Annotated in this window: 188 protein-coding genes, 7 tRNA genes, 3 rRNA genes and 1 riboswitch (2 of these 199 cut by a window edge); of the genes, 99 read left to right on the forward strand and 99 right to left on the reverse strand. The window is 42.8% G+C overall.

Features of this window, described 5'->3' with window-relative positions; all coding sequences use genetic code 11:
- Together MTO98_RS31545 and MTO98_RS31550 are read right to left on the reverse strand one after the other, a co-directional pair.
- Positions 1 to 649: the 5' end (the start) of a M56 family metallopeptidase gene (locus tag MTO98_RS31545; protein WP_243483357.1), read on the reverse strand. It extends 1,346 nt beyond the left edge of the window; 649 of the gene's 1,995 nt are visible here — the first part of the coding sequence; its start codon is at positions 647 to 649; the stop codon falls past the left edge of the window.
- Between the two features lie 2 nt (positions 650 to 651).
- Positions 652 to 1,023, reverse strand: coding sequence for a BlaI/MecI/CopY family transcriptional regulator (locus MTO98_RS31550; protein WP_243483359.1), 372 nt, complete (start codon positions 1,021 to 1,023; stop codon positions 652 to 654).
- A 155-nt stretch (positions 1,024 to 1,178) separates the two neighbouring features.
- On the opposite strand from MTO98_RS31550, the gene MTO98_RS31555 reads away from it, so the two are divergent.
- A complete protein-coding gene (locus MTO98_RS31555; protein ID WP_243483362.1) occupies positions 1,179 to 2,582 on the forward strand; it encodes an MBL fold metallo-hydrolase RNA specificity domain-containing protein in 1,404 nt (467 codons plus the stop codon).
- Between the two features lie 118 nt (positions 2,583 to 2,700).
- On the opposite strand, the gene MTO98_RS31560 is transcribed toward MTO98_RS31555, so the two are convergent.
- The 13 genes from MTO98_RS31560 to MTO98_RS31620 form a co-directional block, all read right to left on the reverse strand.
- Positions 2,701 to 3,558 carry an NAD(P)-dependent oxidoreductase gene (locus MTO98_RS31560; RefSeq protein ID WP_243483364.1) on the reverse strand — a complete coding sequence of 286 codons (858 nt, stop codon included), beginning with the start codon at positions 3,556 to 3,558 and terminating at the stop codon, positions 2,701 to 2,703.
- Positions 3,559 to 3,616: 58 nt separating this feature from the next.
- Positions 3,617 to 4,390, reverse strand: a complete 774-nt coding sequence (locus MTO98_RS31565; RefSeq protein WP_243483366.1) for an SDR family NAD(P)-dependent oxidoreductase — start codon at positions 4,388 to 4,390, stop codon at positions 3,617 to 3,619.
- 92 nt (positions 4,391 to 4,482) lie between these two features.
- Positions 4,483 to 5,055, reverse strand: coding sequence for a Crp/Fnr family transcriptional regulator (locus tag MTO98_RS31570; protein WP_243483368.1), 573 nt, complete (start codon positions 5,053 to 5,055; stop codon positions 4,483 to 4,485).
- A 125-nt stretch (positions 5,056 to 5,180) separates the two neighbouring features.
- Positions 5,181 to 5,609, reverse strand: a complete 429-nt coding sequence (locus MTO98_RS31575; RefSeq protein ID WP_243483371.1) for a hypothetical protein — start codon at positions 5,607 to 5,609, stop codon at positions 5,181 to 5,183.
- Between the two features lie 110 nt (positions 5,610 to 5,719).
- Complete coding sequence (locus MTO98_RS31580; RefSeq protein WP_243483373.1) at positions 5,720 to 6,472, reverse strand: SDR family oxidoreductase; 753 nt, start codon at positions 6,470 to 6,472, stop codon at positions 5,720 to 5,722.
- A 127-nt stretch (positions 6,473 to 6,599) separates the two neighbouring features.
- Positions 6,600 to 7,340 carry an SDR family oxidoreductase gene (locus MTO98_RS31585; RefSeq protein ID WP_243483375.1) on the reverse strand — a complete coding sequence of 247 codons (741 nt, stop codon included), beginning with the start codon at positions 7,338 to 7,340 and terminating at the stop codon, positions 6,600 to 6,602.
- A gap of 888 nt (positions 7,341 to 8,228) precedes the next feature.
- Positions 8,229 to 9,164: an AraC family transcriptional regulator gene (locus MTO98_RS31590; RefSeq protein ID WP_243483378.1), complete on the reverse strand. Its 936-nt coding sequence runs from the start codon at positions 9,162 to 9,164 to the stop codon at positions 8,229 to 8,231.
- Positions 9,165 to 9,287: 123 nt separating this feature from the next.
- On the reverse strand, positions 9,288 to 10,754 hold the full coding sequence (locus tag MTO98_RS31595) for a hypothetical protein (RefSeq protein ID WP_243483380.1): 1,467 nt from the start codon (positions 10,752 to 10,754) through the stop codon (positions 9,288 to 9,290).
- Entirely contained in the window at positions 10,735 to 11,310 is a 576-nt protein-coding gene (locus MTO98_RS31600; protein WP_243483382.1) for a hypothetical protein, read from the reverse strand. Before MTO98_RS31600 ends, MTO98_RS31595 begins: the two co-directional genes overlap by 20 nt.
- Positions 11,307 to 11,867 (reverse strand): RNA polymerase sigma factor, encoded by a 561-nt coding sequence (locus MTO98_RS31605; protein WP_243483384.1) that lies wholly within the window; start codon positions 11,865 to 11,867, stop codon positions 11,307 to 11,309. Before MTO98_RS31605 ends, MTO98_RS31600 begins: the two co-directional genes overlap by 4 nt.
- 257 nt (positions 11,868 to 12,124) lie before the next feature.
- Positions 12,125 to 12,661 carry an AAA family ATPase gene (locus MTO98_RS31610; protein WP_243483386.1) on the reverse strand — a complete coding sequence of 179 codons (537 nt, stop codon included), beginning with the start codon at positions 12,659 to 12,661 and terminating at the stop codon, positions 12,125 to 12,127.
- 320 nt (positions 12,662 to 12,981) lie between these two features.
- Positions 12,982 to 14,289, reverse strand: coding sequence for a M28 family metallopeptidase (locus MTO98_RS31615; RefSeq protein ID WP_243483388.1), 1,308 nt, complete (start codon positions 14,287 to 14,289; stop codon positions 12,982 to 12,984).
- Positions 14,290 to 14,291: 2 nt separating this feature from the next.
- A complete protein-coding gene (locus MTO98_RS31620; protein WP_243483390.1) occupies positions 14,292 to 16,166 on the reverse strand; it encodes a M61 family metallopeptidase in 1,875 nt (624 codons plus the stop codon).
- A 151-nt stretch (positions 16,167 to 16,317) separates the two neighbouring features.
- Here MTO98_RS31620 and MTO98_RS31625 point away from each other — a divergent pair, with 151 nt between their 5' ends.
- Positions 16,318 to 16,599: a hypothetical protein gene (locus MTO98_RS31625; RefSeq protein ID WP_243483392.1), complete on the forward strand. Its 282-nt coding sequence runs from the start codon at positions 16,318 to 16,320 to the stop codon at positions 16,597 to 16,599.
- A 141-nt stretch (positions 16,600 to 16,740) separates the two neighbouring features.
- Here MTO98_RS31625 and radA read toward each other — a convergent pair whose 3' ends face one another.
- From radA to MTO98_RS31640, 3 genes are all read right to left on the reverse strand, one after another.
- Entirely contained in the window at positions 16,741 to 18,210 is a 1,470-nt protein-coding gene (radA, locus tag MTO98_RS31630; RefSeq protein ID WP_243483394.1) for a DNA repair protein RadA, read from the reverse strand.
- Positions 18,211 to 18,691: 481 nt separating this feature from the next.
- Positions 18,692 to 20,986, reverse strand: coding sequence for a hypothetical protein (locus MTO98_RS31635; RefSeq protein WP_243483396.1), 2,295 nt, complete (start codon positions 20,984 to 20,986; stop codon positions 18,692 to 18,694).
- Positions 20,916 to 21,941: a hypothetical protein gene (locus MTO98_RS31640; RefSeq protein ID WP_243483398.1), complete on the reverse strand. Its 1,026-nt coding sequence runs from the start codon at positions 21,939 to 21,941 to the stop codon at positions 20,916 to 20,918. Before MTO98_RS31640 ends, MTO98_RS31635 begins: the two co-directional genes overlap by 71 nt.
- 176 nt (positions 21,942 to 22,117) lie before the next feature.
- Between MTO98_RS31640 and MTO98_RS31645 the strand changes: the two genes are divergently transcribed.
- Positions 22,118 to 22,465 carry a hypothetical protein gene (locus tag MTO98_RS31645; RefSeq protein WP_243483399.1) on the forward strand — a complete coding sequence of 116 codons (348 nt, stop codon included), beginning with the start codon at positions 22,118 to 22,120 and terminating at the stop codon, positions 22,463 to 22,465.
- Between the two features lie 212 nt (positions 22,466 to 22,677).
- Here MTO98_RS31645 and MTO98_RS31650 read toward each other — a convergent pair whose 3' ends face one another.
- The 4 genes from MTO98_RS31650 to MTO98_RS31670 form a co-directional block, all read right to left on the reverse strand.
- Complete coding sequence (locus MTO98_RS31650) at positions 22,678 to 23,364, reverse strand: hypothetical protein (RefSeq protein ID WP_243483401.1); 687 nt, start codon at positions 23,362 to 23,364, stop codon at positions 22,678 to 22,680.
- A gap of 361 nt (positions 23,365 to 23,725) precedes the next feature.
- Positions 23,726 to 25,276, reverse strand: coding sequence for an Rne/Rng family ribonuclease (locus tag MTO98_RS31655; RefSeq protein WP_090534648.1), 1,551 nt, complete (start codon positions 25,274 to 25,276; stop codon positions 23,726 to 23,728).
- Positions 25,277 to 25,591: 315 nt separating this feature from the next.
- Positions 25,592 to 26,446: a tetratricopeptide repeat protein gene (locus MTO98_RS31665; RefSeq protein WP_243483403.1), complete on the reverse strand. Its 855-nt coding sequence runs from the start codon at positions 26,444 to 26,446 to the stop codon at positions 25,592 to 25,594.
- Between the two features lie 12 nt (positions 26,447 to 26,458).
- Positions 26,459 to 26,755, reverse strand: coding sequence for an HU family DNA-binding protein (locus MTO98_RS31670; protein WP_090534644.1), 297 nt, complete (start codon positions 26,753 to 26,755; stop codon positions 26,459 to 26,461).
- 551 nt (positions 26,756 to 27,306) lie between these two features.
- Between MTO98_RS31670 and mutY the strand changes: the two genes are divergently transcribed.
- Positions 27,307 to 28,353: an A/G-specific adenine glycosylase gene (gene mutY, locus MTO98_RS31675; protein ID WP_243483405.1), complete on the forward strand. Its 1,047-nt coding sequence runs from the start codon at positions 27,307 to 27,309 to the stop codon at positions 28,351 to 28,353.
- A 24-nt stretch (positions 28,354 to 28,377) separates the two neighbouring features.
- Entirely contained in the window at positions 28,378 to 28,788 is a 411-nt protein-coding gene (locus MTO98_RS31680) for a single-stranded DNA-binding protein (protein WP_243483407.1), read from the forward strand.
- 92 nt (positions 28,789 to 28,880) lie between these two features.
- On the opposite strand, the gene MTO98_RS31685 is transcribed toward MTO98_RS31680, so the two are convergent.
- Together MTO98_RS31685 and MTO98_RS31690 are read right to left on the reverse strand one after the other, a co-directional pair.
- Positions 28,881 to 29,372 carry a hypothetical protein gene (locus MTO98_RS31685; protein WP_243483408.1) on the reverse strand — a complete coding sequence of 164 codons (492 nt, stop codon included), beginning with the start codon at positions 29,370 to 29,372 and terminating at the stop codon, positions 28,881 to 28,883.
- A gap of 111 nt (positions 29,373 to 29,483) precedes the next feature.
- Entirely contained in the window at positions 29,484 to 31,673 is a 2,190-nt protein-coding gene (locus tag MTO98_RS31690; RefSeq protein ID WP_243483410.1) for a S9 family peptidase, read from the reverse strand.
- Positions 31,674 to 31,774: 101 nt separating this feature from the next.
- Between MTO98_RS31690 and MTO98_RS31695 the strand changes: the two genes are divergently transcribed.
- On the forward strand, positions 31,775 to 33,307 hold the full coding sequence (locus MTO98_RS31695) for a serine hydrolase (RefSeq protein WP_243483412.1): 1,533 nt from the start codon (positions 31,775 to 31,777) through the stop codon (positions 33,305 to 33,307).
- A 198-nt stretch (positions 33,308 to 33,505) separates the two neighbouring features.
- Here the strand turns inward: MTO98_RS31695 and MTO98_RS31700 are convergent, their stop codons facing one another.
- Together MTO98_RS31700 and MTO98_RS31705 are read right to left on the reverse strand one after the other, a co-directional pair.
- Entirely contained in the window at positions 33,506 to 33,889 is a 384-nt protein-coding gene (locus tag MTO98_RS31700; protein ID WP_243483415.1) for a VOC family protein, read from the reverse strand.
- A 175-nt stretch (positions 33,890 to 34,064) separates the two neighbouring features.
- Positions 34,065 to 35,438, reverse strand: a complete 1,374-nt coding sequence (locus tag MTO98_RS31705) for a hypothetical protein (protein WP_243483416.1) — start codon at positions 35,436 to 35,438, stop codon at positions 34,065 to 34,067.
- A 217-nt stretch (positions 35,439 to 35,655) separates the two neighbouring features.
- Between MTO98_RS31705 and MTO98_RS31710 the strand changes: the two genes are divergently transcribed.
- Positions 35,656 to 36,120, forward strand: coding sequence for a DUF4920 domain-containing protein (locus MTO98_RS31710; protein WP_243483418.1), 465 nt, complete (start codon positions 35,656 to 35,658; stop codon positions 36,118 to 36,120).
- 2 nt (positions 36,121 to 36,122) lie between these two features.
- On the opposite strand, the gene MTO98_RS31715 is transcribed toward MTO98_RS31710, so the two are convergent.
- From MTO98_RS31715 to carB, 3 genes are all read right to left on the reverse strand, one after another.
- Positions 36,123 to 36,584, reverse strand: a complete 462-nt coding sequence (locus MTO98_RS31715; protein ID WP_243483421.1) for a hypothetical protein — start codon at positions 36,582 to 36,584, stop codon at positions 36,123 to 36,125.
- Positions 36,585 to 36,643: 59 nt separating this feature from the next.
- Complete coding sequence (locus tag MTO98_RS31720; RefSeq protein ID WP_243483423.1) at positions 36,644 to 37,291, reverse strand: hypothetical protein; 648 nt, start codon at positions 37,289 to 37,291, stop codon at positions 36,644 to 36,646.
- Between the two features lie 99 nt (positions 37,292 to 37,390).
- The gene (gene carB, locus MTO98_RS31725; RefSeq protein WP_243483425.1) at positions 37,391 to 40,207 is read right to left on the reverse strand and encodes a carbamoyl-phosphate synthase large subunit; all 2,817 of its coding nucleotides are present in this window, start codon (positions 40,205 to 40,207) and stop codon (positions 37,391 to 37,393) included.
- A gap of 334 nt (positions 40,208 to 40,541) precedes the next feature.
- Here carB and MTO98_RS31730 point away from each other — a divergent pair, with 334 nt between their 5' ends.
- On the forward strand, positions 40,542 to 41,069 hold the full coding sequence (locus tag MTO98_RS31730) for a hypothetical protein (RefSeq protein ID WP_243483426.1): 528 nt from the start codon (positions 40,542 to 40,544) through the stop codon (positions 41,067 to 41,069).
- A 25-nt stretch (positions 41,070 to 41,094) separates the two neighbouring features.
- Here MTO98_RS31730 and panD read toward each other — a convergent pair whose 3' ends face one another.
- Both panD and panC read right to left on the reverse strand, forming a co-directional pair.
- Complete coding sequence (gene panD / locus MTO98_RS31735) at positions 41,095 to 41,445, reverse strand: aspartate 1-decarboxylase (RefSeq protein ID WP_091219893.1); 351 nt, start codon at positions 41,443 to 41,445, stop codon at positions 41,095 to 41,097.
- 161 nt (positions 41,446 to 41,606) lie between these two features.
- Positions 41,607 to 42,437, reverse strand: a complete 831-nt coding sequence (gene panC, locus MTO98_RS31740; RefSeq protein ID WP_243483429.1) for a pantoate--beta-alanine ligase — start codon at positions 42,435 to 42,437, stop codon at positions 41,607 to 41,609.
- A 153-nt stretch (positions 42,438 to 42,590) separates the two neighbouring features.
- Between panC and MTO98_RS31745 the strand changes: the two genes are divergently transcribed.
- From MTO98_RS31745 to MTO98_RS31760, 4 genes are all read left to right on the forward strand, one after another.
- Positions 42,591 to 43,415, forward strand: coding sequence for a glycogen/starch synthase (locus tag MTO98_RS31745; RefSeq protein WP_243483430.1), 825 nt, complete (start codon positions 42,591 to 42,593; stop codon positions 43,413 to 43,415).
- A 66-nt stretch (positions 43,416 to 43,481) separates the two neighbouring features.
- Complete coding sequence (locus MTO98_RS31750; RefSeq protein ID WP_243483432.1) at positions 43,482 to 44,834, forward strand: DUF4270 family protein; 1,353 nt, start codon at positions 43,482 to 43,484, stop codon at positions 44,832 to 44,834.
- Between the two features lie 190 nt (positions 44,835 to 45,024).
- Entirely contained in the window at positions 45,025 to 46,860 is a 1,836-nt protein-coding gene (gene glmS, locus MTO98_RS31755) for a glutamine--fructose-6-phosphate transaminase (isomerizing) (RefSeq protein WP_243483434.1), read from the forward strand.
- 90 nt (positions 46,861 to 46,950) lie between these two features.
- Positions 46,951 to 47,724 (forward strand): TerC family protein, encoded by a 774-nt coding sequence (locus MTO98_RS31760; RefSeq protein WP_243483436.1) that lies wholly within the window; start codon positions 46,951 to 46,953, stop codon positions 47,722 to 47,724.
- Positions 47,725 to 47,884: 160 nt separating this feature from the next.
- On the opposite strand, the gene MTO98_RS31765 is transcribed toward MTO98_RS31760, so the two are convergent.
- From MTO98_RS31765 to MTO98_RS31795, 7 genes are all read right to left on the reverse strand, one after another.
- Entirely contained in the window at positions 47,885 to 50,224 is a 2,340-nt protein-coding gene (locus tag MTO98_RS31765) for a TIM-barrel domain-containing protein (RefSeq protein ID WP_243483438.1), read from the reverse strand.
- A gap of 504 nt (positions 50,225 to 50,728) precedes the next feature.
- Positions 50,729 to 50,840 (reverse strand): 5S ribosomal RNA (rrf, locus tag MTO98_RS31770).
- 258 nt (positions 50,841 to 51,098) lie between these two features.
- Positions 51,099 to 53,978: ribosomal RNA gene (locus tag MTO98_RS31775) — 23S ribosomal RNA — on the reverse strand.
- Between the two features lie 272 nt (positions 53,979 to 54,250).
- Positions 54,251 to 54,324: transfer RNA gene (locus tag MTO98_RS31780), tRNA-Ala, on the reverse strand.
- A 92-nt stretch (positions 54,325 to 54,416) separates the two neighbouring features.
- Positions 54,417 to 54,491: transfer RNA gene (locus MTO98_RS31785), tRNA-Ile, on the reverse strand.
- Between the two features lie 278 nt (positions 54,492 to 54,769).
- A 16S ribosomal RNA gene (locus MTO98_RS31790) occupies positions 54,770 to 56,290 on the reverse strand.
- Together the 16S, 23S and 5S rRNA genes with 2 tRNA genes alongside form the textbook arrangement of a ribosomal RNA operon.
- A gap of 804 nt (positions 56,291 to 57,094) precedes the next feature.
- Positions 57,095 to 57,553: a hypothetical protein gene (locus tag MTO98_RS31795; protein ID WP_243483440.1), complete on the reverse strand. Its 459-nt coding sequence runs from the start codon at positions 57,551 to 57,553 to the stop codon at positions 57,095 to 57,097.
- Positions 57,554 to 57,735: 182 nt separating this feature from the next.
- On the opposite strand from MTO98_RS31795, the gene MTO98_RS31800 reads away from it, so the two are divergent.
- A complete protein-coding gene (locus MTO98_RS31800; protein WP_243483442.1) occupies positions 57,736 to 59,451 on the forward strand; it encodes an IlvD/Edd family dehydratase in 1,716 nt (571 codons plus the stop codon).
- Positions 59,452 to 59,716: 265 nt separating this feature from the next.
- Positions 59,717 to 60,484: an SDR family NAD(P)-dependent oxidoreductase gene (locus tag MTO98_RS31805; protein ID WP_243483444.1), complete on the forward strand. Its 768-nt coding sequence runs from the start codon at positions 59,717 to 59,719 to the stop codon at positions 60,482 to 60,484.
- A 52-nt stretch (positions 60,485 to 60,536) separates the two neighbouring features.
- Here MTO98_RS31805 and MTO98_RS31810 read toward each other — a convergent pair whose 3' ends face one another.
- From MTO98_RS31810 to MTO98_RS31820, 3 genes are read right to left on the reverse strand one after another with little or no spacing between them, the layout of a single operon-like run.
- Positions 60,537 to 61,391 (reverse strand): NAD(P)-dependent oxidoreductase, encoded by an 855-nt coding sequence (locus MTO98_RS31810; RefSeq protein ID WP_243483446.1) that lies wholly within the window; start codon positions 61,389 to 61,391, stop codon positions 60,537 to 60,539.
- Between the two features lie 4 nt (positions 61,392 to 61,395).
- Positions 61,396 to 61,695: a GNAT family N-acetyltransferase gene (locus MTO98_RS31815; RefSeq protein WP_243483448.1), complete on the reverse strand. Its 300-nt coding sequence runs from the start codon at positions 61,693 to 61,695 to the stop codon at positions 61,396 to 61,398.
- Positions 61,696 to 61,752: 57 nt separating this feature from the next.
- The gene (locus MTO98_RS31820; RefSeq protein ID WP_243483449.1) at positions 61,753 to 63,240 is read right to left on the reverse strand and encodes an alpha-amylase; all 1,488 of its coding nucleotides are present in this window, start codon (positions 63,238 to 63,240) and stop codon (positions 61,753 to 61,755) included.
- A 396-nt stretch (positions 63,241 to 63,636) separates the two neighbouring features.
- Here MTO98_RS31820 and MTO98_RS31825 point away from each other — a divergent pair, with 396 nt between their 5' ends.
- A complete protein-coding gene (locus MTO98_RS31825) occupies positions 63,637 to 63,924 on the forward strand; it encodes a DUF1016 N-terminal domain-containing protein (RefSeq protein WP_243483451.1) in 288 nt (95 codons plus the stop codon).
- 30 nt (positions 63,925 to 63,954) lie between these two features.
- Here the strand turns inward: MTO98_RS31825 and MTO98_RS31830 are convergent, their stop codons facing one another.
- The 3 genes from MTO98_RS31830 to MTO98_RS31840 form a co-directional block, all read right to left on the reverse strand.
- On the reverse strand, positions 63,955 to 64,713 hold the full coding sequence (locus tag MTO98_RS31830) for a nucleotidyl transferase AbiEii/AbiGii toxin family protein (RefSeq protein WP_243483453.1): 759 nt from the start codon (positions 64,711 to 64,713) through the stop codon (positions 63,955 to 63,957).
- Complete coding sequence (locus MTO98_RS31835) at positions 64,710 to 65,000, reverse strand: hypothetical protein (RefSeq protein WP_243483455.1); 291 nt, start codon at positions 64,998 to 65,000, stop codon at positions 64,710 to 64,712. Before MTO98_RS31835 ends, MTO98_RS31830 begins: the two co-directional genes overlap by 4 nt.
- A 353-nt stretch (positions 65,001 to 65,353) precedes the next feature.
- Positions 65,354 to 65,427: transfer RNA gene (locus MTO98_RS31840), tRNA-Met, on the reverse strand.
- 162 nt (positions 65,428 to 65,589) lie between these two features.
- Here MTO98_RS31840 and MTO98_RS31845 point away from each other — a divergent pair.
- From MTO98_RS31845 to MTO98_RS31855, 3 genes are all read left to right on the forward strand, one after another.
- Entirely contained in the window at positions 65,590 to 65,970 is a 381-nt protein-coding gene (locus MTO98_RS31845) for an START-like domain-containing protein (protein ID WP_243483457.1), read from the forward strand.
- Positions 65,971 to 66,077: 107 nt separating this feature from the next.
- Positions 66,078 to 67,532, forward strand: a complete 1,455-nt coding sequence (locus MTO98_RS31850; protein WP_243483459.1) for an LptF/LptG family permease — start codon at positions 66,078 to 66,080, stop codon at positions 67,530 to 67,532.
- A gap of 132 nt (positions 67,533 to 67,664) precedes the next feature.
- Positions 67,665 to 68,870 (forward strand): bifunctional 3,4-dihydroxy-2-butanone-4-phosphate synthase/GTP cyclohydrolase II, encoded by a 1,206-nt coding sequence (locus tag MTO98_RS31855; protein WP_243483461.1) that lies wholly within the window; start codon positions 67,665 to 67,667, stop codon positions 68,868 to 68,870.
- A 300-nt stretch (positions 68,871 to 69,170) separates the two neighbouring features.
- On the opposite strand, the gene MTO98_RS31860 is transcribed toward MTO98_RS31855, so the two are convergent.
- A complete protein-coding gene (locus MTO98_RS31860) occupies positions 69,171 to 73,604 on the reverse strand; it encodes a translocation/assembly module TamB domain-containing protein (RefSeq protein ID WP_243483463.1) in 4,434 nt (1,477 codons plus the stop codon).
- 201 nt (positions 73,605 to 73,805) lie between these two features.
- Between MTO98_RS31860 and tsaD the strand changes: the two genes are divergently transcribed.
- Together tsaD and MTO98_RS31870 are read left to right on the forward strand one after the other, a co-directional pair.
- A complete protein-coding gene (gene tsaD, locus MTO98_RS31865; RefSeq protein ID WP_243483464.1) occupies positions 73,806 to 74,807 on the forward strand; it encodes a tRNA (adenosine(37)-N6)-threonylcarbamoyltransferase complex transferase subunit TsaD in 1,002 nt (333 codons plus the stop codon).
- A 103-nt stretch (positions 74,808 to 74,910) separates the two neighbouring features.
- Positions 74,911 to 75,096: a hypothetical protein gene (locus MTO98_RS31870; protein WP_243483467.1), complete on the forward strand. Its 186-nt coding sequence runs from the start codon at positions 74,911 to 74,913 to the stop codon at positions 75,094 to 75,096.
- A gap of 19 nt (positions 75,097 to 75,115) precedes the next feature.
- On the opposite strand, the gene MTO98_RS31875 is transcribed toward MTO98_RS31870, so the two are convergent.
- Complete coding sequence (locus MTO98_RS31875; protein WP_243483469.1) at positions 75,116 to 75,442, reverse strand: MmcQ/YjbR family DNA-binding protein; 327 nt, start codon at positions 75,440 to 75,442, stop codon at positions 75,116 to 75,118.
- A gap of 104 nt (positions 75,443 to 75,546) precedes the next feature.
- On the opposite strand from MTO98_RS31875, the gene MTO98_RS31880 reads away from it, so the two are divergent.
- The 3 genes from MTO98_RS31880 to MTO98_RS31890 all read left to right on the forward strand — a co-directional run bounded on the left by MTO98_RS31880 (position 75,547) and on the right by MTO98_RS31890 (position 77,793).
- Positions 75,547 to 76,161 carry a bifunctional 2-polyprenyl-6-hydroxyphenol methylase/3-demethylubiquinol 3-O-methyltransferase UbiG gene (locus MTO98_RS31880; protein ID WP_243483471.1) on the forward strand — a complete coding sequence of 205 codons (615 nt, stop codon included), beginning with the start codon at positions 75,547 to 75,549 and terminating at the stop codon, positions 76,159 to 76,161.
- A gap of 181 nt (positions 76,162 to 76,342) precedes the next feature.
- Positions 76,343 to 76,906, forward strand: coding sequence for an adenylyl-sulfate kinase (locus MTO98_RS31885; protein ID WP_243483473.1), 564 nt, complete (start codon positions 76,343 to 76,345; stop codon positions 76,904 to 76,906).
- 8 nt (positions 76,907 to 76,914) lie between these two features.
- Complete coding sequence (locus MTO98_RS31890; RefSeq protein ID WP_243483475.1) at positions 76,915 to 77,793, forward strand: sulfotransferase; 879 nt, start codon at positions 76,915 to 76,917, stop codon at positions 77,791 to 77,793.
- A gap of 260 nt (positions 77,794 to 78,053) precedes the next feature.
- Here the strand turns inward: MTO98_RS31890 and MTO98_RS31895 are convergent, their stop codons facing one another.
- Positions 78,054 to 78,509, reverse strand: coding sequence for a UPF0158 family protein (locus MTO98_RS31895; protein ID WP_243483477.1), 456 nt, complete (start codon positions 78,507 to 78,509; stop codon positions 78,054 to 78,056).
- Between the two features lie 352 nt (positions 78,510 to 78,861).
- Here MTO98_RS31895 and MTO98_RS31900 point away from each other — a divergent pair, with 352 nt between their 5' ends.
- The 9 genes from MTO98_RS31900 to MTO98_RS31940 all read left to right on the forward strand — a co-directional run bounded on the left by MTO98_RS31900 (position 78,862) and on the right by MTO98_RS31940 (position 91,236).
- Entirely contained in the window at positions 78,862 to 81,300 is a 2,439-nt protein-coding gene (locus tag MTO98_RS31900) for a TonB-dependent receptor (protein WP_243483479.1), read from the forward strand.
- Between the two features lie 254 nt (positions 81,301 to 81,554).
- A complete protein-coding gene (locus MTO98_RS31905; protein ID WP_243483480.1) occupies positions 81,555 to 82,427 on the forward strand; it encodes a hypothetical protein in 873 nt (290 codons plus the stop codon).
- A gap of 79 nt (positions 82,428 to 82,506) precedes the next feature.
- A complete protein-coding gene (locus tag MTO98_RS31910; RefSeq protein ID WP_243483482.1) occupies positions 82,507 to 83,466 on the forward strand; it encodes a zinc-dependent alcohol dehydrogenase family protein in 960 nt (319 codons plus the stop codon).
- An 87-nt stretch (positions 83,467 to 83,553) separates the two neighbouring features.
- Positions 83,554 to 84,387 carry a universal stress protein gene (locus tag MTO98_RS31915; protein WP_243483484.1) on the forward strand — a complete coding sequence of 278 codons (834 nt, stop codon included), beginning with the start codon at positions 83,554 to 83,556 and terminating at the stop codon, positions 84,385 to 84,387.
- A gap of 339 nt (positions 84,388 to 84,726) precedes the next feature.
- Positions 84,727 to 85,083, forward strand: a complete 357-nt coding sequence (locus tag MTO98_RS31920) for a hypothetical protein (protein WP_243483486.1) — start codon at positions 84,727 to 84,729, stop codon at positions 85,081 to 85,083.
- 227 nt (positions 85,084 to 85,310) lie between these two features.
- Positions 85,311 to 87,080 carry a S41 family peptidase gene (locus MTO98_RS31925; RefSeq protein WP_243483488.1) on the forward strand — a complete coding sequence of 590 codons (1,770 nt, stop codon included), beginning with the start codon at positions 85,311 to 85,313 and terminating at the stop codon, positions 87,078 to 87,080.
- A gap of 451 nt (positions 87,081 to 87,531) precedes the next feature.
- Complete coding sequence (locus MTO98_RS31930; protein ID WP_243483490.1) at positions 87,532 to 87,771, forward strand: hypothetical protein; 240 nt, start codon at positions 87,532 to 87,534, stop codon at positions 87,769 to 87,771.
- 91 nt (positions 87,772 to 87,862) lie between these two features.
- Positions 87,863 to 89,827 (forward strand): hypothetical protein, encoded by a 1,965-nt coding sequence (locus MTO98_RS31935; RefSeq protein WP_243483492.1) that lies wholly within the window; start codon positions 87,863 to 87,865, stop codon positions 89,825 to 89,827.
- An 11-nt stretch (positions 89,828 to 89,838) separates the two neighbouring features.
- Positions 89,839 to 91,236, forward strand: a complete 1,398-nt coding sequence (locus tag MTO98_RS31940) for a hypothetical protein (RefSeq protein WP_243483494.1) — start codon at positions 89,839 to 89,841, stop codon at positions 91,234 to 91,236.
- A 364-nt stretch (positions 91,237 to 91,600) separates the two neighbouring features.
- Here MTO98_RS31940 and MTO98_RS31945 read toward each other — a convergent pair whose 3' ends face one another.
- From MTO98_RS31945 to MTO98_RS31960, 4 genes are all read right to left on the reverse strand, one after another.
- A complete protein-coding gene (locus MTO98_RS31945; RefSeq protein ID WP_243483495.1) occupies positions 91,601 to 95,335 on the reverse strand; it encodes an ATP-binding protein in 3,735 nt (1,244 codons plus the stop codon).
- A gap of 83 nt (positions 95,336 to 95,418) precedes the next feature.
- Positions 95,419 to 96,306 carry an ACP S-malonyltransferase gene (fabD, locus tag MTO98_RS31950; protein ID WP_243483497.1) on the reverse strand — a complete coding sequence of 296 codons (888 nt, stop codon included), beginning with the start codon at positions 96,304 to 96,306 and terminating at the stop codon, positions 95,419 to 95,421.
- Between the two features lie 162 nt (positions 96,307 to 96,468).
- Entirely contained in the window at positions 96,469 to 97,110 is a 642-nt protein-coding gene (gene folE / locus MTO98_RS31955; protein ID WP_243483499.1) for a GTP cyclohydrolase I FolE, read from the reverse strand.
- Positions 97,111 to 97,119: 9 nt separating this feature from the next.
- A complete protein-coding gene (locus tag MTO98_RS31960; RefSeq protein WP_090534603.1) occupies positions 97,120 to 97,536 on the reverse strand; it encodes a 6-carboxytetrahydropterin synthase in 417 nt (138 codons plus the stop codon).
- A gap of 76 nt (positions 97,537 to 97,612) precedes the next feature.
- Between MTO98_RS31960 and mqnB the strand changes: the two genes are divergently transcribed.
- The 4 genes from mqnB to MTO98_RS31980 all read left to right on the forward strand — a co-directional run bounded on the left by mqnB (position 97,613) and on the right by MTO98_RS31980 (position 99,868).
- The gene (gene mqnB, locus MTO98_RS31965) at positions 97,613 to 98,233 is read left to right on the forward strand and encodes a futalosine hydrolase (RefSeq protein WP_243483501.1); all 621 of its coding nucleotides are present in this window, start codon (positions 97,613 to 97,615) and stop codon (positions 98,231 to 98,233) included.
- 13 nt (positions 98,234 to 98,246) lie between these two features.
- Positions 98,247 to 99,116: a menaquinone biosynthesis family protein gene (locus MTO98_RS31970; protein WP_243483503.1), complete on the forward strand. Its 870-nt coding sequence runs from the start codon at positions 98,247 to 98,249 to the stop codon at positions 99,114 to 99,116.
- A gap of 72 nt (positions 99,117 to 99,188) precedes the next feature.
- Positions 99,189 to 99,422, forward strand: a complete 234-nt coding sequence (locus MTO98_RS31975) for a hypothetical protein (RefSeq protein WP_243483506.1) — start codon at positions 99,189 to 99,191, stop codon at positions 99,420 to 99,422.
- A complete protein-coding gene (locus MTO98_RS31980; protein ID WP_243483508.1) occupies positions 99,419 to 99,868 on the forward strand; it encodes a type II toxin-antitoxin system VapC family toxin in 450 nt (149 codons plus the stop codon). Before MTO98_RS31975 ends, MTO98_RS31980 begins: the two co-directional genes overlap by 4 nt.
- A gap of 60 nt (positions 99,869 to 99,928) precedes the next feature.
- On the opposite strand, the gene hflX is transcribed toward MTO98_RS31980, so the two are convergent.
- Positions 99,929 to 101,110, reverse strand: a complete 1,182-nt coding sequence (gene hflX, locus MTO98_RS31985) for a GTPase HflX (RefSeq protein ID WP_243483510.1) — start codon at positions 101,108 to 101,110, stop codon at positions 99,929 to 99,931.
- 470 nt (positions 101,111 to 101,580) lie between these two features.
- Between hflX and MTO98_RS31990 the strand changes: the two genes are divergently transcribed.
- Genes MTO98_RS31990 through ruvC form a run of 4 tightly spaced genes read left to right on the forward strand, consistent with a single transcriptional unit; the run spans position 101,581 to position 106,711 of the window.
- Positions 101,581 to 103,506, forward strand: coding sequence for a DUF3857 domain-containing protein (locus MTO98_RS31990; RefSeq protein WP_243483512.1), 1,926 nt, complete (start codon positions 101,581 to 101,583; stop codon positions 103,504 to 103,506).
- A gap of 8 nt (positions 103,507 to 103,514) precedes the next feature.
- Complete coding sequence (locus tag MTO98_RS31995) at positions 103,515 to 105,452, forward strand: DUF3857 domain-containing transglutaminase family protein (RefSeq protein ID WP_243483513.1); 1,938 nt, start codon at positions 103,515 to 103,517, stop codon at positions 105,450 to 105,452.
- Between the two features lie 11 nt (positions 105,453 to 105,463).
- Positions 105,464 to 106,102 (forward strand): leucyl/phenylalanyl-tRNA--protein transferase, encoded by a 639-nt coding sequence (gene aat, locus MTO98_RS32000; protein WP_243483515.1) that lies wholly within the window; start codon positions 105,464 to 105,466, stop codon positions 106,100 to 106,102.
- A gap of 18 nt (positions 106,103 to 106,120) precedes the next feature.
- On the forward strand, positions 106,121 to 106,711 hold the full coding sequence (gene ruvC / locus MTO98_RS32005) for a crossover junction endodeoxyribonuclease RuvC (RefSeq protein WP_243483517.1): 591 nt from the start codon (positions 106,121 to 106,123) through the stop codon (positions 106,709 to 106,711).
- A 168-nt stretch (positions 106,712 to 106,879) separates the two neighbouring features.
- On the opposite strand, the gene MTO98_RS32010 is transcribed toward ruvC, so the two are convergent.
- The 3 genes from MTO98_RS32010 to MTO98_RS32020 form a co-directional block, all read right to left on the reverse strand.
- Entirely contained in the window at positions 106,880 to 109,219 is a 2,340-nt protein-coding gene (locus MTO98_RS32010) for a glycoside hydrolase family 3 N-terminal domain-containing protein (protein ID WP_243483520.1), read from the reverse strand.
- Positions 109,220 to 110,186: 967 nt separating this feature from the next.
- Positions 110,187 to 110,912: a DNA repair protein RecO gene (recO, locus tag MTO98_RS32015; protein ID WP_243483522.1), complete on the reverse strand. Its 726-nt coding sequence runs from the start codon at positions 110,910 to 110,912 to the stop codon at positions 110,187 to 110,189.
- On the reverse strand, positions 110,902 to 111,270 hold the full coding sequence (locus tag MTO98_RS32020) for a diacylglycerol kinase (RefSeq protein ID WP_243483524.1): 369 nt from the start codon (positions 111,268 to 111,270) through the stop codon (positions 110,902 to 110,904). Before MTO98_RS32020 ends, recO begins: the two co-directional genes overlap by 11 nt.
- A gap of 621 nt (positions 111,271 to 111,891) precedes the next feature.
- Here MTO98_RS32020 and MTO98_RS32025 point away from each other — a divergent pair.
- Positions 111,892 to 114,231 carry an RND family transporter gene (locus MTO98_RS32025; protein ID WP_243483526.1) on the forward strand — a complete coding sequence of 780 codons (2,340 nt, stop codon included), beginning with the start codon at positions 111,892 to 111,894 and terminating at the stop codon, positions 114,229 to 114,231.
- Positions 114,232 to 114,284: 53 nt separating this feature from the next.
- On the opposite strand, the gene MTO98_RS32030 is transcribed toward MTO98_RS32025, so the two are convergent.
- Genes MTO98_RS32030 through MTO98_RS32040 form a run of 3 tightly spaced genes read right to left on the reverse strand, consistent with a single transcriptional unit; the run spans position 114,285 to position 123,033 of the window.
- Positions 114,285 to 117,164 (reverse strand): hypothetical protein, encoded by a 2,880-nt coding sequence (locus MTO98_RS32030; protein ID WP_243483528.1) that lies wholly within the window; start codon positions 117,162 to 117,164, stop codon positions 114,285 to 114,287.
- Entirely contained in the window at positions 117,161 to 120,061 is a 2,901-nt protein-coding gene (locus MTO98_RS32035; protein WP_243483530.1) for a hypothetical protein, read from the reverse strand. The genes MTO98_RS32030 and MTO98_RS32035 overlap by 4 nt, the downstream gene beginning before the upstream one ends.
- Entirely contained in the window at positions 120,061 to 123,033 is a 2,973-nt protein-coding gene (locus MTO98_RS32040; protein WP_243483532.1) for a hypothetical protein, read from the reverse strand. The genes MTO98_RS32035 and MTO98_RS32040 overlap by 1 nt, the downstream gene beginning before the upstream one ends.
- 77 nt (positions 123,034 to 123,110) lie before the next feature.
- Between MTO98_RS32040 and MTO98_RS32045 the strand changes: the two genes are divergently transcribed.
- Both MTO98_RS32045 and MTO98_RS32050 read left to right on the forward strand, forming a co-directional pair.
- Positions 123,111 to 123,593, forward strand: coding sequence for a hypothetical protein (locus MTO98_RS32045; RefSeq protein ID WP_243483534.1), 483 nt, complete (start codon positions 123,111 to 123,113; stop codon positions 123,591 to 123,593).
- Between the two features lie 75 nt (positions 123,594 to 123,668).
- The gene (locus MTO98_RS32050; RefSeq protein WP_243483536.1) at positions 123,669 to 127,235 is read left to right on the forward strand and encodes a two-component regulator propeller domain-containing protein; all 3,567 of its coding nucleotides are present in this window, start codon (positions 123,669 to 123,671) and stop codon (positions 127,233 to 127,235) included.
- 181 nt (positions 127,236 to 127,416) lie between these two features.
- Here the strand turns inward: MTO98_RS32050 and MTO98_RS32055 are convergent, their stop codons facing one another.
- The 6 genes from MTO98_RS32055 to MTO98_RS32080 all read right to left on the reverse strand — a co-directional run bounded on the left by MTO98_RS32055 (position 127,417) and on the right by MTO98_RS32080 (position 135,221).
- Complete coding sequence (locus MTO98_RS32055; protein ID WP_243483537.1) at positions 127,417 to 128,175, reverse strand: DUF1080 domain-containing protein; 759 nt, start codon at positions 128,173 to 128,175, stop codon at positions 127,417 to 127,419.
- Positions 128,176 to 128,201: 26 nt separating this feature from the next.
- A complete protein-coding gene (locus MTO98_RS32060) occupies positions 128,202 to 129,917 on the reverse strand; it encodes a GMC oxidoreductase (RefSeq protein ID WP_243483539.1) in 1,716 nt (571 codons plus the stop codon).
- Between the two features lie 47 nt (positions 129,918 to 129,964).
- A complete protein-coding gene (locus MTO98_RS32065; RefSeq protein ID WP_243483541.1) occupies positions 129,965 to 130,690 on the reverse strand; it encodes a glucosamine-6-phosphate deaminase in 726 nt (241 codons plus the stop codon).
- A gap of 3 nt (positions 130,691 to 130,693) precedes the next feature.
- Entirely contained in the window at positions 130,694 to 131,779 is a 1,086-nt protein-coding gene (locus tag MTO98_RS32070) for a Gfo/Idh/MocA family protein (protein ID WP_243483543.1), read from the reverse strand.
- 399 nt (positions 131,780 to 132,178) lie between these two features.
- Positions 132,179 to 132,424 (reverse strand): hypothetical protein, encoded by a 246-nt coding sequence (locus tag MTO98_RS32075; RefSeq protein ID WP_243483545.1) that lies wholly within the window; start codon positions 132,422 to 132,424, stop codon positions 132,179 to 132,181.
- Positions 132,425 to 132,698: 274 nt separating this feature from the next.
- Complete coding sequence (locus tag MTO98_RS32080; protein ID WP_243483548.1) at positions 132,699 to 135,221, reverse strand: OstA-like protein; 2,523 nt, start codon at positions 135,219 to 135,221, stop codon at positions 132,699 to 132,701.
- Between the two features lie 102 nt (positions 135,222 to 135,323).
- On the opposite strand from MTO98_RS32080, the gene tilS reads away from it, so the two are divergent.
- The 4 genes from tilS to MTO98_RS32100 all read left to right on the forward strand — a co-directional run bounded on the left by tilS (position 135,324) and on the right by MTO98_RS32100 (position 138,866).
- On the forward strand, positions 135,324 to 136,661 hold the full coding sequence (gene tilS, locus MTO98_RS32085) for a tRNA lysidine(34) synthetase TilS (RefSeq protein ID WP_243483550.1): 1,338 nt from the start codon (positions 135,324 to 135,326) through the stop codon (positions 136,659 to 136,661).
- Positions 136,658 to 137,140 carry a hypothetical protein gene (locus MTO98_RS32090; protein ID WP_243483552.1) on the forward strand — a complete coding sequence of 161 codons (483 nt, stop codon included), beginning with the start codon at positions 136,658 to 136,660 and terminating at the stop codon, positions 137,138 to 137,140. The genes tilS and MTO98_RS32090 overlap by 4 nt, the downstream gene beginning before the upstream one ends.
- 343 nt (positions 137,141 to 137,483) lie before the next feature.
- On the forward strand, positions 137,484 to 138,425 hold the full coding sequence (locus MTO98_RS32095) for a hypothetical protein (protein ID WP_243483554.1): 942 nt from the start codon (positions 137,484 to 137,486) through the stop codon (positions 138,423 to 138,425).
- A 3-nt stretch (positions 138,426 to 138,428) separates the two neighbouring features.
- Complete coding sequence (locus MTO98_RS32100) at positions 138,429 to 138,866, forward strand: hypothetical protein (RefSeq protein ID WP_243483556.1); 438 nt, start codon at positions 138,429 to 138,431, stop codon at positions 138,864 to 138,866.
- Positions 138,867 to 138,874: 8 nt separating this feature from the next.
- On the opposite strand, the gene MTO98_RS32105 is transcribed toward MTO98_RS32100, so the two are convergent.
- Positions 138,875 to 139,756 carry a LysR substrate-binding domain-containing protein gene (locus MTO98_RS32105; RefSeq protein ID WP_243483558.1) on the reverse strand — a complete coding sequence of 294 codons (882 nt, stop codon included), beginning with the start codon at positions 139,754 to 139,756 and terminating at the stop codon, positions 138,875 to 138,877.
- A 143-nt stretch (positions 139,757 to 139,899) separates the two neighbouring features.
- Between MTO98_RS32105 and MTO98_RS32110 the strand changes: the two genes are divergently transcribed.
- Positions 139,900 to 141,138 carry an MFS transporter gene (locus tag MTO98_RS32110; protein ID WP_243483560.1) on the forward strand — a complete coding sequence of 413 codons (1,239 nt, stop codon included), beginning with the start codon at positions 139,900 to 139,902 and terminating at the stop codon, positions 141,136 to 141,138.
- 191 nt (positions 141,139 to 141,329) lie between these two features.
- Here MTO98_RS32110 and MTO98_RS32115 read toward each other — a convergent pair whose 3' ends face one another.
- Positions 141,330 to 142,292 carry an isopenicillin N synthase family oxygenase gene (locus tag MTO98_RS32115; RefSeq protein ID WP_243483562.1) on the reverse strand — a complete coding sequence of 321 codons (963 nt, stop codon included), beginning with the start codon at positions 142,290 to 142,292 and terminating at the stop codon, positions 141,330 to 141,332.
- Between the two features lie 203 nt (positions 142,293 to 142,495).
- Between MTO98_RS32115 and MTO98_RS32120 the strand changes: the two genes are divergently transcribed.
- Positions 142,496 to 144,184: a DUF6600 domain-containing protein gene (locus MTO98_RS32120; RefSeq protein ID WP_243483564.1), complete on the forward strand. Its 1,689-nt coding sequence runs from the start codon at positions 142,496 to 142,498 to the stop codon at positions 144,182 to 144,184.
- 79 nt (positions 144,185 to 144,263) lie between these two features.
- Entirely contained in the window at positions 144,264 to 144,710 is a 447-nt protein-coding gene (locus MTO98_RS32125) for a thioredoxin domain-containing protein (RefSeq protein ID WP_243483565.1), read from the forward strand.
- A 70-nt stretch (positions 144,711 to 144,780) separates the two neighbouring features.
- Here MTO98_RS32125 and MTO98_RS32130 read toward each other — a convergent pair whose 3' ends face one another.
- Positions 144,781 to 145,626, reverse strand: a complete 846-nt coding sequence (locus tag MTO98_RS32130) for a ferritin-like domain-containing protein (protein WP_243483568.1) — start codon at positions 145,624 to 145,626, stop codon at positions 144,781 to 144,783.
- Positions 145,627 to 145,638: 12 nt separating this feature from the next.
- The gene (locus MTO98_RS32135) at positions 145,639 to 146,331 is read right to left on the reverse strand and encodes a ferritin-like domain-containing protein (protein WP_243483569.1); all 693 of its coding nucleotides are present in this window, start codon (positions 146,329 to 146,331) and stop codon (positions 145,639 to 145,641) included.
- A 1,382-nt stretch (positions 146,332 to 147,713) separates the two neighbouring features.
- Between MTO98_RS32135 and MTO98_RS32140 the strand changes: the two genes are divergently transcribed.
- The 3 genes from MTO98_RS32140 to MTO98_RS32150 all read left to right on the forward strand — a co-directional run bounded on the left by MTO98_RS32140 (position 147,714) and on the right by MTO98_RS32150 (position 148,426).
- Complete coding sequence (locus MTO98_RS32140) at positions 147,714 to 148,031, forward strand: hypothetical protein (RefSeq protein ID WP_243483572.1); 318 nt, start codon at positions 147,714 to 147,716, stop codon at positions 148,029 to 148,031.
- Between the two features lie 99 nt (positions 148,032 to 148,130).
- Positions 148,131 to 148,205, forward strand: a tRNA-Val gene (locus MTO98_RS32145).
- 143 nt (positions 148,206 to 148,348) lie between these two features.
- Positions 148,349 to 148,426, forward strand: a tRNA-Val gene (locus MTO98_RS32150).
- Positions 148,427 to 148,584: 158 nt separating this feature from the next.
- Here MTO98_RS32150 and MTO98_RS32155 read toward each other — a convergent pair.
- Positions 148,585 to 149,361, reverse strand: coding sequence for a M17 family peptidase N-terminal domain-containing protein (locus MTO98_RS32155; RefSeq protein WP_243483574.1), 777 nt, complete (start codon positions 149,359 to 149,361; stop codon positions 148,585 to 148,587).
- Between the two features lie 197 nt (positions 149,362 to 149,558).
- Here MTO98_RS32155 and MTO98_RS32160 point away from each other — a divergent pair, with 197 nt between their 5' ends.
- A complete protein-coding gene (locus tag MTO98_RS32160) occupies positions 149,559 to 150,857 on the forward strand; it encodes a leucine-rich repeat-containing protein kinase family protein (protein ID WP_243483576.1) in 1,299 nt (432 codons plus the stop codon).
- A 757-nt stretch (positions 150,858 to 151,614) separates the two neighbouring features.
- On the opposite strand, the gene MTO98_RS32165 is transcribed toward MTO98_RS32160, so the two are convergent.
- On the reverse strand, positions 151,615 to 151,809 hold the full coding sequence (locus MTO98_RS32165; protein ID WP_110584045.1) for a hypothetical protein: 195 nt from the start codon (positions 151,807 to 151,809) through the stop codon (positions 151,615 to 151,617).
- 72 nt (positions 151,810 to 151,881) lie between these two features.
- Between MTO98_RS32165 and ileS the strand changes: the two genes are divergently transcribed.
- The 11 genes from ileS (at position 151,882) to MTO98_RS32220 (ending at position 165,291) form a co-directional block, all read left to right on the forward strand.
- The gene (ileS, locus tag MTO98_RS32170) at positions 151,882 to 155,265 is read left to right on the forward strand and encodes an isoleucine--tRNA ligase (protein WP_243483578.1); all 3,384 of its coding nucleotides are present in this window, start codon (positions 151,882 to 151,884) and stop codon (positions 155,263 to 155,265) included.
- Positions 155,265 to 155,648: a TraR/DksA C4-type zinc finger protein gene (locus MTO98_RS32175; RefSeq protein ID WP_090533802.1), complete on the forward strand. Its 384-nt coding sequence runs from the start codon at positions 155,265 to 155,267 to the stop codon at positions 155,646 to 155,648. Before ileS ends, MTO98_RS32175 begins: the two co-directional genes overlap by 1 nt.
- Positions 155,649 to 156,254 (forward strand): lipoprotein signal peptidase, encoded by a 606-nt coding sequence (locus tag MTO98_RS32180; RefSeq protein WP_243483580.1) that lies wholly within the window; start codon positions 155,649 to 155,651, stop codon positions 156,252 to 156,254. It abuts the gene before it with no gap.
- 703 nt (positions 156,255 to 156,957) lie between these two features.
- Positions 156,958 to 157,917 (forward strand): AAA family ATPase, encoded by a 960-nt coding sequence (locus tag MTO98_RS32185; RefSeq protein WP_371825440.1) that lies wholly within the window; start codon positions 156,958 to 156,960, stop codon positions 157,915 to 157,917.
- Positions 157,918 to 158,032: 115 nt separating this feature from the next.
- Positions 158,033 to 158,914, forward strand: a complete 882-nt coding sequence (locus MTO98_RS32190; RefSeq protein WP_243483585.1) for a DUF58 domain-containing protein — start codon at positions 158,033 to 158,035, stop codon at positions 158,912 to 158,914.
- Positions 158,915 to 158,919: 5 nt separating this feature from the next.
- On the forward strand, positions 158,920 to 159,888 hold the full coding sequence (locus tag MTO98_RS32195; RefSeq protein ID WP_243483587.1) for a hypothetical protein: 969 nt from the start codon (positions 158,920 to 158,922) through the stop codon (positions 159,886 to 159,888).
- Positions 159,885 to 160,889: a VWA domain-containing protein gene (locus MTO98_RS32200; RefSeq protein WP_243483589.1), complete on the forward strand. Its 1,005-nt coding sequence runs from the start codon at positions 159,885 to 159,887 to the stop codon at positions 160,887 to 160,889. Before MTO98_RS32195 ends, MTO98_RS32200 begins: the two co-directional genes overlap by 4 nt.
- Before the next feature lie 4 nt (positions 160,890 to 160,893).
- Positions 160,894 to 161,934 carry a VWA domain-containing protein gene (locus MTO98_RS32205; protein ID WP_243483590.1) on the forward strand — a complete coding sequence of 347 codons (1,041 nt, stop codon included), beginning with the start codon at positions 160,894 to 160,896 and terminating at the stop codon, positions 161,932 to 161,934.
- Entirely contained in the window at positions 161,931 to 162,686 is a 756-nt protein-coding gene (locus MTO98_RS32210) for a tetratricopeptide repeat protein (RefSeq protein WP_243483592.1), read from the forward strand. The genes MTO98_RS32205 and MTO98_RS32210 overlap by 4 nt, the downstream gene beginning before the upstream one ends.
- A 24-nt stretch (positions 162,687 to 162,710) precedes the next feature.
- A complete protein-coding gene (locus MTO98_RS32215) occupies positions 162,711 to 164,528 on the forward strand; it encodes a BatD family protein (RefSeq protein WP_243483594.1) in 1,818 nt (605 codons plus the stop codon).
- Position 164,529: 1 nt separating this feature from the next.
- A complete protein-coding gene (locus MTO98_RS32220; protein WP_243483596.1) occupies positions 164,530 to 165,291 on the forward strand; it encodes a tetratricopeptide repeat protein in 762 nt (253 codons plus the stop codon).
- Between the two features lie 332 nt (positions 165,292 to 165,623).
- On the opposite strand, the gene MTO98_RS32225 is transcribed toward MTO98_RS32220, so the two are convergent.
- The 5 genes from MTO98_RS32225 to MTO98_RS32245 all read right to left on the reverse strand — a co-directional run bounded on the left by MTO98_RS32225 (position 165,624) and on the right by MTO98_RS32245 (position 170,768).
- Positions 165,624 to 166,499, reverse strand: coding sequence for a PfkB family carbohydrate kinase (locus MTO98_RS32225; RefSeq protein WP_243483598.1), 876 nt, complete (start codon positions 166,497 to 166,499; stop codon positions 165,624 to 165,626).
- Positions 166,500 to 166,654: 155 nt separating this feature from the next.
- Positions 166,655 to 167,824, reverse strand: coding sequence for a glycosyltransferase family 1 protein (locus tag MTO98_RS32230; protein ID WP_243483600.1), 1,170 nt, complete (start codon positions 167,822 to 167,824; stop codon positions 166,655 to 166,657).
- Between the two features lie 22 nt (positions 167,825 to 167,846).
- Positions 167,847 to 168,545 carry a phosphatidylinositol-specific phospholipase C/glycerophosphodiester phosphodiesterase family protein gene (locus tag MTO98_RS32235; RefSeq protein ID WP_243483602.1) on the reverse strand — a complete coding sequence of 233 codons (699 nt, stop codon included), beginning with the start codon at positions 168,543 to 168,545 and terminating at the stop codon, positions 167,847 to 167,849.
- A gap of 358 nt (positions 168,546 to 168,903) precedes the next feature.
- The gene (locus tag MTO98_RS32240) at positions 168,904 to 169,782 is read right to left on the reverse strand and encodes a glutamate--tRNA ligase family protein (protein ID WP_243483605.1); all 879 of its coding nucleotides are present in this window, start codon (positions 169,780 to 169,782) and stop codon (positions 168,904 to 168,906) included.
- 242 nt (positions 169,783 to 170,024) lie between these two features.
- Positions 170,025 to 170,768 carry an SDR family oxidoreductase gene (locus tag MTO98_RS32245; RefSeq protein ID WP_243483607.1) on the reverse strand — a complete coding sequence of 248 codons (744 nt, stop codon included), beginning with the start codon at positions 170,766 to 170,768 and terminating at the stop codon, positions 170,025 to 170,027.
- Positions 170,769 to 170,989: 221 nt separating this feature from the next.
- Between MTO98_RS32245 and MTO98_RS32250 the strand changes: the two genes are divergently transcribed.
- The 6 genes from MTO98_RS32250 (at position 170,990) to MTO98_RS32275 (ending at position 176,302) form a co-directional block, all read left to right on the forward strand.
- On the forward strand, positions 170,990 to 171,808 hold the full coding sequence (locus MTO98_RS32250) for an SDR family NAD(P)-dependent oxidoreductase (protein ID WP_243483609.1): 819 nt from the start codon (positions 170,990 to 170,992) through the stop codon (positions 171,806 to 171,808).
- Between the two features lie 74 nt (positions 171,809 to 171,882).
- Positions 171,883 to 172,773, forward strand: coding sequence for an AraC family transcriptional regulator (locus MTO98_RS32255; protein ID WP_243483611.1), 891 nt, complete (start codon positions 171,883 to 171,885; stop codon positions 172,771 to 172,773).
- 15 nt (positions 172,774 to 172,788) lie between these two features.
- Positions 172,789 to 173,487, forward strand: coding sequence for an SMUG2 DNA glycosylase family protein (locus MTO98_RS32260; RefSeq protein ID WP_243483614.1), 699 nt, complete (start codon positions 172,789 to 172,791; stop codon positions 173,485 to 173,487).
- A gap of 63 nt (positions 173,488 to 173,550) precedes the next feature.
- The gene (locus tag MTO98_RS32265; protein WP_243483616.1) at positions 173,551 to 174,570 is read left to right on the forward strand and encodes a nucleoside hydrolase; all 1,020 of its coding nucleotides are present in this window, start codon (positions 173,551 to 173,553) and stop codon (positions 174,568 to 174,570) included.
- A 100-nt stretch (positions 174,571 to 174,670) separates the two neighbouring features.
- Positions 174,671 to 175,405: a beta-galactosidase gene (locus MTO98_RS32270; RefSeq protein WP_243483617.1), complete on the forward strand. Its 735-nt coding sequence runs from the start codon at positions 174,671 to 174,673 to the stop codon at positions 175,403 to 175,405.
- Between the two features lie 99 nt (positions 175,406 to 175,504).
- Positions 175,505 to 176,302, forward strand: coding sequence for a DUF5597 domain-containing protein (locus MTO98_RS32275; protein ID WP_243483619.1), 798 nt, complete (start codon positions 175,505 to 175,507; stop codon positions 176,300 to 176,302).
- Between the two features lie 114 nt (positions 176,303 to 176,416).
- Here MTO98_RS32275 and MTO98_RS32280 read toward each other — a convergent pair whose 3' ends face one another.
- Positions 176,417 to 178,150 (reverse strand): alpha-glucosidase, encoded by a 1,734-nt coding sequence (locus tag MTO98_RS32280; RefSeq protein ID WP_243483621.1) that lies wholly within the window; start codon positions 178,148 to 178,150, stop codon positions 176,417 to 176,419.
- A 239-nt stretch (positions 178,151 to 178,389) separates the two neighbouring features.
- Between MTO98_RS32280 and MTO98_RS32285 the strand changes: the two genes are divergently transcribed.
- The 4 genes from MTO98_RS32285 to MTO98_RS32300 all read left to right on the forward strand — a co-directional run bounded on the left by MTO98_RS32285 (position 178,390) and on the right by MTO98_RS32300 (position 184,456).
- A complete protein-coding gene (locus MTO98_RS32285; RefSeq protein WP_243483624.1) occupies positions 178,390 to 179,736 on the forward strand; it encodes a BamA/TamA family outer membrane protein in 1,347 nt (448 codons plus the stop codon).
- Positions 179,737 to 180,000: 264 nt separating this feature from the next.
- Entirely contained in the window at positions 180,001 to 180,363 is a 363-nt protein-coding gene (locus MTO98_RS32290) for a BlaI/MecI/CopY family transcriptional regulator (protein WP_243483626.1), read from the forward strand.
- Positions 180,360 to 182,711 (forward strand): M56 family metallopeptidase, encoded by a 2,352-nt coding sequence (locus MTO98_RS32295; RefSeq protein WP_243483628.1) that lies wholly within the window; start codon positions 180,360 to 180,362, stop codon positions 182,709 to 182,711. The genes MTO98_RS32290 and MTO98_RS32295 overlap by 4 nt, the downstream gene beginning before the upstream one ends.
- Before the next feature lie 44 nt (positions 182,712 to 182,755).
- On the forward strand, positions 182,756 to 184,456 hold the full coding sequence (locus MTO98_RS32300) for a S41 family peptidase (protein ID WP_243483630.1): 1,701 nt from the start codon (positions 182,756 to 182,758) through the stop codon (positions 184,454 to 184,456).
- 76 nt (positions 184,457 to 184,532) lie between these two features.
- Here MTO98_RS32300 and MTO98_RS32305 read toward each other — a convergent pair whose 3' ends face one another.
- The 4 genes from MTO98_RS32305 to MTO98_RS32320 form a co-directional block, all read right to left on the reverse strand.
- Positions 184,533 to 184,913 (reverse strand): hypothetical protein, encoded by a 381-nt coding sequence (locus MTO98_RS32305; protein WP_243483631.1) that lies wholly within the window; start codon positions 184,911 to 184,913, stop codon positions 184,533 to 184,535.
- Between the two features lie 84 nt (positions 184,914 to 184,997).
- Positions 184,998 to 187,241: a CRTAC1 family protein gene (locus MTO98_RS32310; protein ID WP_243483633.1), complete on the reverse strand. Its 2,244-nt coding sequence runs from the start codon at positions 187,239 to 187,241 to the stop codon at positions 184,998 to 185,000.
- Between the two features lie 151 nt (positions 187,242 to 187,392).
- Positions 187,393 to 187,941 (reverse strand): hypothetical protein, encoded by a 549-nt coding sequence (locus MTO98_RS32315; RefSeq protein ID WP_243483636.1) that lies wholly within the window; start codon positions 187,939 to 187,941, stop codon positions 187,393 to 187,395.
- A 195-nt stretch (positions 187,942 to 188,136) separates the two neighbouring features.
- Positions 188,137 to 189,264: an acyltransferase gene (locus MTO98_RS32320; protein ID WP_243483638.1), complete on the reverse strand. Its 1,128-nt coding sequence runs from the start codon at positions 189,262 to 189,264 to the stop codon at positions 188,137 to 188,139.
- A gap of 230 nt (positions 189,265 to 189,494) precedes the next feature.
- On the opposite strand from MTO98_RS32320, the gene MTO98_RS32325 reads away from it, so the two are divergent.
- On the forward strand, positions 189,495 to 191,024 hold the full coding sequence (locus MTO98_RS32325) for a TlpA disulfide reductase family protein (protein WP_243483640.1): 1,530 nt from the start codon (positions 189,495 to 189,497) through the stop codon (positions 191,022 to 191,024).
- 40 nt (positions 191,025 to 191,064) lie between these two features.
- On the opposite strand, the gene MTO98_RS32330 is transcribed toward MTO98_RS32325, so the two are convergent.
- The 4 genes from MTO98_RS32330 to MTO98_RS32340 form a co-directional block, all read right to left on the reverse strand.
- Complete coding sequence (locus tag MTO98_RS32330; protein ID WP_243483642.1) at positions 191,065 to 191,523, reverse strand: putative quinol monooxygenase; 459 nt, start codon at positions 191,521 to 191,523, stop codon at positions 191,065 to 191,067.
- 11 nt (positions 191,524 to 191,534) lie between these two features.
- Positions 191,535 to 192,719 carry a DUF1624 domain-containing protein gene (locus tag MTO98_RS32335; RefSeq protein WP_243483644.1) on the reverse strand — a complete coding sequence of 395 codons (1,185 nt, stop codon included), beginning with the start codon at positions 192,717 to 192,719 and terminating at the stop codon, positions 191,535 to 191,537.
- A 202-nt stretch (positions 192,720 to 192,921) separates the two neighbouring features.
- Positions 192,922 to 193,200, reverse strand: a complete 279-nt coding sequence (locus tag MTO98_RS34530) for a 2Fe-2S iron-sulfur cluster-binding protein (protein ID WP_371825394.1) — start codon at positions 193,198 to 193,200, stop codon at positions 192,922 to 192,924.
- A complete protein-coding gene (locus tag MTO98_RS32340) occupies positions 193,200 to 193,985 on the reverse strand; it encodes an AraC family transcriptional regulator (RefSeq protein ID WP_243483646.1) in 786 nt (261 codons plus the stop codon). Before MTO98_RS32340 ends, MTO98_RS34530 begins: the two co-directional genes overlap by 1 nt.
- Before the next feature lie 166 nt (positions 193,986 to 194,151).
- Here MTO98_RS32340 and MTO98_RS32345 point away from each other — a divergent pair, with 166 nt between their 5' ends.
- Genes MTO98_RS32345 through MTO98_RS32355 form a run of 3 tightly spaced genes read left to right on the forward strand, consistent with a single transcriptional unit; the run spans position 194,152 to position 198,136 of the window.
- Positions 194,152 to 195,486, forward strand: coding sequence for a TolC family protein (locus tag MTO98_RS32345; protein ID WP_243483648.1), 1,335 nt, complete (start codon positions 194,152 to 194,154; stop codon positions 195,484 to 195,486).
- On the forward strand, positions 195,483 to 196,550 hold the full coding sequence (locus MTO98_RS32350; RefSeq protein ID WP_243483650.1) for an HlyD family secretion protein: 1,068 nt from the start codon (positions 195,483 to 195,485) through the stop codon (positions 196,548 to 196,550). Before MTO98_RS32345 ends, MTO98_RS32350 begins: the two co-directional genes overlap by 4 nt.
- Positions 196,547 to 198,136, forward strand: coding sequence for a transporter (locus tag MTO98_RS32355; RefSeq protein ID WP_243483652.1), 1,590 nt, complete (start codon positions 196,547 to 196,549; stop codon positions 198,134 to 198,136). The genes MTO98_RS32350 and MTO98_RS32355 overlap by 4 nt, the downstream gene beginning before the upstream one ends.
- Positions 198,137 to 198,159: 23 nt before the next feature.
- Here the strand turns inward: MTO98_RS32355 and MTO98_RS32360 are convergent, their stop codons facing one another.
- On the reverse strand, positions 198,160 to 198,840 hold the full coding sequence (locus MTO98_RS32360; protein ID WP_243483653.1) for a sigma-70 family RNA polymerase sigma factor: 681 nt from the start codon (positions 198,838 to 198,840) through the stop codon (positions 198,160 to 198,162).
- Positions 198,841 to 198,927: 87 nt separating this feature from the next.
- On the opposite strand from MTO98_RS32360, the gene MTO98_RS32365 reads away from it, so the two are divergent.
- On the forward strand, positions 198,928 to 199,323 hold the full coding sequence (locus MTO98_RS32365; RefSeq protein WP_243483655.1) for a hypothetical protein: 396 nt from the start codon (positions 198,928 to 198,930) through the stop codon (positions 199,321 to 199,323).
- Positions 199,324 to 199,409: 86 nt separating this feature from the next.
- Here the strand turns inward: MTO98_RS32365 and MTO98_RS32370 are convergent, their stop codons facing one another.
- The 3 genes from MTO98_RS32370 to MTO98_RS32380 all read right to left on the reverse strand — a co-directional run bounded on the left by MTO98_RS32370 (position 199,410) and on the right by MTO98_RS32380 (position 201,524).
- The gene (locus MTO98_RS32370) at positions 199,410 to 199,976 is read right to left on the reverse strand and encodes a dihydrofolate reductase family protein (protein WP_243483657.1); all 567 of its coding nucleotides are present in this window, start codon (positions 199,974 to 199,976) and stop codon (positions 199,410 to 199,412) included.
- A 70-nt stretch (positions 199,977 to 200,046) separates the two neighbouring features.
- Positions 200,047 to 200,460: a VOC family protein gene (locus MTO98_RS32375; RefSeq protein ID WP_243483660.1), complete on the reverse strand. Its 414-nt coding sequence runs from the start codon at positions 200,458 to 200,460 to the stop codon at positions 200,047 to 200,049.
- 233 nt (positions 200,461 to 200,693) lie between these two features.
- Positions 200,694 to 201,524, reverse strand: coding sequence for an alpha/beta fold hydrolase (locus tag MTO98_RS32380; protein WP_243483661.1), 831 nt, complete (start codon positions 201,522 to 201,524; stop codon positions 200,694 to 200,696).
- Positions 201,525 to 201,728: 204 nt separating this feature from the next.
- On the opposite strand from MTO98_RS32380, the gene MTO98_RS32385 reads away from it, so the two are divergent.
- The 7 genes from MTO98_RS32385 (at position 201,729) to MTO98_RS34350 (ending at position 207,161) form a co-directional block, all read left to right on the forward strand.
- Positions 201,729 to 202,325 carry a Crp/Fnr family transcriptional regulator gene (locus MTO98_RS32385; protein ID WP_243483663.1) on the forward strand — a complete coding sequence of 199 codons (597 nt, stop codon included), beginning with the start codon at positions 201,729 to 201,731 and terminating at the stop codon, positions 202,323 to 202,325.
- Positions 202,326 to 202,471: 146 nt separating this feature from the next.
- Positions 202,472 to 203,161, forward strand: coding sequence for an alpha/beta fold hydrolase (locus MTO98_RS32390; protein ID WP_243483665.1), 690 nt, complete (start codon positions 202,472 to 202,474; stop codon positions 203,159 to 203,161).
- A gap of 151 nt (positions 203,162 to 203,312) precedes the next feature.
- Positions 203,313 to 204,050 carry an SDR family oxidoreductase gene (locus tag MTO98_RS32395; protein WP_243483668.1) on the forward strand — a complete coding sequence of 246 codons (738 nt, stop codon included), beginning with the start codon at positions 203,313 to 203,315 and terminating at the stop codon, positions 204,048 to 204,050.
- 291 nt (positions 204,051 to 204,341) lie between these two features.
- Complete coding sequence (locus tag MTO98_RS32400; protein ID WP_243483670.1) at positions 204,342 to 205,136, forward strand: alpha/beta fold hydrolase; 795 nt, start codon at positions 204,342 to 204,344, stop codon at positions 205,134 to 205,136.
- Positions 205,137 to 205,187: 51 nt separating this feature from the next.
- Entirely contained in the window at positions 205,188 to 205,607 is a 420-nt protein-coding gene (locus MTO98_RS32405) for an OsmC family protein (protein WP_243483672.1), read from the forward strand.
- Positions 205,608 to 205,845: 238 nt separating this feature from the next.
- On the forward strand, positions 205,846 to 206,661 hold the full coding sequence (locus MTO98_RS34345; protein WP_256464341.1) for a serine hydrolase: 816 nt from the start codon (positions 205,846 to 205,848) through the stop codon (positions 206,659 to 206,661).
- The gene (locus MTO98_RS34350) at positions 206,577 to 207,161 is read left to right on the forward strand and encodes a serine hydrolase domain-containing protein (RefSeq protein WP_256464383.1); all 585 of its coding nucleotides are present in this window, start codon (positions 206,577 to 206,579) and stop codon (positions 207,159 to 207,161) included. The genes MTO98_RS34345 and MTO98_RS34350 overlap by 85 nt, the downstream gene beginning before the upstream one ends.
- Positions 207,162 to 207,435: 274 nt before the next feature.
- On the opposite strand, the gene MTO98_RS32415 is transcribed toward MTO98_RS34350, so the two are convergent.
- Positions 207,436 to 207,508: transfer RNA gene (locus MTO98_RS32415), tRNA-Met, on the reverse strand.
- 221 nt (positions 207,509 to 207,729) lie between these two features.
- On the opposite strand from MTO98_RS32415, the gene MTO98_RS32420 reads away from it, so the two are divergent.
- Positions 207,730 to 208,149, forward strand: coding sequence for a nuclear transport factor 2 family protein (locus MTO98_RS32420; RefSeq protein ID WP_243483674.1), 420 nt, complete (start codon positions 207,730 to 207,732; stop codon positions 208,147 to 208,149).
- Positions 208,150 to 208,192: 43 nt separating this feature from the next.
- On the opposite strand, the gene MTO98_RS32425 is transcribed toward MTO98_RS32420, so the two are convergent.
- On the reverse strand, positions 208,193 to 209,218 hold the full coding sequence (locus MTO98_RS32425) for a hypothetical protein (RefSeq protein ID WP_243483676.1): 1,026 nt from the start codon (positions 209,216 to 209,218) through the stop codon (positions 208,193 to 208,195).
- Between the two features lie 101 nt (positions 209,219 to 209,319).
- Positions 209,320 to 209,422, forward strand: a riboswitch (TPP riboswitch).
- Positions 209,423 to 209,520: 98 nt separating this feature from the next.
- On the opposite strand from MTO98_RS32425, the gene MTO98_RS32430 reads away from it, so the two are divergent.
- From MTO98_RS32430 to MTO98_RS32445, 4 genes are read left to right on the forward strand one after another with little or no spacing between them, the layout of a single operon-like run.
- Entirely contained in the window at positions 209,521 to 210,234 is a 714-nt protein-coding gene (locus MTO98_RS32430) for a class I SAM-dependent methyltransferase (protein ID WP_243483678.1), read from the forward strand.
- 6 nt (positions 210,235 to 210,240) lie between these two features.
- Positions 210,241 to 211,293 carry an AIR synthase family protein gene (locus MTO98_RS32435; RefSeq protein WP_243483680.1) on the forward strand — a complete coding sequence of 351 codons (1,053 nt, stop codon included), beginning with the start codon at positions 210,241 to 210,243 and terminating at the stop codon, positions 211,291 to 211,293.
- Positions 211,293 to 211,961: a thiamine phosphate synthase gene (locus tag MTO98_RS32440; RefSeq protein ID WP_243483681.1), complete on the forward strand. Its 669-nt coding sequence runs from the start codon at positions 211,293 to 211,295 to the stop codon at positions 211,959 to 211,961. The genes MTO98_RS32435 and MTO98_RS32440 overlap by 1 nt, the downstream gene beginning before the upstream one ends.
- A complete protein-coding gene (locus tag MTO98_RS32445; RefSeq protein ID WP_243483684.1) occupies positions 211,942 to 212,199 on the forward strand; it encodes a Trm112 family protein in 258 nt (85 codons plus the stop codon). The genes MTO98_RS32440 and MTO98_RS32445 overlap by 20 nt, the downstream gene beginning before the upstream one ends.
- Positions 212,200 to 212,446: 247 nt before the next feature.
- Here the strand turns inward: MTO98_RS32445 and MTO98_RS32450 are convergent, their stop codons facing one another.
- Positions 212,447 to 213,031, reverse strand: a complete 585-nt coding sequence (locus MTO98_RS32450; protein WP_243483686.1) for a C40 family peptidase — start codon at positions 213,029 to 213,031, stop codon at positions 212,447 to 212,449.
- Positions 213,032 to 213,245: 214 nt separating this feature from the next.
- Between MTO98_RS32450 and MTO98_RS32455 the strand changes: the two genes are divergently transcribed.
- Together MTO98_RS32455 and MTO98_RS32460 are read left to right on the forward strand one after the other, a co-directional pair.
- Positions 213,246 to 215,576 (forward strand): gliding motility-associated C-terminal domain-containing protein, encoded by a 2,331-nt coding sequence (locus tag MTO98_RS32455; protein ID WP_243483688.1) that lies wholly within the window; start codon positions 213,246 to 213,248, stop codon positions 215,574 to 215,576.
- 80 nt (positions 215,577 to 215,656) lie between these two features.
- Positions 215,657 to 217,603 carry a glycoside hydrolase family 127 protein gene (locus MTO98_RS32460; protein ID WP_243483689.1) on the forward strand — a complete coding sequence of 649 codons (1,947 nt, stop codon included), beginning with the start codon at positions 215,657 to 215,659 and terminating at the stop codon, positions 217,601 to 217,603.
- A gap of 19 nt (positions 217,604 to 217,622) precedes the next feature.
- Here the strand turns inward: MTO98_RS32460 and MTO98_RS32465 are convergent, their stop codons facing one another.
- The 3 genes from MTO98_RS32465 to MTO98_RS32475 form a co-directional block, all read right to left on the reverse strand.
- Entirely contained in the window at positions 217,623 to 218,546 is a 924-nt protein-coding gene (locus tag MTO98_RS32465) for an AraC family transcriptional regulator (RefSeq protein WP_243483691.1), read from the reverse strand.
- An 80-nt stretch (positions 218,547 to 218,626) separates the two neighbouring features.
- A complete protein-coding gene (locus MTO98_RS32470; RefSeq protein ID WP_243483694.1) occupies positions 218,627 to 219,478 on the reverse strand; it encodes an SDR family NAD(P)-dependent oxidoreductase in 852 nt (283 codons plus the stop codon).
- A 145-nt stretch (positions 219,479 to 219,623) separates the two neighbouring features.
- A complete protein-coding gene (locus tag MTO98_RS32475) occupies positions 219,624 to 220,487 on the reverse strand; it encodes a LysR family transcriptional regulator (RefSeq protein WP_243483695.1) in 864 nt (287 codons plus the stop codon).
- 72 nt (positions 220,488 to 220,559) lie between these two features.
- On the opposite strand from MTO98_RS32475, the gene MTO98_RS32480 reads away from it, so the two are divergent.
- The 3 genes from MTO98_RS32480 (at position 220,560) to MTO98_RS32490 (ending at position 223,505) form a co-directional block, all read left to right on the forward strand.
- Entirely contained in the window at positions 220,560 to 221,087 is a 528-nt protein-coding gene (locus MTO98_RS32480; RefSeq protein WP_243483697.1) for a GNAT family N-acetyltransferase, read from the forward strand.
- Between the two features lie 3 nt (positions 221,088 to 221,090).
- Complete coding sequence (locus MTO98_RS32485) at positions 221,091 to 221,981, forward strand: DMT family transporter (RefSeq protein WP_243483700.1); 891 nt, start codon at positions 221,091 to 221,093, stop codon at positions 221,979 to 221,981.
- Positions 221,982 to 222,068: 87 nt separating this feature from the next.
- Positions 222,069 to 223,505 carry a DUF3863 domain-containing protein gene (locus MTO98_RS32490; RefSeq protein ID WP_243483702.1) on the forward strand — a complete coding sequence of 479 codons (1,437 nt, stop codon included), beginning with the start codon at positions 222,069 to 222,071 and terminating at the stop codon, positions 223,503 to 223,505.
- 36 nt (positions 223,506 to 223,541) lie between these two features.
- Here the strand turns inward: MTO98_RS32490 and MTO98_RS32495 are convergent, their stop codons facing one another.
- From MTO98_RS32495 to MTO98_RS32510, 4 genes are all read right to left on the reverse strand, one after another.
- Positions 223,542 to 224,069 carry a VOC family protein gene (locus MTO98_RS32495; protein WP_243483704.1) on the reverse strand — a complete coding sequence of 176 codons (528 nt, stop codon included), beginning with the start codon at positions 224,067 to 224,069 and terminating at the stop codon, positions 223,542 to 223,544.
- Between the two features lie 169 nt (positions 224,070 to 224,238).
- The gene (locus MTO98_RS32500) at positions 224,239 to 225,522 is read right to left on the reverse strand and encodes an MFS transporter (RefSeq protein ID WP_243483705.1); all 1,284 of its coding nucleotides are present in this window, start codon (positions 225,520 to 225,522) and stop codon (positions 224,239 to 224,241) included.
- A 464-nt stretch (positions 225,523 to 225,986) separates the two neighbouring features.
- Positions 225,987 to 226,766: a hypothetical protein gene (locus tag MTO98_RS32505; protein WP_243483707.1), complete on the reverse strand. Its 780-nt coding sequence runs from the start codon at positions 226,764 to 226,766 to the stop codon at positions 225,987 to 225,989.
- Between the two features lie 490 nt (positions 226,767 to 227,256).
- Positions 227,257 to 227,329 (reverse strand) — tRNA-Met (locus tag MTO98_RS32510).
- 148 nt (positions 227,330 to 227,477) lie between these two features.
- Here MTO98_RS32510 and era point away from each other — a divergent pair.
- The gene (era, locus tag MTO98_RS32515; RefSeq protein ID WP_243483709.1) at positions 227,478 to 228,353 is read left to right on the forward strand and encodes a GTPase Era; all 876 of its coding nucleotides are present in this window, start codon (positions 227,478 to 227,480) and stop codon (positions 228,351 to 228,353) included.
- A gap of 160 nt (positions 228,354 to 228,513) precedes the next feature.
- Positions 228,514 to 229,815 carry a ribosome biogenesis GTPase Der gene (der, locus tag MTO98_RS32520; protein ID WP_243483711.1) on the forward strand — a complete coding sequence of 434 codons (1,302 nt, stop codon included), beginning with the start codon at positions 228,514 to 228,516 and terminating at the stop codon, positions 229,813 to 229,815.
- Positions 229,816 to 229,952: 137 nt separating this feature from the next.
- On the opposite strand, the gene MTO98_RS32525 is transcribed toward der, so the two are convergent.
- A protein-coding gene (locus MTO98_RS32525; RefSeq protein ID WP_243483713.1) for a S41 family peptidase crosses the window boundary here: on the reverse strand, positions 229,953 to 230,686 show its 3' end. It continues 853 nt past the right edge of the window; the window shows 734 of its 1,587 coding nt (coding positions 854-1,587); its start codon lies off the right edge, out of view; its stop codon occupies positions 229,953 to 229,955.

Raw genomic sequence — 230,686 nt, forward strand, 5'->3', positions numbered from 1 at the left:
GAAACGTTTGGCTCAGCAGCAGCATGGCATAATCGGCCTTATCTGTACCGGCATTAACAGCGTGCCTGTCGGCAATAAACTCATGGATATGCTTTATTGCCCGGCGATAGAAATACACTATCGGGTTAAACCAGTTAACGATCATAACCAGTTCAATCAATAGCACATCGGCCGAATGCCATTGTTTGGCATGCACATCCTCATGCGCAGCAATAGCTTCGTTAGCCTCGCCGTCGGCATTTAGTTTTACCTTTTTAAAGAACGAATATGATACAGCAGATTCGGGCTGACTGATCACTTTTTTCAGCTTGAATAACTGCCAGGCCAATCTTACCGACAAAAATGCGATGCCTGCAGCATATACGGCAAACAAGATCTGCCCTATACTAACCGGCGATTCTTCTATCGGCTTAAAGTGATAAACCAGTACGGGGCTGCTGTATAAAGTGTATTTTACCTGCTGGGTTATGAACAGGTTCTGCACCCAGTCGGCCTGGATAACAGGTATCATAAATGATAACAAAGCGGCACTTACCAGGTAAAGCCTGTTAAGCTGAAAAAAGGTTTCTTTACGAAGCAAAAGCACATAAAACCCGTAAAACAGCAACAGGTATATGTTTACCAGTAATAAATATTGCCACCAGCTCATAATTATTTTTCTTTTAGTTTTTCAATCAGTTTCATGATCTCATCGGCCTCTTTCAGGTCGATTTTCTCTTTCTTTACAAAAAACGAAAGCATCCTGTTAACAGAATTATCAAAATAGCCGCTTAACAGTTTATCGGCAGCAAAACTCTGATACTGTTCTTTGCTTATCACAGGGTGATATTCGTGGCTTTTACCAAATGCAGTATGGCCAACAAAACCTTTGGTTTCCAGGATCCGGATAATAGTCGACACGGTATTATAGGCGGGCTTGGGCTCGGGTAATTGGTCGATAACGTCTTTAACATACCCTTTTTTTAATTGCCACAGCACTTGCATGATCTGCTCTTCGGCGCGGGTTAACTCTTTAATTTCCATGTGCGTACTTTTAAATTAATACCTCGTGTATTAATATGTTTAATTGTGAAAACTAAGTTAAGGGACATATTTTAAATTTGCAACTAAATTTTTAGTTATTAATTTCTTAAACTTTAAATGACCATATTCGTTGTGTTGATCACATCCAATTATACATGAATATAACCTTCCATGGTGCTGCCCGTAATGTAACCGGCAGCAAACATTTACTCCGCTTAAATAACGGTACCAGCATATTATTAGACTGCGGCATGTTTCAGGGCCTGGGCGAACAAACCGAAGAAATGAACGAACATTTTGGCTTTAACCCCAAAGGGGTTACGCATATGATCCTGTCGCATGCGCATATAGATCATTGTGGTTTGATACCGCGCTTGGTTGCCGAAGGCTTCGACGGAAACATTTATTGTACTTCGGCCACCATGGACCTCACACGTATCCTGCTGCTCGATTCGGCCAGGATCCAGGCCCAGGATGTTGAATATGATAACAAGCACCGCGCCCGTAAAGGCCTTCCGCTGCTTAAACCTTTGTATACCGAAGAAGATGTAATGGACGCCCTGCGCCTGTTTAAGATCGTTGAATATGGTGAAGAATTTGCCATTACCCCCGAAGTAAAATTTAACTTTACCGATGCCGGGCATATTCTTGGCAGCGCGGCGGTACATATCACAGCTACCGAAAACGGAAAGGACACGCACATCACTTTTAGCGGCGACGTTGGCCGGTATGGCGATCTACTGTTGAAAAGTCCGCAAACCTTTGAGCAGGCCGACTACATCTTGCTCGAATCAACCTATGGCGACTCGCTGCATAAAGATCTGGGGCCAATTGAAGAGTCATTATTAGAAGTTATTAAACAAACCTGCAATGTAAAAAACGGTAAAGTGATCATCCCCGCATTTAGCGTTGGCCGCACGCAGGAATTACTATACGCCTTAAACAGTCTTGAGTTGAAAGGCACCTTACCCGATGTTCCTTATTATGTAGATAGCCCCCTATCCGAAAAAGCTACCCAGGTGCTGATGAACCACCCCGAAGTTTACAATAAAAATGTACAGGAGGTTTTAAAAACTGATGCCAATCCTTTCGGCTTCAAAGGCCTCCGATTTATTGAAAGCGTGGAAGAATCAAAGGCGCTGAACAATGACCCGCGACCATGTGTTATCATATCCTCATCGGGCATGGCCGAAGCCGGACGGGTAAAACATCATATCAAAAACAATATCAGCAACCAAAAAAACACCATTTTAATGGTTGGCTACGCAGAACCAAATTCATTAGGCGGCAGGCTTTTAAGGGGCGATCACGAGGTACATATTTTTGGTGAGCAATACGAAGTTAAAGCCGAAGTTCGCTCCATCAAATCAATGAGTGCCCACGGCGATTATGATGACCTGCTCCACTTTCTCACCTGCCAGGACCCAGCGTTAGTAAAAACCGTTTTCCTGGTTCATGGCGAGTATGACGTTCAGCAACATTTTGCCGGAAAACTAAAGGAGCATGGTTTTAATCACATTGAGATCCCGTATCAGCATCAAAAGATAAATTTGGAGTAAAAACAATAAAGCGTCATTGCGAGGTACGAAGCAATCCCAAACTATACAGAGCGGCTCTGCTAATCGGGGATTGCTTCGTACCTTATAATGACGTCTGTAGAAGCCTTTCGGTTACCCTTTACCCCTTCCTTACCTGTTTTATCACCGCTATGATATCCTCCTCACCAAAGGCAGCTTCAGCATCCTGGTAAGTTTGATACGCAGTTACCCCCAGCGGAGTGGCAAGGCCAAGGTTTTTGGCAAGGCGCAGATCTTTGGCAATGTGTTTTAATGCAAATGCTGCGTTATAATTATTGTTAACAATGGCATCACCTTTTATTTTGATGAAAGGACTGCCCAAGGCACTGTTACCGATCAAGGTTGTCAGTGCCTCTGCATTAATGCCGTTTTGTTGCGCCAGCGTTATTGTTTCGGCAAGGCCCTGCGCTACAATGCCCAGAAAGGTATTGATAGCCAGTTTGGCCACATTGCCTGCGCCGGTATCGCCCACCTGCATAACAAGTTTGCCCATTTTTTCAAGGATAGGTTTAGCCTGTTCAAATGCACCGGCCTCACCTCCAACCATGATCACAAGCATAGCATCTTCAGCTTGCTTTACACTGCCCGACACCGGGGCATCTAAATAACTGTTTCCGCGAGCCTTGCATGCGACGGCCATTTCCTTACTGATAGCAGGCGATACAGTACTCATGTTGATGATGATCTTGCCGCTCGCTTTTGAAGACAGTAAACCTTCACTACCGTTAAAAATATCATGGATAGCCTTGTCATCAGATACCATTATGAAAACCACATCGGCATCGTTTAATAATAAAGCTGGCGATACCGCAGTACCTATCCCCTGAGCTTTAAACCCATTCTCCTTTTCCTTACTGCGGTTATACACGCTGAGCGGATATCCGGCTTTGATCAGTTGCTGCGACATGGGGATTCCCATTTTGCCTAAACCAATCCATCCAATTTTAACTGTATTCATAGTAGCTATTTGGTTTTTTATTTATATAGATTTTATTGATACCTGTTTTCAACGCCATTTAAACCGGAAATTTAATTCCCGACAGCCTTTCGCACTCGGCAATGAAACGGTCCTGAACTGCAGGATCTGCACCAGCCGGATGAACAGAACGTAATTTTTTATGATAGAAGTATTTCCCGCTTACAAAAACTTCCGGCTCACTACCTGCAGCCAGCCATACCTGTGTTTTTGGCGCATCCTCCAGGCTATCCGGAGCGCCAGGGCCACCCATTTTGGTTGCCACCCAACCAGGCTCCATTGCGTTTGAAAATATACCGGGCCATTTGCGGGCGGCGTAAAAGGCAAGGATCACGTTATGCAATTTTGAATCGGCATAAGCCATATACCCGTTCCAGTTACGAACGTTCCATTCCAGGTCGCGCAGTGTGGCGTCACCATCTTTGTGCAGGCCCGAACTGGTATATACCAGGCGTTTAGGCTTATTGATAATACAGGTAAGGATATAAGGGGAAAGACTGTTGATGGCAAACACGTGCGGCAGGCCATCTGCCGTTGTCAATCGTCGTGCTTCCTGGTATCCCACAGCAGCATTATGGATAACAGCATCAAATGCACCGAGCTTATTAACCTGTTCTGCAACATGGATACTCCCGGCAATAGATGCAAGATCGCCGGTTACTACTGTTTCTGCTTTGGGTACAGCCGCCAGTGCCTCTTTGGCGCGGGCTTCGTTACGGGCATGCAAAACTACGCTATGACCCTCTTTTACTAATATCTGTGCGGCCATCTGCCCTAAACCATCAGCCGAACCTGTTATAAATATTCGCGACATATTATCTGTTTTAATGATCCAACAAAGTTCGGAACCAAAGCGGTGCAGGCATTTAACAAATGGTAAGAAACGGAGTTTGATTCAAATTAATGTTAGCGGATGTTTTTACGGATCCTGCTTAACGATTGCGGCGTTACGCCCAGGTAAGATGCAATATCGGTAAGCGGTACCCTCATTGCCACTTCGGGCTGGCGCTCCAGAAACAATTGGTACCGCTCGGACGAATCATAACCGAGATAGGCATTCCTGGTTTTTATTTTTTCCAGCAGCGTGTTCTGCGAGATCTGATCAATTATTTCCTTGAGATAGGGCAGCTTTTCATACAAAGCCAGTAAGTTATTCTTACTGATAGCCAGCAACTCCGTATCGCAGGCCGCCTGGATACCCTCTTCGGCAATCATATTATTGTTAAAGCTGTACAGGATAGTGCAAAACTGGTTGTCTTTTAAAAAGAAATAGGTCACTTCATTTCCCTTATCGCTTTGAGCCATAATGCGCAGTACGCCATTGGTGATGAAAAACAATTGCCTTGCCACATGCCCGAGCGATAAAAGCGTATCCCCTTCCTTAAACTTCATGGGTACAAAGGCATTTGCTATAAGCTCCTGATCGTTAACCGGGATAGGTTTTAACTGCTGTAGGCGGGCAATGAGTTGCTGTTGCATTATACAAATATCAGGTAAAATTGTAATAAAAAAAGCCATTGCAAGGCACGAGGCAATCCTCTATAAGCAGGTACGCCCTATTACTTTGTACCTTATAATGAGGTACTTAATGGAAAAGGTCAGTCTCAATAACTCGCCTGCCCTATTTCAAGTTTACTGATCTTATTATCGGCATTAACCGTAAACTTAAAGTAAGTTTTAAAATCGCCCCACTGATCGCTGTGAAATTTACCGTAAACATGCAAGCCGTTTTGTTCCACTTTGTCAATACTGGTAAAACGTTCATGACCTAAAGCTTTTTCGAAAAAGCTTTTAAAGTTCATTTTGTTACCGTCATCAAAAAGCCCGGCATCAGCGGTGAACAAAGCAAACCAAGCTTGTTTGTCGCCGTTTTGCAGGGCATCAATGGCCTGTTTTGCTATTGGGTTGCTTAGCTTTTCGGTATTCATAGCTTTAACGTTTTGTATAGTTGAGGCAGGTGTTTTTGCGGCCTGCGCATTTACAGTTGAAGTAATTAATGTACCGTATATGATATAATGATTAAGCGTTTTCATGGCTTTGTAGATGTACAAATCAAATAATTCTATTTTTTAAAACCTGTTAAATATCAGTATCAGGTTATAACTAAGACTACAACCTGATACTGATGTTACTAAGCTGATAATTAATTTGTTGCACCACCGTTAACCAACAAGTGCTGGCCGTTTACAAACGATGAAAGATCGCTGGCGAAGAACTCGGCCACATTGGCCACATCTTCTACTTCGGCCAGGCGGCCCATCGGATTGCTATCAAGCAATTGTTTTCTTAAAGCGGGGTAGCTATCAGCTTCGGCAAAGATACCTGAATGATCAACAGCAAAGGGTATGATGGAGTTAACTGTTACACCACGGTGACCAATCTCTTTTGAAAGGATATCAACCAGGTACCTTGGCGTAGTTTTGCTGCCGCCATACACGGCCATTCCAGGCACAGGGAATGAGGTGGTACTTGAGGCGATGTATATGATCCGGCCATTATCTTCCACATTTTTGGCGGCCTGCTGCATGGTAAAGTAAGTACCCTTGGTGTTGATGCCAAACACACGGTCAAACTGTTCTTCGGTAAAATCAACCACCGGGGTTTCCACCAGTTCGATACCTGCGTTAGCCACTACAATATCTATTTTACCAAATGCATCTTTTGCTTCTTTAAACAGCCTTTCAATATCAGCCACTTTACTTACATCGGCCTGTACTGCTATAACGTTTGCACCCATCGCTTTGATGTTACTTACCACTTCGTCGGCCGATGCCTTGTCGCGTGAATAGTTGATTACGATATCGGCACCTAATGCTGCATAACGTTCTGCAATTGCTTTACCTAAACCACGGGCTGAGCCGGTTATTACTGCTACTTTATTATTTAATGAGTTCATGATTATTTTCTTTGATTTCACCGATGAGGTTTGATTTCACCGATGCTTGGTTAATGTTTCTGTGATTATTGTCTTATTTGTGACTCTTGCCGTCTTGCTTCTTAATTCTTGCTGTCTTGCCTCTCAATTAAGCCATTGCGCCATTCAAACCGATAATTTGTCCGCTGATCCATTTGGCGTCATCGCTGGCCAGGAAAGCAACCACTTTGGCAATGTCTTCGGGCTCGCCCAGGCGGTTAAAGGCATTGAGAGCATTGAGGCGGTCAATCAGCTCCTGCGATTTGCCTTTGGTAAACAATTCCGTATTAACCGGGCCGGGCTGCACTGCATTTACATTGATACCACGTGCCCCAACTTCCTTAGCAAATACGCGGGTTAGCTGCTCTACCGCACCTTTGGTTGCCACATAACTGCCATAGGTAGGTGTTAATACACGGGTTTGGGTCGATGAGAAATTAATTACAGAACCTTTGTCGGCAAGTTTGACGGCGGCCTCCCTTAGGGTATTAAAAGTCCCTTTTACATTGATATCAAACTGGCGGGTGAAATCCTCGTCGGTAGTGTCTTTTATTAATTTGGTGATCATGATGCCAGCATTGTTTACCAGTACATCTATTTTGCCATAATGAGCTATAGCGGCATCAAACATGGCTGCCACTTCATCGGCTTTACTTACATCGGCCTGCAAGGCAATGGCATCGCCGCCTTGTTGCTTGATAACGTTTACAGTTTGATCTGCAGCTTCCTTACTGCCTGCATAGTTGATAATTACTTTAGCGCCTTCGGCTGCTAATTTATGAGCTACTGCTGCACCGATACCTCTTGAGGCTCCGGTTACTAATACTACTTTTGATGCTAATGTGTTCATGGTTTCCTTTGTTATTTTGTTTATGTTTTATTGTCGTTGATTGACAATACAAAGGTGGCAAGAGCAAGGCCCCTGAATGATACACATATCAAAGCATTACTTACGAATATTTAAGATTGGGTATTTTGTAATTGGGCAAAGACGTGTTTAGGTTAACCCACAAAAATTGCTTTGTCGCATAATTAGCAACGCGCCTTGTTTTGCCCCACCGGGCAATGTCATTAAGTTAAGGGAAATCCCCCAGAGGGCTACCGTGTACCCATAAGTTTTAAATAAAAATGTCATTTCGAAAGAGCAGATGGGGCTGGGCGTCGGGGCGAAAGAGAAATCTTATACGCCCTGTAAAGTCGCTTTGCATAGTTTAGGGCTGGATGTATAAGATTTCTCCTCACCACATCCGCACGTTCCTCCAACAGGTTCGTCGAAATGACATTTTCTTTTAATTCATAATCATATAATAATTAAAAGATGTGGCGACACGGGAGCCCAGAGGAGGAACAGGTTTATAGTAATATCATATACCGAAAATAACCGTGCCAGAGGTACGGAACACTCGGAGTTTTGCACCTCTGGTGCAACCTGTCAATCCCTTAACTTAATGACATTGCCCCGCCGGGGGGACAAGAAAAATAGTTCCCTGTAAACTGATTTTGGCTAAAGCCGACTGAGTTGAACATAATCCTGCCGGTTAAAACCGATGGCAATGAATTAAATTTACAGGATCTTGAAGCAGCAGGATATATGAATCAACGTGAGCATTAAGGCAATTGAGGAACTTAGTTTAACGCCTGGCTCAATGTCGGTTTCCTCATTTCCGTCGGTTAAAACCGACGGACCATTAAAGAACACATGCGGCTTCAGCCAAACCCGCTTTGACAAAAATGCTGGCTACGCTATCCTCGCATGTTCTTTCCTGAACAATACCGGCGAAGTATCCGTATGCTTTTTAAAGTAATTGCTAAAATGCGTGGCTTCAGTAAAACCCAAACGGAAAGCAATCTCTTTAATAGATAGTTTTGAGTTTTGTAAAAGTGCCTTGGCTTCGGATATGGTTTTTTCAGCAATCCAGGTACTGATGGTTTTGCCGGTTTTTATTTTAATAACATTACTCAGGTAATTGGGGTGAAGACCTTGTGCATCGGCATAATCCTGCACACGGAAGGCCTGTTCTGCTACGCCATTACTCAGGTCGCGATAATGTTTTTCGAGCAGGCGCTTAAAGCTTTTTACAATTTCCGAACTACGGTTGCCTTCATAAATCGGGTTATAATCCTTCCAAAAATATTCTTTAAATTTCAACAGTACCACTACAAACAGGTTTCCGATGATCCGATAGCGGTACGGGCTATCTGAATTATATTCTTTCAGGATCTGATGGTACAAAATAGCAAACTCCTCAAAAACCTCCGGACTAAGTACACGGGCCGGGAATGTTTCAGCCAGCAAAAATGAAAATTCGTCAAAAATATTGACATGTACGTTTTCCTTCAAAAACGATTCGCTGAGTGTAAACAGGTATACATCACCTATGTGCTCCCAGTTAAACGAACGAAAATGCCCCGGATTGGTGAAGTAAATAGCACGGGGTTGTAATTTATAATTTTGCTCGTCAATGGTATAATCACCATCCCCGCTCTTTATAAAAGCAAACACAAAAAAGTTAAGCCTGCTCAACGGCGATTTAAATGGCGTTGGCTGATTTATATCCTTCAGGTTAAAAACCGTAAAATCGGTATGCTTTATAAGCTCCAGCGGCAAACCCAGGTGCTTGTACTGATCATAAAGGGTATTAAAGATCTGCTTTTCATTATCCTGGTGATGCATGGGAAAGGCGTTTACGCCAAAGCTATGAGGGCTAAAGGAAATTTGCAAGCAATACAGGTAATAAACAAAAACGGCGTATTGTTACAACCTAACAATACGCCGTTTAATGATATAGCTTGCTGTTTAATCAAAGCTCACGCTGCCATAGCTGGTACTAATGGTAATTGTTTTGTCACCGCCGCCTTTACCTAAATGGCCTTTGTACGTTTTTGTAGGGTTAAAGCCACGCTCGCCATCTGCAGGGGTTTTACTGGTGATGTTAACATCATGGCTGCCATAGTTAAAGCTGCCATAATGCACCGTAATATCAAAATCAGCATTCTGCCCATCACTTACCCCCAGTTTCACACTTGAGTATGACGAGTTAACAGAAAGGTTTTTCACATTTTTATCAACCTCGCTAATATTCAGCGCACCGCTAAATTTCACATTGATGTTCCCCGAGGTAGTTATACGGCCAATTTTTGCCGAACCATAGCTCACATCGGCGTTAAGTTTATCGCAATCGCCAAGGTTAAGGCTGCCATAGGCAACATCCAGATCACTGCCTGTTAACGTTTCGATGGTAGCACTGCCATATCTCACTCTTATCTGGCTACCCGGATTGGTCAGCGCCTTAGCGCGCAGGCTACCGTATGAATTACTGATATTGAGTTTGCCGCTAAGATCAGGCAATTCGGTATTGCCATATTTATTATTGATAATAAGCGGGTTCCTGGCAGGCATGTAAACAGTATAATTGATCTCCATTTTGCGGAACGCGTTTTTCTTGCCAAACAATGATCCCCAAATACCGCCATCGTTATCGCCATCGCCCTGGTTAATAGATGTTTTGAATGAAACACCTGTGCCATCCTTACTATCCCTGATGCTTACGGCATCCAGCATCTTTTGAACCTTATCTTCATCGTTGGCACCAACCACAATCTGCACATCAACCTTTACCTCACTTTTTGCCCAGGTAAGTACGGTTACTTTGCCATATTTATTGTCAATATTAATTACATCATTGCCATCAACATTGTAGCTTTTACTGTAGCTTTTGGTTTTTTCAACTATATCGCCATTTTGTACCTGCTTTTCATAACTATCATCGCCATCGTTACTGTAACTAAAGTTCTGGTCGAAGTTTTTAAAACCAAAGTTTATGTTAGGACTCAGCTTTTCAAACCTATCGGCAAACTTCATGCTGTCAAAATCCTTAAACTTCATTTTAAATTTTAAGGAGTCGAAGCCTTTGAACCTCGTGCTGTCTTTGAATTTGAAAGCAAGTTGTTTGTTCAGCTTCAGCATGTTTTGCAATTTAAGGTGTATTTGCTTTTGCTGCTGTACGCGCAATTTGCTCATTTCCTTTTGCAGTTCGCGCATTTTCACATTCAGCTCCTTCATTTTTTGCTGATACTCCTTGCTGTTGGTAGCGGGAGTCCAATCATCGCCGTTCAATTCAGCAGCGGGGGGCGGTGTAGGAGGCAGTTTTGGCATTGCCGGCGCTGGTGGAACTGCAGGGCCCACCTGTGCAAAGTTTACTGTACTTATGGTCAACAGGCCGATAAGGATAAGCAAGGCCGGACTAAATATTTTTGGTTTCATTGTTTTGTTCCTTTTTCATCTGGTTAAACTGTTCAATTACATTTAATTGCTGGTTTAGCACCTCGGTTTGTATTTGCAGGTTCCGGATCATTGCACGTAAAACACGTTCCTGGTTAGGGCTGGTGGCCAAATCACTGTTTAGTTTTTTATAGGTGGAATCCATTTTGGCTATCTCGGCGCTGAACTCCTTGTATAGCTGCGGATCGTTTTTAGATGCTGATTTAAGTTCGGTAAGCTTGGTTTCAACAAGCGAAGCATAGTGTACCCGCTGTTGCGCATACTCGGGGTTAATGGCAGCAAAGTCAACGCCTTTTGCACCTTTTTGGCTTTGTAAATATATACCGAAGCCTATCCCCATTACGATGATCACCGACGCCGCCACTTTTAGCACAAAGCCCAGCGAAAAGGTTTTTGCTTCGCGTTTTTTGGGTTGCTGATCGTCCTCGTCCAAAAAATTGAGTTGCGCCTCAATCTTCCCCCACAAATCCGCCGATGGTTCTATCTCGTTAAATTCTTCGTTATTATCGTGCATGAAATCTTCAAATCGCTTGCTCATGATACTTTTCCTTTCCTGTTTAAAATTTCAATTAACTTCCTTTTAGCTCTCAAAAACTGGGTTCTTGATGTGTTTTCTGATATATTTAATATTTGTCCTATCTCTTCGTGGTCATACCCTTCAAGCAGATATAGCGATATCACAACACGGTAACCATCGGGCAGTTGTTTCATCCCTTCTTTAACCCTTGTTACCTGGTATTGTATGTCCTCATCATCCCAGTTGTCATCATCTGCAATATTTTCCAGGTGACCGTCTTCCAGTTCAACAAGTTCCAGCTTGCGTTTGCGCAGCAGGTTAATTGACCGGTTCACAACAATCTGTTTAAGCCAGAGGCCAAATGTGGTATCCTGCCTAAAATCCTTCAGCTTGGCAAAGGCATCCACAAAGGCTTCCTGCAGCACATCCTCGGCTTCGGCAATATCGCCCACTATCCGATAGGCCACGTTCAGCATAGCTTTCGAATACAGACGGTAAAGCTCATAGCAGGCTTTTTTACTCCCCTGCTTGCACTCAACTACCAGATTGTAATGTTTATCAATATATATTGCTTCCAAATTCGTGACCGGCTTCAGATTAATAGACGCAAGGCATTTTGCAACGTTGCACGTATATGAAAAATATTTTTTTAATTACTGATAATTTTTTTGATGATATGGAGTTATGGGAATTTTAGATGTGCAAATTTCAAATGCGCGGATGTTGTTGTCAGAACCTGAATTTATCGAATTAAGGGATTTTCAGAATAATGGAATCAATCTGCACATCTGAAATTTGCACATTCACACATCAAAACTATCATCCCGGCTATCCTTTAACCCTGAAAATCACGGTTCAGATACTTATCAATTACTTTAACAGCATTATCATATCTATCCTGACCTAAGCCGGATATTACCACATAGTTAGCATTGAGCGCCTGAAGCTCACGGTGCCAAACATTCATAAAATACTCCCGTTTGGTAGGGAAGTTGCGCAAGGGATCGTCCTGCCAGGGCAAATCGATATTCAGGAGTAAATAAAAATCATATGGGTGACGCGGCAGCTCGTCAAGCACCTCCTGAGGTGCGCTGCCAAACATTTCCTCACTCCAGATCTTTACCGTTAAAAAAGTAGTATCACAGATCAGGATCCTATTGGCTTGCGGCAGCAGCCCTTTTTCAAGCGCTATCTGTCCATGAAACATATTTACCTCATCCTGCCAGGTGCAATCACCAACAAGGTTTGCGCAATACTCCCGCGAATACTCAGGTACAGCTATGGTATTATAATGCCCTGCCAAATATTCAGACATGGTTGACTTACCTGTCGATTCGGGGCCTACAACTGCTATTTTGAGTATTTCGTTCATGTTGTAAAATTAAAACAAATAGAAATCCCCTCTTGAGAGGGGACTTATGTAAAAGCGTTGTTTTCTGCGGTTAGTACTAACAATACAGGCGTCGGGAAGGAAAAAAATGTCATTGCGAGGAATGGCGTGGACAAAAGCGCCAGGAACAACGTGGCAATCTCGTAGCAATGCATAGCCGCTTTACATAGTCGATAGGCATTAGCTACGAGATTGCCGCGCTATCACTCGCAATGACATAGTTTTTAATATTTCAAACAACTTTCAATCTCTGCACAGATGTGCCTGTGAAACTAATTTCCAACCACTAACCTCTAATCTCTCTACTCCGTTTTCTTCGGAACCCTTGTTGGTGTATCCTGGCCCGAAACTATAGTGCGTGAACTTAGCGCTATTGCACGGATTGTTGAGGTGATATTATTTACATCCAATGTGCTGAATTCGTCGCCAACGGTATGGTATAATTTGTCTATATCTATTTGATCTGTCGAAATGGTGTGCGCAGGTACGCCAACTTCGGCCAGAGACGCATTGTCACTTCTGTAAAACAGGTCCTGATCCGGATATGGGTCCGGGTAAAATTTAAACGCAGTACCCTTCAGGTTTTTCTGCAGGATCTTGCCAAAATCAGACCTTTCAAAACCTGTAATGAATGCAGAGTTAGTGCCAAATTTAGAAGCCTTGCCAATCATTTCAATATTGAACATGGCAACTACCTTATCGGCATCAACTTGTTTCGCAAAATATTGTGAACCATATTCGCCAATCTCTTCGGCGGTAAAGGCTACAAAGATGAGCGTACGGGCGTTATTGTTCAGTTTTTTATTGTATTTAGCCAGGCTTAACACCGCCGTTGTTCCCGAAGCATCGTCATCGGCACCGTTGGCGATGCTATCAGTTACGCCCGGTTTATCGGGTTTGATAATACCTAAATGATCATAGTGGCCCGAAAATACTACGTATTCATCAGGTTTGGTTTTGCCGGGGATAATACCGGCTACATTAAACAGCGGCAACTCTTCGTTTTTCACCTCGAAATTAACATCAAAAGAGGTAGCGTTATCAAATTTGCCTGACACAAATACAACAGGCGCTTTTGCTTTGCCTTTAAAGCTTGTAGAACCGGCACCCAAATAACTTTTTATCCGCCCAAACAAACTATTGAATTTGGGGTCGACCAGCAACAGGGTTTTGGTATCGCTTTTCAATGCCTTACGGTATTCGGTGCGAAAATCTTTGTCCGGACCAACAACAATCACTTGTACGTCTTTATCGCTCGCCCATTTAAATGAGTCAGAGCTGCTTGCAAAGGCACTATCGGCGGCTATTGCTTTACCATTGATGTTTACCGTTAAGTTAACGGGAGTTGAACGCACCATCGTAAAGTTTTGACGGTAGCCCGAATTTCCGGACATCGGCTTAAGACCGGCTTTTTTATACTCCAGTTCAATAAACGAGGCAGCTTTTTCAATACCGGGCGTAAAGGTGGCCCTTCCCTGCATATCATCTGCCGACAGCGTTTTGATAATACGCGCCACATCTTTCTCCCCGATCAGTTTATTAACATTCTGCGCAAAACCGCAAGTCGAAACACTTAAAAATGCCGCCGTTATTATTGAGATCTTTTTCATAATTATTTGACTTTTGATTGTAGCCAGTTGTTACGGAATGTTTCCTGCTCCTTGCTCAATTGTTTGCCTGCCTTTTCAAAGGTTACTACTTCAAAATTAGGGTTTTCCTCAAGCGTGATGGTGGTTTCGTGAGCGCCGGTACGGTTTTTATAATTTACAACAACTTTATCGCCTGGCTTTTTATCGGCAATAATAGCATTAAAACCACTTTGGTCTTTAACATCTTTTCCATCAACTTTCAATATCACGTCACCGGCATCAAGGCCTGCCTTATAAACCGGGGTGCCAATAGTTGTGCTTGAAAGTATTGGCAATCCTTCGGCATCAGCAGTGCGTACCTGGCCAGCCCGGCCACGACCCGGCGTAACTGCCAATGGCCCAGCCCAGCCTTTTCCAGGTTGTACTTTACGCAATACCAAACCGGCTTTGGCCAGCAAATCTTCGTAATTATTTTTATCAGTTCCGGTGATATAACGTTTAAAGAAATCAGCAGCAAACTTGGGGTTGTTAGTCACCTTACCTAAATCATTTTGCAGATCAGGAATAGTATACGGTTTCATTACCTTACCGCGGCTAAGCCAAACAGCGCGCATATAATCATCAAGGGTCATGTTAAAATCACTGCGCAAACGAAGATCAAGCGCAAGTGCTATAGCACCGCCGTAGGTATAGTAACTGGTAAAATCATTAACATTATTGTTTGGGTCGATTGAAACACCTGCATCAGCAAATACCGAATAGCGGCTCATTTGCGCAGCCGAATATTTAGCGGCACCCGGAGTATTTAAAATTTGGTTAACCAAACCGGCAATGGTTTTGGTGTAATCATCAATCGTATTAAAGCCCGCACGGGTAAGCAGCATTTCGCCATAATATTGGGTAAAGCCCTCGGCAAACCAAAGTTCGCTGCTCATGTTGGCATGTTCAAAATTAAACGGTTCCAATGATTTTGGGCGGATACGTTTCACATTCCAGCTGTGGAAATACTCATGGGCAAACACTCCCATCAGGTTGTTTTCAAAGCCTTCTACTCTTGGTGCCGGCACTGTTATACAAGTTGAGTTACGGTGTTCCATTCCATCGCCGGATACAGCCGGGTTTACATCGCTCACAAAAGTATATTCGCCAAAATCATAGGTTGGCAATTCGCCAAACACCGCTTTTTCTTCCAATACCAGCTTCTGGATCATCTTACCAAAATTATCAATAACAGCCTGGCTATCGTCAGAATGCATGGTAAGGTTTATTTTTTCTTTTTTGCCATCGGTATTTACCACCTCCCAGCTGCTAACATTATGATTAGATAGTTCGGTAGGACTATCCATCATATACTGCATATTGGGCGCACTATATACATTTGCGCCTTCATGTTTAAGCTGCGAAGCTACCTTCCAGCCATATTTATCAAGGTCGTTAAACTCAAATTTAAGCTGCCGGTTATCCTGCCCAACCACCCACATAAAAGTGGCAGGCATATTTAAATGCGCATGGCTCAAGTCAATTGAAGCGTAGGTACCGTCGGTCCAGTTACCAAAAAGGGTATAACTCAACTTCACTGCAGCCGGGTGATCACCCACTTCGTAAATATCGCCCTCAATTTGAGTTAAAGAGAGTTCCTTGCCATCAACATCGGTGGCTTTAACATTATAGATATTTTTGCCAAACTCATGTGTGGCATAACGGCCCGCGGATGAGCGGCTCATGCGTACCCTGAAATTACCGGACGGTGCCTGCGGAACGGTCATAACTATTTCGGCCTCATGGTGGGCTGCATTTGGAAATGATATAGAATAGTAAATGGCTTTTTGCGCCTCCTGTTGTGCCATAACATTGCAAGCAAATACCGAGGCGGCGGTAAAGAGTAGTAATTTTTTCATCAACTTAAATTATCTGCGCTGAAATTACTATTAAATCACCAAAAAATTAATATCAATGTTATTACCCGTAAAAGGTTGGCTAAATCCGGTTAAATCCACATTCCTGCCCTGTTCATTTAATTATCCGTACATTTAAAGAAATTCCCGGCTTATGATCCTTTTTTCAAGAAGAAACCTGCATTACACCGATTATAAATGGACTGCTTACATTCAGAATGATCCGCGTGTAAATGGCAGGCCCGATCATACTACGTTTAATAAAACAGAGGGCAACGAAATGGTGTACCTTATTAATAAGCTGATGATGATGTGGGATTACCGTTTTGCCAATACCGGCAATAAAATGGAAAAACTGATCCATGATAAACTTCCGGCCGAGATCACCAGCCAGGAAGATGTACAGGGATGGCTAAAAACAAACCTGAAGTTTTAAGAAGAAGTTAAAAGCAGAATGCTCAAAGCTTAAAGCCAATAGTTTTATGATCATTGCTATCTAACAACACTATAATAAAAAAGATAACATGAAATCAATTAAACGCCTTGAGCTTTCTGCTTTAAGCCTTAGGCTCCCCCCTTATCCAAACAATTGTCCAAACACCTCTTCAATACTGCTTACAATTTTTATGTCGATATCGTAGCGTGAAAGGTCCATTCGTTTTTTATCCTGACCGCTGGCCGGGAGGTTATATTTAGAGATAAAGATCTGGTTAAAGCCAAGCTTTTGCGCTTCGGCAATGCGCTGTTCAACGCGGTTCACAGCCCTGATCTCGCCCGAAAGCCCGAGCTCCCCTGCAAAACAGGTCTTGAACGGAATAGGCATATCCTCGTGCGACGATATTATGGCAGCCGCCAAACCAAGATCAATAGCGGGGTCTTCAACCCTGATACCGCCTGTAATATTCAGAAACACATCTTTTGCGCCAAGCCTGAAACCGCAGCGTTTTTCCAATACAGCCAGCAGCATGCTCATGCGTTTGGTGTCAAAACCGGTAGCAGTACGCTGCGGGGTTCCATATGCCGATGCACTAACCAAAGCCTGCGTTTCAATCAGCATTGGGCGCATACCCTCTAAAGTGGCCGAAATGGTGATACCGCTCAGCGGTGTTTCGCGGTGCGAGAGCAGTATTTCCGAAGGGTTGGATACCTCTCTCAACCCTTCGCCCATCATTTCATAAATACCCAGTTCAGACGCTGAACCGAAACGGTTTTTGATGGTACGCAGTATCCGGTAAACATGGTGCCTGTCGCCCTCAAACTGCAATACAGTATCAACCATGTGCTCCAATATTTTGGGGCCGGCAATCATGCCATCTTTGGTGATATGGCCTATCAAAAATACCGGTGTCGAGGTTTCCTTGGCAAAGCGAAGCAATTCGGCGGTACATTCCCTAACCTGCGATACGCTGCCGGGTGTTGATTCTATGTGAGCCGAATGTAAGGTTTGGATAGAATCGATCACCACCAAATCAGGTTCCAGCGATTCTATCTGTTTAAATATGTTTTGGGTTGAAGTTTCGGTTAATACATAACATGCGCCGCCCCCTGAAGGGGGAGCTGCTATTCCGGTTAGCCCTGTATGGTTGCCGCTATCAGCACCCCCTTCAGGGGGCGGAGGGGCCGCTAACCTTTCGGCCCGCATCTTGATCTGCCGTTCGCTTTCCTCGCCCGATACGTACAGCACCTTTTGATTAGGCATATTGAGTGCAAGCTGTAACATCAGCGTTGATTTGCCTATGCCCGGCTCTCCGCCAATAAGTACCAGCGAACCGGGTACAATACCACCACCCAAAACGCGGTTAAACTCCTTATCGGGAGTTGGTACGCGATGCTCCTCAGTATAAGTGATCTCCGTTACAGCAACAGGCTTGTTGGCCCGCTGCTGACTCGTTGACGCAGGTTTCCAGGCCGGTACCGATGCATTGCCTTTTTCAATCACCTCTTCAACAAAAGTGTTCCATTGCTGACATGACGGGCATTTACCCAGCCATTTGGGCGATTCAAAGCCACAGCTTTGACAAAAGTACGCGATCTTGGATTTAGCCATTATTATTCAGATGTGCAGATTACAGATGTGCAAATATGCAGATTATTTTGATTTTTGCTAATTAAATTAGTAAAAATCAATTTGATATTTTTATATTGCTCAATCAGCTTTACGTAACTTGAAAAATAACAACGCCGCAATTGCACTTAATAAATAGGGGAGCATTAGCTTAACTAACATTTCGCCATTACTGTAAAAAAATATAAGATTTAGAATAAACGAATCGTATTTTTTAAAAACTGCGGCAAAGAAAAGCGTAACCAAAATGTAAGTTAATAAATACGTTATAAGCAATTGGCTTAAATCATTAATATTAGTTAGCCTTTTAACGTAATAGCTTGTAACAAATAGAAATCCACCTGTAATTAAGAGGCATAAAACTAAAAAAAAGCGTGTCATCCAATGGTTTATTTCAGCGATGTTAAATAAGGTGATCATTACAATATTCAACACTATAAACAATAAGCGACTTTTATTTACTTCACTTACCATGATCCTTATTTGCATAATCACTAAAATACCCACATTCTTTAAGCGCCTCTTTGTAGTAAGCAGTGTTGCGGTACCTTTCCTTTAACTCGGCAAAATATTTATAATATGCATCAATTACCGGTTGACTTGCCTTTATATCTGCAAACTTGTCGGCCCCTTTAAAATTCGGATCATTGTAAATTTCGTTTAGGGCGCATTTGCTCAGCATAAATGTACAGCGGGCACGTTGCTCATCGGTAGCGGCATTTTCACGGGCCAGCTGATAGTATTTTACAGCAATTTGCATCGATGTCAGCTTATCGTCCATTTTAGGTTCGCCTTCATAATAATAACGGCTGGAGGGCCCGGTAGCCACCACATCCGATTCATAGAATAACCGTGCATTGCCATAGTAAGTGATATTATAATAGGCATTGGCAGCTGCATAAGCATTTCGGTAAACGTTTTTGCCCTGCTTAATTTCGGTGGCCATGGTGTAAAGCGCTTGCAGAAAGCTTAGCGGTGTAAATTTTTGCTTTTGCGGAGCGGCATGATCACAGTCATGGCAATCAACTAATCTGCTGGTAAAAGGGTTACCTGCAAGCACAAAATCTTCGGGCTTCATTTTTTTAAGCTGAGCAATAGCTTCCGGTAATTTTTGCTGATAGGCTAAGGCAACTGCCTGATGGTAATACAAATTATTGAGTGTTGTTGGATAGTAACGCAGCATAGCTTGCTCAAAAGCGGTTTTATCCGGTTTATTCAGCAGATCAATCATGTGCTGTACACGGGCGCTATCGGTATAAAAATCCTGAGCGCTGTTATTAAAACATACCTCTCTGATAGCATTTCCCTGCTTTTTATAAAGACGGGCGATAGCCAGGTTACAAACCGATATGGCGTTATCAAACCGCAGATCTTTTATTTTAAGTTTATTATCGCGCAGGTTGGCAACCCAGTTAAGTGGTTCAATTAATTTGCTTTCGGCACTGACATCCATCTTTTTCAGGCCTTTAACGTATAGCATCAGGTCCAGCAGTTTAGCCTGCGCTACTATCATTTTATCACCGGCCGGAAACTGATTTTTCGCCGCAGCATAAAATTTGGCGGTGGCCGTATAGTTGCTATCCAAAAAGTTAAGGTAACCGGCGGCAAGGTTCCAATAGTAAGGCTTGGCGGTATTGTTTTTTAGGGCGATACTTTCAACAAGGCGTTTACCATTATCATCAACTTTTTTTACCGAATCAGCAGGCTTGCCACCTCCTGTTTCAGCTTCCCTGATATTAATGAGGCGGCTTAACAGCAGATCGAGCTTTTCGGATTTTGGATTGATAGCCGAGATGGTTCTGATAGCCCTTGCGGCATCGTATTGTACCCCAAGCATATGCCATAACGTGATTTTCTCTTCCGGGCTTTTAGCAAGCTTCAGGGTTGCATTCCAATCGTTTTCATTTTGCGGATGGAAACTCCAGAAACTCGGGATCTTCAGTTTATAAGTATAGTCATAACAAGCGCTGTACAGGTAATTGGATAAGGCATAGTTTTTTTGACGGTAATAATATCCGGCTACATAGCCCAGCGTACGGTAGTAAATGAGGTTTTTAGGAAAATGATCTTTGAACTGATCGAACATCTTTACAGTCCTGGCTGATGAATTTTCGTCCAGGAAATAATAATAACGTACCATTTGAAACCAAAGACGCTCTTTAACAAAAGGGTCCGTTTCATTATTGTAGGCGCTCACCAGTGTAGGCCCGAGGTTTACAGGCGAATGATTTGGTTTTACCTTATCCCACGAGTAGTATTGGTCGTTAACCGAATAATCCTCACTATTCTTAGCCAATTTAAGGTAGCTGTAAAAACCATTGAGCATTTTTGCCGACACATTACCTGTAACAATAGCCGGATATTTAGCAGGCAACACTTTGAGCGCGCCGGTAGCTTTACGATGAACAGAGTCAATAGCACCGGCGCTGGCTTTTAGGAGCAAGTACTGAAGCGATGCTTTATTGAACTGGTGATTAAAATGTTCGTACCATTCATCAACAATGATATCATTATACCAGGTATTGCTTCCGTCAGTATAACCCAAGCCATAGTAAACCTCATTACCGGTATAAAAGAAAGGCGAGTATTGTTTGTTAACAAAATATTCGGGAGTAAAAACAGAATACTCTTCCTCATATGAATCGGCACAAGCCCAAATCACGCCCGCTATAGCCAGTGTGCATAAACTAAAAACGAGCAGAAATTTGCGTAATGGTTTCCTGGTTAAATTTTGCAAGGTTGATGTTGGCCAGTTCATAATAGATAATGGTTGTTTGTTGTTGTTTAGGTAAATGCTGCATTACTTGTTTTGCGGCAGTTTTTAAAGTATTAGCGCCCGTTTCTTCAAGCTTAAAAATATCATTTTGTTTTACATAAATTCCGTCCATAAAAAAGCTGGTTACGGCGCGATAGTTTGCGGGCCCTTCTATCGGCTCAAAATGAGAATGATCTGCAAGCTGCGGCCTTCCTATTTTTCCGTAAACCTGTATAACACGGTCATTACGGATATGAATAGACCATGAAAATAAGGGCAAGGCGATATCCAGCTTTAAAGGATATGTACTTAGGTAATCGATATATTTCCCGGCATCTTCTTCATTATAGATAGAATTAGGCTGATGCAGACCGGCATTGAGCTTGCCCATGTTATAAAACATTAATACCCCGCGATCTGCCGGAGGCACCCCGGTACGTTCTTTAAATTTTACCTGGTGCAGGCGGATGGTGACTTCCAATTGCTTTTGGTTAAGCTTTTTAAAAGCTGCCAAAAAATTAAAGTATTTAAACCGTGTACTTAACGACCAATCGCAGTCAATCTGTACTTTGGTGTAGTTGATCTTCTTTTCTTCGGCCAGAGCATTGATCAGCTTATTGCAATGCCCGGCAAGGGTGGCCAGAGTAGTATCGGCAGTGTTTTCAAAAGTCTTATTGGTGATATAGATAACCGGGGTAATATTTATGCCAACCGGGATTTCGTTAAGCTGCACGACTGCGTTGGGGTATGAGCGTTGTTCTTTCTCGTTCCAGCTTACATCAAAAAAGCGGATGTAAGCGTTATTGCCGGTTTGTTTTAGTAAAGCTGCCTGTTGCTGGTTGAGGCTGAAACCCGTTTTCCAATAGTAAAAAGCGGTTGAAGCATTGCCGGGTTTGCGGCAGGAAGCCGCTGAAAGCAATACAGTAACTATAATATACCACCGGAAATATTTTAGCATAAGTGACGCAGCAGGTTATTTAACGATGGTAAAGTAAGGGATTTTTTGATATATTGTTTTAGAGAGATTGACGTACCTTGACCAGGAAAGGAATGTATTGAATAATAAAACATTTCTTAGCTGGTTACTGATTATAAGGTTTTCAACAAGAATCGCATATCCTTTAAACATCAAAAATGACCGACATAGAGTTACTGAATCGCGTATTAGAATTGTTTAAACACTGCGACAGCAATTCAGACTTATTAAACAATCTGTTAAAAAATCAATTTTTACACCCATCGTTTGAGCAAAGACCTATTTTAAACCAAGTTGACTTTGAATTTATTTTAACAGATAAGGCTAAAAAGAATGAAGGCTTGGTTGAGTATTATTTAGATTCATCTGATGGATGTCCGTACAGAGCCGAACTAATCTTTGATGGTAAATGGTATCTAAAATCCTTTCTTTTTCTATGTCAGGGTTGTTTTGGGAATTACGAAGAATGTAATGTATGTGGAGGTAGCGGCTGGGGCGTTTTATGATGATGGAGTTCAAGCAAAGCGCCCCTTACCTGGTCTAAGTTTAGCGGCAGCGTAACTTCGATCTAAAATGGGTAAGCTTTCAGCTTAACTGTATAAGAAGGGCAAATTCGCATTTTATTAATCCAGGCACGCACGCAAAATGCTTGCATTACTTTAGTACCAAGTTAAGCTGTTGCTAAATTTCGATCAATTAGGTGAAATGGATAACTCATTTATGAACTTTTATAAACCTCTTTCATGATTATTTTTTCAAACTCGCTAACTAAAGCCTTGAATTCGTGGCTCTCTGTTAAGCTAAGAGCCAAAAGTGCCTTTTTTATATCGGTCAACCTACTTTCATAGAATAACGCAGGGTTTAGAACCCTTCCTTTATAAGTCTTAATTAGGATTTTTAATAAATTTTGCGCCTGTTGTAATCTGTTTAAATTTAAATAAGACTGAACTGCACCAATTCCCCACAGAATTGCTCCCTCAAAATTGTTATTTGTAGTAAACAAGTGATATACAGATCTTTTTAAGTCATTATTCATAACTTTAAAATTCTTTTCTATTCTTGAGCGTGATGTATCAAAATCCGTTAATAATTTATTGAACTTCATTTCATGATCGGAGATCTTTTGAATAAATAATTCCTGAAGCTCCTTTTTACCTTCTTCAAATTTTTTAGTAAAGCTTCGCCATGAAATTAATGTACCCAACGTAATAATTATTGTTAAAAATCCAACAAAGGTAGCGACTTGAGCATTGATAATATCGTGAAAATATGTGGTATGAATTGTATTAGCAGCACTAACCTTGTTCAGGCTATCAACTTGGTGAGTCAAATAATTAATTTTTGCTTGAAGGGTATCAATTTTGGTGAAATAGTGAATGGTTAAAAACGGTGCAGTTTGGGTCATTGCCATAAAGTTTAGAATACAAATCTATTTCTTTTTGAAGTCTTTTAGGGGTAAAGGGGCAATTTAATGCAAGATATGTAATGAAAGATTTGTCTGAGTATAATAAATATTCCCAAGTATGTCAGCAAAATGCCTCCGTTACCGCAAGGCTGTACCTTGTAATAAATATGCCAAAGACACTCAGTTTCATAAGAACCTTAATTGATGCAGATGCATGGTTTACACCCTGCATCCGGGCCACTATGCACAGCATCGCGGTAGCAATAGCAAAACCAAAAAGAGCAGATGCCCATCCAAACATCTGCCCTTTTTAAAGATCTTTAATTTGTGCCATTTTCAAACAGTTGCACTTCTGAATTTTTTACAGTTTAATTTCTTCGTCTTTTGATGAGAAGAAATGGAATTCCGTGATCTGGTACGATGGGTTACTTTTAACCTTGATCCACTGGCCATATTTGATAAACCACTTCATTTGGCGGTTATAGATGCCCTTTTTAATAAAGGCCTCAATATATGGATGTACACACAGGGTTATACCTTTTTCGTTTTGCTCGGTAAGGATGTAATTGAAATTGTTTTCAATATCGTCCATCAGCAAAATGGTTGGCCTGATAGTGCCGGTGCCGTTACAGGTAGGGCAAACCTCGCTGGTAACAATATTCATTTCGGGCCTTACACGCTGACGGGTGATTTGCACCAACCCAAATTTGCTTGGAGGCAAAATGGTGTGCTTGGCACGGTCGTACTGCATTTCGGCACGCAGAAAATCAAAAAGCTCCTTACGGTTTTGCGGCTTATGCATATCGATAAAATCGATCACCACAATGCCGCCCATATCGCGCAGGCGTAATTGCCTCGCAATTTCTTTGGCTGCTTCTTTGTTTACCTGGTACGCGTTCTCTTCCTGGTTTTCTTTGCTGGCTGTACGGTTACCACTGTTTACGTCGATAACGTGCAGGGCTTCGGTATGTTCAATTACCAGGTAAGCACCACCGGCAAGGTTTACGGTTTTTCCAAATGCGCCCTTGATCTGCTTCTCGATACCAAAATGGTCAAATATAGGCTCCTTATGCTTGTGCATGCGGACTATACTTTCCATATCAGGCGAGATCTCATGAATGTATGACCGAATTTCTTCGAACATACTGTTATCATTGGTATAAATGTGCTGAAAATCGGGGTTCAGGATATCCCTGAGGATAGTTGATGTACGCCCAATTTCGCCCAATACCTTTTTTGAAGGCTCAACAGAAGGCAGCTTGGTAATAAACTGCTCCCATTTGGAGATCAGGTCAAGCAGGTCTTTCTGTAGTTCATCAACCCCTTTACCTTCGGAAACTGTACGGATGATAACGCCAAAATGCTTTGGCTTAATACTTTCAACTACTTTACGAAGCCTGGTACGTTCGGTGTTGCTTTTTATCTTTTTCGAAATAGAAATAGCTTCCGAAAAAGGCACTAAAACAACATACCGGCCTGCTATTGACAGGTCGGAACTTAAACGTGGCCCCTTAGTTGATATGGGTTCTTTGGCTATCTGTACCGGAATAAGCTGGTTTTTAGTCAATATCTCGGAGATCTTGCCTCCTTTATTGATATCGGCCTCAAGCTTAAACCCGTCCAATAGCTTTGATTGATATCCCCCGCTACGTACTTGCTTGGTTAGTTTAAGCAGGCTTTGTACCTGCGGACCAAGGTCAAGATAATGCAAAAAGGCATCCTTCTCATAGCCAACGTCAACAAAGGCAGCATTTAGGCTGGGCATGATCTTTTTGATGCGGCCCAGGTAAATATCGCCAACTGTATAGTTGTTGCTTACCTGTTCTTTGTGAAGCTCTACGAGTTGTTTATCCTGTAATAATGCAATGGTAGCCCCGTTGGGGGATGAATCGATAATTAATTCTTTTATCAATTGCTACTCCATTTCTTATAACGGTAAAAACCGTGTGTTAATAAGTGGGTAAAAAAACACTAATAATAAAAAGTTACCCACCCCGGTTTGGGGCAGGTAAAACCATTAATGTTCAGTCTTAAATTGTTAGTCGAAAGTTTAAAGTCAAAATAAAAAAAGACTTTGTACTTAAGACTAAGTACTACCGACTTAACATAAATGCTTATTTCTTTTTATGTCTGTTTTTTCTTAAACGTTTTTTACGTTTGTGGGTAGCCATTTTGTGTCTTTTACGTTTTTTACCGCTCGGCATAATTAATAATTTTTAAATGTGTGTTAGTTATTTAATTCCTTGATATATCCATCAATGCGCTGGCTGAATACAGGGTCAGGCATCATTTCTTTGCATTTCTGGTAAGCGTCGATAGCTTCCTTTTTCATACCTAACTGCTTGTAGCTTTCGGCTAAATAGAAAGTAGGTTCCAGTTCCTGCTTTTGAGCAAGCAATGTTTTAAACCTGCCTACTGCTTTTTCATACTGACCCGATTTCATGGCAAACATACCTAAGTTAAGGTTCGCGTTCCAGTTGTTCGGATCTTTTTTAACAACCTCAAGCAGTAGCGCAATGCCCTGCATAGGGCCCGCTGCTCCGTTTACATAAGCTATGCCCAACCCTGTTTTACCTTCAAGGCTTTCGGGTTGTATTTTCAAAGCATTTTGAAATGCTTCGGCTGCGTTGCTTACAAAAGCGGGCTGCAATAAAGTATCTTGTGTAAGTTTATAAGCATCATTAAAACGGTTACCTGCGCTTATCCAATCTTGCACCTTGTTTTCCTTACGGGCCAATGCCTGGTAGTAAAACGCTGCGGGTGCAGGCTGGTTAACATCGTCCCAGTGTTTAGCCAGTTGCGTTTGCAAAGCCGGCGCATCTGCGCCTGATGCTTTTTTAAGCTGGGCCTCCAGGTCGTTTATCTTAGCCGCCAATGCATCCCCAATAGCTGCTTTGGCAGGGGCCGATACCATATCAACAGTAACATTAGCTGCCGGTTTAGCGGTGCCTGCAGAGGCTGCCATGGCCGGTTTGCTGTTTTTATCGTCTTTTGGTTTTACTAAACCTTTTACAGGCAACCAATACAAATAGCCCATAATAACAACTACGGCTGCACTAACGACTATTTGCTTCTTATTCATGATGGCGTATAATTATTTTTTGCTGGTTTTGTTACCTGACTTTACTTTCTCAACAAAAGTTTTAGCTGGCTTAAAGCTTGGCACAAAGTGCTCAGGGATAATGATGGCAGTATTTTTTGAAATGTTACGTGCTGTTTTTTTAGCTCTTTTTTTAACAACAAAGCTACCGAACCCTCTTACATAAACATTTTCGCCGCCAACCATTGAGCTTTTAACAACTTTAAAAAACGCCTCAACAGTTTCCTGCACGTCTACTTTCTCTATACCTGTCTTTGATGAGATTTCAGTTATAATTTCTGCCTTAGTCATATCTTATTTACTTAATTTTATTTTATAAATACTTAACTGTTTTGGGGTTGCAAAAGTATTGCTTTATCCGTTAACAGCGAAATATTTATACCCTTTTTTTTTACCATTACCGTAAAACCTACATTTTCGTTACAATTTTGAGTATGAGAGGCTTATAAATCACCCGGTAAACATCAATTTAAAGGTGTAAAGAAGTGTGAAAAAAAGTGTAAAAATCCCTCATTCCAGCCCGTAGCGGGGGCTTGTGATTTCACAGGTATATTGCTCAAATCTTCGCGCATTTTTTTAAAATTTCGCCTCTCACGGTTTCTTATTTTCCGGCTCCTCCCCCTCCAATCTCCGGGTTCTTAATTCTTAATTTCTTGCCTGGCTCTTGATTTCTTGGCTTCCTGATTCTTGGCCCCCTGATTTCTTGTCTCCTGATTCTTGACCTCCTGATTCTTGGCTTTCTGATTCCTGACCTCTTGATTTCTTGTCTCTTGATTCTCGACCTCTTGATTTCTTGACCTCCTGATTCTCATCCTCCTGATTTCTTAACTACTTTTACAGCAATGAATTTTACCGACGAACTGGTACAATGGTACTTGAACAATAAACGCGACCTCCCCTGGCGCAATACTACCGATCCGTATGTGATCTGGCTATCCGAGATCATACTGCAGCAAACGCGTGTAGAGCAAGGCATGCCATACTTTTATCGCTTCCTCGAAAAATATCCGGATGTAACCAGTTTTGCTGCCGCCCATGAAGATGAGATCCTGAAGCTATGGCAGGGGCTCGGTTACTATTCAAGAGGCCGCAATATGCTTAAAACAGCCCAACTGGTGCAGGAGCTTTACAATGGCCATTTTCCGGATAGTTATAATGAACTAATCAAACTAAAAGGCATTGGTGAATACACAGCTGCTGCTATAGCCTCATTTGCAGCTAACGAAGCCAAAGCCGTAGTTGATGGTAATGTTTATCGTGTACTGGCGAGGTACCTGGGTATTTATGAACCTATCAACTCAACTGCCGGCAAAAAAATATTCCAGCAGGTTGCCGACGATTTTCTTAATAAGAAAACTCCGGGATTGCATAACCAGGCCATGATGGAATTTGGTGCCATGCTATGTAAACCCAAAAATCCCGGCTGTATTATTTGCCCGGTGCGTACCGGATGCGTTGCCTTTAACACAAATGCAATAGCTGCCCTCCCTGTTAAACTAAAAACAATAAAGGTGCGTGAGCGATTTTTTAATTATTTCCTGATCACCAGCGGCGATACCGTTTTAATGAACAAAAGGGGCGATAAAGACATATGGGCCAATATGTTTGATTTACCGATGATTGAAACGAATACGCTTTTAACAGCCGAAGATTTACTGAAACAACCTGAGGTTTTAGCTGTTTTTGGATATAATATAAAAGCTATTGAAGTTTCGCCTGTTCATAAACATATCCTAACCCATCAGCGGCTTTTTGTAAGGTTGATAAAAATTGAAAATCAGCCCCTTAAAACACACGAAAACTGGGTTAAAATCAATGTTCACAACTTACATGAATTAGCGTTGCCGAAAATCATTTTTATATTATTAAAAAATATTTTTAATTTGTAAAATAATTTTGCGTTAATTTAGGGCATGTCTGGAATAAACAAAGTAATACTCGTTGGCCATTTAGGGAAAGACCCTGAAGTACGAAATTTAGAAGGCGGGGTGTCTGTAACGAGTTTCCCTTTAGCAACTTCAGAAACCTTTAACAAGGACGGTAAAAAGGTTGAACAAACTGAGTGGCACAATATTGTAATGTGGCGCGGACTGGCTGAAGTAGCTGCCAGGTTCCTTTCAAAAGGTAAGTTAGTTTATATTGAAGGTAAGTTGCGCACCCGATCGTTTGAGGACAAGGAAGGTATTAAAAAGTATACCACCGAAATTGTAGCCGAAAACTTTACTATGCTTGGCCGCAAGAGTGATTTTGAAACCGATCCGTTAAAATCACCTTCAAAAAACGGGGACTCGTTTATTGATCATTTAAATGCCGACGACTATTAATTTGCCGATGCCTTACCAAAAACACCCCCAATAAAAATGCCAGTGGCAAACGCTACTGGCATTTTTACTTTACTACCTGAATTATAAACCAATCACTGTTTAAAATAATTTACGCCCTGTGGCGCTGTACAATCCTCGGTAGGCCCGCATACGTACGTAAGCATAAGTACATTTCCGCTTGTATTTAAAACCATATTATAGTTTGCCGTTACCGCCGCACTATTTTTAACAGCCACCAACTCAGAAACCGGGCCAAATGCATTGTTTTTATTTTGATAATCGGTTATATCATATAAACTCAATACCGAATTCTGGATCTTATATTTCCCCACCCTTTTTGTTAATGTTCCGATAAGTTTTTTAGACACCGAATCGATACTGGTCACCGTACCCTCAAATGTATGATCGGTTTTAAAATCGTACTCATATTGGATCCACTGTTTTGAATAAGCAGCCGGAACAATCCATTTCCCCGATATGTTTAGCTCACTTGTTGTCGCCTCCTTGTGGCAGCCCCAAAATGCCGTTACCAAAACAATAGCTAACAAGCCTAACACTTTGGCAGGATTCGTAATCTGTTTCATATCAATGATTACGCCTGTAAAAAGCAAAATGATACAGCAACACATTCTTTTTCCGGGCCAACAAAAAAGCCCTCGTATATTAACTATGCGAGGGCTTTTGCTGTCATTATTCTATCTTCCTCCCGGAGGACATTTTGCTTTCAGGTATTGTGTAAACAGTGTACGCAAATGCGCTGTTGTGCCTTCCCCTTCTGATATGGAATGTGTACGGTTAGGGTATGACATCAGCTGAAACTGCCTGTTGTATTTTACAAGCTCATTGATCAGCAATTCGGCGTTTTTGTAATGTACGTTATCATCACCGGTACCGTGAATATACAGCAGGTTACCTTTTAAGTTTTTGGCATAGGTAATTGGCGAGCCTTTGATAAAGGCTGCGCGCCCTGCATCATCTGTTGGCACACCCATGTAACGCTCCTGGTAAATATTATCGTAAGTAAGCTGTGAGCCCACTGCCGCTACGGCTATGCCTGTTTTATAGATATCACCATACTGAAACATCAGGTTAAGGGTTGATGAACCACCGCCGCTCCAGCCATGTACTGCTATACGGGTTGAATCAACAAAAGGCCATTTAATGATCTCTTTCGCCGCCATTGCCTGATCGCGGATGTTGATGATACCAATATTTTTGTAGATAGCCTTACGCCATGCAGCGCCTTTAGGGGCCGGTGCGCCACGACCTTCAACCGACATGTAAATATATCCATCATCGGCCATACTGCCTTCATACAGCCTGTTACGGCCTGTACCCCAGGTATCTGTTACTGTTTGTGAGGCAGGTTCGCCGTAAACGGTGAACAATACCGGATATTTTTTACCCGGATCAAAATTGGTTGGCTTTACCATCCAGCCATCCATTTCAATGCCATCAACTGTTTTTATCTTGAAAAACTCAGGTTTATTTTGGGCAGTTTTATCAACCGTTATCACAGTGCCGCCAATATGCTTATGTTCAGGCAGGTTGATCACCTCGCTTTGCGGACGGGTATAGCTGTTGCTGAAATTATGCAGTGCAACCTTACCGTTGGGCGAGATATCATAACTGTGCGTGCCCGGTTCATCTGCCGGCGAAACGCGCTCGGCTTTACCGCCGCTTAGTTTTATTTTGTAAAGATATTTCTGTGTAGCATTATCGGGCGATGCTATGAAGTATACATAACCCAAAGCTTCGTCAATCATATCTACCCCTATCACATCATAATTGCCTTTGGTGATGAGGGTTTCCTTACCCTCGCGGGTTATTTTGTAAAGATGACGCCAGCCGTCTTTTTCGCTCAGCCACAAAAAGCTCTTTCCTTTTTCAATCCAGCCCCAACCTACAGCGTCGCCGCCTGCTACACGATCTTTTACATCAATCCATGAATCATTGTGTTCTTCGCGGATAACACGGGTTGTGCCGTTTGATACATTGCCAATAAACACGCGGCTTTCATTTTGTGCACGGTTCAGCTGTTCAAGGATAACCTCATTTGAATTATCGGCCCATTCCATATTTGGGATATAATGCTGTATGGCATCTCCCGGCACATTGATCCAGGTAGTTTTTCCGGTAGCTGTGTTAACAACACCTACTTTGCATGAGCTTGGATCTTCACCCGCAACCGGATATTCAACCGGAACAACGTATGGATAAATCGAATCAGTAGTGTTCAGCATTAAATAGGTTTTGATCTTGGCGGCATCCAATTGCCAATAGGCTATCGACTTGCTATCAGGTGCCCAGCGAAAACCATCACGGCAGCCAAACTCCTCTTCATAAACCCAGTCAAAAGTACCATTGATAAGCGTTTGGGTACCATCAGTAGTTAATTGTTTTACCGAACCATCGGCCAGGTCTTCCATATAAATGTTATGCCCGCTCACATAAGCAGCTTTGGTGCCATCGGGCGAAAACTTAGCAAACATCAATGATGATACAGGCAGGTTTTTACCCAGTTGCCAAAGCTTTTTGGTGTTAGCGTCAAAAACCCAATAATCGCCGCGGGTATCGTACCGCCATACCTTTTTGGTATTGGTGTTGATGAGTACTTTTTTGTTATCATCGCTTACCGTAAATCTTTTAACGCTGATGGGCGCTTTGCCGGCAGGTGTCAATTCTTCTTTGGTAATAAAAACAGTTTTTTTTGAAGTATCGCGGGCATCGATCATAATGATTTGCCCTCCGGTAATGCGGTAGTATTGATAGCCGTCTTTTGTCCAGTTAACGGCAGCCCTTTGTGCCCGGGCAGTATTTTGCTGGATAATTAACAGTAGTGCGGTAAGGAATATCAATCCCGAACGATAAAATTTCATATACATTAGTTTGAATTAATAGAGCAGCGTTATTTTTATTTATTAGATAACGTCACTGTGAATTTTGCGTTAAATTAGCACAATAAAGAAATCTAAGACACTCTGTAATGAAAAAAATACTTCTATTGCTCACTCTCTGCACGTTATTTTTCACATCGGTAAACGCCCAGCGGGCAGATAGGAGCAAGTTCATTAAAGATAGTTTAGACCTGTATATCAGCAAGGCCTTAACCAACTGGCGGGTGCCGGGCATAGCTGTTTGTATTGTGAAAGACAACAAGGTTGTGCTCATGAAAGGCTATGGCATTAAAGAGCTTGGCCTTATGAACAAGGTTGATGAAAATACGCTGTTCATGATAGGCAGCAACACCAAGGCTTTTACGGCAACAGCACTTGCTATGCTTGAGGCTAACAAAAAACTGTCGTTAGATGACAAGGTAACCAAATACATTCCGGAATTTAAACTGGAAGACAAGAATGCAAGCGACCAGGTAATAGTGCGCGACCTCCTTTGCCACCGCCTCGGTTTCCGAACCTTTCAGGGCGATTTCACTTTTTATAATACCAACCTTACCCGCCAGGAGGTGATTCAGCGTTTAGGCAAGCTTAAAGCTACTTATCCGTTCCGTACCCGCTGGGGATATACCAATGCAGCATTTTTAACAGCCGGCGAGATCATTCCACGCGTTACCAATGGGCATTCATGGGAAGCCTACATAAAAGAAGCCATTTTTGCGCCGCTGGGTATGGGTAATACCCTGGCCCTAAGCAAGGATCTGCCCACATCCATCAATCGTACTGTACCGCATACAATTGTTGATGGCAGGCTTACTCCGATCCCCTACTGCCAGATAGATGGTATTGCCCCTGCCGGCTCCATCAGCTCATCAGTAAATGACATGAGCAAATGGGTACTTGCCTTATTAAACGATGGCAAGGTAGGCCAGCGCCAGGTGATCCCGGCAGCGGCTATCCAGGCTACGCGCCAACCGCAGGATATTGTAGGCAACACCCATCATTTAAACGGCGAAAACAGCTTTGAGCTTTATGGTTTAGGCTGGTTTATACAGGATTACTCCGGGCACAGGCTAATTATGCACGATGGCGGGGTTAACGGCTACCTCTCATCAGTAACGCTTTCTCCGCAGGATAACCTGGGCATTGTGATATTAACCAATACCGATCAGAACGAGTTATTTGAGGCCCTGCGCTGGGATATTTTAGATGCTTATTTTAAACAGCCTTTCCGCAATTACAGCGATGGGTATTTTAAATTATACAGTGCCGCTACAGCAACCGAACGGGCCGAAGATAAAAAACTGAAAGACTCCGTTTTGCTAAACCTTAAACCAATGTTGCTGCCAAACAAATACACCGGCAAATACAGCAACGATTTTTACGGAAGCATGGAGGTTACCCAGGGCGAGGGCAACAATCTCGAAATGCGCTTTGAGCACCACCCCAAAATGTATGCTTTGTTAAAGCCTCTTGGCGGCAACCGCTTTTATGTAACCTTTTCTGACCCAACCCTTGGTAAAGCGGTGTTCCCGTTTACTGTACAAAACGGCGAGGTAACAGGGGTACGCGTAAAAGTGGCTGATTTTGTAGAACGGGGTGCGTATGATTTTAAAAAGAATTAGGAATGAGAATTTCCTGATTCTTTTTAAATATCAGAATCCGCCAGGCCTTAATACACAGAAACATTGAACCGGTGTAACAAGGCAGGTGCGGATTTACCTTCAAAAGTAGCTTACCAATTTGTAACTCATATTGGAAGGTTCACTTATGGTCATTTTGGTCTCAGTATCTGCTATATTTTATTCATTATAAAGCAGATGTTATTTCCTTTGCTTTAGTTGAAAAACGTTCCCCTCGGGATCTTCTCCGTCGCACAGCCAAAATTCATAATTGTCAAACGTTTTAATTTCTCTCATAGGTACGTTTTGCGCAATTAGCCCTGTCCTTACCTGGTTAATATCTTCATCTATTTCGAAAACTATCTTGGTGTTATTATCAAATTTAAAGTTACCCTTGATTTTGTTTAAAAATTGCTCGCCAATTTTGTGAAGCCCGATTTTTGCGCCTCCGGCATCAAGTAACGCCCATACAGATCCATATTCCTCTATAACAGGGAAGTTAAATAACCGTACGTAAAATGTTTTTAAAGTTTCAACACTTTGCACATAAAGTATGATTGTATCTAAACTTGCTTTTATTTTCATGATATTGTTGATCGGGCTTTAAGATATTGAAATAATCTCTTTGTATAACAACTTCAATCAAGGCGATTGCAAGAAACCTGTTCCAACTAAAATCCCTGTAAAAATCAGCGCCATAGCATCTCCCCAAAATAGAGAGCTGCTATGGCGCTGAAAATAATATATAAACTATTAATGTTTACTGCAATACAATCTTACGGATACGGTTGTTATAATAATCTGCAACGTAAACATTGTTGCTGGCATCAACCGCAATACCCTGCGGCGAATTAAAGATACCTGCGGCACCAACACCTTCCGCAAAACCGGCAGTGCCGTTACCGGCAATTACTTTAAGTACTTTAGCTGCGGTGATTTCAAGGATCCTGCCATTTTGATCGGCTACAAACAGGTTTCCGCTTTTATCAAATACTATAGCCGATGGGCCACCAAGAAGAGCAATTTGTTTATTGCCGCCGGCAAATGTGGTTACAACACCTGCAGGAGTAATTTTACGGATAGCATGGTTAAGCGCTTCAGCTACATATATATTGTTATTTGCATCGATGGCTATGCCGTTAGGTTTGTTGAAAGTAGCGCTTGTTGGTACTGCATTATCCAGGTAACTTGCACCCCTGCTGCCTGCAAACGTGGTAACAACGCCTGCCGGGGTAATTTTACGGATGAGGTTATTACCCAAATCGGCAACAAAAATATTCCCGGAACCATCTATTGCCAAACCACGTGGGCTGTTAAAGGTTGCCTTGGTACCTGTACCATCGGCATAACCAGCATCGCCACTACCCGCAAAAGTACTAACAACACCATCCGGAGTAATTTTACGGATGTTATTATTGCCATAATCAGCAACGTAGGTATTGCCTGAAGCATCTGTAACGAGGCTTTGCGGCGCATAAAACTGGGCTGTAGCTATTGGGCCATCAACGTAACCAATTTCGCCGTTGCCTGAATAGGTAACAACATCGCCGGCCGTTGTAACTTTACGTATAGCGCTGTTAAATGAGTCTGCTACATAAATATTACCATCGGCAGCACCAACGGTTATCCCCTGCGGACTATCAAAAAAAGCAGCACTACCTAAACCATCGATAAAATCGGAACCTCCATTGCCTGCCAGCGTGCTAACCGTACCACCGGTTGATGCTGTGCCATCGCCGGTTGTAAACTGCACCACCTTACCATAGCCGGTACCTGCACTATTTACTGCATATGCGCGGGCATAATAGGTTGTTTTAGGGCTTAAACCGGTAAGCTTTGTAGTGTAGGCAAACTGAAGTAAGGTATCTGTAGTTTTTTTGTCTGATACTGTAGGAGTTTGACTTGTTGAACTGTAACAAACACCATAGCTGCTCAAACTCACATCAGTTGATCCGTTAAATAAGCCGCCTGTATACGCAATTGTTCCGCTTTCGGCAGTCACCACATCCATTGTGGTTAAATCAGGGACAGTTACGGGCGTAGCATCCCCACTTTTACCACAGCTTGCGCCTGCTAAAGCAATGGCAAATAAAAACGCGGCAAATAAAATTGTTTTAGTAAAGCTCTTTTTCACGAGTTAGTTTAAAAGTTATATGTAGTAAAGTAAGCAAAATTAACTCATCAATACGTAGCAAAGTACTTTAAAGTAACATTTTAACAAATATTAACATACTTATTACAGGCAGCAGGCCTGCCGGAGCCCGCAAACTATACAAATAAAGAAGTTGGCTTTCCTTAAACTAATCAAAAAGCCATCAACATTTTTGCCGCATACCTGTTACTAATTTGCTATGAAAGTAATAACGCTGTTTATATCGCTTTTAATTGTTAATACGGCTATCGGACAAAATCATGTGCCGTTGCCGCATGGTATGGTGTTTGGCGAAAAGCCCGATACAGTAGCTTTAATGCAGGCTTCAAAGCTGGAAACCTTTATGGGAAAAAAAACACGGATCACCACTTCGGTTACCGGTAAAGTAATCAAGGTTACCCAGGAAAAAGGTGGCTGGTTTGAAATGGACGCAGGCAACAGACGGGTTATTACTGCCCACTTTACCAATGCGGGAATAAACCTGCCAAAACAGCTGGCGGGCCGTACGGTAATAATTTCGGGAATTGCCGCCAAACAATTCATTGCCGACGACCTGCAGCATATGGCCGGAGATACTGTTAATGGCAAAAAGCAGCACAAGATAAATACAAGCCCAGGCCGGCGGATTAGTTTTGAAGTAAAAGGATTATTGATAGATAAATAAGACTATTCAAGCCGGGTAAATGAAAAGCTATAAATAAGCCTGAACCCGGCTACAGGTGTTGATCTTTCGCCCTTCTTCATATAATCGCCATGAAAATTCAGGTCAAGTGCCTGATGGCCGGCCGATAAAAGCATAAAGCCCAAACCGGCGGCACCGCCTATGCCATGATAATCCCCATCAATATGACCAAATGCCCCGGCTGATGCATAAATTATCTTATTAAAATAGTATCTGCCCGAAAGCCCGGCCATTGCACCATAAGTAACTTCGCCGCCAACATAAGGCGTAATACTTACTTTTGGGGCTAATTTAATTTCGCCCTGTAAAAGGGCGCCAAAGCCGTTACTGTTTTCGCGGGAGGTGTTGAGGCCCAAGCCAAGGCCGATAGCATTTTTTGCCTGGGCATGAACTTTTACTGCCCCGCACAGTAGCAGGGCAAAAAGCAGGATAAAGGTAGTTCTCAAAGCAGGATAGAATTAATTGTTCAAAGTTAACGTGTGTACATTAACCTTAACTATCATACCTATGCGTTTGTTACAATAAGCTGCCTTAATTTTTCAGATACTTCGTTTTTGTTTACTGCAGATGCTTCGCGTTTACATTTCATGTAATGCTCACGGGCAATTTTTTCGGCCAGATCGCCGATTGTTTTCACATGCATCTCTTTACCAAAGCGTCCGGCCAGTTTTAAGCCAATACCAGCTATCACCATTCCGGCAATACCTATAGCCAGGTAATAAAAAGCCAAAACAAAGCTAACTACCAATATCATCGAAAACAGGTTAACTATCCATTGCTTGGGTTGAAGCAGGCTGATATTAAAGCCCATTTCCTCTTCAATAGCAGCCACAGCCTCAATACGGCTGTCGCGCGGAAAAAGATCAGCAAGTTTGGTTTGGGGCTTTATGATATCCTTATCATGCCCTGCCGATGCATTGATGGCATTACGGAGTTTGTAAAATGCCTGCTGTGTGGTACAGCCATCGTTTGTTTTCTTTACTTTTTCAACTACAACGTCGCAAAGTTTACCAAAATTCTGAACATCATTAACTGATGTATCGTTTAAACTGATGTTAAATGATTTTTCAATTTTCATTAAAACACCACCCATATCTCCAGGATCAACACTCTTCAGGTTGATTTCCTGACCATTAGCCGAATTAACTTTCAATCTATAGTAACTATATACAACAATAGTGAACCTGCAATTAGGGTTGCAGGTTCACGTTATTAACAATTAAACTACAAAGGCTGCAATTTAATGTTTTAATTATCTGCTTAAATACATCGATTTCTCTTTGTACAAATTCCTGAAGTACGGATCCTGCAAGTTAGGGATGAAGCGGATAGCCTCACCGGTCGATTTCATTTCCGGACCGAGCTCTTTAGTAACTTCCGGGAATTTATCGTGCGAGAATATCGGTTCTTTGATGGCATAACCCCATAGTTTGCGCTCGATAGTAAAGTCGCTCAGTTTATTTACGCCAAGCATTACTTTAGCAGCAATGTTGATATAAGGTACGTCATAAGCTTTGGCAATGAAAGGCACAGTACGTGAAGCACGCGGGTTAGCCTCTATCACATAAACTTTATCATCCTTAACCGCAAACTGGATATTAAGTAAGCCGCGCACGTTAAGGGCTTTGGCAATTTTTTTAGTATATTCTTCAATCTGGCTGATCACATTGTCCGACAGATCAAACGGAGGCAGTACAGCATATGAGTCGCCTGAGTGGATCCCGGCTGGCTCAATGTGCTCCATCATACCTACAATGTGCACATCCTCGCCATCGCTGATCGAGTCTGACTCGGCCTCGGCAGCACGATCAAGGAAGTGGTCGATCAGTACGCGGTTACCAGGCAGATTACGCAACAGGCTCACTACTGCTTTCTCCAGGTCTTCATCATTGATCACAATGCTCATGCCCTGGCCACCTAATACGTAACTTGGCCTTACCAGTACAGGGTAGCCAACTTTGTGGGCAACTTCAAGTGCCTCTTCAGCACTTTCGGCAACACCGTATTTAGGATATGGAATATCAAGCTCTTTCAACAGATCCGAGAAACGGCCGCGGTCTTCGGCAATGTCCATATCATTGAATGAAGTACCAATGATGCGGATACCGTGCTCGTGCATTTTCTCAGCCATTTTAAGCGCAGTTTGACCACCCAGCTGAACAATTACACCGTAAGGTTTTTCAAGCTCGATGATCTCGCGTACGTGCTCCCAGTAAACCGGCTCAAAGTACAGCTTGTCGGCCATGTTAAAGTCGGTTGATACCGTTTCAGGGTTACAGTTAACCATGATGGCTTCAAAACCGGCCTCTTTAGCAGCAAGCAAACCATGCACGCAGCTGTAATCAAACTCAATACCCTGGCCAATGCGGTTAGGGCCCGATCCTAATACAATGATCTTCTTCCTGTCGGATGATACCGATTCGTTCTCACCTTCGTAGGTTGAGTAATAGTACGGTGTTTTTGCAGGAAACTCGGCAGCACAGGTATCAACCATTTTGTAAACGCGGGTCATGCCCAGGGCTTTGCGGCGCTGGTAAACATCTTCCTCGGTTACATTGCCCAAAATGTGAGCTATCTGTACGTCTGAAAATCCTTTTTGTTTAAGGGTGAAGAAAAACTCTTCGGGAATATTGTTAAGGCTGTAGCGGCGCAGCTCAGTTTCAAGGTTGATCAGGTCCTGGATCTGGTTCAGGAACCAGCGGTCGATCTTGGTTGCCTTGCGGATAGACTCGATTGGCACACCCAGGCTCATAGCGTCGTAGATGTGGAACAACCTGTCCCAGCTTGGATGCTCCAGGCTGTGCATGATCTCTTCAAGGTTGCGGCTCTGGCGACCGTCGGCACCTAAGCCGGCGCGACCGATCTCCAAACTCTGACAAGCTTTTTGCAATGCTTCAATAAAGCTGCGGCCAATGCCCATCACTTCACCTACTGATTTCATTTGCAGGCCAAGTTCTTTATTAGCGCCTTTGAACTTATCAAAGTTCCAGCGAGGTATTTTAACGATCACGTAATCCAAAGTAGGCTCAAAGTAAGCCGAAGTGGTTTTGGTGATCTGGTTTTCAATTTCGTCAAGGTTGTAACCTATAGCAAGCTTGGCAGCAATTTTAGCGATTGGGTAACCTGTTGCTTTTGACGCCAGTGCTGATGAGCGCGAAACGCGTGGGTTAATTTCAATGGCGATGATTGATTCATCGGCAGGATTAACCGAAAACTGCACGTTACAACCGCCGGCAAAGTTACCGATGGCACGCATCATTTTAATAGCCTGGTTACGCATTTCCTGGTAGCAGCGGTCGCTCAGGGTCATAGCCGGGGCTACGGTGATCGAGTCGCCGGTGTGGATACCCATCGGATCGAAGTTTTCGATAGAGCAGATGATGATTACGTTATCATTACTGTCGCGCAATAACTCCAGCTCGTATTCTTTCCAGCCCAGCACGGCCTGTTCAACCAAAACCTCATGGGTTGGTGATGCCTGCAAGCCACGGCTTAAAGCGGCATCAAATTCTTCTTTTTTGTGTACAAAGCCTGCGCCTTTACCACCTAAAGTATAACTTGGGCGGATAACCAGCGGGAAACCGATTTCCTGTGCTGCTTCTTTACCTTCCAGAAAAGAGTTGGCAATTTTTGATTTTGCCACACCTACGCCAATGTCAACCATCAGCTGGCGGAAAGCTTCGCGGTTCTCTGTTTTTTCGATAGCAGCGATATCAACCCCTACAATCTTAACACCAAACTTTTCCCAAATTCCGCGTTCGGCTGCCTCAATACAAAGGTTAAGCGCGGTTTGGCCACCCATGGTAGGTAGTACGGCGTCAATTTTTTGCTCGGTTAAAATTTTCTCGATGCTTTCGCAGGTTAGCGGCAGCAGGTACACATGGTCGCCAATAACTTTATCCGTCATGATTGTAGCCGGATTGCTGTTAATAATGGAAACGGTAATACCTTCGTCTTTAAGGGAAAGAGCGGCTTGAGAGCCGGCGTAATCAAATTCGCAAGCCTGGCCGATGATGATTGGGCCTGAGCCGATAATCAGAACGGATTTGATGGAGGTGTCTTTGGGCATAGGGCTTTTTTTTAATTCAAAAGTTCTAAGTCAAAAGTTAAAGACAGTTAAGCCTTTAAACGGTTTTTCCTATGCGCTGAAAGCCAAGAAATCCCGACTTCAGCGTCGGGGTGCAAAGATAGACTTTTAACAAACACTGTCCATGTTTTTTTTCAGATTTAACATAGCAGCAATCGTATCCCGCTTTAATTAAGTTTTAAGGCACTTTTTCATAAAACAATAGACCTGTAACTTTCGTAAAATCTCACTATATTTACGTACAGCCGTAGCTGTAAAAATCCCAATTAAACCTGTAATTGCGTCAGTTCGCAAATACTTTATATATTTAAGAACTATGATAAAGAAGCCTGTTTTTCCAATGCTTGCGGCTATTTTATTTTTGGGCAGCTGCGCCATGCTGCAATCAGTTGTTAAATCAACTTTTCCGTATACAGCCACTATGGTAATCCCTGCATCGGCCAAGGTTGATGAAGCGCAAAACGCTATCAGTACGGGCAACAGTTTTGATCAGGATTTTACTAAAGATGGCAATAACGCCAGCAGGATAAGCGAGGTGCGTATCATATCAGCCAAACTACAGTCGAGCGATCCATCTGATTATAATATCGGCAATATCGCATCATTGAGGGTATACATGGCTAAAAACGATGGCAGCGAAGAAGTAATGGTAGCTATCCGCAAAGATATCCAATCCGGCGCCGGTAACAGCATTGTATTGGATATTGACAACTCGCACTTTTTAGATGAGCTTGTACGGCAGCCAAGTGTGCGCATAAGGGTAGCCTACCGACTAAGAAAAGCAGCAGCTACCGATGTAAGCCTGAAAGTATCGTTGGGAATAGGGTCACATCCAACAAACTAAGCTTGCCGGATAATGCCATAAAAAATTATTTTATTAGTTTGTTATCCGAATCGGGGAATACCAAAATAGGCTGGTAATTACGGGCTTCTTCTCTCTCCATATATGCGTATGACATAATGATCACAATATCGCCTACCTGTGCCAGGCGGGCAGCCGATCCGTTAAGGCATATCGTACCTGTTCCGCGCTCGCCTTTGATAACATAGGTTTCAAAACGAGCACCATTGTTATTGTTCACTATCTGAACCTTCTCGTTGGGGATGATATCTGCCGCCTCAATCAGGTCTTCATCAATAGTGATACTGCCCACATAATTCAGCTCCGCCTGCGTTACCTTAACCCGGTGAATTTTGGACTTTAATATTTCAATTATCATGGCGCAAAGTTAGGAATAAATAGGTCATGCGAACAAGTTCATAGTTGATGGTTCATGGTTCATGGCATTAAGTTTACAGTTAAATGGAAATTAAGCAGTTACAGCTCAAAGCCGAACAAAAACCAGGCCCAAACCACAAACTATGATCTATGAACCATTGGCTAACCAATTAACACATTATCAATTAACCTTGTTTTACCTACACGTGCGGCAACAAGGGCAACAATACTTTCAGACTCGGGAGTAGCCGGGTGCAGCGTTTTGCCGTCGGCTATTTCAAAGTACTCCAGCTCAACGCCTGGCTCATTACTTATCATTTGAGCTGCCTGCTGCTGCAGCGTGTCAATTTTATTAATATCAAAGTGTTCCTTAACCCAGTTAAGGGCCCTGGAAAGAATTAGCGAATGTTCTCTATCGTACGGCGTAAGGTGGATGTTTCTTGAGCTCATGGCCAGGCCGTCGGGCTCACGCTCAATGGGGCACATCACGATCTTAACAGGCATCTTCAATGCGTCGACCATTTTGCTGATCACCATAACCTGTTGATAATCCTTCTGACCAAAAAAGGCAATATCCGGCTTTACTATATTGAACAGCTTATTTACCACCTGTGTAACCCCCTGGTAATGCCCCGGCCTGAATTTACCTTCAAGCAAGTGTTCCAGATCTCCCATATCAAAATGCCATTTCTCATTATCAGCATACATCTCCGTAACCTGCGGATTAAACAAAATATCGCAGTTAACCTCTTCAAGCCGGCGGATATCATCTGTTATAGGGCGGGGGTATTTCTCAAGGTCTTTAGGATCATTAAACTGGGTAGGATTTACGAAGATACTGCAAACAACCTGGGTGCTTTGCTGCTTTGCCAGTTCAATTAAACCCAGGTGCCCTTTATGCAGTGCCCCCATGGTAGGTACAAAGCCAATTACTTTTACCGGCTTACGGTTAAAATAATCTGTTATCTCATTTTTAGTACTGAATATTTTCAACGTAATAGGTGTTACAAAATTTGGCAAAGGTGTACAATTGCTTAAAAATAACCAAAAGTTACTTGCATAATTCGTTGGCAGTTTATATAATATTAGTTATATTTGCAAACTCAAATTTTTTGACTTCTTTACATTTTAAATACTGATTTAGTGATGGGTAAATCTAAGCTTTTGTTTATAACTCATGAAATGTCCCCTTTCCTTGAACTCACAAAAATTGCTGAAATAACACGCCAACTTCCGCAGGCTATGCAGGAGAAAGGTTACGAAATCCGTATCCTTATGCCGCGTTTCGGCAACATCAATGAGCGCAGGAACAGACTTCATGAAGTGATCCGGTTATCAGGTATGAATATTATTATCGACGATAATGATAACCCGCTGATCATCAAAGTAGCATCTATCCCGGCGGCGCGTATGCAGGTGTATTTTTTGGATAATGAAGAATATTTTCAGCGTAAACATGTATTTGCAGACAAAGACGGTAAATTTTACGCCGACAATGACGAGCGCATGATTTTCTTTTGCAAAGGCGCGTTGGAAACTGTTAAAAAATTAGGCTGGGCACCGGATGTTATCCATTGCCATGGCTGGATGAGCGCCCTTGTACCGGCTTATCTGAAAACAACTTACAAAGACGATCCTACATTTAAGCACTCTAAAATCATTTACTCTATTTACGAAAATGATTTTAAAGAGAAATTACATAATGACTTCACTACAAAAGCCATTATGAGCAACATGAATGAGAAACATGTGGAACCTTACAAAGGCGGCACTAATTCAGCGTTATACGCAGGTGCAATTCACTACTCAGACGGCATTGTTTTAGGCAGCCCTGATATTGATGCAGATGTGTTAAATAATGTTAAAAACAGCAATAAATCGGTTTTAGAATTTGATTCTACCGCAGATTTCGAAAATTATTACAATTTTTACGACGAAATTACCAACGACGAATTGGTGGATGTTGCATAAGACTTAATATTATATATGAAATTTTTCCGATTAGACTTATTGACCCTGTTAATAAGTCTTTTTATTTTGAATAGTTGTAAACGCCAGGATGGTATTGGTTTGGGCGTCAATGATCAAAACGAGATCAATGGCAGCCTGATAGTTGATACCAACATTGTTATCAATACCGTTCTTGATGATACAGCGGCCACATCCGGTATGACCAGGACACCGCTTGCCAATTTTTCCGACCCTGTATTCGGCACAACAAAAAGTATAGTTGCTTTAGGTGTTAACCTTCCAAACAGCGCTGCATATACAGTTCCTGCAGGTACGCTGACAATTGACTCCGCGGTACTTGTGCTTAAGTATTCTGATGGCTTTTATGGCGATTCGCTGGCTTCACGTTATAAAATAAACGTTTATCAGCTTCAAAAAAAGATAGAAAACAAAACCTATTACAGCAACAACCACTGGGATGCCGACCTGAGCGCTTTGCTCGGTTCAAAAACTTTCACTGCCCGTACGCATGACAGTATAACTATAACCCGTATCCGTACAGATACGTTAGATACTGTTCAGCGTGTTGCACCACAACTGCGTGTACCACTTAGTAAAGCCTTTATCTATAACAACCTGTTTAATGCAAGCGGTACAATACTTGCATCGCCAACAACGTTTCAAAGCACTGTGAAAGGCCTCTATCTTTCATTGGAAAAGGCACAAGCCAGCGATCCAGGCGGTATTTTACAACTTGACCTTGGCGCATCACAAATTGATGTATTTTACAAGGTTGTTACCGCTGCTACCAGTACAACAACGAGTACTATAGATACGGCATCTGTAACGCTGCCATTCTTTAACCGAGCGGCCGAAGTCACGCATACTTACAGTACAACCGTTCAGGCTGCGCTTAATAATACAACAACATCGCAAAATACGGTTTACCTCCAGGGCCTTGCGGGCTTAAGGGCCAAACTTAGTTTCCCTGGCCTGGATAAACTTGTTGACTCATCAGTAGTTTTAAACCGTGCCGAAATTGTGATAACCCCGCGCGCAGGATCGGGCGTACCTTATGCTCCTTTGCCTAAACTAACCATGTACAAACTGGATGTGGCCAAACAAAGGGCGTTGATACAGGATGCTAACGGAAGCGACCCACGTTCGCAAACAAGCTTATTTGGCGGCCGTTATGACCGTACCAAAAAAGAATATCATTTCCTGGTTACCGCTTTCGTGCAGGACCTGATCCGTAAAAAAACAATTGATTACGGTACTTATATTGCCCCGGTTGATACCACCCTTATTAATACCACAACAGGTATTGATGTGGCACCAACAACACAAACTGCCGCACGTGCCGTAATAGTCGGTAGCGATAAAGCAACTCCGGGTTATAGCATCCGTATGAATATCATTTACACCAAAATCCGTAAGTAAGATATCCCTTAATAACCATAAAGAATCCCCGCTTAGGGGATTTTTTATTTAAGGAAAACTCACTTCTTAAAATACTTTTTTAAGTATTTAGAAACTTCCTCTTTTTCAAAAAAAATCAAAATAATTATTGCCGATATGTGTTATATAGCTGTTTATTTTGCAGCGTTTAACATTTATACTTGATTATTTTATGTGTGGAATTGTTGGTTATATAGGATTTAGGGACGCTTATCCCATCGTTATAAAAGGGCTGCACAGGCTCGAATACCGGGGCTATGACAGCGCCGGTGTTGCCCTGCTTGATCACGACCTTAAGGTTTATAAAAAGGCTGGGAAGGTTGAAGACCTCGAAAACTTTGTAAAGGGCGTCGACCTTAAAGGATCAGTTGGCATGGGGCACACCCGCTGGGCAACCCACGGCGAACCGAGTGACCGTAACTCGCACCCGCACTCGTCAGGCAACCGGAAACTCACCATCATCCATAACGGCATTATCGAAAACTATGGGGTGATCAAAGAAACCCTTATAGCAAAAGGCCATGTTTTTAAAAGCGATACTGATACCGAGGTTTTAATACACCTTATTGAAGATATTCAAAATGCAACCGGCCTTGATTTGAAAGATGCCGTACGTGTAGCTTTAAATAAGGTAATAGGTGCCTATGCTATTGTGATCATGAGTGCCGATGAGCCCGATATGCTGATTGCAGCCCGTAAAGGCAGCCCAATGGTGATTGGTGTAGGTAAAGGTGAATACTTCATAGCATCAGATGCTACACCTATTGTGGAGTACACCAAAAACGTGATCTATCTTAACGATAACGAAATTGCCTACGTACATCGCGACAGCCTGTTGGTAAAAAATATCGACAACTCGGTACAAACACCCTATATCCAGGAGCTCGATTTAAAGCTCGAAATGCTGGAAAAAGGCGGCTACGATCATTTCATGATGAAGGAGATCTATGAGCAGCCCCGTTCTATCCGCGATTGCCTGCGCGGCCGTATTTACCCGCAGCAGGGCAAAGTTCAGTTGGGTGGTATAAAGGAATATACCGAGAAGCTTAAAAACGTGGACAGGATCATTATTGTGGCCTGTGGTACCTCCTGGCATGCAGGCCTTGTAGGCGAATATTTAATTGAGGAATACGCACGCGTACCGGTAGAAGTAGAATATGCCTCCGAGTTCAGGTACCGCAACCCTATCATTACAGAAAAAGACCTGGTAATAGCTATATCCCAATCGGGTGAAACTGCCGATACTATGGCAGCCATTGAATTAGCTAAGGAAAAAGGCGCTACCATCTTCGGTATTTGTAATGTGGTTGGTGCGTCAATCCCTCGTTTAACCCATGCCGGTGTTTATACCCATGCCGGCCCTGAGATTGGTGTTGCATCAACCAAGGCCTTTACTGCCCAGGTAAGCGTATTGACGCTGATTGCATTTTACATAGCCCAGCAGCGCGGTAAAATTACCCAAAGCAAAATGGTTGAATATTTAACCGGCTTAAATGAAATTCCGAACCTGGTACAGGAAGCCTTGAAAACTAATGATCATATCAAGGAAATTGCAGCACGCTTTAAAGATTCGACCAATTGTTTGTTCCTGGGTAGAGGTAGTTCCTTCCCGGTGGCACTGGAAGGCGCTTTAAAGCTCAAGGAGATCTCATACATACACGCGGAAGGCTATCCGGCTGCTGAAATGAAACACGGCCCTATCGCTTTAATTGACGATGAAATGCCGGTAGTGTTCATCGCAACCAAACATTCATCGTACGAAAAAGTGATCAGCAATATCCAGGAAGTGAAGGCGCGAAAGGGGCACGTAATTGCCATTGTTACCGAAGGCGATACCGAAGTGAAAGGCATGGCCGATTATGTGATTGAGATTCCGCAAACTAACGAAGCATTTGTACCGCTGGTTGCAACTATCCCGCTGCAATTGCTGGCTTATCATATAGCGGTTATGCGCGGTTGTAATGTTGATCAGCCACGTAACCTGGCAAAGTCGGTTACGGTTGAATAAGCATTTTCGACGCGAAAATCTATTTTTACGAACCCCTGCCCGCAACGGCAGGGGTTTTGCTATTTTTGGGGAAAACAAATACCTGCACCTATGAGTTTTGAAATTTTTGAACAAGCCGAATCCTGGGTCTCGCTTATAACACTTACCCTGTTAGAGATCGTTTTAGGTATCGATAATATTGTGTTTATCTCCATTCTATCTGATAAACTCCCGGCCAATCAACAAAGCCGCGGCCGGCGGATAGGATTGGGCATGGCCATGATCACCCGTATACTGCTGCTGCTATCTATCAGCTGGGTAATGACGCTTACTGCCCCTTTGTTTAACCTGTCCTCCATTTTTAGCATTACCGATGCCGGTTGGGTTGAAAAACTGGCTATCTCGGGCAGGGATCTTATCCTCATTATTGGCGGACTGTTCTTGATTTATAAAAGCACCGCCGAAATCCATCATAAAATAGAAGGCGACGAAGAAAATGAAGGCTCCGTTAAAAAGCACTCGTTTTGGGGTACCATATTGCAGATCATGCTGCTGGATATCGTTTTCTCGCTCGATTCGGTGATCACTGCCGTAGGGATGGCGAGCCATGTAGAGATCATGATCCTGGCAGTTGTTATCGCCGTTGGCATTATGATGTGGGCCTCAAACGGCGTAGCATCATTTGTAAACAAGCATCCAACGGTAAAAATGCTGGCGCTATCGTTCTTATTACTGATAGGTGTTTCGCTATTGGCCGAAGCCTTTGAACAGCATATCCCTAAAGGGTATATCTATTTCGCTATGGCTTTCTCTGTTTTGGTAGAGATGCTAAATTTAAAAATGAAAGCGAATAAGGGTAAGAAAGTGGTGAGCAAAAGGAATTAAAAAATATAAGCTATAAAAAAACCGTCATTGCGAGGTACGAAGCAATCGCGAACTATACAGATCGGATCTGCTTATTGGGGATTGCTTCGTTCCTCGCAATGACGGTCTATAAATTGTTGGCCAATAAATTAAGCTAATGACCCAATTATTCAAATGGCCATTAAAGGGCTACCGCCACCGCTTTCCCGCTATACTTAACCACCTTATCAGCCTTAGCCGTTAAAGCCACATCCGAACCATGTGCGCCTTTAACCAATACCACATTAAACGTGCGGTTCTTTAACTGACCCGGGAAATGGCCTTTGGTATCCGAAATGCTTAGTTTATGTGTTTTATCATTCCAGTTTAGTGTAAACGTAGCTGACTGCCCTTTTTCATAGTTATAGTTATCGTTCTCATCCTCGTAAAACTTGAATGAGGCGTCGGCACCTGGGTAAATACGCAGTTCGATATTGCTGTTTGGCTTTTCGGTTGCGTATTCAACATCCGGCCCCATTGGTATAATTGAGCCTGCTTTTACATAAAGTGGCAAGATCTCGATAGGTGCAGCAGCACTGATGGTTTGGCCACCGTCAAGTAATTCACCTGTCCAAAAGTTATACCATTTGCTGGCGGCAGGCAGGTAAACCTGGCGCGCTTTGGCTTTCCTGTCGGCATCTGATGATGTATACAGTTGTTCGGTAACCGGATTTACCATAAAAGCAGGGCCAAACATGTATTGATCAGGGATGCCGTAAACTTTAGCGTCATTGCGATAATCAAAAGCCAGTGAACGCATAATAGTGTAATTATCGTTGGTAACACTACCAGCTAATGAATAAATGTATGGCATCAGGCGGTACCGAAGCTTATCAAAATTCAACAGGATCGACCTCGTATCCTCATCCCAGTTTTTGCTAAAGATGGCACGTTCACCTTTTCCGTGGATCCTGAAGATAGGGCAAAACGTACCGAACTGGAACCAGCGGGTAAATAGCTCGCGTTTGTCAGGCTGCGACCAATCAGCAGGTTTCCAGTGATAATGATAACCGCCAATATCTGATGTCCAGTAAGGAATTCCCGATGTACACGCATTAATGCCTTGCGGTACCTGATCTTTAAAATCATGAAAAGTACATTCAATATCGCTCGACCATAATGTAGATGCATTACGCTGTTCGCCCGCAAACGACTGCCTTACCAAAAAGAAAGCCCGCTTGCCTGGGATATCCCTTCGCCAGCCTTCGTATACACCTTTGGTATGCTGCAATGAGTATGTATTGAAGTAGTCAATGCCTTTACCAATGGCAAAATTACTTTGACGACGGGCGTCAAGTAAAGCACCGTTGTCGGGCTCGCACTGGTCAATCCACCAGGCATCCCAGCCATAACGCTTAATGAGGCTGTCGCGTGCCTGGTCCCAGTAAAGTTCCCGAGCTTTAGGGTTGTGGGCATCGTAATAAGTATCAAATGTATGGGTAACCACGTTGTCCCAGGTGATATCGGTTAAGCCGCCCATTTTGTCCAGTGCATCATAGTTAGGTGTACCTTTTCCAAACACCGGCCAAATGGAGATCATCGCATGAATGTTTGCCTGGTGCAAAGCATCAACTAATTGTTGCGGATGCGGGTAACGCTCCGGTTTCATCACATGCGAGCCTATTGGCAAAGGGTCCCAATAGTACCAGTCCTGCACAATCACATCCACCGGAATATGGTTATTGCGGTAATTATCTTTTACTGTCAGGATTTCATCCTCACTCATGTACCTGTCCTGCGATTGAAACAAGCCATAAGCCCATTTACCAAACATCGGTGCTTTACCTGTAGCGGTACGGTACAGATCGATAATATGATCAAAACTTGGCCCGTAGAAAAAGAAGTAGTCAACCTGTTTACCGCTTTCAGATACGTATTTGAATTTGGTATTGTCGGCCTCTGCGCCATAAAAATTACTGGCCGAATAATTGTCCCACATTAAGCCATAGCCTTTGGTTGACAACAGCACAGGAATAGCGCCGGTAAGATATTTTATAGCGAGGTCCTGGTTACGGCCTTTGTAATTGATAGACATAGAATCCAACGGGTGACAGCCCAAACCAAATAAAGCCTCATCCTTTGGCGACGTAAATTGCGTAGTAACGTTATAGGTATTGATTCCTGCAATAGTAGCCGGAACCATAGATTTATTTTCACTGTCTTCTGCAGTGATCACATTACCTTTCAAATCAGTGTAGGTGATTGCATTTGTAGCTTTATTCAGTTTAATTTTCAGCTTTGCGGTTGTAATAACCACCGTGGTTTTACTATCCGAAACCTGGTAAACCGGATGTTGCAGCCATTTATTGTTGACCACGAGCGATGTCTTGTTTTCAAAAGCATCAAATATGGTGTATTTAACTTCGATAATATCATCCTTGCGAATGAGCACTTTCATCAGCCCCTTATCGAGCGTAAAAGTAACGCCGTCGGCGGCCTTCTTAAATGATTTGATAACTGCCATAGCCGGCATAGTTGCCATACCGGATATAAGCAAAATGGCTAACGCAATCGATTGCTTTACTATTGAGCTTTTGTGAGATAATTGTTTAAACGTCATGACTATCACGGATTTGGTTTATATTGAGTGTGAGATTAACACCCAATTAGACACAGTGAATATACTGTACTTTTTTTAATTGGAATAATCTTTTTTCAGCAATTCATGATAGAAATCAGGTGTGAATACTGAAGGCCATTGCTGATCATCAGTGCATTACCTGCGGCCGGGCCATACGCCTGCAGGTTTTACAGGTATCTGCTGCTATCCGTAACGCGGGTGGAAGTGAGTAGAAAGCAATGAATGGTGAGCGGTTAACAATTTGTTTAAATCTATAACCGGAATCGTCATTCACTTTGCGCCTTTGAGAGCCTGATCTGTACGAATATATAAGCAGGCCTATTGGTTATGGAAAAGCTTATCAACGCAAAAAGCCTTAGGTATTAACTAAGGCTTTTGCATTGTTGCACCATTAAAGGTGATAAAGGGTGGCACCGACCTACTCTCCCACGTTTTACCGCAGTACCATCGGCTCTGGCGGGCTTGACTTCTCTGTTCGGAATGGGAAGAGGTAGACACCGCCGATATAGGCACCTGAATTTCTTTAAGTTAGTGGTTGATTGGGTGAGTGGTGAGTGGTTCTTGCATGGTGTACAGCTTTTCAACTACTCACCTAATAAACCTAATCAACTATTCACCCCCATTAACATGACATATTATTGAAAGAAGTACTTGAATTTAAGAGAAAACAACAGCATTTGTTGTTTATCTGTTTGTTTTGTTTCGGATGAGTGATTGGTTTCGTTTACAGTTTTGCAACTACTCACTTAATCAACCACTCACCTTAATCCTTCACACGAAGAAAGCTTCGGGCAATTAGTATCACTCGGCTATGATGTCACCACCTTTATACCTGTAACCTATCAACGTAGTAGTCTCCTACGACCCTCAATGGAAGTCTCATCTTGTGGCTAGTTTCGCACTTAGATGCTTTCAGCGCTTATCTATTCCCAACGTAGCTACTCTGCAGTACACCTGGCGGCATAACAGATTCACCAGAGGTTAGTCCAACCCGGTCCTCTCGTACTAAGGTCAGCCCCACTCAAACTTCCTACGCCCACAACAGATAGGGACCGAACTGTCTCGCGACGTTCTGAACCCAGCTCGCGTGCCACTTTAATGAGCGAACAGCTCAACCCTTGGGACCTTCTCCAGCCCCAGGATGTGACGAGCCGACATCGAGGTGCCAAACCTCCCCGTCGATATGAGCTCTTGGGGGAGATCAGCCTGTTATCCCCAGCGTACCTTTTATCCTTTGAGCGATGGCCCTTCCATGCAGAACCACCGGATCACTATATCCGTCTTTCGACCCAGCTCGACTTGTCTGTCTCACTGTCAAGCAAGCTTTTGCTATTGCACTCCGCGTACGGTTACCAAGCGTACTGAGCTTACCTTTGAAAGCCTCCGTTACCTTTTTGGAGGCGACCACCCCAGTCAAACTACCCGCCAAACAATGTTCTCCTCTTTGAAGAGTTAGACACCAGATACAGAAAGGGTGGTATTTCAACGTTGACTAAATGACTCCTGGCGAAGCCACATCACAGTCTCCCACCTATCCTACACATCCTGTATCCGATATCAATGTTAAGCTATAGTGAAGGTGCATGGGGTCTTTCCGTCCCGTTGCGGGTAACCGGCGTCTTCACCGATACCACAATTTCACCGAGCTCATGGCTGAGACAGCGCCCAGATCGTTACACCATTCGTGCAGGTCGGAACTTACCCGACAAGGAATTTCGCTACCTTAGGACCGTTATAGTTACGGCCGCCGTTTACTGGGGCTTCAATTCAATGCTTCGCCTTGCGACTAACATCCCCTCTTAACCTTCCAGCACCGGGCAGGTGTCAGGCCATATACGTCATCTTTCGATTTTGCATAGCCATGTGTTTTTGTTAAACAGTCGCCTGGGCCTTTTCACTGCGGCTGACATTGCTGCCAGCGCCCCTTCTCCCGAAGTTACAGGGCCATTTTGCCGAGTTCCTTAGCCATGATTCACTCGAGCACCTTAGGATTCTCTCCTCGACTACCTGTGTCGGTTTACGGTACGGGTTTTTATTACCTGAAGCTTAGCGGGTTTTCTTGGAAGTCTGATTACCTGAACTATCACCTTGTCCGAAGATTCGGTGTACTATCAGCTTTCAGCATAGTCTGCGTACTTAACTACAAACTATATACCTACGGCCTTTAACGAACTATTCCGTCAGTTCGCGTCAGTGTCACTACTCCGTCACCGCATCGCAGTAATAAAAAGTACTGGAATATTAACCAGTTGTCCATCGGCTACGCCATTCGGCTTCACCTTAGGCCCCGACTAACCCTGATCCGATTAGCGTTGATCAGGAAACCTTAGTCTTTCGGTGGGCGGGTTTCTCTCCCGCCTTATCGTTACTTATGCCTACATTTGCTTTTCTATTTCCTCCACAGTCAGTTACCTTCCTGCTTCGCCGGCAAATAGAATGCTCCCCTACCAGTCATATTAATATGAATCCATAGCTTCGGTATACTGCTTGATGCCCGTTTATTATCCATGCCCGATCGCTCGACTAGTGAGCTGTTACGCACTCTTTAAATGAATGGCTGCTTCCAAGCCAACATCCTAGCTGTCTGTGCAATCGGACCTCGTTAGTTCAACTTAGCAATAATTTAGGGACCTTAGCTGATGGTCTGGGTTCTTTCCCTCTCGGCCATGGACCTTAGCACCCATAGCCTCACTCCAGCGTATATTATAAAGCATTCGGAGTTTATCTGGATTTGGTAGGATTTGACTCCCCCGCACCCAATTAGTAGCTCTACCTCTTTATAACTCAACCGCCAGGCTGTTCCTAAAAACATTTCGGGGAGTACGAGCTATTTCCCAGTTTGATTAGCCTTTCACCCCTACCCACAAGTCATCCGGAAACTTTTCAACGTTTATCGGTTCGGTCCTCCAGTACCTGTTACGGCACCTTCAACCTGCCCATGGGTAGATCACAAGGTTTCGCGTCTACCTCCCCTGACTATACGCCCTTTTCAGACTCGCTTTCGCTTCGGATCCGTGTCTTAAACACTTAACCTTGCCAGGGAAGAGTAACTCGTAGGCTCATTATGCAAAAGGCACGCCGTCACAGATTGCTCTGCTCCGACCGCTTGTAAGTACACGGTTTCAGGTTCTATTTCACTCCCCTGTTCGGGGTTCTTTTCACCTTTCCCTCACGGTACTGGTTCACTATCGGTCTCTCAGGAGTATTTAGCCTTACCGGATGGTGCCGGCAAATTCCCACAAGGCGTCTCCGACCTCGCGGTACTCAGGATACCACTATCCTACTATTCATTACCCGTACGCAGCTCTCATGCTCTATGGCCAGGCTTCCCATCCTGTTCCGGTTCTGTTTAATATTCATGTTGTGGTCCTACAACCCCCATATTGCCGTAACAATATAGGTTTGGGCTTCTTCCATTTCGCTCGCCACTACTCTGGAAATCACTATTGTTTTCTCTTCCTCTGCTTACTTAGATGTTTCAGTTCGGCAGGTTAGCGCATTTATGCAATTATCCTTCAGATAATTAGGTTTCCCCATTCGGAAATTACCGGATCAAGTCCTATTTGCAGATCCCCGGTACTTATCGCAGCTTATCACGTCCTTCTTCGCCTCTGAGAGCCAAGGCATTCCCCGTGTACCCTTTCTTACTTTCTTCTACTCTTGCGCCTTTTGCGCCGCAAGGTATGTCTTTATTTTAGATTAGTCGTATTTGTTCATTAGTTCATTGGTTCATTAGTATTGCTACTTATTTACCTTTGAAGCTTTTGTTCAAGATACAACGTCTCTATCTGTTGTTTTCTCTTGTTTTCAATTACTTCTTCCAATATGTCAAAGAACGTTTTGATCCTCCGTCATTCTTTCATTAAGTCATTATGTCATTTTTCAATGACTCAATGACCTGATGACTTAATGACTTCCGGTTCAATGTGGAGAATAACGGATTCGAACCGTTGACCCCCTGCGTGCAAGGCAGGTGCTCTAGCCAGCTGAGCTAATCCCCCGTTAGATGGGCTCGTTCATTTGTTCATTCGTTCATTCGTTTATTGGTGCTTTACCAATCCACTAATGAACCATTGAACTAATGAACCCTGTGTAGTCCCGAGCAGATTTGAACTGCTGACCCCTACATTATCAGTGTAGTGCTCTAACCAAGCTGAGCTACAGGACTGTGTTATTTCGGATTTCGGATTTTCGATTTTAGATTTTTTTATTCTTCAAATCGCAAATCGTAATCTCTTACAATCCCGCCTCTCAGTTGTTCGCACAACTTGATGGCTTCATCTTCTGGGTTTTCCTTTTGTTTGTGTGTTATTAGTATATGATTGCTCTCGCTTTGTGATCTTCGCTTTTCAACTACTCACCACTTAACTTAATCAACCATTTAACTAAATTTAAGAAATATCATGTAGGTAACAGTTCCAAGCTACTTCGCGGAAACTGCTCCAGAAAGGAGGTATTCCAGCCACACCTTCCGGTACGGCTACCTTGTTACGACTTAGCCCCAGTTACCGACTTTACCCTAGGACGCTCCTTGCGGTTACGCACTTCAGGCACTTCCAGCTTCCATGGCTTGACGGGCGGTGTGTACAAGGCCCGGGAACGTATTCACCGCGTCATTGCTGATACGCGATTACTAGCGAATCCAACTTCACGGGGTCGAGTTGCAGACCCCGATCCGAACTGTGAACAGCTTTAAGAGATTGGCATCCTGTTGCCAGGTAGCGGCCCTCTGTACTGCCCATTGTAGCACGTGTGTAGCCCCGGACGTAAGGGCCATGATGACTTGACGTCGTCCCCTCCTTCCTCTCTATTTGCATAGGCAGTCTGTTTAGAGTCCCCACCTTAAATGCTGGCAACTAAACATAGGGGTTGCGCTCGTTGCGGGACTTAACCCAACACCTCACGGCACGAGCTGACGACAGCCATGCAGCACCTAGTTTCGTGTTCCGAAGAACTGTGACGTCTCTGTCACATTCACTAACTTTCAAGCCCGGGTAAGGTTCCTCGCGTATCATCGAATTAAACCACATGCTCCTCCGCTTGTGCGGGCCCCCGTCAATTCCTTTGAGTTTCACCCTTGCGGGCGTACTCCCCAGGTGGAACACTTAACGCTTTCGCTTAGACGCTGACCGTATATCGCCAACATCGAGTGTTCATCGTTTAGGGCGTGGACTACCAGGGTATCTAATCCTGTTTGATCCCCACGCTTTCGTGCCTCAGCGTCAATCATACTTTAGTAAGCTGCCTTCGCAATTGGTGTTCTGTGACATATCTATGCATTTCACCGCTACTTGTCACATTCCGCCTACCTCAAGTACATTCAAGCTCTTCAGTATCAAGGGCACTGCGATAGTTGAGCTACCGTCTTTCACCCCTGACTTAAAAAGCCGCCTACGCACCCTTTAAACCCAATAAATCCGGATAACGCTTGGATCCTCCGTATTACCGCGGCTGCTGGCACGGAGTTAGCCGATCCTTATTCTTACCGTACATTCAGCTTGATTCACGAATCAAGGTTTATTCCGGTACAAAAGCAGTTTACAACCCGTAGGGCCGTCTTCCTGCACGCGGCATGGCTGGTTCAGACTTCCGTCCATTGACCAATATTCCTTACTGCTGCCTCCCGTAGGAGTCTGGTCCGTGTCTCAGTACCAGTGTGGGGGGTCATCCTCTCAGATCCCCTAAACATCGTAGCCTTGGTATGCCGTTACCACACCAACTAGCTAATGTTGCGCATGCCCATCTTGATCCTATAAATATTTGATTATATTGCGATGCCACAACATAATGTTATGCGGTCTTAATCTCTCTTTCGAGAGGCTATCCCCCTGATCAAGGTAGGTTACATACGTGTTACGCACCCGTGCGCCACTCTCACAGGGAGCAAGCTCCCCGATCCCGTCCGACTTGCATGTATTAGGCCTGCCGCTAGCGTTCATCCTGAGCCAGGATCAAACTCTCCATTGTAAAATGTTTTGTTTTAATCACTGACCCTATTATTAATTAATAGAATCTGTTTTTATTATTTCTTATTACAGATTCCGCTTTTTATTGTAACTCTTCAGCTCCTGTTAGCCTTAGCCTTCAGTCGCCTCCCGTTACGCTACATGATTTCCATTTCTTAAAAGAACTTGCTCGCCTCATCATCCGAATCAGCTATATAATCTTTTGGTTGTTACACCGCTTTGATTTGTCATTTTTATTAAGCCTTGAGAATCGCTCTCCTCAGCCTAAGAAAACTAATCACTCTCGCTTTCATTTCCTTCGTTTTAAACTCCTTCCAGAGTCCGTCCCGTTCGGGGTTGCAAAGGTAAAAACCTTTTTCTTATTTCCAAAAAATAATTTTTTTTATTTTTTGGTGGTTTTTTGCGGCGTTTCCTTCTCTCTTTCTCCTTGCCCCTCAGCGCCTTTCAAACCTTTTCTAAGAACATCCGCTCCTTTTCGAAGCGGCTGCAAAGGTGCGAATTTCTTTTCTCTTTCACAAAAGATTCTGAATCTTTTTTTCTTCCCTTTTCGCCCCTTTTCTATACCTTTAATGAACTACCCCGCTATCTCGTTTGCGGGCTGCAAAGGTACGCGCTTTTTCCTTCCCTCCAAATTATTTATACCCTTTTAACTTAATATTAACTTAACAACCTATTTATCAATAATAAAAAGTTTATACAGCTGATAAAACTTAATCCGTTATCACGTTTCAGGCATATAAATACTACCATTCACTCACACAACCAACAATTATTAATAACGTTTATTATAACAGCAACTGGTAGTTTAGCGCGTCTCCAGATAGAATGACACAACCCGTTTTACAATAAAACGATACTTATTTGTTCCCATATCACCGATATCATGCTCCAATCCTGAAAGATCATCCTCAAAAAAACCTATGATATCAACAATTAAAAACTTTGTGTCGGGGTTTTGGTGTACCACCTTTAATGATTTCAGAAAGTCGGGCCTTAAAAACTCCCCATCTGCCAGGAACATATTTGCTGTTATTTTTGTACACTTTTCTCCGTCACTACGCAAACTCCATCCTGTATCCTTATAACTATACACTGCCCTGGTATATACCAGTTCATTCTTTTGTGCAGGCAAATCGCAAAATTCCGCAAACTGCTGAAATTCGAGCACCGGAGGCGGAAATTTTATCCCATGTTTATGTTGGGCAAGAGAAGTTTTACAGATCAGCAATAAAACAACTATAGACAGTATTAATATCCTGTTCATGGGGAGTGATTTATATCAGTTCCAAGTTAAACAAAAAGGCTCAGTCATAAATCGCCCACATTAAAACCCAACCCTATAAATTACTGCCAATGTAATCCTCCTAACTTTTTACTTACAATGCCTAAAACGATATACAGAAATATATATTTGTTAAATAACCAGTTTAAACACAATACATCTTTATGGAAGATAAACCACTACGGAGCCAACAATGGTTTGGTAAAAAAGGCAAAGATGGTTTTATATATCGTGCATGGATGAAAAACCAGGGTATTCCGGCACATCAGCTGCAGGGAAAACCCGTGATTGGCATTTGCAATACATGGTCGGAACTTACACCTTGTAATGCACATTTCCGCGAATTGGCACAGTCTGTAAAAAATGGTATTTATGAAGCCGGCGGCTACCCGGTTGAATTCCCGGTAATGTCATTGGGCGAAACTTTGGTTAAACCCACTGCTATGCTATACCGAAACCTGGTAAGTATGGATGTGGAAGAAAGTATTCGCGCCAACCCGCTCGACGGCGTGGTGCTGCTTTGCGGTTGTGATAAAACTACGCCTGCCCTGGTAATGGGTGCATGCAGCGTTAATATTCCTACTATTGTTGTTTCGGGTGGGGCAATGTTAACGGGGAAATACCGGGGCAGGGATATAGGTACTTCAGATATCTGGCGCTTTTTTGCTGATCACCAAACCGGGCTAATGAATGATGAAGACCTTTATACGGCCGAAGCCTGTATGGCCCGGAGCCAGGGGCATTGCGCAGTTATGGGTACAGCATCAACCATGGCTTGTATGGTTGAATCGCTGGGACTTTCACTGGCAGAAAATGCCGCCATTCCTGCCGCAGATTCGCGACGAAAGGTATTAGCCCATCTATCGGGCAACCGTATTGTTGACATGGTACGGGAAGATCTTAAACCTTCGGATATTCTCACTCGGGAGGCTTTTGAAAATGCCATTACCATTAATGCGGCTATTGGCGGCTCTACCAATTTCATCATTCACCTGCTGGCTATAGCAGGCCGTATCGGGATTGATTTAAATATGGATGATTTCAATACCTCTATCCGAAAAATACCCCTACTGGCTAATCTGCAGCCATCGGGAAAGTATTTTATGGAGGATTTTTATTATGCCGGGGGGTTGCCTGCTTTAATGAAAGAACTTCATGGGCACCTCAATAATGAAGCCTTAACCGTAAGCGGTAATCCCATATTACGTAATTATGAAAACAGCCAATGTTTTAACCGCGACCTGATAGCTCCTGTTGATAGTCCTTTTAACCCAACCGCAGGTATCACTGTACTTAAAGGTAACCTTTGTGAAAACGGCGCGGTGATCAAGCCATCGGCTGCAAGTACCCATTTGATGCAACATACCGGCCAGGCCGTTGTATTTGAAAATATAGAAGATTTTAACCATCGCATCAATGATCCTAACCTGGATGTAGATAAAGACAGTGTATTGGTTTTAAAGAACGCCGGACCAAAAGGTTATCCTGGAATGCCTGAAGTTGGCAATATGCTCATCCCAAAAAAACTGGCTGATAAGGGCATAACCGACATGGTACGCATCTCGGACGGACGGATGAGCGGTACCGGTTTTGGTACTGTAGTGCTGCACGTATCGCCGGAAGCAGCCATCGGTGGCACATTGGCGGTGGTGCAAAATGGGGATGTTATCACACTTGATGTACCCGCCGGGAGTTTACACCTTGAAGTTAGCGATGAGGAAATAGCCGAAAGGAAATCGAAGCTGGTGCTAAATAATAATATCAGCAACCGCGGATATACCTATTTATATCAAACCCATGTAGAACAGGCGCACCTTGGTGCTGATCTTGACTTTTTAAAAGGAAGTTCGGGAAGTGAGGTTTTGAGAGATTCGCATTGAGAGAAAAATAAATAGCACTGAGCGGGAAGGACTGTCAGCTTGAGTAAGTTTTATTTGCGCACAAATGATCACATTGCAGGTGATAACTGATGAATACCTGCCATTAAATATAAGCTCGCAAAGGCGCAAAGAAAAACTTTTACGACTCATCACCTTTGCGAGAAAATCAATATGTCAACGAGCTTTTTTAATAATAATCAATGACTTAAAACATACCAATGGCAACCAGTATGTATTATTTAACAAACAACTATCAACCTAAAAAATGATAACTGATAAATTTAGCGGCCAGGTAGCTATAGTAACCGGGGCCGGACAAGGGATAGGTTTTGAAATAGCTAAACAATTAAGCCTTGCCGGGGCCGCAATTATACTGAACGATTTGAGTGAAGAACTTGCTACAAAGGCAGCAGGCACTATAAACAATTTGCGCGGCAATTGTTACCCAATGGCCGGCGATGCATCAAATATTGATTTTATACAGCAAATGGTTAATGAGGCCGTGCAACGTTATGGAAAACTAACCATTGCTGTGGCCAATGCAGGCATCACTTTGTTTGGCGATTTTTTGAATTATCCTGCCCAATCATTGCAAAGTGTAATGAACCTTAACCTGCAAGGTAGTTTCTTTTTGGCGCAACGGGCTGCCAGACAAATCATAAATCAAAAAAGCGGGGGAAGCATCCTGTTCATGTCGTCGGTAACAGGGCACCAAGCCCACCAGGACCTTGCTGCTTACGGTATGACCAAAGCTGCACTGGAAATGCTGGCTAAAAGTTTGGTAGTTGAATTATCCCAACATCAAATTACTGTAAATACGGTTGCCCCCGGTGCTACCTTAACCGAACGTACCCTGGAAGATGCCGGCTATCAAAAAACATGGGCGCGCATTACCCCAATGGGTCGCGCGGCAACTGTTGAAGATGTGGCAAATGCAGTACTGTTTTTGATATCACCTGATGCAAGGCATATCACCGGGCAAAACCTGGTAGTTGATGGCGGATGGACGGCAGTTAGTACTTCGCCTTATTAAGTGGTGAGTGGCTGATTGGGTGAGTGGTTGATTGGGTGAGTGGTTAGAAATATTAGTCTATGTTCAGGTTATTCAACAGATAATCAAACGTAAATTTCGGCTCGTATCCAAAGTATCGCTTTGCCTTTTCGCTTACATAAACCCTATCAATGCTTTTCGGAAGAGCCCAACCTTTGGATTGGTAAATAGCTTCGGCTTGCGGGTAATGTTTTCTTATAACCGATGCGGGGTCATGCTTTAGCTTCATAAGCTCATCTTTTTTAAAAGGCGAACTACTGGTTATATTAAAAATCTCGAATGCTGAAAAAGTTTGTTCTAAGGCTAAGCACAAACCGAATGCACCATCCCGCTCATCAAGACCACGATATAACCGGTGGTTTAGTTTTAGATTGTCTGTTTCGGGCAAAAAACGACCAACCCTGTAAACCGATGTTTGCAGTCCTTCATTGTAAAAGAAATCTTTACAGAGCTGCTCGGCAGTTTGCTTGGTGATATCGTAAATATCGCGGGGCTTAATGGTCAATTCTTCATCAACCCAAACAGCCTGGTTAGTATCAACCATTGCATCGCCATAAATAGATGTTGTACTGGTATAGAGCAGTTTTTGCACACCGTTAACAATGCAGGCATTAAGCAAATTGAGCGTTCCATAAATATTTACATTAATGAATGCTTCTCTCGGATAGTTTAGCTCATAATGTTTACCATGGATGGCCGCCGTATGAATAATTGCATCGATGTTTTTAGTAACAGCTAAAACAGCATCTTTATGCAGGATGTCAATCTGCTCATCAGTAGTATCGGCAGAGATTACATCTACACCGGTAACACTATGCCCGCACTTACGCAAATGACCCACCGTGACCGCCCCTAACCTGCCCGATGATCCCGTTACTAATACACGCATCTGCTTAATGACCGGGGGCTATGGCTAATATGCGTGACCACTCGGGGTGGCGTTTCAGGTATGAAGCCACATAAACACACAGCGGCACCAGTTTAAGGTTGTTTTGCTCGATGTAGGTGAATGCTTTTTCGACTATAGCCGATGCTACTCCCTTCCCCTCCAATTCAACCGGTACTTCGGTATGGATCAGGTAAATTTTGTCGTCCTTTTGCTTATAGTCGATGAAAGCACGGTGGCCTTCAACAATCAATTCAAAATTGTGAATGGCCTCGTTATTTACAAGGGGAATTTCTTCGTATTTCATAGCAGTATTTATTACAGGGTGAACAAATGTATAAAATGTTAGTCCCGTTAAGGGAAATTACTTCTTAATTCCCCAAACTGATACAGAACCAGCTTTAACTTTAAATTCGGCACGGCCATCTGCAGTAATTACCACCTCTTCGCCATTGTGGTTATCCAGGTAATCAACAAATATTTCACCTGCGTGCCCGACTCCTATTTCCATTTCTTTATAGCCATCCTCACCGTTTGAAATTATCACAGCACAGCCAGAGCCTTTATATTGAGTATCCCCTTCGCGGGTCCAGCCGATACAGTTAGGGTGATCAAAATAATCGCGTTGAGTACCGTAAGCCATATTTTTTCTTACATAAAGCATGGTTTCCAGTTCTGAAACAACGGGCAGGTCAATCTCGTGCTCTTCGCCATCGCCCCCTTTGTCGGTATATTTTGCGCCATACATATCGGCATAAAAAACACATGGATAGCCAGCCTCCCGGAGCAGAATCAACGCATAACCCAACGGCTTAAACCATTGTTCAATTGGTTGCTCCAAGGATTGAAGGGGCTGAGTGTCATGATTTTCAACAAAGGTAACAGCAAGCTCGGGCCTAACATTTAACAGCGTGTTATCAAAAATGGCAGTAAGGTCATAATCCTTTCCTCCTCTTGAAGCATGATGAAAATTATCATGCAGCGGGGTATCAAAAAGTGACATCCGCCCTTCTGTGGCCTCAATATATTTCAATAGTTTAGGCAAATCAAAAGCCCAGTACTCACCAACAGTAAAAAACTCCTGCTTAAGTTCGTTACGCATATAATCAAGCCACTCGTTGTAAAAGCCATGATCCATATGCTTTATAGCATCAAGCCTGAAACCATTAAATTTAGCAGTTTCGAAATACCATTTGCCCCAGTTTTTCAACTCCTCCCGTACGCTTGGGTTGCGGGTGTCAATGTCTGATAACATGAGATAATCAAAATTGCCGTTTTCGTCATCAAGCACATCCTTCCAGCCATCGCCGTACTGGTTTTGAATACTGAATATGGCTGTTTCCTTTTTATAGGCATCATAATCGATGCCCGAAAAACACTGCCAGTCCCATATAAATTTGGAGTATTTGCCTTTGCGGCCGGGGAAAGTAAATTTGGTATAAGCACCAATCTCGTAAACATCACTGATAAATTCGTTACGATTTGCAGGGTCAACCTTACGGGCGTTCACCCTTTCAACATCATCGGCACCGCCCATATGATTAAGCACAACATCAACATATACCTTTAGCTGTGCTTTTTGCGCCGAGGCAATAGCATCAAGGTATTCCTGTTTAGTGCCATATTTTGTAGCTACTGTCTCCTTTTGCTTAAACTCACCAAGATCATAAATATCATAAACATCATACCCGGCAGAGTAACCCCCACTTGCAGCTTTATAAGCCGGCGGAAGCCAAACCGAATCGATCCCTTTTTTCTTCAGATTTTTCGCATCTTTTTTCAACTGATTCCACAATCTGCCTCCGGCGGGGTAATACCATTCAAAAAACTGCAGCATTGTAAAATTTTCCATGCGTATAAATTAGTAGGCTATTTATAACCACTACTTAACTTAAATATACGCAGAAAGGTTTTAGCAAGGCTTAACCGCAGCATTAAATCATTGTGAACCAAAAACTTTATCCTTTGGTTATGATGGGGCTTTTATCGGGGGCTGTCGATGCGAGCGGAGATATTATACATTTATCGGTTACAATAATCATGTTGACTCGTTTTTCAGACAGCTTCTCAGCACTTGATCTCCGTGATTTTTGTTGGTTTTACATCGTTCTTAAGACGTTATCGATTTTTGTAGTTTTACGATTGAACCATAATTCTCTATACAATGTTTATCAACCAATCTGTAATAGCTGACATTCAAGCTATCCATTCATAACGCTAAAAACAAAGGCGATTAGGTTGGTTGACCATGAACGCATTAATGTATTGGCAAATAGGGCAACGCATTTTCAAAGAGGAAAAACAAAGTAAAGACCGGGCAGATTATGGTGATTACCTCACTGAATTTATCGCGGATCAATTAGCACCCGAGTATGGCAGTGGGTTTTCAAAGCGACAGATAGAATTATTTCGCCAGCTTTATCGTACGTTTCCAATTGCGAACGCAGTGCGTTCGCAATTGAGCTGGACACATTACAAAATATTATTGCGTGTTAATAGTCAAGATAAAATCGACTTTTATATGAGCAATGGTTAAAAATAAATGGTGTAAAAATGGCTATATAAACTACCGGGGTTGCGGACTTGGAAAATCTTTACCTATGCTCCTAAAATATTCTCTAACCTTACGCCTCCAGCTACTTCTTGCTATTGCCCAATTCTTTCCGCCTTCAATAAAATCAACACGAGGGTTGGAGTGGCCGGGCCGTGACGAACTCCCTTTTATTGGCTCTTCAAACTTTAATAACAAATCCGGATTATCTATAGGACTAAACTCGCCATCCTGATCAAATATATTTTGATGCTCTGGTTGATTGTAAGTTTGTTGTCTGATCTTAAGTAAATCCATCAATTCGGCTAATGCAATATGATCTGTAAGATAATCCAAATCATATATATCTTTATGATTGGCTCTATTAGAAGCACTCATCAATTTTAATGGTGCGATGTCATATATATTCATCAACTTGATTCCATCGATAAATTCAGGCTCAAGATGCGTTTGCATATTTTGCAATATTTCAACTTTAATAGCAGACTCACCCCTGCGGACAAAAAAACGTTGAAATAAAAACTGGTCATTTTCGTCACACGGATAATCTATAGCAAAAACGGCATCACCATAAAAAGTTATTACTTCTTCTTTGATAAGCTCATAACCCTGTTTCCTAATGATATCTGGAAAAAAAAGATCTATGTCGTAGGATATGCGATGACCATAACGAATTGCTAAGTTTGTTCCACCACCCAAGCTGCTTTTAGATAGTGAAGGAAGCTGTTGAAGTTTGAGAATAGTTTCAATTAAACTATCAGAAACGGCCTTCATTTAGAAAAACGAGCGAATTGCTTAACGTGATAGCGCCGGGCAACTAAACGACAAATCTGATTGCTAACTCTTTCTTTAGTTATTTGTAATTCGCGAACAATAACTGCCTTAGGATAGATTACTTCAAGTTTTGCGATATCGTTTGTAAATGTTAATGGTGTGGTTGCCATTAATGCTCTTGGAATGATGAGATCGCGATCATTATCAATATCAAGACACGACATATCAACATCCCAAAACAAATGCTTCGGAAATAATTCCTTAATATGGACATCTCTTGTCATCATATACAAATATACAAATCTATTAAGCTATTTCAATAAAGGCATTGACCATGACTAATATGCAGATTATAAAAACACAATAGATATGAAGCAGCGGTTATATTGAATTTTCTTTATTCAATCGCAAAAAGCTATCAGTACGACGGCAATCTAAGTATTGCGAACCTTAAGGAGACATCGAACTAAAAAAAGCTTGATGATCATATTTCCATCCCATTTTTTAGATCGCTAAGCCAATCGGCTCAGGATTTCTTTTGTCGAAATCGAACCACTTAAAATCTGACTATAAAACTCTGGCTAACAGATATCTATTGGTATAAAAAAAGGAAACAACTCCGAAGTGTTGTTTCCTTAAGTAGCGGGGAGCAGGATCGAACTGCCGACCTTAGGGTTATGAATCCTACGCTCTAACCATCTGAGCTACCCCGCCGGGTCACTTTTATGGCTCTTTTTGTGGTTAGTAAAAAGAGTGGCTTTGTTGTAAAACAAGTGGCCGTTCCTAAAAAGGTTTGCAAATATAGCAGAAATTCGTTTTCTTTAGAAAAAATGTTCAACATTTTACTTTTGTTCCTCTTTTTTAAGTGTAAACCGAATGTCCGAAAAGAAAAAATTTACCATTGAGTACGAGATAAAGTCATCTCCGCGTATCCTGTTCAGCTTCTTAAGCGAGCCTAACGGCTTGTCTCAGTGGTTTGCCGATGAGGTTAATATTCGTGACCATGTTTATACTTTTACATGGGATGATGAATCGCAAAAAGCCAAACTTTGCTCAGTTAAGGAAAACAGATCTGTACGTTTTAAATGGCTCGATGATGATGCGCAGTATTATTTTGAAATGGAAATACTGCAGGATGAGCTTACCAATGATGTAGCGCTTGCCGTTACCGATTTTGCTACTGAAGATGCCATTGCCGAACGAAAACTGATCTGGGATAACTCTATCGATTACCTCATAAGTGTATTAGGCGCCTGATAAAACTTTATTTTAGCTAATTTTGTACGCTGAACTGTTTTTGCACGTTAATGGATTTTAACTGTGCGGCTAACTGTTTTTGCCCCTGTTAATTGCAAATAGCACTAATGAAGAAGATCCACCTTTTACTCCTTAAATCATTTATAAGGCCTTTTTTGGTTACGCTTTTCATCGTGATGTTTGTGTTGCTGATGTTGTTTTTGTTTAAATACATTGACGACCTCATAGGCAAAGGCTTTGCCTGGTACACCATACTGGAGCTTATGATGTACAACTCGGCCACAAATGTGGCCATGGCGCTGCCGCTTTCGGTACTGCTCTCCACTATCATGACCTACGGTTCTCTCGGCGAAAACTATGAACTGGTAGCAATTAAGGCCGCGGGCATCTCATTAAGGCGTGCCATGTACCCAATGATTGTTGTTGTTACTGTACTTAGTGTAGAGGCATTCTTTTTTTCTGATTACATGCTGCCGGTGGCTAATCTTAAATACTTTTCGCTGTTGTATGATGCCCGAAAGCAAAAATCTGCTGATCTGCTGCCCGAGGGGGTATTTAGCACCAGTTTTTCCGAGTATACTATTCGTGTAAAGCGTAAAGACCCCGACGGACAGCGTTTATATGATATCATGATCTATCATAAAAATCAAAGCGGCGATAACAACAATTGGGTGATGCTGGCGCGTGAAGGGAGAATGTACCGCACCATGGGTGATAAATACCTTGTGCTTCGGTTAAAAGATGGGGTTAGGTATGAAGAAACCGCTTCAGATGCCGCTCCTTATGATACCCGGCGGCGCCTGCTGCGACAGCGTTTTAAGGAAACTGAAACCAAGTTTGATCTTTCAGGCTTTAAACTTGCCCGCACTAATGAAAGCGAGTTTAAAACCGCATCGCAAATGATGAATATCAGGCAGTTGCGGCATTATCTGGATTCGTCGCAGCATTCTGTCGACAGCAATGTAATGGTGAATTATAAACTGGTAACACCATATATCAAATACTATTCAATACCTGCCCAATCAAAGACCGTAAAAAATTATAAGGAGTTTGATCCTAAAAAAGATGCTTTCCAAAGCCTCACCTTATCCGAGCAGCAGATGAGTTTGAGCAGTGCTGCATCCGAAGTAAGGTCAATCAAGGATGTGATCAGAAACCGGAGCGACAGGTATAAAGGCGATTCGGAAAACATCCGCAGGTATTTTGTGGAATATCAGAAAAAATATAACCTTTCGGTTGCCTGCCTTGTATTGTTTTTAATTGGTGCACCTCTGGGATCTATCATCCGCAAAGGTGGTTTGGGCTTGCCCGTAGTAGTTTCGGTTGTGTTTTTTCTTATCTATTATATCATTACCACCATTGGTGAAAAATCAGTTAAAGGTGGCGATATCAATAAGTACCTGGGGATGTGGATCTCTATCATTACGCTGCTACCTATTGGTTTGTTCCTTTCTTATAAAGCAGCTACAGATTCGGCAATATTTGATATGGAGGTTTATAAACGTTTTATGAACCGCTTATTGGCAAAATTTAAGCATAAGGCAACCCGCAACAGCCATTAACTGTATATTTAATAAACGCCATATTATAAAAGCAGTATCATTTTACACAACGCCGACCCAAGTCATGGTAATATGCGTTAAATTTGAATGAGATTAAACAGGCGCTTATGCGCTGCGCAACACAAGTAAAGAATGTTAAACACTATACAGGAAGCGATTGAAGAAATCAAAGCAGGTAAAACAATTATCGTAGTTGATGACGAAGATCGTGAAAACGAAGGCGACTTTTTAACGGCCGCCCGTAATGCCACCCCCGAAACAATCAATTTCATGGTTCGCCACGGTCGTGGCCTGGTTTGTGCCCCCATCACGGCACAACGGGCCCGTGAGCTTGACCTGATGCCCATGGTAAGCCATAATACCACATCGCACGAAACAAATTTCACCGTTTCTGTGGATTTGCTTGGTCATGGCTGTACTACAGGGATCTCTGCAAGCGACAGGTCAAAAACTACAATTGCACTTATTGATCCGGCTACTAAACCTGAAGATCTTGGTCGCCCGGGGCATATTTTTCCGCTTATAGCTAAAGATGGCGGTGTACTTCGCCGTACCGGGCATACCGAGGCTGCTATTGACCTGGCTGTTTTAGCCGGTTTTGAACCTGCAGGGGTTATCTGCGAGATCATGAAAGAAGACGGTGAAATGGCCCGTTTGCCCGATCTGCTGGAGATTGCCAAAGAATTTAACCTTAAAATAGTTTCTATTAAAGACCTGATTGCCTACCGGCTGGAACATGAATCAATGGTAAGGCGTGAAGTGGCTGTTAAAATGCCTACAGAATGGGGCGATTTTGACATGATAGCCTATACCCAGGTTGATACCGGCGAAAATCACCTTGCTTTGGTAAAAGGCACATGGGAGCCCGGCGAACCTATTTTGGTACGTGTACATAGTTCATGTATGACCGGCGATATTTTTGGCTCATGCCGTTGCGATTGCGGCCCGCAGTTACATAAAGCCATGGAGATGATCAGCAAAGAAGGCAAAGGCGCAATTGTTTATATGAACCAGGAAGGCCGTGGCATTGGCCTTATCAACAAATTAAAGGCTTACCATTTGCAGGAAAACGGTTATGATACCGTTGACGCCAACCTTAAGCTGGGTTTTAAAATGGATCAGCGCGATTATGGTATAGGGGCACAGATCCTGCGCAGCCTGGGTATTACCAAAATGCGCCTGATGAGCAACAACCCTAAAAAACGTGCAGGCCTTATAGGCTATGGTTTGGAGGTGGTTGAGAATGTGCCAATCGAAATTGCATCAAACCCACATAACGAAGCCTATCTGCGCACCAAACGCGACAGGATGGATCATGCTATTATGCGCGACCATTGATTTTTTTGAAGCTTAAAGCTCAAGGCTAAAAGCCGAAAGCTAAAACAGATAATTGTACATTAAAGGCTTAAAGCGATCTGCTTTAAGCCTTTAATGTTTTATGTGCGGAGAATCTTAAAAGCGATGTTTTTGAATGTAGAGACGCATAATTGCATCTCAGGCTTGCAATCTACGCCAGCAGAGGCGCTTTTGAAATTGGCTTGTCCTTCTGGTACGCAATTATGCATTTCTGCAAAAGCTTTCCATTCGTTTTTAAATAGTAGCCGAGAAGCTTTTGGCTTTCAGCTTTCTGCCTTTAGCTTACTGATCATCATCCTCATCTGGCTTTGTTGCCGGCGATGTTGTACTTGAATTAGGGACAGGGGCAGGATTAACGGGCGCTGTTTTACGGCGGCTTTGCCTGAATATATTCCGGATAAACTCACCAAAAGTGTCGAAATCACGCTGGTACACCAAACCAAAACCATTTACGTACTGCGGAGCAAGCACGTCTGTAAGGCTGCTTAAGGTTACGTTATTTAGCGCCCTGTATGAATATCTGGCCGTTAAATTACCATCACGACGTATCTTATACAACGCTTCAAAGTCTTTGGTGAGGTTGTTAAAGCGCTGATTAAACAGGTTGCTGTTGTTATTATTGAAAATATCGTTTGAGCCGTTGTTACTAAACAAGCTTCCGTTAAAAGTGAGCCTGTCGCCATAAAACCTGAGCGAAGCACTTGCCTCGTTAAAAGAACGAATGTTTAAATCGAAGTATTTAATGTTTGACTGAGATATCAGGCTGTTCAGTTTATTAAACGCAAATTCGCTCACAGCCTCGCCGGCCGTACCCAGCACCTGGTTGGTTAAATTATTACTGTTTGATGTAAAGTTACGGCGTACAATGATACTGATGGCCTGCTGGCTCCTGTTATTGGCATCGGCGAGGTAAGTGGCCAGGTCGTCTTTAACCGATGGATCGGTAGGGAAGTTAAAGTCAAAATCGATATTAGGCTGTAACAGCGATTTGGTCAGGATCAATTCAGCCTGTACCAGTGTTTGTGACGATGCTGTAGGGGTTTGCAGCCCGGCCGCTGCGTACAGCGGGGCCTTGCTGGTACGCACTTCATACAAAGCCTTAAGGTTGATCTCCGCATTTGAAGGATTACCCGTCCACCGGATAGTACCACCCTGGCTTACTGTAAAGTTTTTACTGATAAAGTTTTTGGCAGTAAACTCAAACTTACCCGATGATATCAGGAAGTCGCCGTACATTTCAAAATCACCCAGGCTATTGATGTTCAGCTTTAAATTACGGGCAACGCCGCTACCCTCTAACTGACCGTAATCAGTAGCTATTTTCACAATGGTTTTTTCGTCGGCACTTAAGTCAAAATTCAAGGTAACACCGTTAAATGCACGTGCTTTAGTAACAACTTTAGCGGTATCACTATGGCTTACAAATTTAATAAAATCGTAATCGTTGGCGGTTGACGAGGTGTTAAGCGGGATATTGAAAACTGTACCGGCATTGGTGCTGGCGGTAATGTCAATTTTCATGTTATCAACCGGGCCTTTGAAGCTAAAAGTCCCCGTTCCGTAAGCTGTACCAAAATAAAGGTGATTGTCCTTAAAAGTGGTATTCAGGGCCATCAGGTTATCGGCTTTAAGTGTTACATCAATATCCGGATTATTCAGGTTATTCAGGTTCACGGTGCCGTTAGCAGTTCCTGTGCCTTTATGAATATCCTTCAAAACCATATCCTTAATACTGATAACACTGTTATTCACATCCAGCTTGTTGTTAACGGTATATGCTGTTTTTAAATAGTTTACCGTAAGGCCCGTATTAACAAGGGTAACGGTACCATTAAGCTGCGGATTTGATGGTTTACCCGTAAGTTTCAGGTCTGTTGAAACATGCCCCTTTACATTTGAAACCAGATCTTTAATAAAAGGCTCAAATATAATAGCCTCGGTTTGGTTCATCTTGATATCAAAATCAAGGTTATCATCGGTTTCTTTGCCAAACGAATAAGTGCCCCCGATGTTCATGGTTTCCAATCCGCGGTTAATAATATTCAGGTTAACGTCGGCTTGTTTACGGTCGTTGCCAAGCGTGGTAAGCAGTTTTACATTGCCTACCAGCGTTTTGTTCATAGTAAGCGAATCGATAGTTAAATGAGAATCAACTCCAGGAGACTTGAGTACTGAAGTCATTTTAACATCACCATCCAGGTAACCGTTTAAGTTTATACCCGAGGTACGCGTTAACTGATTAAACGTGCGCATATTGAACTTTTGGAACGAAAGCTTAAGCTCATCTGCGGGATTATCGGATATAAAGCCGTCGATAAACACTTTTTGGTTCCCGTTTGAAAGCTCAAAGCCAGACACCTGCGTTTTTCCATCAAGTAAACGGATGCGCACCTGTTCCTGGATCTTCCATTTCTCTTTTTCAAGTATCACATCCGATGGCAGCAATTTCAGTTTGGCTGTAGTATCGCGCCCAAACTCAACCAGGCCGTAAAGGTCAAGCTGGTTAACTGCGTTTTTATCCGAAAGTTTAACGTTGAAGTTAAGACTGTCGTTTTTCAGGAAGTTGGTAATGTTGATATCCTTAATAAAAAGACTATCGGTTAGGTCAACCCGCCTTAGCGATAAGTTGAGGCCAAGCATACTTTCGGTAGTGTTTTCGTCGATAATAAAATCATGGAAAACCGTTTTTCCGTATTTAAGCGTTTTGATATAGCCCGATAGTGTGGCTGTTTTCTTTTCCGAATTAAATTGGCCTACAAAAGTTCCCTGGTCGGGGATTTTTAAGTCGGGCAGAAATATAGCCGTGAGCGGATCAAGATTTTTGAGGCTCAGGTTAAAATCAAACTCCTCGGGTTTAGGGGGTACGATAGTTGTTTTTATTGACGGAATATACTTTTTAACAATGGTTTTGAAATATGAAGGCAAAGTAGCCAGGTCATATTTACCCTTAATACTGCCATCGGCAAAGTCAGATTTCAGAGCTATTGTACGGTTGTTACCAAACCCTTCGGCCGACAGATATAATGAATCAACCACATAATTGTTCCGTGGGTTAACAACCCTTGCAGGCGAAAACAGGATGTTACCCTGTAAATTGGCCAGGTCATCACCTTTAAACTGCGTTTTAAGCAGAGTGGTGATGGTTATAGTATCTTTTGTAAAGCCAAGCTTGTTCAAATTAGCTTCTTTTATATCGGCAACAAGGTCATAAGCAGGCAAGGCAGGCTTTAAATCAACCTTACCTTTCAAGTCGAGCTTAACATTTCTGTCGTTTATGGTAATGTGGGCGTTGGCCAGTTTATTTATAAACGAACCGTTAAGAGTAAGTTTGTTGTAAGTGTAGCCGGAGTAAGTAACCGATGCTATCCTTGCATCCACTTTTTCTGTAAGGCTTTTAAGCTGATCGCCGCTTCCCTCGATGGTTGACGAAAATGTAGTGCGGCCCAGGTCTTTTTCGTCAAGCAGTGTGCCCATATCAAAAGCATAAGCGTTGATACGGCCGCTATAGCTTGGGCGATCATTTTTATCAATTTTAAGGTTGATATCTGAATCAAACCGACCAAGTGCGGTTTTAAAAACGCCATACGCAACAAAATCATTTTGCGAGCCGGTAAACCTGCCATTAAAATTAAAGTTTCCGAATTTGGATAGTATAGCAGGGGCTTTCTCCGTAGGTGTGCCGGAAAAATGACTGATCAGGTAATCGAGATCTTTTTTGTTGGATGCAACCTGGTCAAATTTCAGTTCGAGGAAAGCGTTATCCCAATCGGTAAGATTATGCAGCCTAAAGTCGCCTTTAACAAAAGTAGCCTGCCCGCCGGTAATAGTCACTTTTTTTGCATTGAGGTTGTTCACATAGCCCCTCGCCTGTCCGTCAATACCCAAATCAAAACTTACTTTTTTTAACGCACCGGTAAAGTAAGAGATATCTGATGATGAAATGCGCGACGATTTAAAATTTGCATCCATATGCACCTTATCCTCGAAATCGTCAAAATCATCAAATGATTTAAACTTCATCCAGAAATAATCCTTGAGGTCTGACCGGGGTGTTTGAATAGCCAGGTGCTTTAGCAATATCTGGTTGGTATCAATGGTGGCATCTGAAGCAAAGTGCTTTACCGTAAAGCCGCTTTTTTCATGCAGGCTCAGGCTTTTGATATTGCCTTTAAACAGGTGGTTTTTGATATCCATGCCCTGTATTTCGGCACTGAAATGCTGAACATCAAGATCATTAAAGTTAACACCTGCTATTACTGTATCGCGCAGGCTGTTTTTATATCTGAAATGAAAGTTATTGATAGCAATGGTGCCAAAATTTAACGTCCATGGTTTGCTTTCGGGCTTTTTGGTGGTATCCCCCGAGTTAAAATAATCTATAACAAACTGTAGATTGGTGGTACTGTCCTTTTGTTTTTTTAGATAAAATGAACCATTATCCAGTTCGATATTGGAAAAGTTAATGGTGCGGCGCTTAATACTACCGAAAAGATAAAAATCATCAATATCAACGGCAAGCTTGGGTGTGCTTAGTATAGTATCTTGTTTCTTATCTAAAATATAAAGCCCTTCAATTACTACCGAACGGAATGGCCTGATATAAAGGCTCTGGATACCAACTTTGGTCTTCAATTCGCCGGCAAGATAATCTGCAGCTTTTTTTGCTGCCCAGGTTTGTACCGGCTTAAACTGAAACGTGAGTAAAAGTATGCTCAATGTCAATAAAATGAACAATACCAGGCCCAGGAATATTTTGAGTACTTTTTTAATAACTTTGCACCTTTAATTAGTGAGTTAGCGAATTAGTGAGTTAGTGAATTTTTCTCCATCCCTATACAATTATTAAGACGGATTAGTTTGCTTCTCATTAATAAATAACTAATTCACTAAATCAGTAAATCAATAATTAATAAATACGTGCCCGTAATTTTAGGAATCGAATCATCATGTGATGAAACCTCAGCTTCGGTTTGTGTTGATGGTGTGATCATGAGCAATGTTATTGCCAATCAAACCATACACGAGGCCTATGGAGGCGTTGTCCCGGAGTTAGCCTCAAGGGTTCATCAGCAAAATATTGTTCCGGCTGTTCAGCAGGCATTATTGAACGCAAAAGTAAGCAAAAATGATATTGATGCGGTAGCTTTTACGCGTGGTCCCGGACTTTTAGGCTCTCTTTTAGTGGGAGTTTCATTTGCAAAGGCTTTTGCACTGGCAAAAAACATCCCGCTTATTGATATCAACCATATGCAGGCCCATATCCTGGCCCATTTTATAGGTGATAAAAATCCATCGTTCCCTTTTCTTTGTCTTACCGTATCGGGCGGACACACGCAAATTGTACTGGTGAAAGATTATTTTGAAATGGAGATCATAGGGCAAACTCTTGATGATGCCGCCGGCGAAGCCATGGACAAAACCAGTAAAATTTTAGGCCTGCCTTATCCCGGCGGACCGCTTATTGACAAGTACGCACGCCAGGGAAACCCAGACGCTTATAAGTTTCCGGAGCCACAGATACCCGGGTATGATTTTAGCTTTAGTGGCTTAAAAACATCTATTCTTTACTTTATCCGCGATAATGTAGCGCAGAATCCGGATTTTATCAGCGAGAACATGGCAGACATCTGTGCATCTGTTGAAAAACGGATAGCTACGATATTGCTTAACAAACTGCAGAAAGCAGCGCAGGCATATGGTATAAAAGATATAGCTTTGGCAGGTGGTGTATCGGCTAATACAGGTTTAAGGTTAGGCCTGCAGGCCATGACCGAAAAAAACGGGTGGAACGCCTTTATTCCTAAAATGGAATACTGTACCGACAATGCCGCCATGATAGCCATAGCCGGTTATCACAAATACCTTAAAGGCGAATTTATCGGGCAGGATGTTGCCCCGATGGCAAGGATGGCTTTTTAGCCCCCCGGCCCTCTAAAGGGGGAGCTATGGAGGGGGTAGCTTAAGTTTAGGATTACATACAAATAACACATTAACATTCCCCCTTTAGGGGGTTAGGGGGCATATGAACGCATCAGGATATATTTTTTACATTGTTTTTGTTATCCCATTAATTGCCGCTATGGTTTGGCTTATACGGCAGGATAAAAAAAAGGGAAAGATTGGGCTTATTGTGCTGGCTGCGTTAGTAATTGGCGTTTTGATTTATGTTTACCTTAACCGCGAAGCGTTAAATGGTATAAGGCCGTAACATCGAATCTTATCGGTTTTTACTCGCTTGCTTTCATCTCTTCATATTCCCTGATCAGCTTTTTGGTAGCCCTTGCAAGATAGGCTGTTATCAACAATTGCTTCAGGTCTCCCGGCGATACCGTTTCGAGGCGCACCAGCATGTATTTGTAATTTTGGTAGTGCGGGGTAATGAAAAAAGTATGTGGATCAAGTGCTATCCATTTTTCCCGTTCGACGGTGTGGACGCCTAATAGTTCTTTTTTCTCTTTTATGCTGCAGAAAATTTTGTTATTAACATAAAAAGCAGGATCATCAAAGCACATTTTATGAGTAACACCCGGCAGTGGCAACAAGGTGCTTTTCATAAACTGAAAAAATATAGTCATATCGGTAGCCATACTTAAAGTTAATAAGTTTTCTGCATGGCATCCAATAAAACAGTAATTTCGGGTTCAAATCAGCATTAGCCATGAGCAGCAGTAACCTCCGGAAACTATACGGCAATATAGATATCTATTTGTTCGATCAGTTATTGAAAGGACGTTTTGACGATTGCCGAACCGTACTTGATGCCGGCTGCGGTAACGGGCGAAACATAGCTTATTTTTTACAAAATGGCTTCAAGGTTTATGGTATTGATCAAAGCGAACACGCTGTTGAATTGAGTAAGCACCTATCTGCCGATCTGTGTCCCGATCATTCGCCTGATAATTTTAAACTGGCAGCTGTTGAAAACCTGCCTTTTGATGATGATCAGTTTGACCTGGTAATTTGTAGCGCCGTACTGCACTTTGCCAACGATGCCGAGCATTTTGACAGCATGTTACGCTCCTTGTGGCGTGTATTAAAACCAGGTGGCTACTTTTTTGCAAGGCTGGCATCTGATATTGGTATCGAAACCTTGGTGCAGCCTTTGGGTAACTACCGCTACCTGTTGCCCGACGGCTCCGAGCGTTTCCTGGTAAATGAAGAGATCTTGCTTGAATACACCCGTGAGCTTGGTGCACAACTTTATGAACCTATAAAAACCACCAACGTACAAAACCTGCGCTGTATGACAACCTGGTGCATGCAAAAGCAGTAATTATACTCAATAGCTTCGCTTTTCTTCTTCTCCCCGTCTACGTCATTTTCGTGTTCATCGATACAATCTACCTATGTATCGATACACCATGTGTTAACGGCAATTTCAGCCGAAATATTTGCGTTAAGCCTTCAATAACGGTTTAAACAACATTTATTATTAACGCTTAACACACCACCTTATGATTATTTTGCTTTGCGGATTATCCGGTTCCGGAAAAACAACGCTTGCTCAAAATGTTAAAATGAGGCTATCAGATACCGATATCCCTGTTGAAATTATTGATGCCGATGTATATCGTCAAAAGTTGTTCCCCAATTTAGGCTATAGCAAGGAAGATCGTTTTGAAAACATTCGCAGGCTTGGTTTTATTGCGGGCAAATTATCCGGACACGGCGTGGTTACTATCATCAGTGCTATCAATCCATATGACGTGATCCGTCGCGAGCTGATAGCCACTTACCCTGATGTAAAGCTTATACATATTGACTGCCCGGTGAAAACATTAATGCAAAGGGATACCAAAGGACTATACAAACGTGCCTTGTTACCCGAAGGACATCCGGATAAACTAAATAATTTAAGCGGGGTTAATGATCCTTTTCAAATCCCGTCTTCGCCCGATCTGTATATCAATACCCATGTTACCAAACTGACTGAAGCTACAGAAAAGTTAGCGGTATTTATTCTTGAAAACTATCAGCAGGAACAGGTTAAACAGCTTTACCAAACCGGACGCTATTAATCAACCCGATGATAAACAATACAGTCAAATTCATGCCGAGGCAAACACTAATTATTGCCGGCATGCACCGCTCCGGTACATCACTGGTTACCAATTGGCTAAGCCGCTGCGGTTTGCAAATTGGAGAGCGCCTTGGCGGCAGCAGCACAGGCAATATCGATGGGCATTTTGAAGATCTTGAGTTTTTAAAGCTGCATGAAGAGATCCTTGATCGCAACAGCCTTGTAGTATCGGGGCTAACCGACACCAGGGATATAGAGGTACCGCTTTACCAGCTTGAAAAAATGAAGGCCATTATTGGCATTAAACAACAGCTTTATGAGCAATGGGCCTGGAAAGATCCGCGTACCTGCCTGTTTTTGGATACCTATGCCAGGCTGCTGCCGGGTGCCCGATACCTGGTGGTATTACGTAATTATCAATCAGTAGTTAGCTCATTGCTCAGGCGTGATTTTGCAGCTATCGATCAAAAATATATGGCCCGCAATTATATTCAGCGCTTGGCCTGGACTCATTTCAGGCGGTCCCGCAGGCTGAATACTTTTCATCATGACCATGCCGAAAATTATTTAAAAGTGTGGATCAGCTATAATGAAGCAATCCTGCAGACGCTTAAAAAGCTGCACCAGGATGATTACCTTGTTGTTAATTATTCGCAATTGCTTGAAAACGACAACGAGGTCTTTTCGTTTTTAACAGGCAAATGGAAATTTGCGCTCAATTATTTTGATTTTAAAGATGTTTACAAACAGGAACTGATGAACAAAGCAGATGATATCAGCGATTTTATTGCCGATAAAGTATTGCTGATAAAAGCAACTTACCTGCTTAAACGTTTGGGAAGTTATATGCGGGGGAGTGAGAGCTTTCCGGGGAAGGAAGAATAAGCTGAAGGGAAATCTCTTTTAACCACATCCAGATAGGAAAACTATAAATGAAAAATTTTCACACTAATTTTTATGTATTAATCTAATTGCACGAATCTTAAATTAATTAACAATTCGTGCAATTCGATTAATTGTGGATAGTTTGAAAAGCATTCGGGTATCTTTTATCTATTTATAAATCCGAACAGAAAGACATCAGCGACAAAGAATTACTTATGTTGCTCAAACTTGTTAAATAATACTATCTTCTTTACAAATAGTTACTCATCACTATCAAAATCCGATTCGAAGTCGTCATTTTCAAATGCTATCAGTTGCTTCACATAGGCAATATAGCTGGCATCTTTATACACAAACCATTGTTCTCTTAATTTGGGGTAATTATGCAGCAAATTGCTGAAATTTTTGAATGGCCCTTTGTAAGAAAGTGCATCTGTAAACCTGGTATGGACAAATACATCTTCAATTGTGCTTACAAAGTTTTCCATCACCCTGAATGCTTCCGAACTTGGCATTGGTTCAAATGCTATATAATCATCAGGGTTGGCTTCTATTTTATCAGTTACTTCAGTCCACATATCTTCCAAGCCTGAATCTTCTAAATTCTCCGGGTAAGATTCAAGCTCGCTCGTGGTTTTATGGTAAAAACAAAGCATGCCTGCATCAAGCCTGCCTGCAATTTCCTTTATTATTTCGGATTTTATTTCTATTGCCATATCTTGATCTTACTTTTCGAAGTTGGGATGGAATAACATAAGCTGTGTCTTTGTAAAGATAAGGATCCAAATTATTGCCCTCATGAAGCAACTCAAAATTAAATATGCGCGCCGCCCGGCGATGATTGATGAGCTAAGCAAATTGTGATCATCACACAGATACTTATTGCAATAAGCTGAGCTAATGCATCTGACTCATTGTTAGCTTGATAAGTCATTTTTTAAAACCTTATTTGTAATTAATCTAAATAAATATACCTTTGCGCCGGAATCCGGGCCCGATGGTCGCCATGCTTTGCAGGCTGGATTAATTAATGCTGATCCTCTAATCAATTTATTATTTAAGTAAAATATGCATTTTACAACTACCCCTATCTGTGTGTTCGGCGAGCCTGCCGCTATAAACGTTTCATCAAACATTAAAAATAATTTCAACAAGGTTTTAGCCGGTTTATTAATGGTGTTGTTGTTTTGTGCTAATGTAAATGCGCAAACTACTACCGGCTCAATAAAAGGTACAGTAAAAACATCCGACGGTAATCCTGCCGAATTTGTAAATGTTGTTTTAACCAACACACAACTTGGTGCTACTGCCGGGCAAACCGGGCATTTCACTATTAAAAATGTTCCGGCTGGTACGTACACAATAACTGCGAGCTTTATTGGTCTGCAAACTCAAACCAAAGAAATTACGGTCACTGCCGGCGAAACTGCAACGGTAAACTTTATTTTAACTGAGGGTGGTAAAGAATTGCAGGAGGTTTATGTTAAAAGCGCCAAGCATAACAAATTTCTGAAAAAGGAAACAGAAGATGTTGCCCGTTTGCCTATCAAAAACCTGGAGAACCCGCAGGTTTACAGCGTGGTTACCAGCGAACTGATGAAGGAGCAAGTTGTAACCAGTTATGTAGATGGTTTTAAAAACATTCCCGGTACCGGTGTGCCGCTGGTATACAATAATGGCCGTACAACCTTGTTATCGCGCGGGTTTGTTACCGGTAACTTTATTCGTAACAGTGTTGCAGGCTATAATTTCAACAGTATCGACCCCGCCGATATCGAAAAAATAGAAGCCATTAAAGGTCCTACAGGTACGCTGTTTAACAGCAGTCTTGCATCATTTGGGGGTTTATTTAACCGTGTTACCAAACAACCCAATGAAACACCTCGTAACGAAATTGCATACCAAACAGGCAGTTTTGATCTAAACCGCCTTACTGCCGATGTTAACATGCCTTTAAATAAGGATAAAACGGTACTGTTCCGTGTTAACGCGGCATTACACAATGAGCATAGTTTCCAGGATGCCGGTTTTACCCGCGGTTTTTTTGTTGCACCAAGCATTAAATACATTATTAATGACCGTTTAACAGTTGATGTTGACGCTGAAATCGGTAACTCGAACGCCACATCTGCTTACAGGCTTACACCCGATACTAAAGGAAAAATTTATAATGTTAAAGATTTAGGTATTGACTATAAGCGCTCATTTGCCAATAACGGTGTTGATTACCTGAGCAGGCAAATTGACCTTTATTCGTTGATCAATTATAAGATATCGGATAACTGGAAATCGCAAACGATGTTCAACAAAACGTTTTCTACCACAAAAGGTATGGTCACAGCTTTTAGCCTGGTTGATAGCACCAAGCAAATGAAACGCCAGGTTACCCAGCAAGATTATCCCTACTATATCACTAACGTACAGCAAAACTTTATTGGCGATTTTAAGATCGGGCATTTCCGTAACCGTATAGTTACCGGCATTGAGTATTATAATCAGAAAAGCAACTGGAGCAACGTTTCGGTAAATACCCCGGCCATCAATTATCTTGACCCAGGCGCTGCTTACAATAGCTTTACTGCCGATAAGGTTTCGGCCCTTGTGGCAGCTGCGGCACCCAAGGCAGGCGATTATGTTCAAAACAACCAAAGCTCATACGCGGCTTACGTATCCGATGTATTTAACATTACCGATCGTTTAAACGCTATGGCCAGTATCCGTATTGACAGGTTTGTGAACAAAGGTGCTTATACACCTGCAGATGGTAAAACTACCGGCAATTTCAGTCAAACAGCATGGTCGCCTAAGTTTGGTTTAGTTTACCAGGTGGTTAAAGACCAGATCTCGTTATTTGGTAATTACATGAACGGTTTTAACAATGTAAGCGCAACCAGCTTTGATAACACGCCTTTTAAACCGCAATATGCTAACCAATGGGAAGCCGGTGTAAAAGTTGATGCATGGGACCACAAGATCAGCTCAACCATCAGCTACTATGATATTTCGGTAACTAACACTACCATGGATGACCCAAACCATCCCGGTTTTTCAACCCAGGCCGGTACGCAGCTAAGCAAAGGCATCGAGGCCGAATTGATCGCCAATCCTTTTAATGGGTTTAACATCGTAGCCGGTTTTGCATATAACAACAGCAAAATAACCAGCGCTGCTCCGGGTACCGGCCTGCAGGGTTTGCGCCCGGCCAATTCAGGACCGGCAAGGCTTGCCAACCTTTGGATGAGTTACCGCATTACCAACGGTAAAATACAAGGATTAGGTGTTGGTGTGGGAGGCAATTATGGCAGCGATTCATATCAAACCAATACCCAAACATTTAAGTTTACCATACCATCTTACACTACGGTTGATGCTACCGTGTTTTACGATCAGCCCAAATACCGCATAGGTTTTAAATTGGATAACCTAACTAATGAAAAATACTGGTCGTTCCGTTTGGCTCCTCAAAACCCAACCCGCGGAACTTTGAGTGTTAGCATTAAGTTTTAAAAACAAAACTAACCAACAGGAAAGGTCCACCTCGTTTACGGGGCGGGCCTTTTACATTTCAGGCAATATGGAAAATTGATATATTGCAGCCTTTACGTGAATACATCTGTTCAAAAAAGCTTTTGGTGTCGAAATTATTAATGCTTGTCGAAGTAATAATTATTAACATCGCACGTATTAGATATTAATAAAACCTAAACCTGCATGACTAACCTTATTATCGCACAACACACAAACCCGCAACAATTTCTTTTATGAAACAACCTGAACTATCCGGCATAAAAAAATGCCTGGCAATTGCTTTTGCTGCTATTTTAATAACTTCCTGCAAAAAAGATGATAACGCTGCCATCAATACTACTCCCATGAGTGTTAGCAAGGTTAATTACCAGTGGGGAGATCTTGCAATAAATAAAAAGTTCGTGTCTGACGTTGTTAAATATACCAGTGACGGGAAAGTTGATTCCGTAATATCGTTTGATGAAAACGGAACAGCAACTCATAGGATAGGATTTACCTATACTGGTTCAAATTTAACGTTGAATACGGATGTGAAGGATTTCTATAAATTAGATAATGCAGGAAGGGTAGTTTATCATAGCTCTCAAGAGGTACAGAATGGGAACAACATCGAGTCGATAGAGAACTTTAGTTACGATGCCAATGGTTATCTGAACAAGGTAGCCATGTCGATAAATTTTGACAATAAGACTAATTCAACGTATTCGGTGATTAATTACGAGGTAAAAAATGGTAATTACTCAAAGTTTACTTTATCAAATACCGATGGGGGCACAGTGACAAGGCAATACACATTTAACTATAATACAGCTGTAAAGGTGGTAAGCCCGGTTGCCCTTTTTGCGCCCATATTTGCTACCAATACCACATCAAATATTGATAAATATCTTAACTATGGCAACGGATCGAAAAACTTGTTAAACAGTATCGACTACGTGATAACCAATTTGGATAAGACAATATCAAAAGGAAGCTTCAAAGCTGTGTCAAAAGTTAACAAGGAAAACTACCTGACAGAACTAACGCTGGATGGAGCTTCTTTAACAGCATTTCCTTCAGATAATATATCTCCGCTGCCAAGAAGCATGCAGTTTATTTTGAATTAGTAAAGCCCTCTTAGTTGGTTTCACAACCGGGGTATCTGCTGTTGCTAAAACTTTCATAGTTGAAATTTGTATTTTAACTATGAAAGCATTGGTTTTTGAGCAGGCAGGCAATGCCGCTAATGTGATACAACTGAAACATTTAGCTTACCCAAGGCCGGCCCCCGGCCAGTTGCTCATCAGAGTAAAGGCCAGCCCCATTCACCCGGCCGACTTTCTTTTTATCGGGGGAAAATACCGGTATCAACCTAAGTTTCCGCAAATTGCGGGCCTTGAAGGTGCCGGTTATGTAGAGGAAGCCGGACATGACAGCATTATTCCAAAAGGAAGCCGGGTGGCCTTTAGCAAATTAGGGGCATGGGCGCAATATGTCATAGTTGATGAGCAGGACGTAGTATTATTACCCGACGCCTTTCCTTTAGAAAAAGCAGCTCAGCTAACGCTCAACCCCTATACTGCTTACGGTTTATTACAGGAAGCAAAAGTAAAAAGCGGCGATTGGCTGTTGCTTACCGCCGGTCACTCAACGGTATCACGCATCATAATACAGCTGGCTGCCGAAAAAGGGATTTGCGTGATGGCTACCGTGCGTCATGAAGAACAAAAAAAAGAATTACTCGCTTTAAAAGCCGAGCAGGTAATAGTTCCCGAACCTGGTAACCTGAAACAAACTATTAATGAACTTACCAAAGGCAAGGGTATAAAAGCCGCCCTCGACGCAGTTGGTGGCCCTTTGGCTACTGAAATCATCTCATCATTATCGCCAGGCGGGCGTCTTATCGCTTACGGATTGCTTAATCCTGAACCAACATCATATTTAAATACCGAATTTGTTTTTAAAAATCTAATGGTTAAAGGTTTTGGTGTGAGAGGCTATGTTGAGGCGCTTTCGCATGAAGAAAAAACGCAAATGATAAGCCATCTCGTGCACTCCATCGGCCGGGCTGAATTTAAGCTTTCGCCAGCTGCAACATACACGGTTGACGAGTTTGCGCAGGCCTTTGCCTATGACCACGGCGGTAAGGTTTTATTAGAGTTTTAGTAACAAATTATTGTATTATAATAGTTAAACAAATTGTAAATTTAGCATGAGGCGCACAGGGTTAGTACGCACAATAAACCGTTTGTTATGAAAACTATTTTAATACCTGTAGATTTTTCCGACACCAATACCAATGCCATAAAATACGCAGCCGATATGGGTTGTGATATGCCGGTAAAGAAAATTATACTTCTTAAAAGCTACTACACATCGGTGTACGAACAGATCCTCCCCTCGCCCGACTTTTTATTGATAAGCGCAGATGATATTGAAAACGAACGGCAAAAAATAGAAGTTCAGCTTGCCGAGCTTATGAAAAAACTAAAAAACCGCTGCCACGAAAATATTGAGATAGAAACAGTAGTAAGTACCGAGCCTATCATTAGGGCGATACATAATGTGGTTGAAGATCAGCACCCCGACCTGATGATAGTTGGGGGTGATATGGGGCATGAATTAAGTATGATTGGCGAACAGATCATCGAAATTGCAAAAAGCAGTTCTGTAAAAGTATTGGTGATCCCGCCTGATTGTAATTATAAAAAAATAGAACAAGCACTTGTACCCTGCGATCTTGAAGCTGTAGCCCGGCTGGGCGTTTTGAAGGGGCTTAACACTTCGCACAGCTGGCTTAACCCCAAACTGATGCTTCTTTATGTCGACCCAAAGAACAAGCACATTGGCCATGAGGCCGAATTTGAGGCATCGGTAAAACAACTGGTTAATTGCTATGAGTGTAAACTTCACTACTCGGATGATAAAAATATTGTGCGGGGCATACTGAATTTTGCCAAAGAGCAATCAGTACAACTCATCATTGCCCTGCCAGGCAAACACAGCTTTTTTTACAACTTAACCCATAGCAGCATCACCGAGGCCTTATCTCTAAATGCCACAAATCCGGTGCTGATCCTCAAGTAAAGTTTTTTATCATCTTGCTTTTTCAGTTGCAGCCCTTGCTTCAACCTTCAATGGTTCGGTAACAGGTACCTATCTTGCCGAAGGCATGCCGGAGCCAATGCGGGGCCGGGGCAATTAAAAAGGCCGCCGCAGTATGGAACAGCCCTGAACAAAATAAACTGGGTTACAAAATATATTGCCTGTCCTGCCTCCGGGTGCATTATGCATCTTATCAAATAAAAACCTGCCTACCCCCTCTTTTTCAAAGTGTTAAATTAATTTTATTTTTTATTATAAAGTACTTTGAAATACAAAGTATATTAACTTAACTTTGTATTATAAACCTCATTAATCATAGCCATGAATATTTCAAGAACAAAATTTGTCATCCTCTTCCTTATTTTCGCGTTTGTGTTTCAATTTGTCACAAACTCCCTTTCTTTATCAGAAACCCGATTGTTTCCGGCCCATGGCGAACCTTTCCTGGCAACCGGATCACAAACAGGCTGGAAGAGTGTGGTCTCTGTGATTTTACTCCCTGTTAAAATCGTATTAATAGGCCCATTGTTACCTTATATTAACCTTTTAAGGCAAGAGCCAGACACACCGCCGCCATTCTTCCTTATCGGGTTTGCTTTCTACTGGACAATTCTTGCATTAAGCATTTACTATATCTTCAGTAAAATAAAGCGCTCCAAAAAAACCGATGCCCTGTAACAGCGGGGTCAATTCAAGCTGCTATGGGTTATTTCTACAATTCAGAGCAATACTTGGTGAAATCCTCTAAAACGGCAATCATGTGCTGCTACGATAGCTCTTTAGCATTTTAGTTACATTATAGTTAATAACCGGTACAGGTAAATACACTAATTTTACGGGACACACTAATTGAAATAATTAAATTTTGGTTACCCTGCATTTTTGCAGTTGTGTATTTTTAACCTATGAAGAAAACCGCAATGCTGCTGTACTTAATGATGCAGATCATTTTGTCATGGGCACAAACACCTTATCCACAACAAATAAAAAAAGCCGATTCACTTTACAAAATAAAGGATTACAAAAATGCGGCTATTACTTATCAAAATGCCTTTCGCTTAAATGAACAAATAGTTGATGCAGACGAAAGGTATAACGCAGCCTGCACATGGGCGTTAGCAGGGGATGCTAACAAGGCCTTCGAAAACCTGGAACTTATTATAGGTAAAAATTATTTTAACTATGACCATCTCCTAACCGATAACGACCTCAATACGATTCGCAGCGATAAACGCTGGCTCCCCCTGCTTCAAAAAATAAAAACGGCTAAACCCGCATTAATTTCTCCCGGTAAATTATATCAGGATTTTGACTTGCTGATATCCGCTTTAAAAGAAGCCCACACCGGTTTATATTGGTATATCAGCCGCCCTCAATTTGATAGTATCTGCACAGCACAGCGGCTTAAAATCAAACCGGGAATGACTGACCTTGATTTTTATAATATTGTAGCCCCAATAGGCGCTTTTATAAAAGAAGGACATAACACCTTGCACCTGGCTGCGCAAACCCAGGCATACTTAAGGTTTAGCGGCAAATACTTTCCAATCTGTATCAAGTTTTTAAACAAAAAGGCTTACATCATTAATGATGCAGCCGGAGCTAAATTGAGGGGCTTTATCCTTACTAAGATAAACGGACGCCCGATAGATGAGCTGGTTCAAAAGTTTATAAGTTATGAACCTTCTGATGGTTATAACACAACAGGTAAATACCGGTGGATTGAGGAAAATGGCAAGTTCTCCATTTATTATGCACGCTGTTATCCGCCGGTTGATTTTTTTAATATCGAAGTATCCGACCCGGCAAATGGAGAAAAAAAGCTATTGAACCATATCCCATCGTTGAGCTTCGATGATTTTGTTAAACAGATCAGAATGGTGGCGGGTCAAATTCCAGGCATAACGTATGCTTCGCCGGCTAAACTAAAAATTGATACGCCTTCAAACACTGCTGTGTTAACCATTAATACTTTTTCAAGCAGCAGGTACAGGGCCGCAGGCATGAAGTTCCATAACTTTATTGATTCGGCATTTGCCACAATAAATGCCCGGCACATAAAACACCTTGTTATTGATGTACGCAAAAATGGCGGCGGCACCGAGGGATATGAAGATTACCTGCTTGCATATCTTACTGATAAGGATTACCTGAAATATAAATATGTACAGGCATCGGCTTTTACCTATTCATTTTATCGCTACACCGATTATAAGAATGATTATAAAGACCTTGATAATGAATTGAAAGAAGAACATTACCTGGAAAAGGATGGCAGGGTATTAAGACGCCCCGGAATTCAGGAACATGAAAAGCCAAAACCAGGTTCATTTAAAGGCGACATTTATATTTTAATTAGCGGCCTAACTTATTCGGGAGGCTCTGAATTTACTTCACTGGCCCGAAACCATACCAACGCCCTGTTTATTGGCGAGGAAACAGGCGGCGGCTATTATGGCAATACAAGCGGCATCCGGGTCACATTAACGCTTCCAAACTCTAAACTCGAAGTCGGTATCCCTATCCTCAAATTTATAGTAGATACCCCTAAAGGCGACATCCCTTTTGGCCGTGGCACCTTACCCGACTATGAAACCATGCCAACAATTAACCAGTTTTTAACCGGATACGATGCAGAAATGGAAAAGGCGAAACAACTTATTAACAAAAAATAACTGCTTAAAGTTCGGTGGCCCCTATCCAAAATCGACCATAAACATGATTAAATAACATCACTTTGATGCCGGTATAAATATTAAAACTCTCCTCAAAAACCCTATCGTTTGTACACATCTTTAAAAAAAGTGTCATTTCGATTGAGCAGCGGCGGATTGAGTGATGGAGCGAAAGAGAAATCTTCTACGTCTGGCTTTACAACTATACCTGTAAAAGCAGGACGTAGAAGATTTTTCGCTATCGCTCAAGAAATAATTTCCCCTCACTTTAACACACAAGCCACCCCTTGGCTCGTCGAAATGATATTTTTTCTATCAATGATAGGATTAAAAAGCTGTGTCCACACAATAGCAAAAAACAGGACAACAAATAATATATCCTATTTGAAAAATTGAATTAATTTGCTAATTTTCAGTGAATTAAACACGCAATATACCTAAGCCATTTTTTATGAAAAACATCGCATTAGCTATGTCTGGCGAAGGTTACCGGGCCCTCGCATTTTCGTTTGGCGCTTTATCCTATCCGAACAACGTAAGGTACGGAGACCACTATCTATTAAAAAACGTAACCTTCGTAAGTTCAACTTCGGGCAGCAGTATTACCCCTATTGCCTGCAGCGCAGCCTTGTGCCTGGGCCACGCTTTTTCGATGATCTATTACCTGCTACTCCATGCCACCGACGCCTAAAAAGGTTTCAGCCCTTTAATGACTTCGGCCGAAAAGCAACTATTAAAAGTTATCAATAAGCCATCTGCAACCACAATTAACCCCCAAGTATATGAGCTTACTCAACTACCCGCAGCCTTTTTACCGTAAGTTAAGAGGCTATGCTTTCGATCCTTCTTTTTCTTCTACGCTGGCCAAGCGCCAGGTTAACGAAGTGATCTACAAGATTAAATGGGAACCGACGGAGCCGGGGCCGCAGGGAGAATACGTAGAAGTGATTGATTATGACCCAACCAAACAGTGTTATTACGCAGCGCTTTCGCTGGAAGAGCCCTTTGTTTTAGCCGATTATGGGATGGCCCTTTCCGAAGGCGACCCACGCTTTCACCAGCAGCAGGTTTACGCAGTGGTCATGAGCGTAATCAGCCAGTTTGAAAAAGCCCTTGGCCGAAAGATCATATGGTCAAAAATTGGGAAGCTTACAGGAAAAGGCAGTTCACGAACAGAGTATGACCATCGGTTTATCCAGCGGCTTCGCATTTATCCGCATGCCATGCGCCAGCAAAATGCTTTTTATTCGCCGGAAAAGAATGCCCTGCTGTTCGGTTATTTCCAGGCCTCCAATAACTGGGATGGTAATAATGTACCCGGCGGCGCTATCTTTACCTGCCTCTCGCCGGATATCGTTGCCCACGAAACCACCCACGCCATCCTGCACAGTATCCACCCCTACCTTACTCATGATACCAATTTGGATATGCTGGCTTTCCATGAAGGTTTTGCAGATATTATTGCCTTGCTGCAGCGTTTTACCTTCCGTTCGATAGTGGAGGATCAGATCCGTAGCTCCCGGGGCGATATGCTTTCGCCCGAAAGCATGCTTGGCGACCTTGCTATCCAGTTTGGGCAGGCCGTATCTTCTAACCGTCGCGCGCTGCGCAGTTTCCTGGTTGGTATGGAACCCGACCCTGCCAAATTCCATACCGTTACCGAGCCCCACACCCGCGGCGGCTTACTGGTGGCCGCAGTCTTTGACGCTTTCGCCCGGCTTTATAAATACCGCGTTGCTGATCTTCTCCGCCTGGCTTCAAACGGCACAGGCATCCTGGCATCCGGCGAGATTGACCCCGACCTGGTGAAGCGCCTCTCTAACGAGGCCTGCGATATTGCCGGTAAACTGATGCAGATCTGCATTCGCGCATTGGATTACTGTCCTCCTGCCGATCTGACCTTTGGCGACTATCTGCGCGCCCTGATCACTGCGGATGTGGAATATAACCCGGATGATGAAGAGGGCCTGCGCTTCGCCCTGATGGAATCTTTCCGCCGCTGGGGCATTATCCCCCAGGAGGTCAATACTTTCTCTGTAGAGGCGCTAAAATGGAAGTCGCCCGGCGATTATTTCGTGGATGATAACGATTTAAAGGCACTAATCGACAAGATCAAGTATACTTTCGATCCAACTTATGAAAAATCTCCTAACCCGCAACTCAACAAGGTGCTGAGCAGTATTGAACGTATTTTGAGGGAGAACGACCGCCACGCCATTTTCACCGAATCCCAGAATCTATCCGCAATTGTCCATCAATTCTTCGATCATAAAAAGGAGCCCGGGGTACCTGTTAATGAAAACCTGCTTGGCATGAATTTTAAGCCTATCACTTACAATTATATTGACACCGGCGCGGATGGCGTGGAAACTGAAAGACAACTAAAGGCAACCGGCCGGAATAAATTCCAGGTGTATAAATGCCGGCCGCAGATTTTGCCCAGTCCTGAATCAGGCAACAGCGTAAAAACTATGGTGATCATGTTCCTGCAAAAGGTATTTGTCGATCTGAAAGGCAGCCCCTACCAGGGCTTTTTCCCCAACGATCAATATGCCTTCCGCGGTGGAGCTTCCCTGATCATCGATATGGCCAATTACGAGATCAAATATGTGATCAAGAAAAGTGTCGGCAGTGCCGACCGGCTAATCCGCCAACTTGATTACGCAATTGCCAATATGCGTGATGCCGATAATAACGCCCTGCTGATGCAGGACGATGAACCCTTTGCAGCCTTACACATCCATTAAACCCCTTCACCATGCCTGCTACTGCCAATATCCGTATGTATAATCAGAACAATCTTGGAGATTGTTTCCTGATCAGGTTTACCTCCGGAGAGGAGGAAGCTTATTTGCTGATCGACTTCGGGTCATATGAGGGCACCAATGCCAAACGGGAAAAAGAGATAGCCGAAGATATCATGAAAACGATAGGTAATAAAAAACTAACTATCGTTCTTACCCATCAGCACAAGGACCACCTGAGCGGTTTCCTTACCGCCGGAGATATCCTGAAAGGCAAAAACAAGCCCGAGCGGGAGCTTTGGCTATCCTATCTGGACAGCGAAACCAGTAAAGAAGGCAATATAATCCGCTCCGCTACCGAAAAATACTGGAAAAAAAACGCAAAAACCGAACCGCTCCTCAAAAAGAACTTTGGCCATGTGCCTAAGGTTAAAAATATGATTAACCAGAAAAAAGGGTTTGATTTGTTTTCTGAAGGGCAAACCGGGGGCGCTGCCATCACTAAGCTTCTGGAAATTGCCGGCAAAAAGCCGCGCTTTCTTACCCCGGGCGATGCTTTCCTGATGCCGGGGATCAGCAAAGGGGTTAAAGTATATGTACTTGGCCCGCCCTTTGATAATAAGCAACTCACCAAAATGAACCCCGGCAAAGATGAAGCTGTGATTGGCCTTAATGCCATGGCCGAACTGGCCAATATGGACTTGTCAGGCAGCCTGATGCTTGACGCGCTTAATTCATTGGATACGCAAACTCCATTTGAAGAAAGCGACTTTCCTTTTAACCGCCGCTTTTTCGATACCGATCCCGCTAACCCTATTAAGGCCGCTTATGAAGATCCAGACAACGACTGGCGAAAGATAGAACACGATTGGCTCAGCGAGATAGGCCGTTTATCCCTTTATATGGATAAACTCACCAATAATACCAGCCTAGTTTTGGCCTTTGAACTTGTAGAATCCAAACGGGTATTGCTTTTTGTGGGCGATGCACAGATAGGCAACTGGCAAAGCTGGTTTAATATAAAATTCAAGAAAACTGCTGTTACCGGCGAAGACCTGCTGAAGCGAACTGTGCTTTACAAAGCAGGCCACCACTCAAGCCACAATGCCACTTTAAAACAGGGATTGGAGCTGATGAACGAAAAGGAGTTGGTTATTATGATCCCGGTTAACGAAAAGGTAAGTACCAAGTTTGGCTTTGCCATGCTTAAACCCGAAATGCTCCGTGGCTATCATCGCAAAAGCAAAGGCCGCGTATTGCGCGCCGATACCATTGAACAGGACGGCAGCAAGTTTCAGTTGGATTTCCCTTTTGCTACCCGCGCCGACCTTAAAGACCGGCTTACCATTCACCAGCCAAACAATACCGACCCTTACCTATGGATGGAGCTGACCGTAAAAGATGAAGATTGAAAGCATTGCCTTACTGATGTTTTATGGGTTGCTTAGAAATTGTTTAAAAATGACAGTTTTTGAATGTAGAGACGCATCACATGCGTCTTCCGAGTGCAATTTCCGACGGGATTAGGAGCCTTTTGAATCAGCTTGTCCGCCGGGAGACGCATGTGATGCGTCTCTACAAAAAACTTTCGATTCGTTTTTAAACAGCTTCTTAGAAACTGTTTAAAAATGAAAAAAATTGTAGAGCATAATTGCGTCTCCCGCATGACAAGCCTATTTCAAAAGCGTCTCAACTGCCGTCAATTGCAAGCGGGAGACGCAATTATGCGTCTCTACATTCAAAAACTGTCGTTTTCAAACAGCCTCTTACTGATCATTAAGCAGCCGGTAAACTCAAATAAAATGTAGTACCTACGCTCATAGTTGTTTCAAACCATATTTTACCATTGGCGTTTTCAATGGAATTTTTGATGAATGCCAGGCCCAAACCCGTTCCCGAACTTTTGGTAGTAAAGTTTGGCTCAAAGATCTTTTCGCGCATTTCTTCAGGGATCCCGTTACCGTTATCCTTAATGGTAAGCAGGATGTTTTTACTGGTAACCAGGTAATTGATATCTATTACACATTTCCTGTCATGCGGGGTAGCTTCAATAGCATTTTTTAGCAGGTTATTGAAACAGCGCAATAGCTGGTCGCGGTCGGCATTGATAGTAAATGCGCTTTCAGGTTGCTGGTAAGCTATTTGTACGTTATCCATTTGCTTAAAAATGGTAACCGCCTGGTTCAGCATATCAAAAATATTGATCTGCTCAATACGGGTATCAGGCATTTTGGCAAAAGCCGAAAACTCTGACGCTATTGATGACAGGCTTTCAATCTGCTCGACAAAAGATTTGCTGAAACGTTCAAATTTTTGATCAAACTTAGGGTCTTTATCCTTCCATGATTTATCAAGCAGCTGTAAGCCCAGTTTTAGCGGCGTTAGCGGGTTTTTAATTTCATGGGCTACCTGTTTGGCCATTTCACGCCAGGCGCTTTCCCGTTCAGATTGTGCAAGCCGCTGGGCACTGTTTTCCAGTGCCGATATCATTTTATTATATTCCTTAACCAATGCCCCGATCTCATCATCGCGCGACCATTTAATATGTTCGTTCTTTTTACCGTAGATGGTTTTGCTAAGGCTTTGCTGTATAAAATTTAACGGTGCGGTTATCTGCCTGGCAATAATGATGGCAAACAAGCCTATCGCTATAAAAACAATAGCATACACGTTAATCATTACATTAAGCAATGAACTTATGCGCTCGCGATAATCTGTTTCATTACTAAAGTAAGGCAGCTGGATATAGGCCACAGTTTTATTTGATGAGGATAGGGTTATTGGGGCGTAAGCCGCCTTGTAACTCAAATCCCCTATTCTTTCGTCGTTAACAAACTCGGTTTTTTGCAGCTTGCTTAAAAAGATGAAAGCACGGGCATTCATTCGTTTTGCCACCAGGCCATTTTCATAAATTTTGGGCTGGGTGGTTAACAACGGCACGCCGTTGGTATCAAACACCGTAAGGTCTGTTGCATAAGTATTAGCAAGTTCATTAAAATGAACCTGGCTCTCTTCGCTTATATGCTCAACATATTGGGTAAAAAGGCCGTTTTCAAATGCCGAAGCTATACGGGTTATTTTATCCCTGATCATTTTTTCCTGCTGGGTGTGGTACTGGTTGCTGATGGATAAAAAGGTAATAAACCCTACAAGCACCAGGGTAACCACCACGGCAAGTATCATCGAGATCTGGATGCGTGTTTTATATAATACCTTATCAAAATTTATCCTGAAGTTTACCTTCAGCCCGTCTTCGGCTATGTTAAAGATCTTAATGCGGGCCCATGACCATTTTAAAGAGATGATCACCGCGCTGAATATCAGTATTACTACTAAAAAGAAGGTAAGCGACGTAACCGCATAATAAAGAGAGTTTTCCTCCCTGCTTACAACAATCAGGTTTCTTTCGCTTGGCCTGTATATCAGGTGATTGTAGGTTGTAAAACTTTCATACCAGGCGGTACTATGGTTTTGTGTTACTTTTTCGGTATACTTTTTAAGGTCTCCTTTAAACTCACTGTTATCAAGCGAATAAACATAAGTACCGCGCTGGCTCAGTAGTTTATTATCACTGTAAAAAGCATAAGAGTAATCTTTAAAATCATTTTCCGGACTTATGTTGCCATCAATAAGCAGCTCAGGAAAAGTGCCCGATAACTGAAGCGGCTTTGATTTAAGTTCGATAACAATGGTACCTAATTGCCTGTTGCCGGTATTTACAGGCAATATGGCAAAGTAATTCTGGTATCCGAACGATTCGTTTTCCCGGTAAAAATAGTCGGATACTTTAAATGAGCTGTATAGTACCAGGTCTTTAAACACGCTCAGTGCATAGTTTTTATCCGCCGATGTGGGCTCTTCACTGGCATTATATTCATGAACCTTAAACTCATACTTTGACAAGTAGCCATCAAAATAAAGCTTTTGAAAACGGGTTTTGAGATAATCGCCATTGTGCAGCCCGTTGGTAAAATAGCGCACTATAGCAGTATCCGTTATAATTTGATTCTCTACCTTTTTAAAAATGTAATCGGCAGTGGCATCGTCCGGAATTTCCAGTTTTTGAATCAGTGCTTTTCGGGTTTCATGCTCTTTCAGATCTTCAAAATGGTTAAGCTTAATGGCCGCTATAAGCGCACAAATAAATACTATACCTAAAAATGAAGTGGCAAAAAGCTCCCCTTTATAGTAAATGAAGTTATAGGCCCGTATCAATACGAGCAATGTCCATAAAATATAAAACAGCGTAAATTCGTGATAATACGCAAACACAACAGTAGTTATGGTAATTCCGAACAAAAGCAGGAATAACTGGTGCGTTTTCGGTACATTAAGCTTTAGGCATATTGTTAAAACGATTTCATTAAGGAGGTAAAATATCAAAAAGCTAAAACACAGCATCAGCACCCCTAACAGGCTAAAACCGGTTAGGCTGAGTACGTTGTTTACATCAAAATTGATTTTTGAATTAATAACCAGGCCGTAAAACAAACGCAATAGTGAAGTTGATACTATTATGAGCGTTAAAATGGATAGAACAACTATAAAATAGCCCAGGGCTTTGTTTTGTACATTGTTAAAAAACCTGTTCCGCTGCCTGTATACAAAGCCTGTAAACCAAAAAATAAACAGAATATTGACGCAAAAATCGCCCAGCGAAGGATAAACCAGGCTTGAGCCATAAAATATGGGATTGAAAATACTGAGCTTATACGTAAAATCGGGTAAATTATAATGCAGGTTAACAAACCTGAACAATGCGATGTACAACGCCAGAAATATGATGGACAATACCGCATACCCTTTAGATGCTACATAATTGCAAATATTATGCATCAGGATACAAAGCGTAATAGCTGTCAGTATCCAGAATGAAAGCTCATAATAAACAAAGTCATTATTGGTGCCGTTATTTTTAAGCTTTACCGAAAACAGGTAATTGTTGTCGCTGCTGTGAACCTCATAAACGTTGATATCTGTAAAGTTGGCTATATCAATGTTATCATCGTCAAGAAGGTCTTTAGCAAATTTATTTTGAAGATACTTGTTCTGAAAAGCATAATTGATCTTTACCGGAATAAAGAAAATAACAGAGAAATTCCCTTCTGTTTTTCGGAATGTTTCATAATACCCGTTAGGCTGATGAATAAATGAATAGCCCTCTTTAATGGCATTTGTACTATCGGGCAATACTTTGATGCCACTCCAAAAGCTTAGTTTATTATTTGTTAGGGTTATAAACCAGATGTTGTTTTGGGTAGTAAAATCTTCTATAGCATTAATAGCATCCTGCTCATTGTTGCGCAGGTTCATCATCTTTTCGAAGCGCCCGGTATCGCTAAGCTGCTTATTTATAAAAACTTCTTTATTATGAAGATTATTTTCCAGCACCCGGGCAGATTGCACAAGGCTGTTTACAGGCGTATATGTTTTTTGTACAATAGTGGCCGTAAGCAGCAAACTAAGCCCCAAAAGAGCAAGCAATAGGCGTATTTTTCCGGATGTAGTCAAGATGTTGCTATACTATGGATTTTTTGATTAATACATGCCTATAACAAAAATAAAAGCCACATGTTGTATGTGGCTTTTAAAAATTATTGCGGTAGTACTGCGCTTGCTGTTACAACGGTTTTATCAACCTTTTTAACAAGGCCTTGCAACACATTGCCCGGCCCTACTTCGGTAAATGATGTAGCGCCATCTTCAAGCATATGCATTACGGTTTGTGTCCACCTAACGGCACCGGTTAACTGGGCTATCAGGTTCTTTTTAATCAGCTCCGGATCTGTGTAAGGCTTGGCATCTATATTTTGATAGATAGGACATACAGGAGCTTTAATTTCGGTAGCAACAATAGCTGCTTCCAGTTCAACCCTTGCAGCTTCCATTAATGGCGAGTGAAACGCGCCGCCTACTTTTAGCTTCAAAGCGCGTTTGGCACCGGCTTCGGTCATTTTAATACAAGCCTCGTCAATACCGGCAATTGAACCCGATATTACCAGCTGACCGGGACAATTATAGTTTGCGGGTACAACCACTTCGCTTATACGCTCGCAAATATCTTCTACCGTAAAATCGTCCAGTCCTAAAATAGCAGCCATGGTTGATGGCTGTATTTCACAGGCTTTTTGCATAGCGTTGGCACGTGCTGCCACCAGGCGCAGGCCGTCTTCAAATGTTAAAGCTCCCGCAGCAACCAGGGCCGAAAACTCGCCCAACGAATGGCCGGCAACCATTTCAGGCTGAAAGTCATCACCCAAAACTGTAGCTAAAATAGTTGAGTGTAAGTAAATAGCCGGCTGGGTAACATTGGTTTGCACCAGGTCATCGGCGGTACCTTCAAACATCACATCGGTAATGCGAAAACCTAAGATCTGGTTAGCTTTTTCAAACAGATCGCGTGCTTTTTCTGACTGATCGTACAGGTCCTTGCCCATACCTGGAAACTGGGCACCCTGGCCCGGGAAAATATATGCTTTCATTGTTTTAGTTTATTGGTTGATTGAGTTGATTAGGTGAGTGGTTACTTGTTGGGTGAGTGGTTGATTGGGTTAAGTAGAGAATGGTTGCTTTTGGGGTGAACAATTGATTACGATAAAACCATTCGCCCAATCAACTACTCACTCAATCAACCATTCACCTAATCAACTGAGTTTAGACGAAATTAAATTCAAAAACTCTGTTCTTGTTTTTTCTTTCAGAAACTCGCCGGTAAAGGCCGATGTTGTGGTTACCGAGTTTTGCTTTTGCACGCCGCGCATACTCATGCACAGGTGACGGCATTCAATTACCACACCTACGCCATAAGGGTTAAGTGTTTGTTGGATACAATCACGGATCTCGTTGGTTAAACGTTCCTGTACCTGCAGGCGGCGGGCAAATACATCAACCACGCGGGGGATCTTGCTCAAACCCACCACATGCCCGTTAGGAATATAAGCCACGTGCGCCTTACCAAAAAAAGGCAGCATATGATGCTCGCACATTGAATATACTTCAATATCTTTCACTACCACCATCTGGCTGTACTCTTCCTTAAATTTGGCCGAGTTCAGGATCTCTTCGGCATTAAGCTCGTAACCGTGGGTTAAGTAAAGCATGGCTTTGGCTACACGCTCGGGGGTTTTTAATAAACCCTCACGTTCGGCATCTTCGCCTATTTGCTTCAATACGTTTTGATAATTACCCTTTAAACTATCAATCCGCTCCTGGTTGTAACGATCTATTTTGATGTAACCGCCGAAATCGTCGTCGTCGGTATCCTGGCTAAATTGTGAATCGCTCATCTTATAAAGTTAACCGCCAAAATACTCGGCAGAATTGTTTTCGGTTTCATACAGCTTAACCGAATGTAAAAACACACCCTCGTAAGCTTCAATAGGTCCCTTTAATTGATTAAAGATCTCAATGCAGAGCAATTCGGTCGATGCCATTTTGCCGGCCATAAAATCAACATCTTTATTGATGTTTTTATGGTCAAGCTTTTCAATAACATATTCGTTGATAATTATCTTCAGCTCTTTTAAATCGATAAGATAGCCGGTAGCGTGCGTGACCTCGCCTTTTACAGTTACAAACAGGTTGTAATTGTGACCATGCCAGTTTGGGTTGGCGCATTTGCCAAATACCTCAAAGTTTTTTTCAGCGCTCCATTCCTCACGGTACATCCGGTGAGCGGCATTAAAATGTTCCTTGCGCGTTATATGTATCATCATAACAAAAGTGGGTGCAAATATACAAAACAAAAACAGGTGAGTTGTTTTATATTAGCCGTCAAAATAATGCAATATGCTTATACTCATTGTTGCAGCTACCAAATTTGAGGTTGAACCATTGGTTAATGCCTTTGGCAGCAAGGTTGATGTACTGATAACCGGCGCGGGCATGGTGCCAACAGCCTTTTGCATGGCCCGGCAATTAAGCAACCATACTTATGATCTCGTGCTTAATTTGGGCATAGCAGGCAGTTTCGACCGAAATTTTCATTTAGGCGATGTGCTGGAGGTTACCGAAGATACCTTTGCCGAACTTGGCGCACAGGATGATGAGGCTTTTATCCCCATCGATACCCTTGGTTTTGGTGAAAGTGTTTTTACGCCCACAACATCGCTTGAGCAGGTTTATCCAAACTTTTTTTTGAAAAAGGCAAAGGCTATTACCGTTAATACAGTACATGGGCATGAGCCATCCATCCAAAAAGTACAGCAACGGTTAAACCCCCAACTGGAAAGCATGGAAGGCGCGGCCTTTTTTTACGCCTGCCGGCAGATGAACCTGCCATGCATGCAGATCAGAGCAGTGTCAAATTATGTTGAAAAACGCAACCGCGAGGCCTGGAACATTGGGTTGGCCATTAAAAATCTGAATACATTTGCCATCGACCTGGTTGGCCAGATCATTAACAGTTAATCTACTACCCCGTATGAAACTAACGCTCGGATTTTCGCCCTGCCCTAACGATACTTTTATTTTTGACGCCCTCATCCACCATAAAATTGACACAGAAGGCCTGGAGTTTGAAGTGTTTTATGATGATGTGGAAACGCTTAACCAAAAAGCCTTCCGCGGTGAGCTTGATATTACCAAGCTAAGCTACCACGCTTTTGCTTACGTTACCGATAAATATGTGCTGCTTGACTCAGGCAGTGCACTGGGATTTGGCGTAGGCCCCTTGTTGATTTCGGATTTGGAAATTTCGGTTCCGGATTTAGAGAAAAATCTGATCAACGATCCAAAATCAGGCACCCGCAACCCTTTGATCGGGATCCCGGGAAAATACACTACAGCCAATTTTTTATTAGGCCTCGCTTTTCCGGATGCTACCAATAAACAGGAACTCGTATTTTCAGAGATAGAAGATGCTTTGCTTGATAGCCGTGTAGACGTTGGCCTGATCATCCACGAAAACCGCTTCACTTACCAGGACAAAGGCCTCAAAAAGATCATCGACCTTGGCGATTACTGGGAAAAACGTACCGGCTGCGCCATTCCGCTGGGCGGTATTGTAGCCAACCGTAACTTACCGTTGGATGTTCAGCATAAAATAAACCGTGTGCTGCGTAAATCGGTTGAGTTTGCTTTTGCCAATCCCAAATCGGGCTTAGCGTTTATTAAACAGCATGCCCAGGAAATGAGTGAAGAAGTGATGTATAAACACATTGAGCTTTATGTAAACCAATACTCAGTTGAGTTGGGTAAAGAAGGCCGTAAAGCTATTAACCTGATGTTTGATACCGCTTTGGAGAAGGGAATTATACCGGAGATAAAGGATAGGATATTTTTGACTGATTGATCTGTATTTACATAAATATGTAAATACGCTCCTGTTATTTTGATTATATTTGTGTTGAAGGGAGGATAAAAAATGAAGTTTAAAATAGTCAAAACAGAAGAGCCCACAACACCTTATATTCCTGAAAACCCTAAAACTTATAGCATAGACGAAGTCTTAGCTACAGGAGGAGCTACTGCTTTTGCAAAAAAAATGGGAAAAAGCTTAAACGACTTTAAGGAAAAAATGGATTCATTTTCTTCGGATTCATTTTTAACGGACGAAGAACTAAAAAGTGCGTTGGAAGCACTTAATGCAAGTAAATGAACCTATTACTTGATACCAATATACTATTGTATTTAAGTAAAAACCCAAAACGGGTTTTAGGAAATATCCCTGTTGATTTTGATAATGATAGAGTTTATCTGTCCATAGTTTCAATAGGAGAACTTAAATCACTTGCATTTCAAAACAATTGGAGCATCGAGAGATGGGACGTTGTTAAAAATTTTTATGATTCTTGCAACGTATTGGAAGTCAATGAAAGTTTGATAAATGCATACTCCCAAATCGATGCTTATTCACAGCGGCGTAATCCGGGATATGATGAATACAGTTTTGCCACCCCACGTAACATGGGTAAAAACGATTTGTGGATAGCATCAACAGCTGCCCTCCTCGGGCTAACCTTAGTAACTACTGATAAAGATTTTGATCACCTGCACCAGGTTTTCATGGAGGTAAAACGCATTACGCCGGAAACTCTTGTATAAAATAAAAAAAGGACACACTTCAAAAATGCGTCCTTTTCTTTTATATAACCCGATCAATCATCAATACAACAACTGATCATACGGATACCTCTCGGTATGTATGGCTTTCACCTCGTCATATAACAAGGCCCTGAACTCATCCACATTTTCTTTTTTCGTTGCCGAAATAAATATGGCTGGTGCATTATTTTTTGCCATCCAGCTTTGTTTAAAGTCTTCCAGTGTTAGTGGTTCTTCTTGCGATACCTGGTGATCTTCGGGTTTAAATGCATCTATTTTGTTAAATACAGTGATGATGCGCTTGTCAATAGCGCCGATATCTTTCAGGGTTTCATTAACCGTACGGATCTGATCTTCAAAGTTAGGGTGCGAAATATCAACTACGTGGATCAGAATATCCGCCTCGCGGGTTTCATCCAATGTTGATTTAAAGCACTCCACCAAATGGTGAGGCAGCTTACGGATAAACCCTACCGTATCCGACATCAGGAAGGGCAGGTTTTCGATCACGACCTTCCTTACCGTAGTATCCAGTGTAGCAAACAGCTTATTCTCGGCAAACACTTCTGATTTGGCAATCATGTTCATGATTGTCGACTTGCCTACGTTGGTATAACCAACCAGGGCAGTACGTACCAGTTGATGACGGTTTTTGCGCTGGGTTTCGTTCTGCTTATCTATCTGTTTCAGTTTATCTTTTAACAGCGAGATCTTATTCAGGATCAAACGGCGGTCGGTTTCAATTTGCGACTCACCCGGCCCACGCATACCAATACCACCTTTCTGGCGTTCTAAGTGGGTCCAGAGGCGGGTAAGGCGGGGCAGCAGATATTGCAATTGAGCCAGTTCAACCTGGGTTTTGGCCTGGGCAGTTTGAGCGCGGCTTGCAAAAATATCCAGGATCAGGTTATTTCTATCAAGAATTTTAACCTGTAGTTCGTTCTCAATATTACGCAGTTGCGACGGCGAAAGGCCATCGTCAAAAATAACTATATCAATTTCTTCTTCCTTAACGTAAGCTTTAATGTCTTCCAGTTTACCGGAGCCAACAAAAGTTGCCCTGTCCGGGCGCTGCAGTTTTTGAGTAAAATGGGTAACTGTTAAAGCTCCGGCAGTGCTGGCCAGAAATTCAAGTTCTTCAAGGTGCTCTTTCTCAATCTCATCAGTTTCATTTGGTGTTATTACACCAACAAGTACAGCTTTTTCCTGCTTCACAGCAGTATCATAAAATTTTTGCTTCATTAATTACAATATATCAATCAAAGTGCCAATTAAATAAATGTACGTAAACGCCATCGCGAAACGAAATTTTAATGTCAAAATAACATGGCTCCGGCTATTTCGTGACAGAGGTGATATTTTTAATAAATAAAATGGCTAAAATATTTGCTTTTAAATATTACAGTTATTATTACTTTTGATTTGATTAAACCTCATCACGATGAACAGGCCCTTATTGCTGCTTGGAACAGTTCTATTTACGTTAGCTGCCGATGTTGAAAAAGCAGAAACGCGCACCCAAACTTTCATTTTACAAGTTGAACCTACCGGTTAAGGAACGGCTATTGTCTGTTCCAAACCAAACGCATATCCTTCATTAAGTCAATCTAACTAAACAACAAAAACCCGTTCATCAAGTGTTGATCCTTAATAACCTATCTGCTTAAACTCAAACCAATTATACTATAGTTAAACCCTTACAATTAATTTAAATGAATAAGTTATTAACCCTTATTGCTATAGGAGCCTTTGCAACTGCTGCAAAAGCGCAGGCCCCTGCTATTCCAACAGCCCAGGCTTTTGGTAAAATTGATAAAGCCGACCTTGAAATGAAGGCCTGCGATTTTGAAAAAGATGCCAACGCCGAAGTTCTTTTTGATAAAGGCGAAGTGTATTTCGACACCCAATACAATATCGTATTTGAAAAGCACAGGCGTATCAAAATATTTAATGATAATGGTAAAGATGAGGCCAATATCCGGTTAACTTATTTCAGCGTTAACCATGCCGAATTTATAAGCGGACTGCAGGCCGAAACCATTAACCTTGAAAATGGAGTTGCCACACCAATTAAAGTAGATAAAAAGCAAATCTTCACGCAAATAGTTGATAAAAACCGCTCAGCAATAGTTTTCTCATTTCCAAACGTAAAACCCGGTAGTATTATCGAATACAAATACAAGCATACTATCAACAATATAGCCGACTTTCCAGACTGGTATTTTCAGGGCGATCTGCCAACCCGTTATAGTGAGATCAATACTAATATTCCTGATATTCTTACCTATAAAAACCTTGTAAACCTTCATTACCCGCTGGTAGTTGATAAGGTTTCGGGCACCAATACACATACCCAGGCTATGGCCAACATACCTTCGGTAAAGGAAGAACCGTTTATGGATGCCATAAGCGACAATTCAGAGCGGATCCTTTACCAGCTGCTGAGTATTCGTGGAACGTTTATGCACAGCTTTTCGGACACATGGGCAAAGGTTGGCGAAAACGTTGTTGGCTGGGATGACTTTGGCGGCCAATTTAACCGTAAGCTTGCCGGCGAAGAAACCATTATAGCCAAGGCAAAAACTTTGAAAACCGATGATGAAAAAATAGCCTACATCTTTAACGAGGTTAAAAACGCCATGAAATGGGATGAATCCTACGACAGGACAACCAATGATGGCACTGTAAAAGCATGGGAAAAGAAAACAGGCAACTCCACAGAGGTAAATCTGATCCTTTATCATTTGCTTCAAAAATCGGGTATAAGGGCTTATCCTATGATGGTTAGCACCCGTAAACATGGCCGCATAAATCCTGCTTATCCAAACTCATATCAATTTAACAGTACTGTAGCATACATCCCCGTTGATAGTACAAAGCACTACGTTCTTGACGCCACAAGCAAATACAATGTTTATAACCAAATCCCTTTCAACTATCTCAACTCGTTTGGTTTCTTAATAAATAAAACTGACGCCGCTTACGATATGATCTTTTTAGAGAATACCGACCCGGTTAGGCAGGTGGTTTTGATCAACGCAGAAATTAAGCCCGATGGAAAAATGGCCGGCAACGCCGATATCAGTAGCTTTGCCTACAACAGGATCAATGCAGTAAAAGATTATAAAACCGACGGTGAAAAAAAATATATCGAAAGCCTGCGTGATAATAATAACAACCTCAAAATATCGTCGTTAAAAATTGAAGATATTGATATTGATACACTTCCGTTACGTCAAAACATCAATTTCAATCTCGATTTAACAGGTTCGGACGATAATTATATCTATTTTAATTCCAACCTGTTTACCGATCTTAATAAAAACCCTTTTTTAAGCGAAAACCGTACTACCGACATCAACTTTGGCTATCGTGACAACTATGCAATAACCGGTATCTTTAAATTACCTGCTGGTTATAAAATTGATGCACTGCCAAAAAGTGTAAGCATGGCCACTCCTGATAATTCAATTGTTTTTAAGCGCCTGGTTGCCGAACAGGATGGCCAGATCATGGTACGCCTTAATATCGATCATAAAAAATCAATATACTTTAAAGAAGAGTATTCTGACTTTCATGAGTTCTGTAAAAAAATGTACGAAATGCTTAACGAGCAAATAGTACTTAAAAAATCATAGTTAATAATATGATCAGCAAATATTTTAACAGGTTGCTGCTAACCGCGGCAGCCCTGTTTGTTTTAACAGTAAAATGTTACAGCCAGGATAAAAACATCCCTAAAGATCTTTATATAGCCTCAACCATTCCCGATTCATTAAAAGAGGATGCGAATTCGGTTGTGCGCTACAGCCTGGAGGATGACAATTTTATAGGCCCTGGCAAAGCCGAAGAACATTTTCATACTATTGTTACCATTTTGAACGAAAAAGGGAATGATGAAGCCGAAAAAGTTTTACAATATAACCGAAAGTATAGCCTGGTAAATTCATTTGAAATGCGGGTTTACGGTGCAGATGGTGCTTTGATCAAAAAATATCATAAAAGCGATATGTATGACAGGCTGGCCGTTGACAATGAAACCATGGCAACTGATGACAGACTGCTTGCTATAAGTCATACAATAGCCTCCTATCCAACAACAGTTGAATTTGTTTATGATTTAGATGTCAGGAGCCTGATGGATTTGGGTGGCTGGGCATATCAGGATTACGAACAATCTGTTCAAAACGCTTACTTCCATATTTCAATTAACAGCGATGCCGGCTTCAGGTATTTAAATAAAAACACCACTATTAAACCGCAAAAAACCACAACAGATAAAATTGACAGCTATTCATGGAAAGTGACCAATCTAAAGGCTTTTAAACATGAATTAGGATCAAAGGGATGGCGGGTATTGCCAAGGCTATATTTTGCAGCCAGCGATTTTGAATTTTATGGTGTACCGGGTAATATAAGCACCTGGCAAAACTACGGTAAGTGGCAGCAAAAACTCAATGCCGATGTGTGCACCCTTAGTCCTGAACGGATTGAGGAAATAAAGAAAATGACTGCCGATATAAAAACCGATAAAGAAAAAGTTAAGTTTTTATATGAATACATGCAGCAAAACGTACGCTATGTAAGTATCCAGTTAGGCATAGGCGGCTGGAAGCCATTCCCGGCCTCATTTGTAGATCAGAAAAAATATGGCGATTGCAAGGCTTTATCTAATTATATGTCGGCATTGCTTAAAGCTGTGGATATCCCTTCCTGCTATGCTATCATAAACGCCGGCGCAAACATGCAGCCTGCAGATCCTTCTTTCCCTTACGATCCCTTTAACCATATTATATTATGTGTACCGCTTAAAAGTGATACAACCTGGCTGGAATGCACAAGCCAAACGCAAGCATTTGGAAAGTTAGGTTCATTTACCGAAAACAGGTATGCCTTATTGATTACTGATGATGGCGGCAAACTGGTAAAAACCCCTAAAAGTATTGATACCGACAATCAGTTTAACAGCGAGGTACATATAACCCTTGATGCCGATGGCGGCGCCAAAGCAAAGGTGAAGATCTTGAGTACAGGCGATTACAGAGATGATTACCTTGGCTTAATGTATTTGAAAACAGATGAGCAAAAGACAAAAGTAATAACGATGTTAAATATGAAACAGCCATCTGTTTTTGACTTTAAACCTTCAACCGATAAAAACGGTGTAAAAGAAGTTGATATCGATTTAGAGTATGATAAGTTTTGTGATATATCTGCGGGCGGTAAGCAATTTTATAAACCCCGGGTATTTGATTTGTGGCAATCAACCTTTCCGGTAGAAGAAAAACGAAAAAGCGACTATTACTTCGAGGTACCCATGTTAAAAACATGTGTTACCACTATCGATCTGCCTGCCGGTTTTGAAATTGACGCTCTGCCTGCTGATCAAAACCTTAAATTCACTTATGGCACTTATGATGTTAAATACGTTTACGATGCGGCTAAAAACCAGGTGGTAAGCACTACCAAATTCAATTTAAAAAACCACGTGATCCCCGCTGCCAAATATACCGAGATGCAGGTTTATATGGATGCTATAGCCAAAGCCCAAAATAAAAAGCTGGTGATACGCCGTAAAGCATAAATTTGTGCCTGATGATATTCAGGCTCGACGAACGTTTAATATTTCCAAAGCCCGATCTGGCCGAACCAGACGGGCTTTTGGCTGTTGGCGGCGACCTAAGCACCGAACGCCTGCTGCTTGCCTATCAAAACGGCATTTTTCCGTGGTATAGTGATGATACGCCAATCCTGTGGTATTCGCCTCATGAGCGTTTTGTGTTATATCCGGGCGAATTAAAAATATCCAAATCCATGCGGCAGGTATTACGGTCGGGGAAGTTGAGGGTTACTGTCGACACCTGTTTTAACGATGTAATAACCGCCTGCTCAACCGCGCCGCGTGAGGGGCAGGACGGCACCTGGATAGTGTCCGATATGATTGCTGCCTATAACCACCTGCACCTGGAAGGCTATGCCCATTCTGTTGAAGTATGGCAGGATGAAATCCTTGTAGGCGGGCTTTACGGCGTACATGCAGGTGATGTGTTTTGTGGTGAAAGTATGTTTAGCCGCGTTAGCAATGCCTCAAAAACCGCGCTCATTTACTTGTGTAACACCGGTCTTTATAAATTAATAGATTGCCAGGTACATACCGGCCACCTCGAATCAATGGGGGCACGCATGATATCCCGGCAACAATACATGGATATTTTGCTAAATAATTTAGTTTGATTAGTTACCTTTGAGCCTATGCAGCAGGCCGTAAATTTAAAGGAGAGGATCATTTTGGGCATTGACCCGGGCACAGCTGTTATGGGCTACGGGCTGCTTAAGGAAACCGGCCCTAAAATTGAACTGGTGGCTATGGGCGTAGTAAAGATGCCCACCACCGACGATCACATGCTGAAGCTGCAGCGCATCTTTGAAAAAACAGTAGCCCTCATTGATAATTACCATCCCGATTGCCTGGCTATTGAGGCCCCGTTCTACGGAAAAAATATCCAGGTGATGCTGAAACTCGGCCGTGCGCAGGGCATGGCGATAGCCGCTGCATTATCGCGCAATATCGAGATCACCGAGTATGCCCCCCGTAAAATAAAACAATCCATAACAGGCAATGGCAATGCCACCAAAGAGCAGGTAGCAGCCATGCTGCAAAGCCTGTTAAAATTTAAAGAAACCCCCGATTTTCTGGATGCTACCGATGGTTTGGCCGTAGCCGTTTGCCATTCGTTTCAACGGATCCCTACAAGTTCGGGATCGGGTAAAGCAAGTTCTAAAAAATCGTACTCTGGCTGGGATACTTTTGTAAAGGATAATGCCAAGCGGGTTGTGAAGTGAGGCTATCTATCAATGTAGAAAATAACGCTACTTTAAATAGCTTTTAAGAAATATTAAAACAAGCGTCATTGCGAGGTACGAAGCAATCCCCGAGTTGCAGGTCAGCCCTGTATAGTTTGGGATTGCTTCGTACCTCGCAATGACGCTCTATTTATTTTATATGGTTCCTTATGGCTTCACCACGCTCTTCACATACTTATCCACTCGCCCATCTTTAATTATCCCTTTCCAGTTTAAGCCGAAACCGAAATCATATTTATTTCCCTGCTCGTCAACATAGCATTTCATATCATGCGGAACATCTTCAAACTGGGCTTCAACGGCATTCATATCAAGCGGCATTTGCAGCGGTAACAAAGCCGATGGTTCGGCCTTGCCTGTCATGATATCAAGCGATGCCTGACCTTGCACACCAAAATCAACAATAATGGCATTGGCATCCTTTTCAAACTCGGCAAATACCATTGGGTTGCTCATATCAACAGATACAATAACCGGTTTGCCTTTCATCTTAGCGTAGGTATCAGTAACCATAGTCAGATCGGTAACATTGATAGCCGTGCTTGATTTGCCCTTGTAAGTACGGTTGGTAAATTTCTCCAGCGGATCACCACCTGCTATGCTGGTTGCACGGGCATCAGTAGCCGTGTACGCGCCATATTGAAGGTTAACAGGCACATAACCTGTTCCGCCGTTTTTAGCGTCGGCGCTATTGTAACCGCCGCCGCTGTTGGGGCTGGCAATAAACACCAGGGCATAATCAGCCTCATCGGGGTTATCTGTTACTTTGAAATACTTTTTAACTGTTTCCATATTAACCGGGTATTCCAGTTTTTCGGGAGTTTCCATGCCCAGGAAATTCCTGCCTGCCGGGGTAAATTTTTTAGGTACATATACAGTTTTGCCGCTTTGCAAAGGCAAAATGTTAGCCTTATTTTTCAGCATCACTATTGATTTAAGCTGCGCCTGATAACCGGCATCCATAAATTCAGGTTTACCAACAGTTTGTTTAGAAACTTCGGGCTCCAGATAAGGGTTTTCAAATAACCCTGTCCTGAAAATATTGCGCAATAGCCTCACTGCCGACTGCTCAAACCTTGCCCTCATAAATGCTTCGCCGTGCTCTTTTACACCAATCTGATAAGCTTCGGTAACCGGGGCAACTTCATTGTTACCACCAAACTGGTCAACACCTGCCATCAGCACTTTGTAATGACGCTGTGCAATAGAAAGCCCTTCCACGCCCCATGATTTGCCCGAAAGGAATGAATCAACCGTAGTTTCATCACCAGTTACCAGCCAATCGGTGCAAACAACACCATCATATTTATATTTTTTACGTAGCAGATCATTAATAATGTACGAGTTGTAGTTATTGGCTACATTCTCGTGGTTTTTGGTATCCTGGTTGTAAGAAATGGTATAGTAAGGCATCACAGCTGCGGCCATACCGGTTTTGCCATTTAGCTTAAATGCGCCCTCGGTAAATGGGATTAAATGCTGCTTAAAATTATTCCCCGGATAAACCGCATACTTGCCATAAGCATAATGCGCGTCGCGCCCACCCTCTCCTGCACCGCCGCCGGGCCAGTGCTTAACCATGGCATTTACACTGTTATATCCCCAGCCATTTTTAATTTCATTTTCGCCGGCAGAAGTTTGAAAACCATCAATATAAGCGCGGGCCATATCGGCAGCTAATTGAGGGGCTTCGCCAAAAGTACCGCTAACACGTGCCCAGCGTGGGTCTGTAGCGATATCAACCTGTGGCGAAAGTGCTGTTGAAATACCCAATGCCCTATATTCCTGCGCTGCTACGTGACCAAAGTTTTTTACCACTTCAGGGTCAAAGGTTGCAGCCAGGCCAAGCGAGCCGGGCCACATAGAAATAGCCCCTCCCGCCCCCGCATTATATTCGGCAGTAGCGATAGTACCATGCCGGGGGTCAGAACTGTTATTATTAGGAATCCCCAAACCCAATCCCTCCACAAAAGCCTGCGCGTTGTTATTCCATTGGGCAGCAACTTCGGGGCTTTGTACCGATGTTACCAACACGTGCCTCACATTGTCCTTAGCTAAAAACTGTTTTTGCTGATCTGAAAGATCAGACGGTTTAGCGCCGCTTTCGGCAAATACCTTATTATTATAAGTTCCTGCAAATGGCCCACCCGCCGCTGCCGGGATAGGCTGGTGACGGCTGTACAACATCAGCCCTGCTATTTGCTCAACGCTCATTTTTGAAGCGAGATCTTTAGCACGCTCATCAACGGGCAAGCGCCAGTCTTCATACTTATCCAGCTTACCGTTCCTGTTCAGGTCTTTAAAAGCAAAGCCATCAACAGTTAATATTTTTACACCAGACGTGCCGGAGTATCCCAGATTTTGGCCTCCGTTATTGGTAACAAAGGCAATATCACCTGCTTTTCTTTCTGTCCATTTGTTTTGCGCCATAACAGCGGTTGCAGGCAGCAGGGCCAGCAGGGTAATCAGTTTAATTGGTTTGGCCATGGTTATTCATAATTCTGGTTAAAGAAAAAGCCCCCGCAAAAAATATTGCAGAGGCCGGGTTGGTTTTACTTTAGTTTTAATTCGTTTATAGCTTGTTTGGGCATGAGCGCATTATCATAAAATGCAGCGTGCGTTTTATTCGGGGGCAGCATATCCCATGCTGAAGTCAGCAAGAATACAACAAGACGCCCCAAATTGACAATTTCATGTATTGCCCGATGGATTCCACCCGTAAGCAAAACACCTGCACAGGCAACGTGCAATTTGCAGCTCAATCTCATGTTTAAAAATTAAATAGGTTAAAGGGGCTTATTGGCAATAACGACAACTAAGGTTTTACTCTTTGTGTCATTATTACACAATAGTAAAAATTAAGTTTTATAATAGCAAGTTTTATCGATGAAAGGATAGAGAATATGGATGGAAAGGTTCAATAAAGCAACGGAGCTGAAAGGCGACAAAATAAAATTGCCATGTTGAACGCAGTGAAACATCTTCTTCGCCCTGTAAATCCGACATGCTTACTGTGGGAGATCGTTCACTATCATTCAGGATGACATAATAAATGAAGGATGTTCCCGTCAGCAGATAAGCTTCGGGTGAAAGCGGGCAGGACAATGGTGGCCTTGTGCGCGGGAAGGGGCATAGCAAGTTTTTGCAGAAGCATAGGGAGCGCGGTGGAGCAAAATAATTGCAGCCCGTGGTTCCACCCGGTTTGCAGGGCAAAGGCCTGTGCGGCAAAGAAGCCTATCTGCTGACTTGACTTTTTGGATACTTTTGTGTCAAGACAAAAGTATCTGGCCCCGCGCGGCCAAGAGCGCGACGATGTAAGTATATAGAATAAAGTCTTTTACCTGCCTGTCGGAAATTGCTTCGTACCTCGCAATTGACGTGGTGAAGATGTCATTTCACCTTCAGAATTCGCCGGATTTAAACACTCAGGATGACAGGGAGGATGAATAAATACCTACGCCAGCACTTCTTCCAGCACATCGGCAGATTTGATGTTGCCAAACCCTTCAATATGCATGGCATAATATTCCAGCAGTTTTTGCACCAGGTAACGGCGTTCATCATTGCCCAGCTTAAGCAGGTGCATATCCTCAAAGCCGGTTTGTAATACCAATCCGAAATTTTGTGTATGCGGGGGCGACAGGTATGAAATACTTTCGGGTTTATAACGGGTAAATTGCCCGTTTTTAATATCGAAATAATCAGCTTCTGAGGCCATATAGCGGTCGGGATAAAAGCCGAGGTAGCGGGAGAGCCGGGTTAAAAACACCAAATGAAAGTTGGCCACGCTTGCTGTTTGGTGATCGAGCCACTCAATAGCACTAAAAATAAAATCAAACAGGTTTTCATCCGGCGACTGCTGTTTTACGGCTTTGTACAAAACTTCGTTTAAAAATATGGCTATGCAGCTTTTAATAACATCATAAGGAATACTAAGCAGCACAGGCGCGTTTTTCAGTTCGGAAATACGCTGTACGTTTCCGGTGTTTTTGTGGTAAACCACCAGGTCGAGCAGATGCAGGGGCTGCAGCATATTCCTGCCGATCTTAGCCTTAGGCTTTTTAGCGCCGTTGATGATATACGATTGTAAACCAAACTTTTCGGTAAAGATCTGGACTATTACGCTGCTTTCGCCGTAATCGGTAGCCCTGAATATGATGCCACGGGTTTTATGCAGCATGTCTTACCAATAAAATGATTTTCGGCAAAAAGATGACTATTCCGGTTGCCAGTGCAAACACGGCCGCCACAACAACTGCTCCGGCAGCTACATCTTTTACATGGCCTGCTTTTTCGTTATATGTGGGCGAAACAAGGTCGGTTAGTGTTTCGAGCGATGTGTTAAGTAATTCGGTTATGAGCACTATGGCGATGCTTACCATAAGCCAAAGCCACTCGGCAGTTGAAAGCTGGAAAAGGAAGCCCAGTACCACGGTAATAGTACCGGCCACCAAATGAAACCTGAAATTAGGTTGGGTTTTGGCCGCATACCCTAAACCCTTAAACGCGAAACCAAAACTGCGTACCAACCTTTTCATGTTCAAAAATACAAAGTTTAAGGGCAAATAAGGAGAGGCATTATAATGCGGTATTGTTGTTATCCTTAACTAAGCCGTTATTGGCGTTTTCACTACATATGTTCGGAAGATGCAGACCAATTGAAAATATTGATTTAAAAACCCATGTCATTTCGAGAAGGCACGACGAAGCAATCTCGTAGCTATACAGATCGGACATGCATTGGCTACGAGATTGCCGCGCTTCGCTCGAAATGACATACTTTTTTAAGAGATAATTTCATCTTCAATAAGCAACACCAACAACGGCATAACACAAGTGTTCAACTTTTTCAAAAACAGGTGTTCAGCCTTTTGTTTTTCAAAAACCTAAGAAGCTGGTTATCAGCAACAATCTGTTCACACCTCCTAAAACACCGAATCATAAAAAATGCAAAACGCTGATTATCAGGCCCACTTATTAAAAAAAACAAGTACAAGTGTTCACACTTAAAAAGTTGAACACTAAATACTGTATATAAATCTATTAACCACGCCATAACGCGTTGCCCGTTATATATTTGTCACATTATCACAGTCATTAATAGCCAGATAACGCATTTTTCGTAGTTTTACGGCTCTCTCTTACATATCACGTTAATAATGTTCTGGAAACATATAGCTTCTGCAATTCTTAAAAACAGGCTCATAATTTTTATTTGCGTTTTGGCACTGAGCGCTTTTATGGGCTACGAAGCGTCGAAGGTAAAGATCACTTTCAATGGCGGTAAGGTGCTTCCGGTTACCGATTCGGCATTTATCAGGTACGCCGAGTTCAAGAAAACTTTCGGGCAGGATGCATCATCGATGGTGATCGGCATTAAATCGCCCGGTATTTTTGATAAAGATGTTTTTAACGACTGGTACCAGATTGGCGAGCAGCTCAAAAAAACAAAAGGTATTAAGGCTGTAATCTCGGCGGCCAATATCTACAACCTGCAAAAGGATACCCTGCAGCATAAATTTGTTCTTAAACCCCTGGTTACTGCCCCCCTGCAAACAGCTGCTGCTGTTGACAGCGTAAAAAAACAGCTTGCATCTATGCCTTTTTATAAAGGATTAGTTATAAGTAATGATGGACAGAGCACCCTCATGGCAATCACTTTTGACGATAAGATCATCAATACGCCCTTCCGTGTACCTATCATCAAAAAGATAAACCAGCTTGGGCAGGCATTTGAAAAAAAACATAACATCACGGTTCATTACTCGGGTTTACCCCTTATACGCACCGTGGTTGGCGATCTTGTAGCTCACGAGTTTTCGTTATTCCTGAGCCTTTCGGTAGCTATTACCGGCCTTATTCTGTTACTGTTTTTCCGTTCGGTATTTCCGGTTATTTTCCCGGTAATGATTGTGATACTGGGTGTTGTGTTTAGCCTGGGCATATTGCAGCTGATGCATTATGAAATGACCATCCTTACAGGTATCATTCCTCCGCTTATTGTGGTAATCGGAATCCCTAACTGTGTGTTCATCCTCAATAAATACTTTCACGAATACGGTATCAGCGGCAATAAAATGGCTGCTTTAGAAGTTGCAATTGAGCGCGCCGGTATAACCACTTTTATAGCCAACGTTACAACAGCTATTGGTTTTGGTGTATTATGTTTCACCAATAGCGAGCTGCTTACACAGTTTGGACTGGTGGCTTCAATAGGCATTTTGGGTACCTTTGCATTAAGCCTTATTTTGGTGCCTATTATTTTCAGCTTCCTTCCTGCACCAAGGGCAAGCCAAACAGGTATTAAAGACAGTAAATTGATGGATGCCCTGCTGGCGATGCTGGATAAACTGGTGCATACCAGGCGTAAAAGTATTTACATCGCCACTATAGTTTTGATTATTATTGCCGGCTTTGGCATGGCAAAAATGAACATTAACGGTTATGTGGTTGATGACTTGCCGCAAAGCAATAATACCCTTCATGATCTTAAATTTTTCGAGTCGAATTTTAATGGGGTACTCCCGTTAGAGGTAAGTATCGACACAAAACGCAAAAATGGGGTGATGAATCTGGCTACCATCCGCAAGGTGGAGAAGCTGGAAAAACTCATCTCATCATACCCCGAATTTAGCCGCTCGGTATCATTGATCCAGGTTTTGAAATTCAGTACGCAGGCCTTTTATGGCGGCAGTCCGGAGTATTATCGCTTACCGGACGGATTGGAACAAAACTTTATTCTTAACTATGCAGGCAACTCGGGCAAAGGTACAAGCGGCCTGCTGAAAACTTATCTTGACAGCACGCATCGCGTTACCCGCGTTACCTTTGAAATGGTTGATGCAGGCTCAAAAAAAATGAATACGGTACTGGCCGAGCTGCAGCCGCGCATTGATTCTATTTTTAATCCTAAAAAGTTTCATGTGGAGCTAACCGGCTCAAGTGTCATATTTATAAAAGGCACCAACTACCTGTTAAAAAATCTTTATGAAAGCCTGGCCTGGGCAATAGCACTCATAGCCGGCGTAATGTGGATCCTTTTTCGCGGTATAAAAATGATTGCCATATCACTTGTACCTAACCTGGTACCGCTTATTATCACGGCCGGCATCATGGGCTTTTTCGGCATCCCGCTTAAGCCGTCAACCATATTGATATTTAGCATAGCGATGGGTATCTCGTCCGATCAAACCATTTATTTCATTACCCGCTATCGCCACGAATTACGCTACAGCAAAAAAAGTATCTCGCAAATAGTTTCAGATACCATCCGCGAAACGGGCGTAAGTATGATCTTTATCGCTACGGTATTATTTTTCGGGTTCGGGATTTTCGCGGTATCAAAATTTGGAGGTACTGCGGCATTAGGTATCCTGCTATCCATGACCTTGCTTGTTGCCATGATCAGCAATCTTACCTTACTGCCTGCATTTTTATTATCCCTTGAAGGCGGCGTTGACCGTAAAAAGATAAAAGGTCCTGATATTGATGAAGCATAAAAGCTAAAAGCAAAGCACCAAAAAACGAAATGTTTAAAACACCTACTCTACCATTACGGAGCCGGTGGGCTCACTTTTAGCTTACCCTGCTTAAAACCAAAGCTACCGTCCATATCTGTTCCGTTCAATATGATGGAATAGGTTGCTGGCATATCGGCTGTATAAAAACTAATTACAGCTTTACCATCGGTGCCGGTGGTTACGTTAGGCTGCCAGTATATTGTTGAACGCAAATCGTTTTTAACTTTTGGTGTATTAACAACTGTATATTTCGGGCTATAAAATTGCGAAGGGAAACTCAACGCCAAAGGCTTATACAGATAGCCTCCCGGCGTTTTACTGATACTGGGACCATGCCCTCCACGGGTAGTTATTTCCATAAAAGTAAAATCGGCAACATTAGTATATCTGATCCAATCTGAAGGAATGTAGTGGCCGTAATATTCGTTATTGTATTTTGAACTGGTATTGATCTCAATACCCTTAATATCTTCGGCAGAGTTTGATTCGAGATATTGGTTGATAATCAAAAAGTCGGGGTCATCTACATAGTTGCTTTTAAATATGGTGCCAAAAGGTATACCATCAATTATAAAGCAAATAGGTTTATGATCGACAAAATACCAGTCGAAAAAAATACTGGGTGCCTTTCTATAAGAGCCAAACTGTATGTCACTTAGTGTTTTGCCCTGTACGCTAAAGCGTAGAGGGTAATTTTTCATGATTGTACCAACCCTAAAGGTTTTTACATTCTCCTTCAAAAACTCCATCCAGCTTTTTTTACCGGCTTTTAAAAGGTCGCCCTCATCAAAAACAAAATCAGCATTGCCAGCGCCATTCAGGTTTTTTGAATCTTTAACTATTTTCCTGGCCCTGATCTTTACTTCTTTCAAAGTTCGCATATCGGCAGGCAGATCATTGGCCAGGTTTTGACGCACCCTGTTAGTCCTGACGCTATTGAACAGTGTAGTATCATTACTTACATACCAGGGCACAATGGTTGCCGGCGGAGGTGCTGTTAAAACCGGCGGCGGCGCATCGTCAATTACAATGCCCACATTAAAATTTTTGGCGGTTTTGATGAAATAAGCAGGTGTATCGGTTAACGGCAGATTGCGAAACTCAAAGCTTCCGTTTGCATCTGTAAGTGTATCCGCAGCCCACAACGGCGATTTGGAGAATAACTGCACTTTTGTTCGTTTAACGCCTTTATTAAAAACATTAAGTACCCTGCCTTTAATTGCCATTTCGGTTTCGGCGGCATATACCGGTCTGTTTTTTTCAGCAGGCCAATCATAACTTACCCAACCTTGCGTAAGCAGCAGGTTATCCAGCGCAAGCCGGCTTTTATCATCGTTATTACTTAAATAATAGTTAGGCTGCTCAACATACCCTTTAAGCTCGGATGTAAGCAGCATACGGGTATCAATGTTTTCATTGTTAAGGCTATCCGGATGTACCTGAGTATCGTCAGTAACAGCAAATGAAAAATTGCCCTGAACCGGTTTGCCAAATGTGTCGGTTACATTTATATCAACAGCAACGCTATCACGCGAGGCATATACAGCTTTATTAGTCCCGATGTTGATCCGCAGGTTATCGTGATGATCAATAAAAGCCAGGCGCTCATTCAAAGTCCTGTTTTTAATATCCACGAGCATAAAATGTGCTATGCCAGATGGAAACAACGCTTTACTGATTTTTCCTTTAATGTTTGCAGCAGCCCTAAAATTAACAACGCTGCCATAGCAAATAACCCCGCGCGATTTGCCAATCAAAAAATAGCTTTCGGCGTTCTGCCTGATGTTATCTGTAGCATGCACCGAAACAGATATTGAATCGGCATCGGCCTTATCGGTTACATTTAAAACGGTGCCCGAATTTTTCACCCTTGGTAAGCTATATTCCTTAACCTGGCCACCCGGCAGTGTCACTTTAGCTATGTAGCTTTCTCCTGTTTTAGGTATCATATCAAAACTCCCCATCCCCAAATGGCCCGTAGAAAAATCCACTACCGGCCTATGATCACCATTAAATACTGTCCCGGAAATGTTGATCCCCTTTCCATCCAAGCCTATTGCCTTAAAGCCTATATGTGCAGGCAGGCCACCAACCAGTTCTCCCCCCTCGGGCATAAATTGCACATCAGCATCCTGAGCCCGATTAAAGTTCAGCTGAATATTTACCCGGTTACCGGAGGCGTCATTGACAATCACCCTGATATCCCCGGGTTTGCCGGGCAAATTAAATGTTATATCGATCAAACCTTTTTCATCAGTTTGCATGCCTGCCTTATATAGCCTCCGCTTGCCCTTCATCACTGCAAGCTGCACCTGCTTGTTTGCAACAGCTTTCTTATAACTGTCACTTAACAAAAGTTTAACACGTGCCTGCTCTTTGCCATCAACCATGGTGCTTATGCTTGAATAATTAGCCATCCAGTTGCTGCCTGCATCGTCGGCTATGGTAAATTGCTTATAAAAAAAGCAGTCCCTATTAAAGTTTTGCATCCACTGTGTGTAGGCTGTGAGGATATAGGTACCAGCCGGCAGCTCCTTAAGGCTGATGTTTCCCCAAGTAAGTCCGTTTTCTACAGGTAGGCGTTGCTGCTTCACCACTACATTGCTGTCGGTAGCAATGGTCAGGTACATAATCCCGCTTTTGGCAGATGGCGTTAACCTGTGTGCATCAACCATGTAAGCTTTAAACCATAAGGTATCCCCCGGCGTATAGGAGTTTTTATCAAACTGCACATAAATGCGTTCGGCCGGGTTTTGTTGAACAGTGCTATCGGCAACTTTTTTTGCCTGCAGCAATTGTGCAGCAGGCGATATTTGTTGAGCATAACCATGCCTAACCGATACCAGGCAAATAAAACCTGCTGTTAAAAGCAGGAATAAAGACACCCGTTTAAGCTTCATTATATTTTTCATGGGTTGGTATTGCCTGTAACCTTTATTTTACCATAAATATAGCCAAGACTGCCATCCATATTGGTACCTTCTAAAATATAAGTATAAGTTGATGGTTTACCAGCCGAGTAAAAGGATATTGTTGCTTTGCCATCGCTTCCGGTACTTACATTCGGCTCCCAATGTATGGTAGACCGCAGGTCGGGGACCGTTTTATTTTTATTGGATACCGGATACCGGGGCTTATAAAACTTTGAAGGCAAGCTAAGTGCCAATGGTTTATACAAATATGCCCCAGGCGAGCGCGGAATCCCCGGACCGCCGCCGGACCGGGTAGTAATTTCAACAAACATCATATCTGATGGAATTAAATTTCGCCGCCATTCCGGATAGATATACCTGTTAAAATACGCAATGCTGTATTTAGTTGAGTTATTAACTTCAATGCCTTTAACGTCTTCCGCATTGTATGATTCCAGATAGGCTCTAACATCGTTTCCATCCGGCCCATTTGGTGATGTCGCTTTAAAAACATTACCAAACGGAACTCCGTCAACTATTAACTTCATCGGTTTATTATCTATCATATACCACGGAATATTTGTTTTTGGGGTTTCTAAGGTAAATTGGGCATTAATGGATGCTTCTTCACTTGATTTATCCTGCAGTGCAAAGCGCAAGTTGAGGGGCTTATATAAAATTACCAATTTCAAGGTAGGGATACGCTCCTGTAAAAACTGCAATAAACTTTTTTTACCGGCCTTCAACATATCATTCTCGTCAAATGCCTGGTCGGCGTTGCCTTCGCCGTTAAGATTTTGCGACCCTTTAACAATCTTTTTAGCGGTGATCTTAACCTCTTTCAAAGCCCTTGTATTAACAGGCAGATCATCAGCCATATTTTGGCGCAAGCGGTTATTTTTTACGTTATTAAGCATAGCGGTATTACTGCCCACATACCAGGGCGTTTCGGCCGGTGCGGCGGATGCCAATAATGCGGGTAGCGGGGCATCGTTCATTGCAATGGTTACGTTAAAGCTTTTGGCAGTTTTGATAAAATAGGCAGGAGTATCTGCCATTGGCAGATTGCTGAAAGTAAAATTACCATCTTTATTGGTGAGCGTATCGGCTACTACCATGGGCGATTTGGAAAATAGCTGAACTTTAGTTTGTTTAACCGGCTTATTGAATACGTTAAACACCCGGCCATTAATAGCTGCATCTTTTTCGGCAGCATAAACCGGCCTGCCATTTACCCCGGGCAAGCTGTAACTTACCCACCCCTGGGTAAGCAGCAGGTTATCAAGGGCCTCCCGGGCTTGTGCATTATTGACAGTCAAATAATAATCAGGCTGTTCTACAAAACCTTTCAACTCCGATGTTAGTAGTATCCGGGTAATGATATTCTCGTTGTTCAGGCTATCCGGATGCACCAGCGCATCATCGGTAACTGCCAGCGAAAAATTGCCGGTTACCGGGTTACCCAATGCATCTTTTACATTGATGTGCAACGCTACACTATCACGCGGGTTATAGGCTGCTTTATCTGCATAAATGTTTAAATGCAGGTTATCATGCCTGTTAATGTAAATCAACCGTTCGTTTAAGGGCTTGCTGTTCATATCAAGCAACACAAAATGGGTAATACCTGAGGGGAAAAGCTGCTTGCTGATTTTTTGACTAATGGATGTATTGTTTTTAAAATCAACCATTGCGCCATAACAAATAATTTCGCGCGCTTTACCTACCAGGAAATAGCGCTCGCCTGAACGGGCTATTTTATCTGTTGCGGCCAGCAAAACTTTTACAGAATCTTCATTGCCTGTATTCACCACATTCAGAACAATGCCTTCATTCTTAACATCGGGCATGGGATACTCACGCGTGGCACCGCCAGGCAGGGTCACTTTAGCAGTGTAAATTTCATCCGCACCCGCAACCGGCAGGTTAAAATTGCCCATGCCCAGGTGCTGGGTTGTAAAATTAACCACAACCTGTTTTTCATGGTTGAGTACCGAACCTGAAACATTAATGCCCTTGCCATCCAAACCGATGGCCTTAAACCCAACATGTGCAGGTAAACCTGCTATGATCTCGCCGCCCTCGGGCATAAATTGCACATCGGCATCCTGCTGACGGCTAAAATTAAGCGGAATGTTCACCCGGTTGCCGCCTGCATCATTGGCTATGATCCGGATATTTCCTGCTTTATCGGGCAAATTAAAAGTGATATCTATCATACCGTTTTCATCGGTTTGTACTGCCTGCCGGTATAACCGCCTTTTACCTTTCATTACCGATAACTGCACAGGCTTACCTGCTACTGCCGTTTTGTAAATATCACTCAACATTAATTTAACGCGGGCTTGTTCTTTACCTCCTGATATGGTACTTGAGCAGGTATAATTGGCCAGCCAGCTGCTGCCGGCATCATCGGCAATGGTAAATTGCTTTTTAAAAAAGCAATCCTGATCAAAATTTTGCAGCCATTGGGTATAGGCCACAAGTGTATAACTACCAGCAGGAAGCTCCTTCAGGCTGATATTACCCCAGCTCACTCCTTTTTCAACCGGCAACCGCTGTCGTTTTACCACTACATTGCTATCGGTAACAATGCTTACATACATCAATCCGCTTTTGGCCGACAGGTTGAGTGTAGGTGCGTTAAACAGATAGGCTTTAAACCAAAGGGTATCACCTGGAGTGTAGCTGTTTTTATCCAACTGCAGATAAATTTTTTCGGCAGGGTTGAACTTAGCTGCACTGTCTGCAGCCATCTTTCTTTTAAACAACCAGGCTGCCGGAGTTAAATCCTGAGCATATGTGTTCTGAACGAACAGCATGAATAAGATCACGGCTATTAAATGTAAGCCATGACCTTTCGGTAAATGAGGAAGGTTAAAATCCCTGATCTTCATTACGGTGTTATGTTATTGGTTACCTTTATTTTTCCGGATAAATACTCAACGCTGCCATCCATGTCAGTGCCCTCTAAAATATAGGTGTAAGTTGATGGCTTATCGGCTGTATAAAATGATATGGTTGCCTTGCCATCTGTACCGGTAACAATATTCGGCTCCCAGTGTATGGTTGACCGCAGATCGGGAGCGTGCTTTGTTGTATCATTAACCAAATAACGGGGCCTGTAAAATTTGGAGGGGATACTTAACGCCAATGGTTTATATAAATAGCTGCCCGGCGTATTTTGAATTGCAGGCCCTTTTCCTGATCTTGTGGTAATTTCAACAAAGGCTATATCGGTTATGTTAAGGTGGTATTTCCAGGTAACAAACCGATTAAAATATTCACTTGCATATTTAGTTGAGGTGATGATCTCAACCCCTTTTATATCCTCCGCATTATATCTCTCCAGGTAGTTTTTTAAAGTTATAAAATTGGGCTCGTCAATATTAGGGCTTTTAAGCATTTGGGAAAACGAGATCCCGTCAACGATCAGTTTTAACGGTTTTCCATCTATAAAATACCATGGGAAATTATACGTATCTCCTGACATCGATACCCCCGATACCAGATCAGTAGAACCTTTATCCTGCAGTGAAAATTTAAAATCATAATAACGTCCTATTTCAAAGAGATTATATATGTTCAGCGGCCTGTGAATACTTCCAACCCTGAACCCCGGAACGTTTTGCTCCAGAAACTGCAGCCAGTTTTGTTTACCTGCTTTTTCCACGTCTGCTTCATCAAAGGCCATATCGGCATTACCCGGCCCATTTAAATTCTGCGACCCCTTTACTATTTTTTTTGCAGTAACCTTCACCTCTTTTAGCATATGCTGACCAGCCGGAAGACTATCGGCCAGGCTTTGCTTTACACGATTATTCTTGATCGCGGCCAATATACTGGTATCACGGCTTACATACCACGGCATAGGCACGGGTGCATAGGCCGCCGCAAACTCAGGTGGTGACGGGTCTTTAATTAAAATACTTACGTTAAAGTTTCTGGCTGTTTTAAGCACAAAGAGGGGCGAATCGATCCGTGGGAAATTATGAAACAAAAAATTACCGCCGTCATCTGTAAGCACACTTGAAACAAGCAATGGCGAACTTGAAAGCAGCGAAACCTTCATTTTTTTAACCGGTCTGTTAAAAACGTTTACTACAGTACCTTTTACGGCAAACTCATTTTCGGCAGCGAAAACCGGTCGGTTTTTTTCAGCAGGCCAATCATAGTTTACCCAACCCTGGGTAAGCATTAAGTTATCAAGAGCTTCTTTGCTTTGCTTGTTTGTTAGGTTAAAATAATAGCCTGGCTGCTCAATGTATCCTTTAAGCTCGGAGGTTAAAAATATGCTGGTAAAAATATTTTCGTTATTGAGCGGATCTGTATGTACCAACGCATCATCGGTTACAGCAAGCGAAAAATTAGATTTTACGGGGTTGCCTAACAGGTCACTAACAGCAACATGCATGGCCAAACTATCATGCGGAATATACGCGGTTTTATCATTAGTGATATTAAGGCGAATACCATCGTGCTGATTCATGAACACAAGCCTTTCATTAAGCGTTTCACTTTTAGCGTTTGCCAGTATGAAATGTGTTACCCCGGTTGGAAAAAGTTTTTTACTGAGCGTTTTGCTGACATGGCCATTTTCAGTAAAGTCAAATGTAGCTGCGTAGCAAATTGTTTGACGTGATTTACCTATCAAAAAATAGGTTTTGCCCGAATTGACGATGTCGGCAGTAGCGTATGCTGATACATTTACAGAATCAGATCCGGCAACTTCGTTAACCTTTAATATAGTACCTGAATTTTTCACTTCGGGCAATGCAAACTCTTTACTTACCCCACCAGGCAAGGTCACTATGGCATGGTATTTCTCCCCTTCTTTTATCTGAAAATTAAAACTTCCCATGCCCAGGTGTAACGAAGAGAAATCAGCCACCCGTTGTTTATTTCGGTCAAATACCGTTCCTGTAACGTCAATACCCCTACCGTCTGCACCAATTGCCTTAAAAGCAACATGTGCAGGTAAACCGGCAACCAGGTTTCCACTTTCGGGCATAAATTGAAGATCTGCATTGCCGGGCAGTTCAATATTGAGCGGAATATTAACCGAGTTTCCATCGTTATCGCGCACAGCAACCCTCAGTCCCGATACATTTGCAGGGAGCTTAAAATTTACATCTATAAGCCCGTGCTCGTCTGTTTCAATAGTTTTCTTGTACAATACCCGTTTATCTCTGTTTATATAAAGCTGAACGTTTTTAGCAATAACAGGCATCTTATTAAAATCACTGAGCATCAGCTTTATATCTGCCCTATTTTGGCCATTGGCGGTTATAATGGTACTTGTATAATTGGCCAGCCAGTTACTTCCACCGTCATCGCTAATTGTGAAACGGGCATAAAATGTTCCCGCACCGTTAAAATTACGCATCCAATTAGTGTAGGCCTTTAGGATATAATTTCCTGCAGGTAAACTTTTTAAACTGATGTTGCCCCAACTCAAGCCCTGCTCTACAGGTAAACGTAACCTTTTAACCATTGCATTACTATCGGTAGCTATGTCCAGATACATGATACCGCTCCTGGCCGATAAGCCAAGCGTAGGTGCATGAAACAGGTAGGCTTTAAACCATAATGTATCGCCGGGTGTATAAGTGTGTTTATCAAGTTGCAGGTATATTTTTTCGGCAGGGTTTTTCATTACCGAGCTGTCTGCAGCATCTTTAACTTTCAGCAATTGCTGCTTTAATGCATCGCTTTGTGCAAAACAACATTGATGAACCATTAACATTAGCGGCAACAAAAAAGCAACACTTTTTAATTGTGTGCATAAGGGTTTCAAAACCGGCAAAAAACTCCCGCAAAATGGAGAGGTACGGCCGTCTGTTTTTGACAGTGGATCTTTCAATGGCATGGATATATTTAGGTTTATAATTGGGTGATATAAAGTTAATTATTATTAACAATATATAAAAGATTGTACATTTATATATGCCGAAAGAAGATATTACCGATTTACTTTTCTTTATGAAAACCTTCCCGTCCGAAGTACGGGAACGAGCGTTGTGGCTACGTGATTTTATATGGAATTTATACCCGCAGGCCAACGAGCTTATTTACGACAATTATAATGCTTTGGCGGTGGGCTGGTCACCTACAGAAAAGATGGGCCACATATTTTGTTCTTTTGCAGTTTACCGCGGCAACTACAATACGCACTTCGGGTTTTACTGGGGGGCCGAACTGTCCGACCCGCAGAAACTGCTCATAGGCGAAGGTAAGCAGTACCGCTACCTGCTGGTAAATGACATTGCTGTGTTTCCACAGCAAGAGGTAAAAAAATTGGTTGATGAGGCATGGCAAAATTCGCTGGCAAAAGTTAAAGACCCAATGCAACTAACGCAGGGTAAAACTATTGTTAAAATGGTATCCGGCAACAAGCGCGAAAAGAAACTTAAAGCCCCCAAAAAGTAAGTTTTCGCCCCTATAAACCCCTATTTTATTTTACAGGATAAAATATTTACTTTATGCCTGTTAACTTTTACCTTAATGAAAAAAATCACATTGCTGATTTTGTGCTGCTGCGTAAGCCTTTATGCCGCCTCACAATCAGCTCATTTATATTTCGACAGGTTTGATATTAAAAAAGGATTACCCGAATCAAACGTAAGCAACATCATCGAAGACAGTGAAGGCTACATGTGGCTCTCAACCCAAAACGGGCTGGTACGCTATGATGGTTACCAATACAAAATTTACAGGCTCGGTTCGGCAAAGCTTAACCGGCAAGTTGCAACGCTGGTATTTAGTGTTGCCGAGGATAATAAAAAGAACCTTTGGGTAAGTACCCTGGTTAATGGTTTGTTCAGGTATAACAGGCAAACCGATACGTTTGAGCAATACCCTTACCCCGAAAATGATTTGTATGCCCAGTTTATGATAAGTACTACAGATAACGAGGGCAATGTTTGGGGGCGCTATAACACGACAGATGGTAAACAAAGCATTGTAAAATTTCATCCTGCAACCGGGCAATATGAAAAGTTCAGTAAATGGCATACCGGCATTCATCATATTGAGGCTGCATTTGGTTACAACGCCTACAAAACCGCCAACGGCGTCATCTGGCTGGCGACAGACAACGGCATTTACCGTTATAATGGGGCAGGAAAAGGCTTTACTGCATACTTTACATCAACAGATACAGCCAGGCAACGCGGGGTAAACCCGGTTTACGAGGCACCCTCAGAGCCGGGAGTATTATACATGAATACTTTTCACGGTAACAATGTTGACCTGCGGCTTACCCGTTTTGACACCCGGACCGGTGCCGTACAAAACTATAAGGCCGGTAAGGGCAAAGACAGCCTTTTAAACGCTGGCATTTACAGTATTTATGAGGATAAAGCTAAGCGCCTATGGCTGGGTACTATGCAGGGGCTATCAAAGTTTGACAGGCAAAAAGGCACATTTAGTAATTACGTACCGGATGATACTTTAAAACAGATTGGCCAACAGCAGCTATCGGCCATTACGGAAACTAAACAAGGGACATTGTGGATGACATCGCCGGCGGGATTGGTGTATTTTGATCCAAACACAGCAGCCTTTACCCGCTACAGCATGAACCCCGATGACCCGGGTGCTTTGGCCAGCTTGTTTATCTCCACTAAAACAGTTGATCATACCAACACCCTTTGGATAGGCTACGGCAACGCAGGCGCGGCACGGCTTAACAAACTAAAAAGTGCTTTTGATATTTATAAAACCGGAAAAAAAATAAATGGGTACCCTCCAAAGGCGATAGCAGCAAATTTCCAGGAAGACGGCACCGCATGGATCACCACAAGGCAGGGATTTTTTAGAGGATCGGTAATATCCAACCAATATAAAAAGATGTTTTCATTGGATAACGCTGAGCAATATTCGGGAGGGGTATTTATGGGTAAAGACAATATGTTATATGTTGGCAGCCATGATGGCCTCATTGTATTCAACACCCTTACCGGAAAAAAGCTTACATATAAAAGTAACCCTGCCGACAGTAACACACTCGTTACCAATGACCTGAATTTTGTTTTTCAGGACCACACGGGTATTGTATGGATAGCAACCAACAATGCAAAAGGCATTTGTTCTTTTGATCCTGCAAGCAAAAAATTTACCCGGTACCCGTATCGCAATACGCTTGAAGCCATTACCCCTAAAAACAAATATTACCTTGACGACAGCCGGCCTATCGCTTTTTATGAAGACCGCAGCGGTACGCTATGGATAGGAACTAATTTTGGCGGGTTAAGCCGCTTTGACCGGAAGAACCGCCGTTTTATATCTTACTTTAATAACGATATCCGCAATGCCACCTGTGTAAACACCATTTGCGAAACAAAATCGGGCAAGCTATGGATAGGTACATATCTTGACGGCATTTTTGAATTTGACCGCAGATCGGGCAAATTTACCAGGCATTTCAATGAGCGTTCGGGCTTATTGTTTAACTCCGTTATAGCAATGAATGAAGATGCAGACGGACGCATCTGGATGTTATCCGAACGCGGCCTTTCAAGGCTCAACCCGGAAACCATGCAAATTAAAAACTTTGCAATGGACAATATCTTGCCGGGTTATGATATTTTAAGAGCCGTTAATCAGCTCACTAAACTACCCAACGGACGCATAGTGTTCCCTTTAGTTAACGGGATCACCGTATTTAATCCGCAAAGCCTTAATGAAAGCCCTTATCTGCCGGTGGTACACATTGAAGACGTTGTTTATAGCAACCCTTCGGCAAGCGAAAAGGTGTTTAACAAAGTATTAGCCTATGGCCACAAAACGCTCGAACTGCCTTACGATCAAAACCGGGTACAGATAGACTATATAGGCCTGCAATACGATAATCCTCAACAAAATGCTTATGCCTACAAACTGGAAGGCTATGATAAAAACTGGGTGAACGCGGGGACTGATCGGTGGGTAACATATAATAACCTTTCGGCCGGTACATATGTATTTCATGTAAAAGCGGCAAACAGTTCGGGTAAATGGAACAACACCGGCGACAGTATCACTATCATTATCGCAACTGCATGGTACTTGCGCTGGTGGGCATGGTTAATATATGTCGTATTGTTTGCCTGGGCCATTTACGCGTTCATTGCCTATCGTTCGCGACACCTTAAACATGAAAACCTGTTACTTGAACAAAAGGTGCAACAGCGTACTAACGATCTGAGCCTTGCCAATAAAGAGCTGAGTGAACAGCAGGAAGAGATCATTACCCAGCGCGATCAACTGGCCGAAGCAGTGGATAATCTTCAAAACACCCAGCAGCAATTGATCCAGGCCGAAAAACTGGCTTCACTTGGCGAACTTACAGCCGGTATTGCACATGAGATCCAAAACCCATTGAATTTTGTAAACAATTTCTCGGAAGTAAGTATCGAGCTGATAGAAGAAATGGAAACAGAGCTGACCAACGGTGACACCGAAGAAGCTAAAGCCATTGTTGCCGATGTGAAACTCAACCTCGAAAAAATCCATCACCATGGCAAACGAGCTGATGCTATTGTAAAAAACATGCTCCAGCACTCAAGGGCCGGTACCGGCAGCAAGGAGCCGGTAAATATTAACAACCTCACCGGCGAATATTTTAAGCTGGCCTATAATGGTCTTCGTGCTAAAGACAAAACTTTTAACGCCGCCTTAGTTACCAATTTTGATGATAACCTGCCGCTGATCAATATTGTGCAACAGGATATCGGCCGTGTATTGCTCAACCTGTTTAATAATGCTTTTTATGCAGTGCACCAAAAGCAAAAAACAGCAGGTGAAAATTATAAGCCGGAAATTGTAGTAACAACCAGCGGCACCCAGACTCCTAAAGGCGGAGGAACATCAGTGATAATATCAGTCCGTGATAACGGCATGGGCATTCCTGATAATATTAAAGAAAAAATCATGCAGCCATTTTTTACTACAAAGCCAACCGGGCAGGGTACCGGCCTGGGTTTATCACTCAGTTATGATATTGTGGTAAAAGGACATGCCGGTAAAATCGACATCGATAGTAAAGAGGGTGAATATACCGAGTTTACAATTACGTTGCCGGCAGGATAATCTTTTAGAAATGTAGTATAACTAATAGTCATTATAAGACACGAAGCAATCCCCTATTAACATAACCACTATTATAGTTTGGGATTGCTTCGTGCCTTGTAATAACCTAATTGTAAACTACCATACAACGTACCTCACCCACCATCGTCAAAATATATTTAAGCCATTTGTACCAAGCAGCTTACAATTTTTTGATTTCGATGTTCCGGTACCAAACATCTGCGCCATGATCCTGCAGCACGATATGTCCTGTTTTAAACGTGCCGAAATCAGGCCATTGTTTGAATTTACTGCCCGCTACCAGTTTTTTCCAGTTATCGTCCCATAGCGTTGTAGATAGCACATGCTCGCCATTAATAGTAAAATCAAGCTTGCTGTTGTTACAAACTATCTCCACCTGGTTCCATTCGCCCGCAGGTTTAACCACGTCTTTTGATATCGAAATCAGATCGTACAGATCGCCTGCACGGTGTTTGATGAGTTTGCCATCTTCGTTTTCCTTATTATCAACTACCTGGCATTCGGGGCCGGTAAAATAAGTGTACTTGTATTTGGCAGTATCTTCCTTAACATGAAACAGGATACCGCTGTTACCTCCTTTAGAGATCTTCCACTCCAGCTTAAGATCGAAGTTCTCATACTCTTCGTTGCTTACCATATCCCCGCCATTTTTGCTTTGCCAGTCACCCTTTTGCGAAGCATCAAGATGTAATACACCATCTTCGGCTTTCCAGGCCAAACCAGCGGCCGGTTTACCATAGGCATGCCAGCCATCGGTATTTTTGCCATTAAAAATGGGTTCAAAGGCCGAAGCTGTGCTATCCTTTTTCTGGTTGGTATCAGCAACACTTGTGCTGTCCTTATTATAGTTTTTGGGTGTAGATGAATGGCAGCCGCTCAGGGCTATGGCTGTTAATGCTATTAAAAATAACTTGTTCATTTGGTGTTATGTTTAGTTAGTAAGTTTTAAAGGTTTCCTTTTTTAAATTCATCCACGGCATGTGTAGCTGCGCGGGCCGTTAATGCCATGTACAATATCGATGGACTCTGGTTACCTGTGGTGGCCATACAGGCACCATCGGTAACAAATACGTTTTTACACAAATGCAACTGGTTCCACTGGTTAAGCAGCGATGTTTTAGGATCTTTACCCATGCGCACCCCGCCCATTTCGTGAATGTCCAGCCCGGGGGCCTGTTTATTCTCATGCTTTTGAATATTGGTACAACCCGCTTTTTCAAACATATCTGCGGTTTGTGTTAAAAAATCCTGGATCATGCGCTCATCGTTATCATCATACTCAACAGAAGTTACCAGTAATGGAATACCCCATTGATCTTTTTTATCGGTACTTAACCGCACGTGGTTGCTCGCCTTCGGTATGGTTTCGCCCTGCAGGTACATGTATGCACTCCAGCCCCCGGGTTCGGTAAGCGAATCTTTGTAAGCACCGCCAATCTCTCCTTCGCCGGTTTCCTTTGGTCCGCGGTTGCGGTAGGCCCCCATAAAAGTGGTGAAGCCTCCTTTATAATCAGTTTCCTGTTTGTGCAGGTTACGGTAATTGGCCAGGATCAGCTCAGTTGGGTTTCGGCCAAAATAATAACTGTCTAAAAAGCCGTCCATATCGGCAGTTACTGATGCCCTGTAATTTTGGAAAGCTATGTATTTGCCAAGCAAACCATTATCGTTACCAAGCCCGTTCGGGAACCTGACTGATTTAGAATTAAGCAGGATGAGGTTTGTATTCAATGCAGAGGCATTCATGAAAATGATGCGTGCCTTGTATATAAACTCTTGCTTGGTATTAGTATCAATAACTTTTACGCCCGAGGCTTTACCCAGCTTTTCGTCATAAATAATAGAATGCACCACCGAAAACGGCCGTATAGTTAAGTTACCCGTTTTTTTAGCCCATGGCAGCGTTGAACTTACCGAACTGAAATAACCACCAAAAGGGCAGCCGCGCATACACAGGTTCCGTGCCATACACTTAACCCTGCCCTGATCAATGTGGATCTGCTCGGGTTTAGTTATATGCGCCCACCGCGCATGTACCAAATGGCGGTCGGGATAATTTTCTTTTATTTTTTTACTGATCTGCTCCTGTACTGCATTCATATCAAAAGGCGGCAGAAACTCACCGTCGGGCATGGCTTCAATGCCATCCTTATTGCCGCAAACGCCTATAAATTTTTCTACGTGCGAATACCAGGGCGCTACGTCATCATAACTAATAGGCCACTCTATACCATAACCAAAGCGTGCCGGGTTCTCAAACTCATACTTGCTCCAACGCTGGCACGCCCTCCCCCATGTAAGCGATTTGCCGCCAACCTGGTACCCCCGGATCCAATCAAACGGTTTTTCCTGTATGTAGGGATGATCCTTGTCCTTCACAAAAAAATGCGCATCATCCTCGCCATAACCGGCGGCGCGGGTAATGAGCGGGTTTTCGTCCAAAAAAGCTTTGGTCATGGCTCCCCGATGTTTAAACTCCCAGGGATCCATAGTTGCAGTGGGGTAATCTTTAATGTGCTGCACGTCTCTGCCACGTTCAAGTACAAGTGTTTTCAGGCCCTGCTCGCAAAGCTCTTTAGCTGCCCAGCCGCCGCTAATACCTGAGCCTATTACAATGGCATCGTAAGTAAACTGATCGGCAGTATTTTTTGGTTCATCAGGCATTGGTTCAATTGGCTATGGTTAATAAACTATTTAATTATCAATAGGTTTTAATTAAGCTGCGCAGCTGCGGCGTTGTCAAGGAAAACCTGTGCATTTTGCAGCGTTTTAAATATAGAGGCAGGTATATCGTTGGTAACATATCCTTGCAGTGCTTGCGCTATGATTGGAGCTTTTTTACTTCCGCTGGCTATAAGTACAGGTACAGCCGCTTCGGCCAGATGGCGCAAACCAAGGGTGATACCCTCCGTTAAAACAGTATCCGTAGTAAAATATTTTTGAGCAACCTCTATTGTTATAGGTGCCAAAGGCGAGTGATGCGCATACGAATGAAAATCTGCACCCGGTTCGTTAAGGCCGATATGCCCGTTAAGCCCTATTCCAACTACCATCATATCCAATCCGCCAAGCTTATCAATATGCCTGTTCATGGCCTGGCATTCGGCATCCAGATCATCGGCTACGGCATTAAAAAATTTCATTTTACCCGGCAAAATATTAAGCGGTGTAAAAAAGTGCTTTTCGAGAAAGTAGGTACAGCTGCCATCATTGGTACGGTGAAGCCCAACCCATTCATCAAGGCCAACAAAATTGGTTTGGCTAAAATCAACCAAACCGCTATTTGAATATTGAACCAGGTAACTGAGCATACCCGTTGGTGAATCGCCGGAAGGAAAACAGATAAGCGCGTCCGGCTTTTGGCTAACCAGGGTAACCACCAGGTCGGCTGCGGCTTTAGACATGGTATTATAATCAGGATATGTATGTAGCTTCATTTTCTATTTATTATCGAGCCAAAGGTTTACAGGTTTATCGATTTTTGCCGAAAAAGGCAATTCTATTTTTTTACCGGCACCGGCAGATGCATAGGCTGCGTAAATGAGTTCAAGCACAGCCCTGCCGTCTTCGCCGGTTACCAGCGGTGTTTTATCGTTTTGCACACAGTCAATAAAATGTTTTAACTCATGCGGATAGCCCTGGTTAAAGGCTTCTTCAAAAATGGTGAAGCTCCAGCCTTGCGTGGTATCTGATTTTTCCATAGCATAGCCATATCCATCACGACTGTAAGTTACTGCAGCATTGCCCATAAACAAGTCGGCATAAATAACCCCGCCAAGACCATGAATTTCACACCGGTCATCCATACCGCCATGCTTGGCCCAGCTATTTTCGGCTACGGCAGTTACACCGTTTTCAAACTCAACAATAATTACCGAATTATCCTCGCCTTTGGTGCGGCCTTTATGCAATACGGTACTCATACTGGCATAAACACTTTTAGGCTTGGCATTGTCAAGCATCCAGCGGAACCAGCCCAGCGCATGACAGCCCATATCCATGATCACGCCGCCGCCCGAAAAATTGATATCATAAAACCAATCCGAATGGGGTCCCGAATGCTTTTCGCCCTGTTTTAACATATAAATTTCGCCAACAGCGCCCTCTTTTACCAGGTGCCTTGCCCGCTCATATTTGGGTGCGAAGCAAAGTTCTTCGGCATACATTAGTTTTACATTATTGGCTTTGCATACGGCAATCATTTCATCGGCCTCTTCAAGCGTAACAGCAAGCGGCTTTTCAATAATAACATGCTTACCTGCTTTGGCAGCCTTGATTGTGGCTTCGGCATGCAAATAATTGGGCAGGCAGATATCCACCACCTCGCAGCCCGATTCGGCAATGAGTTTATCAATATCATCAAACCATTGCGCTATATGATATTTTTCGGCAAAAGCTTTGGCTTTTTCAGGGTTACGGGCATAGCAAGCTACAACCTCTGCTTCGGGGATAAAGCGATGGTACGATTCCATGTGGATATCAGTAATAAAACCGGCACCCAGTATGGCTACTTTAGTTTTGTTCATAAAATGTATATATAATAAAGCGCCGATAATTGGAACAGCGCACAGGATTTACCTGGTTCAGAATACTATTCAAGATTAACGAATAATAATTAAAAATTGAAAAATTTTGGCAGATGCATGTTAGCAAGCCACAATCAGCCAGGTGGGGTTGCTTTGTACCAAAGTCACTAACAAAAACGCTGTCGTGCTGAGGTACGAAGCATCTTCTTCGCTCTGTATAGCGGCTCTGCATTTTGAAGAAGATCCTTTGCTATCGCTCAGGATGACAAATTAAAAACAGGTGTTATGCTGAGCCCGTCAAAGCATAGCGGGCAGGCCTCTGCGCGCGTCCTTTAACAAGCTCAGGATGACAGTCCCCTGCACCTCATGATGGCAAAGACATATCGACCTAATATATCATTACTGCTCCAGCACATGTTTTTTAATAAACTCAATTGTTGATTCGGGCAGGGCGTTACCGCTGGCCTGGGTGAGGCTGCCGTCGGGCTGTAACTCAAGCTCGGCGTTGATGTTGTTATCAATAAAAACATGCAGCTTATTTTGTTCCTTTTCAACACGGCAGGTTAGCTCACGTTCTGAGTAGTTGATCAGGAATTCGTACTTCCCATCTTTTGCTGCTGGTTTGGTGTCTTTTTGATCAATCATGGCGGTTTGTTTATTGAGATAACACACCGTACTACATGATGTTTCCTTTATTTGATAAATAAAACAGGTGTTTCAACATGCTTTAAAAAAGAGGCAGAAAAAAAAGAGATAGCCCGCCGGCTGTCTCTTTTTTAAATTTAAGTTGACTGACCTCATTATTTATCATAAAGAACTAATTGGTTAGAACGATAATAACAATTAGTCAAATATAAGCACTATAGAATTAGTAGACTAATTTTTTTGATAAAAAATGTTACTTTTTTTTCATTTTAGGTCAGTTTTTCTTAACAGATGGCGTTTTGTTAACAATACTGTCCTTTTTCTGCCCATTTCCGGGTAGTTTTGGTGCAAAATTCCTGATTATCGTATCCTTTTTAATTTTTACCCCATTATTCTTCCCAGTATCAACTTTTAAGGTACTATCCTGCATGTTTTTTATTGCCGGCCCTTTCAGGCTATCCGTTTTGAGGCTTGCTCCTGGTTTAACAGTTCCGGGTTTGGCGGAAGCATTTTTTACCGGCGATTTGGTTGTTGCCGCTTTTTTAACATGCTTTTTAATGATATCTTCTTTTGAGGTGGGCCGCTCTTTGGGTTTCCACAAAAAGCCCTTCAATATCTTATCATCTTCTTTTACTTTATCTATAGGGATATACCGGTTTTCGGGCTTGGTTAAAAAGAAAACATCCGTGGCCTGGTTATTTTTAAAAGAGGTACGGATCCGGCTGCTTAATGATCGCTGCATCCCCGAAACCTTGCCGCTGTCGCGCTGAAAATATATAGTTTCGGCATTACCAAACGTATACATCTGATCAAGCTTGTCATCCTTGAAATATCCCCGCATTTTTTTCCCTGCTACCTGGTTAAAATGAGTTGAGTCATCCTTTTCAATATTTACGATAAATGCCGAAGGGAACAATTCAATATTATCAAGCTTTTTGTGCCGCATTTGCAGGTATACGGTATCCCCGCTCAACTGCGACCCCTGCGCCCATATCATAGGATTTACGTACATACGCATGGTGGAGTCGCTGTTGCTGTAAAATACAGAATCAGATTTTGCCTGCAGATCGGATTTAAAGATCTTAACATGGTGATGCCCTATAAGCATCCTTACACGTGCAGTATCTTTTACATTAACAGGATACTGTTTAAAAACAGGGTCACGCTGCATTTGCTCACGATATATACTATCCTGCTTTGCTTTTCTAACAGCAGCAAGTGCTTCTTTTTTTCGCTGTAATGAATCATTTACCGGCTTAGGCTTTCCAAAAAAATCACGGTGAAAATAACTGGTATCCATAGGCACCTTTATATAATAGGCCGTAAGGAATTTGGAGGATTTTTTATCTGCTGCCAGTTTACGCTGTTTGAGGGTGGTATCCCGCAAAGTACGCTGACGTTCCTGGTAAATTTTTTGATTTTTATAGGTCATGATCTGCGTTTCAATCGTATCGGCAGTCATAAATATCGAATCACGTTTCATGTGGCTGGTATCTTTTGGTGCCACCGTGGTTTTTACAGGCACAAGCTTTCCGGTTACCTTGGTAACGCCCGGCTTAATGGCATCGGCCACTCCCGCCAGGCTACCTATGTTTTTTATACCTGCTTTGTCCTTATTATTTTTCAATGCAGGGGCCGCCGCCTTCAATGCCGAATCGATGAGCTTTTCATTACCTTTCTTAGCCTGCGTTGCTGCTTTTATTAACATATCGGCATTAGCACCTTTATTATTTTTCAAAGCATCCTGTGCCAGGGCAGCCGCCATATCCACATTAGCACTATCTTTTTTACCTATCGCAAACGGCTGTTTAATGGGCATGGTATTAGCAGGGGCCTTATGGCTGCTATCGGGCTTTATGGCATTGGCAATTTTGGTTAGATCGGTAACGTTTTTTACTGATGTTTTGGCATTCTTATTCCCGGCAGGTAATTGCTTAGCCGTTGTATCGGTTTTACTGGTATCCTTTTGTTCAGATACCAATACTACATAGGCATTTTCGGTAACAACGGTTTTTTCCTCGGCCCTGTAGTACGTCCCCAAATCGCCCTTAATGGTTACTTTTTGTTCGCGGTCTTCAAAAGTGATGTTTTTTACCGCCCGGCCATAACCTTTCAGCTTATCATAAAAAAGACTATCTCCCTTTAACGATTTGGTACCCTGCCTGTATGAATTTTTCTTCCCGAAATAAGCCTGTTCGGTAACGGTGTTATATAACCCATTTTCGGTGTACAGTGTATCTTTATCCTTGGTACCATAAATATTGGTAGGGCCGAAGAAATAAGCTATGCGCGTGCCTGTATTGTATTTAAGGGTATCTGTTTTTATCAGGGCATCGGGCGTGGTAAGTACCACATCGTACCGGAAATAAGAGTCGCGGCTAAAAGCAAAGTAATATCCATTTTTACTGGTAAGCACGTTATCCTTGTTTACCAGCTTACCGCCGCCTGTGTAAGTACCTATACGGCTGGCTGTATTATACGTGAGGTAATTGGTGGTTAAGGTAGCGTCGCGGTCAACCATTTTAACGTTATCGGTAAGGATTGCCGTTTTGGTATTACCATTATAGTTCAGCTTGTCCGAAAATATGTTCAGCGTATCGCCCTGATTAATGTTTACATTGCCAAAAGCATCAAAAGCGTTTTCGTTGGGATAAAAGTAAGCACTGTCTGAGCGAAGAATGGAATAATCCTGCTTAAACACGCCTTTATAAACCTTGAACATCTGCTTGCCATTAATTTTTGCTCCGGTGCTCCGTTCAGATTGAATCAGGTTTACAATTGATTTTTTTTGAGCCATAGCTGCAGTTGCTATCGCCAAAAACAAAAAGCATAAAACGTATTTCCTCACAGTGGCAAAATTAGTTTTTTGTTGGGGTTATTAAATTAATAATTTTGATGAATGCTGCCAGTTAATCAGTTTGTTAATTTTATTGAGCAAAACAGCTTATTTAAACCCCCTACACCCATATTGGCAGCTGTAAGCGGCGGCATCGACTCGGTGTTAATGGTGCACCTGCTTAATGCCGCAGGCTATGATTTTGGCATTGCCCATTGTAACTTTCAGTTGCGCGGCGACGAAGCCCTGCGCGATCAGGCTTTTTGCCGCAACCTCGCCACAATACTTGGTGTACCTTTCCATACCGTAAACTTTGATACCGAACAATACGCCGCCGAAAACAAGATCTCAATACAAATGGCAGCCCGGGACCTTCGTTATCAATGGTTTGATACAATTTGCCAGCAATCAGGTTATGAGGTTGTTGCGCTTGCTCACCACCAAAACGATACTATTGAAACAATATTGTTAAACCTTACACGCGGCACCGGAATTGCCGGGCTGCATGGCATTTTACCTAAAAATGGTAAACTTGTGCGCCCCTTGCTGTTTCTTTCCCGTGCAGAGATACAGACCCATGTTACAGCCAAAGGTTTAACTTTTGTTGAGGACAGTTCCAATGCATCGGCAAAATATGCCCGTAATAAGATCAGGCTGGAGGTTGTGCCAAAACTGAAAGAACTGAACCCATCGCTCGAAAAAACGTTTGAAAATAACCTGCTTCATTTTCGCGACCTGGAGCTGCTGCTTGAGCTTAAGCTTGATGAACTAAGGCACACCCTGGTGCAGGTACGCGGTGATATTATCTATTTGCCCATTACCGGCGTAAAGAGGCTTAACCCACAACGCCTGTTGCTTTTTAAGCTGCTAAACGAGTATGGTTTTAATGAAACTATTATTGATGATCTCATTGCTTCGCTCGATAAACACTCAGGCCGGGTATTTGAATCGGGCACACACACGTTGCTGCTCGACCGTGATGATATCATCATAAAACCCAACACTACCATAGTGCCTGCAGAGATAATTATTAATAAAACAGACCACGAAACTAATTTTGGCGTTTACAGGTTGAATTTACTGCATGATGATAGCCCCCTGATCATAAAGGATAACCCGATGGCTGTATCTATTGATACCGATAAACTGATTTATCCGCTTAAAGTACGTACATGGCATGAGGGAGATCATTTTTTCCCTTTGGGGATGAAGGGCAAAAAAAAGTTAAGCGACTTTTTCATCAATCAAAAAGTGCCGCTGCACCAAAAGGAAGAAATTCCCATAGTTGTAAACGGTAACGGCGAAATTATGTGGATTGGAGGCTATCGCCCCGACGAAAGGTATAAAGTGAGTGATAACACTAAAAAAGTTACTATCTTCGAACTGTTTAAACTAACATGAGCGATAAATCCGTTTTTACTGAAAAACAATACCTTGGCCGGGAATTTATACCGCTAACCATACGCCTGGTTTTAGCCATGTTTTGTTTTGCAGCCTACTTCTTTACCGACGAACGTGAACGCAATGGTGATTTGCTGGTTGTTGTGGGCTTTGCCATCATCATTATTTCTATTATCCTGGGTTTCCTGCTCCATTTCCGCACCCGGGTGGAGAACAAGAGTGTGATGCTTGACGGCCTGTGGACAACCAAGCTGGTAAAAATAGATTTGAATAGTATTGTTAAAGTTGAAAAAGGCAGTTACAGCCGTTACCTGTTCAACAACCCCGTTTATAATTTGCATACCAAAGGCACCATCCGCTTTTTCACCTCAGGCAACGAAGCCATTCACCTTACCGACCGAGATGGCCTGCTTTACATCATCGGCTCCAAACATCCCAATGAATTTTTGAGGGCGATAAGGGAAGAAATGAAAAAGTAATCCGGGCTTAGTCAGGAGCTTGTTACCCTCTATATCCGGCTCCGGCATAATTATGTGCTTATAATAAATTACGAGTACTTTCCCGGAGATTAAACGGAGTTTCCTTTTAAAAGCAATGCCCCAGATCAACCTGTATTAAAGTCCTGATCACCAGATTGGTAATTTAAGTAAAACTACGTATTCATCTTCTTTATAATGAGTAAAACTACTTAACTCATTTAAAACGGCATATCCTAACTTTGAAAATATACGCTACAGGCAACTTCTAAATAAACCTTTTGCCATTGTCCATTATCCGGCACCGTTAGTTTCTATCAACTTAGTTTAACCTAAAGTAATTGGTATGAACCACCTTAAAGCAGCGCTTCTTTTGTATTTATGTTCCATTGGCAATCTGGCCTTGGCGCAAATCATCATGCATCCTCATCCGCAGCCAACCTCGCCGGTAGTTGTGAACCGCGTACCTACCAGGCTTGCATTTTCGGCAATACAGCAAAGGAGGCTTGATTCGTTATTAAGAGCGTACAAAATAGCTGTAGAAAGCATACGACGAACATCGCCGGCTTCATATGCAAGTAGTTTAACGGCACTACAAGCCGAAACCCGGCAGAAAGCCAGTCAATTGCTTACCATCGACCAAAAGCAGAATTTTCAGGTATTATCGCAAGACACCACCATGTTAGCTTTTGACATGGCTGTGCCCCCCATTAAATCTTTCCCTTTTCCTCCACCCGCGGGCTACACCTTTGCGGTACTCGACAATACTATTTTCGGCAATTGCCGTTTACTGGGCGATGCCGGCAATATTATTTATAGAGCCGTTACATCATTAACCTGCAATTATCAGGATGTTGGCTATTATGCTATTCCTAATGGCTTTGTAGTTGTCACCAAGGTAGAGGAAATTAATGACGACGCTACATCAGTTAACAGTAGCGACCGATTTTCTGAAGGGCATTATGATAACATAGGATTTTGGGATTTTATTGCTCCCCGTAAAGGCTATTTCAGGATTTTTGCTTTTTTAGTGACGGATATACCCTTTAACGCAACCAACACAAGGGTAACCGCAAATAACGCCCTGGAATGGATACGACTGGCGGCCAACATTTTACCAGATGCCATCAGGAACAAACCTTTTACACCCGGCTACAATTGTACCGTGATTGTTTATGAGTTTAAGTCGGAAGAGGCCAATACCCCCCTATCGCCCTTGCTGTCCCCGAGGTTCAGTGCTCAAGTCCACCTACAAAAATCACATATAGCCGAAAGTTTACAACCCTGAGATATGGCTTCGATCATTAAATACAAAGCCCAGAAAAGGCTTACCACGGTATGGTTTTGCTCATCCGGATTACTTTTGGCTTATGTAATTTTATGGCAAATAACCGGCAAGGAAACAATTACAGATATTGCATCATGGTTATTGGAACATCTTGTCCCCTACCTCACCCTCATAACAACCGGATTTATAGTTGCCTATAGCCAGGAAAACAAGTATGATAATGCCCAGATAGATGTTTTCTTTTACAGGCTGTCATTATTGGTGAGCATCTTTTACATAGGTTTCCTGATGGTGATCCTCATCATGATCCCTAAAGATCAGTTTCAACATGGCAAGCAATATGCTAAAGACTCCTTTGAGCAAACCAGCAAGATACTGCCCTATTTTGAGGTAATACTGGGAGGTGTATTGGGTGTGTTTTTTACCAAAAAGAGTGAGTAAAAACTTCTCTACTCAGCGACCATCACCTTCATCAATTCTTCAATAAATAAAATAGCCGCGCGTTTACGGTAAACACCTTTTTGCCACAGAATATATGATTGCCGTTTGATCCCCTTTGATTCGATAGGGATAGCGATCACTTTATTCCAGCCGATGATGGCTTTTTCATTAAGAATGGTTGCCCAATGTCCATTCTCAACCAGCGCCAGTAATGAATGCACGTCGTTAAGCTCTATTTTAATGTTGGGCGCTATCTTTTTACGATTAAATAGTTCATTAATAAACTCACGCGAGCTGAAACCTTTGCCGGGTAAAATAAGATCCTGTTTAGCCAGTTCTTCCAGGCTTATTTTATTAAGCTTAGCCAGGGGATTATTCTTAGATACCACCATCACTACACTCGAGCTAAAAAGCTCCTGCATTTCCAGGTCTTCATCATCGCTTTCGTTATGAAAGGACAGGGTCATATCCAGTTCGGCCAGGCGAAGCTTTTTTTCAAGCTCTTCGGGGTTACCGTAAGTAATAAAGATCTTGATGCCCGGATACTTGGTGCTGAATGGGGCCAGCGCCGGTAAAAGCAACGATGTAAAAGCATACGAAACACCGAGATTCAACTCGCCGGTGGTGGCATTCTGCAATTCGCTGATGGCTTGCTTGCTCCGTTGCACATCGTTAAGGATTTTGCGGGCATGGGTTAAAAATATATGCCCGGCTTCGGTGATGCGTACATGCTTGCCTATCCTGTCGAACAGGAGCATACCCAGTTCCTCTTCCAGCTGTTTAATTTGTTGTGATAGCGTACTTTGTGTAATAAACACCGCCGCTGCCGCCTCGGTAAAATTCATCGTTTCGGCAGCTTTAACAAAGTATTGCAATTGGCGCAGTTCCATAATCAATCGTTTTTACCTATCAATTCTATTAAAACAATCTATTTTACAAATGTATCAATATGGGCGATATTTGCATTATAAAACAATTCAATAGTCTTGCATTAAGTACTCCCCTGAATTTGCTTTTGTTATGAATTGAACAAATGAATGTGTTTCGCTCTTTAAAGTACCGTAATTTTAAGCTGTTTTTTTACGGTCAGTCAATATCCCTCATTGGCACATGGATGCAAAAAACAGCAGTGAGCTGGCTGGTTTACCGCCTCACCGGTTCGGCGCTGTTGTTAGGAATTGTAAGTTTCGTGAGCCTGATCCCCTCCCTGATATTAGCCCCATATGCAGGCAGTATTGTTGACAGGCATAACCGTTACCGTATTTTAGTTATTACCCAGCTGGTATCTATGCTGCAGGCCGGGGCATTTGCTTTCATGATCTTTTTCAAGATCTATAATATACCTGCAATTATTGGTTTAAGCCTGCTGCAGGGAATTGTAAATGCCTTTGACGTTACCTGCCGCCAATCATTAATGGTGGATATGGTTGATGATAAGGCCGATTTGCCTAATGCCATCGCCCTCAATTCCACAATGACAAACCTTGCCCGTATTGCGGGCCCTGCTATTGCAGGTATTGTATTGAGCGCCTTTGGTGAGGATGTTTGTTTCTTCGGTAATTTTTTGAGTTATATTCCGGTGCTTACTTGTTTATTTATGATGAAACTGGACACTATAGTGCCTGTCCGCTCAGAAAAAAGTATCTGGACAGAGTTACAGGAGGGTTTCAAATATGTATCAGGTGACAGCGACCTGAGCAGCATGATCCTGATGCTTACTGCAAGCAGCCTGTTCGTTATTCCTTTTAACACCCTGATGCCAATCTTTGCAAAAGATATTTTTAATGGCGATGCCAAAACCTTCAGCTGGTTTGAGAGCGCGGCTGGTTTAGGTTCGGTGATCAGTGCGGTGTATCTGGCCAACTTAAAAACCAATAAAAACCTGGTGAAGATCATGTCAATAGCCAGTCTTATCTTCGGCACCAGTGTGCTGATGGTAGCTTATGCTGGCAAACTACCATTTGCCTTAGTATTTATGGTATTTACCGGTGTGGGCATGATGGCGCAAACATCAGCTATTAATACTTACATCCAAACCCATGCAATCCCGGCCATGAGGGCAAGGGCTATCAGCTACTATGTGATGGCCTACCAGGGCATGATCCCGGTAGGCAGCTTGATGGCCGGATGGTTAGCCAATGAGCTTGGCCCGCGTAAAGCTGTTTGTATTGAGGGTATTATCGGAGTATTAGCAACTGCCTTATTTGTGTTGTATAAAAGAAAACAGGCAGCCGGTGAAAGCGTTGATGGCAAAGCAGTACTGGCTAAGTAAAATTATATCGTCTACCTATATAAATTCAGAAGCCCTTTCCGTTTGGAGAGGGCTTCTGAATTTATGAAGATGTCATTGCGAGGAGCGAAACGGGAATGAGTTTGGGAGCTACGCGGCAATCGCATACTTTACAGGGCAGACAAGCTTCCGTGCGATTGCTTCGTATCTCGCAATGACGCTTTTTTAATTATTTACATTTTTAAACCAATCTCTCTCAAACGTTCATCCAAATATTCGCCTGCAGTAATATCGGTATATGATTTAGGATGCTGGTCATCGATACATGAATCAAGACTGGTAAGGTCCATATCCGATTTGGGATGCAGGAAAAACGGCACCGAGAAACGGGAAAACTTCATCAGCTCGCGTGGAGGGTTCACTACGCGGTGAGTGGTGGATTTTAGTTTATTGTTGGTTAAACGCTGCAGCATATCGCCAACGTTAACTACCAGGTCTTCACCGTAAGCTTTAACCGGGAACCAGGTATTATCGCGGGTCAACAATTCAAGCCCGTCGGCACTGGCACCTATTAATAAAGTAATGAGATTAATATCTTCATGGGCACCGGCACGTACAGCATCATCAGGTACCGAGTCAGGATCCAGTATCGGGAAGTAATGCAGGTTACGCAGGATAGAGTTTCCGTTGTGTACTTTATCATCAAAATAATTCTCAGGCAATTCAAGATAAACAGCTATGGCGCGCAGCAAATGCTTGCCCGCGGCCTCCAGCTTTTTATAAACCTCAATAGTAGTTGGGTTAAACTCCGATAGCTCATTAACCTGTATATTTTCGGGATATTGGGCTTTCAGCACATCATCGTCTGTTACGGTTTGGCCAATCTGCCAAAACTCTTTCAGGTCGGGGGTTTTAAAGCCTTTGGCCGTTTCCTTACCTTTACCTGTGTAACCACGCTGGCCAGCCAATCCAGGAATTTCATATTGCTGTTTTACAGCATCGGGCAAGGCAAACAGGGCTTTAACCTGCTCATAAAGTTTATCTATCAGCTCTTTGCTTAAACCGTGGTTAGTGATGGTAACAAACCCGGTTTCGTTAAAAGCTTTACCGATATCGTTCGAAAATTGCTTACGTTCTTCGGCGGTGCCGTTTATATAGGTATTCAGATCCAGGCGTGGAATATTTACTGTGCTCATAGTTATTGTTTATAAAACAGGTAGCAAAATTATTTAATTTTTAAGCGCAGTACACAAGATAGCAATAAAATTTTATCCCCATAATTACATTGGCTTAGTTTGTATTAACCCCTTAAAACAATTTTTGCTTTAAACGTTTTATACTTCTGCCTGTCATATATTTAGCAACAACAAATAAACAGGCCTTTATAAACTATCGTATTATGAAATTCATCAATAAAATATGCGGCATAAGCGTAATAGCATTTTTGATAATGCTTGCCGCCCCAAACATGAGTAAAGCCCAGGAAGGAGGCTATGTATCCGACCAGGAGTTTTATGACGAACTTGACCCTTACGGCACCTGGGTAGGCGACCCGCAATACGGTAACGTTTGGGTACCGGATGCTGAAGACAATTTCAGGCCATATGCAACCCGTGGCCACTGGGTAGTAACCGACTATGGTAATACCTGGGTATCTGATTACGAATGGGGCTGGGCACCGTTTCACTATGGCCGCTGGCGTTATGACGATTATTATGGATGGGAATGGATTCCGGGACATGAATGGGCACCTGCATGGGTAAGCTGGAGGCACGGTGGTGGTTACTATGGCTGGGCACCATTACAGCCTGGTATCAGTATCAATATATCTTTTGGTAACAGCTATAATGTACCTGACAATTATTGGGTATGTGCCCCGCAGGCTTATATAAACCGGCCAAACATTTACAACTATTATGTACCGCAAACCCGCGTGGTAAACATTATCCACCGCACAACTATTATTAACAATACCTATGTTAATAACAACCGTACTTATATAACCGGTCCGCGAATTAACGAGATAAGACAGGTTACCAACAATCGGAACGTACGCGTTTATAACATCACCAATGTTAACCGGCCAAATGGCGGCGGCAGGGTAGTTAATAATACAGTGAATATCTATCGCCCTGAAATAAGGAAAGCGCCTGATGCCAGGCCGGCCAGGGTAGTAAATGCGGCAGCTTATCGTCAGCAAAACCCTAATAACGGAATTGCTAACAGGCAAGCCGGAAATGCAGCTATTAACCGCAACAATGCTGCCCGTTTAAGGGAAGTAGCCCGTAATGAAAAACCTGACAATAAAGTAGTACAGGTTAACCATGCAGGCCCGGCTGCAAGGCCAAACCCCGCAAACGGGGCACGCCCTAACCAGCCGAATGCAAGGCCCGGAGATAACCAGGCACAGCGCGAGCAACAGGCTCAACAACGCCAACAGCAACAACAAGCGCAAAGGCAACAACAAGCAGATCAAAAAGATCAAAACCAGCGTTCACAACAGCAGCAGGCACAGCGTCAGCAGCAGCAACAACAACGCCAACAGCAACAGCGGCCTCAAAACCAACCCGACCAGCAAGCCCAAAGGCAGCAACAACAGCAGGAACGTCAGCAACAGCAACAGGCTCAAAGGCAACAGCAACAGCAGGAACGTCAGCAACAGCAGCAAGCCCAAAGGCAACAGCAGGAACAGCAGCGTCAGCAACAGCAGCAGGCGCAAAGGCAGCAGCAACAGCAGGAACGTCAGCAACAGCAGCAAGCTCAAAGGCAACAGCAGGAACAGCAACGTCAGCAACAACAGCAGGCTCAAAGGCAACAGCAACAGCAGGAACGTCAGCAACAGCAACAAGCTCAAAGGCAACAGCAGGAACAACAACGCCAGCAACAGCAGCAAGCCCAAAGGCAACAGCAGGAACAACAACGCCAGCAACAACAGCAGGCGCAAAGGCAACAGCAGGAACAGCAACGTCAGCAACAACAGGCGCAGAGACAGCAGCAACAGCAGGAACGTCAGCAACAGCAACAGGCTCAAAGGCAGCAGCAGGAACAGCAACGTCAGCAACAACAGCACCGCCCCCAAAACAGGTAAATAAATTATAACTGCTACAATAAACAGCACGTATAAAGCATTATATACGTGCTGTTTTTATATAAACGCCCATTAAAAAATGAAGAAAATCCTGCATGCCCAATACTTTATCATCACACTTGTTTTTGCCCTTACTACTGCTGCTAAAGCACAAGAAGGCCTGAGCAAGCCATCAACCCAGATCAATTTTATCGAAAACTCATGGACCGACGCTCTTAAACAGGCCGCCCGGCAAAACAAATATATTTTTGTTGATGCCTATGCCAGTTGGTGCGGCCCCTGCAAAATGCTTAAGGCCACTACATTTAAAAACAATAAGGTAGCCGATTTTTATAACGATAATTTTGTGAACGTGGCCATTGATATGGAAAAAGGACAAGGGCCGGCACTGGCTGCAGAATGGGGATTGCAGGCCTACCCCACCATGATCATATTTACCAGTAAAGGCAAACCCGTTTCAGGAACTGTAGGTTACATCAGACCAAACGACCTGATCAAATTTGGTAAGCAAGCCTTGAATAAATAGTTAAACTTTCAGGCATAAAAAAACCGGCACTATAAGTAACCGGTTTTTTTAACTCAATTAATACCTTTATTTAGCTGTAGATAAAAGTACCTACTAATAAGGCTAACACCTGGTCCATAGATAAAGGCTCATCAAAAGCAGCGGTAGCTACCGCAACAGATGTAGTAGAGCCAGACACGCTTGGCAATGTGGTAACATTAACCGGCCCCTGGGTAACATTCTGTTCGCCATCATAATTGCCGTTAACTTGTGACACACCCGTATCATTGCCTAAAGTAGCCGTACTGGTGATCCACGGAGAAACACCCAGCAACTGGCGGATAGCCGATGCGTGGCGGGCTTCAACCGCGTGGATAGATAAAGCTGCGGTTAAAATATCCTTGTTGCCCAGCAAATTAGGAGCCTGGCCTTTATAAGCACGTACACCGGTATCTTCAAAAGCTAATGCTACCTTCAAAAACAAGTTATAATTGCTAAACAAACCTTTAAACGGGCCATTCCCTGTACCGCCGCCTGCAGTAAAATCAAACTTAGGCGAAGCAACCGGTGTACCGCCCGAAGCTGTGATAGCTGTTTTCAGGAAGGCTACGTGCTGGTTCTCGTCGTCTTTTACGGTGTTGATGTAAGAAGCACCTGCCGCAGGGATCAATCCTGCCGAAGCAGCACCCGTATTATAAAATGATGATTCAAGGTATTCGAGCGTTAAAGCATAGTTTAAAACCTCAACCACGGTTGGGGCCGCTGCTGCGCCGTATGCTTTTTTCAGCATGGTACCCATTGCAAACGGCACAGCAGCCAGAGCTACTTTTGAGCCGAAGCTGGTTATATTTTTGATGGCTGCGCGACGCGGGTTAAGCCTGTCGTTCAGTTCCGGATCAAATTTTTCTATTTCGTCTATTATATTAAATAAATTCATGGCGATGTTGGGTTAAGCTACGTAACTGTAATTAGATGCACTCACTTTGGTTTTAAGGTAGGTGTTTGCAATAGGCAATACCTCGGCAATAGTTGCCGTTTTGTTTAAACCGTTGCTATCAACCTGGTCGTCGGCTGCAAATGAGCCTGCAACAAGCATATTGCTGATCAGTGCTGCATGCCTTGCCTCAACCGATACAATTTTACCTGCAATGGTTAAATAGCCAGGGTCCTGGATCAGGTAGCCCGCGCCGTCATAAGCTTTAACGCCGGTATCTTCAAATGCTTTGGCTGCGCCAAGTACTGCGGCTTTTTTGGTAAAGTCAATAGTACTGAAATCAACAGTAAGGGCCGGAATTGCGTTACCGCCCAAAGCGGCTTTGAAAAATTCACGGTGAAGCACTTCGTGATCGCGGATGCTTGTGAAAAGCGCCTTCTCGTCAGATGTCATACCAGCGTATGGATTGCTAACTACCTGGATGTAAAATGCCGCTTCCAGTTGCTCAAGGGCGTAAGCGTAGTTCAGGATAGCAAGGTCACCTTTAGCACCGATATCAATGCCTCCCCCAACATTTATCTTATGATCTTTGTGGCAAGCCGCTGTAGCTAAAAGGCCGGCAGATGCTACGCCTAAGCCTGCATAGCGTAAAAATGACCGCCTGGCCATATTTGCCCCGCCTATGCTTTCTTGTTCAGATGTTTTCATAAAGTTCGATTTTTTTAATTTATAATTAGTTGTTCTGTAGATGGATATACGCCTGTAACAACACAACAGATTTTAATTAGTTGATAATTAATCTACTCTTAATTAGAGTGTTTAACTTTCAGTAAAAACCAGGACTATTATTTCAGTGAAAATATTTTTAAAATGAGGGGAACAAAAAAGGCCGAAAAACTCTCGCAGTTTTTCGGCCCTACATCTACCTATGAAAACAACCCTATGAGAAGGGTATTAATACTTATCCAAACCGGGTGCCAAATCATAAAAGTGGCCTCAAAGTGCTATAAACAAGCTTTTTAATGCTGTTATACCTTTTATATGTGGAAACTAATCCCAAAACCGGGGATTATAAGCTACTGATCGTTAAATATTCTTAATTAAAAGGCAACGAAACAAAAGAGTTATTAAATTTTCGTTAAATAAAAAAGGCCGGACAACTCTCGCAGTTATTCCGGCCCTACATCTACCTATGAAAAACAACCCTTTGAGAAGGGTATTAAGCTTTATTCAAACCTGATGCCAATCGTCAAAAACGAGTTTAATTGCCTAATTGGCAGGTTTTTAATACAAAATCAATCCTCAATGTGTAGAAATGACACCCTTAAGCGGGAATTAATTTCCCAATGGTTAATTTTTGGCAGGCATGTTATTAATTATCAGGCAATATAAACCATCGTAATAAAAAAGGCCGGACAACTCTCGCAGTTGGTCCGGCCCTACATCTACCTATGAAAAACAGCCCTTTTTAGTAAGGGTATCATCTATAATTCAAACAGGATGCCATAATAAAAAATGCTGTTATTTATTCAAAAACAAGCTTTTATAGCCGCATGAAAGATCCAGTGTGTAAATACTTTCCTTAAAGAGTGGCATTATTTTCCCAACAGTTAAAACTTTAACAGCAAAAAACGGATACGGATGCTGCAGCTAACATACTTTTAAAAATAATTTGAAAGCTGGCGCGGAAGATTATAAGTATAAGCCTTACCGAAGATACAGGTGCATAGGTTTAACTCGGCAAGCTTCACTAAAATTCTCTTTGGGGAGTGATACTGGAGGACGGCAATAAATATTAAAAAATAAAAAAGGTCGAAACACTCTCGCAGTATTTCGACCCTACATCTACCTATGAAAAACAACCCTTTGAGAAGGGTAATAACATATATTCAAACGAAATGCCAAATGATAAAATTGCACTTATCAGCCTAAAAAACAGCTTTTTAATATTTCCTAAATGTTAAACTGTAGAAATTTTCCCCAAACAAGGGTGCGATTTCCACATCTTGAGAAATGCATATAAATTCAAACAATTTTGCCTATTAAATATTAAATAAGAAACTATCCCCTTTAAACTTTGTTACCCAATTATGGACTACAATGTATATTTACTGGCAACCGATCCTCAAAACCCCTGCAGGGACGTGATCCACTCCAGGGATACACGCCTGAAGGTAAAAGTTTATTGCCTTGATGAGGAACGGTTTAGTCCGGATGATAACGAGATTCAGCTTTACGGCTACGCCGAACATAAGCTTTATGCTTTTGAAACAGTTAACGTTGCCGCTGAAGACGCATTGGATTTAGTAGGTGCCATACAATGGTATGCCCACTACATCGATTTTCCTGAAATGGAGATCCTCCCCGAAGACCCAAGACCCCGTGCCCAATACCGGGATGTTAAGTAAACCACTCCGTTACCAGCTGTAAATCAACACTATCATTTTATTTGAAATTTTATTTTGACAAATAAACACAACCCCCTATATTTGCAGTCCCAAAAGGAAGGGAGCTTAGCTCAGCTGGTTCAGAGCATCTGCCTTACAAGCAGAGGGTCACTGGTTCGAACCCAGTAGCTCCCACAAAAAAGCCTAACAGCAATGTTGGGCTTTTTTATACTTTCATTCCGGGGCAAAATACTTCATAAAAGTATTTGCATTATTTGGCAAAGAGATTTAACTTCGCCACTCGGTTTTGCCGAAACAATGGTAAAATCAAAAACAAAGGGAGCTTAGCTCAGCTGGTTCAGAGCATCTGCCTTACAAGCAGAGGGTCACTGGTTCGAACCCAGTAGTTCCCACCAAAAAGAAAGCCTAACAGAAATGTTGGGCTTTTTTATTTGAAAATTACACCAATCCACCTGCCGATAAATTGTAAATAAAAAAGGCTTTCCCAAAATGAAAACCTTTTTTTTCTGATAAACACCGGGCTATACCCGTTCTTGCTCAGTTTACATTTTGCTTAATTACTCTTTAAAGTACCAACAAAGGCCTTAACAGCCTCCGCTGTAGTTTGAAAAAAAGCCGGTCCTGCAAGCAACGTTATTTTAACCATCGGCTGAAAACTGCTTAGCGAGCGTTCTTTTAAAAACATCTCCGTTTCATAAGCATTCAGTGCTCCCTTTATAACATTAACAGCAACGGTACCTGTAGGCGAGTCGATACCTGCGTCTTTTAAATCACTGGCATGCGAATAACTGCTCACCCCCAACCGCAAGGCTTCGCGCATTTCTACACGGCCCACACTGGTCATTAGCCCGGGGTTAAATACCTTTCTATCGCCGAGCCCTATGATCAGCAGCTTTTCGGCAGCTATACTGCCCGCCGGCGGTGTAATCAATATTGTTTCCAATGCCCGCCCCTCAAACCTGCCGCTTTTACGCAATTCAGTTAACATACCTTTCAAGACATCATCTATATGCACTAATCCGTTAAGGCTGCGCGGCAAAGCAGGAGGCGAATTAAAAATATCCCCCTCTGTATATTCAAAAACACAAATAACCTGCAAAGGCGTTTGCTGGGTGGAAGGCGCCTGAACCGTAGTTGCTATTGTTATCCCATCTTTTTTCCCCAATACCGCCGTTGTTCCCGGCGCAGCTAATGCCTCTGTTTGCGCAATGGCCGTTGCAGCGCCCATTAAAATAAAAGCAGCCACAACAATTGCATGCAGCAAGGTCTGTTGTAAGCCCGCAACTGCATTTGTACCCGAATTTCTTGTTGTTGATATAGCGTAATTCATAAATATGATTTTTAAACCTGATGATATATAATGATTTTCTTATCGGTTACCGACAGGCCAAAAGTGACCAAAACAAAGAAGCTGAACGATGATGTAGGTTAAGAAAAATATCACATTGTTATTAAAAACCAGATAAACGGATTCGGTACATGCACAACATAAATGTTTAGGCTTTTTTGTTCCTTTGCTCCCAGCCTATGCAAACATTAAAGCAGTTACAAAACGGAGAATTAAAAGGAACCATTTCACTTAAACTATCTGAGCAACTTTCGCATTTCCCGGTCGAAATTTTTGCGCTGGCCGATACATTGGAATATCTCGATCTCTCGTTCAATGACCTGAGTACCTTACCGGCAGACTTTGGCAGGCTCCGAAAACTGAGGATCTTTTTCTGTTCAGAAAACCGGTTCACTGTTTTACCCGAAGTACTGGCCGATTGTCCGCACCTGGATATTGTAGGATTTAAATCAAACCAGATAGAAACAGTGCCACCACGCTCTGTTAATCCAAATCTCCGGTGGCTCATCCTTACCAATAACAGCATTACAGGTTTGCCTGCCGAAATAGGCAATTGCAGCAGGATGCAGAAACTGATGCTTGCGGGTAACAGATTAAAGGAATTACCGGCTTCACTTGCCAACTGTCGCAACCTGGAACTGCTCCGGATTTCAGCCAATCAGCTAAGCGAATTTCCTGAGTGGCTTTTATCTTTGCCCAAATTGGCATGGCTGGCTTTTTCGGGCAATCCTTTCAGCTATAAACCAATAGTACAATCGCTTGAACCTATTGATAGCCGCGAGCTGCAGATCAGTGAATTGCTTGGCGAAGGTGCGTCTGGCATAATTTCAAAAGCCACATGGCGGCATGCCGGCGAAACAAGTGAGGTTGCCGTTAAAATATTTAAAGGAGCGGTTACCAGCGATGGCCTGCCCGAAGATGAGATGGACGCCTGCATCAGCGCAGGTAATCATGACGGGCTTGCAGAATTAATAGGCCAGATCACCAATCATCCCGAAAACAAAAAAGGACTGGTAATGAAACTTATACCTGATACCTTTTACAACCTTGGCCTCCCACCCAGCTTTATTAGCTGCACACGCGATGTTTTTAAACCCGGCATGGGTCTTACACCTGCACAAATACTAAAAATTACAGGCACCATTGCATCGGTTGCAGAACACCTGCATAGCAAAGGCATTATGCATAGCGACCTTTATGCCCACAATATTTTAATTGATGATGAAGCGAACACGCTGTTCAGCGATTTTGGGGCAGCCTGTTTTTATGATGCGTCAGATATAGAAACCGCCAGGAAACTTGAATTGCTTGAAGTAAGGGCTTACGGCTGCCTGCTCGACGATCTTATCAGCTTATGTAATGAAGCTGAACACCCCGGCATTGAAAAACTTACCGCGCTTAGGGACATGTGCATGAGCGATGATGTGTCAAAGCGGCCTTTATTTTATCAAATATTATCTCAATTACACAAATTGTAACAACCTGCCAACCGCAACTAATATTTCTGTAAGTTTTGGCACATTTACGCCCCCACGAAACCTATTTTATAAACAAAGTGGATTAAAACGTAACCCAACGCTTTAATTTTTTAGAAATATTTGAACGAAAAATGATAATTTTTACCAATCCGTCGATTCATTCGTCAGATTCGTCGGTTTTTTTTTGATTTTAACAATCCATGTATTAGATTTGCAGCTATTTCAATACAAGGTTACCACCTTGATTTGTGATAAGGTTTAGGTTTAAAGCCTCCAAGCAGCGAGTGCAAGGAGGCTTTTATTTTTTACTTTATCCAATAACGCATCAACTAAAGTTTTAGTGTTCAAACAAGCAATAAAATTCTTAAGTCAGAAGTATTAGCCGGAAGTCATAAAATCGGATTTTCGCCCTGTTTTTTAGGCGTAAACGACTGGGCAAAAGTTTAGGACTGCCCGTTGTTTGTGTCCGGAAGGTAAAATTATATATATATTAAAAAAGATGTCATTGCGAGCGTAGCGCGGCAATCTCGTAGCCAATGCATGTCCGCCCTGTATAGCTACGGGATTGCCGCGTCGCCCCAAACGCTTTTGCCCATGCCGCTCCTCGCAATGACATGACTTTTTTAACCAGCATTCCCAACCGATCTTCATCTTCCGAACATCTATGGTGAAAATACCAACAACGGCAGGAACTAACAAACTTACATTACATACCCGACTTTGAACTTAAGACTGGCGACTTAAGACTAAAGCAACACTACTTATTTTCCTTTACCACATCAATAAGCCAGGTTACCAAGCCAATGAAACCGGCTATAAACAATCCGGCTCCTGCACCACGCGCATAGTCATCCCATTTTTCGCTGGGCCCGCTTGGAATGGCCATCCCTGCCGAAAACAGGATAATACCTATTAGTAAAAGATAAACAGAGCGTTTTGCTTTATTTTTCATCGGCCTAAATTAAAAAAATCATTTTTTAATTCTGTATTTTTGCAACCTCTTAAAAACGAGGTGAAATAATAGATGTACAAGGAATATAAGCAGTTAAACTTATCGCAAACCGGCAAAGAGATACTGGACTTCTGGAAACAGAAAAATATTTTCGAAAAAAGCATTACCAGCCGTCCGGCAGGTAACCCTTATACTTTTTATGAAGGGCCGCCGAGCGCTAACGGTATGCCCGGTATTCACCACGTAATGGCGCGCTCTATTAAAGACATTTTTTGCCGTTACAAAACCCTTAAAGGTTACCAGGTAAAACGCAAAGGCGGCTGGGACACCCACGGTCTGCCTATTGAGCTTGCTGTTGAAAAAGCCCTTGGCATCACCAAAGATGATATCGGCAAAAAAATAAGCGTTAAGGATTATAACGACGCCTGCCGTAAAGAGGTAATGCGCTATACCGACGTTTGGAACGACCTGACCGAAAAAATGGGTTATTGGGTGGACCTGAACGATCCATACATCACCTACAAAAACGAATACATTGAAAGCCTTTGGTGGATTCTGAAGCAGCTGCATAATAAAGATATGCTGTACAAAGGTTACACCGTACAGCCATATTCGCCAAAATCAGGTACCGGTTTGAGCTCGCACGAGCTTAACCAGCCAGGCACCTACAAAATGGTGAAGGATACTACTATAGTAGCACAGTTTAAAGTAAAAAAAGATGCAGATTCGGCGTTTTTGTTTGAGGGCATAGATACCGAAGTATTTATCCTGGCCTGGACAACTACCCCATGGACTTTACCATCAAACTGTGCCCTTGCCGTTGGCGAAGACATTAATTACGTTAAGATCAACACCTTTAACCCTTACACCTACCTGCCGGTTTGTGTAGTGCTGGCTAAAGACCTGGTTAAAAAATATTTTAAAGCTGAAGGTGAAAACGCTTCTTTTACCGATTACAAAGGCGGCGATAAGATCATCCCATGGAAAATTGAAGCCGAAGTAAAAGGCAGTCAGCTGGTGGGCATCCACTATGAGCAACTGATGCCTTATGTAACTAACGAGGATCTGGAGCAAAACGCTTTCCGCGTGATCCCTGCCGATTTTGTTACTACCGAAGATGGTACCGGTATAGTACACACCGCGTCTGTTTTTGGTGCTGACGACTTCAGGGCCTGTAAGGAAAACAACGTACCATCGGTAATGGTAAAGGATGAAACAGGCAAGGATGTTCCGCTGGTGAACAAACAGGGCCGTTTTGTTGACGAGGTTACCGATTATGCGGGCCGTTACGTTAAAGAAGAATATTATACTGATGCCGAGCGTGCCGAAGAAGGTTTTAAAGCAACCGACGTGCTCATCTCTATCAAATTAAAAACTGAGAACCGTGCGTTCGATGTTAAGAAATACGAGCACAGCTACCCGCACTCATGGCGCAGCGATGAGCCGATATTATACTATCCGCTTGATAGCTGGTTTATCCGTACTACTGCGGTTAAGGATAAAATGGTGGAGCTAAACAAAACCATCAACTGGAAACCAGAATCGACCGGTACAGGCCGTTTTGGTAACTGGCTGGAGAATTTGGTTGACTGGAACCTTTCACGTTCACGCTACTGGGGTACCCCGCTGCCTATCTGGCGCGAGGAGAATGGCGCTGAGGAGATCTGCATTGGTTCGATAGCCGAGCTTAACGCCGAGATCGAAAAATCGATCAAAGCCGGTTTTATGCCCGAAGGTTTTACACTGGAAGATATGCACCGCCCTTATGTTGATGATGTTGTTTTAGTATCATCAACCGGTAACAAAATGCTGCGCGAGCCCGATCTGATCGACGTTTGGTTTGATTCGGGTGCTATGCCTTATGCGCAATGGCATTTCCCTTTTGAAAACCATGACCAATTTAAAAACGCCTACCCGGCCGATTTCATTGCCGAAGGTGTTGATCAAACCCGCGGCTGGTTCTTCACCCTGCACGCCATAGCCGTAATGCTAAGCGAAGCCAGTGATGAAGTTAAGGCCGTTAACGAGCAGGTTGGCAACAAGGGCATCGCGTTCAAAAACGTGGTATCAAATGGCCTGGTGCTTGATAAAAATGGCAACAAAATGTCTAAACGTTTAGGCAACGCCGTTGATCCGTTTACTACCATTGAACAATACGGTGCCGATGCGGCCCGCTGGTACATGATCAGTAATGCATCGCCATGGGATAACCTTAAATTTAACGAAGAAGGTATAGACGAAGTTAGGCGTAAGTTTTTTGGCACGCTGCACAACACCTATTCGTTCTTTACCCTATACGCCAATATTGATAAGTTCACTTACAGCGAACCGGAGATAGAGAACAGCAAGCGTCCGGAAATTGACCGCTGGATCATATCACTGTTAAACACCCTGAGCAAGGAGGTTGACGGCTATTATGCCGATTTTGAGCCTACCAAGGCTGCCCGTGCCATCCAGGAGTTTGTTGACGTGCATTTCAGTAACTGGTTTATCCGCTTAAGCCGCCGCCGTTTCTGGAAATCAGATGATTCGGAAGATAAGCTTTCGGCTTACCAAACATTGTATACCTGCTTAATTGCTATCAGCAAGCTGATGTCGCCAATTGCGCCGTTCTTTGCCGATAGGTTATATTGCGATCTGAATGCCGTTACCGGTAAAGAAGAGTTTGAATCGGTACACCTGGCTTATTTCCCTGAGTACAACAGTGCATTGGTTGATGCCGAGCTTGAAGAGCGCATGCAGCTTGCACAGGATGTTTCATCACTAACGCTTTCATTACGTAAAAAGGTGAATATCAATGTACGTCAGCCTTTGAGCAAAATTTTATTGCCAATACTGGATAAAAGCTTTAAATTACACATTGAGCAGGTTAAAGACCTGATTTTGTCTGAAACCAACATTAAGGATATTGAGTATATTACCGATACCGCAGGTTTCATCAAAAAGAAGATAAAGCCAAACTTTAAGGCTTTGGGCCAAAAAGTAGGTAAGGATATGAAAGTTGTAGCCGAAGCCATCACAAACTTCACCCAGGATGATATTGCCGCCTTAGAAACTAACGGCAACATTCCGGTACTTGATGGCAAATACGAAGTATTAGCTACCGACGTTGAGATCATAGCCGAAGATGTTCCCGGATGGCAGGTGGCAAATTTGGGAAAACTAACCGTGGCTTTAGATGTTACCATAACCAACGAATTAAAACAGGAGGGTATTTCACGCGAATTTATCAACCGTGTGCAGAATATGCGTAAGACAAAAGGATTTGAAGTAACTGATAGGATAAACGTGCAGGTAAGCAGCACTCCGGTGATCAAAGAGGCCGTGGAAAATAATCTATCCTACATTTGCGCAGAAATTTTGGCCGACAGTATTGTGTTTGTGGATGATCTTGCAGCGGGTGAACCTGTTACAATTGACGAACAAGAAATATTGATTGCTATTAGTAAAGTATAATGAAACAAGAACAAGAAAAAACCAGATATTCTGAAGCTGACCTGCAGGAATTTAAAGGGATTATCCTGGATAAAATGCGCATAGCCCGCGAGGAATTAAACTCATTGGCTACGTCATTAAGTTCGCCTAATGCCAACGGCACCGATGATACTGCCGGTACTTACAAAACATTAGAAGATGGTTCGGCAACGCTTGAAAAAGAGCAGATAAACCAGTTGGCCGCACGTCAGAAAAAGTTCATTGAGCAGCTTGAGGCTGCGCTTGTACGTATTGAAAATAAAACTTACGGTGTTTGCCGCGAAACAGGCAAGCTGATTCCGAAAGAGCGTTTACGTGCTGTACCGCACACTACCCTTTCAATGGAAGCTAAATTAAAGCAATAAATGAAGGCTGCTTATACCAAACCTTTTTTAACTGCTGCCTTTATCATCCTTGCCGACCAGATCATCAAAACCTGGGTACGGGCACACATGCAAATGGGCGAAGAAATTCGTTTCCTGGGAAACCGGGGCATGTTGCATTACACCGAAAACAACGGCATGGCATTTGGCATGGAGTGGGGCGGCGATGCGGGCAAACTGGCTTTAACACTGTTCCGCATAGTTGCGGTTTGCGGTATAATTTACACCCTTGTTTATTTAATTAAACACAAATACCACCGCGGGCTTATCATGAACGTAGCGCTTATTTTAGCCGGCGCTATGGGCAATATCATCGATTCAACATTTTACGGGTTGATGTATAAATATGCCCCGATATTTCATGGCCGGGTGGTTGATATGTTTTACTTCCCTCTGCTACGCGGTACCTATCCATCATGGTTCCCGCTATGGGCAGGCGAATCTTTTGAGTTTTTCAGGCCGGTATTTAACCTGGCCGATGCATCGATCTGTGTAGGTGTAATTATGATACTCCTGTACCAGAAACGCTATTTCAAACACGAAAAACCCGAAGTAGCCAGCCCCAACAGTGAAATGGTTGAAGAATAAAATTATTATAGATTCCATATATAAAAAGCCGCGATGAGCGGCTTTTTTTGTTTGTTAAGCGCTCGTAATCAAATGCATGCCGTTGCGAGAAGCGAAGTAAGGCCCGAGCATTAGGGGCGACGAAGCAATCGCGAACTTTGCATGGCGGCTCTGTATAGCATGCGATTGCCACGCTATCGCTCGCAATGACATGGTTTTTATTTGTTTTTGCAGGAAATCTTATTCTTGCACTCGTTTGCAACGAGTGCTTAATATGGTTTGGCGATTGTATCGCCTGTTGCGTTATAAACGCAAACCCAGTTTACGCACTCGTTGCAAACGAGCGCGAGTCCGAACTCGTTGCAGACCAGCGCGAGTTATCTAAGCATGCCCCCCATTCAATAAAATGCCTTTTAACACGTTATATTGTACAAAAGCAGCTAAATAGTGTATATTGGGGATTTAACAGGGCCGGATTTAACAATTACCACCAAACATTGTGAGTGCTAAACAGATATATCAGCCACGATATATTACGATTTAACAATTTTTAACATTTAAGCATGGATTTTAGTTGGCGAAAAATTGAGCGGGTGTTTAAGTTTGCCTACCGAAACGAAAAAAATTAATGGAAGAACAAAATAGCTATACAGGAAATGTTTCATCAGCCGCTCCGGCAGCCCCAACATCGTACTCAACCGATATCAGGGCGCTGAATGAAATGATACAAAGAGAAAGCGCATTTATCGATCTGCTGATCATGGAGATGGATAAAGTGATCGTAGGTCAGCGTTATATGGTTGAACGTTTGCTGATCGGTTTGCTGGCTAACGGGCACATTTTATTAGAAGGTGTACCGGGACTCGCAAAAACCCTGGCCATCAATACGCTGTCAAGAGCTATCCAGGCTGATTTTAGCCGGATCCAGTTTACACCGGATTTGCTCCCTGCCGACGTATTGGGTACCATGATCTACAACCAAAAAAAGGAAGAGTTTATTGTGCGCAAAGGCCCGATCTTCTCAAACTTCGTTTTGGCCGATGAGATCAACCGTGCACCTGCCAAAGTGCAAAGTGCGCTGCTTGAAGCCATGCAGGAGCGCCAGGTAACCATTGGCGATACTACCTATAAACTGCCTGATCCGTTCCTGGTACTGGCAACCCAAAACCCTATTGAGCAGGAAGGTACCTATCCCCTGCCCGAAGCACAGGTGGATCGTTTTATGCTGAAAGTGGTGATCAAATATCCTAACAAGGAAGATGAGAAAAAGATCATGCGCGCCAACATTTCGCCGGCAGGCATGGGTAAACCAAACGCCATCATCAAGCCCGAAGAGATCATCAAAGCCCGTAAAATAGTACGCGGGGTTTATATGGACGAAAAGATAGAGCAATACATTATTGATATCGTTTTCGCCACCCGTTTTCCTGATCAGTTTAAACTTGCCAAATACAAAACGCTTATCACCTTTGGTGCATCGCCAAGGGCAAGTATCAGCCTGGCGCTGGCGGCAAAAGCATATGCCTTTATTAAACGCCGTGGCTATGTGATCCCAGAGGATGTGCGCGCTGTTTGTCATGATGTGTTAAGACACCGTGTAGGCTTAAGCTACGAGGCCGAAGCCGAAAACATCACCAGCGAGGATATCATTACTGCGATCCTGAACGCGGTTGAGGTACCATAGCCCCACCCAAACCCTCCCCGGGAGGGAGGGCTTCAAGAGAAATTCATTAGGACAAAATAAAAAAATTCAAAAGTCTCCCCTACCGGGGGAGATTTAGAGGGGGCTGATAGGGCTTATGGCTAAAGACACCAAGGATCTGCTAAAAAAGGTAAGGAAGATAGAGATCAAAACCCGTGGCTTAAGTAACCACTTATTTTCGGGCGAGTATCATTCAGCTTTCAAGGGACGCGGTATGGCCTTTAGCGAGGTGCGTGAATACCAGATCGGCGACGAGATCCGTACCATCGACTGGAACGTAACGGCCCGCTTTAACGCGCCATACGTAAAAGTATTTGAAGAGGAACGCGAACTTACCGTTATGGTACTGATGGATGTGAGCGGATCGGAAAATTTCGGCACGCAGAACCAGCAAAAGCAGGATCTGGCTACCGAGCTTTGCGCTGTACTGGCATTTTCGGCTATACAGAACAATGATAAGGTAGGCATCATATTTTTTAGCGATAAGATCGAGAAATTTATTCCGCCTAAAAAAGGCCGCAGCCATATCCTGATGATCATTCGCGAGTTGATCGCTTTTCAGCCCGAAAACAAGGGCACTAACCTGGCCGAGGCTTTAAAATACTTCACAAGCGTTATCAAAAAGAAATGCACGGCCTTTGTGATCTCTGATTTTATTACCCCCGATTTTGAAAGTGAACTTAAGATCGCCAATAAAAAACACGATATCATTGCCCTAAAGCTATATGATAAACACGAGGAAGAGTTTCCTAACCTGGGCCTTATCCCGGTTAAGGACGAAGAAAGCGGACAGATCATGTGGGTAAACACCGGCGATAAAGCCGTTCGCGATGCCTTTAAATGGGATGCTGTTAAACGCAACGCAGCCCTGCAGGATACTTTTAAGCGGTCGGGGGTTGATTATACTACCATTGGCACACATGAATCATACGTTAAACCATTAATGACATTATTTAAAAAGCGGGAAGGCCGGCGGTAAAATATATGAACAGGTACATCAAATACACCCTGGCTATGTTGGTATTGCTTGCAGGCTTTCACCAAACAGGCCAGGCACAAAGCTTTGGAGCTAAAGCCACGCTGGATAAAAAATCTATCCTCATAGGCGAACAAACACAGCTCAACTTAAGCATCCGTTTTCACGTTAAAGATAGCATCGGATTCCCTAAACTGGCCGATAGCATAGGCAAGGTCAGGATTGTAAACTTTAAGACAGATACCGTTTTTGATAAGGGCGATAAATCTATCGAAACCATCAACAGGCGCTATACCATCACCGCTTTCGACAGCGGTATGTACGTCATCCCGTCATATGTATTTAAATCGCCGGTAGGCGATTTGCCAACGGATACATTGAACCTTGATGTACGAACAGTTGCAGTTGATACAACTAAAGCATTTTATGATATCAAACAGCCACTTACCATTAAATATACTTTTTGGGATTGGCTGCGTGATAACTGGAAGCTGGTTGTTGGCATATTAGCCGCCATGGTGGCTACTGGCGCTGTGGTTTATTACCTGCTTAAACGCCCTAAAAAAGAGGTGGTTGTTGAAGAGGTTAAACCCGATGTTCCGTTACATGTGCAGGCGCTTCAAAAACTTGAAGAGATCAAAAACAAACAGCTTTGGCAGCATGACCAGGTTAAACAGTATTATATTGAACTGAGCGATGTAGTACGTGAGTACCTTGAAAAACGATATACTATACAGGCCCTTGAGCAAACCTCCGAAGAGATCTTTGCCAGCCTGCGGAATATGGACATAGCCAGCGAAGACAGGAACCTGTTAAGACAATTGCTCGTGCTATCGGATATGGTAAAATTTGCCAAAGAAAAACCTGCGGCCAATGAGAACGAAAAGAGCATGGAAAACGCCGTTACTTTTATTAAAGATACGCAGCCCCATGCCAAACCAACCGGTATAGATGTGAAGGGAGATGAGGCAAAATGATCTGGTTTAAAGGAATAGAATTTGCACATCCGGGCTTTTTCTGGTTGTTCATCAGCATTCCGCTTATGGTGGGCTGGTACATCTGGAAACAAAAGCAGCTGCAGGGCAACCTTACTATGCCTACCATAAGGGGCTTTGCCATGATCACCAAGAGCATGCTGCCACGTTTCAGGCATTTGGGCATTATATTACGCTCGTTGGCTATGGCGGCACTCATTATTGCGCTGGCAAGGCCGCAATCGTCATTGAGCTGGCAGGATACTACCACCGAGGGTATCGATATCGTTATAGCATCAGATATCTCTGGAAGTATGCTTGCTGAAGACTTTAAGCCCAACAGGCTTGAGGCCGGCAAAAACATCGCCATCGATTTTATCCAGAACCGCCCTAACGACAGGATTGGCCTGGTGGTTTTCAGCGGTGAAAGCTTTACACAATGCCCGCTTACTATCGATCACTCGGTACTGGTAAACCTTTATGCCGATATCAAAAACGGGATGATTGAAGATGGTACCGCCATTGGTATGGGTTTGGCTACAGCCGTAAACCGGTTAAAAGACAGCGAAGCTAAAAGTAAAGTAGTGATCCTGCTTACCGATGGATCAAACAACTCGGGCTCTATCCCCCCGGTAACCGCTGCCGAAATTGCCAAGCAGTTTGGTGTAAGGGTTTATACGGTAGGTATCGGCACAAACGGTTATGCCCCCTACCCTGTTCAAACCCCTATGGGTGTACAGTATCAGCGCATGAAGGTTGATATTGATGAAGGGACGCTAAGTAAAATTGCCACAACTACCGGCGGCAAATATTTCAGGGCAACCAATAACAGCGCTTTGAAAGATATTTACGAACAGATTGACAAATTGGAAAAAGCCAAGATAGATGTTACCCAGTACCGCAAAAAAACCGAACGCTTTTTACCGTTCGCCATTATTGCGCTGGCACTTTTATCGTTAGAATTTTTAACAAGACACACCCTGCTTAAGGGCGCTTTAACATAACAGCATGCTACGTTTTGCAAATACAGAATTTTTATGGGGATTGCTTGCTATTCCGCTGCTGCTCTTTATTTTTTTAAGGGTAAACTGGTGGAAACGCAAAGCCATAGCCTCATTAGGTAATAAGGAAGTGGTGATGCAGATGATGCCGCAGGTTTCCTTCTCCCGCCCTTGGATCAAATTCATCTTTTTTATATTGGCCTACGCACTTGTTGTTATTGGCATAGCTGACCCGCAGCTCGGTTCCAAAACCGAAGAGGTAAAACGCAAAGGCGCCGACCTGATGATCCTGCTCGATGTATCAAACAGTATGCTGTCGCAGGACCTTGCCCCTAACCGGCTGGAAAACGCCAAACGTGCGTTATCACAATTGATAGATAAACTGCATGATGATCGTATCGGTATCGTAGTATTTGCCGGCCAGGCTTATGTACAGCTCCCGGTAACTACCGATTATGCGGCAGCCAAATTGTTCCTGAACACTATTAATACCGAAATGGTGCCTACGCAGGGCACAGCCATTGGCGCGGCAATTAACCTGGGGATGCAGTCGTTTGATTTTAAGAACGGTACCGGTAAATCCATCATCATTATTACCGATGGTGAAAACCATGAGGATGATGCCGTAGCCGCAGCCAAAGCAGCTTTAGCCAGGAATGTTACCGTGAATGTGGTGGGTGTAGGTTCGGAAGAAGGCGCTCCTATCCCGATTTATCAGGGTGGCAAACAAGTTGGTTTTCACAATGACAGCACCGGGCACCCCGTAGTGAGCAAGCTGGATGAAACCATGGGCAAGGAGATTGCCGCTGCAGGAAGCGGTGTTTACGTGCGTGCCAACAATGCCAACAGCGGGCTTAACATTGTGATGGACCAAATAGCCAAAGTGCAGCGCAAAATGACGGATACCAAGCAATTTAAAGACTTTGAAGACAGGTTTCAATTTTTCCTGGCCATTGCTTTTATACTGCTACTGGCCGAGTTCTTTATCTCCATCCGTAAAAACATGCGCCTGAGCAAGATCAAATTATTTGAAGTAAAAAACACATGAAGCAATATATCATAGCCGTTTTATTAGTGCTGCAGGCTTCATTTCTTTTTGCCCAGCAGGAAAGAAAATACCTGAGGCAGGGTGACGAACTCTATCAGCAAAAAAAGTATAAAGAAGCCGAAGCGGCATACCGCCAGGCCATGAGCAAAAAAGCCAAAACCCTTGAGGGTAATTTTAACCTTGGCGACGCCATGTTTAAGCAGAAAAAATACGATGATGCAGCCGCACAGTTCAATAAGCTGGCAACTGCATCCATTGATAAAAATGTAAAAGCCGGCGCGTATCACAACATTGGTAACTCTTTTTTAACGCAAAAAAAATACCAGGAAAGTATTGATGCTTATAAAAAATCGCTGGTTAATAATCCTAAAGATGAGGAAACCCGTTATAACCTTGCTTATGCCCAAAAAATGCTAAAAAACCAGCAAGACAAGAATAAAGGCGGCGGCGGGGGTGGCGGCAACAATAAGGATAAAAACAAGGATAAGAATAAGGATAACAAGGACAATAAGGATAAAGACAAGAACGATAAGAAAGACCAGGATAAAAATAAGCAGGACCAGGATAAGAAAGATCAGGACAAGCAAAACCAGGATCAGAAAAACCAGCAGGGGCAACAGCCTAACCAGTTATCAAAAGATGATGCACAACGTATGCTTGATGCCCTCAACAATGACGAAAAGCAAACGCAGGATAAGCTGAAAAATAAAAAATTAAAGGGCGCTAAAGTTCCTATTTCAAAAGATTGGTAAATCTTTGTTGTTTTGTAGATACTAATGAAAATTAAACTTTCCATATTAATGCTGTTGCTGTGTTGCTCGAGCCTGGTTTTTGCACAGGTAAAGTTCACGGCATCGGTAAATAAAACCACTATCGGCACAGGCGAGGTACTTGAAGTTACCTTTTCCATCAACGCCAATGGCGATCGTTTTGCACCACCTGCTTTTGGCGGCTTCCAGGTTGTTGGCGGCCCTAACGTATCTAACAGTGTATCCATGATCAATGGGGTTACCTCGGCAAGTATAGCATACGGCTATGACCTGGTACCAACCAAAGAGGGTGAGCTAACTATTGGCCCTGCCACTATTATATCAGGAGGAAGGCCTTACAGCACATCTCCCATAAAAATAAAAGTAATAAAAGGCCAGGGCGGGCAGGCCAGTCAGCAAGCTCAGCAACAAGGCAGCAATGGGCCAGATAGCCGCAACATTCAAAAAGGGCGTGTAAGCGATATATCCAAATCATTGTTTTTACGTGCCGAAGTTGATAAAACAACAGCCTACATGGGTCAGCAGATCATGATGAACCTGCGCCTTTATACACGGGTTAATATCGCAAATGGCGAACCAGAAAAAATCCCTGACCTTAACGGCTTTTACAGCCAGGAGATCAAAAACAATAACCCTAACGCCCAGTGGCGTACCGAGATCTTGAATGGCGTGCGCTACAATGTAACCGATATTAAACAAACTGTTTTGTTCCCCGAGCATGAGGGTAATATCACTATTGAGCCATCTATCATGAACTTTATAGTAAGGCAGCAGGCCGCTTCATCATCAGGCGATCCGTTCGATGCTTTTTTTGGGGGGTATGAGGATGTAAAATACAAGGTTAAAAGTACACCTGTTGTTATCCACGTAAAACCATTGCCGCAGGCAGGCAAACCAGCCGAGTTTACCGGTGCGGTAGGCAAATTCAATATCGAAGCTTCGCTTGATAAAAATGACGTTAAAGCTAATGACGCTATTAATTACACCATAAAGGTAAGCGGCACAGGCAACCTGAAATTACTGAAACCGATAAGCCCAACCTTCCCGGCCGATTTTGAAAAATATGAGCCAAAGATCACCGACACTATTGCCATAAATGCCAGCGGTTCATCGGGCAACAGGAAATACACCTATCTGCTGATCCCAAGGCATCAGGGCGATTTTACTATCGACCCGGTTAAATTCGCATACTTTAACCCCGCTACAGGCAGGTACGTTTCGTTGAGCACCCCGGCATTCCATGTCAAAGTAGCTAAAGGCTCCGGCGATGGCAGTAATGTTACCGCTTTTTCAAACGCGGGCAAACAGGATGTTAAGGTACTGAGCAATGATATCCGCTATATTAAAACCGGCAGTGAGTTAAACGAGGTGGGCAGCGATTTCTATGGCTCGGGATTATATTATTTCCTGCTGGTATTAGGTCCGGTAAGTTTTTTAGGCGCATTGGTTTATGGCAAATGGCGCGATAAGAACAATGCCGATGTGGTGGGTTTAAAAAGCCGTAAGGCAGGTAAGGTGGCGGCCAAACACCTGGCAAGTGCCAAACAGCAACTGAATGATAAAAAGGCATTTTATGAAAACCTGTTCCGCGGTTTATATGGTTACCTGAGCGATAAGCTTAATATCCCTTATGCCGACCTCAACCGTGAAAAAATAGCGTCTGAACTAAAAGCCCGTTCGCTTGATGAAAACCTCATTAACGAGATGCTTGACACGCTTGACCTTTGCGAAATGGCACGCTATGCCCCTGTATCGGGTATTACCGAGCAGCAGGTATTTGATAAGGCCCAAAACATGATCAATAACATCGAAAATAAAATATAACATGATGAAGCGCATTATATACTTACTGCTCGTCATCATTATGCCAATGCTTGCATTAGCTAACGATGAGGCCAACATCCTGTTAAAAAAAGGAAACGACCAATATGCCAAAGGCCAGTACAAAGAGGCCATAACCACATACCAAAAAATTGTGGACAATGGGCATCAGTCGGCATTGGTTTATTATAATTTGGGCAATGCCTATTTTAAAAATGAAGATGTGCCTTCAGCCTTGCTTTACTATGAAAAGGCGCATAAACTTTCGCCGGGTGATGAGGATATCAATTTCAATATCCAGTTTGCCAATCAAAAAACAACTGATAAGGTGGAAGCCGGTACCGAATTTTTCATTACCAAATGGTGGCATTCGTTTATCCTTCGCTTTTCGTTAACAACTTTGGCGGTAATGACAATCCTGTTTATTATTGCCGGATGCGCATTGCTGGTAGTATACAGGTTCACTAATTCGGTAAGCATTAAAAAATGGTCGTTTTATTCGGCTTTAGTGATCCTGCTTTTCGGTTTTGCAAGCATGTTTGTGGCAAGCCGTCAGGATCAGTATTTTGATGCACACCACGGTGCCATCATCTTCAGCACATCTGTCAATGTAAAAAGTGCACCAACGCCCAATGCCAAAAACCTGTTCCTGATCCATGACGGCACCAAGGTTGAGATACTGGAAAATAACAACGACTGGATGAAGATCAGGCTGGCCAGCGGCAACGAGGGCTGGATCAATGCTTCGGATGCTAAGGAAATATAGTTTTTTGAGGAGGTGAAAGGATAAAGGCGAAATGTCTTTTGTCTCCATTATTCACTACATGTCATTTCGACGAACATGAGCTGGCCTCGTGCAATGGCTGTGAGGAGAAATCTTATACGCCCCCGTCACTGGTCGAAGTTTAGCCGTCACTGGTCGAAGTTTAGCGACAGCGTAACTTCGTCCTAAAACCATGGAAGTATCCTGCTTCCGTGAATTGTCATTAGTAATGATTCGGTTAAGCTGAAAGCTTAACCTATTTTAGGTCCAAGTTACGCTATCGCTAAACTTGAACCAGTGTTGGCTTTTTGCTTTAAGCCTTCGGCTTTCAGCTTTTAAACCTTATTTTTCGCTAACAGCTCCAGTACATCTTCTTCCGTACCGGTAAAAGGGCCGGATGATTCAATCTTATAACTGGCCATGGCAGCGGCAAACTCGCCAGATTCCTGGAAGCCTTTGCCTTTGGCGCGCTGGTATAAGTAACCCGCCATATAGGTATCACCGCAACCGGTAGCATCAACTACTTCTGATGGTTTATATGCCGGGATCTGGTAGTAAATACCATCGGTATAAATAACCGAGCCCATACTGCCCAGCGTAACCACAACTTCTTTAACACCCCATTCGTTCAAAACTTTGGCACCTTCATGAATATCAGTGATACCGGTCAACACTTCCATTTCGTGTTCGTTCACTTTCAAAATGTGGATATGTTGCAAGGCTTCTCGTTTTTCGGGCCAGTCGATAGCTACCACATTTTTATCTTCTACTTTACGCAGATAACCCTGTGCATCAAGAGAAAGTTTGCCGCGTTGGGCAAGCGCCTTAATAAAATCAACAGCAATATCATCTGCCAATAAAGGGCCTAAATGATAAACCCTTGAATCGATCTCATCAAGTTGTTCAATGGTAAACGGATCGGCTTTTTGCAGCACGCGCTGAGTGCGGTGGTCTTGGTTAACCGAGTAAATATTTTCAAAATAAACCGTTTCCCCACCGGTAGTAACATGTACCTCGATTCCTTTATTGCGAAGTTTATCAACTACAGGCATTTCGCTCAAGGCAAGCGAAGTAACCAGCGTGTAATTCACATCCATATTACGGATGGCGTTCGAAAAGTAAAAAGAAGTACCGCCAGCCATATGTTTCACCGCTTGCGGTGTCACTACTTTATCTAACGTAATATGCCCTACACAACAAATATCGTACATGAAAATCCCCTATTATGATTTGATACTCAGCCCTAATTATTAAAATAAACGGCAAATGTAAGAAATAGGATTTTGTGTACAAGCTTATTGCTGCATTGTGACAGGGAAATCACTTTCGGGAGCATCAGATTTCAACCAACAGCTTTCAATACTGATCAAATCACACTCAATACATCCGCGCCTGCCATTTCGGCCAATTCATCAAAATACACCGATGCCAGGTGTTCCCAGCTTAAACGGCCGCTATATTGAAGCCCCTCTTCAATAAACTGTTCCCTCAAGCTATTGCTCTTAAGCAGTAATTCAATCCGTTCAACATAGCAGGCAGCATTATATGGCTCGCATTTAAAACCATTGATGCCCTGCTCAATAAAATCTTTTGACCCGCCGCCATCAGCAACAATACAGGGCAGCCCTGATGCCATGGCTTCAAGTACCACATTGCCATAGGTTTCGGATACCGAAGGGAATAAAAACAGGGTTGATGACGCATACAGTACCGAAAGTGTTTTATGGTTAACCTTACCGGTAAATACGGCATCAGGCATTCGTGTTTCACAGGCTTTACGCGCAATACCATCGCCCGCTATAACAAAGTTAACTTCTGGGTTACGATCCTTCATTATAGCATAGATTTCGAAAAGCGTTTCCAGGTTCTTTTCCCAAACCAGGCGGCTGGCAAACAAAATAGTGGGATTGTTATTCCCGGTTAGCGCCATCAGGGCTTTGCTGCTTTTATGCCGCGGCGAAAACAAATTCGTATCCATCCCTCTTTGCCACAGCTTCATGCGGTAGGTATCAACGCCTATATCAATAAGCTCATCTTTCATGGCAATTGAAGGCACATATACCTGGTCGCACTGGTTGTAAAAAAACCTGTGGCTTTCGGCCATGATCTGCTTTACCTTGCTAATGAGAAAGGGAACGTGTTTAAGATAATAATCGATATAGGAAATAAAATGGGTATGATAGATACTGATTACCGGCAAACCACGCTGGTTTGCGTATTTTAATGCGAAACTACCCAATAACGAAGGCGTGGCAATGTGTATAATGTCGGGAAAAAAATTGTCAACCTCTTCCTTTAGCTCGCTCATTACCAGGGCAGGAATGGCCATAGTATAACCGGTATTGATGGGTAGCGTTAAAGCCGGAACTTTTAATGACTCAAACCCGGCTATGCTGTCGGGCCCGGCACCGTAAACAAACAAAAATTCAAAAACGTTGCGGTCAATCCGTTTAATGAGCTGATACATGGTACGTACTGCACCGTCGAAATCTTCAATAAGTATCTCGGCAAAAAATGCTACCCTGACCTTTTTCATCTTACTGACTGATTAGAGGTTATTATTTTGCGTTCACTTTAGCATACCTTACGGGCTCCGGCCCCGTCATCAGGAACTCTCTTAATTCTGCTAATTTATCGGTGTTGATCAGGTCTACCTCACATTCAAGCAAGGCACGCCATACTTCTTTATTTTCGGGAGAAGCCCACAAACGCACCCGTTTTTTATAGTGATGCGCTGCGGTTACATAATCACGCAGCAGTTGTTTCTGATCTTCAGGCATGGGGCCTTTACCAGTCCAGCTAAGCAGGCGCGAATATTTGCAGCTGGCGGTTTTATAAACAGTGTTTGAAAGCGTATCGGTATGTACCTGCATCAGGTCCTCATCAATAAAGGCATAACGTTGCTTTTGCGCCTGAAGCATTTTATAAGGTTTATTACCGGTTATAACAATGGTTACGCTCCCTTCTGTTATCTCGCCATTATTATAGCTCGATAACATCGGCGCGTAGCGCTTTAATACTTCTGCCAGCTTTGCATAAGTTTTTTCAGCGTCAGATTTGATATCTATCATAAGTGTGATTGGAGAAAGCGGATACACTACCTCCCTGTTTTTGCCCTCGTAGCAATGAAATAACGGGTTTAGATAAAGCTGCTCCAGGGTACGTTTTTTTTGAAAAGCCGGCAGCATATGCGCAACCAACAGTTCATCATCGCGCAGATATATATCGGCCTCTATGTTTTGAAACCCATTATCCAAAGCATCATACAGAGGCCGGTTGTGCCAGTAATCATTATGTGCGAAACCTTTAGAGAGGGGGCTGTTTTGAGCCTGGCAGGTTATGGCTCCGAAAGCAAGGATAACAAAAAAACAGAAATTTCAGGTGCTTGTGGCAAAATGCTGCTTGCATCGTAATTTGTATTTGTTGATACAAATTTAGGTGCCAGATATGTACAGGCAGTTATGTCATGGTAAAGTAAAAGCACCCTGCATTTAAATTTATTGTAAATAGCTTAACATTTTCATCACATTAAAAGCTATAAATCAACATCATCCGATTAAAACGGATTCATATTAAATTAGCATTTTATAAATACCTGTTAATAAGCCGGTGAAATTAGCCAAGAATAAAGCCGGCAAGCTGCTGCCAATTATTAGCATTAGAGGAAAGTCCCAACAACTTTGAAATAAGTTCAAACACATCTTCTGCGCGCCTGCCCTCTTGCCTTAAATACCTTATTGATGTTGAGCCGGCCGACTTGGATAGTTTTTTCCCCGACCCTTCAAGTAGCAAAGGGTGATGATAAAACATGGTATCATTAAAGACCGGTTTATCCAGCACCGCAGCCAGCTGAATTTGGGCCAGCGTTGACGCCCAAAGATCTTCTCCTCTTACAACAAGGTCAACGCCGTAAAACAGGTCGTCAATTACCGATGTAAGCTGATAGGCCGGGAAGCCATCCTTTTTCCTGACAACGAAATCTCTCATTTCGGCAGGCAATTGCGCTTGGATAGTTGAGGCATCATAACTGTTCAACTGTAATACAGTGTTATTACTTGTGCGTAATCGCCAGCTTGCCTCCGGCGTGTTTAACGAGATATTTTTATCAGCACAAGCACATGAACCGGTTTCATTGAGTTGCTTTCGTGAACAAGTGCAGGCAAAAATCAAACCTTTAATCGCCAGCTGCTCAAGGGCTTCGTTGTACAGGTGCATCCGTTGAACCTGCGAAAAATGAGTTTCAAAATCATTGACATCCTGTGGACCATCATCCCAGGGGATTTCTAAAAAGCGAAGCGTATCAAAAATATCGGTTAGATATTCGGGATTGACCCTCGTACGGTCAAGATCATCTATCCGCAATAATATTTTTGCACCATGCTTGCGGGCCAACGCTGCAGTAATGGAAAATGACAAAACATTACCCACATGTAAAAAACCGCTTGGCGTTGGCGCTATACGGGTTTTGTTAAAATGTATGGTGGAGCTTGTCAATTGTTTTTGGGTTGATGAATAGCCCAAGATACAAAAGCAGTCGGCATTAACCAATAATCTTATATCGCGGGAATCAAGTCTTAAATCAGGAGGCACCTACGGAGCCAAATTTCGTCTTATAAATTCTCTATAAACACGATACTCCTCTGGAGTGCTAATATCGCTTTCAAACTCCGTCGGAGTACCATGTTAATAGCATAACCCAAGCAAGCGATTTTCGGCTCCGTAGGTGCCTCCTAATACTATGCCAGTAATGTGCCGCCATCAACAACCAAATTCAACCCGGTGCCGAAGCTTTGTTTCATGAGGTAAACAAAAGCAAGGGCAACGTCATCGGCATGCCCAACACGACCAAGCAGCAGCGTATCTTTCGCCCAATTGTAGAGGCCTTCCTTATCTTCAGCAGGCATGCTATCCCACAGGTTGGTATCGATTACCCCAGGCACCACACTATTTACACGTATCGGAGCCAATTCAACTGCGAGGGCTCTCACTAAACCTTCAATAGCGCCACAAATACTGCTGGCTATTGACCAGCCAGCAGCCGGCCTTGTTCCGGCGGTACCACCGGTTAAATTTATGGAACCTCCTTTGTTAATAAACGGTGTACCATATTTAACCGCAGCGTACGCACCCCAATAGCGGAGGTTGAAAAATTTACGGGCAGCTTCAATATCTGTTTGATCGATATTATAAAGGTTCAGATTTTCAGCTGCGGTATAAACAAGGTGATCAAAGCTACCGGCCTGCTCAAAAAAGTTTTTTATATTTTCTTCGTGCGATAGGTCTACAGCGTAGCCTTCGGCATCCTGGGGTAGCTGGCTCAAAGCATTATTGATCTTGCCCTGATTGCCTGAAACTATCACAACTTTAGCGCCTTCGGCAGCAGCGGCTTTTGCAGTTGCAAAGCCTATGCCTGTACTGCCGCCCAATATAATTACCCTTTTACCATTTAATGAGGATCTGTTTTCGATTTGATTATTCATGATGTTTATTCTTTTTTTAAACACCACAAAGTTCACCTGTAAAAATCCGGTTCCACTTACCATTTGGTAAAAAGCAATTGGCAAACTTATTTCGTTTAAAAACCAAACTACGTGCAAAACCATCAAAACAACTCATGTAAAAATGTATCAGTCTTCCCTACATATGTATAAATCTGCCGGCGAAACACGAGCTAACTTTGCTTTATCAAAAAACAAAAACAATGGCAAAAACAATTTTTATAACCGGTGCTTCCCGTGGATTTGGGAAGATCTGGGCAGAAGCATTTTTAAAACGCGGTGATAAAGTAACAGCTACAGCCCGCGATATCAGCTCACTCGATGACCTTGTAAAACAATATGGCGACAATATATTGCCTATAGAATTGGACGTTAATAACCGGGATGCCGATTTTGCAGCGGTAAAAAAAGCAAAAGATCATTTTGGTAGTATTGATGTACTTATTAACAATGCCGGTTACGGCCTGTTTGGTGCCGTAGAAGAAACCAGCGAAAAAGAAGCCCGCGACCAAATGGAGACTAACTTTTTTGGCCTATTATGGTTAACCCAGGCAGCTATACCTGTTATGCGCGAACAAGGACACGGTCATATTATCCAGTTATCAAGTGTACTGGGCGTGGCAACAGCACCTATATTGGGTATCTACAATGCTTCGAAATTTGCAGTTGAAGGCCTGAGCGAATCATTGGCTGCAGAAGTAAAAGCTTTCGGTATCAAAATATCACTGGTAGAACCTAACGGCTTTTCAACCGACTGGGGCAGCGCTTCTGCAGTGCACTCAAACGCATTGCCTCAATATGATCAAATGAAAGCTGATCAGCAAGCCCGCTTTACCGAAGACTTTTTTGGTTACCCTGAAGCCACAACCGACGCGGTGTTAAAACTAATTGATAGTGAAAACCCTCCGCTACGCTTATTTCTTGGTAAAATAGCTTTGCCATGGGTTAAACAGGTTTACGATAGCCGTTTAGCCGAATGGGAGCAGTGGAATGACGTAGCAGTAGCTGCACATGGCCATTAATATCATCAACATTAATTAATTGACTGCAGGATCTGTACGTATATTTGTATTGATCCTGCTTTTATTTTATTGCCATGAATTATTATAAAAGTTTACCTGCTTTTCTGAAAGCAAATGGTTTTCCATTATCCGAAAACCCTATGATTGCAGTTGTGCCGTGCCGCGGTAGCTGCGCAATGACGAATACAGAATTTACAGGCGACTTTTATATGATCGCTTTTAAAAAACTGAAATCAGGAACCATTTCTTATGGCCGTACCAGGTACGATCATGAAAACGGCTCCATGTTGTTTGTAAAACCCAGGCAGGTTATTGAGTTTAGCAATCTTCAACTTGAGGAAGCCGGCTTCAATATATATTTCCATGAGGATTTTTTGAATGGACATCCAATTCATGAGGAGATAAAAAAATACGGTTTTTTTGATTATGAAACCAATGAGGCACTGCACCTATCCCCCCGCGAAGAGCAAATAATATGGGAACTGCATGATAAAATAGAGGCCGAACTGAACGGCAATATGGATGAATATAGTCAAGACATTATCCTCACCCACCTTGATTCGATTTTAAAATATTCCCAGCGTTTTTATAAACGTCAGTTCATCAACAGGACCGAACTTTCAGGCAAAACGGTATCTAAATTCAACAAGGCCTTATCTAATTATTTTGAGGGCGAGATTTTACAAACCAAAGGATTACCTACAGTGAACGCCATGGCATCAGACCTTAATGTTTCTTCACGATATTTAAGCGATATGCTGAAACAGGAAACCGGCAAAACGGCAATGGAGCTCATCCACATATATCTTATTAATGAAGCTAAGAACAGGCTCAAAAGCCAGGATCAAAACGTTTCAGAAATAGCCTACACATTGGGTTTCGAAAACCTGCCTTATTTTTCAAGGCTCTTCAAAAAAGAAACCGGCTTAAGTCCCAATCAATTTAAAAAACAACTGCTCAACTAATACTAAATTTGAGCCATGACATTTGCAGACAGGGTTATCACATTCAACGAGCAGTTAACCTACACCGGCGATCCTTTACCCGAAGGTATCCGCATTATGAACCCGTTTAAAGAGCATCCGCAAACCATGCGTATTGTTGATGCCTTTTATCATAAGTATTATAATGATAACCAGCAACGGCATATCATTTTGGGTATTAACCCCGGCAGGTTTGGCGGCGGCTTAACGGGTATTCCTTTTACCGATCCCAAACGGTTGATCTCCGAATGCCATATCAGCTATGAAGGTAAAATGTCGCACGAGCCTTCGTCTGTTTTTGTTTACGAAGTGATCAACGCTTTTGGTGGGCCAGAAGCTTTTTACAGCCAGATCTATATTAATTCGCCCTGCCCGCTTGGCTTTACCAGTGTTGATGCAAACGGCAAGGAAAAAAACTATAATTATTACGACAGCAAAGAGCTAACCAAAGCCGTTTATCAGTTTATGATCGAAAACATCCGCAAGCAGATTGCCCTGGGGGTTAATACCGATAAATGTTTTTGTTTTGGCACCGGTAAAAATGAAACTTTCCTGAAAAAGTTAAATGCCGAGTATCATTTCTTCGGTGAGATCATAGCACTGGAGCATCCCCGTTTTATCATGCAATACAAAACGGCAAGCAAGCAATTTTATATTGATAAATATCTTGAAGCGTTTGCGGGTATTACAGGGTAAACAGCTATTGATTTTGGGTTAAAACAGTTATATTGTGAGCTATAACCAATTGACCTGTAAGCTATGGCCCAAAGCAAGTTTTTATCAATCCTGCTCCTGTTTTTTGTTTTTCCCTGTGTTTCAAAAGCGCAATCAACAGTCAACAATAAACTTATTTCGCCCCGCATCAGGGTGATCATGGACAATGATTTTAGCGGCGACCCCGATGGCTTATTTGCACTGACACATTTGGTATTATCACCCTCGGTAGAAGTAAGAGGCATCATCGGCTCGCACCTGAATGCTAACGACGGGTTCGACAGGTCAAAAACACAGGCTGAGAATGCCGCCAAAAAAGCTGCTGAATTATTGGCAGTTCTAAAGATCAAAGATCAGTTCCCTGTTATAGCAGGCTCTAATACAGCTATGGTAAACGATAGCACCCCTGTAAAAAGCAAAGCTGTCGACCTGATCATCAAAGAAGCTTCGCGTATAGACACCTCATTGCCGCTTTATATACTTTGCGGTGCCGGGCTTACCGAAATTGCATCAGCAGTTTTAACCGATCCCAAAATTGCCGATAAAGTTACGCTGGTATGGATTGGCGGCCCGGAATACAGCGATCTTGCCCTGCCCCCTCCTAACTATAGCAGCCCGGAGTATAATCTCAATATTGATATCAATGCAGCACGAGCGGTATTTAACCATTCGCAATTAAAGCTTTGGCAAATCCCGAGGGATGGCTATCGCCAAGCTTTATTGCCCTATTCCCAATTACAACTCAAAGTAAAACCACAGGGTGAAATCGGTAAATACCTCACCACGGTACTCGAAACACTAATGGCCCGGATACAGCAATACCATCTCAATTTAGGCGAAACCTATATTTTGGGCGATAGTCCGCTGGTATTGCTTACAGCCTTACAGTCATCCTTTGAAGCCGATCCTTCATCAAGCGAATATGCGCTTAGGCCTTGTCCGCTTATTAATGCGCAGGGTGGGTATGACTACAATGCCCATGGCCGCAACATACGGGTTTACCGCAGGCTGGATATCAACCTGATGTTTAACGATTTTTTTGCCAAGCTGGAGTTGAATAAGTAAAGGCTCCCAGTGGTATATTTTTAACCATAAACGGTTTATTTAGTATTACCTTAAGTACTGTTTTGTAATTATTTTGGCATGATCATAAACCTTTGATACCATGCTTAAAATAATTGGCAAAAAAGCTCAACATATTTTCCTGTTTGCTTTCATATTGATAGCGAGCAATAAAGCCTTTGCCCAAACCAACGATACATCATTACCCAGGCTTATCGAAAAAAACGGACGGCACGCTTTTTTAGTTGATGGCAAACCTTTTTTGATACTTGGCGGACAGGCACATAATTCAAGCGCATGGCCGGCTTTGATGCCAGGGGTATGGAAGTCGGTTGAAACGATGCACCTCAACATGCTCGAAGTTCCAATTTACTGGGAACAGATAGAACCTCAGCCCGGAAAGTTTGGTTTTTCACTGGTAGATACACTCCTTACCCAAGCCCGGCAGCACAATGTAAAACTGATACTATTGTGGTTTGGCACCTGGAAAAACGGCAGCAATCATTACATGCCCGAATGGATGAAACATGATGCAGAGAAATATCCGAACATCACCAGTAAAACAGGCAAGCCAATTGACTCTCCCTCCCCACATTCAAAAGCCACGCTGGATGCCGACATTAAAGCTTTTTCGGCAGTTATGCGGTATTTAAAGCAGGCGGATACACAGCACACTGTTATTATGGTTCAGGTTGAAAATGAACCCGGTTCATGGGATACCGTACGTGATTATTCCGCCAAAGCACAAAAATTATTTGAAGCAGGTGTGCCTGCCGATTTGCTAAAACCGGCCATACTGAAAGCATTAAATATACCAACTGCTTCAAAAGGTTCATGACAGCAGGTATTTGGCGACAGGGCCGACGAATATTTCCAGGCCTGGTCAATAGCCCGGTTCATTGAGCAGGTTGCTGCCGCCGGCAAAGCAGAATACCCCTTGCCGCTATATGTAAACGTGGCCCTTCGTGATCCGCTTACCAATCCGCCTGCAACCCATTACGAAAGCGGAGGAGCAACTGATAATGTGATCCCCATCTGGAAAGCCGCAGCCCCATCTATCGATCTGCTTGCTCCCGATATATACCTTTCTGGCAGCGAAAAGATATTGAAGGTGATTGATCTGTATACCCGCGATGACAATGCCCTGTTTGTTCCCGAAGCTGGCTTAATTGCCGATAATGCCAAATATTTTTACGATGTTCTGGCCCATGGAGGCCTCGGCTTCTCGCCTTTCGGAGTAGATAATAACGGAGATAGTTCAAATGATGAACACCTTGCTGACCGCCTTGCACCCTTTGCACAGGAATATGCTATGGCAGCCCCAATGATGCGCGAACTGGCTCAATGGGCTTTTGAAGGCAAGATCAAGGCAGTTGTCGAGCATGAAGATGGCGCGGAACAAGCCCTTAAATTGGGGGCATGGGACGCCGTTATAAAATTTGGCAGCGGCCGGGGTGGTGAACTTAAACCTAATCAAAACCATAACGGCAAAGCAATGATAATTACCCTTGATGAAAATAAATTCATCATGACGGGAACAAACTGCCGAATCAATTTCCGCCCAATTGGAAGCAATGCCGGCAAAGCATGGCAATATCTTAAAGTTGAAGAAGGCTGGTATGATCATGGAACATTCAAAGCGCTCCGCATCCTTAATGGCGATGAAACAGATTGGGGCGGGCCTGCAATTGGCGACAAACCGAAAGTGTTACAGATTTCATTGGTAATACGATAGAATTGTTGTAAAGACGCATCACATGTATCCGCCACCAGGCCGGTTAAACATGCAATCCCGATAGAAGGTGAGCTTTTATGTGTGGATATATGATGCGTCTCTATGTCGCCCTCCCTATTTCACCTCATAAACAACAGCCTCGTATGGCATGAGCGTACCGTTCTTCGAGGGCTTTTGATAATTGCCTATTAAAACCGTTGCGTTACCTAAATCCACACCAGTTTGCGCCGAAGCTGTTTTATTGGTAAAGTTCAAAAGCACCAACAGCTTTTTGCCGTTCAGTTCCCGGGTGTAAGCATAAGTATCAGGATTTTGAGCGTCGAGCAAAGTATATTTTCCATATACCAATACCAAATTATCCTTTCGGAGCTTGACCATCTTTCTGAAATAATTTAACGTGCTGCTGGCATCTTTTTCCTGTGCTGCGGCGTTAACAGTTTTGTAGTTGGGGTTTACCTTTATCCAGGGAGCACCGGTAGTGAAGCCTGCATTGGCTGTGCTATTCCATTGAAAAGGGGTGCGGCCATTGTCGCGGCTTTCGAAGGCTATCCGTTTTAAATATGCCGGCAAATCGGCTCCGATATTTTTTTGCCGCTGGTACTCGTTCAGCGTTTGTACATCGCGGTAATCATCAATTGTTGTAAAACCAGCGTTGGTCATGCCCAGCTCGTCGCCATTATAATAATAGGGCGTACCACGCATGGTCATTAAAAAAGTGGTCAGCATTTTTGATGAGAGAGCTCTAAATTCGGGCCTGTCATTGCCAAACCTGCTTACCAACCGCGCCTGGTCATGGTTGGCCAAAAATATCGAGAGCCAGCCCTTTGTTGCAAAAGCACTGTCCCACTTGGTAAATACCTGTTTTAAATGCGTTATACTATAGCCTTCGGGTTTGGCAATATCCGCACCTTCAAAAGCGTAGGCCATGTTTAATTCATTTCTATCGGCATCAACTAAATTATGCCCGTCTTCAAATGTGTTGCCCGCCCCTTCAGCCACACTCATTACATTGTACTTGCTAAGCACTTCGCGGTTCATTTCCTGCAGATACCCGTGCAAATTGCCCTGTACACCGTAATATTGGGTAAAGTTTTTTTCAAACCCTTTTGGAAATGCCGGGAATGTAGTGTCCTTTGCCGCAAACTGGAAAGCATCCAGCCGGAAACCGTCAATCCCTTTATTGGCCCAAAACTTCATTATATCGTATACTTCATTCCTTAGTTTCGGATTTTCCCAGTTAAGGTCAGGTTGCTTGCGCGAAAAGTAATGAAGGTAGTAGGCATTGGTAAGCGAATCGTACCGCCAGGCATCATGATTAACATCAAATAAACTGTATCGATAAGCCGGTTTGCCTTTTTCAGCATTCCACCAATGGTAATACTCACGATAAGGATTATTGCGCGAGCTTCTGCTTTGTTTGAACCATTCGTGCTCATCACTGCTGTGGTTCACTACAAGGTCCATAACCAGTTTTATGCCGCGCGCATGCATGCCTTTCAGCAACGCATCAAAATCATCCATCGTACCAAAATCCTTCATGATATTGCGATAATCGCTTACATCATACCCGTTATCATCATTGGGCGAGCTATAAATGGGGTTAAGCCAAACAACATCAACTCCAAGGCTCTTGATATAATCAAGCTTGGAGATGATCCCTTTCAAATCGCCAATACCATCTCCGTCATTATCTTTAAAGCTGCGCGGATAAACCTGGTAAACTACCGCTTCTTTCCACCATTTACGATTGGTGGTATCTGTTGTGCTTACATTATTCTGGGCAGATCCTGAAAAGGCGGCGAGCATAAAAAAAGCAAGGGCCATAAAATGGGTGTAAGGTAAGTTCATGATCGTAATCGGTTAAAAATTTAGCAGGACAGAACTGATTTTCTGCGGTTTATAACAAGAGAATATTAAGGTAGCAATATTTAATTAAAACATCAAATAACGCTACCAACACCGTTGCCTAAATTCTTACAGAAATTTAAGTTTCAAACATTATGCCTATTTCGCGGTTTAGAAATGAGCTAATACCCATTACAATTAATAGTTAATAAATTGAATTTTAAATATTTATATCCGTTAGCGTGTATCACAAACCACCACATAAAAATTCTATTCTGCTTTTAAAGACAGTTTTATTCATATTATTTGCAGGCACGGCGACACCTGTTTTTGCCCAGGTACAGGTACCGGCCGATTCGGTAAAGGCCGATTCGCTGCGCATTAAAGAAAAGGAAGTACAGCTTGCCAAACCTACAGATACGCTATATAAACAATATGACTTTGGCGATCTGGTACGCAACATACTGCACCCCGGCCGGCCGGCAGCCCCTCCTGATAAAAAATCATCGGGTATTACAGTTATACCTAATATTGCTTCAAATCCAACAATTGGTTCACAGATCGGGATCAAAGCAGTAGCTGGTAAAAAGTTAGGGACCGATCCGAATACCCTGTTATCGGTAGCAGCTACATCGGCGTCCATTACCACCAAGGGCATCATTTACTTTTATATTAACCATAACATATACACACCGGGCAATAAATGGAATTTTCAGGGCAATTTGGTTGCAGCCAAAACGGTATCGCCCGATTATGGTTTGGGTATTGGCCAGGCATCAAGCGGCAGCGAAGCCGACCAGGTGCTTGCCAATCCCGAACGTAAAGGCAGGGCCCTGCATTCGCAATATTACAACATCCGGGAAAAGGTATATAAGGAAATTGATAAGGGGCTATTCCTGGGTGCAGGCGCTTCTTTTGATATCAGGCGAAAAATTGAGGATACCAAATCAACAAGCGATCTTACGCCCTATAACATTTACAGCGACCGCCACGGATTTGCCCGTGATCATTACGCTGCAAACGGCCTGCTTTTTAACCTGCAATACACCACACGCGATAATCAAAACCGCGCCTACAGGGGCATTTATGTGGATGCGGGGTTCCGCGTTAACCAAAGCTGGATGGGCAGTTCCAGAAATGCGGTGCAGTTCACTACCGATTTCAGGAAATATTTTAGCCTGTCAGAAACCAATCCCGAGCATGTTGTAGCCTTTTGGAACTGGGGCTCATACCTCATAAGCGGTAATATCCCTTACCTTGAACTGGCGGGTACCGGTAAAGATCCCGGCTTCAGGAGTGGTCGCGGTTATGTTGTTCAGTATTTTAAAGGCACGCAATACAACTATTCGGAAGTGGAATACCGTTTCCCAATCCTGCGGAACAAATTTATAAGCGGGGTGGCATTTGCCAACCTGCAAACTACCAATGATGAATCAGGCACTAAAATATTTCAGGTGTGGCAGCCTGGCTATGGTGGTGGCTTACGTGTATTGTTTAATAAAGCTACACGAACAAACCTTTGTTTGGACTACGCCTTTGGCAGGTATGGCTCAAAAGGCTTCTTTTTGGGTTTGAATGAGGCATTTTAAAACATTTAGAGAGCCGTTTATTTTGCATTTTTTAGATTGATCGGTGTTATCCGTTTAATATCTTTTTTATTCACGTTCATTTTCATCTGCAATTACAGGCTTTTTTTGCCTACATAAATCTTGCTAAATATATATTAATCAACTTCTATTGTAGTTGATAAAGGTTTCCCCCCTCCCAGTCCTCCTAACAAATTAGTACAAATACTAATAAATTAGTTGCAATACTAATTTATTAGTATTAAGTTTGTTTATACTACTTACCCAATGCAAAAGTTAGCCAAACGCGAAGAGCAGATCATGCAGGCCGTATGGACCCTGGAGAAAGCCGTTATTAAAGAAATTATACAGGAACTTCCTGAACCCAGACCCCACTACAACTCGGTGGCAACCATGGTGAAAATTCTTGAAGAAAAAGGGTTTCTTGCCCATGAAACCATTGGTAATATTTACCAGTATTATCCAGCTATATCAAAAGAGGAATATCAAAAGCACGCTATGAAGGATATCGTTAGCCAATACTTTGACAACTCATACCCGCGTATGCTGGCTTTTTTTGCTAAAGAAGAAAAGATAACCGAAGCTGAGCTGAATGACATTATAAGCATTATTAAATCTGCCAAAAAATGATACCTTATTTGCTGTATGTAGCCATGCTACTGGCGGTTTGTTTATTGTTTTACAAACTGCTGCTGCAACGCGAAACCTTTTACCGTTTAAACCGGTACACGCTGCTATGCTGTTTAGGGTTTTGCTTCCTGGTTCCGCTGGTGCCGGTTCCTGCTAAATGGTCGGTACAAATAGCCGAAAAGCCGGTTAGCCAGCCGGTTGTTCCACAGCAATCGCAACTGGAACCAACATTTGATGTCAAGCTAATAGAAACTCCCACGCCAAAAACAATTTTAACCCCGGAGCAACCTAACAAAACCCAGCAAACCGTTCCCGTTAAACCCAAACCCTCATCTCCAATATCGGCAGCACAGGTTATAAAATGGCTGTTAATACTTTACTGGGCAGGAGTTATCATATTTGCCTTAAACCTTTTAGTGCAAATTGGCAGCACACTTTACCAGGCATTTACAAAACCATCTATTATTGATGGGCGCTATCGCATTGTGGAACTCGGCGGCAATAAGGTGCCGTGCTCATTTTTCAATTACATATTCATCAACCCGGCCGCTTACGATTGGGATACCTACAGCCAGATCCTGCTGCACGAAAAAGTACATGCAAAACAGCTGCACAGCCTGGATATCATGCTGGCCGAACTGTGTATCATATTTCAATGGTTTAACCCTTTTGCATGGCTGTACCGTAAGGAAATTGAAAACAACCTGGAATTTTTGACGGACACCGCTGTTTTAAACAACGCAGATACCGACAGGGAGGCTTATCAGCTTAGTTTGCTTAAAGTATCAGTGCCGGAATTTTCCCTGCGGATAGCTACCAATTACAATCAATCGCTTTTGAAAAAACGCATTTCCATGATGAACGCCAAAAGATCAAACCTGCACATTTTATGGAAGTATTTTACCTTGCTCCCTTTGTTTTGCCTGTTCATCTGTGTACTTAACCAACCAGCCAATAGTGCACAACCTATAGCCGGTGTAGCATCATTGATTAAACCTGTTGCTGCCAATAACGCATCAGCATATAAAACCTTTGATGCCGAAGTAGAAGGCTATTGGTTTGCAGCCCGCGATGGCGAAAATATGAATATGGATTTCAAAGTGACCACCAAAGGCCACAACTGGAACTATAATTCATTTAATGTTCCCATGAAAGATCTTTCGTCCATGCCCCGAAAACAAAAAGGTGATTTTACGCTAACCCGCGATGCAGGCACCATTTTGTTCAACGGTAAATTTGATGGAGATGAGGGCCTTGGCCGCTTTAAGCTCAAGCCCAATAAAGCTTATGTAGACCTGTTACAGAAAGAGGGCATCGAACAAATAGAGATCCATGAACTCCTTGACCTGTTGTTAACCAACGTAGAGAAAGATTATCTTGAAAAGCTTCAAAAGTATGGCTACACAACCACGAAAGTTAATGACTTAACCGGACTACGATATTTTGGAGGCGATGAAAATGATATGAGGTTTTGGCGGGCGCAATACAAGGATATTACGCTAAGTGAACTCACCCGGGTTAAAATAAATAAACTGGACAGCGCATTTATATACGAAATGCGTAATGCCGGATACCGAAACCTAACCCTGGAGCAATTAACAAGCTTTAAATTACAAAAAATTACACCCGATTATATCCGGAGCATAGTAAGCGCTCGAAAAATCGGCAGATTGTCTGGTGATACAACCAGCCTGCTCCCCCCTGCCGATGAGCTTTTATCAGCAAGGCACGCCAAGGTTGACAGCGCGTATATTCGCGGTTTAATAAATGCCGGGTATAACCTTACAGGTTCACAACTTCATTCCTTTAAGGCATTCAACATAACGCTTCAGTATATAGATAGCCTTAAAACTATGGGGTATAGCAACCTTTCATTCGCTAACATGATAGGCCTACGGGGCCAAAACGTTACGGTAGATTTTATAAAGCAATACCGGGCCATCGGCTTCAATGACATCCCGGCAGAATATTTATCAAGCTTCAAATACTACAATATCAGCCCCGAACTTATTAAAAGCTACCAAAGCATGGGCTACAGGGATATTAAGGCATCGGATCTTGTGCTTATTAAAACACGCGGGGTTACCCTTGATTATATCAGGAGCTTTGAAAGCCTCGGTTATAAGGACATTGAACTGGCCGATGTCATCAGCATGAAACATGAAAACATAACACCCGGATTTATCAAAGGATTTAATGACCTCGGATTTAAGAACATACCAGTAAAAGATCTTATCCTGCTCAAAACGTCGGATGTTACCCCGGAGTATGTGAACTCCATGAAGCAAAAAGGCCTCAATTCAAAAGATCTGCGTAAATACATCAACCTTAAAAACTCTTTCAATTAATGTAAGCTAACAACAACTATATCCACCTCCTAAACCAAACAACTATGAAAATTCACAAATTACTGCTGGTTGCCGTATTGACTTCTGTTTTCACCTTTAAAGCTGTAGCCCAACAACATTTATCATCCTCACAAGCGTACGATAAGGCTCAGCAAGACCGCTCTGACGCTAATGACCTGTGGGAGAAAAAAGATCCTACTCCCGCCGAACTTGACCGAAGCATCCGTATTTTAAAGCACACGCTTGTATTTCTGGACAGCCTGCCGATAAAAGAACTGGCTAACGGCAATTTCTACTTAAAAGCCCGTGCTTATGACGTTTACCTTGATATGGCCCAGTCATATACTGTAGCCGGTAAAAAAGATTCAGCAATAATGGCCATTGAAAACAGATTTGCCCTTAGCGGATCGAGCTACCCGGTCGATAATATGGGCAACTTTCCTTTGTTAACCTCCCTTGCTCAGGAACCAAGGTATCTGGCTATTATGGATAAGATGAAAAGGCAAAAGTCGCTATGGCAAAACGAGGCTTTTAAAACATCATACAAAGACAATCTCACCGATGCGGAAAAGGTAGCCGGCTTATCCCTGCTATGGTCGCAGGCTAAATATAATTTTGTCAATTTTGATCATGCCGGTATCGACTGGAACCAAACCTATCTTGATTACCTGCCAAAAGTTACTGCAACTAAAACCACGGCCGATTACTACAAGGTGTTGATCAGCTTTTACGCTCAACTAAAGGATGGGCATACTAATGTTTATTTTCCGGATGCTTTAGCGGGTCAGTTTTATTCCCGTCCGCCGTTCCGCACTCAATTAATTGAAGGCCGGGTATTTGTAACCCAGGTTTTTAGTGATAGTCTTTTTAAAACAGGCATACAACCCGGCTTAGAATTATTAAAGATAGATGGCGAACCGGTGATAGATTACGCAGAAAAAAATATAAAACCTTATCAAAGCAGTTCAACCCCACAGGACCTTGAGATCCGTGAGTTTAGCTACGCTTTGTTAACCGGCGCAAAAGATAAACCCATCAACATAGATTTTAAAACCGCCAAAGGTAAGATTGTCAGTAAAACCATAGCCCGCTCAGGTTATCATGATGTAAAAGGGCTTAAAACGCTGGAATATAAAACCATAAATAACATTGGCTACCTTACCATTAATAATTTTGAAGATAATAGCATTTCCAAACAATTTGATTCGCTTTATACAGCAGAAATAGCCAAAACCAAGGGGCTGATCATCGATATCAGGTATAATGGTGGTGGCAGCAGCGGAATAGGCTTTGATATCATTAACAGATTAACCGACAAATCATTCAAAACCTCGGCCGCAAAATTTATAACCCTGGCATCAAGACCCGGTGCTGAACCTGTAAATACCGACATGGGTTTCGGCGAATGGAGCCCTAACAAAAAGATATTTTACGATAAACCCGTGATTGTATTAATAGGCCCCCGTACATTTTCGGCCGCCGAAGATTTTACTGTTGCGTTTGATTATATGAAACGCGGCAAGTTGATAGGCATGCCTACGGGTGGGAGTACAGGCCAGCCGGTTCCTTTTAATTTGCCGGGAGGCGGGCGGGCTCGGGTTTGCGGCAAGCATGATACCTATCCCGATGGTAAAGAATTTGTTGGCATTGGCATTAGTCCGGATATAACCGTAAAGCCAACCATTAAAGACCTATTAAACGGTGTTGATGCCGCCAAAGAAAAAGCACTGCAATTGCTGAAGTAAACAACACTCTTGCTTATAAAAAACAAAGGCTGCTTTTCGAAAAAAGCAGCCTTTGTTTTTTTATAAACGATACAGCTTATTGGCCGTTGGTGGCGCTCCAGCCATCGCCCCAGCCGCTGCCGCCGGCTGCTTTTGAGCCTTTTAACAACTTATCGTATTTTACAGTTTGTTCTTTAGTTAAAACAGCCTTGATCTTTGAAATGGTAGTTGCCCTCAACGGTTTAATATCAACCATCATCTTAGTATTATCTCCCTTGTCGGCAGCCTTGATCTTCTCAAATTTATCAGATGATTCCTGATATATCACTGCAATTTTTTCGGTTTGCTTATCGGTAAGCTTCAATTGTTTTTGCAGTTCTTTTGATTTTTCAACAGGCTTTTCACCGGGCTTGGTTTGCGCATTGCTTACTGCAGCCAATCCAATGAACATGCAGCATAGTAATAATAACTTTCTCATGGTTTAAGATTAAATTTTAATTGTTATAAATGTAACTATTTGGTACGAAATGAGAGTTACTATTTTCTACTACAAAAACTTAACTTAATTTGTTTTAGCTGCCATTTGCATAGGCATGCAAACAGGCATGCTTTTGCTCCTGAAAATTAATTTAGTTAACTGGGTAGTTTTGCATTGCGCACTACCTTCGGTTATATTCAGGAACTGGTTGGGAGCAACATTTTTAAAGTATTGCACGGCACCGCTGCCAGCCCATTTTATCTCAATTTCATCAATTATCTTAGCCTGGCCAACGCCCATCTCCTGCTGCAAAGGCGATGCGCCAAAACTGCCGCCAGAGTTAACATCTTTATAAACAGAACGCTTAACGCCATTTTCCATAAAAGTAAGTTTGATACGGCTCCCAATGGCAGCATTATTAGCTTTTGTGCCATTCAATTTCAGGCTAACCCAATTGTTTTTGCTTAATCCGGGATTCATGTATAATGAGCTGGTGTACGAGTCGCCTATATATGCGCCGCCCATTTCAGCAAAAATATCCTGCTGCCCTACGTTCCTCAAGTCGGCAAATGCTACACCATGGCCCTTTTGCAGGTTACCCATCCGCGATGATGATGTAATATCGGCAAACCTTTTACCGCCTATATTTCTAAAAAATTTGTTAGGCACCAGCGATTTAAAATCAGGATTGCCCGTACCAAAGTACATATCAGGATAACCGTCATTGTCAATATCGCCAAAATTGGCCCCCATGCTGTAAACCACCTTGTCCAGTCCGGCCTCTTTAGTTACATTGGTAAACGTACCGTTATGATTATTTTTATACAGGTAGATATTACCGGCTTCCGCAACAGGCTTACCTAAACCGGCAGCGGCGCTGTAATAGCCTAATGCGTTATCAAATTGATAGTTGGCAACCATCAAATCGGGCCAGCCATCATTATTATAGTCGTAAAACCAGGTAGTAAAGGTGCGTTGTTTAATTTGATCAAGGCCCGATTGTGCGGTAACATCTTCAAAATCAACCCCGGCTTCGGTTTTACCTTTGTTTTTGAGCAGATACTTATGACCATCCATTGTTGAAACAAAAACGTCGATAAAACCGTCGTGATCATAATCGGCAGATGTTACCCCTTTTACAAAGGCTTTGATACCACAATGGGCAGCATTGGTTATATTGGTGAACGTACCGTTGCGATTATTCATGTACAACTGGCAGGTTGACTCGTCGGGATAGTTCATCGAGTCGGAGTTTTCGTTACCTACAAATACATCAAGCCAGCCATCATTATTAAAATCGGCCCAGGTTGCTGTTTGTGTTGGGTGAAGCATAAATAAACCGCTTATGGTAGTTACATCGGTGAAGGTACCATCGCCATTGTTGCGCAATAAAGAACTTGGCTGATTGCCAAATCCACGTGTAAGCCAGCCCCCGCGCAAAACAAAAATATCCAGTTTACCATCATTATTATAATCTGTTTGCTGAATATTAAGGCCTCCGGTAATCCCTGTCAGTCCTGCTGCCTCGGTACGGTCACTAAATGTACCGTCCTGGTTATTTTGAAAGTAATGCATGGGGTCACTCAGGTCCCAGCCCGATGTCATGATATCAAGATAGCCGTCATTGTTAAAATCATCAATGATCACCCCACCTGCACGGCCATTGATGTTAAGGCCCAGGCTGGCCGCAACATCAACAAAAGGCTTAACCTGGTTTGCGGTATCCGGATCAACATTCAGGTTTGGTATCAATACATTTTTAGGTACTTTTTGAGGATATTCGCCCAGGGTCATATAAGCTATATTGATCAGCCAGCGCGACTCATAATCATTGGGATGAAGCTTCAGCAATGCTTTGTAAACATCAATCGCTTTTCTTGACCCCGTCTGGATTTTATGAACCCCATCATCTTTAATAGGGAATATACATGATGAGCCGGTATGGTTAAGCATACAATTGCTTCGCTCACCTAAACGCATATACGCAATAGCCTGATCTGACAGTAAATCATCGCTCGACATATAATCGATATTATCCATTAGGTTTTTATAGATATTAACCGATTGCTGCTCCTGGCCTGCCCTTAATAACAGCGATGCTTTTGAAAACAAAACCTCCGGGCTTTTAGAAAGCCGACTGATCTTAAGCAGCGAATCGCAATAGGCCAATTTCATTTCCGGATTAAATGGGTTGGAAATGATATTATTTTTTTTATTTATCAGCTTCAGCACCTGTACCATATCCTCATTAGATGAGCTTTGGCACGATGCTATTATGGTGAAACCGCACAGCAGCATTAAGGCGGCGGTAATTTTTTTCTTGATCATAAAATGTTCATTTACGCAGGCAAATGCCAAAGCATATTACCCGCGGTAGAATTGCTACGGAATAAATTATTGTATAAAATTTTGGAGATAACAGAACCCTACAGGGGCATTAAACCAATGGCCGGCCTGTAAACGGGTTAAATAAAGAAAATCAGCAGGTTGCTTTGGGTGGTTGTTCAGGAATTTCCTGATGATTGTTTATTAACGATTGCACAGGTTGCGAACCGATTTCGGGCAATGGCATTACCGGGCAGTAAAATTCAAATTGTACAAATGAAAGGTTTACATTATCCTGCAAAACCATTTTGCCAAATGGCACATGTTCCTTTTGAGGAACAGGAATATCTTTTATTCCCTTTGCATCAAGCACATTGCTATCGGAAAAGCGGGTAGTTTCGTAGTTAGGAATGCACATGAGGTGAAGGGCATTCTTTGTAATCCGCATTTTTACGTAGTTGTAGGTGGCGTTTCCGAATGTAATATGCCCGGATATATTCTCAAAAGTACTCCAATCATGAATAGCGGGTAAATTTACAGGGATGGTCACCTCAGTTAGGTCCGTTACATTATAAAGCCCTTTCTGGATCTGCTCATTAAAAAACCGATCGGACTTGTAAACCAAATACTGGTGCAGCACTAATTGCCCGCCTATATTAAGCAGGTAAATATTCAGCAATATTAAAGCAATGGTCTTTTTCAAGGGTTTATAATAACCTAAAGATGAGATTTATAAATTATATTTTCAAGTTTTATTTTCAGGTATGTGATTAATGTTATTTAATATATATAAATATCAGTGGCAAAATTAACTTAACCGGCCGGCGTTTCGCTATACCCCTTGCTTCGGCTGCGCCGCAAAAGAGGGATATAGCTTTCGCCTGATTGCTGAATTAAATTATGCCTTTTTTAACAAAAATCGCTTCTTTAACCACTCCCTAACCGGCTCGTCATACAACTTAAGGCAAGCATAGGCTATGGCAATACTTACTACAAAAATCCCCAATCCGCCAAGCAGGCCTTGCGCCATCGGTACTTTGTTATTTGATACCCACGCTATGTGAAAGTATATTAAGGGATAATGTGTGATATAAAGCGGGTAGGAAAGATCGCCTATAAACTTGCAGATCTTTGCCGAGGTTTTGCTTTTCAACGTTCCCCCAGCACCAATGGCAACTATGAGGGGGAAAATGATGATGATACAAAATGATTCATACACACCGTTCATCCATAAGTGTTCGGGGCCGCCTATCCTTGGTACACACAAAACAGCAATGATCAGCAGGCTGCACACGGTAAAGGCCCATTTGATATGGATAAGCTTACCCATACGGCAAAGTAACATACCTGCAAAAAATGGATACAGTAGCCGGGTAAAACCTATATTGAGCTGTGTTGCATCTACCGACCATCCGCCAATTACATCCCCCTGCGGGCCCATTACCGTGTAGTGAATCAATAAGCAGGCTGATAAAAATACAAATATGGCAAGCAGCGTTTTTGAGAACCTGCGGATCACCAGCGCGTAAAGAATGTTAGCAATGTATTCAAAAAACAAAGACCAGGCCGGTCCGTTCAACGGGTGCATTTCCTGCCAGCCGCGGATATCCATGGAGGGGAGTATTGGTATCAGCGTACAGCCAACCAACATCACTGCCAGCATTTTCCAAACAGGCGTTTCGTTAATTGGCGCAAACATGCTACACCCCTGGGTATAAAAAAACAAAGCACCTATCACCGAACCTATGATAACCATTGGCTGCAGGCGAACAAGGCGGCGCTTATAAAAATCCCATTGGGTCATTTTACCCCAGCGGTCATCATAGGCATATGCCACTACAAAACCCGACAGCAGAAAAAAGAAATCGACCGCCAGATAGCCATGATTAATGATTTGATGAAAACGATCTCCGGAATAGGTTTCAAAAATGTGGAATGCAACTACAAAAAGCGATGCGACACCGCGTAATCCGTCAAGAATTTGATAATGCCCTTTTGTTTCAAGGAATGTAGTGTTTTTGCTCATTAGCAGAAAAAAAACAAATATGATAAATTGGTTAATTCAGGTTTAGCAACGCGCACCATAAACAGGGCGCAATACCGTGGCTATAAATATGCTTTAAATTATCGGCAAGTCAAAACCCAACGCAGTTGAACACGTTTACTTTGCAGCAAACAGGTAAAATAAATTGTTTGTTGCTGCCGTTGTATTGCGGGTAATAATTACATTGCCCTAATTTAAACCCAACCTGTATCATGAAAAGCATTCTCAAATATCTGCCTTGCGTTATCCTCTTAGTTATTTTAGGTACAAGCAAGCCCGCCCGCGCGCAAAAAGCGGGCCTTACAGGCGCGGATTCTGCAGCCCGCGTAAAAGCCGTGGAGGTAAAGAAGCTTCAGGATGCTGTTGAGGCAGCGCCAGATAACCTTGAAGCCCATAATGCATATATCAGAAAAGCTGGCATTAATAATCCGGCGCTCATAATTCAATATGATAAGTGGATGAAACAATATCCGCAAAAGGCAAATATCCCCTTTGCCATAGGCGAAGCTTTTTACAGCCGTGAACTGCCGCAGGCAAAAAAATATTTACTTAAGGTCACAGAAATAGCACCCACTATGGCCAGGGCGTGGTCTATGCTTTCTATCGATGCCGACAGATGGGGCCAAGACTCCCTGACATCAGCATATATGAAAAAGGCAAGCCTTGCCGATACCACCGATGCCGGGTATGCCTATTATTACGCTGCAACACTTGAAAAAATTGACCCGGATCTATATAAACAGAAAGTATTGGATGTTGTAAAGCGATTTCCGGGTAATGAACGCGGCGCACAAGGATTATACTGGCTTGCGGAAAGAGCAATTGACACAGCTGATAAGATCAGGTATTTTGAGCAGCTGCATTCACTATATCCGCCAAAAAAATCTGAATGGTCAAAATCAGGAATGGAAAGCTTATGGGGTATCTATATAACCACTAATCCGGAAAAGGCCCTTGCATTAGCTAATGAAGTTGGAGACAATCAATACTGGAAACCCTTAAGGCTCATTACAGAAAACATCATTGCCGAACGCGCACTGGCCGCAAACCAGGACTATAAAGGCGCGGCTGCATTATTTGCACAGGTAAAACTGCCTGGGTATCCTGATATCAGCGATTTTTACTCGCAGGAGCAGGCTGCCCTGCAGCAAAAAGCAGGAGATATTAAAGTGGCTTATGATATCCTGGTTAAAAAACTTGCAAAAATGCCTACTGAAAGTACAATGGCTGTAGCCAAACAGTATGGAAAAAAATTGGGCAAAACCAGCGATGAGGTAAAACAGGATATCCAAAATATCCGGAACAGTGCTGCCGTTGCTGCATACCCGTTTGAGCTGGGCCTTTACAGCAGCGAAGGAAAACTTGGTTTAAAAGATCTTAAAGGGAAGGTGGTTTTACTTACGTTTTGGTTTCCGGGCTGCGGGCCATGCCGGGGAGAGTTTCCGCATTTTCAAAAAGTTATAGACAAATTTAAAGGCAAAAACGTGGAGTATATAGGCATCAATGTAGTGCCTGACCAGGATGCTTACGTACTACCCTTTATGGCGAATACCAGGTTTTCATTCATTCCTTTGCGTGGCAACCAGGATTTTGCGTCAAAAGCCTACGGCGTTACTGGCGAGCCTGAAAACTTTTTGATTGATCAAAACGGAAAAATCATGTTCCGCAACTTCATGATCGATGAAAAAAAAGAGCACTCGTTAGAAATGATGATATCATCCCTGCTGGAAAAAGGGTCATGAAAATTGACCATTCAACACCTTCGATATTTTATATCCGCCGCTAAAGGCGAGGTTTTGCAGCAAGAACTATCGGAACAGTTTCCACAAGTTCGAGCGATTTAACCATATCTTTTGTGGTGTTCTTGTATTTTTTAAAATGCGCTGTTTGTAAATGCGCCTTGTATGCGGTTTCATCAGCATATATTTCAAAAACCGTTATTTTGGCAGGTGCGTTCTTGTCGGCCACTGCATACAACGTTAAAACTCCCGGCTCAACACGTACGGCGGTTTCCGCGTGCTCTTTAAGTGCTGTCATGTAATTTTCTAACTGGGCCGAATCAATCAGAAGTTTGGCTATACGTACCACCTGTTTCTTTTCCTGTGCGGCAGCGTTTCCGGCTGCAGAAACTGACAACATAAAAATCAATATAAATGATAACAGGACACCAGCCTTGCCCGGTATTCTGGTTAAACGGATGTGCTTCTCTGGCACCCCGGGGACTACTCTTATAACTTCCATTGTTCCTGATTTTATAAATAACTCAACCACCATTTTGCTTTGTTAGCCTGCTTGTAAGCGTCATAACGTTTGCATAAAGGATAAAGGCCGGCCACTATGGCCATCCAAATAAGGTAGGCAACGGGCAGTGAAAATCCGTAGCCTTTCAAATCGGAAGTAAACCAGATAGGTTTTGTCAGGAACCATAGTTTCCAATCCTGTCCGGGGGTAAAAAACGAAGCGGTTATTGCTATCAGGTGTATGATATAGATGTGGATCAGGTAATAAAACATTGGCACCCTGCCATACACTGAAACCACGTTTACAATACTCCCTTTGGCCTTTTCGGTAAACGAAAGGAACAGAAAAGCGCCACCTATTGTTAACAACAGATACAAAAGCGACGGAGGATATTTATTTACTTTAATAAATGACAGGAAGGTAAATAATGCGTTTTTCTGTTCGCTCCATTTTACCGGATCTCCGTAGATGTTGGTATAACGCAGTACGATAAACACCACGATGCAGCTAAGACCGGCTATCAATAAGTTTTTTTGCCTCTTACTTACATCGTAACCGGCGGTATACCATCCGCCCAAACAGTAACCTAAAGACATAACAGCCATTAACGGAACAATAGGATAACCTACCAATAAAACTTCCTTATGCCACATAAAAAACTGCTGATCATGCAGTAGCGACCAGCCAAAAGCCGGCAAAGAGCTTCCCGGTACATGAACATTATCTAAAAGGTTATGCCCCAGTATGATCACAACACTAATGCCCAGGATCAATTTTTTAGGCAAATGAATTAATATAGCCAATATGATCATACTTAAGCCGAGGGCCCAAATGGTAATAAAGAAAAACATTGGAAACGTAATGTTGAAGTTCCAACCAAAGTTAACCACAAACATTTCAAGAAAAATGAGCCACAGGCCCCGCTTTACCAGGAATATGGATAACTCTTTTTTAGTTTTCTTTTGTCCGATAAGGCTGGCTGATGTACCGGCAAGCAGCATAAATATCGGGGCGCAAAAATGGGTGATCCACCGGGTGAAAAATAACACGGCACTTGTTTTTGTAAGATCAAGCGGATCATAAAAAAATGAGCCGGAGCATAAATAATCTCTCACATGGTCAAGAGCCATTATGATCATGATAGCGCCGCGGAGAAAATCGATAGACGTAATCCGATTTTTTAAAATTGTGTTCATCCAGGTTTTGGGGTAAAATTAAAGATAGCACTTTTTGTAATTGATTTTTTACAACGGCTTGTCAAATTATTAAGCGGATTAGCCGTGAACGATGTAGGGAAATAAAAATATCGTTGTGAGTGATTGATCCGGTGACACTGATGAAGAAATATCAGCAAGCAAAAGTCAGAGGCTAACAGGTTTAAAATCGGAAGCTACCAAATCAATAAACCTTATCGGGTATTAAAATTATCATATTGGCTAATTCATCGTTTACCTGTACACCGCAAGCCAGCACATTTCTTTTAACCTGTGAATACGGCGAGACTATTTGCACTACACAAGTGCCGCAACTGCCCATTCCGCAACATAACCCAAACCCGGGGATTGCCAGGTGATCCGCAATGAGCGACATCAAACTGTGATATTGCCCCTGTATAATTTGAATCCTGTGATTTTCGCCAAGATAATTGAGCGTTAACGGTATTTTACTATTCTCCATTATTTGTAAGCGGTAAAACTTGATGGGCGAAGATTAGTAAACTGATAAAAAGTATTGCTGAAAGAAGACAAGCTGTGGTAGCCTATTTCTAAAGCTATTTCGCTCATTGATTTATCGGTTTGCAGGATCAGTTCAAAAGCCTTTACCATCCGCAGCATTTTTAAATATTGCAAAAACGAAACTCCCAGCGTAGCCTGAAATAACCGCGACAATGACCGGTTACTTAATCCAAAACGGTTGCCTATGCTTTGCATCGTATGTGTTTCACCAATTTTATGATCAATAAAATCCATAATTAAACGCATGCGCTCGTGATCGGTAGAAGGCAGTGCCATGGGCAGCACGCGGGTGCTGATTTCAGGCAAAAGATTTTTGATGGTAGACAAAAACTGATAACGCTTATCATCCGGCCCGATAGGCCCCGACCATGGCTCGGTATACTTGATCATCTGCAGCAGCAAATCGTTGATGGGATAAATACCAACCTGGCTGTAAAAGGGATCGTTATTATCATCGTAGGCATAAAAAAATACCGATCGCAGCACAGTTGCCGAATGGCTCACTTTAAGAATGTGCTCAAGCCCCTGCGGGATCCAGAAATAATGCCTGGCCGGAATTACAAATATCTTGTTCCTGATATGAATGTACGCAATACCCCCTTCAACATATGATAGCTGTCCCTTGGTGTGTTTATGTGCGGGAATATATCTTTCAAACTTTTCATGAAGCACATAGGCCGATTGCGGCCGTTTGTCAATTTCGGGAAGGGAGGCTATTAAACTCATAACAATACAGGATTATTTAAACCATTTCGATAATGGTTATCAGAAAACATTGCAAAATATACAATCAAAAAAGCAGCAATGAACAATTTTGGCCCGAATCATCAAATATATGGCTAATTTAGGAAAACATCATCGGGTAATGTAGCTATACTTTTGCACCACTCAAATGAACAGCTGCGGTAAACCCTTATTTATTATATACTTAGTATTAAACGCCGGTTTAACTTACGGCCAGCAACAGAATGGCCAAACCCAACCTGCTTTACAATTACCCTTATCCGAAATATGGCAAAAAGCTGATAGCTTTAATAAAGTAAACCGCGCAAAAAAGCTGCAGGTAGATGAACTGACGGAGAACATCAGCGACTCAAAGGCCGAACGCCTGCCCGAACTGATGGCCTCGGGTTATTTTGAAGATGCATCAAACCTCCCCATTTATGACCGCGGCATTTTTAATGATCCCACCTTGCACAACATCATTCACACGCGGTATAAAATAGGTGTAGACGGTTATCTGAATATTTATAACGGCAATAAAACCAATCTTAAAATCGCCGAAGGAAAAATAGTACGCGAGCTTGCGGTGTACCACCAGCAGGCTACCGCAGCTGATGTCAGGCTACTGGCCGCTGCTTATTACCTTGATCTTAAAAAGAGCTATATTTTTCAAACGCTTATGGTTAAAGACATTGCCGACCAGGAAAAGCAATTGATGAAAATTAAGGTTTTGCTACAGCATGGAGTTATTCTGAAAAGTGATTTGCTCCGTGCCGATCTCAAACTCTCGCACCAGCGTTTGTCATTGATACAGATCAATAATGATATCGCCATAACCAATCAAAAATTAAATATTCTTATTGGAGAGCCCGATGAACAGGTTATTGTTCCAGCAGATGAGCTGCAGCCGGATAGCTTAGCTATTAAACCATACGCCAATTACTTAGCTGCACTTGACCATACTTACGATAGCCGCATTGCTGTTGAAGAAAACAAACTGAGCGAAATCCGCCTTAAAAACGTGAAGGCCAATACTTCTTTAAAAGTTGGATTGTACGCTAACTTCCAATACGCTTATCCCGAAACATTTTTATATCCGTATTCGGCCAATATCTATTCATTAGGTATTACAGGGGTTAAAGTTTCATTTCCCCTGTCTTCTTATTATCTAAATGCACATAAACAAAAAGCAGCAGCCATCGAAGTGCAGAAGCAGCAGGTCCTTCGTTCGGATGTGGATGATAAGGTGCGGCAGCGGCTAAATGAGGCTTACCTGCGGTTTAAGGAAATGCTCACTAAAGTAGATGTAGCCAGGAGCAACGTAGGCCAGGCGGCAGAAAATTACCGGATAGTTCAAAATACCTATTTCAACCAAGCCTCGCTGATCACCGATCTTTTGGATGCCGACGTACAATTACTACAAACCAAATTTGATTTGGCCAGTGCGCAGGCGGCAGCACAGCTACAGTATTATCAATTACAAAATGTATTAGGCAACTTATGACAGCTAAGAAGAACAAATATACCGTTACCGACCAGCATATTACCAAAGTTACTGCTACCGCAGCCGGTATAGTTGCCGCCGCACTATTGGTTTGGGGCGTAATTACAATCTGGAACCTTTATCACTACGAAGAAACCAATGATGCCCAGGTACAGGAGTATATAAATCCGGTTATTTCACGTGCCGGCGGATTTATTGTAACAGTAAACTTTGAAGAAAACCAACTGATAAAAAAAGGTGATACATTATTGGTGATCGATAATCGCGAGTATAAGATCCAGCAGGAACAAACAAGCTCAGCTTTACTTAATGCCGAAGCACAACTGAAGGTACTGCAAAGCAATAAACACACTTTAGGGCAGGTGGCCCTGGTGAGCGAAGCGCCAATTGCCGCGGCTAAAGCTAAACTACTGAAGCAGCAGCAGGATTTTGAACGGTGCACAGCACTTTACGAGGCCGAGTCTGCCACGCGGCAGCAGCTGGAAAACGCCAGGGCTAATCTTGACGTAGCACTTTCAGATTATGAGGCTGCAAAGCATAACTACAGCGCATCACTTTCTAAAGTTGAAGATGTTAAAACACAACAGGAAGTTATCCTGGCCGAGATCAAACGGTTACGCGCCTTAACCGAGCGGAGCAAACTGGATGTAACCTATACTGTAATAACAGCCCCCTACAATTGCAGGATAGGCAGGCGTACCATTGAGAAAGGACAAATGATTGATGCCGGGCAGGTATTGGCATATATTGTTAACAATGAATCAGACAAATGGGTTATAGCCAATTATAAGGAAACGCAGATAGCCAATATGTACATAGGAGAACCGGCAGAGATAGAGGCAGATGCCTTTCCGGGGGTAAAATTCAAAGGGCAGATCATTTCCCTTTCCCCGGCCACTGGTTCCAGTTTTTCTATATCGCCTCCTGATAATGCTACAGGTAACTATGTTAAGATTGTACAGCGTGTACCGGTCCGCATTAAACTTACAGACGCCAGGATAAATACGGCCCGCTTGCTGGCGGGTATGAATGTGAATGTAGTTATTAAAAAAGCCAGGCAATGAAAACCCTCATCCCATTATTCAAAGAATGGGTGCCGCAGTGGCTCATCAGGATAACCATATTCATTGTGCTTCTGCCCAGCCTTGTGTTATTTTTTCTGCCGTTATCTAACGTAAACGCAGCTGCGGGCTACTACGGTATTGAGCCTGCCGACGTGCAGTATTCGGTTCTGATTTACTATGCCGGCTATACCAGCTTTTTTTCGTTAGAAAAGCGCTTTTTTAAATATTTAGCTGCCAAAGAATATTTTTTCATCTTCACTATTCTGCAAATCGTCACATCGTTTGCTTGTTATCAAACACATAGTTTGCCGGTACTGCTGGTGCTCCGCTTTATTCAGGGTATGGGGTTAACAAGCACCGCTAACCTCGGTATGTCTATCATCTTCAATCGCCTTACCAGCGAACGCGGGCGGGCAATCAGTTATTCCGTTTATTTCGGAATGCTGGTGTGTATGATCCCATTTAATAATTTCGTTACTGCCGACCTGATAGATAGCTTCGATTTTAATGTGATATACAAAGGCGCCATGTTTTCATACCTGCCGGGCCTGGCACTGCTGAGTATTATAATGAACAACGCGCGGCTGAATATCAAATTCCCGCTTTATCTGTTGGATTGGGCAAGCTTTATCTGGTATGGCTGCTTTTTATGCTCGCTGGGTTATGTGCTGGTTTACGGGCAGGAAAGATACTGGCTGGGCGATAGGGGAATATTTTTTGCATCCATCTTTTTAGCCGTCTCTTTGCTCATGTTTGTTTTAAGACAAACAGCATTAAAACGGCCCTATTTTAAATTGCAGGTTTTTAATTACCGTAATTTCATATTAGGTGGGGCCGTGCTTTTTGTACTTTATTTGTGCCGGTTTACGCTCAACTTCTCTTCGGCTTTTTTTTCGGGGGTATTTGGGTTTGATCCGGCGCACGTTTCATATATCAACCTGTTTAACATAGCCGGAATAGTTATTGGCGTTATCATATCCTGTTCCTTTTTACTCCAGCACCGGCCAATCAGGTTAATATGGATTTACGGCTTCCTGAGTTTACTTGCATTTCATTGCTGGATGTATTTCCTTTTTAGTGTTGCAGGCAATCCATCCACTTATTATATCCCATTGTTTTTACACGGGTTGGGGGTTGGGCTGCTTATTTCGCCAACCATTATTTTTATGGTTTCGGCAGTGCCGCAAACCATGGTGGATACATCAGCCGGCATCTGCCTTTTTGTACGCTGCTTTGGGTTTTACGCCAGTATAGCGCTCATTAATTATTTTGACTTACTAAATAAAGAGGCCCACCTTGATGCTTTAAAAGGAAACGCCACCGCAGCCAATCCTTTATTTAAACAGGCTATTATTAAACAAAGTAAAAGCCTTATAAGCCATGGCGTAGCCAAAAGGCAATCGGCAGGCTTTGCTAACCGGCTGGTGAATAAACAGTTTAATATTCATGCACAAATCCGGTCGGCCATGGATTATTATGAGCTGGTGATCTGGATGCTGATATTCACCCTCGTTGTTATCGCCTTATTTCCGTACATCAACAAAACCGTGGTTCGCTTCAAAAAAAATCAGCCGGCACCTTTTTAATTAAGGCAGTGTTTTATCTGGCGCTATTCGATACCATAGATCCTGCTCATCACATAATTGACAATAACATCACAACGCACTAAATTAAATTCGAGAACCTGCCCGGACCGCCAGTAGCTATTCAACTCTGTACGCAGCATCTCTTTGGCGCGGTTCAATCTTATTTTAACGTTAGATTCGCCCAATTCCAAAGCCTCCATAGTTTCATTGGTCGACATTCCCTGTACCTCCCGCATAACAAATACAATTCTGTATTTTTCAGGCAGCCCTAATACGGCCTTTTCTAAAATGGCTTTCAATTCTTTATTCATCAAATTATCCAGCGGCGTTTCAGAATGATGATCGTTGTAGTTATTGTCCATCAGTGTTTTTTCTAATTTCAACTTTCTCTTTTTGTGCAATAAACTCTCGTTGATCAATATCCGGATGAGCCATGTACTAAAGCTTGACTGATGCTTAAAACTGGATAACTGCCGGTAAGCGTTCAGATAAGTAGTTTGCATGATATCCTCGGCTTCCTTGTCATCATTGATGATCGAGATGCTGATCCTGTAAAGGCGTTCATTAAACCTGCGCATCAGGTTTTCATATAAACTTTTTTCGCCATTTACTATTTTTAGTACAATATCCTCATCACTCAAAGTCCTGGTCATGCTGTTGCCCGGTAGGTCCATAAACAAATTTATAGTTAATAGAGTATCCAAAAATTAAAGGGTTACAAATTGCAGCTAATTAAATTTTGTAACCATTTAATTAAAGCAATTCTCTAATGGGGATAAAATCAAAACAAAATGGAACCTCAAGCAAAAAATGTTCAAAACATCCTAAAATTCACTTATGGCCTGATACCCATTGCGGCCGGTGCCGATAAATTCACCAACCTGCTAACCGACTGGGCACACTACTTAAACCCTACGCTGAAAAGCATGCTGCCCTTCAGCGATCATGTGTTCATGATGATTGTTGGAGTGATAGAGATCATAGCGGGGATATTGGTTTTCCTGAACCTTCAAAAAGGGGCCTTCCTTGTGAGTGCATGGCTGGTATTAATTGCGCTAAGCTTATTGGCAAGCGGTAATTATCTGGATGTGGCTGTAAGGGATATTGCTATGGCAATTGGTGCTTTTTCGTTAGCTAAACTTTCATCAACGGCGATGGTCAAAAACCAGGCAGCTGTAAGTTTATAGCTCCTGCAAAAGACAAATCGGACAAAACCTGGTTTTTCAGGCTTGTCCGATTTGGCTGCTCCAATATTATCATCGTGCGCTAACGCTTATGCAGGCAGATACTTATTGAGTACCTTTCCGTTTGTATAAGCAACCGAGCTTTCTAATGTCAGCACTTTTCTATCCTTGAAAATGGAAAGGCCATTACCAATTGCTACAGGGTTGACTATAATATAATATTCATCAATAAGATTAAGGCCCACAAGCGACCTTACAAAGCTCACGCCGCCGTAAACCAGCAGGTCCTTGCCTGGCTGGCTCTTCAGTGCCTGTACTACCGTAGCCAAATCGCCGTTTTCCACTTCGAGATTACGGCCTGGAATTGCGGTTTCAGTACGGCTGAAAGCGATTTTACGGTGGTTAACCATAAGTTTTGCAAAAGGGTTCCAAGGGCTGTCGGGTTGGTTATCGAACACATTTTCCCAATGAGCTACAAACTCGGGAGCTGTTTTGCGGCCCAGCAACAGGGTATCGCAGCCACTGGCCAGGTCAATGCCGAACTGAAAAGCGGCCGGATCCTGCTTGCCCGGTAAAAACACCCAGTCATTTTCGCCGTTGGGGCCGGCTGCAAAACCATCAATGGTCATTTGCATCGCTAATTTTAGTTTTCTCATGGTAATTGTTTTAATATTTTTTTCTTCAGCGCCAATCGGGGCTTGTACTGCCTTTTAAAGTAATGAGTTATTATGCCTGGTGTTCAGGTATACTATTGGGGTCCATCCAAATAAATTCCCAATGATGGCCATCCAGATCGTCAAAGCTGTGCTGATACATAAAGCCGTAATCGGTAGCCGGGTTAGGTATTGTTGCGCCTGCTGCTTCTGCTTTGTTCACCATTTCGTTAACGGCATCTTTACTATCGGCAGATAAGGCAATAGAACACTCCACTGCTTTGTGGGCATCTACAATTTCTTTTTTAGTAAAAGTCTGGAAAAAGGTTTCTGTAAGCAGCATTACGTAAATAGTATCGCTGATGATCATGCAGGTTGCTTTCTCGTCGGTAAATTTCGGGTTAAAAGTATAACCAAGTTTGGTAAAAAATGCTACAGATTTGTCGAGGTCTTTAACCGATAGGTTTACAAAAATTTGAGTTGCCATAAGTGTTTTCTGATTTAGTTTATTCAAAGGTACAGCAATGCCAAATGCGCGCAGGCGTGCAAAAACGACAAGTTAGGGGCTAATTGCGACTTGTATTATAACAATAAAACCCAAAAAGCAGGACAAGCCTGTTTCCAACTCCCCCTGCCAACTAAAAATCCTGTCAAAATAAAAAGCCGCCTCATAATCAATTATGAAACGGCTTTGTTTATATCGAAAAATCTGCGGCTGTATTATTGGCCTATTTTAGTTAACAGTATTGCCACTGAATCAGGCTTTGCCAGGAATGCAGAGTGACTGGTGTTTAATTTGTATATCGTTTTTACATTGCCAGACGCGATCATCCTGTCTTGCAGGCCCGGAGAAACCACATGATCCTGTAATGTCTTGATATAAACCTTCTCCACTGAGCCGAAATTGGCAGCTGTCAATGTCACCGGGTTCATAAATGGAATTGCAGGCTCAGGGCGATAATTTTGTAAAACAAGATTTTGGACTTGGGTTGATCCGTCCTGGATAAAGATGTTTACAATCTGATCACGTGCTACATCCAGGGTTCCGTTAGTATCGTTTTCAGTAAGTATTTTTTGACCGTTAACTTCACCGCCAAGGCTTGAGCCCGGATCTGTACTTGCAAGTGCAAATAATGATTGCCCTGAAGTGGGTAAGTAAGCAGCCAGATAAACCAGCTTTTCAATTTTAGAAGGCTCCTGCTCGGCAACGGCAGAAATAACCATACCACCTAAGCTATGCCCTACCAGGATAACTTTCCCATTTATCTTTGATACAGCATCAACAACTTTATCTCTGTAAGTGTTTAATGTTATTGTTGAAGGAACGGTATTGTCGCTGCCATGGCCAGGAAGTTCAACAACGGTTACATTGTTGCCTTCATTAATAAGTTTGGCTTTTACAGCATCCCATACGTAAGGGGCCTGCCAGGCGCCATGTACCAGCACATAATTTTTAGCGGCGGGTTTAACTTCATCGTTCTTTTTTGAACAAGATGAGAACATTATAGTAGCTGTTGCTACAGCAAGTAAGATTAATATAACTTTTTTCATGATTTGAGATGCCTAATTGTTTAGGACACCACAAACATCCGCTTATCTGCTCCGGATAAGTTTAACCCAGGTTAAAATCGAAAAACAACATGAACGCCTCAAAACAAATTATCATATGAAGCAACCAACGTAACAGTTAACGAGTAATATCAGCTATCGGCACGTCATTGTGTGTGATATTATTAAAAATGATATTTTTATAGCATGTTACAGGATAAAACAGAAATAGAACTATTACGAACGATCTTAGGATCTGCCGGTATGAAACCGGAAGCATTTGACCTATCATTGCCTCACTGGAAATTGAAACAATATAAAAAAGGTGAGTTTTACAACGAATACAAAAATGTTTGTAAGCACCTCGGATTTGTTATCAACGGTGTATTTAGAATTTACCGGGTAAATAATGATACCGGCGAAGAAAAGAATATGCTGTTTTTTACCGATCACCAGTTTGTGGCATCCTATAAAAGCTTTTTAGCCCAAACAGCCTGCGATTATTATACAGAAGCGATGGTTGATTCGCTTATATTATATATACATATCGATCACCTAAATGAACTTTACGCGCAATCACATCAGTGGGAACGCTTTGGAAGGATAGTAGCCGAAACAGCTTTTCATGAGGTTATGGTCAATACAGAAGGTTTTCTTTTTAAAACCCCCGAAGACCGTTACCGGGAAATGATGGAAAAACATCCGAATATTTTCAATTCGGTACCTCTTTATCATATTGCCTCCTATCTGGGTATTCAGGGGCCGTCACTGAGCCGGATCCGTAAAAGAATGGTTGGAAAATAAAACTCATTAACCTGCCGGGTGCTGGATTGTTAAAACCTCTAAAATTTTTTTTTAGAGGTTTTTTTTGATTTTAACCTGGGTTAAACTTATTGCCCCGGGATAGCCCGATGTTTGTCATGTCCTAAACAATTAGGCATTAAACAAACATGAAAACAGCAATTATAATGATGGCAATGAGCATATTAGGTTTTACTGCTCAAGCCCAAAAAACAACCGGAAAAAATTCTAAAACTATTGTACTTGTTCACGGCGCATGGTCAGATGCATCTTCATGGGATGCAGTAACTCCTTTGTTAAAAGCTCAGGGCGAAGAGGTGATCAACGTTAACCTTGCAGGTCACGGAAAAGATACTACCTCATTTGCCGGTATAACCTTTCAAACTTACGTTGACCAGGTAAAAGCTGCCATCGGCAACCGCACTAATGTAATTTTGGTAGGACATAGCTTTGCCGGACTGGTGATCAGCCAGGTTGCTGAAGAGGTTCCAGCACAGGTTAAAGAACTGATCTTCCTTGCAGCTGCATTGCCGCATGACGGCGATAGTCTTTTAGGACTTGCAAAAGGCGATCCGGCTTCGCATATCGGTAAATCCCTTACTATTGATAAAGAACATGGTGCAGCAATAATTGCAAAAGATGCCGCCGCCGATATCTTCGCTGCAGATGCACCACAGCAAGTTCAGGAATATATAGCCGCCAACATTAAACCAGAACCACTGGCACCACTGGCCACACCTGTTCACCTTACTGAAAAGAATTCGGCAGCATCAGAAAGGTGTATATCCATACAGTTAATGACCATGCTATCAGTTATCCTGCACAACAGTATATGGTAAAAAACAGCAAGGTAGATAAAGTTTATACCCTGCAAAGCAGCCATACCCCATTCATTTCTATGCCTGATAAACTGGCCGCGATACTGATTACCGAAAGCAAATAATAACCGATAAAAATCAAATAAAATCTCTTAACTCATAAATAAAAATCATGAAAACAAATAACAATACAATCCTGATCACTGGTGGTGGTTCTGGTATTGGTTTGGAAACCGCCCGTAAGTTTTCTGCACTTGGCAATAAAGTAATTATTGCAGGCAGAAACATCGATAAATTAAATGCCGCTGCCCGCAGTTTAGATAACGTAAGTGTGATTCAATGTGATCTGACTGTAAAAAGCGAACTGGATGCATTGGTTCAGCAAGTGGAATTACTTTACCCCGAGTTAAATGTATTGATCAACAACTCTGGCAGCGCGTATCAATACTCTTTGGATGAAAACTCCGATGCTTATGAAGGTGCCCGCAAGGAGATGGAGATCAATTATTTGGCCCCTGTGAGATTAACGGAAAAGCTTTTGCCAGTTTTGAAGAAAAATGCAGCTGCTGCAGTGATCAATATCACATCAGTTGTTGCCATTGTACCATGGGCTGTTATGCCAACTTACAGCGCCAGTAAGGCAGCCTTGCAATCGTACACCAGGTTATTAAGATTATCGTTGTCAAAATCCGATGTTAAAGTATTTGAAGTACTGCCTCCGTTAGTTGACACCGAATTTGCTAAAAACATCCCTGTCGATAAGATGCCTCCTGCTGCCGTAGCTGATGCAATTATAAGTGGCTTAGCTGAAGATAAATTTGAGATTAGGGTCGGCTTTTCTGATCACTTTTATAACATCAATAAAGAATCGCCCGAAAAAGCTTTTAATGCATTAAACGGCGTTGCGTAATAAGCATCAGTCTGATACCAGTCGAAGCATAGGCGTGTGGAATACACGCTTATGCTTCCGTGTTTAAATATACCGTTGCTCATCTATTTTTAACTATGGCAGGTATATTAACACCCCATTCCCCTAAATACATCTGATAGACACAATGAAAAAAACAGCTGTACTTTTTTTTGCTGACCAACCTCTAAAATTTTTTTTAGAGGTTTTTTTTGATTTTAACCTGGGTTAAACTTATTGCCCCGGGATAGCCCGATGTTTGTCATGTCCTAAACAATTAGGCATTAAACAAACATGAAAACAGCAATTATAATGATGGCAATGAGCATATTAGGTTTTACTGCTCAAGCCCAAAAAACAACCGGAAAAAATTCTAAAACTATTGTACTTGTTCACGGCGCATGGTCAGATGCATCTTCATGGGATGCAGTGACTCCTTTGTTAAAAGCCCAGGGCGAAGAGGTGATCAATGTTAACCTTGCAGGTCACGGAAAAGATACTACCTCATTTGCCGGTATAACCTTTCAAACTTATGTTGACCAGGTAAAAGCTGCCATCGGCAACCGCACTAATGTAATTTTGGTAGGACACAGCTTTGCCGGACTCGTGATCAGCCAGGTTGCTGAAGATGTTCCAGCACAGGTTAAAGAACTGATCTTCCTTGCAGCTGCATTGCCGCACGATGGTGACAGCCTTTTAGGACTTGCAAAAGGCGATCCGGCTTCTCATATCGGTAAATCTCTTACTATTGATAAAGAACATGGTGCAGCAATAATTGCAAAAGATGCCGCCGCCGATATCTTCGCTGCAGATGCACCACAGCAAGTTCAGGAATATATAGCCGCCAACATTAAACCAGAACCACTGGCTCCACTGGCCACACCTGTTCACCTTACTGAAAAGAATTTCGGCAGCATCAGAAAGGTGTATATCCATACAGTTAATGACCATGCTATCAGTTATCCTGCACAACAGTATATGGTAAAAAACAGCAAGGTAGATAAAGTTTATACCCTGCAAAGCAGCCATACCCCATTCATTTCTATGCCTGATAAATTGGCTGCGATCCTGATTACCGAAAGCAAATAATAACCAACAAAAATCAAATAATAAATCTCTTAACTCATAAATAAAAAAATCATGAAACGTATAGCAAAAGCACATTGGAACGGTACTTTACAAGAAGGCACAGGAGAAATCAGCACACAAAGCACTGTGCTTAATCAAACACAATATTCATTTAAAACCCGCTTTGCCGATGGCATCGGCACTAACCCGGAAGAATTGATTGCCGCCGCACATGCAGGTTGTTTTTCGATGGCCCTCAGCGCAACATTAGCGCACCACAATATTACCGCTGGCGATATTTTTACCACAGCCGTAGTTGATCTTGATATGCAGGCATTAAGCATAACCGGTATCCATTTGGAATTAAAAGCAAGTATCATCGAAGGTGTAGACGAAGCAACATTTACCGAAATTGCTGAAGGCGCAAAGGCGCATTGCATCATCTCCAAAGCATTGAATGTGCCAATTACATTAGATGTTGTTTACGCTTAATGTAAGCCAAAACACCCGGCAGCATGCTATCATAAACTCATCGGATAATTTCCGGTGAGTTTTTTTGTTTTGACTGCTATATAATTTAAAGAAATATCCTCCGTTACGTTTCAGCAGACTAAGAATACCCAAATTGAATGCGAAACTGATTGGTATTCCGCCTAACCTTTAAGTATTTTCTATCTGTTACAATGCCCGGCCAGCGTTTACTTTATATTTAAACAGATCTCAACCCAATATGCTCCCCAAGAACCTTTTAAGTTTGATTTTTGCTTTTAGCTTGTTCACTTCATGCACGCAGGATTTTAACAAATCCAAAATCGATTCGATGCTAAACGCACTCGATACCAAACATCAGGGGATGGGAAGTATAGCAATAGCGCAGAATGGTTATATCGTTTATCAAAAGTCTATCGGCGTTGGGAATACACTGCCTGCGAGCCCGAAAACACGTTATCGGATCGGGTCTATAACCAAAATGTTCACAGCGGTAATGATCTTTCAACTTATCGGCGAAAATAAGATACAACTAACAACACCGTTGTCTGCCTTTTTTCCGCAGATGCCGAATGCGAAAAAAATCACGATAAAGATGATGTTGGGGCATCGTAGCGGCCTGCACGATTTTACAGTGGATCCGGCTTTAAGTACTTATTATACCAAGTTGCAAACCCATTCAGACATGCTGGCCAGAATAGCAAACTACAAACCGGATTTTGAACCTGATAATGACACCGGATACAGCAACACAAATTTTGTTTTGCTTGGCTATATCGTGGAGATACTGACAAGAAAACCTTACAGTGAAAACCTGAAAGAGCGGATTACTACGAAGATTGGTCTTGCAAACACCTTTTACGGCGCCCCCCCAATAATACTATTGACTACGCCAGGCCCTTCAATTGGCGAAATGGGCATTGGGAACGGACTGCCGAAACAGACCTTAGCATTCCGGGTGGTGCTGGAGCCATTGTTTCCACCACATCAGATATGTTGGAATTTATCCAGGCCTTATTTAACGGCAAATTGGTTACCCCAAAACAATTGGAATTGATGAAGCCGGAAACAGGAAATTTCGGTTTGGGAATGTTTAAATTTGATTTTTCCGGTCATATCAGTTTTGGGCATACTGGTAATATTGATGGGATCTTTGCCGAAATATGTTATTTTCCGAAAGAAAAAGTAGCCGTAGCCTATTTTTCAAATGGCGGTATTTATCCAAGGAATGAGGTTTTGACTGGTGTAATGAGTATTTACTTTAATATGCCTTATACCATTCCAACTTTTAAAGTGATGCGGCTGGATACCGCCAGGCTTATGCATTATACTGGTACTTATATTAGCAAGGATACACAATTGAAGATCACGATTACAGCAGATGATGGAATTTTAAGCATAGCTGTTCCCGGTCAACAGGCGTTTCCTCTGCAACCGTTATCCAACAATACGTTTGAATCTAAAATGCTGGGGGCAACCTTCGCATTTGGGACAGCCAAAGGCATGTTTACTATAACGCAGGGCAATAAAACATTTAACTATTCGCTTGAACGTTAATTCAGTGTATCACTAAGCGGCACAGGCTTTGCACTTAACATAAAGATCTTCATCAACTACCCCCTGCAGGCAATTACAGCGGCAACACTATAAAGGAACAATATAACCTGCGGGCACATATTATTACGTTATCGCCCCCAAAAACGGGCAGTCAATTTTTTCAGGATAGCTTGTTATTATTAGATAGTGTTTGATTTTCCCTGCAGAAAAAGGGTATCGTTTTGACACCAAAAAAGCCCTTAGATCATCTCTAAGGGCTTCTTATTGTTATTTGTAGCGGGAGCAGGACTCGAACCTACGACCTTCGGGTTATGAGCCCGACGAGCTACCAACTGCTCCATCCCGCACTGTTTTGATGCTGCAAATGTACAATAAGTTATCACATCTGTGTGTCACAAATCGCCCCATGTCATTAACAATTACTTAACACGCTATCCTTTAACCTATTAATTTCATTGATAAATATCAATTCCTTTCTTATGATACATCAATGCACAGCTTTAGTGCTATTTGCACTTTTGTGATGTCCGGAAAACAGACGGGCAGCACAAAACTAAATCGTAATAAAATGAAAACCGCTAAAGAATTATTGCTCGGCTACCTCGAAAATATCAACAATCCCGATATCGCTATTGAACTTTTTGCCGATGACGCCGTTTTTGAACTTCCTTACCTGGCAAGCTTAGGCTTACCCTGGCAATGGAAAGGCAGGGATGTGATCTACAATTTCCTTAAAAACCTGCCAAAAACATTCGGCAATTTTAAATTCCAAAACATCAGGGTCCATATCGATACACCAGACCAGGCATTTGGCGAATATGATGTGAACGCTATAGTCAACTCAACCGGCCGCACCTATCCGCAAACCTATATGGGCCGTGTGGTTGCCGATAATGGCAAGATCAAATTGATCCGGGAAGCCCTGGATATGGCTTTAGTTGCCAAAGCAATGTTCCCGAATGGATTGAAAGGTTCAGCCACTGAATAATATCAACCAAACCAACAGGCGGTTTTTTGAAACGGCCTGTTGGTTATATAACACCTTTAGCTATCAGGGTTTCTATAAAATCATCCACCTCATCTATACTTAACACCATTTGGCTGCTTTCTGCTGGCTTCGTGTAATGGCGTTCGATAATTACCGGCTCCTTAAAAGTGATCAATACATTAAAAGTATTTTTCATTACACCGCCTTTAAAACACTTGGCGTCGGGCTCAAAGCTTCCTCCTACTTTTTCAACTGAAGCTATATTATCCAGTTTAACCAGTGTACGGTAGCGTAATCCCGCACGCAGCAGCAGCTTATTCTCCAATAAAAGTACCGGGCTTTTTAATAGTGCGGAAAAATCGCCGGTGATAAATAGGCAGCCGTAAACACTCAATATAGTAACAATGACGGCCGCTAATTCGCTGTAGCGCGTTAAAAACAAATGGAATGCTACCATCTCAATAACCGAAACAGCCATGATCACCCCAAACAAAGCAGCATATCCCGAATTTTTATGAATACTGAAGCGTTTAACATTAGTAGGGATCCCCTTTTCCCGCTTAAAGCAAAGCAGCCCAAACCGCACAATGGTTATCTCCGATGCCATGATCTTAACAGGAACACCATCTCCTAATACCATCTCCATACTCTTGTGCAGATTAAAAGCTACGTCCGGAAACTCAGCTTGTAGCTGTTTGTACGCTTTCTGAATATGCCTGATCTTGCTGATAAAGTAAATGAGCATACCGAGCTCCAAACCAGCTGTTAACTTTCTTAGCTGAATGATATATCCCTGCTGCTCTGCCGGCAAAATCAAATAAGCTACGCCACAGCAGCAAGTAATTACCAGCATAATTCGCCATAGCTTTTGCTTAAAGGGTTTAATGATCAGGAAATAGTAAACTACCGGAAAGGTAACCACGATATCTGCCATAAAACCAGTTGCAACAATACCGCTTTTATGAGGGCTAACATGATGCATTAAAAGCAGTCCTCCTCCCAGAATAACAAAGGCGACAACAATAATTAACCAGATATTTTTGTGAATGGAAGATAAGGATAAGGTCATGTAAAAGAGTTTTCAGATTAGGTAACAACCAAATATAGCCATGTTTACGCCGAATAATGAATTGATGCTGCTGTTTTTCGGCTAAATAAACTACCTTCGTTTTATATAGCACGGGGTGCTTTAACCATAATGGTTAAGGCTGAGATAATACCCGCATAACCTGACACGGATAATACCGGCGTAGGGATGCACTGGCTCTTCAGTTTGATTTTCGGCGTTTGCTGTTTTTTCATACAAGGCCTTGTTTCTGTACCCGTATTACCGGTCAGTAACAAGGCTTTTTAATTTAATGAACTAAACAAATGAAACCCGGAAACAATTTTGGCCTCATGACCCAAAGCCTTGCAAACTGGCAGGGCCGCAAGGAATGGTTTTTTAACCGCGAACACACCGACACTTACGAGCAATGGTACGAGGGCCGCTATAAACGTGCAGAAGTATGGCAAAAAAAGGTAATGGCGCAGTTGCTTGGCAACGATACCCGGGTTAAGGAACTGCTTGAATTTGGCTGCGGTACCACCCGCTTTACCCGGTGGTGGCACGAAATTGGTATTGACGCCACGGGCGGCGACCTTTCCCCTTTTATGCTCGGGCAGGCTGTGCACTTATTTAAAGGCGATTTAGTAAATGCCGACTCGCACTTTATGCCTTTTAAGGACCATACTTTTGATGCCGTTGCCTTTATTACCACGTTTGAATATTACCGCGACCCGGTTCAGGTGATCCGCGAAGCTGCCAGGGTTGGTAAACATGGTATCGCTTTCGGTATGATGAACCGCAATTCGCCCAAAGTACTGCGCCGCCGGGTGCAGCAAATGTTCGGTAAAAATCCATTTTACGTAACGGCTACTTTTTATACGCCGGCTATGCTCATTAAAAAGATAGAAGAAGCTTTACAAGGCCGGCAATACAGCATTGAATGGACCTGCACGGGCTTGCCTAAATGGTTTCCGGTACAGCAATGGAGCGTGCCCGCCGGCGATTTTTTCGGATTGTACGTAAAACTGCTTGATTAAGCTATTATGTCTTTATCCGGAAAAATAACAGGCGATGGCTTTGAGCAGATCATTTTGCCGCGCTGCGGGCATCCGCGGGCCGAAGTTATCGGCGGCCCTGCTTTTGGGGTTGATGTATCGGTGATCAGTTTGCCGGGAGGTTTAGGTCTTGCACTTACAAGCGATCCGTTATCGCTTATTCCCTCTTTAGGCTTGCAGGAATCGGCATGGCTATCGGTGCATTTAATGGCCAACGATATGGCAACTACGGGCTTTGCCCCGCAATACGCGCAAATGGTGCTTAACCTGCCACCGGGTTTAAGCCAAACAGATTTCACTACCTATTGGGACTATATCCACCGCTATTGCAATGACATCGGCGTAGCCATCACAGGCGGGCATACCGGCAGCATTGAAGGTCAAAACTCAACCATTGCAGGCGGCGGCACCATGCTGCTCACCGCACCATTGAACGAGATCTTGCTTAGCAAATATGCAGAGGCTGGCAATGTGATCATCGTTACCAAGCAATGCGCCATGTCGTCGGCAGCTATACTGGCCATGAGCTTTCCCGAAACGGTAAAGAACACACTGGGGGTTGAGGTTTATCAACGGGGCTGCGAAATGTTTTATCAAACATCATCGCTAAAAGATGGAATAACCGCAGCCGGGATAGGCAACCGCTTTCACAAAGTAACCGCTATGCATGATGTAACCGAAGGCGGCGTTTTGGGTGCCATATATGAAATGGCCGTTGCATCGGGCAATGGGGTGGTGATAGATAACGATCTGCTTCCCATTGATGATATAGCGGGCGGAATTTGCTCAGCATTTAATATCGATCCGCGTTATTGCATTGGTGCGGGGGCCATGATCATTGCCGTAAAAAAACAATGGAGTCAGAATGTACTGCACCGCTTAAAGAAAAATAATATCCCGGCAACTATTGTTGGTGAGTTTACAGCTAAGGCAGACGAATACAAGATAATTGAAAACGGCATGGAAAAAAACATGCCTTATTTTAGTAAGGACCCCTATTGGGATGCCTTTTTTAACGCTTATAAAAACGGATGGAAATAATGGAAAACACCCCTAAAATTACCGGTGGTATCTACCTGGTGTTAAACCCTGCTATTGATGAGGCCATACTGCTTGCCAAGTTAAAATCGGCCCTGTTGGGCGGGATCCAAGTAGTACAGATCTGGAACAACTGGCAGCCCGCCGCGGATAAACCGGCGCTGATTGAAAAGATTGCAGCTATTTGCAAACCTTATGCAGTACCGTTGCTGATCAATGCCGATTGGACTTTACTGCGTGATGTGCCCGCCCTTGACGGAATTCACTTTGATAACATTCCGGCATCTTTATCACTTATCCAAAATACAGTAAGCAGGCCATTCCTAACCGGCATAACCTGTTCAGAAAACCTGCAGACAGTAGCATGGGCCCAGGATAATCATCTGGATTATGTTTCGTTTTGTTCCATGTTTCCATCCTCATCGGCAGGCATTTGTAATATCGTGATGCCTGCAACTGTAAAAAGGGCGCGGCTTCTTACCGGTATGCCCATATTTGTTGCCGGCGGCATTACCCCTCAAAATATTCCCGGCTTAAAAAAACTCACCCCATTTGACGGCGTAGCCGTAATATCCGGCATTTTAAGTGCCGAAGACCCTGAACAAAAAGTTAAAGAATTTAAAAACGCGCTAAGCATAAATCCTACCCAACATGCAACTGAAAACAATTGAAAAACTATGCTGCCCTTTTGATAAAAGCGACCTTAACCTGCAGATATTGGTAAAAGACATGGCACAAAATATAATAGAGGGAATATTAAGCTGCACCATTTGCCAACGCAATTACCCCATTGTTTATGGTGTACCCATCATGGCTCCCGACGAATACCGCCAGATACAACTGGAGCAACCTATTGTTGAAAAATGGAAACTGGAGCACAATTTGGATGATGTTAAGTTACTGCCGTAAAGAAGCTTACATGATAACTATACAAATAATAGCCATGCCTGACTAAGCATTGCGGCAGGCCCCGGTGCTTAGACAGGCTGCCATTTACAGGTAGCCTGTCCCGATTTTTAAAAGAAGAAGTCAAATTTTCAGGACGAGTAAATGCAGATACGCTTAATTGCGTCTCAAAATAAGCATAATGGATTAGTATGTTGATAGCCTGCAAGCGGGATGTGCAAATATGCGTTTCTACAATAAAAAAAGGGAATTAGCGCGCTTCTTCTAAGGTATCAGGAACAACATCTTCTTCCTGTACTTGCGGCTCTTCCTTAAACACGCGGATAGTTTTAATATACCGGCGTTGGTAACGCTCATTCATGGCAGTTTCTGTAACGCCATTTTCATCACCCGATGTTGAGTGGATAAATACCAATGGTTCGCCGGGCTGCGATATCACTATTCCAATATGGCCCGCGCTATGGTAATTGTGGCTTCGGGTACCGGTAAACAATATCAGATCGCCAAATTGGGCATCTTTAATATCAATACCCTTAACCGGCGCAAAATCAGATGAGCTGCGCGGTATCGAAATACCGAAATGACTGAAAACATAGTTAACAAAACCCGAGCAATCAAAGCCCTTTTCCGGGTTGGTTGAACCATATCTGTACCTGATGCCTTTAAGTGTTTGAGCAAACTCTACCAGTTCATCCGGTGTGGTTTCGCCGGTTTCATAGTTGGCTTCAACTTCGGCATAATGGTGTCGTGATCTTGAATGGCTATGCGATTTTGTTGTCTTATTTGCCTTATGTTTTTTTGCTGCGTGATGCGCGGCAGGCTTTACCGGCTTCATAAGTGATAGACAAGCTACAAGGAGGAGTTTGGAACCAATTACAAAATGCATTTTGTAATGATAGGTAAAAATTTCTACGGATAGTAATTAAAATGTAAAAAAGACAGTAGCTATTTTTTAACATATAAACAAATCATTGCAAATGAAGCTAACCAAATAAATTCAATTTTACCTTATATTTACCTGAGCCAAAACCAATTAACCTAACAACCATTTGATCTGTTACAAAACCATCGGATCTGCATTTGCCATGCTATGCTTTTGCATGCGGTTATCTCTCTTTGCCCAGGCTCCGGTAATTATCCCCAAAAATCAACCAATTGTACTAAAACTTGATGCTGGCGGCAACTATACTATTAACTCATCAGGCGATCATCCGGCATATGTAACAGATCTTGCTACTGTTACCAATACAACAGATTCAACCACCAAATTCAGGTTTACCCCCAACACCTTTGATTGCAGTACCACCGGCCCGCAAACCGTAACTATAGCCGCAGCAACCAATGGTGTATCTACGCCGCCGAATCCGGATGCTATCCGGATAACCGACCTGACAGCACTTTGCTTTGACCCTGCCGGTAATTTATATTTTGGAGGGGCAAGCACACTCATGATCCGAAAAATAACGCCCGATGGCACGGTAAGCATTTTTGCCGGCGGGCCGCCAGGCATAGGTGCCGACGTATTCAGAGGCACTGCTGGTACAGTTGGTCGTATCCCGCCTGGCGGAATGGTATGCGATGATGCCGGTAACGTCTTTTTTTCAGATGTTGACGCCAGTAAAGTAAAAAAAATAAGCCCTGATGGTACAGTGACGGATATTAACAAGCTCATATTAAATCCGGGGGCGTTAACGATTGATAAGCAACACAATATATACGTTGTAACAAATACAGACAACGTAGTTTATAAAATTACGGCCGACGGGGTACTCCAGAGGCTTGCCGGAACTATTGACGGAGATCTTGACGGACCGGGTAAATTAGCCCGTTTCCACTTCATATATAGCATAGCCGCCGATGATGCAGGTTATGTTTATGTAGGTATTGTGGAATTTAAATTAGGAGATAAGGTGAAGATAAAAAGGATTGCCCCTGATGGTACGGTATCTACTTATTTTGACCCGGGTAAACTGTATTATCCCGAAAGCATTAACGATCCTGTAAATGCTTTTTATATAGGCCCAACCGGGCTAAAGTTTGACAGAGCCGGCAATTTATTTATAGGTGATGGCGGCATGATAAAAATACTTGACAAATATGGAAAAGCGCGGACGTTTGTTGGTCACCCTTCATTAGATTATGTCGATGGCACCGGTGCGAAGGCTTCCTTTGGCCAGGTTTGCGCTATAGATATGGACCCTTGCGGCAACCTCTTCGTAGTTGATCAGGTATACAACCGCATCAGGAAAGTTACGCTCGGTACTGTGGTATCAACCGTAGCGGGAGGCGGTGCAAACCAGCTCACAGGCAATATCGGGTCAAGCACCTGCCAGCAATCTGCAGCCGTTATACCGGTTAACGTTCAAAGTACCCCTGCATTTACATCTGCCTATAATGACATTATCTTACAGGATTGCGCCAACCTGGCCAATTACGTTATAAAAGCATCTGTAACTGATAACTGCCCAGATAGCCAAATAAAAATCACGCAAACGCCGGCACCTAATTCGCCTATCTACAATAACGTGCCCGTGCAGGTAACCTTAACAGCAGTTGATAAAACAGGGGGTGTGGCTACCGCTTCGTTCATGGCAACGGCCAAATATTCTGCGGCACCGCCGGGCAGGTCAGTATCCGTGTCCACACCTTCGCTAAAGGTTTGTGCAGGTAATCCTGTAACCTTTACTGCTGATGTAATTAACGGTGATCCCGGTACATCTTTTCAATGGCTGGTGAACGATGTGCCAACGGGGCCCAACGACTTTAAATTTACAACAAGCAATTTAAAAGATGGCGACATGGTAAATTGTGCTGTTACCACGGGTAATGGTTGCGGCATCCCCAACCTCGGCCTCGATCTGAAGATGAATGTAAACCAGGTCCCGGCAATTACGCTCAATCCAAAAGAAGAGATCCTTTCCGGCAATAGCGTAAACTTAACCCCGGTGGTAATCGGCAACATTGCAACCTATACATGGACACCTTCGGCCGGGCTTAGCGACCCGGCATCAGCAGCGCCGGTGGCAAGTCCCGAAGTTACAACAACTTATAAGTTAAACGTAGTTTCGGTTGATGGTTGTGCTACCGAAAGCGAAGTTACAGTGAAGGTAATCCCCCATATTGTAATCCCCAACACTTTTACGCCCAACGGCGATGGAATTAATGATTTATGGAGCATCAAATATTTAGATGGGTATACAACCGGCACAGTAACTGTTTACAACCGCAATGGCGCTATCGTATTTCAAAGCAAGGGTTATCCTAAAGCCTGGGATGGCACTTTTAACGGAAAACCTGTGCCAACCGGCGTTTACTATTACGTTATCGATTTGAAAGATGGCAGTCCCTTGCGCAGCGGCGATGTCAGCATTTTGAGGTAACCCGATTAATGTGTGTTAAAATAACAATTATTAAAAACATTCATTATCTTAGTAGGGCTAACCAATTTGTAATACCAATCATGATAACCCTGAAAATATTACGCCGTTTTTTAACGCTGCTTTCAATATCAACTTGCTTTTTTGCCTCTGATTATGCGCAGGCACAATCTTCCCTGCATTCATTTTCACTACAGCAGGTAACATTGTTGCCCGGAGTATTTAAAAACGCGCAATTAACAGACAAGGCTTACATACTTGCTTTAGACCCTGATCGTCTGCTTGCGCCTTACCTCACCGAGGCGGGGCTTAAGCCTAAAAAGAAAAGCTATGAAAACTGGGAAAATACAGGTTTGGATGGACATATCGGCGGCCATTATTTATCAGCCTTATCATTTATGTATGCCTCCACCCATGACGCCGAGCTGAACCGCCGGCTGGATTATATGCTGGCCCAGCTAAAACGTGCCCAGGATAAAACAGGAAGCGGCTACCTTGGCGGTACACCCGGAGGCACAGCCATGTGGAAAGATATTGTCGCAGGTAAAATTGAAGCCGATACCTTCGCTCTTAACAAAAAGTGGGTACCCCTTTATAATATCCACAAACTTTTTGCAGGTTTACGCGATGCTTACCTGATTGCCGGAAAAAGCCAGGCAAAAAATATCCTGGTACAACTAACAGATTATATTTATGGCGTTTCGCTCAAATTAACTGACGAACAGATCCAAACCATGCTCATTTCAGAACAAGGTAGCTTAAACGAAGTTTTTGCCGATGTATCCGTTATCACCGGGCAGGACAAATACCTTCAATTAGCCAAAAGATTTTCCCACAAAGAGATCCTGAACCCATTAATTCAGGGGCACGACGAGCTTAACGGGTTACATGCCAATATGCAGATTCCTAAAGCGGTAGGTTTTCAACGCATTTCAGAAGTTGGCGGAGGTGCAGATTATGGTAAAGCTGCACAGTTTTTTTGGGAAACGGTGGTCAATAACCGGTCGGTTGTAATTGGCGGTAACAGTGTAAATGAGCATTTTAACCCTACAGGTAATTTCACAAAAATGATCACAGACATTGCAGGCCCCGAAACCTGCAATTCCTACAATATGCTCAAGCTAACCCGTCATCTTTTTGAAAAAGCGGGCGAGGTTAAGTATATGGATTATTACGAACGTACCCTGTATAATCATATCCTTTCAAGTCAGCATCCTGTACATGGCGGTTTTGTTTATTATACTTCCATGCGTCCGCGCCACTACCGTGTTTACTCGCAGCCTCAGGTTGATATGTGGTGCTGCGTAGGTTCCGGGATGGAAAACCACGGCAAATACGGCGAACTCATTTACAGTTATCAGCAAAAAAATATTTATGTAAACCTGTTTATTGCATCACGCTTAAATTGGGCAGCGCAAGGGCTTGTGCTTTCGCAGCAAACCAAATTTCCGGATGAGGAAACAACCAGGCTATCAATCGACGCGGTGAAACCCGGCAGGTTTGATATCAACATCCGTTATCCTCGTTGGGTAAAAGCAGGCAAACTACAAATCAAGATCAATGGTGCCAAAGTACCTGTTAATGCGCAGCCTGGCTCCTATGTAAAGCTTAACCGGCTCTGGAAAAAGGGGGATGAAATAACAGTTCGTTTACCGATGGAATTGAGCACCGAGGCATTACCGGACAGCTCACATTATGTAGCATTTTTAAATGGGCCGATTGTGTTAGCTGCCAAAACGGATACTACCGATCTTGATAACTTAATTGCAGATGGCGACCAGTTTGGAGGTTACCGCGCCCGTGGTAAAATGTACCCCTTAAATGAGGCACCGATATTGGCAAGTAACCAGGCTAACCTCCAAAACTATTTAAAACCTGTTGCAGGGAAGCCTCAAACCTTTGTTGCTCCCGAATTGATTAGCCCTGATAAGTTTAAAAATCTGGAATTAATCCCTTTTTACAAATTACACGATGCCCGGTATATGATCTATTGGCACCAGGGCAATCTGGATAATGCCGAAACTAAATAAAGACACCGGTATAGCAATTTCAATTAAATGACCGTCTGAACTCCAGCGGAGACAGGTTAGTTTTTGTTTTAAACAATTTACTGAACGATTGCGGATGCTCAAAACCCAGTTCGTAAGCAACTTCGCTTACAGACAAGCTTGTAGTAGATAGTTTTTCCTTTGCTTTTTCGATTAGCTTATGGTGGATATGCTGCTGTGTATTTTGCCCCGTGAGGGAGCGCAGCATATCACTTAAGTAACCCGGCGACATGTTCAGCTTTTCTGACAGGTATTGAACCGTCGGGATTCCCTGGCCTGACGCCCCATCATTTGCAAAGTACCCGTCTAAAATTTCCTCCAGCTTTTGCAGCAGATCACTGCTTACGGCTTTACGGGTAATAAACTGGCGCTTGTAAAAACGATTGGCATAATTGAGCAATAACTCAATTTGGGCAATAATTACATCCTGGCTAAAATCATCTATCCTGCTATTTAATTCCTCCTCAATGATCTTAAAAAGTGAAATAATGGTTGTTTTTTCTTTATCCGACAAATGCAATGCTTCATTGGCCGAATAAGAGAAGAAACCATATTGTTTAATCTTTTTTGCTAAAGGATAGTTCCACAAAAAATCTGGATGGATCAACAGGGTATACAACGCGCATTCACCTTCGTGATACTCATTATTGCCGCCAATAACCTGGTTGGGCGAAGCAAACAATAAACCGCCTTCATCAAAGTCATAATAATCCTGTCCGTACTTTATTCTTGGGCTAAGCTTTGGCCGGTACGAAATTTTATAAAAGCTAAGCACATGAGAGCCGGATGGCCTGCGTGGTATAACCTGGTTATCGGTACCGGCAATTAAACTGATCAATGGATGCAGTGGCTTTGGCAAGCCAAAAGCCCGGTGCACATCCGATAATGAGTCAAATTTAAGAGGACTGTTTTCTTCCCTTTTCATCTCAAAAACTTAATGCAATGATAGTCAGTATTATATTAAAATACCGGCTATCATTGGTGTTTTACATAACTATGATCATTTTATCTTGATTCGCCCTGTGCAGCGTTTGAAACCGGTTCCCACTCTTCCCAAATGGCCAGCCGCTCTGCATAAGCAGCACGTACCCAGGGTAAATTATGGCTGCCAAGGAAAAACCGCAACGGCGGGTTCTCAGCATCTGCTATTTTAAAGATAGCTTCCGGTGTCGCCTCCGGATCTCCCCTTTCCATGGTTTTTAAACTATCAACAAACTGAGCTTTAAAGTCTGTATAAATATCTATACCGGCTGCAAACTTCAAAGAATCCTGGCTTCCAAACTCTGTGGCATATGCACCGGGCTCTATAATGGTTACTTTAATATCGAAAGACGCTACTTCTTTTGCCAGGCTTTCGTGAATTGCCTCAAATGCCCATTTTGATGAACAGTAATAACCAATTACCGGCATTGTTACATGGCCAAGCCCGCTCGATACACCAAGTATACGGCCACCACCCTGCTGCCTCAGCAAGGGCAACGCAGCTTTGATCACCGATAGTGTGCCAAAAATATTGGTTTCATATAATGCCCTTACCTCGTCGGCGCTTCCTTCTTCAATAGTCCCTACCAATGAGTAGCCGGCATTATTAAGCACTATGTCAAGTCGCCCAAAATGAGCGTGCGCCTGCTCTACAGCGGCCTTTACCTCATCAGGATTGGTTACGTCAAGCTGTAAGGTCAGTATATTTTCACCGTAGTTCTCTTTCAAATCGGCAATGCTTGCCAGCTTGCGTGCAGTAGCAGCAACCTTATCACCTCGTTTTAATGCTGCATCGGCCCAAACCCTCCCAAAACCACGGGAAGCGCCTGTGATAAACCATACTTTATAACCTTGATTTTCATTTTGATGTTCCATAATCATATAATTTGAATACACCAAAGTTCTGCAGATACAGCTGGCCGCTTGTAGCCTGATCGGGGGATTTTGTAGCTAAAATGAGTCTCGCTGCAATACAGCGGGTAATATCAAAGCAAAAAACACAATCACACTAAACCTCTCTTCACTCCAAAACCAATTTTAATACATTTGAAAGTACCGGATTATGGTCATCCGTTCTCCAGTTGATATACAGGTCTGTTTTAAAAGGAAGCCTGATGAATCTTATTCCCGGGCTATCATGGTAAATATAGGAATCTGGTAATACGGCTATACCAAGTCCTTTCCGTACCAGTGCAATAATTGTTGACCCAAACTCGGAATGCAGGTAATCATCGGGTATAATATCAAAAGACCTGAACATTTGCTGAATAATATCACTATAGCTGCTTCCTTCATCCCTTATGGGCAATATAAATTTTTGCTGCAAAAGGGTTTCTTTAGACAGATCCTCTATCGTATGATAAAAGTGATCTTCCGGAACTACAATTGACAGGTGATCGCTGTAAATTTTTTTTGATTTGATCCCCTGGGAAGTGTTGATATCCCTTGTAACCGACAGATCGATCTTATAATTTCTCAGATATTCCTGCTGACTTTCGTATCGCAGTTGCACCAGTTCAATCTGCAGCTTAGGAAATGCATTTGAAATACGGTCGACCATATCCGGGATGATAGAACCAGAAATGGAATCGGGGTGGGCAATTCTTATTGTGCCGCTTTCTCCTAAATGGATCTGTTTGGCAAACTGGTGAATAAACTCAAGCTCGTTCAATTCAACCTCCCACTTCTCCTGCAAAAATTTACCTGCAGGGGTCAGTTTAACATTACGCTTATTACGCTCAAATAACACCAGGCCTAACTCGCTCTCCAAAGATTGGATATGACGACTAAGGGCAGATTGTGTGATGTTCATCTTTCCGGCCGTATTCCAGAAATGAAGTTCCTGCGCCAGGGCTAAAAAATATTTGATCTGCAGCAAATCCATTAATGCAATATATGCATTAATGGATGACAAAATAGCATTTTATCGCATTTAATATCCTGGTAAATTCGTAGCATGGAAAGTATAAAAATTGTTGACGCAACGCCGAAAGATGTTGTTCAACTTCAAAATATAGGTATAAAAACTTTTTCAGAAACGTTTTCGGCAGTTAACACCCCGGAAGATATGGCTAAATACCTTAGTGAGAGTTTTTCAATAAACAGGCTCACCGAAGAGCTAAGCAACAAATTATCACAGTTTTATTTTGCCGTATTGGATCAGGAAGTTATAGGATACCTGAAGTTGAACGCAGGGCACGCGCAAACAGACCTTAAAGATCATGACGCGCTGGAAATTGAGCGCATCTATGTATCCCAGGCATTTCATGGCAAAAAAGTTGGCCAGCTGCTTTACAATAAAGCCATGGAGGTTGCAAGGCAAACCGGCTGCCGGTATGTATGGCTTGGCGTATGGGAAAATAATTTCAGGGCGATGAGCTTTTATAAGAAAAACGGTTTCGTGGATTTTGACAGGCACGTTTTCATGTTAGGCACCGATAAACAAATTGATATCATGATGAAAAAGGATCTATTAAACAATTGAGAGATGGATAAAAAGAATGTTTTCCTTTTACTGCTGATATTAGGCACAGCCTTTTGGGGCATATCATTTTCAGTAACTAAGCTGGCTATAGGCCATGCATCCTCGCTCACCTTTTTGTTTTACCGCTTTTTAGCAGCAACAATTGTTCTGTCTGTCATATTTGTGAAGCATTTAAGAACAATAAACTGGCATTCTGCTAAAACAGGGGCAATCCTTGCGGTCCCTCTTACCCTCGGAATCTATCTGCAAACCCTGGGGATAAAGTATAGCACCGCATCACAATGCTCTTTCGTGGCAGGTACATGTGTAATCATTATTCCCTTGCTAAAGGCGGTTTTTTATAATACCGTTGCGCCTGCAAAGATCTGGCTCGCGGCTGTAATTGCCCTGGCCGGTTTATCAGTTATTTCCTTGAATGCCAACTTTTCGGTTAGCATCGGCGATTTATATACCATTAGTGGTGCCGTAGGCTTTGGCGTTTACCTCATCAAGGTAGAAAAGCTTTCCAGGGCAGATCATATCGCACATACTGTAGTGCCTATGTTTGCGGCATGCGCCATGATCACCTGCTGCCTGGCATTGGTGGATACGAGCTCAAACTGGCTGCCTGAAAGTAACCAATTTTGGATGGGTATTGCTTATTGTGCGCTATTTTCTACAGCTTACATGTACACCATTTCCAATATTTCGCAACGCTACCTGAGCGCCGAAAGGGTTGCCATAATATATCTTTTCGAGCCGGTGTTTGGCGCAATTGCCGCCTGTTTCATTTTAGGCGAACACCTAACCTGGCGGTTGTTTACAGGCGGAAGCCTGATTTTTGCAGCAACGCTCATTTCCGAATTGAAGTTTGACAGGAAAGCTGTTATACTTGAAGCAAATGCCATTGAATAGATGTGTTGCCGCTTGCAGCAATTTTCTAAAACATCACAGGAAAAAGAAATGAACTTGTAGTTACATTTGAATCCAAATGTAAACTTAATGGAAAGACGGGCTTTTTGTAAAAACTCCTTACTGGGCGGTGCTGCCGTATTAGCAAATCCTTTAATCGGCAAAGCCGGTGCTCTTGACCTTTTTTCGGCTAACAAACCTTCAGCCCTCATGGGCAACCGTTTTGTTACCTTTTGTATTATGATCCGTACCTCTCCATGGGAAGTATCGCGGGATGTAAAACTGATCAAAAGGGATGAAGGTTTTGCGCATACACTTGAAGTAGTACAGCATTTAAGGGAGATTTTTGCCAAAAACGTGCCCGGAGGCCGGCTAACCTGGGGCTTTACCTTAAATGCACTGGAAGATAAGCGGCCTAATTATGTTGATATCCGTAAATATGCAGCCGAATGCCGGCTTAAGTATGGCGATGAGATCTCCTACTTCCCGGGATATTTCCCGGCAATGTACCTCCCCCGTAAAAGGGTAAACCAGGAGATGACTGAAGCCCTGCAGCGCATAACCGCCATGGCCGGTAATGGTTACCGGCCCAAAGCAATTATGGGCGGTTTTTTATCGGCCAATAACCTGGCTTATTTAGCCGAAAAAGAAAATATTCACGTAGCACATGCCGTGATCTGGAGCCAGCATGAAACAGATGGCGGCGGGGCCGATGGCTCACCCTCCTACCCTTTCTATCCATCAAAGCAACATTTTTGTAAACCGGCACAGGGTAAAAGCGACTTTATCGACTGTGTAAACCTGGACGGCTGGAGCGTTGATTTTTTGTGTGCCCTTCAAAGCGGAAACGTGTGGGGCACAACGCCATTTAACGGGGCTGCAAGTCGCCGGGGCGTTGGCCCTATTGAAACCTACGGTGATTGGGGCCTGGATATAGGCCATTATTCGGTCATGCATACACAGGCCATCCATTTTGACAGGGGCTTTGAGCTTAACGGCTTTGGCTGGGTGCCCAACATTTGGGAAGCAGCACTGGTTAAAATAGCCGAGCGAAAAAATTGGGACGATACCCTTGCCTACAGGGCATTAGATAAATGGACGGGAGACACCGTAAAACGTTGGCCGGATGTTAAATTCGTCACTTTTGGTGAATATGGCGAAATCTGGCACGATCATTACCGTGACAATAGCCAATGGAATTACCGCTTTGAAGAAAAAGGGCTTGGGATAGGCAACTCCTGGGGCAACGAGGAGATCAAGTGGTATATGAACAAGGAGTTTCGCCTGGCTACTTTGAGAAACTGGCATAAAAACGGCCCGGAAATGGTAGTAGATTTTACACGTTATGACCTGCCGGCAAAAGAACCGGCCGATCCATCACCTGAAAAACCGGTAAAAGACTGGAGCCTCATGAACCGCATCAATCAAAAAGGTGTAAGGCCACAGGATACCCCGGTATTATTAAGCGCGCTTGGAAATGACGAAAAAGATATGATTGCGCGGCATTATCCCGGGTTGTTTAAATAAACCAAGGTAGTAGTTTATCATCGGCTTGGCTCCTCTTTATTTGGTAGTTTGAGCGCCCATTTTTATACCTAATTTTTCATACTCAATATCGTTGGACTCCCATAATTCTATCTTGTTGCCCTCAACATCCATGATATGAACAAATTTGCCATAGTCAACGGTCTCAATTGTATCAACTATAGCTACACCTTCTTTTTTGAGCTGTGTTACGAGTGCCGTCAAATCTGCAACACGATAGTTAACCATAAAATCTTTATCAGAAGGTGCAAAGTATTTGGTTTTTTCATTAAAAGGGCTCCATTGGGTAAATCCCTTTTTTAGCGTATCGGCACCTTGCCTCCATTCAAACACAGCACCGTACTGATTTGTCTGTAACCCCAGGTGCTCCTTATACCAGGCCCTAACCTTAGCAGGTTCTTTACATTTAAAAAAGATACCACCAATGCCGGTTACCCTTTTTAATTCGGCAGGTTGGTGGGTTGATGCAGTCAGGGCAGCTTTAAAGGCAAACCCGGAGCCAAATGAGGCAGCAATGAGCAGCAGGATAAGGGTAGTTTTTTTCATGACCAGTTATAGTTAAGCTTGTTTGCGTTTGCTTTAATTAGTTAATGAAATTTAAAGTATTTGAAAAGCAAAACAAAACGATAAATGAGAAAGCCCCAAATCTTCCAATTTGAGGCCTTCTCAAAACGCTTGTCTTCAATGAGACTTAAAGCATTAACATGCTTTCTACTTATTCAACCTGTTGTTTCATCAATTTTTTAGCCCCAATTAAAGCTAACAACGTAACTACTGAAGCTGCTGTTAAGTAGTAACCTACATAGGCAAGTCCATAGTTATGTGCCAGCATAGTTGCCATATATGGTGTAAGCGATGCACCTAAAATACCGGCCAGGGTAAAAGCCAGCGAAGCGCCGGTATAACGCACTGCCGGCGGAAAGATTCCAGCAAGCGCCGTACCTATCGGCCCGTAGGTGAGCCCCATCAAAAACATCCCTATCGACAAAAATATAGCGGTCATGATTAAACTGCCGGTAGTAAATAATGATGCAAAAACAAGCCCAAACGCTATAATGCATATTGTTGCCACAATTAGCATGTTGTTACGCCCATACTTATCTGCCAGCACGGCCGACAATGGAATACCTATGCCAAATGCCACCATTGATATCATCTGTATGATCAGGAAGGCGCTTTTAGTATAATGCAGCGCTGTAGTGCCCCAGCTTAGTGTAAACACTGTCATCAAATAAAACAACAGGAAAGTGGTAACAGTTGCCAGCGTGCCTAAGGTAATGGCTGCAGTATGCTTTATTAAAACATCTACAATCGGTACTTTTGAGCGCTCTTCTTTATTAACCATCTTCATAAACTCCGGAGTTTCGGATATTTTTAACCTCACAAAAAGCCCAACCCAAACCAATAATGCACTTGCAATAAACGGGATGCGCCAGCCATAGGTTATGAAATTATCTTCGCTCATGGTTTTGCTGAGGATAAAAAACGTACCACTCGATAGCAGAAACCCAATAGGTGCACCTAACTGCGGAAACATGCCATACCACGCTTTTTTATTTGCAGGGGCATTTTCTGTTGCCAGTAATACCGCACCGCCCCATTCCCCGCCTAAACCAAGCCCTTGCCCAAAACGGAACAGGGCAAGCAATATTGGTGCTGCAATACCTATAGAAGCATAACCAGGCAAAAGCCCGATAGCAACGGTTGACGGCCCCATGGTTAGTAATGCCGCAACCAATGTAGCTTTACGTCCTTTATGGTCGCCAAAGTGCCCAAATATAGCAGCCCCTATTGGTCGTGCAAGAAAGGCCAGTGCAAAAGTTGCCAGTGATTCGAGCGTTGCCGATGTTGGATCGGCGGCAGGGAAAAATAATTTAGGGAATACCAGCACCGCGGCGGTGGCATAAATATAAAAATCAAAAAACTCAATGGTTGTACCAATAAGGCTTGCAGTAAGGATCCGGCTAACCGGGTTTGCTGCGGAAGGTTGCTGATTCATAGCCTCAAACATATCAAATTTGAGGGAATGTGCAAATACGATGAACAGGAACATCCTTCACCCAGGAGGAGATTTGAAAGAAATATTGACCTACAGGCTTTATATTGGCGATATAAATTTCATCTCTCTTTTTCTTTCGATTGATATATTTGAGGCTTTTCATTTTCGTAGCGGGAGCAATATTTGCATTGATGATCTTCAGGTTATAGATTAAGCCCTTCAAACCTTGCTATCGCCAGACCAACAAATTTTTCATTCGAAAACAGTGTTTGCTTTCTGTTTCTCCTTCCTATTAAATGCGTTAGTATTTCATCCAGGTTTTTAGTCTTAAACTTAACAGATAGGAAATCCATGGCAGATCATAGCTCCAGCCCAAAAGCAGAATAAAAACTGTATAAAAAACTTTTCATTTTATAAGCACGCTTTTCATGAGCGAGAGATAACGGAATATAATCTGAATAGCATCATTCAATTTCCGCCCAGGATCGGAAACTATGCCAGTGGCTAATGGGGCAAAGCCATTTTTTTTCAGTATGTGTTGCAAACCCTGGTATTGGTGTGATCAGGCTTCTTTTTTTTACATTCCTTCTCATTATAAACAATCTGAGCAGCTCCTTTTTGGACCGGCCTAATAATCTGAGTTTTTGTTTCGTCAATATTTGAAAGGCAAAAAAATCTTCAGGACAGGCTTTGTTGGTGAAATACCACCAAATTTCTTTATCCTCCGTTATAGTTTTTACACTTGCGGCAAAAGTCATCGTTGTAGAACCTGTCCTTTTCCAGTGATAGTTGCCCGAGAATAAGACACTTGTCAATTCACCGCCGTCTTCGACATATGGGTTAGGGCCATGATCGCTGAAATTGATATACTTATCGGGGTGGTCATATAAACTGACGTAATCTGCAATCCCTAAACCCTCTTGGAGGGCTTTGGACGCAAAGGGAAGATGGATGTAGTCGTCTTCAACGAAGTAAACGAAATCTTCTTGCTTGAAGCAATCAATTGAATATTGGACGATATGTCGAAAAGATCCCGAGTTTCCCAGGGATGTTATTATCGGCTCTATACCTAATGCTTTAATATCTTCAATAGTATTGCTGCTGCAGTTGTCGGCGAATACTAATAAACTATCAATATCAAATTCAGTTATAAAATTAACAAGACAACGAAGTTTTGTGAAGATATGTAGTTTGTCCTTAGGGTTACTACTATCGGATATACGATATAAATAGTGAATTTTCATGTTTAAATAGGATAATTACCGACTTGCTGTCCGTAATCAATTTGAAATGAAAGTTGATTGTCAAATATAGCAAAGACACACGGATTTTGAACTTGTTCATATTAATGAAGGTAGTTTCTTTACCAATGAGGGGACTGAAAAATATTGCTGCCTGCCGCAATGAATGGCATGGAGGCGATACTTTCGGTGATAATTGCTAAACTATGATTGAGGTGGGTGGATCGGCCCGAGGTCGGGGTTATTTAGAATAAAATTTAAGTAATATTACAGGCCATAATGAGATCAAATTAACATTTACTTCATTCAGTGTTACTCCAGGTTTAAACAGCACGTCATGATAAAATGCAGCAGGCGGAATGGTTGCAATAATTATCGCAATGGCAACCATAAGTTTCCAGGCAATAAAGGCAGCAATGGCTAACCCGGTGAAAAGTTTGAAAAATGAATAAAAAAAGCCTCAAATCTTTCGACTTGAGGCTTTTCATTTTCGTAGCGGGAGCAGGACTCGAACCTACGACCTTCGGGTTATGAGCCCGACGAGCTACCAACTGCTCCATCCCGCACTGTATTGTGCTATATATTTAAGATCCGGACATAACCCCGGAAAGGTCCTTCCAATTATCAAAATGCAAATTTGCACTCCGTTTTAATTGGACTGCAAAGATATAATTCGTTTCTTTGCAGTCCAAATATATTTTTAATTATTTTTCTATGGCTCATCAGGCAGGTTTTGTAAGTATAATAGGTAAACCCAACGCAGGGAAATCAACCCTTATGAACGCGCTGGTGGGCGAAACAATGTCCATCATCACTCCTAAAGCACAAACTACGCGTCACCGTATCTTGGGTATTGTGAATGATGAAAACTACCAGATCGTGTTTTCGGACACGCCCGGTGTTATCAAACCGCACTATGCCCTGCACGAGAGCATGATGCACCAGGTTGACGGCTCTATTGTTGATGCCGACCTTATTTTGCTGGTTACCGACATTTATGAGGAGTACGACGAGGCAGATGTTCTAAAAAAACTGGAACGTTCTGAAGCGCCTCTTGCCATCCTGATCAATAAAATTGACCAAAGTGATGAGGAAACCGTAAAAAAGAAAGTTGAGTTTTGGCAGGAGAAACTAAACCCTAAAGCCATCTTCGCCATATCGGCATTGCACGGGCACAATATTAAGGCTATTATGGATTTTGTGATCGGAAACCTGCCCGAGCATGCGGCCTATTACGAAAAAGATGCACTGACCGATCGTAATGACCGCTTCTTTGCTTCCGAAATGATCCGCGAGCAGGTATTTAAACAATACAAAAAAGAAATCCCTTACAGCACCGAGGTTATTGTAACGGCCTTTATAGAAGGCGAGAAACTTTACCGCATCAGTGCCGAGATCATTGTTGAGCGCGAATCGCAAAAAAACATCATCATCGGTAAAAACGGTGAAATGCTGAAAATAGTAGGCACTTACGCCCGTCGCTCCATGGAAGACTTTTTCCAGAAAAAAATCTTCCTGGAAACGTTTGTAAAAGTAATCCCCGACTGGCGCACCAAAAAGAATTACCTCAAACAATTCGGGTACGAATAGGAAGAACAGAATCAAGACTTTTAGAATCAGGATGCAGGATAATCCAACATCTTGACCTATCATTAATAAAAATTAAAAATTTCGTAGAAGCAGTTGTTAAGTTAGATAGATTTGTATTCCTGAATCTTGATTTCTTGCATCCCGACTCTTAATAAAAAATATGAGTAACATAGTAGCCATAGTGGGCAGGCCCAACGTAGGCAAATCAACATTATATAACCGCTTAACCGAAAGCCGCAAGGCTATCGTTGATGACTTTAGCGGCGTAACGCGCGACAGGCACTACGGTGTTGCCGAATGGCTTAACCACAACTTTACTATTATTGATACAGGCGGCTATGTAGCCAACTCCGACGATGTTTTTGAAGCCGCCATCCGTGAGCAGGTTGATATTGCCATTGAAGAAGCTACAGTGATCCTGTTTGTAGTGGATGTTACCACCGGTATCACTGACCTGGACGACGAGATCGCTAATCGCCTGCGTAAAAGCAAAAAACCTGTTTTTGTAGTGGTAAACAAACTGGATAACAATAACCAGGTTGCTGATGCCATGGTATTTTACAGCCTTGGCCTTGGCGAGATCTACAGCATTTCGTCAATGACAGGCTCCGGTACCGGCGAACTTTTAGACGAAGTAGTAAAACACTTTGAAGATGAAGTACTGGAAGAAAACACCCGTCCTAAATATGCCATTGTAGGCAGGCCTAATGTTGGTAAATCGTCAATAATTAACGCCCTGATCGGTAAAGACCGCAATATCGTTACCCCAATAGCCGGCACCACGCGCGATTCTATCCATATCCATTATAACCAGTACGGTCATGATTTTATGCTGATAGATACCGCCGGGATGCGTAAAAAGACCAAGGTTAAAGAAAACATCGAGTTTTATTCGGTAATGCGTACCATTAAAGCATTAGAAGAAGCCGACGTAATTATCCTGATGATTGATGCCGTTGAGGGTTTTGAATCGCAGGATATCAACATCTTCCACCTGGCCGAAAAGAATAAAAAAGGTGTAATGATTGTGGTGAATAAATGGGATTTGATTGAGAAGAACAACAAAACTGTCAAGGTATTTGAAGAGCAGATCCGCGATAAAATTGCCCCATTCAGTGATGTGCCTATTGTATTTACCTCCGTTACCGAAAAGCAAAGGGTGTTAAAGGTTTTAGACGTGGCCAACACCGTTTACAAGAACCGGGCGCGCAAAATACCTACTTCAAAACTAAACGAGGTAATGCTGCCTATTATCGAAAACTATCCTCCGCCTTCAATTAAGGGCAAGTACGTTAAAATAAAATACATTACCCAAATTGCAGGCTCATCGCCAATGTTCGCGTTTTTCTGCAATTTGCCGCAGTACGTTAAAGAGCCTTACTACCGCTTTATAGAAAACAAACTCCGCGAAAACTTCGAGTTTTCGGGTGCGCCGATACAGGTTTGGTTCCGGCAAAAGTAAGAACCTTGATTTTTAGGATTTGAGGATCACCATGAGTTAAAACAGGATACCATTCTACAATAGAAGCATCCTGCTTTAACTCATGTTTTTTATAGCTATATCAGGAAATCCTCAAATCAAGAAAATCAAGGTTCTGTTTACTGCTCCAACCCTTTTTTAAATGCCACGTCATCAGTGTTTATCACTTTAAAATAGGCATTATCTCCCCATTTAAAGCGCGCGGTCTGAGCCTTAAGGATAGTTTTTATAGGCTCCCGGGAAATCTGCACTTCGTGCGAATCCATTTCCTTAACAGTTTGCGATGCATACAGGATAAATTGATCTACCTCATCATTGCTAACGGCATATTGTGTTAAAAATTCACGCTCAGTGGGGTATTGTTTAAGCAGTTTCTGCTGGCGGTCAATAACATATGCGGTAAACAATTGCTGTTGGCTCAGGTCCTGGATCAGCGGTGTAAACCTGCTGGTATCAGCCGGTACAAAAACATCCGGCATAATACCTCCCCCGCTAAAAACTTTACGACCGGTTGAGGTATGGAATGACGGTGTTCCTTTAAACACACTATCGTTCAGGTTGCTTTGTTCTGAAAAAAGCTCGCCTTTTTGCATGCGCTGGGCCAGTTCATTGCGGTATTTGTCTACCCCGTTTTTGTATGATTTTTGGATGGAGCGGCCCGACGGGGTATAATACCTCGCCACCGTTAAATTCACTGCCGAACCATCGTCAAAAGCAAACTGCTGTTGCACCAGGCCTTTTCCAAACGACCTGCGGCCAACGATAGTTGCCCTGTCAAGGTCCTGCAGGGCACCTGCTAAAATTTCACTTGCCGATGCCGAATATTCATCAATAAGTACGGTGACTTTTCCTT

This window comes from Mucilaginibacter sp. SMC90 (genome assembly GCF_022811725.1).
Classification (GTDB): domain Bacteria; phylum Bacteroidota; class Bacteroidia; order Sphingobacteriales; family Sphingobacteriaceae; genus Mucilaginibacter.

What these genes read in the sequence shown, in the direction of transcription:
- MTO98_RS31805 (WP_243483444.1), top strand. Translation starts at nt 59,717, where the DNA reads ATGATAACTGATAAATTTAGCGGCCAGGTAGCTATAGTAACCGGGGCC.
- mutY (WP_243483405.1), top strand. Translation starts at nt 27,307, where the DNA reads ATGAATTTTACCGACGAACTGGTACAATGGTACTTGAACAATAAACGC.
- MTO98_RS31980 (WP_243483508.1), top strand. Translation starts at nt 99,419, where the DNA reads ATGAACCTATTACTTGATACCAATATACTATTGTATTTAAGTAAAAAC.
- MTO98_RS34345 (WP_256464341.1), top strand. Translation starts at nt 205,846, where the DNA reads ATGCTCCCCAAGAACCTTTTAAGTTTGATTTTTGCTTTTAGCTTGTTC.
- glmS (WP_243483434.1), top strand. Translation starts at nt 45,025, where the DNA reads ATGTGTGGAATTGTTGGTTATATAGGATTTAGGGACGCTTATCCCATC.
- MTO98_RS32345 (WP_243483648.1), top strand. Translation starts at nt 194,152, where the DNA reads ATGAACAGCTGCGGTAAACCCTTATTTATTATATACTTAGTATTAAAC.
- MTO98_RS32265 (WP_243483616.1), top strand. Translation starts at nt 173,551, where the DNA reads ATGGCCCAAAGCAAGTTTTTATCAATCCTGCTCCTGTTTTTTGTTTTT.
- MTO98_RS31685 (WP_243483408.1), bottom strand. Translation starts at nt 29,372, where the DNA reads ATGAAACAGATTACGAATCCTGCCAAAGTGTTAGGCTTGTTAGCTATT.
- MTO98_RS32340 (WP_243483646.1), bottom strand. Translation starts at nt 193,985, where the DNA reads ATGAGTTTAATAGCCTCCCTTCCCGAAATTGACAAACGGCCGCAATCG.
- MTO98_RS31745 (WP_243483430.1), top strand. Translation starts at nt 42,591, where the DNA reads ATGGGTAAATCTAAGCTTTTGTTTATAACTCATGAAATGTCCCCTTTC.
- hflX (WP_243483510.1), bottom strand. Translation starts at nt 101,110, where the DNA reads ATGAAGCAAAAATTTTATGATACTGCTGTGAAGCAGGAAAAAGCTGTA.
- MTO98_RS31995 (WP_243483513.1), top strand. Translation starts at nt 103,515, where the DNA reads ATGATCAGCAAATATTTTAACAGGTTGCTGCTAACCGCGGCAGCCCTG.
- aat (WP_243483515.1), top strand. Translation starts at nt 105,464, where the DNA reads ATGATATTCAGGCTCGACGAACGTTTAATATTTCCAAAGCCCGATCTG.
- MTO98_RS32120 (WP_243483564.1), top strand. Translation starts at nt 142,496, where the DNA reads ATGAAATTCATCAATAAAATATGCGGCATAAGCGTAATAGCATTTTTG.
- MTO98_RS32270 (WP_243483617.1), top strand. Translation starts at nt 174,671, where the DNA reads ATGCTTAAAATAATTGGCAAAAAAGCTCAACATATTTTCCTGTTTGCT.
- MTO98_RS32450 (WP_243483686.1), bottom strand. Translation starts at nt 213,031, where the DNA reads ATGAAGCCGGTAAAGCCTGCCGCGCATCACGCAGCAAAAAAACATAAG.
- MTO98_RS32260 (WP_243483614.1), top strand. Translation starts at nt 172,789, where the DNA reads ATGACATTTGCAGACAGGGTTATCACATTCAACGAGCAGTTAACCTAC.
- MTO98_RS32195 (WP_243483587.1), top strand. Translation starts at nt 158,920, where the DNA reads ATGAACAGGTACATCAAATACACCCTGGCTATGTTGGTATTGCTTGCA.
- MTO98_RS31615 (WP_243483388.1), bottom strand. Translation starts at nt 14,289, where the DNA reads ATGAAAAAGATCTCAATAATAACGGCGGCATTTTTAAGTGTTTCGACT.
- MTO98_RS31585 (WP_243483375.1), bottom strand. Translation starts at nt 7,340, where the DNA reads ATGAACACATTAGCATCAAAAGTAGTATTAGTAACCGGAGCCTCAAGA.
- MTO98_RS31975 (WP_243483506.1), top strand. Translation starts at nt 99,189, where the DNA reads ATGAAGTTTAAAATAGTCAAAACAGAAGAGCCCACAACACCTTATATT.
- MTO98_RS32045 (WP_243483534.1), top strand. Translation starts at nt 123,111, where the DNA reads ATGCCGAAAGAAGATATTACCGATTTACTTTTCTTTATGAAAACCTTC.
- mqnB (WP_243483501.1), top strand. Translation starts at nt 97,613, where the DNA reads ATGCTTATACTCATTGTTGCAGCTACCAAATTTGAGGTTGAACCATTG.
- radA (WP_243483394.1), bottom strand. Translation starts at nt 18,210, where the DNA reads ATGGCTAAATCCAAGATCGCGTACTTTTGTCAAAGCTGTGGCTTTGAA.
- MTO98_RS31635 (WP_243483396.1), bottom strand. Translation starts at nt 20,986, where the DNA reads ATGAACTGGCCAACATCAACCTTGCAAAATTTAACCAGGAAACCATTA.
- MTO98_RS32125 (WP_243483565.1), top strand. Translation starts at nt 144,264, where the DNA reads ATGAAGAAAATCCTGCATGCCCAATACTTTATCATCACACTTGTTTTT.
- MTO98_RS31825 (WP_243483451.1), top strand. Translation starts at nt 63,637, where the DNA reads ATGAACGCATTAATGTATTGGCAAATAGGGCAACGCATTTTCAAAGAG.
- MTO98_RS31610 (WP_243483386.1), bottom strand. Translation starts at nt 12,661, where the DNA reads ATGAACGAAATACTCAAAATAGCAGTTGTAGGCCCCGAATCGACAGGT.
- MTO98_RS32165 (WP_110584045.1), bottom strand. Translation starts at nt 151,809, where the DNA reads ATGAAAAATAAAGCAAAACGCTCTGTTTATCTTTTACTAATAGGTATT.
- MTO98_RS31600 (WP_243483382.1), bottom strand. Translation starts at nt 11,310, where the DNA reads ATGAGCAAGCGATTTGAAGATTTCATGCACGATAATAACGAAGAATTT.
- MTO98_RS31760 (WP_243483436.1), top strand. Translation starts at nt 46,951, where the DNA reads ATGAGTTTTGAAATTTTTGAACAAGCCGAATCCTGGGTCTCGCTTATA.
- MTO98_RS32500 (WP_243483705.1), bottom strand. Translation starts at nt 225,522, where the DNA reads ATGAATCAGCAACCTTCCGCAGCAAACCCGGTTAGCCGGATCCTTACT.
- MTO98_RS31910 (WP_243483482.1), top strand. Translation starts at nt 82,507, where the DNA reads ATGAAAGCATTGGTTTTTGAGCAGGCAGGCAATGCCGCTAATGTGATA.
- MTO98_RS32225 (WP_243483598.1), bottom strand. Translation starts at nt 166,499, where the DNA reads ATGTACGATATTTGTTGTGTAGGGCATATTACGTTAGATAAAGTAGTG.
- MTO98_RS32180 (WP_243483580.1), top strand. Translation starts at nt 155,649, where the DNA reads ATGAAGGCTGCTTATACCAAACCTTTTTTAACTGCTGCCTTTATCATC.
- recO (WP_243483522.1), bottom strand. Translation starts at nt 110,912, where the DNA reads ATGCTGCATAAAACCCGTGGCATCATATTCAGGGCTACCGATTACGGC.
- MTO98_RS31550 (WP_243483359.1), bottom strand. Translation starts at nt 1,023, where the DNA reads ATGGAAATTAAAGAGTTAACCCGCGCCGAAGAGCAGATCATGCAAGTG.
- MTO98_RS32220 (WP_243483596.1), top strand. Translation starts at nt 164,530, where the DNA reads ATGATGAAGCGCATTATATACTTACTGCTCGTCATCATTATGCCAATG.
- MTO98_RS32485 (WP_243483700.1), top strand. Translation starts at nt 221,091, where the DNA reads ATGGATAAAAAGAATGTTTTCCTTTTACTGCTGATATTAGGCACAGCC.
- MTO98_RS31855 (WP_243483461.1), top strand. Translation starts at nt 67,665, where the DNA reads ATGTTAAACACTATACAGGAAGCGATTGAAGAAATCAAAGCAGGTAAA.
- carB (WP_243483425.1), bottom strand. Translation starts at nt 40,207, where the DNA reads ATGCCCAAAGACACCTCCATCAAATCCGTTCTGATTATCGGCTCAGGC.
- MTO98_RS31620 (WP_243483390.1), bottom strand. Translation starts at nt 16,166, where the DNA reads ATGAAAAAATTACTACTCTTTACCGCCGCCTCGGTATTTGCTTGCAAT.
- MTO98_RS32030 (WP_243483528.1), bottom strand. Translation starts at nt 117,164, where the DNA reads ATGAAAAATATAATGAAGCTTAAACGGGTGTCTTTATTCCTGCTTTTA.
- MTO98_RS31625 (WP_243483392.1), top strand. Translation starts at nt 16,318, where the DNA reads ATGATCCTTTTTTCAAGAAGAAACCTGCATTACACCGATTATAAATGG.
- MTO98_RS32025 (WP_243483526.1), top strand. Translation starts at nt 111,892, where the DNA reads ATGTTCTGGAAACATATAGCTTCTGCAATTCTTAAAAACAGGCTCATA.
- MTO98_RS32390 (WP_243483665.1), top strand. Translation starts at nt 202,472, where the DNA reads ATGAAAACAGCAATTATAATGATGGCAATGAGCATATTAGGTTTTACT.
- MTO98_RS32305 (WP_243483631.1), bottom strand. Translation starts at nt 184,913, where the DNA reads ATGAGAAAGTTATTATTACTATGCTGCATGTTCATTGGATTGGCTGCA.
- MTO98_RS32505 (WP_243483707.1), bottom strand. Translation starts at nt 226,766, where the DNA reads ATGAAAATTCACTATTTATATCGTATATCCGATAGTAGTAACCCTAAG.
- MTO98_RS31695 (WP_243483412.1), top strand. Translation starts at nt 31,775, where the DNA reads ATGAAAAAAATACTTCTATTGCTCACTCTCTGCACGTTATTTTTCACA.
- MTO98_RS31690 (WP_243483410.1), bottom strand. Translation starts at nt 31,673, where the DNA reads ATGTATATGAAATTTTATCGTTCGGGATTGATATTCCTTACCGCACTA.
- MTO98_RS32380 (WP_243483661.1), bottom strand. Translation starts at nt 201,524, where the DNA reads ATGAAAAAAGTTATATTAATCTTACTTGCTGTAGCAACAGCTACTATA.
- MTO98_RS32035 (WP_243483530.1), bottom strand. Translation starts at nt 120,061, where the DNA reads ATGAAGATCAGGGATTTTAACCTTCCTCATTTACCGAAAGGTCATGGC.
- MTO98_RS32140 (WP_243483572.1), top strand. Translation starts at nt 147,714, where the DNA reads ATGGACTACAATGTATATTTACTGGCAACCGATCCTCAAAACCCCTGC.
- MTO98_RS31895 (WP_243483477.1), bottom strand. Translation starts at nt 78,509, where the DNA reads ATGGCAATAGAAATAAAATCCGAAATAATAAAGGAAATTGCAGGCAGG.
- MTO98_RS32425 (WP_243483676.1), bottom strand. Translation starts at nt 209,218, where the DNA reads ATGACCTTATCCTTATCTTCCATTCACAAAAATATCTGGTTAATTATT.
- MTO98_RS31905 (WP_243483480.1), top strand. Translation starts at nt 81,555, where the DNA reads ATGAAACAACCTGAACTATCCGGCATAAAAAAATGCCTGGCAATTGCT.
- MTO98_RS32320 (WP_243483638.1), bottom strand. Translation starts at nt 189,264, where the DNA reads ATGAGCAAAAACACTACATTCCTTGAAACAAAAGGGCATTATCAAATT.
- MTO98_RS32385 (WP_243483663.1), top strand. Translation starts at nt 201,729, where the DNA reads ATGTTACAGGATAAAACAGAAATAGAACTATTACGAACGATCTTAGGA.
- MTO98_RS32100 (WP_243483556.1), top strand. Translation starts at nt 138,429, where the DNA reads ATGGCTTCGATCATTAAATACAAAGCCCAGAAAAGGCTTACCACGGTA.
- MTO98_RS32430 (WP_243483678.1), top strand. Translation starts at nt 209,521, where the DNA reads ATGAAACCCGGAAACAATTTTGGCCTCATGACCCAAAGCCTTGCAAAC.
- MTO98_RS31875 (WP_243483469.1), bottom strand. Translation starts at nt 75,442, where the DNA reads ATGAAAAGCACCTTGTTGCCACTGCCGGGTGTTACTCATAAAATGTGC.
- MTO98_RS32405 (WP_243483672.1), top strand. Translation starts at nt 205,188, where the DNA reads ATGAAACGTATAGCAAAAGCACATTGGAACGGTACTTTACAAGAAGGC.
- MTO98_RS31810 (WP_243483446.1), bottom strand. Translation starts at nt 61,391, where the DNA reads ATGCGTGTATTAGTAACGGGATCATCGGGCAGGTTAGGGGCGGTCACG.
- MTO98_RS32465 (WP_243483691.1), bottom strand. Translation starts at nt 218,546, where the DNA reads ATGAAAAGGGAAGAAAACAGTCCTCTTAAATTTGACTCATTATCGGAT.
- MTO98_RS32330 (WP_243483642.1), bottom strand. Translation starts at nt 191,523, where the DNA reads ATGGAAGTTATAAGAGTAGTCCCCGGGGTGCCAGAGAAGCACATCCGT.
- panD (WP_091219893.1), bottom strand. Translation starts at nt 41,445, where the DNA reads ATGATAATTGAAATATTAAAGTCCAAAATTCACCGGGTTAAGGTAACG.
- MTO98_RS32135 (WP_243483569.1), bottom strand. Translation starts at nt 146,331, where the DNA reads ATGAAAACATCTGAACAAGAAAGCATAGGCGGGGCAAATATGGCCAGG.
- MTO98_RS31595 (WP_243483380.1), bottom strand. Translation starts at nt 10,754, where the DNA reads ATGAAACCAAAAATATTTAGTCCGGCCTTGCTTATCCTTATCGGCCTG.
- MTO98_RS32210 (WP_243483592.1), top strand. Translation starts at nt 161,931, where the DNA reads ATGAAGCAATATATCATAGCCGTTTTATTAGTGCTGCAGGCTTCATTT.
- MTO98_RS31555 (WP_243483362.1), top strand. Translation starts at nt 1,179, where the DNA reads ATGAATATAACCTTCCATGGTGCTGCCCGTAATGTAACCGGCAGCAAA.
- MTO98_RS32075 (WP_243483545.1), bottom strand. Translation starts at nt 132,424, where the DNA reads ATGATTGATCAAAAAGACACCAAACCAGCAGCAAAAGATGGGAAGTAC.
- MTO98_RS32160 (WP_243483576.1), top strand. Translation starts at nt 149,559, where the DNA reads ATGCAAACATTAAAGCAGTTACAAAACGGAGAATTAAAAGGAACCATT.
- MTO98_RS32050 (WP_243483536.1), top strand. Translation starts at nt 123,669, where the DNA reads ATGAAAAAAATCACATTGCTGATTTTGTGCTGCTGCGTAAGCCTTTAT.
- MTO98_RS32190 (WP_243483585.1), top strand. Translation starts at nt 158,033, where the DNA reads ATGGCTAAAGACACCAAGGATCTGCTAAAAAAGGTAAGGAAGATAGAG.
- MTO98_RS31925 (WP_243483488.1), top strand. Translation starts at nt 85,311, where the DNA reads ATGAAGAAAACCGCAATGCTGCTGTACTTAATGATGCAGATCATTTTG.
- MTO98_RS31650 (WP_243483401.1), bottom strand. Translation starts at nt 23,364, where the DNA reads ATGACCCAAACTGCACCGTTTTTAACCATTCACTATTTCACCAAAATT.
- MTO98_RS32245 (WP_243483607.1), bottom strand. Translation starts at nt 170,768, where the DNA reads ATGAATAATCAAATCGAAAACAGATCCTCATTAAATGGTAAAAGGGTA.
- MTO98_RS32365 (WP_243483655.1), top strand. Translation starts at nt 198,928, where the DNA reads ATGGAACCTCAAGCAAAAAATGTTCAAAACATCCTAAAATTCACTTAT.
- MTO98_RS32155 (WP_243483574.1), bottom strand. Translation starts at nt 149,361, where the DNA reads ATGAATTACGCTATATCAACAACAAGAAATTCGGGTACAAATGCAGTT.
- MTO98_RS32215 (WP_243483594.1), top strand. Translation starts at nt 162,711, where the DNA reads ATGAAAATTAAACTTTCCATATTAATGCTGTTGCTGTGTTGCTCGAGC.
- MTO98_RS31665 (WP_243483403.1), bottom strand. Translation starts at nt 26,446, where the DNA reads ATGAATAAGAAGCAAATAGTCGTTAGTGCAGCCGTAGTTGTTATTATG.
- MTO98_RS32295 (WP_243483628.1), top strand. Translation starts at nt 180,360, where the DNA reads ATGATACCTTATTTGCTGTATGTAGCCATGCTACTGGCGGTTTGTTTA.
- MTO98_RS32080 (WP_243483548.1), bottom strand. Translation starts at nt 135,221, where the DNA reads ATGGCTCAAAAAAAATCAATTGTAAACCTGATTCAATCTGAACGGAGC.
- MTO98_RS31575 (WP_243483371.1), bottom strand. Translation starts at nt 5,609, where the DNA reads ATGAAAACGCTTAATCATTATATCATATACGGTACATTAATTACTTCA.
- MTO98_RS32055 (WP_243483537.1), bottom strand. Translation starts at nt 128,175, where the DNA reads ATGAACAAGTTATTTTTAATAGCATTAACAGCCATAGCCCTGAGCGGC.
- MTO98_RS31565 (WP_243483366.1), bottom strand. Translation starts at nt 4,390, where the DNA reads ATGTCGCGAATATTTATAACAGGTTCGGCTGATGGTTTAGGGCAGATG.
- MTO98_RS31915 (WP_243483484.1), top strand. Translation starts at nt 83,554, where the DNA reads ATGAAAACTATTTTAATACCTGTAGATTTTTCCGACACCAATACCAAT.
- MTO98_RS32090 (WP_243483552.1), top strand. Translation starts at nt 136,658, where the DNA reads ATGAGCGATAAATCCGTTTTTACTGAAAAACAATACCTTGGCCGGGAA.
- MTO98_RS31590 (WP_243483378.1), bottom strand. Translation starts at nt 9,164, where the DNA reads ATGCATCACCAGGATAATGAAAAGCAGATCTTTAATACCCTTTATGAT.
- MTO98_RS32370 (WP_243483657.1), bottom strand. Translation starts at nt 199,976, where the DNA reads ATGAGAAAACTAAAATTAGCGATGCAAATGACCATTGATGGTTTTGCA.
- MTO98_RS32480 (WP_243483697.1), top strand. Translation starts at nt 220,560, where the DNA reads ATGGAAAGTATAAAAATTGTTGACGCAACGCCGAAAGATGTTGTTCAA.
- MTO98_RS32175 (WP_090533802.1), top strand. Translation starts at nt 155,265, where the DNA reads ATGAAACAAGAACAAGAAAAAACCAGATATTCTGAAGCTGACCTGCAG.
- MTO98_RS31830 (WP_243483453.1), bottom strand. Translation starts at nt 64,713, where the DNA reads ATGAAGGCCGTTTCTGATAGTTTAATTGAAACTATTCTCAAACTTCAA.
- MTO98_RS32250 (WP_243483609.1), top strand. Translation starts at nt 170,990, where the DNA reads ATGGCAAAAACAATTTTTATAACCGGTGCTTCCCGTGGATTTGGGAAG.
- MTO98_RS31765 (WP_243483438.1), bottom strand. Translation starts at nt 50,224, where the DNA reads ATGGCAACTATGCCGGCTATGGCAGTTATCAAATCATTTAAGAAGGCC.
- ileS (WP_243483578.1), top strand. Translation starts at nt 151,882, where the DNA reads ATGTACAAGGAATATAAGCAGTTAAACTTATCGCAAACCGGCAAAGAG.
- MTO98_RS32470 (WP_243483694.1), bottom strand. Translation starts at nt 219,478, where the DNA reads ATGGAACATCAAAATGAAAATCAAGGTTATAAAGTATGGTTTATCACA.
- MTO98_RS32110 (WP_243483560.1), top strand. Translation starts at nt 139,900, where the DNA reads ATGAATGTGTTTCGCTCTTTAAAGTACCGTAATTTTAAGCTGTTTTTT.
- MTO98_RS32040 (WP_243483532.1), bottom strand. Translation starts at nt 123,033, where the DNA reads ATGCCATTGAAAGATCCACTGTCAAAAACAGACGGCCGTACCTCTCCA.
- MTO98_RS31700 (WP_243483415.1), bottom strand. Translation starts at nt 33,889, where the DNA reads ATGAAAATAAAAGCAAGTTTAGATACAATCATACTTTATGTGCAAAGT.
- der (WP_243483711.1), top strand. Translation starts at nt 228,514, where the DNA reads ATGAGTAACATAGTAGCCATAGTGGGCAGGCCCAACGTAGGCAAATCA.
- MTO98_RS32355 (WP_243483652.1), top strand. Translation starts at nt 196,547, where the DNA reads ATGAAAACCCTCATCCCATTATTCAAAGAATGGGTGCCGCAGTGGCTC.
- MTO98_RS34530 (WP_371825394.1), bottom strand. Translation starts at nt 193,200, where the DNA reads ATGGAGAATAGTAAAATACCGTTAACGCTCAATTATCTTGGCGAAAAT.
- MTO98_RS31580 (WP_243483373.1), bottom strand. Translation starts at nt 6,472, where the DNA reads ATGAACTCATTAAATAATAAAGTAGCAGTAATAACCGGCTCAGCCCGT.
- MTO98_RS31900 (WP_243483479.1), top strand. Translation starts at nt 78,862, where the DNA reads ATGCATTTTACAACTACCCCTATCTGTGTGTTCGGCGAGCCTGCCGCT.
- MTO98_RS31890 (WP_243483475.1), top strand. Translation starts at nt 76,915, where the DNA reads ATGATAAACAATACAGTCAAATTCATGCCGAGGCAAACACTAATTATT.
- MTO98_RS32290 (WP_243483626.1), top strand. Translation starts at nt 180,001, where the DNA reads ATGCAAAAGTTAGCCAAACGCGAAGAGCAGATCATGCAGGCCGTATGG.
- MTO98_RS32445 (WP_243483684.1), top strand. Translation starts at nt 211,942, where the DNA reads ATGCAACTGAAAACAATTGAAAAACTATGCTGCCCTTTTGATAAAAGC.
- MTO98_RS32420 (WP_243483674.1), top strand. Translation starts at nt 207,730, where the DNA reads ATGAAAACCGCTAAAGAATTATTGCTCGGCTACCTCGAAAATATCAAC.
- MTO98_RS31710 (WP_243483418.1), top strand. Translation starts at nt 35,656, where the DNA reads ATGAAAGTAATAACGCTGTTTATATCGCTTTTAATTGTTAATACGGCT.
- MTO98_RS31835 (WP_243483455.1), bottom strand. Translation starts at nt 65,000, where the DNA reads ATGATGACAAGAGATGTCCATATTAAGGAATTATTTCCGAAGCATTTG.
- MTO98_RS31795 (WP_243483440.1), bottom strand. Translation starts at nt 57,553, where the DNA reads ATGAACAGGATATTAATACTGTCTATAGTTGTTTTATTGCTGATCTGT.
- MTO98_RS32095 (WP_243483554.1), top strand. Translation starts at nt 137,484, where the DNA reads ATGAACCACCTTAAAGCAGCGCTTCTTTTGTATTTATGTTCCATTGGC.
- MTO98_RS32395 (WP_243483668.1), top strand. Translation starts at nt 203,313, where the DNA reads ATGAAAACAAATAACAATACAATCCTGATCACTGGTGGTGGTTCTGGT.
- MTO98_RS31940 (WP_243483494.1), top strand. Translation starts at nt 89,839, where the DNA reads ATGCCTGCTACTGCCAATATCCGTATGTATAATCAGAACAATCTTGGA.
- MTO98_RS32065 (WP_243483541.1), bottom strand. Translation starts at nt 130,690, where the DNA reads ATGAAGCTACATACATATCCTGATTATAATACCATGTCTAAAGCCGCA.
- MTO98_RS32440 (WP_243483681.1), top strand. Translation starts at nt 211,293, where the DNA reads ATGGAAAACACCCCTAAAATTACCGGTGGTATCTACCTGGTGTTAAAC.
- MTO98_RS32130 (WP_243483568.1), bottom strand. Translation starts at nt 145,626, where the DNA reads ATGAATTTATTTAATATAATAGACGAAATAGAAAAATTTGATCCGGAA.
- MTO98_RS32335 (WP_243483644.1), bottom strand. Translation starts at nt 192,719, where the DNA reads ATGAACACAATTTTAAAAAATCGGATTACGTCTATCGATTTTCTCCGC.
- MTO98_RS31815 (WP_243483448.1), bottom strand. Translation starts at nt 61,695, where the DNA reads ATGAAATACGAAGAAATTCCCCTTGTAAATAACGAGGCCATTCACAAT.
- MTO98_RS31935 (WP_243483492.1), top strand. Translation starts at nt 87,863, where the DNA reads ATGAGCTTACTCAACTACCCGCAGCCTTTTTACCGTAAGTTAAGAGGC.
- MTO98_RS32435 (WP_243483680.1), top strand. Translation starts at nt 210,241, where the DNA reads ATGTCTTTATCCGGAAAAATAACAGGCGATGGCTTTGAGCAGATCATT.
- MTO98_RS32475 (WP_243483695.1), bottom strand. Translation starts at nt 220,487, where the DNA reads ATGGATTTGCTGCAGATCAAATATTTTTTAGCCCTGGCGCAGGAACTT.
- MTO98_RS31920 (WP_243483486.1), top strand. Translation starts at nt 84,727, where the DNA reads ATGAATATTTCAAGAACAAAATTTGTCATCCTCTTCCTTATTTTCGCG.
- MTO98_RS32060 (WP_243483539.1), bottom strand. Translation starts at nt 129,917, where the DNA reads ATGCCTGATGAACCAAAAAATACTGCCGATCAGTTTACTTACGATGCC.
- MTO98_RS32020 (WP_243483524.1), bottom strand. Translation starts at nt 111,270, where the DNA reads ATGAAAAGGTTGGTACGCAGTTTTGGTTTCGCGTTTAAGGGTTTAGGG.
- MTO98_RS31845 (WP_243483457.1), top strand. Translation starts at nt 65,590, where the DNA reads ATGTCCGAAAAGAAAAAATTTACCATTGAGTACGAGATAAAGTCATCT.
- MTO98_RS31850 (WP_243483459.1), top strand. Translation starts at nt 66,078, where the DNA reads ATGAAGAAGATCCACCTTTTACTCCTTAAATCATTTATAAGGCCTTTT.
- fabD (WP_243483497.1), bottom strand. Translation starts at nt 96,306, where the DNA reads ATGAAAGCATATATTTTCCCGGGCCAGGGTGCCCAGTTTCCAGGTATG.
- MTO98_RS32205 (WP_243483590.1), top strand. Translation starts at nt 160,894, where the DNA reads ATGCTACGTTTTGCAAATACAGAATTTTTATGGGGATTGCTTGCTATT.
- MTO98_RS31885 (WP_243483473.1), top strand. Translation starts at nt 76,343, where the DNA reads ATGATTATTTTGCTTTGCGGATTATCCGGTTCCGGAAAAACAACGCTT.
- MTO98_RS31970 (WP_243483503.1), top strand. Translation starts at nt 98,247, where the DNA reads ATGAAACTAACGCTCGGATTTTCGCCCTGCCCTAACGATACTTTTATT.
- MTO98_RS31960 (WP_090534603.1), bottom strand. Translation starts at nt 97,536, where the DNA reads ATGATACATATAACGCGCAAGGAACATTTTAATGCCGCTCACCGGATG.
- MTO98_RS31670 (WP_090534644.1), bottom strand. Translation starts at nt 26,755, where the DNA reads ATGACTAAGGCAGAAATTATAACTGAAATCTCATCAAAGACAGGTATA.
- MTO98_RS32010 (WP_243483520.1), bottom strand. Translation starts at nt 109,219, where the DNA reads ATGGCCAAACCAATTAAACTGATTACCCTGCTGGCCCTGCTGCCTGCA.
- MTO98_RS32495 (WP_243483704.1), bottom strand. Translation starts at nt 224,069, where the DNA reads ATGAAAAAAACTACCCTTATCCTGCTGCTCATTGCTGCCTCATTTGGC.
- MTO98_RS32200 (WP_243483589.1), top strand. Translation starts at nt 159,885, where the DNA reads ATGATCTGGTTTAAAGGAATAGAATTTGCACATCCGGGCTTTTTCTGG.
- MTO98_RS32115 (WP_243483562.1), bottom strand. Translation starts at nt 142,292, where the DNA reads ATGAGCACAGTAAATATTCCACGCCTGGATCTGAATACCTATATAAAC.
- MTO98_RS31870 (WP_243483467.1), top strand. Translation starts at nt 74,911, where the DNA reads ATGAACGCATCAGGATATATTTTTTACATTGTTTTTGTTATCCCATTA.
- MTO98_RS32280 (WP_243483621.1), bottom strand. Translation starts at nt 178,150, where the DNA reads ATGAACTTACCTTACACCCATTTTATGGCCCTTGCTTTTTTTATGCTC.
- MTO98_RS32230 (WP_243483600.1), bottom strand. Translation starts at nt 167,824, where the DNA reads ATGAAAAAGGTCAGGGTAGCATTTTTTGCCGAGATACTTATTGAAGAT.
- MTO98_RS31560 (WP_243483364.1), bottom strand. Translation starts at nt 3,558, where the DNA reads ATGAATACAGTTAAAATTGGATGGATTGGTTTAGGCAAAATGGGAATC.
- MTO98_RS31820 (WP_243483449.1), bottom strand. Translation starts at nt 63,240, where the DNA reads ATGGAAAATTTTACAATGCTGCAGTTTTTTGAATGGTATTACCCCGCC.
- MTO98_RS32375 (WP_243483660.1), bottom strand. Translation starts at nt 200,460, where the DNA reads ATGGCAACTCAAATTTTTGTAAACCTATCGGTTAAAGACCTCGACAAA.
- MTO98_RS31930 (WP_243483490.1), top strand. Translation starts at nt 87,532, where the DNA reads ATGAAAAACATCGCATTAGCTATGTCTGGCGAAGGTTACCGGGCCCTC.
- era (WP_243483709.1), top strand. Translation starts at nt 227,478, where the DNA reads ATGGCTCATCAGGCAGGTTTTGTAAGTATAATAGGTAAACCCAACGCA.
- MTO98_RS31880 (WP_243483471.1), top strand. Translation starts at nt 75,547, where the DNA reads ATGAGCAGCAGTAACCTCCGGAAACTATACGGCAATATAGATATCTAT.
- MTO98_RS32460 (WP_243483689.1), top strand. Translation starts at nt 215,657, where the DNA reads ATGATAACCCTGAAAATATTACGCCGTTTTTTAACGCTGCTTTCAATA.
- ruvC (WP_243483517.1), top strand. Translation starts at nt 106,121, where the DNA reads ATGCAGCAGGCCGTAAATTTAAAGGAGAGGATCATTTTGGGCATTGAC.
- MTO98_RS31680 (WP_243483407.1), top strand. Translation starts at nt 28,378, where the DNA reads ATGTCTGGAATAAACAAAGTAATACTCGTTGGCCATTTAGGGAAAGAC.
- MTO98_RS32255 (WP_243483611.1), top strand. Translation starts at nt 171,883, where the DNA reads ATGAATTATTATAAAAGTTTACCTGCTTTTCTGAAAGCAAATGGTTTT.
- MTO98_RS32310 (WP_243483633.1), bottom strand. Translation starts at nt 187,241, where the DNA reads ATGATCAAGAAAAAAATTACCGCCGCCTTAATGCTGCTGTGCGGTTTC.
- MTO98_RS31990 (WP_243483512.1), top strand. Translation starts at nt 101,581, where the DNA reads ATGAATAAGTTATTAACCCTTATTGCTATAGGAGCCTTTGCAACTGCT.
- MTO98_RS31640 (WP_243483398.1), bottom strand. Translation starts at nt 21,941, where the DNA reads ATGCTAAAATATTTCCGGTGGTATATTATAGTTACTGTATTGCTTTCA.
- MTO98_RS31800 (WP_243483442.1), top strand. Translation starts at nt 57,736, where the DNA reads ATGGAAGATAAACCACTACGGAGCCAACAATGGTTTGGTAAAAAAGGC.
- MTO98_RS32490 (WP_243483702.1), top strand. Translation starts at nt 222,069, where the DNA reads ATGGAAAGACGGGCTTTTTGTAAAAACTCCTTACTGGGCGGTGCTGCC.
- MTO98_RS32105 (WP_243483558.1), bottom strand. Translation starts at nt 139,756, where the DNA reads ATGGAACTGCGCCAATTGCAATACTTTGTTAAAGCTGCCGAAACGATG.
- MTO98_RS32070 (WP_243483543.1), bottom strand. Translation starts at nt 131,779, where the DNA reads ATGAACAAAACTAAAGTAGCCATACTGGGTGCCGGTTTTATTACTGAT.
- MTO98_RS32325 (WP_243483640.1), top strand. Translation starts at nt 189,495, where the DNA reads ATGAAAAGCATTCTCAAATATCTGCCTTGCGTTATCCTCTTAGTTATT.
- MTO98_RS31645 (WP_243483399.1), top strand. Translation starts at nt 22,118, where the DNA reads ATGACCGACATAGAGTTACTGAATCGCGTATTAGAATTGTTTAAACAC.
- MTO98_RS32400 (WP_243483670.1), top strand. Translation starts at nt 204,342, where the DNA reads ATGAAAACAGCAATTATAATGATGGCAATGAGCATATTAGGTTTTACT.
- tilS (WP_243483550.1), top strand. Translation starts at nt 135,324, where the DNA reads ATGCTGCCAGTTAATCAGTTTGTTAATTTTATTGAGCAAAACAGCTTA.
- MTO98_RS32300 (WP_243483630.1), top strand. Translation starts at nt 182,756, where the DNA reads ATGAAAATTCACAAATTACTGCTGGTTGCCGTATTGACTTCTGTTTTC.
- MTO98_RS31730 (WP_243483426.1), top strand. Translation starts at nt 40,542, where the DNA reads ATGATAAAGAAGCCTGTTTTTCCAATGCTTGCGGCTATTTTATTTTTG.
- MTO98_RS32350 (WP_243483650.1), top strand. Translation starts at nt 195,483, where the DNA reads ATGACAGCTAAGAAGAACAAATATACCGTTACCGACCAGCATATTACC.
- folE (WP_243483499.1), bottom strand. Translation starts at nt 97,110, where the DNA reads ATGAGCGATTCACAATTTAGCCAGGATACCGACGACGACGATTTCGGC.
- MTO98_RS31570 (WP_243483368.1), bottom strand. Translation starts at nt 5,055, where the DNA reads ATGCAACAGCAACTCATTGCCCGCCTACAGCAGTTAAAACCTATCCCG.